The sequence below is a fragment of the Rhizobium sp. Root1212 genome, from assembly GCF_001424985.1.
Classification (GTDB): domain Bacteria; phylum Pseudomonadota; class Alphaproteobacteria; order Rhizobiales; family Rhizobiaceae; genus Pararhizobium.
This window is the reverse complement of sequence record NZ_LMDA01000001.1, coordinates 673,611-900,950: the sequence shown is the minus strand read 5'-3', so window position 1 is coordinate 900,950 and position 227,340 is coordinate 673,611. Positions and strand designations below refer to the sequence as shown.

Annotated in this window: 206 protein-coding genes, 4 tRNA genes and 2 pseudogenes (2 of these 212 running past the window's edge); 133 read left to right on the top strand and 79 right to left on the bottom strand. The window is 62.8% G+C overall.

Features of this window, described 5'->3' with window-relative positions; all coding sequences use genetic code 11:
• A protein-coding gene (locus ASC86_RS04295) for a transporter substrate-binding domain-containing protein (protein ID WP_056318249.1) crosses the window boundary here: on the bottom strand, window positions 1–529 show its 5' portion. 254 nt of this gene lie to the left of the window's left edge; 529 of the gene's 783 nt are visible here — the first part of the coding sequence; its start codon is at window positions 527–529; its stop codon lies off the left edge, out of view.
• Window positions 530–559: 30 nt separating this feature from the next.
• Complete coding sequence (locus ASC86_RS04290; RefSeq protein WP_056318246.1) at window positions 560–1,333, bottom strand: ATP-binding cassette domain-containing protein; 774 nt, start codon at window positions 1,331–1,333, stop codon at window positions 560–562.
• Between the two features lie 207 nt (window positions 1,334–1,540).
• On the opposite strand from ASC86_RS04290, the gene ASC86_RS04285 reads away from it, so the two are divergent.
• The 14 genes from ASC86_RS04285 (at window position 1,541) to ASC86_RS04220 (ending at window position 16,868) form a co-directional block, all read left to right on the top strand.
• Complete coding sequence (locus tag ASC86_RS04285; RefSeq protein WP_056316502.1) at window positions 1,541–2,419, top strand: arginine deiminase family protein; 879 nt, start codon at window positions 1,541–1,543, stop codon at window positions 2,417–2,419.
• Window positions 2,416–3,042, top strand: coding sequence for a TetR family transcriptional regulator C-terminal domain-containing protein (locus ASC86_RS04280; protein WP_056316498.1), 627 nt, complete (start codon window positions 2,416–2,418; stop codon window positions 3,040–3,042). The genes ASC86_RS04285 and ASC86_RS04280 overlap by 4 nt, the downstream gene beginning before the upstream one ends.
• A 48-nt stretch (window positions 3,043–3,090) precedes the next feature.
• A complete protein-coding gene (locus ASC86_RS04275; protein ID WP_056316495.1) occupies window positions 3,091–4,293 on the top strand; it encodes a pyridoxal phosphate-dependent aminotransferase in 1,203 nt (400 codons plus the stop codon).
• The gene (locus ASC86_RS04270; protein ID WP_056316492.1) at window positions 4,290–5,900 is read left to right on the top strand and encodes a 5-guanidino-2-oxopentanoate decarboxylase; all 1,611 of its coding nucleotides are present in this window, start codon (window positions 4,290–4,292) and stop codon (window positions 5,898–5,900) included. Before ASC86_RS04275 ends, ASC86_RS04270 begins: the two co-directional genes overlap by 4 nt.
• Before the next feature lie 316 nt (window positions 5,901–6,216).
• Complete coding sequence (locus tag ASC86_RS04265; RefSeq protein ID WP_056316488.1) at window positions 6,217–6,636, top strand: hypothetical protein; 420 nt, start codon at window positions 6,217–6,219, stop codon at window positions 6,634–6,636.
• Between the two features lie 101 nt (window positions 6,637–6,737).
• Window positions 6,738–9,266 carry a protein translocase subunit SecD gene (gene secD, locus ASC86_RS04260; RefSeq protein WP_056316484.1) on the top strand — a complete coding sequence of 843 codons (2,529 nt, stop codon included), beginning with the start codon at window positions 6,738–6,740 and terminating at the stop codon, window positions 9,264–9,266.
• 481 nt (window positions 9,267–9,747) lie between these two features.
• On the top strand, window positions 9,748–9,969 hold the full coding sequence (locus tag ASC86_RS04255; RefSeq protein WP_056316480.1) for a hypothetical protein: 222 nt from the start codon (window positions 9,748–9,750) through the stop codon (window positions 9,967–9,969).
• A gap of 222 nt (window positions 9,970–10,191) precedes the next feature.
• Window positions 10,192–10,653 (top strand): Rrf2 family transcriptional regulator, encoded by a 462-nt coding sequence (locus ASC86_RS04250; RefSeq protein ID WP_056316477.1) that lies wholly within the window; start codon window positions 10,192–10,194, stop codon window positions 10,651–10,653.
• 165 nt (window positions 10,654–10,818) lie between these two features.
• Window positions 10,819–11,829 (top strand): KpsF/GutQ family sugar-phosphate isomerase, encoded by a 1,011-nt coding sequence (locus tag ASC86_RS04245; RefSeq protein WP_056316473.1) that lies wholly within the window; start codon window positions 10,819–10,821, stop codon window positions 11,827–11,829.
• A 58-nt stretch (window positions 11,830–11,887) separates the two neighbouring features.
• The gene (locus tag ASC86_RS04240; RefSeq protein ID WP_244477517.1) at window positions 11,888–13,186 is read left to right on the top strand and encodes a capsular polysaccharide biosynthesis protein; all 1,299 of its coding nucleotides are present in this window, start codon (window positions 11,888–11,890) and stop codon (window positions 13,184–13,186) included.
• A 109-nt stretch (window positions 13,187–13,295) separates the two neighbouring features.
• On the top strand, window positions 13,296–14,066 hold the full coding sequence (locus ASC86_RS04235; RefSeq protein ID WP_056318239.1) for an ABC transporter permease: 771 nt from the start codon (window positions 13,296–13,298) through the stop codon (window positions 14,064–14,066).
• Window positions 14,063–14,722, top strand: coding sequence for an ABC transporter ATP-binding protein (locus tag ASC86_RS04230; protein ID WP_056316469.1), 660 nt, complete (start codon window positions 14,063–14,065; stop codon window positions 14,720–14,722). Before ASC86_RS04235 ends, ASC86_RS04230 begins: the two co-directional genes overlap by 4 nt.
• Entirely contained in the window at window positions 14,723–16,045 is a 1,323-nt protein-coding gene (locus ASC86_RS04225; RefSeq protein ID WP_056316465.1) for a hypothetical protein, read from the top strand.
• A 115-nt stretch (window positions 16,046–16,160) separates the two neighbouring features.
• On the top strand, window positions 16,161–16,868 hold the full coding sequence (locus ASC86_RS04220; RefSeq protein WP_056316462.1) for an acyltransferase: 708 nt from the start codon (window positions 16,161–16,163) through the stop codon (window positions 16,866–16,868).
• 6 nt (window positions 16,869–16,874) lie between these two features.
• Here ASC86_RS04220 and ASC86_RS04215 read toward each other — a convergent pair whose 3' ends face one another.
• From ASC86_RS04215 to ASC86_RS04195, 5 genes are all read right to left on the bottom strand, one after another.
• On the bottom strand, window positions 16,875–18,185 hold the full coding sequence (locus ASC86_RS04215) for a capsular biosynthesis protein (protein ID WP_056318237.1): 1,311 nt from the start codon (window positions 18,183–18,185) through the stop codon (window positions 16,875–16,877).
• A 4-nt stretch (window positions 18,186–18,189) separates the two neighbouring features.
• The gene (locus ASC86_RS04210; RefSeq protein WP_056316459.1) at window positions 18,190–19,776 is read right to left on the bottom strand and encodes an LTA synthase family protein; all 1,587 of its coding nucleotides are present in this window, start codon (window positions 19,774–19,776) and stop codon (window positions 18,190–18,192) included.
• 201 nt (window positions 19,777–19,977) lie between these two features.
• Window positions 19,978–20,775, bottom strand: a complete 798-nt coding sequence (locus tag ASC86_RS04205; RefSeq protein ID WP_056316456.1) for an SDR family oxidoreductase — start codon at window positions 20,773–20,775, stop codon at window positions 19,978–19,980.
• A gap of 147 nt (window positions 20,776–20,922) precedes the next feature.
• Complete coding sequence (locus ASC86_RS04200) at window positions 20,923–22,338, bottom strand: aminotransferase class I/II-fold pyridoxal phosphate-dependent enzyme (protein ID WP_056316453.1); 1,416 nt, start codon at window positions 22,336–22,338, stop codon at window positions 20,923–20,925.
• A complete protein-coding gene (locus ASC86_RS04195) occupies window positions 22,335–29,819 on the bottom strand; it encodes a type I polyketide synthase (protein WP_056316450.1) in 7,485 nt (2,494 codons plus the stop codon). The genes ASC86_RS04200 and ASC86_RS04195 overlap by 4 nt, the downstream gene beginning before the upstream one ends.
• 413 nt (window positions 29,820–30,232) lie before the next feature.
• Here ASC86_RS04195 and ASC86_RS04190 point away from each other — a divergent pair, with 413 nt between their 5' ends.
• On the top strand, window positions 30,233–31,408 hold the full coding sequence (locus ASC86_RS04190; RefSeq protein WP_056316447.1) for a polysaccharide biosynthesis/export family protein: 1,176 nt from the start codon (window positions 30,233–30,235) through the stop codon (window positions 31,406–31,408).
• A 64-nt stretch (window positions 31,409–31,472) separates the two neighbouring features.
• Here ASC86_RS04190 and ASC86_RS04185 read toward each other — a convergent pair whose 3' ends face one another.
• From ASC86_RS04185 to ASC86_RS04160, 7 genes are all read right to left on the bottom strand, one after another.
• Complete coding sequence (locus tag ASC86_RS04185; RefSeq protein WP_056316445.1) at window positions 31,473–31,754, bottom strand: hypothetical protein; 282 nt, start codon at window positions 31,752–31,754, stop codon at window positions 31,473–31,475.
• Window positions 31,755–31,935: 181 nt separating this feature from the next.
• A complete protein-coding gene (locus ASC86_RS04180) occupies window positions 31,936–32,178 on the bottom strand; it encodes a hypothetical protein (protein ID WP_244477516.1) in 243 nt (80 codons plus the stop codon).
• A complete protein-coding gene (locus ASC86_RS04175) occupies window positions 32,175–32,387 on the bottom strand; it encodes a hypothetical protein (protein ID WP_056316444.1) in 213 nt (70 codons plus the stop codon). Before ASC86_RS04175 ends, ASC86_RS04180 begins: the two co-directional genes overlap by 4 nt.
• Window positions 32,388–32,562: 175 nt before the next feature.
• Window positions 32,563–32,745 (bottom strand): hypothetical protein, encoded by a 183-nt coding sequence (locus ASC86_RS04170; RefSeq protein ID WP_056316440.1) that lies wholly within the window; start codon window positions 32,743–32,745, stop codon window positions 32,563–32,565.
• Window positions 32,746–32,907: 162 nt separating this feature from the next.
• Window positions 32,908–33,300 carry a hypothetical protein gene (locus tag ASC86_RS04165; protein WP_056316435.1) on the bottom strand — a complete coding sequence of 131 codons (393 nt, stop codon included), beginning with the start codon at window positions 33,298–33,300 and terminating at the stop codon, window positions 32,908–32,910.
• Window positions 33,301–33,452: 152 nt separating this feature from the next.
• Window positions 33,453–33,698, bottom strand: a complete 246-nt coding sequence (locus ASC86_RS26840; RefSeq protein ID WP_156386929.1) for a hypothetical protein — start codon at window positions 33,696–33,698, stop codon at window positions 33,453–33,455.
• Window positions 33,654–33,728, bottom strand: a tRNA-Thr gene (locus tag ASC86_RS04160). Before ASC86_RS04160 ends, ASC86_RS26840 begins: the two co-directional genes overlap by 45 nt.
• Before the next feature lie 155 nt (window positions 33,729–33,883).
• Here ASC86_RS04160 and ASC86_RS04155 point away from each other — a divergent pair.
• The 11 genes from ASC86_RS04155 (at window position 33,884) to ASC86_RS04105 (ending at window position 40,454) form a co-directional block, all read left to right on the top strand.
• Window positions 33,884–34,156 carry a hypothetical protein gene (locus ASC86_RS04155; RefSeq protein ID WP_056318231.1) on the top strand — a complete coding sequence of 91 codons (273 nt, stop codon included), beginning with the start codon at window positions 33,884–33,886 and terminating at the stop codon, window positions 34,154–34,156.
• Window positions 34,157–34,309: 153 nt separating this feature from the next.
• On the top strand, window positions 34,310–35,602 hold the full coding sequence (murA, locus tag ASC86_RS04150) for a UDP-N-acetylglucosamine 1-carboxyvinyltransferase (protein WP_056316432.1): 1,293 nt from the start codon (window positions 34,310–34,312) through the stop codon (window positions 35,600–35,602).
• Between the two features lie 100 nt (window positions 35,603–35,702).
• Window positions 35,703–36,140, top strand: a complete 438-nt coding sequence (locus tag ASC86_RS04145; RefSeq protein ID WP_056316429.1) for a DUF2948 family protein — start codon at window positions 35,703–35,705, stop codon at window positions 36,138–36,140.
• Window positions 36,141–36,223: 83 nt separating this feature from the next.
• A complete protein-coding gene (gene hisD / locus ASC86_RS04140; RefSeq protein ID WP_056316426.1) occupies window positions 36,224–37,528 on the top strand; it encodes a histidinol dehydrogenase in 1,305 nt (434 codons plus the stop codon).
• Window positions 37,525–38,007 carry a UPF0262 family protein gene (locus ASC86_RS04135; protein WP_056316424.1) on the top strand — a complete coding sequence of 161 codons (483 nt, stop codon included), beginning with the start codon at window positions 37,525–37,527 and terminating at the stop codon, window positions 38,005–38,007. Before hisD ends, ASC86_RS04135 begins: the two co-directional genes overlap by 4 nt.
• Before the next feature lie 7 nt (window positions 38,008–38,014).
• Entirely contained in the window at window positions 38,015–38,491 is a 477-nt protein-coding gene (locus ASC86_RS04130) for a low molecular weight phosphatase family protein (RefSeq protein WP_056316421.1), read from the top strand.
• A gap of 126 nt (window positions 38,492–38,617) precedes the next feature.
• The gene (gene infA, locus ASC86_RS04125) at window positions 38,618–38,836 is read left to right on the top strand and encodes a translation initiation factor IF-1 (RefSeq protein ID WP_004435948.1); all 219 of its coding nucleotides are present in this window, start codon (window positions 38,618–38,620) and stop codon (window positions 38,834–38,836) included.
• 81 nt (window positions 38,837–38,917) lie between these two features.
• Window positions 38,918–39,538, top strand: coding sequence for a Maf-like protein (locus tag ASC86_RS04120; RefSeq protein WP_056316419.1), 621 nt, complete (start codon window positions 38,918–38,920; stop codon window positions 39,536–39,538).
• A gap of 3 nt (window positions 39,539–39,541) precedes the next feature.
• Window positions 39,542–39,748 (top strand): DNA gyrase inhibitor YacG, encoded by a 207-nt coding sequence (yacG, locus tag ASC86_RS04115; protein ID WP_056316416.1) that lies wholly within the window; start codon window positions 39,542–39,544, stop codon window positions 39,746–39,748.
• Between the two features lie 191 nt (window positions 39,749–39,939).
• Window positions 39,940–40,015 (top strand) — tRNA-Phe (locus tag ASC86_RS04110).
• Window positions 40,016–40,142: 127 nt separating this feature from the next.
• Window positions 40,143–40,454, top strand: a complete 312-nt coding sequence (locus ASC86_RS04105) for a hypothetical protein (protein WP_056316413.1) — start codon at window positions 40,143–40,145, stop codon at window positions 40,452–40,454.
• A gap of 44 nt (window positions 40,455–40,498) precedes the next feature.
• Here the strand turns inward: ASC86_RS04105 and ASC86_RS25560 are convergent.
• The 7 genes from ASC86_RS25560 to fdnG form a co-directional block, all read right to left on the bottom strand.
• A tRNA-Sec gene (locus ASC86_RS25560) sits at window positions 40,499–40,594 on the bottom strand.
• 58 nt (window positions 40,595–40,652) lie between these two features.
• Window positions 40,653–42,557: a selenocysteine-specific translation elongation factor gene (gene selB / locus ASC86_RS04100; protein ID WP_056316411.1), complete on the bottom strand. Its 1,905-nt coding sequence runs from the start codon at window positions 42,555–42,557 to the stop codon at window positions 40,653–40,655.
• A complete protein-coding gene (gene selA, locus ASC86_RS04095) occupies window positions 42,554–43,930 on the bottom strand; it encodes an L-seryl-tRNA(Sec) selenium transferase (RefSeq protein ID WP_056316407.1) in 1,377 nt (458 codons plus the stop codon). Before selA ends, selB begins: the two co-directional genes overlap by 4 nt.
• On the bottom strand, window positions 43,930–44,841 hold the full coding sequence (gene fdhE, locus ASC86_RS04090; RefSeq protein ID WP_056316404.1) for a formate dehydrogenase accessory protein FdhE: 912 nt from the start codon (window positions 44,839–44,841) through the stop codon (window positions 43,930–43,932). Before fdhE ends, selA begins: the two co-directional genes overlap by 1 nt.
• 29 nt (window positions 44,842–44,870) lie before the next feature.
• Complete coding sequence (locus ASC86_RS04085; RefSeq protein WP_056316400.1) at window positions 44,871–45,560, bottom strand: formate dehydrogenase subunit gamma; 690 nt, start codon at window positions 45,558–45,560, stop codon at window positions 44,871–44,873.
• The gene (fdxH, locus tag ASC86_RS04080) at window positions 45,560–46,540 is read right to left on the bottom strand and encodes a formate dehydrogenase subunit beta (protein WP_056316397.1); all 981 of its coding nucleotides are present in this window, start codon (window positions 46,538–46,540) and stop codon (window positions 45,560–45,562) included. Before fdxH ends, ASC86_RS04085 begins: the two co-directional genes overlap by 1 nt.
• Window positions 46,537–49,620, bottom strand: coding sequence for a formate dehydrogenase-N subunit alpha (fdnG, locus tag ASC86_RS04075; protein WP_156386891.1), 3,084 nt, complete (start codon window positions 49,618–49,620; stop codon window positions 46,537–46,539). Before fdnG ends, fdxH begins: the two co-directional genes overlap by 4 nt.
• A gap of 167 nt (window positions 49,621–49,787) precedes the next feature.
• On the opposite strand from fdnG, the gene selD reads away from it, so the two are divergent.
• Window positions 49,788–50,843 (top strand): selenide, water dikinase SelD, encoded by a 1,056-nt coding sequence (gene selD, locus ASC86_RS04065; protein ID WP_056316392.1) that lies wholly within the window; start codon window positions 49,788–49,790, stop codon window positions 50,841–50,843.
• A gap of 52 nt (window positions 50,844–50,895) precedes the next feature.
• On the opposite strand, the gene ASC86_RS04060 is transcribed toward selD, so the two are convergent.
• From ASC86_RS04060 to minC, 4 genes are all read right to left on the bottom strand, one after another.
• On the bottom strand, window positions 50,896–51,201 hold the full coding sequence (locus tag ASC86_RS04060; RefSeq protein WP_056316388.1) for a hypothetical protein: 306 nt from the start codon (window positions 51,199–51,201) through the stop codon (window positions 50,896–50,898).
• 94 nt (window positions 51,202–51,295) lie between these two features.
• Complete coding sequence (gene minE / locus ASC86_RS04055; RefSeq protein WP_056316386.1) at window positions 51,296–51,559, bottom strand: cell division topological specificity factor MinE; 264 nt, start codon at window positions 51,557–51,559, stop codon at window positions 51,296–51,298.
• Complete coding sequence (gene minD, locus ASC86_RS04050) at window positions 51,556–52,371, bottom strand: septum site-determining protein MinD (RefSeq protein ID WP_056316383.1); 816 nt, start codon at window positions 52,369–52,371, stop codon at window positions 51,556–51,558. Before minD ends, minE begins: the two co-directional genes overlap by 4 nt.
• A 65-nt stretch (window positions 52,372–52,436) precedes the next feature.
• Window positions 52,437–53,180, bottom strand: a complete 744-nt coding sequence (gene minC / locus ASC86_RS04045) for a septum site-determining protein MinC (RefSeq protein WP_056316380.1) — start codon at window positions 53,178–53,180, stop codon at window positions 52,437–52,439.
• Window positions 53,181–53,412: 232 nt separating this feature from the next.
• On the opposite strand from minC, the gene mprF reads away from it, so the two are divergent.
• Together mprF and ASC86_RS04035 are read left to right on the top strand one after the other, a co-directional pair.
• Window positions 53,413–56,013, top strand: a complete 2,601-nt coding sequence (gene mprF, locus ASC86_RS04040) for a bifunctional lysylphosphatidylglycerol flippase/synthetase MprF (RefSeq protein WP_056316378.1) — start codon at window positions 53,413–53,415, stop codon at window positions 56,011–56,013.
• Entirely contained in the window at window positions 56,010–57,371 is a 1,362-nt protein-coding gene (locus tag ASC86_RS04035; protein ID WP_056316375.1) for an AcvB/VirJ family lysyl-phosphatidylglycerol hydrolase, read from the top strand. Before mprF ends, ASC86_RS04035 begins: the two co-directional genes overlap by 4 nt.
• 7 nt (window positions 57,372–57,378) lie before the next feature.
• Here ASC86_RS04035 and ASC86_RS04030 read toward each other — a convergent pair whose 3' ends face one another.
• Complete coding sequence (locus ASC86_RS04030; protein ID WP_056316372.1) at window positions 57,379–58,851, bottom strand: MDR family MFS transporter; 1,473 nt, start codon at window positions 58,849–58,851, stop codon at window positions 57,379–57,381.
• A gap of 193 nt (window positions 58,852–59,044) precedes the next feature.
• Between ASC86_RS04030 and ASC86_RS04025 the strand changes: the two genes are divergently transcribed.
• The 4 genes from ASC86_RS04025 to ASC86_RS04010 all read left to right on the top strand — a co-directional run bounded on the left by ASC86_RS04025 (window position 59,045) and on the right by ASC86_RS04010 (window position 62,524).
• Window positions 59,045–59,389, top strand: coding sequence for a hypothetical protein (locus ASC86_RS04025; protein WP_056316371.1), 345 nt, complete (start codon window positions 59,045–59,047; stop codon window positions 59,387–59,389).
• The gene (locus ASC86_RS26460) at window positions 59,386–60,384 is read left to right on the top strand and encodes a hypothetical protein (protein WP_056316367.1); all 999 of its coding nucleotides are present in this window, start codon (window positions 59,386–59,388) and stop codon (window positions 60,382–60,384) included. The genes ASC86_RS04025 and ASC86_RS26460 overlap by 4 nt, the downstream gene beginning before the upstream one ends.
• A 71-nt stretch (window positions 60,385–60,455) precedes the next feature.
• Window positions 60,456–62,018 (top strand): hybrid sensor histidine kinase/response regulator, encoded by a 1,563-nt coding sequence (locus tag ASC86_RS04015; RefSeq protein ID WP_056316361.1) that lies wholly within the window; start codon window positions 60,456–60,458, stop codon window positions 62,016–62,018.
• 83 nt (window positions 62,019–62,101) lie between these two features.
• The gene (locus ASC86_RS04010) at window positions 62,102–62,524 is read left to right on the top strand and encodes a globin family protein (protein WP_056316358.1); all 423 of its coding nucleotides are present in this window, start codon (window positions 62,102–62,104) and stop codon (window positions 62,522–62,524) included.
• A gap of 104 nt (window positions 62,525–62,628) precedes the next feature.
• Here the strand turns inward: ASC86_RS04010 and ASC86_RS04005 are convergent, their stop codons facing one another.
• Entirely contained in the window at window positions 62,629–63,357 is a 729-nt protein-coding gene (locus tag ASC86_RS04005; RefSeq protein WP_280136964.1) for a winged helix-turn-helix domain-containing protein, read from the bottom strand.
• Between the two features lie 207 nt (window positions 63,358–63,564).
• On the opposite strand from ASC86_RS04005, the gene ASC86_RS04000 reads away from it, so the two are divergent.
• Together ASC86_RS04000 and ASC86_RS03995 are read left to right on the top strand one after the other, a co-directional pair.
• Window positions 63,565–64,062, top strand: a complete 498-nt coding sequence (locus ASC86_RS04000) for a hypothetical protein (RefSeq protein ID WP_156386890.1) — start codon at window positions 63,565–63,567, stop codon at window positions 64,060–64,062.
• A gap of 149 nt (window positions 64,063–64,211) precedes the next feature.
• Window positions 64,212–65,948: an ABC transporter ATP-binding protein/permease gene (locus ASC86_RS03995; RefSeq protein ID WP_056316350.1), complete on the top strand. Its 1,737-nt coding sequence runs from the start codon at window positions 64,212–64,214 to the stop codon at window positions 65,946–65,948.
• Here the strand turns inward: ASC86_RS03995 and ASC86_RS03990 are convergent, their stop codons facing one another.
• Together ASC86_RS03990 and ASC86_RS03985 are read right to left on the bottom strand one after the other, a co-directional pair.
• Window positions 65,949–67,457 carry a mercuric reductase gene (locus ASC86_RS03990; RefSeq protein ID WP_082509855.1) on the bottom strand — a complete coding sequence of 503 codons (1,509 nt, stop codon included), beginning with the start codon at window positions 67,455–67,457 and terminating at the stop codon, window positions 65,949–65,951.
• A 2-nt stretch (window positions 67,458–67,459) separates the two neighbouring features.
• Window positions 67,460–68,746, bottom strand: a complete 1,287-nt coding sequence (locus ASC86_RS03985; RefSeq protein ID WP_056316343.1) for a glucoamylase family protein — start codon at window positions 68,744–68,746, stop codon at window positions 67,460–67,462.
• A 248-nt stretch (window positions 68,747–68,994) separates the two neighbouring features.
• Between ASC86_RS03985 and ASC86_RS03980 the strand changes: the two genes are divergently transcribed.
• On the top strand, window positions 68,995–70,191 hold the full coding sequence (locus tag ASC86_RS03980) for an ROK family transcriptional regulator (RefSeq protein ID WP_056318220.1): 1,197 nt from the start codon (window positions 68,995–68,997) through the stop codon (window positions 70,189–70,191).
• Window positions 70,192–70,195: 4 nt separating this feature from the next.
• Here the strand turns inward: ASC86_RS03980 and ASC86_RS03975 are convergent, their stop codons facing one another.
• Genes ASC86_RS03975 through ASC86_RS03945 form a run of 7 tightly spaced genes read right to left on the bottom strand, consistent with a single transcriptional unit; the run spans window position 70,196 to window position 78,049 of the window.
• Complete coding sequence (locus ASC86_RS03975; protein WP_056316341.1) at window positions 70,196–72,208, bottom strand: beta-N-acetylhexosaminidase; 2,013 nt, start codon at window positions 72,206–72,208, stop codon at window positions 70,196–70,198.
• A gap of 24 nt (window positions 72,209–72,232) precedes the next feature.
• The gene (locus ASC86_RS03970; RefSeq protein ID WP_056316338.1) at window positions 72,233–72,706 is read right to left on the bottom strand and encodes a GNAT family N-acetyltransferase; all 474 of its coding nucleotides are present in this window, start codon (window positions 72,704–72,706) and stop codon (window positions 72,233–72,235) included.
• 11 nt (window positions 72,707–72,717) lie between these two features.
• Window positions 72,718–73,647, bottom strand: coding sequence for an ABC transporter ATP-binding protein (locus ASC86_RS03965; RefSeq protein ID WP_056316335.1), 930 nt, complete (start codon window positions 73,645–73,647; stop codon window positions 72,718–72,720).
• Window positions 73,644–74,459 (bottom strand): ABC transporter ATP-binding protein, encoded by an 816-nt coding sequence (locus tag ASC86_RS03960; protein ID WP_056316332.1) that lies wholly within the window; start codon window positions 74,457–74,459, stop codon window positions 73,644–73,646. The genes ASC86_RS03965 and ASC86_RS03960 overlap by 4 nt, the downstream gene beginning before the upstream one ends.
• Entirely contained in the window at window positions 74,459–75,358 is a 900-nt protein-coding gene (locus tag ASC86_RS03955) for an ABC transporter permease (protein ID WP_056316330.1), read from the bottom strand. The genes ASC86_RS03960 and ASC86_RS03955 overlap by 1 nt, the downstream gene beginning before the upstream one ends.
• Window positions 75,355–76,338 carry an ABC transporter permease gene (locus tag ASC86_RS03950; protein ID WP_056316327.1) on the bottom strand — a complete coding sequence of 328 codons (984 nt, stop codon included), beginning with the start codon at window positions 76,336–76,338 and terminating at the stop codon, window positions 75,355–75,357. Before ASC86_RS03950 ends, ASC86_RS03955 begins: the two co-directional genes overlap by 4 nt.
• A gap of 16 nt (window positions 76,339–76,354) precedes the next feature.
• Window positions 76,355–78,049, bottom strand: a complete 1,695-nt coding sequence (locus ASC86_RS03945) for an ABC transporter substrate-binding protein (RefSeq protein WP_056316324.1) — start codon at window positions 78,047–78,049, stop codon at window positions 76,355–76,357.
• A gap of 324 nt (window positions 78,050–78,373) precedes the next feature.
• Between ASC86_RS03945 and ASC86_RS03940 the strand changes: the two genes are divergently transcribed.
• Complete coding sequence (locus ASC86_RS03940; protein WP_244477515.1) at window positions 78,374–78,685, top strand: I78 family peptidase inhibitor; 312 nt, start codon at window positions 78,374–78,376, stop codon at window positions 78,683–78,685.
• A gap of 118 nt (window positions 78,686–78,803) precedes the next feature.
• On the opposite strand, the gene ASC86_RS03935 is transcribed toward ASC86_RS03940, so the two are convergent.
• Both ASC86_RS03935 and ASC86_RS03930 read right to left on the bottom strand, forming a co-directional pair.
• Complete coding sequence (locus ASC86_RS03935; RefSeq protein WP_056316321.1) at window positions 78,804–79,172, bottom strand: VOC family protein; 369 nt, start codon at window positions 79,170–79,172, stop codon at window positions 78,804–78,806.
• Between the two features lie 77 nt (window positions 79,173–79,249).
• Complete coding sequence (locus tag ASC86_RS03930; protein WP_056316318.1) at window positions 79,250–79,945, bottom strand: YafY family protein; 696 nt, start codon at window positions 79,943–79,945, stop codon at window positions 79,250–79,252.
• Between ASC86_RS03930 and dtd the strand changes: the two genes are divergently transcribed.
• Window positions 79,910–80,506 (top strand): D-aminoacyl-tRNA deacylase, encoded by a 597-nt coding sequence (dtd, locus tag ASC86_RS03925; protein WP_244477514.1) that lies wholly within the window; start codon window positions 79,910–79,912, stop codon window positions 80,504–80,506. The two genes, ASC86_RS03930 and dtd, sit on opposite strands and share 36 nt — an antisense overlap.
• A gap of 5 nt (window positions 80,507–80,511) precedes the next feature.
• On the opposite strand, the gene ASC86_RS03920 is transcribed toward dtd, so the two are convergent.
• The 3 genes from ASC86_RS03920 to ASC86_RS25555 all read right to left on the bottom strand — a co-directional run bounded on the left by ASC86_RS03920 (window position 80,512) and on the right by ASC86_RS25555 (window position 82,134).
• A complete protein-coding gene (locus ASC86_RS03920) occupies window positions 80,512–80,994 on the bottom strand; it encodes a DUF882 domain-containing protein (RefSeq protein ID WP_056316311.1) in 483 nt (160 codons plus the stop codon).
• 313 nt (window positions 80,995–81,307) lie between these two features.
• Complete coding sequence (locus ASC86_RS03915; RefSeq protein ID WP_162244970.1) at window positions 81,308–81,868, bottom strand: XRE family transcriptional regulator; 561 nt, start codon at window positions 81,866–81,868, stop codon at window positions 81,308–81,310.
• Window positions 81,869–81,924: 56 nt separating this feature from the next.
• The gene (locus ASC86_RS25555; protein WP_156386889.1) at window positions 81,925–82,134 is read right to left on the bottom strand and encodes a hypothetical protein; all 210 of its coding nucleotides are present in this window, start codon (window positions 82,132–82,134) and stop codon (window positions 81,925–81,927) included.
• Between the two features lie 4 nt (window positions 82,135–82,138).
• On the opposite strand from ASC86_RS25555, the gene ASC86_RS03910 reads away from it, so the two are divergent.
• From ASC86_RS03910 to ASC86_RS03885, 6 genes are all read left to right on the top strand, one after another.
• Window positions 82,139–83,875, top strand: a complete 1,737-nt coding sequence (locus ASC86_RS03910) for an ABC transporter substrate-binding protein (RefSeq protein ID WP_156386888.1) — start codon at window positions 82,139–82,141, stop codon at window positions 83,873–83,875.
• A 73-nt stretch (window positions 83,876–83,948) separates the two neighbouring features.
• Complete coding sequence (locus ASC86_RS03905; protein WP_056316303.1) at window positions 83,949–85,790, top strand: ABC transporter ATP-binding protein; 1,842 nt, start codon at window positions 83,949–83,951, stop codon at window positions 85,788–85,790.
• Window positions 85,787–86,755: an ABC transporter permease gene (locus tag ASC86_RS03900; protein WP_056316300.1), complete on the top strand. Its 969-nt coding sequence runs from the start codon at window positions 85,787–85,789 to the stop codon at window positions 86,753–86,755. The genes ASC86_RS03905 and ASC86_RS03900 overlap by 4 nt, the downstream gene beginning before the upstream one ends.
• Window positions 86,752–87,705: an ABC transporter permease gene (locus ASC86_RS03895; protein WP_056316297.1), complete on the top strand. Its 954-nt coding sequence runs from the start codon at window positions 86,752–86,754 to the stop codon at window positions 87,703–87,705. The genes ASC86_RS03900 and ASC86_RS03895 overlap by 4 nt, the downstream gene beginning before the upstream one ends.
• A gap of 66 nt (window positions 87,706–87,771) precedes the next feature.
• Entirely contained in the window at window positions 87,772–89,070 is a 1,299-nt protein-coding gene (locus ASC86_RS03890; protein WP_056316294.1) for an alpha/beta fold hydrolase, read from the top strand.
• Window positions 89,071–89,089: 19 nt separating this feature from the next.
• A complete protein-coding gene (locus ASC86_RS03885; RefSeq protein ID WP_056316292.1) occupies window positions 89,090–90,916 on the top strand; it encodes an aminopeptidase P family protein in 1,827 nt (608 codons plus the stop codon).
• Here ASC86_RS03885 and ASC86_RS03880 read toward each other — a convergent pair.
• From ASC86_RS03880 to ASC86_RS03845, 8 genes are all read right to left on the bottom strand, one after another.
• Window positions 90,895–92,178 carry a cystathionine gamma-synthase family protein gene (locus ASC86_RS03880; RefSeq protein ID WP_056316290.1) on the bottom strand — a complete coding sequence of 428 codons (1,284 nt, stop codon included), beginning with the start codon at window positions 92,176–92,178 and terminating at the stop codon, window positions 90,895–90,897. The two genes, ASC86_RS03885 and ASC86_RS03880, sit on opposite strands and share 22 nt — an antisense overlap.
• A 250-nt stretch (window positions 92,179–92,428) precedes the next feature.
• On the bottom strand, window positions 92,429–92,671 hold the full coding sequence (locus ASC86_RS03875; protein ID WP_056316287.1) for a hypothetical protein: 243 nt from the start codon (window positions 92,669–92,671) through the stop codon (window positions 92,429–92,431).
• Window positions 92,672–92,783: 112 nt separating this feature from the next.
• Window positions 92,784–93,485, bottom strand: a complete 702-nt coding sequence (locus tag ASC86_RS03870; protein WP_056316283.1) for a TfuA-like protein — start codon at window positions 93,483–93,485, stop codon at window positions 92,784–92,786.
• The gene (locus ASC86_RS03865) at window positions 93,482–94,651 is read right to left on the bottom strand and encodes a YcaO-like family protein (RefSeq protein WP_162244969.1); all 1,170 of its coding nucleotides are present in this window, start codon (window positions 94,649–94,651) and stop codon (window positions 93,482–93,484) included. The genes ASC86_RS03870 and ASC86_RS03865 overlap by 4 nt, the downstream gene beginning before the upstream one ends.
• Window positions 94,652–94,664: 13 nt before the next feature.
• The gene (locus tag ASC86_RS03860) at window positions 94,665–94,883 is read right to left on the bottom strand and encodes a hypothetical protein (RefSeq protein WP_056316277.1); all 219 of its coding nucleotides are present in this window, start codon (window positions 94,881–94,883) and stop codon (window positions 94,665–94,667) included.
• Between the two features lie 74 nt (window positions 94,884–94,957).
• Window positions 94,958–96,757 carry a hypothetical protein gene (locus ASC86_RS03855; RefSeq protein WP_056316274.1) on the bottom strand — a complete coding sequence of 600 codons (1,800 nt, stop codon included), beginning with the start codon at window positions 96,755–96,757 and terminating at the stop codon, window positions 94,958–94,960.
• A gap of 9 nt (window positions 96,758–96,766) precedes the next feature.
• The gene (locus ASC86_RS03850; RefSeq protein ID WP_056316270.1) at window positions 96,767–97,177 is read right to left on the bottom strand and encodes a helix-turn-helix transcriptional regulator; all 411 of its coding nucleotides are present in this window, start codon (window positions 97,175–97,177) and stop codon (window positions 96,767–96,769) included.
• 114 nt (window positions 97,178–97,291) lie between these two features.
• Window positions 97,292–99,190, bottom strand: coding sequence for a potassium transporter Kup (locus ASC86_RS03845; protein WP_056316269.1), 1,899 nt, complete (start codon window positions 99,188–99,190; stop codon window positions 97,292–97,294).
• A gap of 179 nt (window positions 99,191–99,369) precedes the next feature.
• On the opposite strand from ASC86_RS03845, the gene ASC86_RS03840 reads away from it, so the two are divergent.
• Window positions 99,370–99,525 (top strand): hypothetical protein, encoded by a 156-nt coding sequence (locus tag ASC86_RS03840; RefSeq protein WP_056318216.1) that lies wholly within the window; start codon window positions 99,370–99,372, stop codon window positions 99,523–99,525.
• 6 nt (window positions 99,526–99,531) lie between these two features.
• Here the strand turns inward: ASC86_RS03840 and ASC86_RS03835 are convergent, their stop codons facing one another.
• Entirely contained in the window at window positions 99,532–99,963 is a 432-nt protein-coding gene (locus ASC86_RS03835; protein ID WP_056316266.1) for an OsmC family protein, read from the bottom strand.
• 142 nt (window positions 99,964–100,105) lie between these two features.
• Here ASC86_RS03835 and ASC86_RS03830 point away from each other — a divergent pair, with 142 nt between their 5' ends.
• From ASC86_RS03830 to ASC86_RS03820, 3 genes and pseudogenes are all read left to right on the top strand, one after another.
• Window positions 100,106–100,714 carry a TetR family transcriptional regulator gene (locus ASC86_RS03830; protein WP_056316263.1) on the top strand — a complete coding sequence of 203 codons (609 nt, stop codon included), beginning with the start codon at window positions 100,106–100,108 and terminating at the stop codon, window positions 100,712–100,714.
• Window positions 100,715–100,770: 56 nt separating this feature from the next.
• Window positions 100,771–101,925, top strand: a complete 1,155-nt coding sequence (locus tag ASC86_RS03825) for an efflux RND transporter periplasmic adaptor subunit (RefSeq protein WP_056316261.1) — start codon at window positions 100,771–100,773, stop codon at window positions 101,923–101,925.
• Between the two features lie 16 nt (window positions 101,926–101,941).
• Window positions 101,942–104,998: pseudogene (locus tag ASC86_RS03820) on the top strand (efflux RND transporter permease subunit); the annotation flags it as partial.
• 374 nt (window positions 104,999–105,372) lie between these two features.
• Here the strand turns inward: ASC86_RS03820 and ASC86_RS03815 are convergent.
• The 6 genes from ASC86_RS03815 to ASC86_RS03790 form a co-directional block, all read right to left on the bottom strand.
• Window positions 105,373–105,762 carry a DUF930 domain-containing protein gene (locus tag ASC86_RS03815; protein ID WP_056316253.1) on the bottom strand — a complete coding sequence of 130 codons (390 nt, stop codon included), beginning with the start codon at window positions 105,760–105,762 and terminating at the stop codon, window positions 105,373–105,375.
• Between the two features lie 110 nt (window positions 105,763–105,872).
• A complete protein-coding gene (locus ASC86_RS03810) occupies window positions 105,873–106,334 on the bottom strand; it encodes a YbaK/EbsC family protein (RefSeq protein WP_056316250.1) in 462 nt (153 codons plus the stop codon).
• 63 nt (window positions 106,335–106,397) lie between these two features.
• Window positions 106,398–106,586 (bottom strand): hypothetical protein, encoded by a 189-nt coding sequence (locus tag ASC86_RS03805; RefSeq protein ID WP_056316247.1) that lies wholly within the window; start codon window positions 106,584–106,586, stop codon window positions 106,398–106,400.
• 16 nt (window positions 106,587–106,602) lie between these two features.
• Window positions 106,603–106,857, bottom strand: coding sequence for a GlsB/YeaQ/YmgE family stress response membrane protein (locus ASC86_RS03800; protein ID WP_056316244.1), 255 nt, complete (start codon window positions 106,855–106,857; stop codon window positions 106,603–106,605).
• Between the two features lie 169 nt (window positions 106,858–107,026).
• Complete coding sequence (gene rhaI / locus ASC86_RS03795; protein ID WP_056316240.1) at window positions 107,027–108,319, bottom strand: L-rhamnose catabolism isomerase; 1,293 nt, start codon at window positions 108,317–108,319, stop codon at window positions 107,027–107,029.
• Window positions 108,320–108,331: 12 nt separating this feature from the next.
• Entirely contained in the window at window positions 108,332–110,431 is a 2,100-nt protein-coding gene (locus ASC86_RS03790) for a bifunctional rhamnulose-1-phosphate aldolase/short-chain dehydrogenase (RefSeq protein ID WP_056316237.1), read from the bottom strand.
• Between the two features lie 200 nt (window positions 110,432–110,631).
• Between ASC86_RS03790 and ASC86_RS03785 the strand changes: the two genes are divergently transcribed.
• The 20 genes from ASC86_RS03785 to ASC86_RS03690 all read left to right on the top strand — a co-directional run bounded on the left by ASC86_RS03785 (window position 110,632) and on the right by ASC86_RS03690 (window position 131,572).
• Window positions 110,632–111,444, top strand: a complete 813-nt coding sequence (locus ASC86_RS03785; protein WP_056316235.1) for a DeoR/GlpR family DNA-binding transcription regulator — start codon at window positions 110,632–110,634, stop codon at window positions 111,442–111,444.
• An 85-nt stretch (window positions 111,445–111,529) separates the two neighbouring features.
• Complete coding sequence (gene rhaS, locus ASC86_RS03780) at window positions 111,530–112,519, top strand: rhamnose ABC transporter substrate-binding protein (protein WP_056316232.1); 990 nt, start codon at window positions 111,530–111,532, stop codon at window positions 112,517–112,519.
• 254 nt (window positions 112,520–112,773) lie between these two features.
• Window positions 112,774–114,267, top strand: a complete 1,494-nt coding sequence (locus tag ASC86_RS03775) for a sugar ABC transporter ATP-binding protein (RefSeq protein WP_056316230.1) — start codon at window positions 112,774–112,776, stop codon at window positions 114,265–114,267.
• Complete coding sequence (locus tag ASC86_RS03770; RefSeq protein ID WP_056316227.1) at window positions 114,267–115,247, top strand: ABC transporter permease; 981 nt, start codon at window positions 114,267–114,269, stop codon at window positions 115,245–115,247. The genes ASC86_RS03775 and ASC86_RS03770 overlap by 1 nt, the downstream gene beginning before the upstream one ends.
• Complete coding sequence (locus tag ASC86_RS03765) at window positions 115,247–116,245, top strand: ABC transporter permease (RefSeq protein WP_056316224.1); 999 nt, start codon at window positions 115,247–115,249, stop codon at window positions 116,243–116,245. Before ASC86_RS03770 ends, ASC86_RS03765 begins: the two co-directional genes overlap by 1 nt.
• A gap of 8 nt (window positions 116,246–116,253) precedes the next feature.
• Window positions 116,254–116,568 carry an L-rhamnose mutarotase gene (gene rhaM, locus ASC86_RS03760; RefSeq protein WP_056316220.1) on the top strand — a complete coding sequence of 105 codons (315 nt, stop codon included), beginning with the start codon at window positions 116,254–116,256 and terminating at the stop codon, window positions 116,566–116,568.
• The gene (locus tag ASC86_RS03755; RefSeq protein ID WP_082509853.1) at window positions 116,568–117,944 is read left to right on the top strand and encodes an FGGY-family carbohydrate kinase; all 1,377 of its coding nucleotides are present in this window, start codon (window positions 116,568–116,570) and stop codon (window positions 117,942–117,944) included. The genes rhaM and ASC86_RS03755 overlap by 1 nt, the downstream gene beginning before the upstream one ends.
• A gap of 768 nt (window positions 117,945–118,712) precedes the next feature.
• Complete coding sequence (locus tag ASC86_RS03750) at window positions 118,713–120,335, top strand: globin-coupled sensor protein (RefSeq protein WP_244477513.1); 1,623 nt, start codon at window positions 118,713–118,715, stop codon at window positions 120,333–120,335.
• Window positions 120,336–120,456: 121 nt separating this feature from the next.
• Complete coding sequence (locus ASC86_RS03745) at window positions 120,457–120,750, top strand: STAS domain-containing protein (protein WP_056316213.1); 294 nt, start codon at window positions 120,457–120,459, stop codon at window positions 120,748–120,750.
• A gap of 3 nt (window positions 120,751–120,753) precedes the next feature.
• The gene (cheY1, locus tag ASC86_RS03740; protein ID WP_056316210.1) at window positions 120,754–121,119 is read left to right on the top strand and encodes a chemotaxis response regulator CheY1; all 366 of its coding nucleotides are present in this window, start codon (window positions 120,754–120,756) and stop codon (window positions 121,117–121,119) included.
• A 20-nt stretch (window positions 121,120–121,139) separates the two neighbouring features.
• Window positions 121,140–123,431, top strand: coding sequence for a chemotaxis protein CheA (locus ASC86_RS03735; protein ID WP_056316208.1), 2,292 nt, complete (start codon window positions 121,140–121,142; stop codon window positions 123,429–123,431).
• Window positions 123,432–123,437: 6 nt separating this feature from the next.
• A complete protein-coding gene (locus ASC86_RS03730) occupies window positions 123,438–123,905 on the top strand; it encodes a chemotaxis protein CheW (protein WP_056316204.1) in 468 nt (155 codons plus the stop codon).
• Window positions 123,902–124,804 (top strand): protein-glutamate O-methyltransferase CheR, encoded by a 903-nt coding sequence (cheR, locus tag ASC86_RS03725; protein ID WP_056316201.1) that lies wholly within the window; start codon window positions 123,902–123,904, stop codon window positions 124,802–124,804. The genes ASC86_RS03730 and cheR overlap by 4 nt, the downstream gene beginning before the upstream one ends.
• Window positions 124,804–125,859, top strand: coding sequence for a protein-glutamate O-methylesterase CheB (gene cheB / locus ASC86_RS03720; RefSeq protein WP_056316198.1), 1,056 nt, complete (start codon window positions 124,804–124,806; stop codon window positions 125,857–125,859). Before cheR ends, cheB begins: the two co-directional genes overlap by 1 nt.
• Window positions 125,860–126,249 carry a response regulator gene (locus ASC86_RS03715; RefSeq protein ID WP_056316194.1) on the top strand — a complete coding sequence of 130 codons (390 nt, stop codon included), beginning with the start codon at window positions 125,860–125,862 and terminating at the stop codon, window positions 126,247–126,249. It begins immediately after the preceding gene.
• Window positions 126,246–126,800 (top strand): chemoreceptor glutamine deamidase CheD, encoded by a 555-nt coding sequence (cheD, locus tag ASC86_RS03710; protein ID WP_056316191.1) that lies wholly within the window; start codon window positions 126,246–126,248, stop codon window positions 126,798–126,800. The genes ASC86_RS03715 and cheD overlap by 4 nt, the downstream gene beginning before the upstream one ends.
• 73 nt (window positions 126,801–126,873) lie before the next feature.
• Window positions 126,874–127,266 (top strand): hypothetical protein, encoded by a 393-nt coding sequence (locus ASC86_RS03705; RefSeq protein WP_056316189.1) that lies wholly within the window; start codon window positions 126,874–126,876, stop codon window positions 127,264–127,266.
• Between the two features lie 253 nt (window positions 127,267–127,519).
• The gene (gene fliF, locus ASC86_RS03700) at window positions 127,520–129,199 is read left to right on the top strand and encodes a flagellar basal-body MS-ring/collar protein FliF (protein WP_056316184.1); all 1,680 of its coding nucleotides are present in this window, start codon (window positions 127,520–127,522) and stop codon (window positions 129,197–129,199) included.
• 868 nt (window positions 129,200–130,067) lie between these two features.
• Window positions 130,068–130,793, top strand: a complete 726-nt coding sequence (locus ASC86_RS03695; RefSeq protein ID WP_056316180.1) for a helix-turn-helix transcriptional regulator — start codon at window positions 130,068–130,070, stop codon at window positions 130,791–130,793.
• A 29-nt stretch (window positions 130,794–130,822) separates the two neighbouring features.
• Window positions 130,823–131,572: a helix-turn-helix transcriptional regulator gene (locus ASC86_RS03690; RefSeq protein WP_056316177.1), complete on the top strand. Its 750-nt coding sequence runs from the start codon at window positions 130,823–130,825 to the stop codon at window positions 131,570–131,572.
• Window positions 131,573–131,591: 19 nt separating this feature from the next.
• Here ASC86_RS03690 and ASC86_RS03685 read toward each other — a convergent pair whose 3' ends face one another.
• The 6 genes from ASC86_RS03685 to motA form a co-directional block, all read right to left on the bottom strand.
• On the bottom strand, window positions 131,592–132,032 hold the full coding sequence (locus ASC86_RS03685; RefSeq protein ID WP_056316174.1) for a hypothetical protein: 441 nt from the start codon (window positions 132,030–132,032) through the stop codon (window positions 131,592–131,594).
• An 8-nt stretch (window positions 132,033–132,040) separates the two neighbouring features.
• The gene (gene flhB / locus ASC86_RS03680; RefSeq protein ID WP_056316172.1) at window positions 132,041–133,111 is read right to left on the bottom strand and encodes a flagellar biosynthesis protein FlhB; all 1,071 of its coding nucleotides are present in this window, start codon (window positions 133,109–133,111) and stop codon (window positions 132,041–132,043) included.
• Window positions 133,112–133,227: 116 nt separating this feature from the next.
• Window positions 133,228–134,262, bottom strand: coding sequence for a flagellar motor switch protein FliG (gene fliG, locus ASC86_RS03675; RefSeq protein WP_056316169.1), 1,035 nt, complete (start codon window positions 134,260–134,262; stop codon window positions 133,228–133,230).
• A 29-nt stretch (window positions 134,263–134,291) separates the two neighbouring features.
• Window positions 134,292–134,885: a flagellar motor switch protein FliN gene (gene fliN / locus ASC86_RS03670; protein ID WP_056316166.1), complete on the bottom strand. Its 594-nt coding sequence runs from the start codon at window positions 134,883–134,885 to the stop codon at window positions 134,292–134,294.
• 69 nt (window positions 134,886–134,954) lie between these two features.
• Window positions 134,955–135,893, bottom strand: coding sequence for a FliM/FliN family flagellar motor switch protein (locus ASC86_RS03665; protein ID WP_056316163.1), 939 nt, complete (start codon window positions 135,891–135,893; stop codon window positions 134,955–134,957).
• Between the two features lie 3 nt (window positions 135,894–135,896).
• Window positions 135,897–136,775 (bottom strand): flagellar motor stator protein MotA, encoded by an 879-nt coding sequence (motA, locus tag ASC86_RS03660; protein WP_056318207.1) that lies wholly within the window; start codon window positions 136,773–136,775, stop codon window positions 135,897–135,899.
• Window positions 136,776–136,956: 181 nt separating this feature from the next.
• Here motA and ASC86_RS03655 point away from each other — a divergent pair, with 181 nt between their 5' ends.
• The 36 genes and pseudogenes from ASC86_RS03655 to ASC86_RS03480 all read left to right on the top strand — a co-directional run bounded on the left by ASC86_RS03655 (window position 136,957) and on the right by ASC86_RS03480 (window position 167,311).
• A complete protein-coding gene (locus ASC86_RS03655; protein ID WP_056316160.1) occupies window positions 136,957–137,736 on the top strand; it encodes a DUF1217 domain-containing protein in 780 nt (259 codons plus the stop codon).
• 1 nt (window position 137,737) lies between these two features.
• Window positions 137,738–138,463 (top strand): flagellar basal-body rod protein FlgF, encoded by a 726-nt coding sequence (gene flgF, locus ASC86_RS03650; protein WP_056316157.1) that lies wholly within the window; start codon window positions 137,738–137,740, stop codon window positions 138,461–138,463.
• Between the two features lie 33 nt (window positions 138,464–138,496).
• Complete coding sequence (gene fliI / locus ASC86_RS03645; RefSeq protein ID WP_056316154.1) at window positions 138,497–139,876, top strand: flagellar protein export ATPase FliI; 1,380 nt, start codon at window positions 138,497–138,499, stop codon at window positions 139,874–139,876.
• A 24-nt stretch (window positions 139,877–139,900) separates the two neighbouring features.
• Entirely contained in the window at window positions 139,901–140,440 is a 540-nt protein-coding gene (locus ASC86_RS03640) for a hypothetical protein (protein ID WP_056316150.1), read from the top strand.
• Window positions 140,441–140,679: 239 nt separating this feature from the next.
• Window positions 140,680–141,060, top strand: a complete 381-nt coding sequence (gene flgB / locus ASC86_RS03635; RefSeq protein ID WP_056316146.1) for a flagellar basal body rod protein FlgB — start codon at window positions 140,680–140,682, stop codon at window positions 141,058–141,060.
• Window positions 141,061–141,065: 5 nt separating this feature from the next.
• Window positions 141,066–141,485: a flagellar basal body rod protein FlgC gene (gene flgC, locus ASC86_RS03630; protein ID WP_056316143.1), complete on the top strand. Its 420-nt coding sequence runs from the start codon at window positions 141,066–141,068 to the stop codon at window positions 141,483–141,485.
• Window positions 141,485–141,817: a flagellar hook-basal body complex protein FliE gene (locus ASC86_RS03625; RefSeq protein WP_056316140.1), complete on the top strand. Its 333-nt coding sequence runs from the start codon at window positions 141,485–141,487 to the stop codon at window positions 141,815–141,817. The genes flgC and ASC86_RS03625 overlap by 1 nt, the downstream gene beginning before the upstream one ends.
• Before the next feature lie 12 nt (window positions 141,818–141,829).
• The gene (gene flgG, locus ASC86_RS03620) at window positions 141,830–142,618 is read left to right on the top strand and encodes a flagellar basal-body rod protein FlgG (RefSeq protein WP_056316136.1); all 789 of its coding nucleotides are present in this window, start codon (window positions 141,830–141,832) and stop codon (window positions 142,616–142,618) included.
• A 17-nt stretch (window positions 142,619–142,635) separates the two neighbouring features.
• Window positions 142,636–143,148, top strand: a complete 513-nt coding sequence (flgA, locus tag ASC86_RS03615; protein WP_056316134.1) for a flagellar basal body P-ring formation chaperone FlgA — start codon at window positions 142,636–142,638, stop codon at window positions 143,146–143,148.
• A complete protein-coding gene (locus ASC86_RS03610) occupies window positions 143,145–144,260 on the top strand; it encodes a flagellar basal body P-ring protein FlgI (RefSeq protein WP_056316130.1) in 1,116 nt (371 codons plus the stop codon). The genes flgA and ASC86_RS03610 overlap by 4 nt, the downstream gene beginning before the upstream one ends.
• Complete coding sequence (locus ASC86_RS03605; protein WP_056318203.1) at window positions 144,260–144,790, top strand: MotE family protein; 531 nt, start codon at window positions 144,260–144,262, stop codon at window positions 144,788–144,790. The genes ASC86_RS03610 and ASC86_RS03605 overlap by 1 nt, the downstream gene beginning before the upstream one ends.
• Window positions 144,787–145,500, top strand: a complete 714-nt coding sequence (gene flgH / locus ASC86_RS03600) for a flagellar basal body L-ring protein FlgH (RefSeq protein ID WP_056316127.1) — start codon at window positions 144,787–144,789, stop codon at window positions 145,498–145,500. The genes ASC86_RS03605 and flgH overlap by 4 nt, the downstream gene beginning before the upstream one ends.
• A 54-nt stretch (window positions 145,501–145,554) precedes the next feature.
• Window positions 145,555–146,112 carry a flagellar basal body-associated FliL family protein gene (locus ASC86_RS03595; protein WP_082509852.1) on the top strand — a complete coding sequence of 186 codons (558 nt, stop codon included), beginning with the start codon at window positions 145,555–145,557 and terminating at the stop codon, window positions 146,110–146,112.
• Between the two features lie 7 nt (window positions 146,113–146,119).
• Window positions 146,120–146,857 carry a flagellar type III secretion system pore protein FliP gene (gene fliP, locus ASC86_RS03590; protein ID WP_056316120.1) on the top strand — a complete coding sequence of 246 codons (738 nt, stop codon included), beginning with the start codon at window positions 146,120–146,122 and terminating at the stop codon, window positions 146,855–146,857.
• 316 nt (window positions 146,858–147,173) lie between these two features.
• Window positions 147,174–148,060, top strand: a pseudogene (locus tag ASC86_RS03585) (flagellin).
• Between the two features lie 280 nt (window positions 148,061–148,340).
• Complete coding sequence (locus ASC86_RS03580) at window positions 148,341–148,940, top strand: flagellin (protein WP_056316118.1); 600 nt, start codon at window positions 148,341–148,343, stop codon at window positions 148,938–148,940.
• 323 nt (window positions 148,941–149,263) lie between these two features.
• On the top strand, window positions 149,264–150,250 hold the full coding sequence (locus ASC86_RS03575; RefSeq protein ID WP_056316113.1) for a flagellin: 987 nt from the start codon (window positions 149,264–149,266) through the stop codon (window positions 150,248–150,250).
• 417 nt (window positions 150,251–150,667) lie between these two features.
• Window positions 150,668–151,333: a hypothetical protein gene (locus ASC86_RS03570; protein ID WP_056316110.1), complete on the top strand. Its 666-nt coding sequence runs from the start codon at window positions 150,668–150,670 to the stop codon at window positions 151,331–151,333.
• Window positions 151,330–152,562, top strand: coding sequence for a MotB family protein (locus tag ASC86_RS03565; protein ID WP_056316108.1), 1,233 nt, complete (start codon window positions 151,330–151,332; stop codon window positions 152,560–152,562). Before ASC86_RS03570 ends, ASC86_RS03565 begins: the two co-directional genes overlap by 4 nt.
• Before the next feature lie 5 nt (window positions 152,563–152,567).
• Window positions 152,568–153,869 (top strand): chemotaxis protein MotC, encoded by a 1,302-nt coding sequence (gene motC / locus ASC86_RS03560; RefSeq protein WP_056316105.1) that lies wholly within the window; start codon window positions 152,568–152,570, stop codon window positions 153,867–153,869.
• Window positions 153,869–155,404: a flagellar hook-length control protein FliK gene (locus ASC86_RS26455; protein WP_056316101.1), complete on the top strand. Its 1,536-nt coding sequence runs from the start codon at window positions 153,869–153,871 to the stop codon at window positions 155,402–155,404. Before motC ends, ASC86_RS26455 begins: the two co-directional genes overlap by 1 nt.
• Window positions 155,391–155,909: a lytic transglycosylase domain-containing protein gene (locus ASC86_RS03550; protein WP_156386927.1), complete on the top strand. Its 519-nt coding sequence runs from the start codon at window positions 155,391–155,393 to the stop codon at window positions 155,907–155,909. The genes ASC86_RS26455 and ASC86_RS03550 overlap by 14 nt, the downstream gene beginning before the upstream one ends.
• 274 nt (window positions 155,910–156,183) lie before the next feature.
• The gene (locus tag ASC86_RS03545; RefSeq protein ID WP_056316095.1) at window positions 156,184–156,855 is read left to right on the top strand and encodes a response regulator transcription factor; all 672 of its coding nucleotides are present in this window, start codon (window positions 156,184–156,186) and stop codon (window positions 156,853–156,855) included.
• 114 nt (window positions 156,856–156,969) lie between these two features.
• Window positions 156,970–158,178: a flagellar hook protein FlgE gene (locus ASC86_RS03540; RefSeq protein WP_056316092.1), complete on the top strand. Its 1,209-nt coding sequence runs from the start codon at window positions 156,970–156,972 to the stop codon at window positions 158,176–158,178.
• A 21-nt stretch (window positions 158,179–158,199) separates the two neighbouring features.
• A complete protein-coding gene (gene flgK, locus ASC86_RS03535) occupies window positions 158,200–159,654 on the top strand; it encodes a flagellar hook-associated protein FlgK (RefSeq protein WP_056316089.1) in 1,455 nt (484 codons plus the stop codon).
• Between the two features lie 2 nt (window positions 159,655–159,656).
• Window positions 159,657–160,739, top strand: a complete 1,083-nt coding sequence (locus tag ASC86_RS03530) for a flagellar hook-associated family protein (protein WP_056316085.1) — start codon at window positions 159,657–159,659, stop codon at window positions 160,737–160,739.
• Between the two features lie 38 nt (window positions 160,740–160,777).
• Window positions 160,778–161,125 (top strand): flagellar biosynthesis regulator FlaF, encoded by a 348-nt coding sequence (flaF, locus tag ASC86_RS03525; protein WP_056316082.1) that lies wholly within the window; start codon window positions 160,778–160,780, stop codon window positions 161,123–161,125.
• Window positions 161,122–161,571, top strand: coding sequence for a flagellar biosynthesis repressor FlbT (gene flbT / locus ASC86_RS03520; protein ID WP_056316079.1), 450 nt, complete (start codon window positions 161,122–161,124; stop codon window positions 161,569–161,571). The genes flaF and flbT overlap by 4 nt, the downstream gene beginning before the upstream one ends.
• Window positions 161,562–161,981: a flagellar hook assembly protein FlgD gene (gene flgD, locus ASC86_RS03515; RefSeq protein WP_056316077.1), complete on the top strand. Its 420-nt coding sequence runs from the start codon at window positions 161,562–161,564 to the stop codon at window positions 161,979–161,981. Before flbT ends, flgD begins: the two co-directional genes overlap by 10 nt.
• A gap of 6 nt (window positions 161,982–161,987) precedes the next feature.
• Window positions 161,988–162,254, top strand: coding sequence for a flagellar biosynthesis protein FliQ (gene fliQ / locus ASC86_RS03510; RefSeq protein WP_056316074.1), 267 nt, complete (start codon window positions 161,988–161,990; stop codon window positions 162,252–162,254).
• A gap of 136 nt (window positions 162,255–162,390) precedes the next feature.
• Window positions 162,391–164,478 (top strand): flagellar biosynthesis protein FlhA, encoded by a 2,088-nt coding sequence (flhA, locus tag ASC86_RS03505; RefSeq protein WP_056316072.1) that lies wholly within the window; start codon window positions 162,391–162,393, stop codon window positions 164,476–164,478.
• Window positions 164,475–165,227, top strand: a complete 753-nt coding sequence (gene fliR / locus ASC86_RS03500; RefSeq protein WP_056316069.1) for a flagellar biosynthetic protein FliR — start codon at window positions 164,475–164,477, stop codon at window positions 165,225–165,227. Before flhA ends, fliR begins: the two co-directional genes overlap by 4 nt.
• Before the next feature lie 4 nt (window positions 165,228–165,231).
• Complete coding sequence (locus ASC86_RS03495) at window positions 165,232–165,645, top strand: hypothetical protein (protein WP_056316066.1); 414 nt, start codon at window positions 165,232–165,234, stop codon at window positions 165,643–165,645.
• 54 nt (window positions 165,646–165,699) lie between these two features.
• Window positions 165,700–166,266: a rod-binding protein gene (locus ASC86_RS03490; RefSeq protein ID WP_056316063.1), complete on the top strand. Its 567-nt coding sequence runs from the start codon at window positions 165,700–165,702 to the stop codon at window positions 166,264–166,266.
• Between the two features lie 122 nt (window positions 166,267–166,388).
• Window positions 166,389–166,757, top strand: coding sequence for a hypothetical protein (locus tag ASC86_RS03485; RefSeq protein ID WP_056316061.1), 369 nt, complete (start codon window positions 166,389–166,391; stop codon window positions 166,755–166,757).
• A complete protein-coding gene (locus ASC86_RS03480) occupies window positions 166,757–167,311 on the top strand; it encodes a hypothetical protein (protein WP_056316056.1) in 555 nt (184 codons plus the stop codon). Before ASC86_RS03485 ends, ASC86_RS03480 begins: the two co-directional genes overlap by 1 nt.
• Before the next feature lie 49 nt (window positions 167,312–167,360).
• Here ASC86_RS03480 and ASC86_RS03475 read toward each other — a convergent pair whose 3' ends face one another.
• Window positions 167,361–168,350, bottom strand: a complete 990-nt coding sequence (locus ASC86_RS03475; RefSeq protein ID WP_056316052.1) for a glycosyltransferase family 2 protein — start codon at window positions 168,348–168,350, stop codon at window positions 167,361–167,363.
• Window positions 168,351–168,509: 159 nt separating this feature from the next.
• Here ASC86_RS03475 and ASC86_RS03470 point away from each other — a divergent pair, with 159 nt between their 5' ends.
• From ASC86_RS03470 to ASC86_RS03460, 3 genes are read left to right on the top strand one after another with little or no spacing between them, the layout of a single operon-like run.
• Window positions 168,510–169,760 (top strand): glycosyltransferase family 4 protein, encoded by a 1,251-nt coding sequence (locus tag ASC86_RS03470; RefSeq protein WP_056316049.1) that lies wholly within the window; start codon window positions 168,510–168,512, stop codon window positions 169,758–169,760.
• Window positions 169,757–170,572, top strand: a complete 816-nt coding sequence (locus ASC86_RS03465) for a WecB/TagA/CpsF family glycosyltransferase (RefSeq protein ID WP_056316045.1) — start codon at window positions 169,757–169,759, stop codon at window positions 170,570–170,572. Before ASC86_RS03470 ends, ASC86_RS03465 begins: the two co-directional genes overlap by 4 nt.
• Before the next feature lie 11 nt (window positions 170,573–170,583).
• Entirely contained in the window at window positions 170,584–171,462 is an 879-nt protein-coding gene (locus ASC86_RS03460) for a DUF6492 family protein (RefSeq protein WP_056316042.1), read from the top strand.
• Window positions 171,463–171,471: 9 nt separating this feature from the next.
• Here the strand turns inward: ASC86_RS03460 and ASC86_RS03455 are convergent, their stop codons facing one another.
• Window positions 171,472–172,737: a transporter gene (locus ASC86_RS03455; RefSeq protein ID WP_082509905.1), complete on the bottom strand. Its 1,266-nt coding sequence runs from the start codon at window positions 172,735–172,737 to the stop codon at window positions 171,472–171,474.
• Window positions 172,738–172,960: 223 nt separating this feature from the next.
• Between ASC86_RS03455 and ASC86_RS03450 the strand changes: the two genes are divergently transcribed.
• Together ASC86_RS03450 and folD are read left to right on the top strand one after the other, a co-directional pair.
• A complete protein-coding gene (locus ASC86_RS03450; RefSeq protein WP_056316038.1) occupies window positions 172,961–174,988 on the top strand; it encodes a GumC family protein in 2,028 nt (675 codons plus the stop codon).
• Window positions 174,989–175,111: 123 nt separating this feature from the next.
• Entirely contained in the window at window positions 175,112–176,011 is a 900-nt protein-coding gene (gene folD / locus ASC86_RS03445; protein ID WP_056316033.1) for a bifunctional methylenetetrahydrofolate dehydrogenase/methenyltetrahydrofolate cyclohydrolase FolD, read from the top strand.
• Window positions 176,012–176,286: 275 nt separating this feature from the next.
• Here the strand turns inward: folD and ASC86_RS03440 are convergent, their stop codons facing one another.
• Window positions 176,287–177,321, bottom strand: a complete 1,035-nt coding sequence (locus ASC86_RS03440) for a substrate-binding domain-containing protein (RefSeq protein ID WP_056318197.1) — start codon at window positions 177,319–177,321, stop codon at window positions 176,287–176,289.
• A 293-nt stretch (window positions 177,322–177,614) separates the two neighbouring features.
• On the opposite strand from ASC86_RS03440, the gene ASC86_RS03435 reads away from it, so the two are divergent.
• From ASC86_RS03435 to ASC86_RS03405, 7 genes are all read left to right on the top strand, one after another.
• On the top strand, window positions 177,615–178,973 hold the full coding sequence (locus ASC86_RS03435) for an ABC transporter substrate-binding protein (protein WP_056316030.1): 1,359 nt from the start codon (window positions 177,615–177,617) through the stop codon (window positions 178,971–178,973).
• A gap of 182 nt (window positions 178,974–179,155) precedes the next feature.
• On the top strand, window positions 179,156–180,166 hold the full coding sequence (locus ASC86_RS03430; RefSeq protein WP_056316027.1) for a sugar ABC transporter permease: 1,011 nt from the start codon (window positions 179,156–179,158) through the stop codon (window positions 180,164–180,166).
• A 1-nt stretch (window position 180,167) separates the two neighbouring features.
• Window positions 180,168–181,313, top strand: coding sequence for a carbohydrate ABC transporter permease (locus ASC86_RS03425; protein ID WP_056316023.1), 1,146 nt, complete (start codon window positions 180,168–180,170; stop codon window positions 181,311–181,313).
• A gap of 83 nt (window positions 181,314–181,396) precedes the next feature.
• Window positions 181,397–183,055, top strand: coding sequence for an alpha-glucosidase (locus tag ASC86_RS03420; protein WP_056316020.1), 1,659 nt, complete (start codon window positions 181,397–181,399; stop codon window positions 183,053–183,055).
• A gap of 57 nt (window positions 183,056–183,112) precedes the next feature.
• Window positions 183,113–184,201 carry a sn-glycerol-3-phosphate ABC transporter ATP-binding protein UgpC gene (gene ugpC, locus ASC86_RS03415; protein WP_056316016.1) on the top strand — a complete coding sequence of 363 codons (1,089 nt, stop codon included), beginning with the start codon at window positions 183,113–183,115 and terminating at the stop codon, window positions 184,199–184,201.
• 120 nt (window positions 184,202–184,321) lie between these two features.
• The gene (locus ASC86_RS03410; RefSeq protein WP_082509851.1) at window positions 184,322–184,726 is read left to right on the top strand and encodes a hypothetical protein; all 405 of its coding nucleotides are present in this window, start codon (window positions 184,322–184,324) and stop codon (window positions 184,724–184,726) included.
• Between the two features lie 92 nt (window positions 184,727–184,818).
• The gene (locus ASC86_RS03405; protein WP_056316013.1) at window positions 184,819–185,184 is read left to right on the top strand and encodes a GFA family protein; all 366 of its coding nucleotides are present in this window, start codon (window positions 184,819–184,821) and stop codon (window positions 185,182–185,184) included.
• A 140-nt stretch (window positions 185,185–185,324) separates the two neighbouring features.
• Here ASC86_RS03405 and edd read toward each other — a convergent pair whose 3' ends face one another.
• The 5 genes from edd to ASC86_RS03380 form a co-directional block, all read right to left on the bottom strand.
• Window positions 185,325–187,145 (bottom strand): phosphogluconate dehydratase, encoded by a 1,821-nt coding sequence (gene edd / locus ASC86_RS03400; protein ID WP_056316009.1) that lies wholly within the window; start codon window positions 187,143–187,145, stop codon window positions 185,325–185,327.
• A 150-nt stretch (window positions 187,146–187,295) separates the two neighbouring features.
• Window positions 187,296–187,994 carry a 6-phosphogluconolactonase gene (gene pgl, locus ASC86_RS03395; RefSeq protein WP_056316004.1) on the bottom strand — a complete coding sequence of 233 codons (699 nt, stop codon included), beginning with the start codon at window positions 187,992–187,994 and terminating at the stop codon, window positions 187,296–187,298.
• A 9-nt stretch (window positions 187,995–188,003) separates the two neighbouring features.
• The gene (gene zwf / locus ASC86_RS03390) at window positions 188,004–189,479 is read right to left on the bottom strand and encodes a glucose-6-phosphate dehydrogenase (RefSeq protein WP_056316000.1); all 1,476 of its coding nucleotides are present in this window, start codon (window positions 189,477–189,479) and stop codon (window positions 188,004–188,006) included.
• A 283-nt stretch (window positions 189,480–189,762) separates the two neighbouring features.
• Entirely contained in the window at window positions 189,763–191,049 is a 1,287-nt protein-coding gene (locus ASC86_RS03385) for an FAD-binding oxidoreductase (protein ID WP_056315996.1), read from the bottom strand.
• Between the two features lie 14 nt (window positions 191,050–191,063).
• A complete protein-coding gene (locus tag ASC86_RS03380) occupies window positions 191,064–192,500 on the bottom strand; it encodes a glutamine synthetase family protein (RefSeq protein WP_056315993.1) in 1,437 nt (478 codons plus the stop codon).
• Between the two features lie 156 nt (window positions 192,501–192,656).
• On the opposite strand from ASC86_RS03380, the gene ASC86_RS03375 reads away from it, so the two are divergent.
• From ASC86_RS03375 to ASC86_RS03370, 3 genes are all read left to right on the top strand, one after another.
• Window positions 192,657–193,841, top strand: a complete 1,185-nt coding sequence (locus ASC86_RS03375; RefSeq protein WP_056318191.1) for an NAD(P)/FAD-dependent oxidoreductase — start codon at window positions 192,657–192,659, stop codon at window positions 193,839–193,841.
• Between the two features lie 189 nt (window positions 193,842–194,030).
• Window positions 194,031–194,168 (top strand): hypothetical protein, encoded by a 138-nt coding sequence (locus ASC86_RS25550; RefSeq protein ID WP_156386885.1) that lies wholly within the window; start codon window positions 194,031–194,033, stop codon window positions 194,166–194,168.
• 312 nt (window positions 194,169–194,480) lie between these two features.
• Complete coding sequence (locus ASC86_RS03370) at window positions 194,481–197,009, top strand: HAMP domain-containing methyl-accepting chemotaxis protein (protein WP_056315990.1); 2,529 nt, start codon at window positions 194,481–194,483, stop codon at window positions 197,007–197,009.
• A 54-nt stretch (window positions 197,010–197,063) separates the two neighbouring features.
• Here ASC86_RS03370 and ASC86_RS25545 read toward each other — a convergent pair whose 3' ends face one another.
• A complete protein-coding gene (locus ASC86_RS25545) occupies window positions 197,064–197,213 on the bottom strand; it encodes a hypothetical protein (protein WP_156386884.1) in 150 nt (49 codons plus the stop codon).
• Window positions 197,214–197,331: 118 nt separating this feature from the next.
• Here ASC86_RS25545 and ASC86_RS03365 point away from each other — a divergent pair, with 118 nt between their 5' ends.
• Window positions 197,332–198,198, top strand: a complete 867-nt coding sequence (locus tag ASC86_RS03365; protein ID WP_056315987.1) for a LysR family transcriptional regulator — start codon at window positions 197,332–197,334, stop codon at window positions 198,196–198,198.
• 61 nt (window positions 198,199–198,259) lie between these two features.
• Here the strand turns inward: ASC86_RS03365 and ASC86_RS03360 are convergent, their stop codons facing one another.
• Together ASC86_RS03360 and aceA are read right to left on the bottom strand one after the other, a co-directional pair.
• Window positions 198,260–198,499 (bottom strand): hypothetical protein, encoded by a 240-nt coding sequence (locus ASC86_RS03360; RefSeq protein WP_056315982.1) that lies wholly within the window; start codon window positions 198,497–198,499, stop codon window positions 198,260–198,262.
• A gap of 224 nt (window positions 198,500–198,723) precedes the next feature.
• A complete protein-coding gene (gene aceA, locus ASC86_RS03355; RefSeq protein ID WP_056315979.1) occupies window positions 198,724–200,013 on the bottom strand; it encodes an isocitrate lyase in 1,290 nt (429 codons plus the stop codon).
• A gap of 228 nt (window positions 200,014–200,241) precedes the next feature.
• Here aceA and ASC86_RS03350 point away from each other — a divergent pair, with 228 nt between their 5' ends.
• Entirely contained in the window at window positions 200,242–201,651 is a 1,410-nt protein-coding gene (locus tag ASC86_RS03350; protein WP_056315977.1) for an XRE family transcriptional regulator, read from the top strand.
• Here the strand turns inward: ASC86_RS03350 and ASC86_RS03345 are convergent.
• On the bottom strand, window positions 201,645–202,598 hold the full coding sequence (locus ASC86_RS03345; RefSeq protein WP_056315974.1) for a fatty acid desaturase family protein: 954 nt from the start codon (window positions 202,596–202,598) through the stop codon (window positions 201,645–201,647). The genes ASC86_RS03350 and ASC86_RS03345 overlap by 7 nt on opposite strands.
• A 340-nt stretch (window positions 202,599–202,938) precedes the next feature.
• Between ASC86_RS03345 and ASC86_RS03340 the strand changes: the two genes are divergently transcribed.
• The 4 genes from ASC86_RS03340 (at window position 202,939) to ASC86_RS03325 (ending at window position 206,999) form a co-directional block, all read left to right on the top strand.
• A complete protein-coding gene (locus ASC86_RS03340; protein ID WP_056315970.1) occupies window positions 202,939–204,033 on the top strand; it encodes a polyamine ABC transporter substrate-binding protein in 1,095 nt (364 codons plus the stop codon).
• Between the two features lie 98 nt (window positions 204,034–204,131).
• Window positions 204,132–205,268, top strand: coding sequence for an ABC transporter ATP-binding protein (locus ASC86_RS03335; RefSeq protein ID WP_056318189.1), 1,137 nt, complete (start codon window positions 204,132–204,134; stop codon window positions 205,266–205,268).
• Window positions 205,269–205,272: 4 nt separating this feature from the next.
• A complete protein-coding gene (locus tag ASC86_RS03330) occupies window positions 205,273–206,184 on the top strand; it encodes an ABC transporter permease subunit (RefSeq protein ID WP_056315965.1) in 912 nt (303 codons plus the stop codon).
• On the top strand, window positions 206,181–206,999 hold the full coding sequence (locus tag ASC86_RS03325) for an ABC transporter permease subunit (RefSeq protein ID WP_348270759.1): 819 nt from the start codon (window positions 206,181–206,183) through the stop codon (window positions 206,997–206,999). The genes ASC86_RS03330 and ASC86_RS03325 overlap by 4 nt, the downstream gene beginning before the upstream one ends.
• A gap of 1 nt (window position 207,000) precedes the next feature.
• Here the strand turns inward: ASC86_RS03325 and ASC86_RS03320 are convergent, their stop codons facing one another.
• Window positions 207,001–208,806, bottom strand: a complete 1,806-nt coding sequence (locus ASC86_RS03320) for an AsmA-like C-terminal region-containing protein (protein ID WP_056315960.1) — start codon at window positions 208,804–208,806, stop codon at window positions 207,001–207,003.
• A 171-nt stretch (window positions 208,807–208,977) separates the two neighbouring features.
• Here ASC86_RS03320 and ASC86_RS03315 point away from each other — a divergent pair, with 171 nt between their 5' ends.
• Window positions 208,978–210,930, top strand: coding sequence for an acetoacetate--CoA ligase (locus ASC86_RS03315; RefSeq protein ID WP_056315957.1), 1,953 nt, complete (start codon window positions 208,978–208,980; stop codon window positions 210,928–210,930).
• A 281-nt stretch (window positions 210,931–211,211) separates the two neighbouring features.
• On the opposite strand, the gene ASC86_RS03310 is transcribed toward ASC86_RS03315, so the two are convergent.
• Window positions 211,212–212,810 carry an iron ABC transporter permease gene (locus ASC86_RS03310; RefSeq protein WP_082509904.1) on the bottom strand — a complete coding sequence of 533 codons (1,599 nt, stop codon included), beginning with the start codon at window positions 212,808–212,810 and terminating at the stop codon, window positions 211,212–211,214.
• Window positions 212,811–213,154: 344 nt separating this feature from the next.
• On the bottom strand, window positions 213,155–216,829 hold the full coding sequence (locus ASC86_RS03305; RefSeq protein ID WP_056315951.1) for a PAS domain-containing sensor histidine kinase: 3,675 nt from the start codon (window positions 216,827–216,829) through the stop codon (window positions 213,155–213,157).
• A gap of 243 nt (window positions 216,830–217,072) precedes the next feature.
• Between ASC86_RS03305 and ASC86_RS03300 the strand changes: the two genes are divergently transcribed.
• From ASC86_RS03300 to bcsN, 6 genes are all read left to right on the top strand, one after another.
• On the top strand, window positions 217,073–217,519 hold the full coding sequence (locus tag ASC86_RS03300) for a phasin (protein WP_056315947.1): 447 nt from the start codon (window positions 217,073–217,075) through the stop codon (window positions 217,517–217,519).
• A gap of 175 nt (window positions 217,520–217,694) precedes the next feature.
• Window positions 217,695–217,771: transfer RNA gene (locus ASC86_RS03295), tRNA-His, on the top strand.
• 261 nt (window positions 217,772–218,032) lie between these two features.
• Window positions 218,033–220,291 (top strand): UDP-forming cellulose synthase catalytic subunit, encoded by a 2,259-nt coding sequence (bcsA, locus tag ASC86_RS03290; protein WP_156386883.1) that lies wholly within the window; start codon window positions 218,033–218,035, stop codon window positions 220,289–220,291.
• Entirely contained in the window at window positions 220,284–222,599 is a 2,316-nt protein-coding gene (locus ASC86_RS03285) for a cellulose biosynthesis cyclic di-GMP-binding regulatory protein BcsB (protein WP_056315943.1), read from the top strand. The genes bcsA and ASC86_RS03285 overlap by 8 nt, the downstream gene beginning before the upstream one ends.
• Entirely contained in the window at window positions 222,592–224,688 is a 2,097-nt protein-coding gene (locus tag ASC86_RS03280; protein WP_056315940.1) for a hypothetical protein, read from the top strand. Before ASC86_RS03285 ends, ASC86_RS03280 begins: the two co-directional genes overlap by 8 nt.
• Window positions 224,685–225,593 (top strand): cellulose biosynthesis protein BcsN, encoded by a 909-nt coding sequence (gene bcsN / locus ASC86_RS03275; protein WP_156386882.1) that lies wholly within the window; start codon window positions 224,685–224,687, stop codon window positions 225,591–225,593. Before ASC86_RS03280 ends, bcsN begins: the two co-directional genes overlap by 4 nt.
• Before the next feature lie 2 nt (window positions 225,594–225,595).
• Here bcsN and ASC86_RS03270 read toward each other — a convergent pair whose 3' ends face one another.
• Window positions 225,596–226,477 (bottom strand): LysR family transcriptional regulator, encoded by an 882-nt coding sequence (locus ASC86_RS03270; RefSeq protein ID WP_056315933.1) that lies wholly within the window; start codon window positions 226,475–226,477, stop codon window positions 225,596–225,598.
• Window positions 226,464–226,799: a putative quinol monooxygenase gene (locus tag ASC86_RS03265; RefSeq protein WP_056315930.1), complete on the bottom strand. Its 336-nt coding sequence runs from the start codon at window positions 226,797–226,799 to the stop codon at window positions 226,464–226,466. The genes ASC86_RS03270 and ASC86_RS03265 overlap by 14 nt, the downstream gene beginning before the upstream one ends.
• A gap of 112 nt (window positions 226,800–226,911) precedes the next feature.
• Between ASC86_RS03265 and ASC86_RS03260 the strand changes: the two genes are divergently transcribed.
• Window positions 226,912–227,340, top strand: the beginning of a protein-coding gene (locus ASC86_RS03260) for a CoA-acylating methylmalonate-semialdehyde dehydrogenase (RefSeq protein ID WP_056315927.1). The gene runs 1,068 nt beyond the window's last position; only the first 429 of its 1,497 coding nucleotides appear in the window; the start codon lies at window positions 226,912–226,914; its stop codon lies beyond the right edge, outside the window.

Here is a 227,340-nt window from a genome sequence, read left to right as displayed (position 1 = left end):
TGCGGCCGGCGGCCAGATCCTGGTTGGCCTCGTCCTGCGTCTGGTATTCCTTCACGGTTGCGCCGTTCTCGCCGAAATACTTGTTGGCGTAGACCTGATGCACGGTCGAGACCTGAACGCCGATCGTCTTTCCGGCAAGGCCTTCCGGGGTCGCTTCGAAGGCGACGCCCTTGGCGCCGATGACGCCGGTCGGGGTGTTGTAATACTTGTCGGTGAAATCGATGGTCTTCAGGCGTTCCTCGGTGATCGACATCGAGCCGATGATCATGTCGATCTTCTTGGAGGTCAGCGCCGGAATGATGCCGTCCCAGGCGACGGGGGTGATCACGCAATCAAGCTTGGCTTCGGCGCAGACGGCCTTCTGGAAATCGACTTCCCAGCCTTCCCAGTTGCCGGAGGCGTCCGGCGAGGTAAACGGCGGATAGGGCTCGGCGGCAAAGCCGACCTTTACCTGTTCCGCCTGCGCGAGCGCGCCGCCCGAAATTCCCAACACTGCTGCCAGCGCGATCACTTTCAACGTCTTCTGCATGCTGTACCCCTGTTTTTGGTTGTTGAGCATTTAGTGGATGGAGCTGATGAAGCGCTTCAGGCGCTCGGATTTCGGCGCGCCAAAAATCTGGTCCGGCGGCCCCTGTTCCTCGATCTTGCCCTGCGACAGAAAGACGATGTGGTTGGCCACTTCGCGCGCGAACTTCATCTCGTGGGTGACGAGGATCATGGTGCGCTTTTCCTTGGCGAGATCGCCGATGACGGCCAGCACTTCGCCGACCAGTTCCGGGTCGAGCGCCGAGGTCGGTTCGTCGAACAGCATGACCAGCGGCTGGATAGCGAGCGCGCGGGCGATCGCCGCGCGTTGCTGCTGGCCGCCGGACAGGAAGGCTGGATAGGCATCGCGCTTTTCGTAGAGCCCGACGCGGCGCAAAAGCGCTTCGGCCGTGGCGATGGCCTCGTCCTTCGGGCGCCCGAGCACATGCAACGGCGCCTCGATGACGTTCTGCAGGATGGTCATGTGCTGCCAGAGATTGAAGCTCTGGAACACCATGCCGAGCTGGGCGCGCATCCGCTCCACTTGCTTGCGGTTGGACGGCATCAGTCCGCCGCGTCCGTCTTTCTTCATGGCGATGGTCTCGCCATGGATCGAGACGGAGCCGGCAGTCGGCAGCTCCAGCATGTTGATGCAGCGCAGCAGGGTGGATTTGCCGGAGCCTGAGCCGCCGATGATGGCGATCACGTCTCCCTGGTTCGCCGTGAGCGAAACGCCTTTCAGAACCTCCAGAGGCCCGAAACGTTTGTGCAGATCGGTGACTGCAATCGCCTGGGCTTCATCTGTCATGAACGGGCTGTCTCCAGCATCGGAGACATCGAGATTGGCGGCATGAAAACAGTTCCCCTGGTTTTTTGTCGTGCGGCATTTTTGCCTGTCACGCTGTTCCATGACGATCATCGTTGCACTTGTGCAGAAATTATTCAACCGTATAATAGCGTCGCGACCGCTTTTTTGGCGCCGCCCTCCCAGACCTTTTCCAGACAGGAGCAGACGATGACGGTTTATGGTTCGCAGGACATGTCGGCCAATCTGGCGCGCGTGCTGATGCGCCGTCCGGGGGCGAGCCTTTTGAGCGCCGATGCGGCCATGTGGCACTACGGCCCGACATTCGACGGCGAGAAGGCCGTGCGCCAATATGCCGAATTTGCCGAATATATCGAGAAATCCGGTGCCGAAATCCTCTGGCTGGAAGACAAGGGCGACGGCCTTGCCGACGCGATGTTCACCCACGATCCGTCGCTGGTGACCGATCGCGGCGCGATCATCCTGCGCATGGGCAAGCCGCTGCGCGAAAAGGAACCGGCGCTGCACGAGGCCGCCTATAAGAAGGCCGGCATCCCTATCCTCGGGCGAATCACCGCGCCGGGCACGGTCGAAGCCGGCGATTGCATCTGGCTCGACGCTGAGACGCTGATCGTCGGCCGCGGCGTGCGCACCAACGAGGAAGGCATCGCCCAGCTTTCGGAAATGCTGGAGCCGCACGGTATCACCGTGCTCGGCTACGACCTGCCGCTCTGGCAGGGCGAAGAGGCCTGCCTGCACCTGCTGTCGGTGATCAGCCCGCTGTCTGCCGATCTGGCGCTGGTCTTTGCGCCGCTGCTGCCGGCCTCGTTCTACCTGCTGCTGAAGGAGTGGGGCGTCACCATGATCGAGGCACCGGCCGATGAGTTCCATGCCAGCAACGGTCTCAGCCTCAACGTGCTGCCGGTGCGGCCGAAGGAGGTGATCATGGTCGAGGGCTTCCCCAAGACCAAGGCGGCGATGGAAGCGGCCGGCTGCACCGTCACGACCTTCGAGGCCGACGCGCTCTGCATTGCCTGCGAAGGCGGCCCGACCTGCCTGACGCGCCCCGTTCTGCGTCGCAGCGCATGACCCGGCGCACGTTTCATCGTGCCCCGGAGGGCGAGCGCCGGGAAGAATTGATCGAGGCCACCCTCGACTGCATCGCGGAGCTTGGCCTGAAGGGCGCGACGTTGCGCCAGATCGCCGTGCGGGCCGGGGTCACGGCCGGCCTCGTGCGCCACTATTTCGATTCGAAGGACCAGATGGTCGCCGACGCCTATCGGCGGGTGCTGTCGACCTTCGCGGTCAAGGCCATCGAGGTGGAGGGGGATGCGCGCTCGCGGCTGCGCCGCTTCATCGTCTGCAATCTCACGGCACCGGTGGCGAACGGCCGCAGCCTCTCGCTCTGGGCGTCCTTCATCAGCCAGGTGCGGGTCGATCCGGATCTGGCGGTCATCCACCGCGAAGGCTATCTCGGCTTTCGCAACGATCTGCAGGGGTTGATCGCCGATCTCCTGGCGGCCGAGGGCCGGCCCCATGGCGAACCGGAATGCAGAAGGCTGGCGATCGCCATCAACGGCATGATCGACGGTCTCTGGCTCGAAGGTTGCCTGGCCGGCGAACTCTTCGAGGAAGCCGAACTGGTGACCATTGCTCTGGCTTCCGCCGAAGCCCTTCTCGGCCTGCCGCTCGGCCCGTTCGAACAGAATTGAGATGCCCGCCGGCGCGGCAGGCATCCTTGACAGTGGAGGAGAATCCCCATGCGCTACTCATCGATCACCGACCGCCTCGCCGACCTCGGCTCCGGCAAATGGGCGCTGCATATCCGCGCCCGCCAGTTGAAGGCAAGCGGCGCTGACATTATCGAGCTGACCATCGGCGAACCCGACCTGCCGCTGGATGCCGCGCTTTTGGCGGAAGCGCAGCGGGCCATGAATGCCGGCCGTTATCGCTATTCCAGCGGCCGCGGCGAACCGGCCGTCGTTGCCGCGCTCGCCGCCCGCTACGCCAAGCGCCGTGCCGATGTCACCGCCGCGAACGTGCTGTGCTTCCCCGGCACCCAGACAGCGCTGTTTGCCGTCATGCTCGGGCTGACCGAGGCGGGTGACGGCGTGCTCGTGGGCGATCCGCTCTATGCGACCTATGAAGGCGTCATCCGTTCCACCGGCGCCCATCAGGTCACGGTACCGATGAAGGCCGAGCACGGCTTCCACATGCAGGCCTCCGATCTTGAAAAAGCAATCACCCCGGCCTGCCGGGTGTTGCTGCTCAACACGCCGCACAACCCGACCGGCGCCGTTCTGACCAAGGCTGAAATCGAGGAGATCGGCGCCGTCTGCCGCAAGCATGATCTCTGGATCGTCTGCGACGAGGTCTATGAGGAGCTGATCTTCGACGGCGTTTTCGCCTCGCCCTTCGACATGCCGGAGCTGGCCGAGCGCACCATCGTCGTCTCCTCGATTTCGAAATCCCATGCTGCGCCGGGTTTCCGCAGCGGCTGGGCCATCGGGCCGGCGGAATTCGCCGAGCGGCTGCTACCGGTCTCCGAAACCATGCTGTTCGGCGTCCAGCCCTTCATCGCCGATATGACCGCTTATGCGCTGACCCATGAGATCGGCACGTCGGCAGCCATGCGCGCGGCTTACCGCAGCCGTGCGGCCTTGATCGTGAAGGCGCTTGCCGAGGCGACGGGCGTGAAGCCGCTGCCGCCGGAAGCCGGGATGTTCATCCTGCTTGATGTTTCGGGAACCGGATTGCGCGGTGAGGATTTTGCCCTTCGGCTGCTGGAGGAAGAGGGCGTGGCTGTCATGCCTGGCTCTTCCTTCGGCGATCAGGCCGCCGATTACGTGCGCCTCAGCCTGACGGTGCCGGAAGACAGGATCGAGGAAGCCTGCGGCCGCATTATCAGGCTCGCCGCGCGGCTTTCGAACGGACAGGGTTTTTTGAAGGAGCGCCGGGCATGAGCGATGAGATGAAGACGGTCGGCGAGGTTCTGGTCGATCTGCTCGAAGCCAATGGCGTCGAGGTCGTGTTCGGCATTCCGGGCGTGCACACGGTCGAGCTTTATCGCGGCCTTGCCGCCTCGAAAATCCGCCACATCACCCCCCGCCACGAGCAGGGCGCCGGTTTCATGGCCGATGGTTATGCCCGCGTCAGCGGCAAGCCGGGTGTTGCCCTGGTCATCACCGGGCCGGGCCTCACCAACACGATCACGGCGATGGCGCAGGCGCGGCAGGATTCGATCCCCATGCTGGTCATCTCCGGCGTTAACCGCCGCGATTCGCTCGGCCATGGCCGCGGCCTGCTGCACGAGCTGCCCGACCAGCACGGCATGATCAAGACATTGGCGCTCTATTCCCAGACCCTGCTGAACCCGGCCGATCTTGCCTCCGTCGTCGAGCGCGCCTTTGCCGTGCTGACGTCAGGCCGGCCGGGGCCGGTGCATATCGAAATCCCGACCGATGTGATGAGCGCCCGCATTCCGACGCCGATACTGCGCAAGGCCGTCGCCACCCGTCCGCGGGCCGATGCCGAAACGCTGCAGAAGGCTGCGATCCTCTGCAGCGATGCGAAACGCCCGGTCATTCTCTGCGGCGGCGGCGCGATCACGGCGGAAGAGGAAATCCGCACGCTGGCCGAACGCATCGGTGCTCCTGTCGTCATGACCGTCAATGCCCGCGGCATGCTGGCCGGCCATCCGCTGCGGGTGCCCGCAAGCCCCAGCCTCAAGGCGGTGCGCGCGCTGGTCTCCGATGCCGATCTCGTTCTGGCGCTCGGCACCGAAATGGGCCAGACGGACTATGACATGTATGCCGATGGCGGCTTCCCGATCCTCGGCAATCTCATCCGCACCGATATCGATCCGGCGCAGCTTGCCCGAGGCCAGCATGCGACGCTGTCGATCCTCTCCGGTGCCAAAACGGCCACCGCCGGTATCCTCGCCTTCCTGACCGGCAAGCCCGCGTCGAAAGGCAAGGAGCGGGCAGAGGCGACCTGCAAGGAGGTGCTGGCCGAACTCACCGCCAAGATGCGCGCCGAAATTCGGGTCATCGATACGATCTACAAGACGCTGCCGGATTGCGCGATCATTGGCGATTCCACCCAGGCCATCTATGCCGGCAATCTCTATTGCGATGCGCCACGGGCTCGCTCCTGGTTCAATTCGGCGACCGGTTTCGGCGCGCTCGGCTATGCGCCGCCGGCCTCCGTCGGCGCCTCGGTCGCGGCACCGGGCATGCCGGTCGTCTGCCTCGTCGGTGATGGCGGCATTCAGTTCTCCTTGGCGGAACTGGGTTCGGCTGTCGATGCCGAGGCTCATGTCATCTTCCTCGTCTGGAACAATGACGGCTATCAGGAAATCGAGAGCTTCATGGTCGACAACGGCATCACCCCGGAAGGTGTAAAACCCTCCGCGCCGGATTTCCTCCTGACGGCAAAGGCCTATGGTGTTCCCGCCGTGCGTCTGGACAAGGTCTCCGACCTTGCCTCTGCGCTTCAGGAAGCCGGCGCCCGCAAGGGACCGTCGCTGATCGAGATCCACCAGACCCGCACCGCAGGCGTTACGGCGTGAATGTTCCCCGAAGAAGGGCGCAGCATACTCCTTTTTCCCTTCTCCCCCACGGGGAGAAGGTGCCCGAAGGGCGGATGAGGGGGCGCCTCCGCGAGGCCTGAATTTGCCGCGCCACCCCCTCATCGCCTCGCTACGCTCGGCACTTCTCCCCGCTGGGGAGAAGGGGGAGTCCCAGTTGAGCCTTGCGGGTTTAAGCCGATAGCCAGGGTGTCCGGCCGCGCCTGGACATGGTAAGGTTTGACTTTACGCCTGAGCGATGGTTCTTAGGCGCGCTCGCGCGCCCTTTGAATCGGCGCGCTACAGAAAAGGACGCTCCTTGACGGGCTTCGAAGGCGAGATTTCGGAACGCAGGCAGAAGGGCAGGCTCTTTGCCCTGCTGTGGATTCTGTTTGCCGCCTTCGCGATGCAGTTCGTCGCCTCGGCCCAAATCCTTTCCTCGCGACTCGTCGCCCAGCAGAATTCCGGCAATTTCTCCGCGCCTGACAACAGCGCACCCGAAACGCTGCTGTCGCGCCATATCACCCGGTCTCTTCCCGCCGCCGACCTGCGCTTCACCGCCGATCGCGGCGATTTCAAGGGCACGCCCGGCGGCCCCGATCCGTTCCTTCTGCCGACGCCGGTCAGCCTTGCAGCCGTTATCCATGGCCGTATTGCCGATATCTGCGTCGTCGAAACTGCCGGCTGCGACACCGAAAGCCGGTCCACGCAGGCGCGCGGCCCGCCGCTTGCTGCGTAATTCGGGCTTTTAAGCCCCCGCGGCCTTGCCGTTTTATTCCTATGACAGACAGCATCCTGCATCCCGCTCGCCGGGAGGGCAGGCATTGATGGAAACAAATCATGCGCACTTCGAAATGGGCCGCCTTGGCCTATGTCGCGATTACCCTCTTCGGGATACTCGCGGTGCTCCCCAACGTTCTTTCGCCGGAAACGCGCGAGCGTTATTCCGCTTTCCTGCCGGTGCATCCGGTCACCCTCGGTCTCGACCTGCGCGGTGGTTCGCATCTCGTTCTCGAGGTCGATGCCGCCGGCCTGCGCAGGGCGCGTCTGAATACGCTGCTGGATGACATCCGCGGCGTTCTGCGCGGCGAGCGCGTTCCGGTTTCGTCCGCCCGCATCGCCGGCGATACGATCCAGGTCAAGATCACCGACCCGGCCGATCGCGACAAGGTTCTGCCGAAGATCCAGGAACTGGCCGTTCCGGCTGGCGCGCTCGGCTTCGGCACGGCCAGCGCCGATATCGAGGTCACGACCGCCGACGACACGATCACCATCAAGCAGACGGAAGCCGGTCTCACCGAGCGCATGACGGCTGCCGTCGACCAGAGCCTTGAGATCATCCGTCGCCGTGTCGACCAGGTCGGCGTTGCCGAGCCCCTGATCCAGCGTGTCGGCTCCGATCGCATTCTCGTCCAGCTTCCGGGCCTGCAGGACCCGACCCGCCTGCGCCAACTGCTCGGCTCGACAGCGCAGATGAGTTTCCACATGCTCGACCAGACGGTCGACGTGAACCAGCCGGCCCCGCGCGGCGTCGATATCCTGCCGGGCGCCAACGACGGCAACAAATATCCGGTCGAAAGCCGCATCGCCATTTCCGGCGAGCGTCTGGCCGATGCCAAGGCCGGTTTCAACCAGCAGACCAACGAGCCGATCGTCTCCTTCACCTTCGATGCGCAGGGTGCCCGCCAGTTCGCGGAAATCACCCGTGACAATGTCGGCCGTCCCTTCGCCATCGTCCTCGACGGCAAGGTGCTGACCGCCCCGGTCATCCGCGAGCCGATCGTCGGCGGCCAGGGCCAGATCAGCGGCAACTTCACCGCCCAGGAAGCGACGGTTCTCTCCGCGCTGCTGCGTTCCGGTGCCCTGCCGGCCCCGCTCACCATCATCGAAGAGCGTTCTGTCGGCCCGAATCTCGGTTCCGACTCGATCCGCATGGGCATCTACACCGGTCTTGCCGGCTTCATCGCCGTTTGCGTGATGATGCTGTCGCTCTATACGACCTGGGGCGTGGTCGCGATCCTCGGCCTGATCCTGCACACCATCCTGACGGTCGCGGTTCTGGCCATGCTGGGCTCGACGCTGACCTTGCCCGGTATCGCCGGTATCATTCTGGGTATCGGCATGGCTGTCGATGCCAACATCCTGATCAACGCCCGTATCCGTGAAGAAACGGCGGGCGGTGCCGGCGCGATGAAGGCGCTGGATGTCGGCTTCGGCAAGGCTTTTGCGACCATCGTCGACGGCAACGTCACGACCCTCGTCGGCACGGTGCTCCTGTTCATGTTCGGCACCGGTCCGGTGCGTGGCTTCGCCATCACCATGATGATCGGTATCCTCATCTCGATGTTCACCTCGATCACCGTCGTCCGCGCGATGATGCACGAGCTGGTCATCCGCCAGAAGCTGAAGAAGATCGAGATCCATTCGATCATCGGCAAGGTTCCGAGCATCCCGACCTTCTCCTTCATGCGTGGTCGTTTCGTCGCCATCGGCATGTCGGCCTTCCTGTCGATCAGCTCGGTCATCCTGTTCTTCCATCCGGGCCTCAACTACGGCATCGACTTCGTCGGCGGTATCCAGGTGGAAGCCACCTCCAAGCAGCCGCTCGATCTCGCCGCCATGCGCTCCAAGCTCGAGGAACTGAACATCGGCGAAGTGGCGCTGCAGGACTTCGACCAGGGCAAGGCCGTTCTGGTGCGCGTTCAGCGCCAGGAAGGCGGCGAAGCCCAGCAGACGGTTGCGCTCAATGCGATCAAGACAGCTGTCAGCGAAGTCGTGCCGGACGCGACCTTCGAACGCACCGAAGTCGTCGGCCCGACCATCAGCGCCGAGCTTGCCCGCTCCGGCTTCCTCGCCGTCGGTCTCGCCATGCTGGCGATCCTGATCTACATCTGGTGGCGGTTCGAGTGGCACTTCGCTGTCGGCGCCATCGTGACGCTGCTTCTGGATATCACCAAGATGATCGGCTTCTTCGCGCTGACGGGCATCGACTTCAACTTGACGGCCATCGCCGCGGTGCTGACGCTGATCGGCTACTCCGTCAACGACAAGGTCGTCGTCTACGACCGCATGCGTGAAAACCTGCGCAAGTACAAGACGATGCCGTTCTCCGAACTCATCGACCTGTCGATCAACCAGGTGATCATGCGATGCATCTTCACCTCGGTCGCCATCCTCGCCTCGCTGGTGCCGATGGCGATCTGGGGCGGCGATCCGGTCAAGCCCTTCGCCTGGCCGATGGTTTTCGGGGTCGTCGTCGCGACGACATCGTCGATCTATATCGGCGGCCCGATCCTGCTGTTCCTCAGCCGCTGGTGGAAGGATCGCGAGACGACGCGGGCGCCGGCTGCGGATGCGGCCAAGAGCTGAGCATCCTGCTTTGCGAATCTTGAAAAAGGGCGGTCCGAAAGGGCCGCCCTTTTTTCGTCGCAGATACAGGTTATTGATTCGCGTTATGGCGGGATGATTTTGGATTGTCGTTCCGCAGACGGGTGAATGCAGGAAAAATTATCCGGAATTGCGTCCTTTGATGAGCAATACCGGTACTATTTTCTCCTGTTCAGTGATTTTCATTGACTGGGCGGGTGTGTTCCCGTAATTTGCCCTCATTCCGCTAAGGCAACCGAAGCGGGATTGTCTCAACCGGCCTGCCGAACCTGTGGCGCAGGCCCTGCCGAAGGAGGGTGTCATGTTTACGATCCAGACCGCTTTCCTCGGTGCGCGTTCCTATTGTCGTACAACGAAAGCCCTGAGCAGCCTTCGCCTTCGGCGAATGTGATTCAGCCAAGCCCTTTTCGAAATTGCACGATTTTAATTCAACCCACGCTACGGCGTGGATGGAGCGTTTGTTATGAGCAAGCAGGTTATCGAGTTCGGCGGCGAAGCCGTCGGTGTTCTGGTCCCGGATGCGGGCCGTTATAAATTTGTTGCCGTAAAATATCATGTCTGGGACTTGGACGATCGGCAGTTCCGCTCGGCAGACGAGGCCAAGGCTGCGGTGCGCCAGTTGGTGACCCGCCGCAGCGCTGCCAACGCATATTCCAAGCAGGAAGGCCAGTTCGTCGCTGCCTGATTCTCGCTAAAACGTAGGAGACCGCGCGATTTTTTCCGGCTCGCGCGGCCCTTTCTGCGCGTTATTTCGCGAAAGCTGCGTCTTGACTGTCGCCAGCAGGCTTTTGGTGGCTCTTTTCACTAAATCGGTGTATTGGCATAAGTGTTCTTGTAACATGCCTGTGGATTTGTACCGGTGAGCGGATGACGGCTTTGTCGTTGTCGGCGAAAAGAGTGAACAGCGATGCTGACGAAAAAGGGAAAATACGGATTGAAGGCGCTGGTGGATCTCGCCAGTCTCGATCCGGGCGAAACCGCCTTCATCACGGAAATCGCCACCCGCAACAACATTCCGAAGAAATTTCTCGATACTATTCTGCTCGAGCTTCGCAATGCGGGTATCCTGCGTTCGAAGAAGGGACCGGGCGGCGGCTATTCGCTGTCGCGGCCGGCTTCCGAGATCAGGATCGGCCAGGTCATCCGCACACTCGATGGCCCATTGGCGCCGATCCGCTGCGCCAGCCGCACGGCCTATGAAGTCTGCGACGATTGTAACGATCCCGATACCTGTGAAGTGCGCCGCTCGATGACGACGGTGCGTGATGCGATCGCTGATATTCTCGACACGATGACGCTGGAAGATTTCTGTCGCGGTGGCGCGCTGCCGCTCGACGAAGAGCCGGCGGCAGCGGCGCATGCGGGCTGAAGGCCCCTGAATCAGCGGTTTCACGGTTAAATAACACAGCAATTGTGGCGATCTGCCTTGAAAAAGGCACAGCACATCGGGAAAAGGCGCTCAATCAGCCATTTTGAATTGATGCTGCGCTGCAACTGATATAAGCGCGTCGCAATAAACAAACGGAGCCGGAACATGGGTCTTAGGCAAGTGGATACTTACACGCAGCAGGACAATGCCGTTCTGGAATCGGTCACGCGATCGATCGCGACTACAGTCGAAGGTGTTAATGTCTTTTCCGCCCGTTTCCAGACGGACGCAGCTTTTGCCGGCAGCTTCGTCGATGCTGTTGGGCTGATCGCCGATCGCCGCGGCCGCGTGGTCGTTTCCGGCGTCGGCAAGAGCGGCCATATCGGCCGCAAGATCGCCGCCACAATGGCATCGACCGGTACATCGGCTTATTTCGTTCATCCGACGGAAGCAAGCCACGGCGATCTCGGCATGGTCACCTCCGACGACCTGCTGATCTTGCTCTCCTGGTCGGGCGAGACGGTCGAGCTTGGCCCGATGCTCGCTTATGCCAAACGCTTCAACGTTGCCGTTATTTCCATTACATCGAATGCGGAAAGCTTGCTGGCACGCAACTCCGACGTGGCGATTACCCTGCCCAAGGTGCAGGAGGCTTGCCCGCACGGGCTTGCGCCTACGACCTCAGCGCTGTTGCAGCTTGCCGTCGGCGATGCGCTGGCGATTGCGCTTCTGGAGCGGCACGGTTTCTCCGCCCAGGATTTCAAGACCTATCATCCGGGCGGCAAGCTCGGTGCGCAACTGCTCCATGCCGGTGAGCTTGCCCATGTCGGCGAGGCGATGCCGATCCTGCCGCTGGGCAGTTCGATGGGCGATGCGGTGATCCAGATGTCGGCCAAGGGTTTTGGTGTCGTCGGCATTGCCGACGCCGAGGGCAAGCTCGTCGGCGTCATCACCGATGGCGACTTGCGCCGGCATATGTCGCAGAACCTGCTTCTGGAAACCGTCGATACCGTCATGTCGCATCATCCACGTGTCATCAAGGGCAGCCTGCTGGCCAGTGCTGCCATGGAAATGATGCAGTCGCAGAAGGTAACAGTACTGTTCATCGTCGATGAAGAGGGTCTTGCCTGCGGCATTCTTCATATCCACGATCTCCTGCGGGCAGGGGTCGTCTAAGAACGGCTGCTCGGGCGCAGGCTTTGCCTGTGCTGAAAGCGGCCGCAAGAGAGCTGCATTGGACGTCAGTCAGCCTATCGTTGTGGAAAGCGCCGCCAATCCACGGCGGACCCCGACTTTTGCCTTGCATTTCCACGGGTGGAAACGGCCGATCCTGGAACGCTGCTTTCCCCACCGTCAGTTTCATTATGTGCCGCTCTACATTTCTGCCGAGGCCTTTCGAGACGAATGGGCGCCGCGGATTCTGGCGGAAGATGAGCCGGAAATCTTCGTCTGGAGCGTTCGGGCACCGGAGGGGCTCCGGGAATTCGCCCACCGGCACGGCATTCGCCTGTTTTTCATGGAGGACGGCTTCGTCCGCTCGCTGGTGCCGAATGCCAGCCGAACGCCGCCGCTTTCACTCGCACTCGACAGCGGCACCGTCTATTTCGACAGCCGTTTTCCGTCGGATCTCGAGCTGTTGCTGTCGACCTATGATTTTGACGGTCATCCGGAGCTGCTTGCCCGCGCCGAAAAGGGCATCCGTTTCCTGTTGGAAACCGGCGTCAGCAAATACAATTCTTTCAACGATACGGATGTCGCCACCCTCTACGGGCCGAAGGATCGTAAGCGCGTCCTCGTGATCGGCCAGGTGGAGGATGATGCGTCCATTCTCTATGGCTGCGACCGGCCTTTCACCAACAACGATCTCGTGCGTCTGGCTGCACAGGAAAATCCTGGCGCGCAGATCATCTACAAGCCGCATCCCGATATCCTGAACCGCATCCGGCTTGCCCAGTCGAATCCGGCCGATGTGGCTAGTCTCTGCGATATCATCGACCGGCCACTGTCGATGTCCCGCGCCTTCGAGACGGTGGACCATGTCTATACTATCACCTCGCTTGCCGGCTTCGAAGCGCTCATGCGCGGGCTGAAGGTGACGGTTTGCGGCTCACCCTTCTACGCCGGCTGGAGCCTGACGGACGACCGGCAGCCGAACACCCGCCGCGGCAGAAAGCTTAGCCTGCAGGCGCTGTTTGCTGGTGCCTATCTGCTTTATCCACGTTATTTCGACCCTGTCAGCGGCGTCGAGGTTTCTTTCGAAGCGACAGTTGCGCTGATCGAGCGCCATCTCGCCGATCCTCCTCCGCAGCCGCCCAAAGGCAAGCCAGTCGGGCCTGCCTGGAAACCATGGGGCGCCTATGGCGTCCTCGGCTGGCGTCATCTTCTAACGCCTGTCGTGGCCGAGGTGGTCAAACGAATTGGCAACGACCGCGATGCGGAAGTATTCCGTGAAAACCCGATCGAGTTCTTTCGCGAACTCGCCGCACCAAAACAGCGCAGCATAGGCCGGTTGCTTTATCCGTTCGACGAGTGACCGTCCTGCATTTAAGGGTCTGTAACTTGAAAAGCGCCCGGAATTGGATCACAGCTAAAGGCTTGCAGCCCTATGCTTGCTGCTGCCGCAAACGAAGCAAAGGATTGTCGTGAACGTCTTCGTGACACATATCCGTGTGGTGTGCGCACTGCTTGTCCGCGAGATGGAAGCGCGTTTCGGCAGCAAGCCGGGTGGCTATGTCTGGGCGCTGCTCGACCCCGCGGCCCATGTGGCGCTGATGACCCTGCTTTTCCAGGCGATCACGCACACGCCGGCGCTGGGCACCAGCTTTCCGCTGTTCTTTGCGACCGGCTATATCGGCTTTCAATTCTATCAGGCGATGACCAGCTATCTCAACGGATCGGTGAAAGCCAATCGTTCGCTGCTCAGCTATCCCAATGTCGCACCGATCGACACCATTACTGCACGATCTCTGCTGCAACTGATGACGACGGTGCTGGTTGCCTGCATTGTCCTCGGCGTTATCATCGCATCTCTACGCACGCCACCTTCATTGCATTGGCCGGCCATCCTTGAGGCCGTGTTGGTCGCCAGTATCCTCGGTATAGGCACCGGCATGATCAACAATGTCATGTTCGTAAAATATCCGCTTTACGAACAGCTGTTCACGATCATCAATCGCCCGCTTTTCCTGCTGTCCGGCGTTTTTTTCCTGCCGGATTCGCTGCCGTTGCCCTATCGTGATATCGTTTTGCTCAATCCGCTCATTCACGTCACGATGCTTTTCAGGACGGGTTTCTACGAAGGTTATCGCGCGATCGGCCTGGATACGGCCTATCTACATAGCTTCGCATTTTTGACATTGTTTACGGGCATGGTTTTGTTTACTTTTTCTTCCTCCCTCTTGAGAAACGAATGATACGGCTCGATCAGGCGACAAAGTTTGCGCGCACCAAGGGCATCAAGAAGCCGATCATCAATGATGCGTCGCTGACCCTCCAACGGGGCAAGAGTATCGGTTTGCTGGGCCGCAACGGTGCCGGTAAATCGACTTTGCTGCGCCTGATCGCCGGAACGATCCGTCTCGATAGCGGCCGTATCATCCGCGAAGGCAAGGTTTCCTGGCCGCTCGGCTTCCAGGGAAGTTTCCAGGGAAGCATGACCGGCGAACAGAATGTGCGCTTCGTTGCGCGTATTTACGGTGTCGATACCAGCACCCTCGTTGACTATGTCGCGGATTTTGCGGAACTCGGCGCTTTTTTTCGGGCGCCGGTGAATACCTATTCTTCAGGCATGAAAGCGCGTCTTGCCTTTGGCTTGAGCATGGGGGTGAATTTCGACTATTATCTCGTCGATGAGATTACTGCGGTCGGAGACACAAACTTCAAGAAGAAATGCCAAGCCGTCTTCAATACAAGATTGCAGGAATCTGACGTAATCATGGTTTCCCACAGCACCGGTACGATCCGCGAATATTGTGACAGCGGCATTGTTTTGGAAAATGGTAAATTAATCTATTACGATGATGTTGAAGAAGCGATCAAAGCGCACGACAACAATATGAAGGAACGCTAAATGGCGGTCATTAAGAACATCGGTCGGTCTGCCGACGCAGCGGATGCCACAAAGAACGGCGCCGGTTCCAAGCCGAAGAGCGTCGACCTTCTCGAAGGACTGCTGACGTCGGATGATCGCATCGTCAAACCGCTGGAAACCGGCCGCAACAAGCTGAAGGTCGTGCCGCCTGCGCCGGTTAAGAAACCCAAGTGGTTTGCAAAGCTGGCGAAACTAAAGACGCGCCACATGGTGATCGTCAGCAGTTTTGTGGCTTTGGTGGCCGTGCCGTCCGTGTTGGCGAGCCTCTATCTTATGTTCGTCGCCGCCGACCAGTACAGTAGTTCCTCGTCCTTTGCCGTCCGCAGCATCGAATCGTCCGGTGGTGGCGATATTCTTGGCCTCTTCACTCAGGCTTCTTCCGGAAACACCACGTCCGACAGCTATATTCTCATCGACTATGTGAGAAGTGCCAAGCTTCTGATGGATGTCGACCAAAAGTTTGATCTCGACAAGATCTATGCGGCGCGTGGATTGGATTATTTCTACGGCCTGTCGTCGCGCCAGCCTATCGAAGACAAGTTGGATTACTGGCGCAACGTGGTGCGCATTAATTTTGACCATGCATCCGGCATTATGCAACTTGATGTGCGAGCTTTCGATCCCCAACAGGCCAAGGAAATCGCGACGTTCATCCTGCAAAAAAGCGACGAGCTGGTTAACAATCTTTCGGCTGCCGCACGCGAAGGCGTGCTCAAAGCCACGCGCGAAGAAATGGAGTTTGCTGAACAGCGGCTTGCGAAGGCTCGGGCTGCGGTTCGCGAATATCGCGACGTCTCGCAAGAGCTCGATCCGGTCGAAGGCGCAAAATTGGCGCTGCAGATTATTGGTGGACTGGAAGCCGAGCTGGTAAAGTTGAATTCCGACCTCGCCACTGCCAAGACCCAGATGGGGAATGATACGCCGCGCGTCCGCGTGCTGAAGACGCGCATTGCCAGCCTCGAAGACCAGCTCAACACCGAGCGGCAACGGCTTGGCAGCGGCTCCGATAAGAGCGTGGCAGGCTCGTCCGATGTTGCTGGCCGCATCCAGCAATATGAAGGGCTCGAAACGGAGCGCGAATTCGCCGAGCGCGCTTATGCCGCCTCGCTTGCAAGCCTTGAAAAGGCGCGTCTGGACGCCGGCAACAAGCAGCGTTATCTTGCCGTCTTCATCGAGCCGACGCTGGCGCAGCTTGCCCAGTATCCCACGCGTTTCCTGAACATGTTCCTGGTTACGCTCGGACTGTTGTTTGCGTGGGCCGTATTCGTCATGGGATATTACAATATCCGCGACCGTAACTAAGGTTATTTGTGATGCATTGCGGCCGCCATTGGCGGCCCAAGTGTATCCAACGGTTGCGTTTGAGGCCATTTGCATGCACAGGAGGCCGGTTCGCGCGGCGTCCATGAGTGCAGATATGAATTTCTTCGAAAGAACCAGACAGTTTTTCCGCCGGCTGCCGCGTCTGCATTTCCTGCGCCCTTTCGCTGTTTGTCTCGATTGGGGTACGGAGACGAGCGTTTCCGCGCCCGGCAGGATGATCGCGACGCTGCGTATCCGTGGAACCGGGAATTCCGTATCGATCGATCCCTCCTCGTCCTTCACGGGGCATATCACCGTGCAGGGTCACAACAACCGGATCATCATCGGCAAGAATTGCGAGCTTGCCGGCGAGATCATGGTGAAGGGCAAGAACCAGACCGTCACCATCGGCGATGAAACGACCTTCGTTTCCGTTTATTTGCTCTGCATGGAAAACAAGGACATCAGCATCGGCAGACACTGCATGTTCTCTCGTGACATCGAAATCCGCACCAGTGACGCGCATGCGCTGATCGACCGCAAGAACGGTGTGCGGCTGAACCCCGCCGCGCCGGTCATGGTCGGCGATCATGTCTGGGTCGGAATGCGGGCCATTCTCAACAAGGGTACCGTCATCGCCGATGACAGTGTGGTCGGAGCCCAGTCCTTCGTGAATTCCGCCTTTGACGAAGGCAATGTCGTCATCGCGGGAACGCCGGCAAAGATCATCCGTAGCGGCGTCACCTGGGACCGCGGGCGGAAGCCGCGGTATTCCCGCAAGGAACTGGACAGTTGGAAAATGCCGCCGGATATTGGTGGCTGACGCGTATCAGCGTTCAGAAGGACAGGAACGGCGCTTTTCGGGCCGCACGCGCGGCGGCGAGGCGAGATAGGCATCGGGTTCGTTGACACGTCGTGCGTCGAGCCGGGCGGCGATTTCTTCTGCACCGGCATCCGTGCCCGCTTGGGAGTAGAAATTACCCCTGGTTTGAATGGCCTTTGCCGCCAACCGGAAGAAGGCCGCCCGCACCGGTTCGTCCGGTCCTTGCGGGTTTTTCCAGAACTCGTCGAGCGGTGCCTGATCGGTCAATCCGGCGATGTCGAAGATGGCCGCGCCCAGAACCTTGACCGGAACGCCCTTTTGCGCGGCGCTCAGCCCGGCGGTCGAATTGACCGTGACGACACCGCGGCTTGCCGTCAGCAGGGTGTCCAGATTGCCTCCATCGAGAAAAATAACCCGGCCTGAAAGGCCCAGCCCGCTGCTTGATGTTTCGATAAAACGTCGCCAGTTGATCAGGCCATTGTCGAGCGGATGGATTTTCACGACAAGTTGCGTCTCGGCCGGTGCGTGGCGCGCAAACGAGCGCAGGATTTCCTCGATCGCTTCCCGCTGATCGTTATAGGGGGAGTGGGCGCGCAACTGATAATCGGTCTGCAGTTGCAGGGGATAGACGAAGAAGGGGCGTTTCTGCGCCATCAATGCCTTCACGGTGGCATCTGCCACCTCCTTCCGCCGCTTTCCGCCCGAGAGCCGGACCAGCCAGCCGGCATATTCCGCCAGCGGGTGAAACAGGGCATGGCGCCGGTAATGCGGATAGAGAAACCAGAGGAAGACATTCGGTAGATTGTAGAGAAGATCGTAGGTCGCCTCCGCCACGAACGTCTGGCTGTAGCGGCGCTTCCAGTCGGGCTCCGGCAGGGAGGCTGCAGCGGCGAGAATATGGTCGGCCGATGCCGGAAAGCGGGAATTCGACGACATGCCGTCCCGCTCCAGCGTCAGCCAGTCGGGGCGCAGATAGCCCATTTCCACAACGAACACATCGATGCCGCGCGCTTTAGCCCGCTCGACGGCGATCTGGTGATAGGGACGCTCTTCTCCGAGGAGAATGAGGTCGGTGACGCCATGCGTTTCAAGAAAACGGGCGAGATAATCGCGCCAATGCTCTCCGCCGCGCCCGCGATAGGCGTGGCCGTTGGCCCGGCGCCAGAAAATCTGGTCACCGGCATTCAGATTGATGCGGAGACAGCGATGGCCTCGCTGTTCCAGCCTGTCCGCGATCTTGGCGAAGATCGGCGAGGAGGGGCCTTGCAGAAACAGGAACACACGCGCCGCGTTCTGCCTTGTAACGTCTCCGGACATGTCTTCAGAACCCGGCATGCTGAAGCAATGCCTTCAGAAGGTTCCAGGGGGCTTCCTCGACTGCGGCTGCAGGCCTTTCGTGGCCGGTCCGGGCCTGAGCCAGCGGCACGATGAAATAATCCGTGCGGGGATCGGGAAACGGGTCGGCAAAGGATTTGAGCAGCGGCGCGTGGTCACCGTAGAAAACCAGCCAGACGGGACGGTCGAGCGTTTCGAGATGGTCGACAAACTCACCGAGCGCCTTGTCGGACTGCTTGAGGATGTCGAGATAGATGTCCACCGGGTCAGTCAGGTCACCGGCCCGGCCGGGCTCCCAGGGGCCGTGATTGGCCATGGACGCCACGAAGATGAAATTGCCGGCGCTGTGGGGTTCTTCGTCGACCGCATTGATAACCTTCTGGCTGAGCGTCGCATCCGAGACATAGGTGCCGTCGCGTGCGGGGTCGTGATCGAAGCTGTCGAGCATCGTCATCTTCTCGAAGCCGAGCTGCGGCATCGCCTTGTGGCGCAGGAAGAACGTGCGGTCATAAGGATGGATGAAATGCGTCTTCCACCCGGCGTTCTTGAGTTTGGTCGGCCAGACGATGTCGGTGTAGTGGCTCGCCCGCAGATAGGGGTAGCTGGCATCGACATGCAGGTCGTCCGGCACAAGGCCGCTCAGGACGGCAAATTCCGTGCGCAGCGTATAGCCGCCTTCGAACACGGTGGAGAGGCGGCCCCACTGGACCGCAATCTTCTGCAGCCGGTCGATGGTTGGCAGGGTAAAGTCTTCGACACCGCAATGGCGCATGTCGATGAAGGATTCCGATTGCCAGACGATGACCAGCGGTGCCTTGTTCTGCTCGTCATCATGTCCGATGAGATCCTGCACGACGGCTAGAAAGCGTTCGGAAAGCTCCGCGACGATCTTCTCACGCCGCCGGCCGAGCCAGATGATGAAGTGCAGCACGACCGAAACGAAGGTTCCGAAGCGGATGGTGCTGATCTTGGCGTTCGGTTTGCCGACCAGCCACTGCACGGCGCTGGAGACCGGGCGGTTGACCGGCCCGTAAAACAAAAGCAGCCAGGGAAGATCGGCAACGAGAAGCCCGACAGCGATCCAGAACAGCCGGTTTTTTGCCGGAAGCAGGGTCGGCTCGAAATACATATAAAGCGCCGAAGCCCCGAACACGTAAAGGAACGCGACCAGCCAGAAGACGATATTCAGCGAATTGGCGTAGAAGATCGACTTGTATTTGAAGACGTCGGCCACAAGAGCGATATCGGAAAACACCAGCGGTTCGCGGATGAACTGGAACTTGGCGCGCGATATGCCGGTGAAGATGACGAAGAAGCTGATCGTGCCGGCCGCCGCATAGAGCGGGCGCCAGGAGATCGCGAAAAAGCCGGCAAAGACCAGCGCAATGACCGGCAGCCGGGCCATGAGATCGGCAAAGGCGCGCCTGCGGCTATAGGGCGGCGTGTGGCGGCGGCGTTGACGGGTCGGCAGGGCATATTTGTCGGTGGCAAGAACGACCGCGCAGGAAAGCAGATAGCAGAAAACAGTCAGCGCAAGCGGATGATCATGCAGATGCAGCGATGTCGTCAGCAAGCGATGTCCTCGAAGTCGTCCTGTCGCAGAAAGACCGCGCGATAGTCTTAGTTGCGTCAGCCGAGATGTAAAGCAATCGGCGGCAGAAACAAGCCGGAACGGGCGTTTCTCCCGGTCTTCTGTATTAGAGCTTTTCCAGCAAAAGTGCGCCAAGAGAAAGAGTTGGCGCGTTTCGCAATTCGACGAAAAGCGAAAAAAGCTCTAACGCCGGCTGATCTTGCCGATCGCCCGGTCGAACCACCAGTTGAGCGCAGGCTTGACCAGCGAGCCGAAACGCCCGAGGCCGAAGAGCGTCAGCCCGAAGAAGACCTCGAACTCGCCACGGTCGATGGCCTTGACGATCCGCGCGGCCACCGCTTCGGCAGGCCACGGCGAAACACGGCCCATGACGACTGCGGCCTCCAAGGGCCGTTCGGCCAGCTCGCGGGCAAATTGCGGTGTTTGCGTATCCGGCGGAAAGCAGACCGAAACCGAGATACCATGCGGACGGGCTTCGGAACGGAGCGCTTCGGCAAAGCCGTGCAGCGCGAATTTCGAGGCGCTGTAGGCTGCATAGCCGTAAATGCCGATGAGGCCGGCGCCGGAGGACACGAACATGATGCGGCCGGAGCGCCGTGCCTTCATCGCGCCGTAGACGGCGCGGGCGGCATTGGCGCTGCCGGTGAGATTGGTGTCGATCTGCCGGTCGAAGACTTCCGCTGAGAGAGCGTCGAACAGTCCGGGCTGGACGATGCCGGCGGAGGTGACGAGGATGTCGCACGCACCGGCCTGGGCTTCGCATCTGCCGATTGCATCGACGACAGCCGCGGCATCTGCGACGTCAACGCTTTCTGTGTGGATGGTGGCATCGGGGTGGCTTGCCAGCAAGGCGTCGCGGGCGGATTGCAAAAGGGCAGGGGTGCGCGCCAGCAGCGATACCCTGTCGCCGCGCCCCGCGAAAATACGGGCGACGGCAAGCCCGATGCCGCTGGAACCTCCGGTGATGATCACATGCGCCATGAGGGGTATCCGGGCGAAGCGGTGAGGGAATGGTGCGACAAGCTTTGAATGTGCCGGGGGGCTTCCTCATCCGGCCCTTTGGGCCACATTCTCCTCATTGGGGAGAAGGGAGGGTATACCGCACGTTCATAGAAAATAGCGGTGTCCTCAGCGACTGGCCAGTTTGGAAATCATCTGCTGGATGTCGACGGAAGCGAGGCCGAAATTGCGTTCGGTCAGCTCTTTCAGCTTCTCCGCCGTCAGCGTCACGGTATGGCGGATCTGCTCTTCCGTATGTTCGCTGGTGATGAAGAAGCGCAGGCGCGCCAAACCCTCCGGCACCGCCGGATGGATGATCGGCAGGGCATTGATGCCGGCTGCGAGCAGATCGTTGGAAAGCTGCACGGCCCGCAGCGAATCGCCGACGAGTACCGGCACCACCGAAAACCCGGCGCTCAAGCCCGTATCGAGGCCCGCTTCCTGAGCAAGCTTCAGAAACAGTGCGCCGTTTCGCCTGAGGGCGGTTGCCCGCTCCGGCTCATGCTCCAAGATATCGAGGCTTGCGATCGCCGACGCCGCCAGGACGGGCGCGAGGCCGACGCTATAGACGAAGCCGCCGGCCGTCGCCTTGAGAACGGCGGTCAGTGCCGCGCTACCGGCGATATAACCGCCGCAGCTCGATGTCGTCTTGGAGAGCGTTCCCATCCAGATATCGACCTGCGAGGCATCGATGCCGAAATGCTCGAAGGTGCCGCGGCCACGCTTGCCGAGAATGCCGAGCGAATGGGCCTCGTCGACCATCAGCCAGAAACCGTATTCGGCCTTCAGCTTCATGATCGCAGGCAGGTTGGCGACATCGCCATCCATGGAATAGACGCCCTCGACGATCACGAGGATGCGGCGGTAATCACCGGCGACGGTGCGCAGCACATGTTCCAGATCGTTGGCGTCGTTGTGCTTGAACAGGCGGCGCGTTGCCCCGGAAAGCTTGATGCCGGCCAGCGCACTGTTATGGATGAACTCGTCATGGACGACGAGGTCCTTCGGCCCCATCAGGCAGCTGATGGCGGCGACATTGGTGAGATAGCCGCTGACGAAGCAGACCGAGGCTTCGACGCCGTAAAAGGCGGCGATACGCTCCTCAAGCTCCGCATGGGCGGGGCGCTCGCCGGCCACAAGGCGGCTTGCCGAAGCGGAAATGCCGAAGGTGTTGATGGTATCATGGGCCTGCGCCAGCACGTGCGGGTGCTTGTTGAGGCCGAGATAGTCGTAAGATGCGAAATTGATCAGCTTGCGGCCGTCGATGATGGTGGTGGCACCTGCCGCCGTCTGGTGCTCCCGGTAGAAGGGATTGGCGATGCCGAGCTGTTCGCCGGCAATCTTCTGGGTCAGCACCTGCTTGTATTCCGGTAGGTCCTCGAAGCGCGTCTGCTTGCGGCGCACCGGCGGCGGCACGTCCCGTTCGGTGCGTGCCATCCGGTTGCGCTCGGACGATTGATGCGTGTTGCGCATCCGGTCCAGCAGGTTCTGCTTGACGCTGCTGGCCATCTTCGAGCCGGTCTGGCCGTCGTCGCTCTTGCTCATTGGCTCACTGCCTTTTCCGCATCCAGGCCGTGGCGCTGCGCCAGCTCGCTGACCATCCGGTTGTCGCCGGCATCGTCGTCATCAGCGCCGCCCTGGTCGCGCTTGCTGACCTTTTCATAGAGCTTGCGCGCCACGTCGCCGACCGTGGTGTTGTCGGCCACGCCGCTAAGCGGCATGTCGAAACCGGTATTCTGCTGGAAGCTGATGCCGAGTTCCACCGCCATCAGGCTGTCGAGGCCGATTTCCTTGAGGACCTTGTTGCGCGAGACCGTATCCTTCGAAACGCGCAGGATCGCGGCGATCTCGCCGGCCACCAGATCGAAGAGCATGTCTTCGGCTTCCTGCGGCGACTTGCCTTCGATCATCGCCACCAGATCCAGCTCGCGGCCATCGCCGCCCTGGGTGTTCTGGTCGGCGCTGCGCAGGATGACCTCGAACAGGGCATTGCGCACGACCGGCAGATTGCGGGCCGCGGCCCAATCCAGCTCGGAAACCATCGCCACCGCCGCATCGACGGTGCCCGGATCGGAGCGGATATAGGCTTCCACCTGCGCAAGCGCCGCCTGCGCCTTCAGCGCGGTCTTGCCGATGCGCTTGGAAAGCAGCTCGTTGACGTCAGCGTTCTGGGTGAGATAGCCGGCATCGGCAATCGCGCCAAAGCCGATGGCAAGGGCGGGAAGCCCCTCGGCGCGGCGCGACCGCGCCAGGCCTTCGAGATAGCCGTTTGCCGCGACATAGTTGCCCTGGCCCGGATTGCCGACCAGCGTCGTTGCCGAGGAGAACAGGATGAAGCGGTCGAGCTTGTCGGCGCGCGTCAGGCGGTCGAGCACGGCGGCGCCCTTGGCCTTGACGTCGATGACTGGCTTGTTGCGGGCGCGATCGAGGTTGGTGATCAGCGCATCGTCGAGCACCATGGCTGCGTGAATGACGCTCTTGATCGGGCCGATGACGCGCAGCTTGCCAAGCAGTTCGGCAGCCGCAGCCTCGTCCGTGATATCACAGGCATGCACGGTGGCCGAAACACCCTTGCGCGTCCAGCGTTCCATGGCGGCCAGCGTCTCTGCATCGGCAATGCCGCGGCGGGTGCTGAGCGCGATGTGACGTGCGCCCTTTTCCACCAGCCAGTTGGCGGCGGCAAGGCCGAAACCGCCGATACCGCCGACCACCAGATGAACGCCGTCATCGGCGATGGCAAGCCGGTCGCCGGCATGCTTTGCGATCTCATCCTTGCCGGAAACCGGCGGCACGACGACGATCTTGCCGATATGGCCGGCATTCTGCATCAGCCGGAAGGCATTGCCGATCTCGTCGAAATGGAAGGCGCGGTAGGGCAGCGGCACGAGCTTGCCCTCTTCGAAGAGGGTGCCGATTTCGGTGAAGATCTTCTTCGTCAGCTCCGGCGCATTGACCAGCAGCTGGTCGGCATCGATGCCGAAATAGCTGATATTGCGGCGGAAAGGCCGAAGCCCGATCTTGCTGTCGGCATAGTAGTCGCGCTTGCCGAGTTCAAGGAAGCGGCCGAAGGGCTTGACCAGCTCCAGGCTCTTTTCCATCGCTTCGGCAAACAGCGAGTTCAGCACCAGATCGACGCCTTCGCCATTGGTTACGCTGCGCACGTCATCGACGAAGGCGAGCGTGCGGCTATCGAAGACATGGTCGGCGCCGAGCATCTTGACGAAGCGGCGTTTTTCGCGCGTGCCGGCCGTGGCGATCACGGTGGCGCCGGCGAGCTTGGCAATCTGCAGTGCGGCAAGGCCGACACCGCCGGCCGCGCCGTGGATCAGCACTGTCTCGCCGGGCCGCATACGGCCAAGTTCCATCAGGGCGTAATAGGCCGTGAGGAAGGCGACCGGCACGGTGGCGGCTGCAACGGGGCTGATGTTTTCCGGCAGGCGCGCGACGCCCGAGCGGGAAACGACGGCATGGGTGGAGAAAGCGGCCGGCGCGATCGCCATGACCGCATCACCGATGAAGAGATCGGTAACGCCGCTGCCGACGGCAACGACATGGCCGGAAAGCTCCATGCCGATGGTCGCGCCGGCAAAGCCGTCTTCCAGCGCTTCTTCCGGCAGCAGGCCCATGGCCCACATCACATCGCGGAAGTTGAGACCGGTCGCGGCAACGGCGACGACGATCTCGCCGGGGCCAGCCGTTGGAATATTGGCCTCTTCCCAGACGATGCTGCCGACCTGCGAGCTGACCTGCTGGCGAATGGTCGCGGCCTTGAAATCGCGGGTGCGACGCAAGGCCTTGCCGACGGGGCCGGGCACGGCGCGTAGTTCGCTGAGTGCGCCGGTCTCGGCGTCCACCAGCCATTCGCGATTGCCGTTCGTCTGGTCGAGCGCGGCAAGGGCTGCGGAAATGCCAACGGAAGCGTCGCCCGTCACATCCAGGCAATGGATGTCGACCATGTCGTATTCGTTTTGCAATACGCGGGCGAAGGTCCAGAGGCCGCTGTTGACGGCATTTCCAGCCTTGCCAGCCGTCACCGGCGCGCCGCCCGGCAGGACGAGCGCCAGCCGCGGATGGGTTGCGGGTTCCGTACCGTTGTAGAAGGTGCGAATAGCTTCGGCGAAGGCGCTGAGCGACAGGACTTCGCTCTGGAGTGCGTTCGAATCGGAAAGCGTATCGGCAGATGCCGCCGATGCGACATAGATCGCCCGGACCGGCTTGCCATGCAGCGCGGCAAAGGCCGCTGCGAGGCGCGCTTTGTCATCGTCGAGTTCGCCGGCAAGCGCGACGGGGATGAGGTTTTCAGCTGGCGTCACCACTGTCGCGCCGCCATGCAGCAACAGCACCGGATCGGCGGAGGCTGCGGTCTCATCGGCAACGGCGGGTTCGGTCAAGCCGCTCTGCGCTTCGATGGCGATGATGTTGCCATAGGCGATTTCGCGATCCTCGACTGTGACGTTGCGCAGGCCGAGATCGTCGAGGCACTTCTGCCACTGGCTGGTAGTCGCCAGCCGGCCGACCGGGAATTCGACGGCCTGGCTGCGGGCAAACCAGTTTTCGGTCAGGCCGAATGCGAAATCGCTGAACATGGTAGGCGCGTTGGCCGCCATGACGAGGCCGCCGCCGGAGCGCAGCTTCTCCCGGATCACGCCGCGCAGCGCAGTGTCTTCGTCGATCAGGCTGAAGACCGAACCCGAGGCACTGACCAGCAGGTCGAAGGCCGGAATATCGGCGATCTCGTCCTTCTTCAGGACGTGAACATGGGCGTCGTCCTCGAAGGCGATTTCGAGGTTGCGCTGGGCGTTTTCCCGCGGCTCGACGATCGCCAGCACCGCCTGATGGCGGGCGGCCAGATTGGCGAGGCTGCGCGAGAAGGCGGGCGAAACAGTCCCGGCCTCGACAATGCGCAGGCTCTTGGTCGTCCCGGCAGAGGTCAGCGCCGTTTCGACGGCCGCCAGCACCAGCTCGGCCCGCGCCCGTGTTGCCGGCGAATGCACGGCCTGATGATCGAGCGTCGCTTCGCTGATGAAGGCGGGCGAATGCGCGTCTTCCTCGATGCCGGCCTTTTCGGCGGCGTGAAGGGCGTCGATACGCTCCAGTGCTTCGGCATAGGCATCGTTGATCAGAACGGCCTCGACCACGCGTTCGGAACGTTCGCCATAGACTTCCTTGAGGATGTCGGCGACGTCAGGCAGGGCGTATTCCGGCTGAATGATCCATTCGCTGGCCTTGTGCTCGCCGAAGCCGGCATCCTCGAGAATGTAAAGACAGTTCGCCAGGAAACAACGGAAAGCAAAATCGCCGGGCAGGGCGCGCGGATCGATCTTGGTCTTGCCCTTGGCAAGCTTCAGCGCGATCTCGTGGCAGGCGCGGTAGATCGCGGCATTGAGCAGCAGCGTCGTGTTGTCGATGCCACCCTCGTCGGACGGGGTCATCAACGGCAGCGGCAGTGCGACGGGCTTCCGCGCCGAAAGCTGCGAAGGCACGGCCTCGTAGTGGAACGACAGCATATCCAGCGTCTTCTGCTGGCGCAGATAGGTGCGGCGGAAGCGGCAGTCGTCGAAGGCTGCGATGATCTTGCCGTCCTTGCCGTAGAAGCGGAACTTCGCTTTGATCGAATTGGCGCTGACGCGCTCGATCTCGACGATCGCGCGGGCGATCGTCTCACCGGAATCCAGGACACGGACCGAGCCGAAACGCACCGGAATATAGGGTGCGCCGCCGGCATCCCCGGAAAGCCGGTCGAAGAGCGCCACCAACCCGTGGAAGGTGGCATCGACGGAAATCGGGTTGAGGCTGTAGCGGATGAAGGGATGGCCGGCGTCCGCCGGTGCCTTCAGCTCCACGTCGATGAAACGGTCGCCATAGGTGACGGCCTTGGCCATCAGCTGGAAATGCGGGCCGTAATCGAGACCGAACTGGCGCGCGGTTTCATAGGCGCGGGCCGGCAGCACCGTACCCGTCGCGGCAAGGCCGGCAAGCGCCGGAACCGCCTCGTTGCGCGACACCGGCTTGCGGCTGCGAGCAACGGCATGAATGGCCCAGTCGTCTTCTGTCAGGCGTTCGCGCGAGCGAATTTCAATATCGCCGGTTTCCGGCGAAATCAGCGTCGAAAGCTCCATCAGGCGGCTGTCGGACAGTTCCAGCGGCCGGACGATCTCCAGATTGGTGATCTCGACCTCGGACGTGCCGTAATATTGTTGGGCGGCAGAGACGGCGATTTCGATGAAGCCACTGCCCGGCAGGATCGCCTTGCCGTCGACGACATGCTCGGCGAGATCCGGGAAGAGATGGGCGTCGATATGGTTTTTCCAGCTGCCGCCGTTGGGGTCGGCCCGCCAGCCGTTCAGCGTATAAGACGCGCCATTGCCGCCGAAGAGATCGATCGTGTCCGATGTCGAAGCCGGGCGCAATTCCGTCAGCTCGAACGGCAGGTTCGGCAGGCGGACATGGGCGTTGCGGCGGCCGAAGAGGCGCGCGCCATCGAAGGCCGCGCCATTGGCGATCGCGCGGGCCATCGAGCGGGAAACCGGGTCCTGTCCCTTTTCGCCGGCGTCGCGCGACAGGGTGGGAACCACCATGCCGGTGACCGTCGCCTGCTTGATCGTTTCTTTGAGATAGGAGCCAAGGATCGGGCGTGGCGAAATTTCGACGAAAAGCGTGCAGCCGAGTTCGATCGCGGCTTCCGTCGCGGCCTGGAAGCGCACCGGCTCGCGCACGTTCTTCCACCAGTAATCGGGATCGAGCTGCGTGCCGTCCAGCCGTTCGCCGGTCACGGTCGAGATATAGGCCAGTTCCGAGCGGCGCGGCGCGATATCGGGGATATCGGCGAGGAACGCCTTCTTGGCCTGATCGATGATCGGGTGGTGGAAAGGATAGTTGATGTCGAGGATCTGCGCCGGGATCTTCGCCTTGCGAGCGGCATCGCGGAAGGCGGAGATTTCGTTTGCGGGACCGGACAGGGTCACGGAATTGTGGGCGTTGATGGCGGCGACGCAGATTGAATCGAGCCCGCGTGCCTTGGCGAACTCCATCGCCGGCTCCGGCCCCAGCATCGCGGCGGCCATGGTGCCTTGCCCTGCAAGCAGGTCCTGGTGCAGCGAGCGCTTGGCGACGATCGAGACCGCATCGACCAGCGACAGGATGCCGGCCGCATAGGCGGCGGCGATTTCACCCACCGAATGGCCGAAGACCGCCGTCGGCTTGATGCCCATGGCGACCAGCGAATCCGAAAGCGCGGCCTGTACGGCAAAGAGCAGCGGCTGGGCGATCTTGGTATCGGCCAGCTTCCGGTCGAGTTCAGGATCGTTCAAGAGATCGATCAGCGAGATATCCGCATGGAACTTGAACAGCGCGCTGACCGAGGTGAAGCACTGGCGGAAATGCAGGTTTTCGCGGAAGGCCTCGACACCCATGCCGGCCCATTGCGAGCCGTTGCCGGAAAACACGAAGGCGACCTTAGCATCCTTCGTCACGGCTTCGCCGACCTCGCCGATGTCGGCGGACGGGTTTTCAAGATAGCTGGCGATGGCGCGGACGATATCGTCGGGATTGTCGCTGCGGGCGGCAAAGCGGTGGCGCATCAGCGTGCGGTTGGCGCCTGAGGCGGCGATGACCGAGCGGGCTTCGTCGCGCGACGCCCTGGCGAATGTCGCCTTGTAGGACTTGAGAAGCTCGGTCAGGCTGCTTTCCGTATGGGCGCTGGCGAGGAAAACGTGGCCTGTCGCATTGTTGCGCGAACGCTCGTCCTGGATCGGGTCCGGATCGGAAATCACGACGTGGGCATTGGCGCCGCCGAAGCCGAAGGAATTGACGCCGGCAAGCCGGGCGCGCTTGCCGCGCAGCAGTTCGATCGGGTTGGCGGTGACGCGGACGTTCAGGCCGTCGAAATCAATATTGTCGTTCGGCGTATCGAAATGCAGCGAAGCCGGAAGATAGTTATTCTCCAGCGCCATCACGGCCTTCAGCATGCCGAACAGGCCGGACGCCGGCTCGGTATGGCCGATATTCGACTTGATCGAGCCGATCGGAACCGGCGCGCGCCGGTTTGCGCCGATCACCGTGCCGATCGACCAGACTTCGGCCGGGTCGCCGACCTTGGTGCCGGTGCCGTGGCCTTCGACGAAGGCGACCTGGTTGGCGTCGATATTGTTGCCGTCATAGATCGCGCGCAGCAGGTTCGCCTGGGATTCGCGAGAGGGCAGCGAGATGCCGTTGGTGCGGCCGGCGGAATTGACGCCGGTCGCGACGATCTTGGCGTAGCTGCGGTCCTTTTCCTGACGGGCACGATCTGAGCGGCGCAGCACGAACACGACGCCGCCTTCGGCGCGAACATAGCCGGCGCCGTCATTGTCATAGGCGCGGCAAAGGCCTTCCGGCGACAGCATGCGCGCCTGCGCAAAGCCGACGAAGGAGAGCGGATGGGCAAGGATATTGATGCCGCCGACGATGGCGGTGTCGATCTCGCCGGCGTTCAGCGCCCGTATTGCCTGATCGAGCGCGACCAGCGAGGAGGAGCAGGCCGTATCGATTGTCATGCTCGGGCCGCTGAGGCCGAAGATGTGCGAAATGCGGTTCGAGACGATCGACAGCGTGTTGCCGGTCATGAAATAGGGACCGGCGGCTGCCGGGTCCTGAGCCGTCAGGTTGGCATGGTCAAGGCTGGAGGCGCCGATGTAGACGCCGACATTTTCCCCATGCAGCGACGGGATGGAGATATTCGCGTCTTCCAGCGCCTGCCAGGCGAGTTGCAGCAACACGCGCTGCTGCGGGTCCATATGCATGGCTTCGCGCTGCGACATGCCGAAGGCGGCGGGATCGAAATTATAGATGCTGTCGAGCACACCGGCGGCGAAGGTATAGGTCTTGCCGGGAATGCCCTGGGAGGGGTGCCAGAAGCGCGCGAGATCCCAGCGATCGAACGGAATGCTGCTGACGGTGCACTTCCCCTGCCGCAGAAGCCGGAAAAGGGCCTGCGGGGAATCGGCGCCGGGAGCGACGCAAGCGCGTCCAATAATTTCAACTGTCATATTCAATCGAGCGCTCTAAGCTTCTGTGAGTTGTCCTGCTGATCGCATTTGAACTTCAAAAATGCAATCGGAACTTCCAGTCTGTCGCCTCGCTCCCGAGGGGCGGGCATATATCTTCACAAGCTACATTTGTGAACCTCTAATCGATGTTCACCAGCTTTCAACCTTTTTCATGCGAAAATACACAGGTTGCACAGACGTCCCAAACAAAAATGAAGACAGGACGTAACGCTTGTGGGCAGCTATTGCATGAAAGGCGCACCCGTGAATATTTGCGTGCAACCTCGCCGAAATGGCTTGTTGTGGGACAGCGATTGTGCTTTTCAAGGGCCAATCGGAAGTCCGGTTTGAATGCACGGCCCCGGCGCGTCCCCTTATATAAAGCGCTAAAGGCCGATTTCGGAGTGGTTTCATTGAACCGTTTGAATGTGATCCTGATCTGTACCGTTCTGGCGGGTTGTCAGGCAGTTCCGGGCGAAGGCCCTCTCTCTTCTGACATTGTCAAGGATGCCGGCAAGTCGTCGCAGGAGATCGGCCGTGAGAACACGGTCGCTTATGACGTCATCGATGTCGATGCCCGTTCCGCACGCCTCGTTTCCAACTATGTCGCAACGGCGCTCAGCCGTAAATTCGGTATCGGCGGCGGCGTCGGTCAGGTCGTCATCGGCGTCGGCGATGCGCTGAAGGTCACGATCTTCGAAGCCGGCAGCGACGGCCTCTTCTCGACCACCGATTCGAAGCAGACCAATCTCGACCTCATCGTGCAGCCGGATGGCGGCGCGTCTATCCCCTATGTCGGTCATGTGCAGTTTGCAGGCAAGACGCTCGAACAGGCGCGGCAGACGATCCTCGATGCCCTCGTCAAGAAGGCGGTCGAGCCTGACGTCGTGGTCACCAGCCTTGCCACGGCATCGCGCAACGTCACCGTCTCGGGCGCCGTCGCCCGCTCTTCGGTCGTGCCACTGAACCTCGTGCCGGAAACGATCAACGAGGTGATCGCCAAGGCCGGCGGTCCGGTCGCGCAGCCTTATGAAAGCTACATCACGCTTGTTCGCGGCAAGAAGACCGGTACGGCGCTGTTGAAGACGATTATCGAGAACCCGTCCGAAAACATCTTCGTGCGCCCTGGTGACCAAATTTACGTCACCCAGGACCCGCGCACATTCACCGTGCTCGGTGCGACCAAGCTGAACAAGCGTATCGATTTCGGCGCCAACGACCTGAACCTGCTCGAGGCCGTTGCCATGGCCGGTGGCGGTTCGGATGAAGTCGTGGACGCCAAGGGCTATTTCGTTTTCCGTTACGAAGAGCCGGATGTCGTCATGAGCCTGCTTGGCACCGAGCGCTTCAACGCAATGCTACGCAAGGGAATGCAGCCCGACAGCGTTGGCCGCTATCCGATCGTCTATCGTCTCGACATGTCCCATGCCGATAGCCTGATGGTCGGCCAGACCTTTCCGGTCAAGAGCCGCGACGTAATCTACGCATCCCGCCATCCCTCGGTGGATTTCGCCAAGTTCCTCGGCATCGTTGCGCGTCCTGTGGCGGTCGCGGCGACGACGACAGCCATCGTAGATCGCCTCAACTGAGTGGCATCGCAGAAACGGAAAAGAAAAAATGGCCGCCCTGTGCGGCCATTTTCATGTCCGGGCCTCAGCCGTTACCGAGCGAGAGATCGGGTATGATGTCACGGCGGATGAGCTTCACCGAGCGGTCGGGTTCTATGACATAGGTCTCCACAGCCATACCCGTTCCGTAGGCGAAGCGGTGTTGGAACTTGCTGCCGACAGGGGACTTGGTGAGCTTCGTCCTTGGCTGGCCGCCATAAGTGATGCTGCCGGGAACGGGCTCGACCGACCCGGAAGGGGTCGAGCAGGACGCGAGCAGGGTGGCGGCCGAGATGGAGATGGCTGCTGCAAGGATTTTCGAGGACATGACGATCTCCAGGCGTGGTGTCCTTTCAACATAATAGTGTCTCCTTCACATTCAAGTTGTACACGCGCTACTTGACGAAAAGGATGGCAAGTGTCTCCGCAGACGGGCAAAAAGAGGCGGCGGCAAAGAGTGGTCACGAGGGCTTTCCGGCGTTGCGTCAACCGCCAGGTGCTTGGCTGGTTCAGACCAGCGGGCTGTCGCGATGGCGGGATACGTCCTCGTTCAGAGCATAGGCGATGTCGCTTGCATCGTCCTTGCCAAGCCCGGTCAGATCGCGGCCGTCGGAGGCTGCGGGCAGGCCGGTGAGTACATCCACGACCGTCCAGCAGCCATTGCTTTCCTGCCGGATTTCGTAGCGCTTTTCCTGCATCGGCTCCCCACGGTCGATGGCTGCATCGTCATCGTCCATTTGATCGTCGTTCATGATTCTTCGTCAAGTCCCCCGAGAACGCGTTCGAGCAATTCGTCCTCCTGACGCACGCCATGACGATAGAGCGTCAACACATAGGCGGCGACCGGATCGCGGGCGTCGCTGCCGATCTCGATGTTTCTTGCGGCACAGGCAGCGTCGAACACTCTCTGGCACAGCTCGACATGCTGTGGATGCATCGGCTCGTTGCGCCACTGACCCATGACTTACCCCTTTTCGTCTGCTGCGATCACTACGACGTTGGATTTTGACGAAATGGCGGCAAGGGTGCGCGATGACAAGGACAAGCGCGCCGATTGTGGACAGAGGGGTGACCGGAGGGCATGGGGGCTTGGGTGTTCGCATATCGGCCACCCCGTGTACTGGCGGCTTCGGCGGTCAGTGGCGGGTACCATCCTGCTGGCTGGTTGCGAAGACGAAATGCAACTGGCCGTTCCTGTCCTGGGCCGGCTGGGTCAGGCGCTGCGTATTGGCGCGGTGGGCAAGGGCCCGTTCGCGCAGAGCCTGCGAGCGCGCGACGGTAGCGCGAACCCTCTCGATCAACTCCTCTGTTCTGCTCATCTTGGTCTCCTTTGCCTCCGGTTGGCGGTGTCCGGGACGATACGAACTTATATGTTCACTATATGTTCTATTTTCAGGAAGGTCAAGATTTGCGTTCGCCCCCTCGGCAAGCCGGTAGAAAGGAGAAGGGAACAGCAATGCCACAAGTCAGCGGCAGCGGTTTCAGGGCGTGGTTTCGAGCGCCTCTTCCTCGGCATAGGCGCCGCTCAGCGCGGCGATGCAGAGGGCAAGCGCGGGCGTTGCCGCGGTGTAATAAGGGCCGTCGTCGATCTTGGCAGTCCCGCCTTCCTCGTCCCAACTGACGCCGCCGATCGAGCCGGGCAGGACGGTGCGGGCCAGAAGATAGGCGTCCTCAAGGTTTTCGGTAAAGCGTGGCAGCGGAGCCTCGCCGCCGTTCTTCGGATAAAGCCAGACCACCTTACGCGCCTTCTGGTCGTCTTCGCCCAGCATCTGAACCTCGCGCTTGTAGCCCGCGACGATGCCGATAGAGATATCGAGATCGTTGTTCGGTCCAGTCGCATGCTGAAGCTGCAGGATGAGATCGGAGATGGCCATGGGGAGGGACGGTCCTTTCGTTTCGGGCTTCCCCTAACGTTTTGGAAGCGATCGATCAATCCGGCTCGATGGGTGGAGCCGCAGCAAATGTGCAGGTGAGCCTCATTTGCATCTATCGTGCCGGCGAACAGATCGACTATGCCGTCCCGGTCTTATGGTCTGGTTAACAAAAGCGATATGCCCTGCCCGACACCGATGCACGTCGTCGCGATCGCCCGGTGGGTGCCCCGCTGCCCCAACTTCAACGCGGATGTCAGGTCGAGTCGCGTACCGGACATGTCGAGGGGATGGTCGAACGTGATGGCGCCGCCAACACAAAAACCAGAATGTTCAGCGTTTTCAGAGGAGAAAAGTGGTGCTGCTAGAGAGATTTGAACTCTCGGCCTCTCCCTTACCAAGGGAGTGCTCTACCCCTGAGCTATAGCAGCATCCGGCGCCGTGGATCAGTCCGTTTCGGCGCGAGCGAGGGCCTATTGCCATAGGTTTTTCGCAAGTGCAAGCGCCAATCCGAAGTTTTCGTGACGCAAGCGTGGAAAAGCGTGGATGGCTTCCGGTCGAAGCCGTTTTGCGCTATGGCGGCAGCATGGATAAAAACGAGGATCAAAACAACGGCGATCTGCCGTCGAAGTCTGTGCGTTCGCGGGCCACAGAGGCCGAGCGGCAGGCCGAGGCGCGGCGCGAGCGGGCCGCAAGGACGCTGCGCGAAAATCTGCTCAGGCGCAAGCAGCAGGGCAGGGCGCGCCGCGCGGGTGCGGCAGATGAAACGTCCGGCCTGCCGGCCGCCCCATCCGAAGAACGGGCAAATCAGGGTGAACCTGCGGAACTTGCCGCAAAAACGCACGAATCAGGCGAATAAGGTCGTCAAAGCTGCAGGCGGCCGTTGCCGTCCCCCGTTTCGGCCCGTCTGCGGTGCAATGTTCTTCTCATTTCCCGGCGCTTCGGCTATGAGGCGCAATCCCATCAGGAAGATTGTCTTCTAGGAAAGGCGGGCAAGGCCCGTAGGTGTCATATGGACCGTATCAGAATTACCGGCGGCAACGAACTGCGCGGCATCATCCCGATTTCCGGCGCGAAGAATGCAGCTCTGCCGCTGATGATTGCCTCGCTCCTGACCGACGACACGCTGACCTTGGAAAACGTGCCGCATCTGGCCGATGTCGAGCAGCTGATCCGCATTCTCGGCAACCACGGCGCCGACATCTCCGTCAACGGTCGCCGCGAGCGCCAGGGCGAAAGCTACGCCCGCACCATTCATTTCACCTCGCGCAACATCGTCGATACGACCGCTCCCTACGAACTGGTCTCGAAGATGCGCGCCAGCTTCTGGGTCATCGGCCCGCTGCTTGCCCGCGAAGGCAAGGCCCGCGTTTCGCTGCCGGGCGGCTGCGCCATCGGCACGCGGCCGGTTGATCTATTCATCGAAGGTCTCGCCGCCCTCGGTGCCAACATGGAAATCGATAGCGGCTATATCAATGCGACGGCGCCGAAGGGCGGCCTGATCGGCGCCCGCTACGTCTTCCCGAAGGTTTCGGTTGGTGCGACCCATGTGATGATGATGGCGGCCACGCTCGCCAATGGCGTCACCACCATCGGCAACGCCGCCCGCGAACCGGAAGTCGTCGATCTCGCCAATTGCCTCAATGCAATGGGCGCCAAGATTTCCGGCGCGGGCACGAGCACGATCACCATCGAGGGCGTCACCTCCCTCTCCGGCGCCCGCCACCGGGTGCTGCCGGACCGCATCGAGACCGGCACCTATGCCATGGCCGTTGCCATGGCCGGCGGCGATGTCGTGCTGGAAGGCACGAATGCGGCTCTGCTCGACACCGCGCTCGAAGCCATCCGCCGCGCCGGCGCTGAAATCACCGAGACCGAAAGCGGCCTGCGCGTCGTGCGCAACGGCGGCGGCATCAAGCCGGTCGATATCGTCACCGATCCGTTCCCCGGCTTCCCGACCGACCTGCAGGCGCAGTTCATGGGCCTGATGACCCGCTCGAACGGCGTTTCCCACATCACCGAGACGATCTTCGAAAACCGCTTCATGCACGTGCAGGAACTTGCCCGCCTCGGTGCGAAAATCTCGCTCTCCGGCCAGACGGCCAAGATCGAGGGCGTCGAGCGGCTGAAGGGTGCGCCGGTCATGGCGACCGACCTGCGCGCCTCCGTCTCGCTGGTCATCGCCGGCCTGGTGGCGGAAGGCGAGACCATGGTTTCACGCGTCTATCACCTCGACCGCGGCTTCGAGCGGCTGGAAGAAAAGCTGAACCGCTGCGGCGCCAATGTCGAGCGCGTCAGCGACTGATCTTTGAAGCCGCAGCCCGCTGTTGCGCAAAGCGCCGAGCCGTCCTATGTCCTTCATGACGGTCAGGTCATGGACGGCTGCGGCAAAGGGTTGGACACGCATGGATACATTGAAGCTGATGGCGCTCGATGCCGAGGATTTGGAGATCGTTTCCGCCCATGTGCAGGATGCGGTCTTCAAGGTTTCCGGGCTTGCTTTCGACGGGCGTTCAGGCCAGTTTTCCATCGAGGTCAACCGTTTCGTCTGGGAAAAGGCGGCGGAGCGCTCCAAAGCTTACGAGCGCCGCCGGAGCCTGCTTCTCTTCAAGCGGGTGAATGCCGTGCGTTCGATCGGTTTTGACAGGAGCGATGCCGACAAGGTGCTGTCGCTACTGGCGCTCAATTTCGAGCGCAAGGGCGAGGGGCCGGAAGGTACGCTGGAATTGCTTCTGTCGGCCGATGCGACGATCGCGCTGGATGTGGAATGTATCGAGGCCCAGCTTGCCGATACCGGCGGGGCATGGGAAACCGGATTGAAGCCGCGGCATCCGGCGGTTTGAATGAATTCGGGGCTGCCGCCCGTCTCCCGGCAGCAAAGCCGGTGCGGCTTTGGCAGTATCTCACATGACAAGGACCTGATCGCGTGGCTGTTCGACTGGATACCCTCTCTCCCGCCTTCGAGAAGGATTTTGCGGCCTTTTTGACGACGAAACGCGAGGTGTCCGAGGACGTGAATGCAATCGTGCGCTCCATCATCGAGGACGTGCGCGCACGCGGCGATGCGGCGCTTGCCGATTATACACGCCGTTTCGACGGGCTCGACTTTGCTGTCACGCAAATGAAGGTGACGGCCACGGAAATCGATGAGGCGATTGCTGCCGTACCGTCTGAAGTGCTGGGCGCGTTGAAGGTCGCGGCCGTGCGCATCGAAGCGCACCACGCCCGCCAGCGCCCGAGAGACGATATCTACGAGGACTCGATGGGTGTCGGCCTCGGCTCGCGCTGGACGGCGATTGATGCCGTTGGCCTTTACGTGCCGGGCGGCACGGCGAGCTATCCGAGTTCGGTGCTCATGAATGCCCTGCCGGCCAAGGTCGCCGGTGTCGAGCGCATCGTCATGGTCGTGCCGGCCAACGGTGGCGTGATCAATCCGGCGGTGCTCGCCGCCGCGCGCATGGCGGGCGTCGAGGAAATCTATCGTATCGGCGGTGCCCAGGCGATCGCAGCCCTTGCCTATGGCACCGAGACCATCGCGCCGGTCGCCAAGATCATGGGGCCGGGCAATGCCTATGTCGCCGCCGCCAAGCGGCAGGTCTTCGGCACGGTCGGTATCGACATGATCGCCGGCCCCTCCGAAGTGCTGGTCATCGCCGACCGCGATAACAATCCCGACTGGATCGCCGCCGACCTTCTCGCGCAAGCCGAGCACGACGCCGGCGCCCAGGCCATCCTGATCACCGACGACGCGGCCCTGGCCGCCGCCGTGGAAGCCGCAGTCGAACGCCAGCTGGCGCTACTGCCGCGGGCGGAAACGGCGCGCGCCAGTTGGCGCGATTTCGGCGCCGTCATCCTGGTGCCGGATCTTGAGGCGGCCGTGCCGCTGGCAAACCGCATCGCCGCCGAGCATCTGGAGCTGGCCATGGCCGGTGCCGATGCGATGATCCCGAAGATCCGCAATGCCGGCGCGATCTTTGTCGGCGCCCACACGCCGGAAGTGATCGGCGATTATGTCGGCGGCTCGAACCATGTGCTGCCGACGGCGCGTTCCGCCCGCTTCTCGTCCGGCCTCGGCGTGCTCGATTATATGAAGCGCACCTCGATCCTGCGCCTCGGCCCGGATCAGCTGCGCGATCTTGGACCGGCTGCCATCGCGCTCGCCCGCTCCGAGGGGCTGGAAGCCCATGCCCGCTCGGTGGCAATCCGCCTTAATCTCGGGGACGAAGGATGACGAAACCCTCCGGCGGCCACCGTCTCTGCGATGTCGTGCTGGACGAAACCATCGGCCGCTCGACCCCCGATGTCGAGCACGAGCGCGCGGTGGCGATCTTCGACCTGATCGAGGAAAACACCTTCGAGCCCCTCGGCCATGCCGGCGGGCCTTATCGGCTGAAGCTGTCGCTGGTCAATGCCAAGCAACTGGTGTTCGCCATCAGCACCGAAGGCGGCGAGGACGTCACCACTCACATCCTGTCGCTCACGCCCTTCCGCCGCATCGTGAAAGACTATTTCATGATCTGCGAGAGCTACTACGAGGCGATCCGGCAATCGACACCGAGCCAGATCGAGGCGATCGACATGGGCCGTCGCGGCATTCACAATGAGGGTTCGCAAACCCTGATGGACAGGCTGGAGGGCAAGATCAAGGTGGATTTCGACACCGCCCGCCGGCTGTTCACGCTGGTCTGCGTCCTCTATTGGCGCGGGTGACGGCATGATGGAGGCGCTCGCTCCCGAGCATGCTACGGAAAGGAAGCCGCCCGGCTCCATTCTGTTCATGTGCGGCATGAATGCGATCCGCTCACCGATGGCCGAGGCCTTGGCAAAAAGCATTTTGCCCGCCGGAACCTATGTCGCCTCTGCCGGTGTGCGCCCTGGCGAACGCGATCCCTTCGTCGATGTGGTGATGGCGGAGCTTGGCCTTTCCGTCGGCCGCCATCAGCCGCATTCGCTGGACGAACTGGAAGACGATTATTTCGACATGATCGTGACGCTTGCGCCGGAGGCTCACCACGCCGCGCTGGAGCTGACCCGCTCCATGGCGATCGACGTCATCTACTGGCCGACGCCCGATCCGACCACGGCGCGCGGCACCCGCGAGCAGATCGTCACCGCCTATCGCGAGGTGCGCGACCATCTGGCGACCCTGATCCGGCATCGTTTGCTTGCGCGAAGCCCCTCAAGGGTGCCATAGAGCAGACAAATCCAGGAAAAGCGGGATCATCGCTGTTCACAAATGGACGGTGATTGTGTAGTTTCCGCCCAAATTTTTAAGGGACGCCCCCTGCGTCCCGACCGAAACCAGAAAGACATACCCTACATGGCGAAAGAAGAAGTCCTCGAATTTCCGGGCGTTGTTACCGAATTGCTGCCGAATGCGACCTTCCGCGTAAAGCTTGAAAACGAACACGAGATCATCGCGCATACCGCGGGCCGCATGCGCAAGAACCGCATCCGGGTTCTCGCCGGCGACAAGGTGCTGGTCGAAATGACCCCTTACGACCTGACCAAGGGCCGTATCACCTATCGCTTCAAGTAAGCGTGGCCGCCAGCCGCTGACCGGCTTCACAGCCGGCCCCGGCGTCGCCCGGAACCGAAATCGAACAATGGCCCTGTTGCGATGGCGTTGACACAAAAGCTTATCCTCGCCTCCGGCTCGCCCCGCCGCGTCGAACTTCTGGCGCAGGCCGGCATCGAGCCGCAGCGCCTGATGCCGATGGATCTCGACGAGACACCGAAGCGGGCTGAGCATCCGCGTTCGCTCGCCTGGCGTCTTGCCGGCGAAAAGGCGCGGGCGGCGCTTGCCGCCGTAAAGGGCGAGCCCGGCTGGGACGATGCCTATATCCTGGCAGCCGATACCGTCGTTTCCGTCGGCCGGCGCATTCTCGGCAAGCCGGAGCTGGTGAGCGATGCATCGAGCGCGCTGCATCTCCTGTCCGGTCGCGGCCACCGCGTCTATACCGGCATCTGCCTGATCACCCCGGCGCGGGCCGTGCGCCAGAAGGTGATCGACACCAAGGTTCGCTTCAAGCGGCTTTCGACGCGCGACATCGATGCCTACATCGCTTCGGGCCAATGGCGCGGCAAGGCGGGCGGCTACGGTATCCAGGGCATTGCCGGCAGCTTTGTCGTCAAGCTCATCGGCTCCTACACCAATGTCGTCGGCCTGCCGCTGCAGGAAACGGTGAACCTGCTTTCCGGCGAAGGATACGATATCCACAGCCGCTGGGCCGAAGGCTGAGCTATGGCTGAAGATATGGAAAAGCCGTCTTCAAAGGTCACCCCGCTGCGCAAGACGATGGCATGCCCGGAATGCCGCCGGCCCTCGCACCGCGAGCATTACCCCTTCTGCTCGGACCGTTGCCGCAATGTCGACCTGAACCGATGGCTGACCGGCGCTTACGCTATCCCCGTTGCCGAAGACGAGACGAAGGCAGACGGCGAAGACTGATCCTGCTGGAAAAATTCGCACGATAACTCTTGAATTTCAGATATTTGCGCGTTTTTCCAAAAACCTCTCAAAAAAACGTCATTTGGTGCTGGACACCGCCGAACAGGATGTTATAACCCCGCTCGCTTCCGGGGCGAACCAAGCGCCCCACGGTTTCCGAATTGGAAACAACTGCTTCACGAAGCAGGGATGCCCGGATAGCTCAGTTGGTAGAGCAGCGGATTGAAAATCCGCGTGTCGGTGGTTCAAATCCGCCTCCGGGCACCATTCTAAGCCCTTATTTCGTTACGTTGTTACATGCCTGCTTGTCGTCTAAAGTTTCGGGTTTGACGCTTCTGCGCGCCGGGTTTGTTAATTTTCGTTTGTTCAATTCGAGTTCGAACTAATCATTGCGGTGGTCTGGACCAATCCGCTTGTCATCGTACAGGCGACGGCGGTGATCTTCTCCTGCTATATCGTCGGCCGTTCGCTGGTCGCGGACCCGACCGGCAATCTCGTGCACCAATGTGGGCAGGTCGCGGAAATCTTCCCGATCAATGTCGATCTCGGTCTGGTGCGTCAGGTCCGCGCGCAGGGCGCTAACGGCCTTGGCCAGGTGCTGAAGTCGTACCGCGACCGTGACGTGGTGTTCTCCACCTATGAGAACAATGGCGCCTCGGCCTATCTCGACAGCCTCGGCCCGCTTGCGCCCATGGCCAAGCGGTGATGCCGTCGCGCTTCGCCCGTTGAGCCGGGGTCAAATCCGGCCGCTGGCGGAGGGGAGTGGGGGTCGAACCCACCCGAGACAGTCTCGCTGCCCCAACCGGATTTGAAGTCCGGCCGTCCCACCGGAGACGATTCCCTTCCTGAAGCAATTCCAGCAAAAGTGCGAAGCGGTTTTGCGTCCGAAATTGCGTATGCCGTTCTAGCGATCGAACAGATCGATGCGATGGGGATTTATGCGGCGCAAGTCGCCTTTGCGCAAGGTCAAGCCGAGCCGATCGAAGAAATCGAGGATTTCGATGGCGACCTTGCGGCCGTTGTGGACGCGGTCGCGGAAGGCGGGGGCGGTAAACCAGCCCTCCGGCGCCTTCGCTGCCACATCCCGCACGATCGCCGCCATTTCCTCCGTCACCTCGCGTGCGAAGAAATGATCGTGGGCGATCTGGTCGGTGCGGCCGAGTTTTTGCGTCAGTTTCAGGACGCGCCGCACCTCACGCTCATCCATGCCGAACGCGTCGGCGAGATCGCGCACGCGTGGCGGGCGGAAACGGCTTTCGCCCAGAAGCTCCGGCTGGATGCGCAGCCACAATCCGTCATCGACCGGCGAGAGCCGCACCTCGTGGCCGGGCAGGCGCAGGAAAGCGCCGTCGAGCACCACGCCGCCGGCTGCGGCCTGCATCTTCAGAAAGGCGAGGAAGGTTTCCTTCGGCAGGCGAGGGCGCAGGGCAAGACGCAGCCGTTCGCGCCCGATGCCTGCGAGATCGGGATTTTCGGCATGGAAGGCGGTCAATTGTTCGGCCAAATCTCGTTGCAGGCCGTGGAAGGCCGCCGGGGAGAGGGCAAATCCGCCGACCGTCTCGGCTTTCGCGGCGGCAAGGATGCCGGGCAGGGCGCTTTCGGCAAGGGCGCGGTCGCGCATAAAGATGGCGAGATCGACAGGGGCGACGGCGATCAACCCGGCAAGCGCCTGTGCCGGATCGGCAGCGCGGGCGGCGGCGAGGGAGGCGAGCCTTTCCGGCGTGCCGCGCTTTCTCGCCGGCGGGCGAAGATCGAGGAAGCGGCCGCCGCCGATCGTGCGGCTGGCAGAGGTGTCGCGCAGGATGAAGCGGTCGCCGATGGAGGCGGCGATCGGGCGCTCGAGAACCAGTTGCACGAACCCCTCCTGTCCCGGCGCAATCGGCCGATCGAGCGGAACGATGCGCGTGCCGGCCTCCTCCGCGTGGCTGTGCAGCCGGGCGGGAAACCAGGTGCCGACGGGTTTGGCTTCCGATGCGAGCACCGAGAGCACGGCATCGATCCGGTCGGTGGGAGCATGGAGTGCAGGTGAGAGCACAATATCGCCGCGCCGGATGGCCTCCTTTGTCACCCGCTCGCCGGCAAGGTTCAGCGCGCAGCGCTGGCCGGCGAACCCTTCCGTCGCCTTGCGGTTCTGCGCATGGATGCCGCGCACGCGGGCCGTCAGGCCGGAGGGGCTGACGGTGACCGTATCGTCGAGCGCGACGCGGCCGGAGAGCATCATGCCGGTGACCACGGTGCCCGCGCCGGAAAGCGTGAAACTGCGATCGACGGCAAAGCGTAGCGGGCCGTCCCGTTCCCGCGCGGCTGTTTCGGCCTCGGCGGCGGCAAGGGCGGCGCGCAGGGTTTCGATACGCTCGCCAGTCACGCTTGAGACGGCGATCACCGGCGCGTCGGCAAGTCCGGTACCGGCAAGGGCGGCGCGGATTTCCGCCGTCGCCTCGGCGCGCCGCTCCGGCCCGGCGAGGTCGGCCTTGGTCAGGGCGACGATGCCCCTGTCGATGCCGATCAGGTCGAGGATGGCGAGGTGTTCACGCGTCTGCGGCATGATGCCGTCATCCACGGCCACCGCCAGCAGCGCGAAATCGATGCCGCCGGCGCCGGCGAGCATGGTGTGGATCAACCGTTCATGGCCGGGCACATCGACGAAACCGGTGATCGTGCCGCCGCCGAGATCGGCATAGGCGAAGCCGAGGTCGATGGTGATGCCGCGCGCCTTTTCCTCGGCGAGACGGTCGGCATTGGTGCCGGTCAGCGCTTTGATGAGCGCGGTTTTGCCGTGATCGATATGGCCGGCCGTTCCGACGATCATAGGGCGGCGAGCGCCGAAAGCAGCGCTTCGTCCCGGTCGAGGCAGCGCAGGTCGAGCACCAGCGCTCCATCACGGATATGGCCGATCACCGGCACGGGCAGCGCCCTCAGCCGGGCGGAGAGCCGGTCTGGCGCATCGCCGCCGTCCCCCGTCAGCCGCAGGCCGGCGCTTGGGATCGTATCGACCGGCAGGGCGCCCGAGCCGACCTGGCTTTTGCAGGGAGTGGGGGCCGCCGAAAAGCCATGCGGGACAAGCAGCGCATCGACTGAAGGGGCGAGACGGGCAGCCTGCGCGGCGATGTCACCCTCGGGGCGGGCGAGGAAGCGCAGGGTCGGCAGGCGCTCGCGAAGCCGGTCGGGATCGCGGTAGAGTCTCAGCGTCGCTTCGAGTGCGGCGATGCGGATCTTGTCGAGCCTCACGGCGCGCTTCAGTGGATTGCGGTTGATGGCGGCGATCAGATCGCGCCGGCCGACGATGAAGCCGGCCTGCGGCCCGCCGAGCAGCTTGTCGCCGGAGAATGTGACGAGATCGGCGCCCTCGGCCACGGCTTCCGCCACGGTCGGCTCGCGCCGCAGGCCGAAGACGGAGAGATGGATCAGCGAGCCGGAGCCGAGATCGTTGAGCAGCGGCACGCCGGCCTTCCTGGTAATGCCGGCCAGTCTCGACGCAGGGACTTCGGCGGTAAAACCTTCGATGCGGTAGTTCGATGTGTGGACCTTGAGAATGACACCGGTTTCCGGCCGGATCGCGCCCTCATAGTCGCGGGCATGGGTGCGGTTGGTGGTGCCGATCTCCACCAGCTTCGCGCCGGCACGGGCCATGATGTCGGGCATGCGGAAGGCGCCGCCGATCTCGATCAGCTCGCCGCGCGAAACGATGGCCTCGCGGCCTTCGCTGAGCGTATTGAGGGCGATCAGCACGGCGGCGGCATTGTTGTTGACGATGGTAGCGTCCTCGGCGCCCGTCAGGTCACGCAAAAGCCCGCGCAGATGGTCGTCGCGCCGGCCACGCCCGCCGCCGTCGAGATCGAATTCTAGCGCCAGCGGATTGGCCATGGCAGCGGTTGCAGCGCGGACGGCTTCTTCCGCAAGGATGGCGCGGCCGAGATTGGTGTGCAGCACCGTGCCGGTGAGGTTCAGCACCGGGCGAAGGCCGGAGCGGGCGGCAATGGTGAGGTCTTCGGCGATCTGGCGCGGCAGGTCGGCCGCAAGTGCTGCGCCGTCCTCGCCGCCCCGAATTTTCTCCCGCGCCATTTCGAGCCGCGCCCGGATGGCGGTGACGACGGCGAGGCGGCCGTGTTCTTCGACCAGCGCCAAGCCCTCGGACGCGATAAGCAGTTGGTCGACGGAGGGAAGCGCGCGAAACCCCTGCATCAATAGCCCGAAAGATAGGGGTTGAAGCCCCCGCGACGGAAATCCGTTTCCTTCATCAGCATGTCGAGGCCCAGACTGCCGATATCATCGGCGATGGGGTCGAGGCTCGGGTTCTTCGCCATATAGAAGATTTTGACCCAGGAATGGCATTCCCCGCAGGTCTCGGCCTTCACCGTGGCCTCGGTGGTTTCGACCGAGCGGTAGCTGATGCCCTTGGTCGAGCCGCAGCACAGGCATTTCACCCGCACCTCGTTCCACTGCGTGGCGCAGCAGGCGCAGGTGGCATAGCGCACATTTTCTATGCCCTGCGTGCCCATGACCGAGGAGGTGGCCGGGCGGCCGCCGCAGGCGGGGCAAAGGCCGACGCCCACCGGCACCAGCGCGGCCGCATCGAGCGTCGCGGCCAGCCGCGCCATGTGGACCTGCACGGCGGCGGCGGCGAAGAGATGCGGGGCGGTGCTGTCTTCGGGAATGCGATCCGACAGGATGTTGGAGAGCAGCCAGTCGCGGTCCTCGGCATTGGCGGCGCGCACGGCATTCAGCGCAACGCGGGCAGGCTCGGGCATGGCAAGCTCGGTGACGCTCTCGGTGAAGGCGACGAGTGTCGCAGAAAGGGCGGGATCGCGGGCGCGTGCCCGCCGGTCGATAGGCGGCATCCCGCCGCGTGCCGCTTCAGCGATGCGGGCCGCCGTCATCGGTGCGGCCGGCGGCAGCGTTGCCGCAAGCCGTGCCTGCAGGCGCGAAAGTTCGGAAAGGAACGTTAGATAGGGCGCAAGCGCATTGCTTGTGGCAAGGAAAGCGAAACGGCGGGCGCGCGCCTGGAAAAGCTTGACCGGCTCGGGCAGGAAGGCGAGCGGCGGCTTCGGCACACCACCGATGAGCGAGGGGTCGGGCTGCAGGTCTTCCGCCATGGGCTCTCCGGCTGTTCCGTCTTCGGAAACTACTTTGACGTGTCAGGGCGCTGCCGTCCAGCAAGTTCGCGCAACCATTTGCGATGGTGACGGAAAGCCCAGCCACCGGTGACGCTGCCGCGCGTCATCGCGCGGATGGTGCCGCGCGTCCAGATCGCCGCATAGACGTGGACGATGAAGATCAGGATCGCGCCGAGCGCTGCCAGCGCATGCACCGCGACCGCGATACGTCGCACCGGGATCGAGACGATATGCGGAAAATATTCCTCCCAGATCATGATGCCGGTGGTGACAAGCACGGCGATCAGGGCGGACATGCCCCAGAACACGAATTTCTGGCCGGCATTGTATTTGCCGAGTTCGGGCAGCTTGTCCTCGTCCCCCTTCAGCATGTCGCCGATTTTCAGGCTCCATTCCACATCTTCGCGCCGCGGCAGGTTGAGCTTCCACATCTGCACGAAGAGCATGAGGAAGCTCGCCACCAGCACGAGGCCGACGATGGGGTGCAGCCAGCGCGTCGTCTGCCCGCCGCCGAAAAGCCCGGTCATCCAGAACAGCGACGGATGAAAGAAGGAGAAGCCGGAAATCAGCAGCACGATCATGCAGGCGGCCGTGACCCAGTGGTTGAGCCGGGTGATACCGCGATAGCGGCCCACCAGAACCGGGTGCTTCGCCTCGATCTCGTCGCCCGGGGCGGAATAGACGCGTTTCTCGGCCATCACGCCTCCCTTCCGCGGTGGCCGGCGCCATCGACGAGGTTTTCCGCCTCCTCATCGTCATGGGGCGTCACCTCGTTTGCGCGGGCAAAGAGGCCGTGCAGCAGCGCACCGGCCGCGGCAAGGCCCGCCACCGCAAGGCCGACCGTCTTGGCCGGGCCTTTCCAGCCGCGCACCACCGGCGAAATCTGCGGATCGTCCGGCAGGCCGGCGTAGAGCGAAGGCTGGTCGGCATGGTGCAGCACATACATGACATGGGTGCCGCCGACGCCTTGCGGATCGTAGAGCCCGGCATTGTCGTAGCCGCGCGATTTCAGGTCCTCGACGCGCTCCTCCGCCAGCTCGATCATGCTCTCCTTGGTGCCGAAGCTGATCGCCTTGGTCGGGCAGGCCTTGGCGCAGGCCGGACCCTGGCCAACCGCGACGCGATCCGAACAGAGCGTGCATTTCTTCGAGACATGCGCGGTCTTGGAGACGCGGGGAATGTTGAAAGGACAGCCCGTGACGCAATAGCCACAGCCGATGCAGTTGTCGGAGATGAAATCGACGATGCCGTTGGAATATTGCACGATGGCGCCGGGTGCCGGACACGCCTTGAGGCAGCCGGGATCGGCGCAGTGCATGCAGCCGTCCTTGCGGATCAACCATTCAAGCTCGTTGGTTTTCGGATTTTCGTATTCCGTGAACCGCATGAGCGTGAACATATCCGGCGTCAGGTCATGCGGGTTCTCGTAGACCCCGACATTCTCCTCCACATCCGGATGGGTATCGTTCCACTCGATGCAGGCGGATTGGCAGGCCTTGCAGCCGATGCACTTCGATACGTCGATCAGCTTGGCGACCTGCGTGAGCTGCCGCTCCGGGGCAGGCAGCTCCGCCGTCGCCGAAGCCCTGATAACGTCGCTGGCCAAGAGGTTCGACGGCAATGGCTGGATCGGCGGATTGGCTGCCGCCGTGACCGGTTCCGGTGCACGTTCGCTCATGACGAAGCCTCCTCTGCCGCTGGCTCGATGTTGACGAGGAAAGCCTTGAATTCCGGCGTATCGATATTGGCATCGCCGACGAAGGGGGTGAGGCTGTTCGGCCCGAAACCCTTGCGCGCCGCGCCCATGAAACCCCAGTGCAGCGGAATGCCGACGACATGCACCGGCTTGCCGCCGCAGATCAGCGGCCGGATGCGCTTGGTCACCACGGCCTTGGCCCAGACCTCGCCGCGCTTGTTCCAGACGCGCACGCGCCCGCCCTTGACGATGCCGCGCTCCGCCGCCAACTCCTCGCTGATTTCTACGAAGAATTCCGGCTGCAGCACGGCATTCACGCGGTTGTGCTTCGTCCAGTAGTGGAAATGCTCGGTGAGGCGGTAGGAGGTGGCGACGCAGGGATAGTCGGCGCTCGTGCCCAACTGCTCCACGTCCTCGGGGAAGATGCGGGCGACGGGGTTGCCGCGTAGCTTGGCGTTGAACGGGTTTTCGACCGGGCTTTCGAACGGCTCCATATGGGTGGGGAAGGGGCCGTCGCGCATCAGCCTGCGGGCAAAGAGCCGGCCGGTGCCCTCCGGCGTCATGATGAAGGGCATCACCGTTTCGGGCTTTGCCGTCACCGCGATATCCGGCACGTCGAAGCCGGCCCATTTCTCGCCGTTCCACTCGATCAGCTTGCGGCTTTCGTCCCATGGTTTGCCGGAGAGGTCGCAGGAGGCGCGGTTGTAGAGGATGCGGCGGTTTGCCGGCCAAGCGAAGGTCCAGTTGAGAAAGGTTCCGATATCGCCGGGGTCGCTGTTGTCGCGTCGGGCCATCATGTTGCCGTCCTCGGTCCACGAGCCGGCATAGATCCAGCAGCCGGACATGGTCGAGCCGTCGTCGCGCATGACGGCGAAATTCGGCAACAGCTTGCCGGCCTCCACCAGCACCTTCGTCGGATCGGTCGGGTCGTAGAGGGTCTGGAGCGCCCGGCCGTTCATCTCCTGCGCCAGTTCGGCCGGTTCCGGCTCGGTGGGGTCCTTGTAATCCCAGGCGAGATTGAGGATCGGCTCGGGGCAGACACCGCCTTCCTTGCGGTAGAGTTCGCGCACGCGCAGGAAGATGTTGGCCATGATCCAGGTGTCGTGTTTCGCCTCGCCCGGCGGCGTCGCGCCCGGCCAGTGCCATTGCAGCCAGCGGCCGGAGTTGACGGTGGCACCCTCGTCCTCGGCAAAGCAGGTGGCGGGCAGCTGCAGTACCTCGGTCATGATCTTCGAGGAATCCACGTCGTTGTAGATGCCGTGGTTTTCCCAGAAATGAGCGGTCTCGGTCTTTAGCGGATCGATGGTGACGAGCAGCTTCAGCTTCGACAGGCCCTCCGTCAGCTTCGCCCGGTTGGGGAAGGAGAGCAGCGGGTTGAAGCCCTGGCAGAAATAGAGGTTTACCTCGCCACGGCTCATCATGTCGAACATGCGCAGGATGTCGTAATAGGGCACGTCCAGCTTTGGCAGCCATTCGAAACCCCAGTCGTTCTCCTTGGTCGCGGCGCTGCCCCACATGGCCTTCAGGAAGCTGACCATGAATTTCGGCGTGTTCTGCCAGTAGCTCGTCTGGCCCGGAACGAGCGGCTTGTTGCCGCGCGTCGACATATAGGTCGCGTAATCCGGCTCCTTCTCGGTCGCCAGGTTCATGTAGCCCGGCAGGCTGTTGGAAAGCAGGCCGATATCGGTGAGGCCCTGGATGTTGGAGTGGCCGCGCAGCGCGTTCACCCCGCCGCCCGGCAGCCCGACATTGCCGAGGATGAGCTGGAGCATCGCCATGCCGCGGATGTTCTGGGCGCCCTTGGAATGCTGGGTCCAGCCGAGCGCATAAAGCGAGGTCATCACCTTGTCGCGTGCCGAGGTGGCGGCGATCATCTCGCAGATCTTGAGATAGCGCTCTTTCGGCGTGCCGCAGAGGTTTTCGACGAAGTCCGGCGTATAGGCCGCAACGTGTTCCTTGAGCAGGTTCCAGACGCAGCGCGGATCGGCAAGCGTCGGGTCGGCCTTCACCGTCCCGTCCTCGTTCAGCTGGTATTCCCAGGCGGTGCGGTCGTAGTCGCGCTTCTCCTCGTCATAGCCGTTGAAGAGGCCGTCGGCCCAGCCGAAATCGTCCCGCACCAGATAGCTGGCGTTGGTGTAGTTCTTCACATACTCCCACTGCACCTTGTCGTTTTCGATGCAGTAGCGGATCACGCCCATCAGGAAGGCGATATCGGAGCCAGGGCGGATCGGGGCATAGACATCGGCTACCGAAGCCGTGCGGTTGAAGCGGGGGTCGACGACGATCAGCCGGGCGCCGCGATGGTGCTTGGCCTCCGTCACCCATTTGAAGCCGCAAGGGTGCGCTTCCGCCGCATTGCCACCCATGACGATGACGAGGTCGGTGTTCTTGATGTCGGTCCAGGCGTTCGTCATTGCGCCGCGGCCAAAAGTTGGAGCCAAACTGGCTACCGTGGGGCCGTGTCAGACGCGTGCCTGGTTGTCGAAGCCGACCATGCCCATGGCGCGCACGGTCTTGTAGGTCAGCCATCCCGTCTCGTTGGTGCCGCCGGAGGCGGCAAGGAAGCCCGTGGTCGTCCAGCGATTGACGGTGACGCCGGTCGCGTTCTTCTCGATGAAGTTGGCGTCGCGGTCGTCCTTCAGCGCGCGGGCGATCTTGTCGAAGGCGTCTTCCCAGGAAATGTCTTCCCAGCGGTCCGAACCCGGCGCGCGGCGGCGCGGCTTGGTGGCGCGGGTCTCGGATTTCACGAAATCCTTGAGCGCCGCGCCCTTGGGACAGAGCGTCCCGCGGTTGGTCGGATGGTCGGCGTCACCTTCGATGTGGATGAGTTCGGCCTTTTCCCCGGCGGCGAGATCGCCCTTGGAGAACATCAGAATCCCGCAGGCGACGGAGCAGTAGGTACAAACGTTGCGGGTTTCGGTCGTGGTTGCCAGCTTGAAGGCGCGGACATGAGCGGCTGTCGCTGCCTCCGCCACTCCGAAGCCCATGGCTCCGAGCGAGGTGGCCGCCGCTCCCGCGCCGGCAAGCTTCAGGAAGCTGCGGCGTGAAAGATCGATGTTCATTCGCTATCCTCGTACCTGCCTTGCGGATCGGTGAACGGCTGGATGGTCGCCCTTGCCGCCGGGTGTGTCAAGGACGGATTTGGTGTAAAAGTCATGGTCTTGGGCGAGCCGATGGGCCATGATCGCCGGCACGGAACCTGTTGCAGACTGCCAGAGGAAGGAGCCCCATGTCCGATCCTGCCGTTTCCACCGAGCCGCGCCTGACATCGCTTGCCCATGGCGGCGGCTGCGGCTGCAAGATCGCGCCGGGCGTGCTCTCGGAAATCCTGCGCGACCGGACCGCCTTGCCGGTGCCGCCGGAGCTGCTGGTGGGCATCGAAACCTCCGACGATGCGGCCGTCTACCGGCTGAACGACCGACAGGCCATCGTCGCGACCACCGATTTCTTCATGCCGATCGTCGATGATCCGCATGATTTCGGCCTGATAGCCGCAACCAACGCCATCAGCGATGTCTATGCCATGGGCGGCACGCCGATTTTCGCACTGGCGCTGGTGGGCATGCCGGTCAATGTGCTCTCCACCGCGACCATCGGCGCCATTCTCGATGGCGGTGCCGCGGTCTGCCGTGCCGCGGGCATTCCCGTCGCCGGCGGCCATACGATCGATAGCGTCGAGCCGATCTACGGCCTCGTCGCCATCGGCCTCGTCGATCCCGCCCAGGTGAAAAGCAATGCCGGCGCGCGGCCGGGCGATGTGCTGATCCTCGGCAAGCCGCTCGGCGTCGGCATCTTTTCCGCCGCGCTGAAAAGGGGCGCACTGGATGCGGCCGGCTATGACAGGATGATCGGCACGACGACTCGCCTCAATACGCCGGGCCCGGATCTCGCCCGGCTTGACGGTGTGCACGCCATGACCGACGTGACCGGTTTCGGCCTTGCCGGCCATGCGCTCGAAATGGCGCGCGGCTCGGGCTGCCGGCTGCAGGTGAACTGGTCCGCCGTGCCGCTGCTGGAAGGTGCCCACGACCTCGCCGCCGCCGGCTTCGTCACCGGCGCCTCGGGGCGCAACTGGGCGAGCTATGGGGCGGATGTCATCTATTCACGGGAGATGACAGCGGTCGGTCAGGCGCTTCTCTGCGATCCGCAGACGAGCGGCGGGTTGCTCGTCGCCTGCGCCCCGTCGGATGCCGCGGCAGTGCTGGATATTTTCGACAGGCACGGTTTTGGCGCGACGCTGATCGGTGAGGCCGCGCAGGGAAATCCCGGCCTCACGATCGTCTAGGCATGCCACCACAATTGATGGCCGGACGGACACTTCCAGCCTTCGAAGCCTTTCAGATCCCCGACCCGTCAAGCTGCCGGTCGTCATCGCCTTCCCAGGGAGAGGGCGCCGAGGCACGGCCGAGATTGGCCGAGGGCATCGGCATCCAGCACTTCAACTCCGGCTCGGCATATTCGACGATGCATCCAGGGGCGGAATCCGAGGCGCGCCAGCCTTCCGAGCCGAACCGGTCGCCATGCGACCAGAAGGCGACGTCCACTTCCGCCGGCCCCTGTTCGGACGAGCGGACGGTGACGAGGATTCGGCTACCGTCTCGCGGTGCGCTTGCTATGTGACGCCACCGGTCTGGCTCATTCATCGTTTGTCCTCCTGCCTTGCTGCGGTCGGTAGTGTCATCTTGCCATCGAGGCTAGTCAACTCAAACCGTAAGGCGGATTTTGCGAAGGCGGCCGTCAGGCCGCCTTCCTGCCTGCGTCGAAGGGGATCTCGATATCGACGGCGAGCGTGGTGACCTGCGCGCCGCGTTCCATCTTGATGCTGACGTTTTCGTCATTGACCTGCATGTGTTTGGAAATCGCCTTCAGGATCTCGTCGCGCAGCTTGCCGACGAGGTCGCTGTCGCCGGTGACGGCGCGTTCATGGGCGAGCAGCACCTGCAGCCGCTCGCGGGCTGCCGGGCCGGACTGGCCGCGGGAGAACAAACGGAACAGGTTCATGCCGCCTTCCTTCCGAAAATCTTGCCGAGGAGACCGCGCTTTTCGCCCGGAAGCGTGACCGGCAGGCTTTCGCCCTTGAGGCGCCGCGTCGCTTCGAAATAGGCGAGTGCCGGCGCCGAGCGTCCGTCCGCCAGCGTGACCGGCGCGCCGACGTTGGAGGCGCGCAGCACGTCCATGCTTTCCGGGATGATGCCGAGCAACGGGATCGACAGGATTTCGAGCACGTCGTCTACCTTCAGCATGTCGCCGCGCTCGGCGCGGGCGGCGTCGTAGCGGGTGAGCAGCAGGTGTTTTTCGATGCGCTCGCCGTTTTCCGCCTTCAGCGTCTTGGAATCGAGCAGGCCGATGATGCGGTCCGAATCACGCACCGACGAGACTTCCGGGTTGGTCACGACGATCGCGACATCCGCATGGCGCATGGCAAGGGTCGCGCCGCGTTCGATGCCGGCCGGGCTATCGCAGATCACCCAGTCGAAAGCGCTCTTCAGGGCCGCGATGACCTTCTCGACGCCTTCCGGCGTGAGGTTGTCCTTGTCGCGGGTCTGGGACGCCGGCAGCAGGTAGAGCGTTTCGACGCGCTTGTCGCGGATCAGCGCCTGGGTGAGCTTGGCCTCGCCCTGGATGACGTTGACGATGTCGTAGACCACGCGCCGTTCCGCGCCCATGACCAGATCGAGATTGCGCAAACCGACATCGAAATCCACGACGACGACCTTGTCGCCGTTTTGCGCCAGCGCTGCGCCGAGCGCGGCCGACGACGTCGTCTTGCCGACGCCGCCCTTGCCCGATGTGACAACGATTACCTTGCCCATTGATGTCTCCAGTTATGTGAACACGCTTCGATATGCACGTGGTCGCCGCACAGCGCGGCCTTGTTTCAGCCGAGCGTTGCCGCCTTGATTGTTTCGCCTTCGAGCCAGATCTGAACCGGTTTGCCACGCAGCCCCGCTTCCATGTCGTCCGCAGTCTTGTAGAGGCCGTCGATGGCGATCAGCTCGGCCTCGAGCTTGTGGCAGAAGATGCGCGCCGAAGCGTTGCCGATCGTGCCGGCCATGGCGCGGCCGCGCAGCGAGCCGTAAATGTGGATCGAGCCGCCGGCGACGACTTCCGCGCCCGAGGCGACGGAGCCGACGATGGTGACGTCGCCATCCGGAAAGAAAATCGACTGGCCGGAGCGAACCGGCTCGGAGATGACCATGGACGGCATCGCCTGCACCGGTGCGGGGGCCGGCGCCAGCGCCGCGACGGGCTCGGGCTTGTCGGTGGTCTCAGTCTGCTGGTCGGCCGTTGGCGGCTCGATATCGGCGGTCGCGCGGCCGTCCGACATCGCCGGCGGCAGATCCGCGCCGAGCAGGGAGGGACGCGCGCCTTCGATGCCCATGACGCGCACGCCGCGGCCGCTCAGCTCGCTGACGAGATCGCGAAGCTGTGCCCGGTCGATATCGAGGCCTTCGACGTCTAGCACGACGGGGCGGCGCAGGAAGAAGCCGGCCGAGCGCGAAGCGAGCGCGTCGAGCCGCGCCAGCCAGTCCGCGAAGGGCAGTTCGGGGGTCAGCGCAAGCGCCAGAAAGGACCGCCCCTTGAGGCGGATCGGCCGGGATTGTGTTAACACATCAGTCATCTTGGTTAATTTTCGATTGCTTCGATGTATCGAGAAAATGGTTAACAAAGCGTTAATCCGTCTGGCTGGCGCGAGGCATGATCCGGCGTTCGCTGTTGTCGATTTTTGGCTGGACATGGGGCGGAAGGCCCGCCCCGATCGCGGTAACGAAATGGTGTAAGGTGGGCCGGAAACTGCCCGATATTTGCCACAAGTTGCGCCAGTATGCGGCCAGGTAATCAGGGCTTGGAATATGATGTCGGATGAAAGTGTTGCGGTCAGTGAAGATCGGTCGTCGCGGTTTGTCCGCCTGTTCCTGATCTACCGGCTTTATATTCTCGCGGCTGCGAGTCTTTTTGTTTTTGCCCTCGTCACCTTCGGCATCTACCGGCTGACGGCGGAGGTGCGTTACGAGGATGTGCTTTCGGCACTGTCGGCAACCTCGTGGAGCGCGATCGCGCTGGCCGTGGTCTTCACCGGCCTGAGTTTCCTGGCGCTGGTCGCCTATGATGCCAACGCACTTGATTATATCGGCCGCCGGCCGCCCTTTCCCACCGTCGCGGTGACGGCCTTCATCGCCTATGCCGTCGGCAATACCGTCGGCTTCGGCCCCTTGAGCGGCGGTGCCATCCGGTTTCGCGCCTATTCCCGCCTCGGGCTGACGCCGGGCGACATCGCCCGCGTCATCGCCTTCGTCACGCTTGCCTTCGGCCTCGGGCTCCTGTCCGTCAGCGCGCTGGCAACGCTTGCGGTCGCGCCGCGGGTCGCCGATATTCTCGGCGTCGAGGCCGTCTGGCTGCGCAGCATTGCCCTGCTCATCCTCGCCGTGCTGGCGGGCTTGTTCTATATGGGCCGCAACGGCCGGGTCATCCGCCTTAAAAGTTTCGAACTGCACCTGCCGGACAGCCGCACCACCTCCCGCCAGTTCCTCGTTTCGGCCTTCGATATCGCGGCGGCGGCTTCGGTGCTCTATGTGCTGCTGCCGGATACCCATGTCGGCTGGCCGACCTTTCTCGCCATCTATGCGGTGGCGATCGGCTTCGGCGTGCTCAGTCACGTTCCGGCCGGCCTCGGGGTGTTCGAGGCGGTGATCATGGCCGGCCTTGCCAACGCCATCAGCATCGACCAGCTGCTCGGCAGCCTCGTCCTCTACCGGCTGATTTATTACGTGCTGCCGCTGCTGCTGGCCACCGTGCTGCTGCTGGTCATCGAGCTGCGGCAGCTGGCGCTGAGGCCGGGCGTCGCCGAGGCGGCGCAACTTGCCGGCAAGCTTGCCCCGGCGCTGATTTCCACCCTCTCGCTGATCCTCGGCACCATGCTGATCTTCTCGAGTGTGGTGCCGACGCCCGATTCGGACCTTGATTTCCTCGCCGGCTACCTGCCGCTGCCGATCGTCGAGGGCGCGCATTTCCTGTCGAGCCTGCTCGGCCTGCTTCTGGTCGTCGCCGCCCGCGGCCTCGGACAAAGGCTGGACGGCGCGTGGTGGGTGGCGCTGGCGGGCGCTTCGATCGCCTTCGCCTTTGCCTTCCTCAAGGCCATCGCCGTCTTTGAAGCCGGGCTGCTTGCGCTGTTCATCGTCGCGCTGCTCGCCAACATGCGCGCCTTCGACCGGCATTCCTCGCTGCTGCGGCAGACGCCTGGGCCGTCCTGGCTTGCGACCATCGCCGTCATCATCGTCACGGCGACGCTGATCCTGCTCTTCGTCTATCGCGATACGGAATATACGCATGAGCTTTGGTGGCAGTTCGAATTCTCCGCAGAAGCGCCGCGCGGCCTGCGCGCCCTTCTCGGCCTTGCCATCGCTTTTTCGGCGCTGGCGCTGTTCAGCCTGCTGCGGCCGGCGCATTTCCGCACGCAACAGCCGGCGCCGGAGGAGCTTGCCCGCGCCGTCGAGATCACCATGGGCCAGGATGTCGCCGATGCCAATCTCGTGCGGATGGGTGACAAGCGGCTGCTGTTCTCCGCATCGGGAAAATCCTACATCATGTACGGCATCCACGGACGCTCCTGGATTTCGCTTGCCGATCCGGTCGGCGTGGAAGAGGAATTTCCCGAGCTTGTCTGGCAGTTCGTCGGGGCTGCCCGCGCCGGCGGCGGACGCGCGGCCTTTTACCAGATTTCGCCGGCCCTGCTTTCGGCCTGCGCCGATGTGGGGCTTCGCGCCTTCAAGCTCGGAGAGCTGGCCATCATCGATCTCGAACAGTTCGAGATGAAGGGCAGTCGCTTCGCCAATCTCAGGCAATCCTACAATCGTGGACTTCGCGACGGCCTGACCCTGACCGTCGTGCCGCCGGAAGAGGTCGGGGCGATCCTGCCGGCGCTGCGCGCCATCTCCGATGCCTGGCTCGACCATCACGATGCCAAGGAAAAGACCTTTTCGCTCGGCGCCTTCGAGGATGATTACGTGCTCTCCCAGCCGGTCGCTGTGGTGCGGCTTGCCGGCGATATCGTCGCCTTCGCCACGCTGATGGTGACCGATACCAAGGCGGAGGCGACCGTGGACCTGATGCGCTTTGCGCCCGATGCGCCGAAGGGCACGATGGATTTCCTCTTCGGCAGCATTCTCGAATATCTGCGCCACGAAGGCTACCGCCAGTTCAATCTCGGCATGGCCCCACTTTCGGGCATGGCGCGGCGCGAGGCAGCCCCGGTCTGGGATCGTGTCGGCGGCCTCTTGTTCGAGCACGGCGAGCGCTTCTATAACTTCAAGGGCCTGCGCGCCTTCAAATCGAAATTCCATCCGCGCTGGGAGCCGCGTTATCTCGCCGTATCCAATGCCACGGGTGCCGCGCTTGCGCTGATGGACGTGACCTTTCTCATCGGCGGCGGCGTCAAGGGAGTGATTTCCAAATGAAGCTTCTTCATCCTCTCCTGGCCGCGGCCGTTTTTACCTGCGCCCTGCCGTTTGCCGCGGCCGCGCAGGACAATAAATTCGACACCGGCATGATCCCTGCCGGCCATATCCTGATGCCGGACGACGCGCCTGCCGCAACCGTTTTCCTGGTTTCGGATGCGAACGGCTGGGGTGCTGCGGAAGACAAGCAGGCGGCCGATCTCGTGGAAAGGGGTGCGGCCGTCGTCGGCATCGATTTCCCGGCCTATCTCAAGACCCTGAAGGCCGATGACGGCGATTGCGTCTACATGATTTCCGATGTCGAATCGCTTGCCCATCAGATACAGCGCGCCGGCGGCGCGACGAGCTACAATCCGCCGATCGTCGCCGGCACTGGCGAAGGCGGCGCGCTCGCGCTTGCCATGATCGCCCAGAGCCCGGCCGCGACGATCGACGTGGCCATCGCCGTCGATCCTCTGGCCGGCATCCCGCTCGACAAGGTGCTTTGCACCCCCGCCACCAAGACCAAGGCGGATGGGCGCACGATCTACGGCCTCACCGACGGGCCGCTGCCGGCCCCCGTAACCGTGCTTTTCACGGACAAGGCGACACAGGCCGGTCGCGACCATGTCGCTGCCCTCAAGCAGGCCCATGCGGATATCGACGTTGAGGACGAGACCGCCTCCGCAGCCGATGCGCTGGCGCAGGCACTTGCCGATCAGGTGGATGCGGCCGGAGGTGCCGACAGCCCGCTCGGCCTGCCGCTAACCATCCTCAAGGCGGAGCCTGCCTATGACACGATGGCGGTGGTCTATTCCGGCGATGGCGGCTGGCGCGATATCGACGCCCAAGTGGCGGGCGCCTTGCAGCAGCGCGGCATTCCGGTCGTGGGCGTGGATTCGCTGCGCTACTTCTGGTCCGAGCGCAAGCCGCAGGAGACGGCCGATGACCTGACCCGCATCATCGACACCTACCGGAAGGAATGGAACGTCAGCCATGTCCTGCTCATCGGCTATTCCTTCGGCGCCGATATCCTGCCCGCCACCTACAACCTGCTCTCGGCCGAGGACCGCGCCCGCGTGCCGCAGATCACGCTGATGGCGCTCTCCCATCAGGTGGACTACGAGATTTCCGTCACCGGCTGGCTCGGGGTCGCGAGTGACGGGGCCGGCGATCCCGTCGACGACATCGCGAAGATCGACCCCAGGCGGGTCCAGTGCATCTCCGGTTCCGACGAAGACGGCGATCCCTGCCCGACGCTGAAAACGGCCGGCATCGAGTCGATCGCCATTGATGGCGGCCATCATTTCGACGGCGACTACGAGGCGCTCGCCGATCGCATCATCAGCGGACTGAAGACGCGGCTTCAGGTGAAATAGGGGTGGCCTATTCCACCATCGGCGCGACGTCATGTTCTGCCCGGCCGCGCAACGGCTTTTGCGGCATGAAATGGAAGAGCACCAGCGACAGCGCCGTCGTGACCATGCAGGCGATGAAAATATAGGTGAAGGGCAGGGCTGGCAGCGCCGCGGCCCCGGTCACCTGCACGTGCTCGCCGCCGAGCGGCAGGCCGTTGCCAAGCACGATGGCGCCGAGCAAAGCCACCCCGAGCGCGCCGCCGAGCGACCGCAGGAAGGTCAGGAGGCCGGTCACGACGCCGAGATGCGCCTGATCGACCGCGTTCTGCACCGAAATGGTGGCGACCGGGAAAGTCAGGCCGGTGCCGAAGCCGACGACCACGGTCAGCAGTTCCAGCGTGACAAGCGATGTCCGACCGGCGAGGAACGCCAGCGCGATCAGGCCGATGCCGCTCAGCACGCAGCCGGCCATCGCCAGCCGCTTGTAGTGGGTGACGCGCGGGATGGTGCGGCCGCTGGTCGTCGCGCCGAACACGGTGCCGAGCAGCAGGCCGATCATGACCACGCCCGAGCCGCTGGCCGAAAGCCCGTTGAACGACTGCGCATAGACGGGAATATAGACCGCCAGGCCGACACTGGTTGTCTGCAGCAGGAACATCGCCAAGGTGCCGTAGCGCACCACCGGATTGGCCAGCACCTCGATCGAGATCAAGGGTTCGGCGGCGCGGCGCAGCCGCAGGGCAAACAGCAGCCACAGCACGGCCGAGCAGCCGATGAGGCCGCCGATCACCGGCGACAGCCACGGATACCGGCTGCCGCCCCAGGTGAGCGCCAGAAGCAAAAGCGCGGTGGCGGCGATCAGCAGGGTCGCACCCGCGCCGTCGAGACTGTGCTCGCGGGCAAGAATGGGAAGCTTCTTCAACGGATTGTTGATGATCGCCAGCGCCGCCAGCCCGAGCGGAAGATTGATCCAGAAGATCACCGACCAATGCAGGTGCTCGGCGAAGGTGCCGCCGAGCAGCGGCCCGGCAATGCTCGCCACCGCCCATGTTCCCGAAATCCAGGCGGCGTAGCGGGCGCGCTCGCGCGGCGGAACGAGATCGCCGATGACGGTCTGCGACAGCGCAAACAGCCCGCCGCCGCCCAACCCCTGCACCGCGCGGCCGAGAATGAGCGTGGGCATGCCGGGCGCGAGCGCGCTGATCAGCGAACCCGCGAGGAAGATGAAGATGGCGGCAAAGATCGTCCGCCGCCGCCCGTAAATGTCCGAAAGCTTGCCATAGAGCGGCGCCATCGCCGTCGCGGTCAGCAGATAGGCGGTCACCACCCAGGGCAGGTATTCGGCATGGCCGAGCGCCCGGCCGATGGTCGGCATGGCGGGCGCCACGATCGTCTGGTCGAGGGCGGCCAGCAGCATGGAGAGGAGAACGCCGGCGATGATGACATTCTTTTCCTGTTCGGACAGGGCCGGGGTTCCGTTCACGAGGGGTCTTTCATTCATTCCTGCAATCCGATCGCAACGGCTTGGCGCAAGGCACACTCAAAGAGGCATAAGCCGGCATTAGTCAACCCTTGCGGGATGCGATCCTCGATCTCGAAACCCGACATCATGAAACCTGGCTGAAACACGCGGCGAAAACGCTGGAAACGCTCGTCTGGCAAGCTCACGGCAGATCAAAAAGGAGGAACAGCCGATGTTTACAGCCATTCGACGTATTTTTGCCAGTGCCCTTGTCGCGGGCGTTCTTGCCACGCCCGCCTTCGCGGCGGAAAAAACCAGGCTCTTTAGTTTCGTCAGCGAAAACGAGGAAATCGTTGCGACCCTGACGCCCGAGGATGCCGCCCTCGGCGACGACGCCGGCGCCATCGGCAAGGCGCTTCACGACCGCGGCACGCTCACCGTCTGGCGCTATGCCGTGCGCAAGGCCACGGACGGCGAGCTGGAACAGGCGCCGCTGAAGCAGATCAGCATCGCCGCCGAAGGCACGCTGCGGGTCGAGCCCTATGCGACCCCGCTGCGCGTGGTGCCGCTGCAATGAGAGCCGCGCGCGCCTTCCGTTTCGCAGCGGCAGCGGTCGTCACGATTGCCGGCATCGTCGGCATTTCCTCGGCCGAAGCCCTGCCGGCTGCGCCGCAAAGCCCGGTGCAGCAATTGATGTTGGCGGATACGGCCAATCCCGATCTCAGGGAAGCGGCCGGCCATGCCTTGCCGCTGGGCTGGGTGCTCGGCCGGCTCTACCGCCTCGACGAGACGGCCGGCAAGGCCCTCTTCGCCGCCTTTCCGGCCGGGGCGGATACCTCCTTCACGCCGGGCAATGCCTTCGATCCCGGCAAGACCATCGAGGTGGCGCTGGTCCGCAAAGACGGGCGGTTTACGGCATCCGGCGCACGGGTCTATCCGCGTCCCGCTGCCGATATCGCGGCCGGCGATGCCGATCAGGGGGACTTGCTGATGGAGCTTTACGCAGCTGCGCAAGCCGAAGGTGCGAGCGGCAACGCCGTCTGTCGCATCCGCGGCTGGGCAACGAGCGAGGCGAGCAGCGGAACGGCCGTGCGCAAGGCGCCCTCCGACGGCGCGCCGATCGCGGGCCGACTGGCGCCGCCGCATGTGAGCGACGAAACCGACGCTTCCTCGATCGATGGCTGGCGGGCGGAGTTCGAAATCACCGGCTACAGGGATGGATGGTTCCGTATCGCCAATGCCACGGCGCCCGGCGCCGCCTATGGCGATCCGCCACCGGAGGATTTCCCCAAGACCTATTCCGGCTCGGGCTGGGTCAGGGCGACCGAGGTGACGGCGGCTTACGCCAATACCGGGATGCCCGTGCCGCAATTGCTGCAATATCCCAATGTCGATGCGCAGCCCTTGCCGCCCGGCGAGGCGGTGGCGGGTTACGATGGCAATCTGGCGATCGATACGCCGGTGATGCGCCTGCATGCCTGCTCGGCAAACTGGGCGCTCACCACCAGCCGGGACGGCCAACGGGGCTGGTGGCGCGGCACCTGTTCCGACCAGGCGACGAACTGCAGCTGAAACACAAGCGAAACATTTGCTGGCTAGTCTTTCCATGCCCGGACGTTTCCGGCTCTTCGGAAGGATGCTGCATGAATTCACCGTCGGAGTTTCGCGAACTGATAGCCTATCACGAGGCGGTGGTTCGCACGGCGCTCGACGGCATCGTCGTCATCGACGGCGAGGGCCGGGTGGTCGATTTCAATCCGGCGGCCGAGGCAATCTTCGGCTATCGCCGGGAAGCGGTGATCGGCGAGCCGATCGCCGAGCTGATCATCCCGCCGGAGCACCGGGCAGCCCATGAGCGCGGCCTTGCCGCCTATCTTGCGACCGGCGAAGGCCGCGTGCTCGGCAAGCGGCTGGAATTGCAGGCCATGCTTTCGGCGGGCGAGCTGATCCCGATCGAGCTGACCATCACCGATGTCACGCTCGGCGGGCGGTGGCTGTTTGCCGCCCATATCCGCGACCTGCGCCCCGCCAAGCGCGCCGAGGCGGAAATCCGCGAGCAGCGCAACGCCCTCTACCAGAAGGAAAAACTGGCCGCCCTCGGCTCGCTGCTCGCCGGTGTCGCCCACGAACTCAACAATCCGCTATCGGTTATCACCGGGCAGACGCTGATGATGCGCGAGGCGATGGAGGAGCGCTCGGTCGCAGACTGGAACGGCCTGGTGCGGCGCTGCGACCGCATCGCGACAGCCGCCGATCGCTGCGCCCGCATCGTGCGCAGCTTTCTCGCCATGGCGCGGCAGAACGAGGCGGAACGCTTGCCGACGCGGCTTGAAACCGTGGTCGATGAGGCGGTCGATCTTCTCGCCTATACGCTGGGCGCAGCGGGCATCACCGTCGAGCGGCATTTTCCCGATGGCCTTCCGGTGCTGGCGCTCGATTCCAGCCAGATCCATCAGGTGGTGCTCAATCTTCTCGTCAACGCCCAGCAGGCGCTGGAACAGGCAGGCGGCGCGGAACGAAAGATCACGGTCGGCATTGCCGCGGATGAAAAGGCCGGCACCGTCTCGCTCACCATCGACGACAACGGCCCCGGCGTGCCGCAGGAGATCCGCGGCCGCATCTTCGATCCGTTCTTCACCACCAAGCCGCAAGGGGCGGGTACCGGCATCGGCCTTGCCGTCTCGCGCGGCCTCGTGGAAGCCCATGGCGGCAGCCTGTCGCTGGGCGACGCGCCGGGCGGCGGCGCCCGATTCGTCATCAGCCTGCCTTTCGAGCCGATCGCAGCCGCCGTCGTCGAGACCTTGCGGCCGGTTGCCGAGGCCTCGGCACAGCACCGGAACTTATTGGTGGTCGATGACGACGTGGCGATTGCCGAGCTTGTCGCCGAGATTGCCGGGCGGCTCGGCTATGCCGTCACCGTCACCCATGGCGGTGATGACGCCCGCCGCCGCATCGCCGCCCGCGACGGCGGCTTCGACGCGATCCTCTGCGATATCCGCATGCCCAAAGGCGATGGTCCCGGCCTCTACGATTGGCTGGGCGAGCATTATCCCGACCTGACGGGTCGGATCGGCTTCGTGACCGGCGATACGCTCGGGCCGCTGGCGGGCCGGTTCCTCGCGCGCTCTGGCTGTCCGATGATCGAAAAGCCGTTCACGCCCGATGATATCGCCGCCTTCCTCGCGGACCTGACGACACCGCGCTGAAACAGTAGAAACATTCGCGACCGCGGCAGGAAACGAAGATCGGTCATGGTGGCCCCATCGAAACACCCGATGGAGCCACACCGATGGACGACCGCAAGATCGAACTGCTTGAAACCACCTTTGCCGAAGTCCGCGCCTCGCAGGATGCCGCCGCCGCGCTGTTTTACGAGCGCCTGTTCGTCAACGACCCGTCGCTGCGCCGGCTCTTCAATACCTCGGACATGGCCGCGCAGGGCCGCAAGCTGATGGCGGCACTGGCGCTTGCCGTACATTCGCTGCGCAAACTCGATGCACTGGTGCCGGTGCTGGAGGGGCTGGCGGTGAAGCATGTGGGCTACGGCGTCGAGCCCGCCCATTACGACACCGTCGGCACGGCGCTGATCGAGACCCTGTCGCTCTCCTTCGGCGAGCGTTTCACCGCGGAGGTGCGCGCCGCCTGGACGGAAACCTACCAGCTCGTGGCGGGCGTGATGATGCGGGCGGCCTACGGGCAGGCGGCGGCCTGAACCTTAGAGTTTGTCAGGGAAAAGTGGGAACCGGTTTTCCAGAAAAGACAAACGAAAACAAAAGAATCTAGAGTATGTCTGGTTCAATCTGAACCCGACAAACTCTAGGCGCGGCGGTTGGTGACGAACATGTATCCGACGCCGCGAATGGTCTTGATGGTCGCGGGCTTGGTGGGATCGGGCTCGATCTTCTTGCGCAGGCGGGTGATCCGAACGTCGATCGATCGGTCGAAGGGCTCGTTGTCGCGGTTATGGGCGAGATCGAGCAGCCGGTCACGGCTCAGAACCCGGTTGGGATGTTGCGACAGCACCCGCAGCAGATCGAATTCCATGGCCGTCAGCGTCTCGCGCGAGCCGTCTTCGAGGACGAGGCAATGGCCTTCGAGATCGAGATGAACCCGGCCGAAGGCGACGAGATTTTTGGCCGCCTGCGGGGCCGGGGCTTGAACGGCGGTTTCAGCCGGCCGGCTGCCGACGCCGCGCCGCAGCACGGCGCGGATACGGGCTTTCAGCTCGCGCAGGTCGAAGGGCTTGGTCACATAGTCGTCCGCGCCCATCTCCAGCCCGACAACCCGGTCGACGACATCGACGGCGCCGGTGAGCATGATGATCGGAATGGCCGAGGTTGCGCGGATGCGTCGGGCGATGGAAAATCCGTCCTCGCTCGGCAGGTTGAGATCGATGATGAGCAGGTCTGCCGGCCGGTCCGCCAGCGCCCTGTCGAGCGCTGCGCCGCTGGCGACGCCGCAGACGGAAAAGCCCTGGCCGCCGAGATAATCGGCGACCATGTCTCGCAGATCCTCGTCGTCGTCCGTCAGGACAACGTGGGGCAATGTGGCATGTTCGTTCAAGGTCCAGCCCGCTCTCGACTTTTCCAACTATAGATAGCGTGAAGAAAAGCGTCTGTCGCGTGCGATTGCATAATATAACCAGCGAAATTACGCGGTCCCTTATAAAGGTATGTCTGGAGGAGTTCAAAGATGCGGAAGACCCGCCTTCCTGCAAGATTTCAGGTCGCTGTGATCGCAATGTTGGCGGGTGTGACCCCGTTCGGAGGCGTGGCGCGGGCCTGTTCGGGCAACGACAACCCGATCTTCGCCTGCGAGGCCGACGAGGGCCGCAAATTCATCGAGCTTTGCGCCTCGGGCGAAGACGGCAACATAACCGGGCTTCAATACCGCTTCGGCTCGCAGACGCCCGACGGGGGAGACGACAAGGTGGAGCTGGAATTCCCCGAGAAACCGGAGGGCTCGCTCGACCGTTTCGTCGGCGCGGTCTACAGCCGGAAGGATGTCTATACCCAATCCATCCGCTTCAAATCCGGCCGCCATGACTATACCGTCTTCACGCAAAGCTGGCCGGATGCCGACTCGGCCGAGGGCATGGCCGGTGCTGCCGGCGTGACGGTGCGCAATCTGCGCACCAACAAGATGACGACGGTTGATTGCAGCGAACGGCCCCGGTTTTACATTTTCGAACTGCAGGGCATTCTCGCCTGCGATCCGAAAACGCCGGTGGGCAAGGCCTGCATTCAATAGCCGAGGCAAACGACAGCAGCTGAAAACACGGCCGGATTGAATGGACGGCAGACGGTGGCGCGATATAGTCTCCGACAGTCGCTTCGAGAGATTTCCAGGCATGATCACGTCGGCACCGCGCGCAGCGTCTCGATTTATCGGCGGCAGCCATGGCTGATGCAACGCGTGACGAAACCGAGGATCGGCCGCTGCGCCAATATGTGGCGACCATGGTGGATGCCTTTCGCGGTTCGCCGCTGCGGCGCAGGCTTTTGCTTCTGGCCGGTGGCATATTCGCCGTCATCCTCGCCACCGCCTTCGGCCAGATCGTCCTCAACCGCTGGAACCAGCCGTTCTACGATGCGCTGCAGCAGCGCAACTTTGCCGGCTTTCTACATCAGCTCATGGTGTTTTTCGAGATCGCCGGCTCGCTGCTGGTGCTCAACATCACCCAGCAATGGCTCAACCAGATGCTGCACCTGAAGCTGCGCGAAGCGCTGACGCGCGACATGATCGACGAATGGCTGCGGCCGGGCCGCGCCTTCTGCGTGGCGCGGCGGGGGCAGATCGGCGTCAATCCCGACCAGCGGCTGCATGAGGATGTCCATCATCTCAGCGATCTCTCGGTCGATCTCGGTGTGGGCCTGCTGCAGGCGGGCGTGTTGCTCGCAAGTTTCGTTGGCGTGTTGTGGGCGCTGTCGTCGGGCTTCGTCTTTCATCTCTTCGGTGCGGCTTTCCAGATACCCGGCTACATGGTGTGGGCGGCGATCCTTTATTCGGGAACGGCCTCCTGGCTCAGCTGGCGGGTCGGCCGCCCGCTGATCGCGCTGAACGGCGATCGTTATGCCCGCGAGGCGGACCTGCGCTATGCGCTGGTGCGGGTCAACGAACAGCTCGATGCGATCGCGGTTTCTGCTGGCGAAGCGGATGAGGCGCGGCGGCTGCAACGCGATCTCGGCGCCGTTATCGAGGCCTCGCGCCGGATCGTCATGGCGATGGTGCGGCTCGGCTGGGTCACCTCCGGTTATGGCTGGGTGACGATCGTGGCGCCGATCGTCATCGCAGCGCCGGTCTATTTCGGCGGCGACATGACCTTCGGCGGGCTGATGATGGCCGTTGGTGCGTTCAACCAGTTCCACGCCTCGCTGCGCTGGTTCGTGGACAATATCGGCGCCATCGCCGATTGGCGCGCAACCCTGCGCCGGGTGGCCGATTTCCGCCTCGTGCTTCTGGAAGCGGAGGTGAACGACGATGCGGTGGATCGCATCGCTTTCATCCGCTCGCCTGAGCCGGCCATCGTTCTCGACGATCTGGAAATGGATGTGCCTTCGGGGCCGGTGCGGTTGTCGGAACCGCATGTCACCGTCCGTCCCGGCGAGCGCGTACTCGTTACCGGTGCGCGGGGCGAGGGCAAGACGTTGCTGACGCATACGATCGCCGGGCTGTGGCGCTGGGGCAGGGGAAGCATAAGCTTGCCGGACGACGACCGCATCGCCTTCGTGGTGCGCGATCCCTATCTGCCGTTCGGCACGCTGCGCGCCGCGCTCTGCTATCCGCGCGCGGAAGACGGCTGTTCGAACGACGCGATCCTTGCCGGCCTCGAGCGGGTGGGATTGGGGCGGCTGACTTCCCTGCTCGACCACAGTGCCCGCTGGGAGCACGAATTCGGCAACGAGGAACGCCGCATGCTGAGTATCGCGCAATTGCTTCTTCACCGCCCCGCCTGGATCGTGATCGACGATGTCGGCGACCTGACCGATGGCAACAATGGCGAACGGGTCGCCTCCATCTTCCGCGATGATTTGGGCGCAGCTGCGGTCATCGCCATGGGAACGGTAGATGGCCATGCCGACCTGTTTTCCCGCACGCTGCACCTGGTGACGACGCCGAATCCAGCGAGCGGATAATCAGACCAGCGGCTTGCCGGAGGGTGTCTGCAGCACGGTGCTGTCGGTATCGCGCCGGTAGGCCTGCGCGGCAAGCATGATCGCGCCGGATTGCGCCGGATAGGTGTGGATCACCTCGGCCAGCGCCTGCATGCCGATGCCGGTGCTCATGATCACGGCGATTTCATTGATCAGCTCGCTCGCATGCGATGCGACGATGGTGGCGCCGAGGATGCGGTCGGAGCCTTCGGCGACGTGGATCTTGACGAAGCCGGTCTCCTCGCCGTCGGTGATGGCGCGGTCGATATCGTTCAACATCACCGTGTAGCTCTTGATCGGGATGGATTGCCGGTGGGCATCCCAGACCTGCAGGCCGATATGGGCGATCTCGGGACTGCAATAGGTGCACCAGGGAATGACGGAGTTGTCGTGTTTCTGGCCGGCCTGCAGCAGCGCGTTGGCGACCGCCCGGCGCGCCGAGGATTGCGCGGCATTGGTGAATTTCAGCGGCAGGCAGGCATCGCCCGCGGCGTAAACATCAGGGTTGCTGCTGCACAGAAACCCGTCGACCGTGACGCCGCGTCGGGGATTGGAGGCAATGCCGGCGGCGGCAAGATCGAGCGCTTCGATATTGGGTACGCGGCCGGTGCAAACGAGAATTTCGTCAGCCGCAATCTCGCCCTTCACCTCGTTGTTGAGGGTTTCGAGGATTTTCGTGTCGCCCTCGCGCCGGGCGGCGATAACGACGGTGTTGAGGCGGATCTCCATGCCGTCGCGGGCCATCGACCAGTTGAGGATTTCGGCGGCGTCGCGCTCCTCGCGCGGCAGGAATTTCGGGTTGTTCTGCACGATCGTCACCTGCGCGCCCATGCGGCAGAAGGCCTGCGCCAGCTCGCAGCCGAGTGGCCCGCCGCCGATGACCGCGAGCCGTTTCGGCAGCGCCGTCATCTCGAAGATGGTCGAACTGGTGCGGTAGCCCGTTTCTTTGAGGCCGGGAATGCCGGGGATTTTCGGGCGCGCGCCGGTGGCGATCAGCACCTTGCGGAACGGCAGGGGGGTGGCGTCGACCACCAGCTTGTCGGGGCCGGCGAAGCGGGCCTCGCCGAAGAAGATATCGATGCCCAGCGCGGTCAGGTCATGAACCGAGTGATAGACGGCAATGCGCGTGCGGATGCGGCGCAGGCGGTCCATGGCGGCAGCGAAATCGAAGGCGGGCTGCTCCGGCAGCGGCGCGCCGAATTCGTCGGCATCGCGCATGCCGCCATAGATATCGGCGGTGCGGATGATCGCCTTCGAGGGCACGGAGCCGGTGTGCAGCGAGTCTCCGCCAAGGACGGCGCGCTCGATGAGCGCGACGGTAAAGCCGCGCCGCGCCGCATATTCGGCCGCCGCGATGCCGGCCGGTCCGGCGCCGATGATGGCGAGATCGTAGAGGGACTTAGGCCGAGGATTGCGCCAGTCCTGCGGGCGCACCCGCCGCAGAAGGGAGGCCTCGTCATCGGACAGGGCCGCAGGTGTGGTGCGTTGCATGGCTATAACCATCCCCCGCTGAAGCCGGCATGGGCAAGGCCGGCACGGATATAAGGGCAGCGCCGCATGATCTCCCAGATCAGCCCGCTGCGGTGGTTTTCGATGCTGATCGCGAGCAGGCCCTGATCGAGCCCAAACCAACCTTGCGAAAGCCAGCCGCCATCGCCGTCGCGCAGCGTCGGGTTGAAGCCACTGGAAAACCGGTCGTCGCTGCAAACCTGGGGGTAGCGTTCCAGCAGATGGCGCGTGCCGGCAAGGGCGGCTTCCGGGGTAAAGGGCAGGGTCGCCAGCATCGCCCAGGGAGAGATCGTACCGTCATCCGGGCCATAGGGCACGCCGCGCGACATATAGCCGTAGAAGCGCCGATCCCGGCCCTTGCCCCGCGAGGACGCGACCGAAGGGCCTTCGCCAGCCGTCACACCCCAGAGGTCGCGGCAATAGCCTTCGAATTCATAAGGATTGCGCTCGCCATATTCGCGGTGAATGGCAATCGCGCTTTTCGTATTCTCGAAATAGTCGCTGTTCTTTTCCCGCATGAAGCCGTCGCGAATGCCGCGGAAATCGATCCAGGCGTGGGAAAACAGATGGGTGAAAAGCGGGCCCGAATAGAGCACGTTGTGGTCCAGCAGGTTCTCCCACTGATAGGTGAGGCTCCAGGTTTCGTAACAGCTGGCCGAAAGGGGAAAGGTCGGCGATCCGAGCCCGAGGATGTAGAGGATCGTCGCCTCGTTATAGCCTTCCCAGCCGTAATGGAGGAAACCGCATTCCGGCTTCCAGCCCTGCGAGAGGCCGGAAGTGCTGTTTTGTGCCCAGTGCCAGTCGACCCGGCCATAGAGCGCATCGGCATGATCGCGGATTTCGCTTTCGATGCCGTCGCCATCGAAATGGCCGGCCGCCACCAGAACGCCGGCGATGAGAAGGGCGGTGTCGATCAGCGAAAGCTCGCATTGCCAGACGCGCCGGCCGGTCTTCATATCGAGGAAGTGGTAGTAAAAACCCTTGTAGCCGGTGGCATCGGGCGCTTCGCTCTGCGCGCTATCGAGGAAGAATTTCAACACCCGGAGCGTGAGACGCGCGGCTTTCGCGCGCGACAGCCAGCCGTTTTCGACGGCGACGGGATAGGCGGAAAGCGCGAAGCCGACGACGGCGATGCTGCAAGGGGAGCCGGGGCGGGACGTATCGGCGACGAGGCCGGTATCGGCATCCGCATAGTCTGTCAGATAGGAAAAGGCTGCGCGCTGAAGCCGGGAAACCAGCATCTCGTCCGAAAGGTGACTGAAGCCGCCCATCAAGCCTGCCCTGCGAATGGAAACAGCCGGTTATCCGGCCCGGACGTCTGACTTCATCCTATCAACCGGATTGCGTCTGTAAAGACGGCGTCATGAGCCTGAAGGATTCAACGATCGGCCTCCTTCCGTTCCGCCGACGGGCGCCGGGACCAGCGTCATCTCGCACCAAGCCACTGGCTATTGCGGCGATTTCCGCCTATGCCGAAAGGCAGAAGGCGCGGAGCGCATCCGGTGAACATATCGATATCATGAAAGCCATTTCCGGCACCAATCTTGAAAAGGCGAAGGCGCACAACCGGCGGGTCGTGATCGAGGCGATCCGCACCAGCGGACCGCTTTCCCGCGCCGAGATCGCGCGGCTGACGGCGCTGACGGCGCAGACCGTGTCGAACATCGTCGAGGAGCTGGAAGGCTCCGAACTCCTCAAGGCCGACAGCCCGCAGAAGCTGGCGCGCGGCCAGCCATTCACGCCCTATTCGATCAATCCCGACGGAGCTTATTCGATCGGGCTGGAACTGGAGCGCGATCACGCGGCCGGTGTTCTAACCGACCTCTCCGGCACCATCCGCGCCCGCATTGTCAGGCCCATCGACCCGCCCACGCCGGAACGGGCGATCCCGATCCTCGCGGCGATCAGCGCGGAATTGCAGACAGCCTTTCCCTTCGAACGCGACCGTCTGCTCGGCGCCGGCATTGCCATGCCGGGGCGCTATGCGGCGGAGGGCGTGACCTCGCTGACACCGATCGCATTGCCGGGCTGGCAACATTACGAGGTGGGGCCGGCGCTCGAAGCCCTGCTCGGCATGCCGGTGCTGGTGGAAAACGATGCGACGGCGGCGGCGATCGGCGAGCGGCTTTATGGCGTGGCGCGGGGTCTCAGCAGCTTCGTCTATCTCTTTCTTGGCGGCGGCATCGGCGCCGGCCTGTTTCTCGACGGTCACCTCTATCGCGGCAGTCGCGCCAATGCCGGCGAGATCGGTCATATCGTCGTCGAGCCGGACGGGCTGCCCTGCGTCTGCGGCAAACGCGGCTGTCTCGACCGCTACGTCTCGCTCGGCGCAGCCTATGAATATCTGAAGATCGACGATCCCGGCGCCCATAGCGTGGAAGAGCTGGACGCGATAGTCGAGACGGCGGGGCCGGCGCTCGATGGCTGGCTGGATGCCGCCGCCGAGGCGATGCGCCGGACCATCGATTTTCTGGAACTCGCCTTCGACCCACAGACAATCGTGCTCGGCGGGCCGATGCCGGCGGGTCTTCTGCGCCGGCTTGCCGCGCTGATGGAGCCGCTCTACCCGCCGGTCAACCCGGAGGAAGAGCGACGCATCGCCCGTATCATGATCGCTGCGACCGGCAAGGACACGTCCATTCTCGGCGCTGCCGCCCTGCCGGTCTTTTCCGAGACGAACCCGCAGTTTGCCGTGCTGCAGAAGTCCGTCTCGTAAGCCCTTACTCTTCGCGAAAGCCGTAAAGGATCGGCATCAGGCCGGCTGCAGCCTTGAAGCGGGGCCATGACTTGCGGTCATGGGCCGTCCAGCCGGTTTCGGCGATGGCTGAAAGGCGCGGGAAGACGAGGCGGTCGAAGACCGCACGGTCCATCATCGCTTCCGACCAGATGCAGGCCTGCACGCCCCTGAGCTTTTCCTTCTGCGCATCGCTCCAGCCGGCGACCGGATCGAACGCGTAGGTCATTTCCGGCGCCGACCAGCCGGCCCAGCTGGCACCCGGCTCGTCCCAGTCGGGGCTGTTGGACATGTCGAGGTAATAGGCCTGACCGGGGCAGACGACCATGGAATAACCTTCTCCGGCAAGCGCCGCCGACACCTTGGTATCGCGCCAGCCGCAGAGATAGGTGGTGGCCTTGTCGATGACGTTGCCGTGGGCCGCTTCCTCCCAGCCGCCGGTGACGCAGCCCCGAGACGCCAGGAATTTCTGGACCCGCTCAAGGAAGACCGACTGCAACACGGCGGCACCCGAGCCATCGATGGCATCGGCACCATGGGTGTTGGTGATGACATTCAGCCGGCGCGCGTGAGCCTCGGCCATCTCGTCGCCGCTGAGTTCGCGCAGCTTCGCCAACGCCTCCGGCGAACCGGACCATGCGCCGAGCGGCACCTCGTCGGCGCCGACATGGATCGTCTTGAAGGGGAAGAGGTCGATCAACTCCTTGAAGATCGTCTCCAGCACCTCATAGGTCTTTTCGCGGGCCGGGTTGATGCAATTGTCCGGGAAACCCTGGACGGAATAGTAGCTGCCCTGTTCAGCGGGATCGCGCAGCTCCGGAATGGCCGTCAGCATGGCGAAGCAATGGCCGGGAATGTCGATTTCCGGCAGGATCTCGATGCCGAAATCCTTAGCATGGGCGACGATACCGCGAACGGCCGCCTTGGTGTAGAAGCCACCCGTCCGTTCCGGCCCGCTGCCGAGCAGCGGCGGCAAAGGAAGGCCATGGCCGCGCCAGGCGCCGATCTCCGTCAGGGCCGGATAGGCATCGATCTCGACGCGCCAGGATTCGTCGTCGGACAGGTGCCAGTGGAAACGGTTCATCTTGTTCCAGGCAAGGATGGACATCAGCTTGCGGATTTCCGCTTCGCCATAGAACTGGCGGGCGACATCGAGATGCAGCCCGCGCCAGCCCATGGCCGGCGCGTCGGTGATCGTGCCTTCGACAGGGAAGCTGTAGGATTCCGGGAACTGCCGCGCGCCGCGCCAGATCTGGCCGAGCGTCACGAGGCCGTAGAAAAGCCCGGTGCGGGTCGAGGCGGCGACCGAGATGGCGTCCGCCTTGAAGGCGATCTCGTAGGCTTCCTCCGCAAGGCCGTCCTTGAGCCAGAGATGGACCGGCAGGCCGCCTTCCGAAGCGGGGCGGACGATGCCTTCGACCGCAAAAAGATCGTTCACCAGCCGGGTGAAGGCATCCGCCGCAGCGGCGGGCTCAGCGCCCTCGGCAACCAGCGTCAGGCCGATCGGCGCAGCACCACGCGAGGAAAGCGCGACATGCTGCGGCCATGGGATCACCGAAATGGAGGCCGGCGGATTGGCCGGGACGGGGTAGGGTGCAACACCGCGCTTCAGTGGCGCGTTGCCGCCGACCATCAGCGTCTGGCCGGCGCGCACCGGCAGCGTACCGCCATCGGCCAGCACCAGATAGGCGCCACGCGCGCCATCCGTCCAATGCTGGAACGCCCAGCTGAGGCCATGCACCGAGACCGTCCACGTTGCGCCCGGTTCCAGCACGAAACCTTCGGGCGGCAGAAGTTCGCTGAAGTTGGAAAGCCGGGTGCCGAGCGAACCGCCGTCGATTTCGGCGCCGGGATCGATCCGGCCGGGGCCGCTGACGTAGAGATGAAAGTTGCTGAGCGGCGTTTTCGTCGTATTGGTCAGCTTGAGCGTGTAGGCAAGCGCGCGGTCGTCTGCGGCGGGCGCCCAGGAGGTTTCGAGGACGAGGGCGGATGTCGGCATGATAATCTCTGCTTTCTGGGAGGATCAGTTGACGTCGAGCATCCCGGCATAGACGCCGGGGGCGGAATTGGGGATCGGCATGGCGCCGACCGTTTTCTCATAGAAGGCCGAGGGGCCGACATCGCCGATGATGGCGTAGCCATAACCCATGGTCCTGAGATCGAAGAGGGATGCGAGCAGCAGCGCATGGCCGATGCCGAGGCCGCGCGCCTCTTCATCGACACCGGTCGGACCGAAGAAGCTGCGGGCGATCGATTCATGGCAGGCGAAGCCGACGAGTTTCTTGTCCCGCGTGGCGATGAAGCAGGTCGGCGGCTGGCGCGTCAGCGCGACGGCCGTTTCGCTGGCCCAGCCCTTGCCGAATTTCTCCGTGACCCATTCGGTCACCAGCCGCGCTTCCGGCGCGAGCGGCCGGCGGATGGTGACGCCGGCGGCGGCCATTCTGGCCTCGAGGTCGGGCTTCGGGGTGAGGAGCGAAAGATTGACGAGATAGTCCAAGCTGAAATCCCCTAATTCTGGACCGCAAGGCTGCGGACGAAATGGTTGTTCCCGACCTGCTCGACCTTCGTCGAAGTCGGACGGCTGAGCGCGCGGACCTTTTCCGCCCGGTCGAGGAATCGCGCGCTTTCGCCGATGATAAAGGGCCTTGCGCCATCCGGCACGGCCGAAAGCAGAAGCTGGGTATAGGGATGGCGCGCACTGGTGATCACGGCTTCGGTATCGCCCCACTCCACCATCTGCCCCGCAAACATCACCACGATCTCCTCCGCCACATGGGCGGCGGTAGCGATGTCGTGGGTGATGTAGAGAAGGGCGAGGCTGCGCTCGTGCTTGATGCGGGCAAGCAGCTCAAGAATACCGAGGCGGATCGAGACGTCGAGCATCGAGGTCGGCTCGTCGGCGACCAGCACGCCCGGCCGCACGGCAAGCGCGCGGGCGATGTTGACACGCTGGCGCTGGCCGCCGGAAAGCTGATGCGGATATTTGTGCCGCGTCACCGCCGGATCGAGGCCGACATCGGAGAGCAGCGTGGAAACCGCGTCCGCGACAGCGGCCTTGCCCTCGGCATGCCGGTGCAGCAGCACCGGGCGGGAAAGGTGATGGTCGATGGAATAGACCGGGTTGAGCGAGGAGAACGGGTCCTGAAACACCATCTGCACCTCGCGGCGATAGGCCCGTTCTTCCTCGTGGGTGCCGGTTGCGGTGACATCGCGGCCGCGGAAGGAGAGGCGGCCTGATGTCGGCTGGTCCATGCGGGCGATGATGCGGGCACAGGTCGTCTTGCCGCAGCCGGATTCGCCGACCAGCGCCAGCGCCCGGCCGGGCGTCAGCGACAGTGAGATGCCGCGCAGCGCCTGTACTGCGCCGAAGCTGCGCTCGATGCCGTCGAGGCGGATGATGGGAGCGGAGAGGGAGAGGCTGGTGGGCGCGAGGTTCATGCGACGCCTCCTGCGAGTTCGGAGCGGCCCGGCAGTTGCGGAATGGCATTCCATAGCTTGCGCGTATAGTCATGCACGGGGGCGTGGCTCACCTGCCGGACATCGCCGACCTCGACCAGCTCGCCCTTCAGCATCACGCCGATACGGTGGCAGAGCTGCGCCATCAGGTGCAGGTCATGGGTGATGAACAGCACGGAAAAACCGTGGCTGCGCTGCAGGTCGATCACCTGTTCGAGGATTTCCCGCTGCACCACCACGTCGAGCGCGGTGGTCGGTTCGTCCATGATGATCAGCTCCGGCTGGAGCGCGAGGCAGATGGCGATGACGATGCGCTGGCGCATGCCGCCGGAAAACTGGTGCGGATAATCGGAAAGCCGGCTTGTGGGGATGCCGACCAGCTTGAACATCGCTTCCGCCCGTTCACGCGATTGCGCCCGTGTCGCGCCGGTATGTCGATGCAGCACGTCGTGGAACTGCGCCTCGACGCGCATCAGCGGGTTCAGCGAGTTCATGGCGCTCTGGAACACCATGCCGACGCGCCGCCAGCGCACCTTCTGCATCTCGCCTTCCGGCAGTTTCAGAAGGTCGCGGTCGTCGAGCAGGATTTCCCCGCCGGCTACCCAGGCCGGCGATTTGGCAAGGCGGGTGATGGCAAAGGCGATGGTGCTCTTGCCGCAGCCGGATTCCCCGGCGAGACCGAAAATCTCGCCGCGGCCGATATCGAAGGAGACGTCTTTCACCGCGCGGAAGGCGCCCTTGTCGAGCAGATAGTCGACCTGGAGATTGCGGATTTGCAGCAGTGTGTCGCTCATCACGCACTCCTTAGGGTTCGGTTGCGCTGGCGGGTAAGACGCAGCCAGCGGGTCAGCGCCGGGCCGGAGCGCAGCTGCGGATTGGCGATCTCGTCGAAGGTGAAGTTGACGAGAGCAAGTCCGAGACCCGTGAGCGCGATGCCGGCGGCGGGCGCACCAATATCCCACCAGGCGCCGAGGATGATCGCCGAGGAGTTCTGCGCATTGTAGAGCATCGTGCCCCAGCTCACCTGCAGGGGATCGCCGAAGCCGAGATATTCGAGCGTCGTCTGGGCGACGACCGCATAGATGATGCTGCCGACAAGATTGATGCCGATCAGCGGTAAAAGGTTGGGCAGCAGCTCGACGAAGAGCACGCGCCAGGCCGGCTCGCCGATCATGCGGGCGGCGGTGACGAAATCGCGGTTGCGCAGCGCCATGGTCTGCGAGCGGGTCATGCGTGCGCCCCAGGGCCAGGAGGTGAGCGCGATGATCGTCATGATGGCGAGCGGCCCGACCGTTCCGGCAAAGGAGGCGAGCAGGATCAGCAAGGGTATGTTGGGAATGACGAGCACGGCGTTGGTGGCAAGGTCGAGTGCGGCATCCGTGCGACCGCCGGCATAGCCGGAGATGAGGCCGATGACGGTGCCGATCACGGTGATGGCGATGCCGGTGGCAAAGCCGACCGCGAGCGAGGTGCGCGAGCCCCAGACGAACTGGGTATAGACGTCGCGGCCCATTTTCGTCGTGCCGAAGACATGCTCGACGGTCGGCGGCTGGTGCGAGCGGCCAACGCGGGCGCTGGGTGCGCCCGGCGCGATGACGGGGGCGAAGATCGCCATCAGGCAGAGCGCCACGATGATGATCAGACCGGCGACGGCCTTTTTCTGCTGGAGGAGGATTTTGAGGCCGGACATCATGCGGAAGCATCCCTCAGTCGCGGGTCGATGACGCCGTAGACGACATCGACGAGGAGGTTGGCACCGAGCGTCGCCATCGTCATCAGAAGCAACTGGCCCTGGATGACGGGATAGTCGCGCGCGACGCTGGCGGTGAACAGCGTGAGGCCGAGACCCGGATAGTTGAAGACGATCTCGGTAACGATCGAACCGCCGAAGACGGCGCCGAGCATCAAGGCGAGATTGGTGAGCACGGGCAGCATGGCGTTGCGCGCGCCGTAGCCGAGCATGACGGTTGCCGCCGTCAGCCCCTTGGCGCGGCCCATGGTGACATAATCTTCGCCGAGCACGGAGATCATCGAGGAGCGCATCGTCGTCTGGAACTCGCCGATGAGATAGGGCGAGAGCGTCAGCACCGGCAGGATGGCGTGGTAAAAGACGCTGCCGGCGAAGGTGAAATTGAGGCCGGGATCGAGGTTCGGATCATAGGCATAGCCGACCGGGAACCAGCGCAGCGACACGCCGAAGATGAACAGCGCCGTCAGTGCGATGATGACCGGCGGAACGGCGATCATGACAACCGAAAACGGCGAGACGACCGTATCGAACCGCCCGCCGCGCCGCCATGCGGCGACCGCGCCGAGCATCGTGCCGACGAGAAGCGAGAAGGTGATCGCCGTCACTACGAGAAACAGCGTCCAGAGCGTCGAGCGGGAAAGCACCTCCACGACGGTCTGTGGGTAATATTTGACGGAGACGCCGAGATCGAGCGTCGCCAGTCCTTTGAGATAGTCTATGAACTGGGTGAGGAGCGGAGCCTCGACGGCGCCGAACCTTGCCTTGATCGCCTCTATCGCCGCGGGCGTGGCGCGAGGGCCGAGTTGCGCGATCATCGCATCGACGGGGGACCCCGGCATCAGCCGGGGAACCGTGAAATTCATGACGATCGCAAAGCCGAGCGCCACCGCATAGACGCCGAGGCGCCGGGAAGAGACGTACATTTCCCCGATCCTCGGCTTATTGCACCGGCTTCAGGCGCAGAAGATGAACGAGGCGCATGCGGTTGTTGTCATGGTTTTCCGGGTTCATCACCGGCTCCTTGTCCGTCACCCAGCCGGTGAAGCGCTTGGTGGAGAACTGGTACCAAGTGGGGCCGTTGAAGACCGGAACCATCGGCATGTCGTCGGCGACGATCACCTGTATGTCGCCGAAGAGCTTTTTATGCTCCTCGTCGGTCGTCGCCTTGCGATAGGCGTCGAACAGCGCATCGAGCTTCGGGTTGGAATAGCGCGACGGCGCGGTGGTGATGCGGCCGGCAAAGGCCGTCGACATCGACTGGTAGTAGCCGCGGAACGGCGTCGAGCCATCGGCACGCGATTGCAGCGCCACGTCGAAGCTGCCGTCGAGCAGCTGTTTCTGCCACTGTTCGTATTCCGGCGTCGCGACCGCGACGTTCAGGCCGGCGGCGCGCAGCCCTTCGGCGGCGATCTGCGCATCGTCGATCCAGTCGGTCCAGCCGTTCGGGATGATGATGGTGAAGGAAAGCGGCTTGCCGCTCTTGGTCTTCCGCATGCCGTCGTCGCCCTTGGCATAGCCGGCTTCGTCGAGCAGCTTGTTGGCCTTGTCGACGTCGAAGGCCATCCATTCGTCCCTGGTGCCTTCCGCGGCCGGGTTGCGCCAGGCCTCGAAGCGCGGCGGCAGGCCGCTCGCATGCAGATTCGCCTTGGGATAGCCGAAGCCGGCGACATCGACCATGGCCGTGCGGTCCATGGCGAGGCTGAAGGCGCGGCGGAATTCGAGGTCGTTGAAGGCCTCCTTCTTGCCTTCGTCGGCGCTCTTCAGGTTCATCTGGAAGGCGACGGTTTCGGCCGGCGGCTGCCAGTAGCCGTTATGCTCGGGATCAAGCGCCACGAAGGTCTTGTCGATTTGCGGCAGGAAGGAGCCGATCCAGTCGAGATTGCCTTCCGGCAGCAGTGCCAGCATCTGGTCGTTGCCGGCGATCTGCGGCAGCTTCAGGCAATCGACATTGAGGTCGGTGGCATCCCAGTAGTTCGGGTTGCGGCACTGCTCGTAGACCTGCGGCGTGAAACGGCGGATTTCGGTCATTGGGCCGGAGCCGACCGGCTTTTCGTTCTTGAAGGCGACCGGATCTGCGACATCCTTCCAGATATGCTCCGGCACGACCGGCAGATCGGAGATCGATTCCGGGAACTGGCTGTTGACGTCCTTGAGGTGGATGACGACTTCGGTCGGCGAGGGCGCTTCGACCGAAGTGACGGTATCGCCGACCCCGACGATATCGACGGCCGGGTTCTTCAGCATCAGGTCGATCGTGTATTTCACGTCCGACGCGGTCAGTGGCTGGCCGTCGGACCATTTGACGTCGGGGCGCATCGTGTAGGTGATCGACTTCATGTCGTCGGAAAACTTGAAGTCCGTCGCAAGCCGAAAGACCGGCTTGCCGCCGTCATCGGCATTGAAGATCACCAGCGGCTCATAGATGAAATCCATGGTGCTCTGGCGCCGCCCGCCGAGATCGAACGGATTGAAATTCTGCACCCAGCTCGTCTGTTCCTCGATGTGCATGGTGAGCACGGCTTCGGCATTTGCGGCTGTTGCGAAAACGCCGCCGGTGGCGAACGTCGCGCCCATGGCCGCTGCCGATAAAAGCAGCACCCGCCGGGTGACGGAAAGGTAATTCCTTGCATTCATTGACATATCGTTCCCCTTTTCGCTCTTGTTTTTAAGAGTCAATCAATTTGATTTAATCAAGCGCTGATTTTTTCCCGTCCGTCAATCGGGGTGAAGAAAAATTTGTCGGGGCATCTCGGCGCGTGATTTTTCGCGGCCGGACTTGACGGAAATTCGAAACCGTAATTTAATTCGGTGATAGAACGAATTAAATGAAATGCGGTATGGCGGAGGCGGTCGGGATCGGTTCTGGAAGACGGGTAGCGGCCTATGAAGCAGGCCCGTGTCATGCTCCGGCCCCAATCACCGGATTGATCGTGGTTTCCGATCAAATGGAGATGAACCTTGAAGCGATACACCCTCATCCTCGCCGCCGGAATGACCGGCCTCGCGCTGCTTGCCGCCGGCTGCCAGAAGGAAAAGGAAAAAGAGCCGGAAGCGGCCGCCCCGCAGGCTGGTCTCTGCAAGCCTGAGGCTGCAGCTGCGCTTGTCGGCAAGGATCGCATTTCCGACGCCGATGCGATGCAGCTGACCGGCGCGACGATCGTCCGGCAGATCAAGCCCGGCGACGGCGCGACGATGGATCTTCGCCAGGAGCGTGTGACCATCGAAACCGATGCGACGACCGGCAAGATCACCCGCGCCATGTGCGGATAAGTTTGCTCGGGGTCGGGAAGAGCGCGAAGCCGATGCCCTGCGTCCTCTGAAAACGCGTTTGCGGCCCGGTTTTGTCTCAGCGGCGGCACCGGGCCGTAACTTTTTGCATCAGTCGGGATTATTGCTCTTCGGCGACCGCATAGACGCGCAGGCGGTGTCCGTCCGGATCGAGCGCGACGAAGCTGCGTCCGAAATCAAGCTCGGTCGGCGGCAGGGCCATCGTTGCACCCTTTGCCAGCCAGTCGGCATAAGCGGCATCGACGGCCGCACCGTCTTCCACCTTGAAACCGAGTTCGCTGCCGCCTCCGGCGGTCACCGGCGCCGGCTGTACGCCTTCCTTGCTCCAAAGGCCCAGCGCCAGGCCTGAAGGAAGAATGAAGAGCGCGAAGCTCGGGCTTGCCTCGACCGGCTGCCGACCGAGCAGGGTGGTATAGAAGCGGGCGCTTGCCGCGGCATCGGTGACGTAGAGAAGAAGAGTATTGGTCATGATCGGGCTCCGTTCAGGGGTTGAATGGAGCTGATGGTATGCGACCATGTTGCCAATTTACGGCAGTAGTCGTCGGCTCAATCCTGTTGTCGCGAAATCCCTTCCGCCGCGCGCCATTCCTTCAGCAATGCCTGCCGCCGGCGCGGATAGCGCACATCGAGCGGTGTGACCGACGCTATCCTATCTGTGCGGAAGTGGCGAAACCCCTGGCGCAGCTCGCACCATGCCAGCAACATCCGCACGGTATCGAAGAAGGCAAGCGCGAATGGCCAGACGACGCGCTGCGATGTCGCGCCGTTGCGGTCGCGATAAACGAGCGTCACTTTTCGCTCGGTACGGATGACCTTGCGTAGCAGGGCCGGATCGACCGTATCGGCCGGAATGGCAGCACCAGGGCCGACCAGCAAGGCCGATGCATCGAGATCGTCGCGAAGGTCGGCGGGCAGAACGGCGGCTATCCGGGAAAGCGCGCTCAGCGCCGCTTGCCGCAGGCGATCGTCGGCGCGTTCGGCAACCCAGCGCGAACCGAGCACCATCGCCTCGATCTCCTCCGGCGTGAACATCAGCGGTGGTAGCAGAAAGCCCGGTTTCAGGACGTAACCGATGCCTGGTTCGCCATCGATTGCAGCACCCATCGCCTGAAGGCTGGCGATGTCCCGATAAAGCGTGCGGATGCTGACACCGGTCTCCTCGGCCAGCGCCTTGCCGCTGACCGGCCGGCGATGTCGGCGCAGCGCATGCAGAAGATCGAAAAGGCGCTCGGAACGGGACATGACGCCTTATACAAGCCGATGCTGATGCCGGATAGTGGCAGCAGCCTTTGTGGACGCGGGGCTGGATTTTGGGTCGCCCTCTTCGGTAAGAGGGCAGCAAAGGGAGGAATCGTTTCCATGAGAGCACTCATCCAGCGCGTTTCAACCGCGCGCGTAACCGTCGATGACGTGGTAACCGGTGAAATCGGCGGCGGTCTTCTGGCTTTCGTCTGCGCGATGAAGGGCGACACAGAAAAGGAATGCGCGTGGCTGGCGCGCAAGATCGTCAATTTGCGCATCTTCAGGGATGATGCGGATCGCATGAACCGCTCGCTTGTCGATGTCGGCGGCTCCGCCCTGGTTGTCAGCCAGTTCACGCTGGCCGCGGAGACGAAAGGCAACCGTCCCGGCTTTTCCACCGCCGCGCCGCCGGATGAGGGCAAGCGTCTCTATGAGATATTCTCAGCCGATATGTCCGCCCTTGGCGTTCCCGTTGCAAATGGCATTTTTGGCGCGGACATGCGGGTGGAACTGGTCAACAGTGGCCCCGTCACCATCTGGCTCGACACGGCGTCCGGTTGACGGGACTACGCCCGTCGTCCGCTGCGCCGCCGCGCGCTGAGGATGCCGCCGCCTCCCTTGCCACAATAGGCCCAGTTCCGCCGCGCGCCGGTATCGACATGGATGATGCCGTTGCAATAGCGGCCGACGCCGCCGATGCCGGGCGCTGACAGCGCGGCGGCGATGATCGACCGCTCGGAAACCCCCGGCACGCGGATATCCGCCGCCTGGCAGGTGCGATGAAGCGAGCCGCTACGGCTGGAGCGCGGCCGGTGGCCGGAGGTCACCAAAGGCCGTCGCCCGGTCCGCGCGGCAATATGCGCGAGGATGCCTTGCAATTGCGGAGAAAAGCAACCGGTCCTGACGGAAACGGTCTGGACCGAGTAGGCGACCGAGATGCTGTGGCTGGGAAGCCTGACCTTCCGCCTCTTCTCTTCCTTGGCTTCGCCTGCGGTAAAGAAGGTCAAGGTCAGCAGGCAGCTGAGAGCAATTGAAAAAACGTTACGCATTGCTATCCCCCTTGTGGATGCTCTGCGGCCCGGTAGATATCGAAAATGGGCGCAAGCAGGCACCGTCGGCCGCCACCTGTCACGGGGTGCGCGAGCCATCGGATAAGGCCGCCGGAGCGGACGCTGGGTTTACTGGTGCGGAGGTAATTTCATCTAAAATGAAGCGATTTTGTGAAAGGTCGTGCTGATCATCCGAAAGAGGTATGCCGCAAGACATCCAAAATGAATAAAAGAAATAAATAATATTGAGGAAAATATTCCAGTCGATCTAATCGCGCCGGTGAAAACGGCGATGACGGCGTTGGCGTTACCATCACGAAAACAGCGGCTGCGTGCGCACCCAGAGTTCCAGCGTCGTCTCGGTGCCGAGGGTCGCCGAGCGGTGGGGGAGGTGCGACTGGAAATGCATAGAATCGCCCTTGTTGAGGATGTGGCGTTCGCCGTTCACTTCCAAGAGCATGCAGCCTTCCAGCACATAGACGAAATCCTCGCCCTCGTTGTGCATGATCTCAGAGACATGGCCCGGCGGGCGGCGCACGAGGGTCGGGTGGAGTTTCGCATCGGCAAAGCTGCCGCCGAGCAGTTCGTAGGTGCGGCGCGCGTCGCCGAGGCTGAAGGCCGTGCGTTCGCCTTGCCGGGAAACCGAGCCCGACTGGCGCGGCGCCTTGATGAAGGCGTCGACATTGGTGCCGAGCGCTTCGGCGATGTTGCAGAGTGAGGCGAGCGAGGGCGTCGAGGTGCCGCGCTCGATCTGCGACAGGAAGCCGATGGAAAGCCCGACGTGCTCTGACACCTGCTGCAGCGTCATGTCCATGGCGCGGCGGCGCTTGCGGATCTTCTTACCGAGGGCCTCTTCCGCGACGTTGCCTGTCACGTCCTTCTTTTTCGTTTTCGCCTCTGGCGACATTGCAATACCCGTTTGCGGACCTGTTACGTTGCTGGAATATGAGCCATGCCACCGGCAATGTCGATGTGTGCAATAGCGCTCGTCCAGGGGATTGCTGCCTTGATGCGCGCCTTTACGCTCCCCTTTCCGCGCACTATAAAAATTTTACTATTGACCTTCAATTTCTTTTGCATTGGTTCAATTTTTGAGTAATGACTTTCTCCGGTGAGGAAAAGCTCAAGGGAGGAGCCCATGCGGATGCACAAGAATTGGATGGTCCTGATGGCGACGGCGGCCGTGATCGGCACGTTGCAGGTTGGCGGCGCGCTGGCGCAGGAGCCGCAGACCGGCGGCGCGCTGCGCATCCTGGCGACGGGCGAGCCCGACCATATGGACCCGGCCCTCGCCGGCATGGTCCCGACCAACAACCTCATGCGGGCCATTTCCCGCCAGCTCGTCAGCTACGAGTCCTCGAGCGACCCGGATGTCGCGCTCAAGCCGGTCGGTGATCTCGCGACCGAGGTTCCGCAGCCGACTGACGGTGGCCTCACCTATACGTTCACCCTGCGCGACGGCGCGATGTTCAATGCTCCTTCCGGTCCGCGACAGATCACGTCGGCGGATGTGGAGCGCGGTTTCAAGCGCCTCTGCAACCCGCATATGCAGGCCGCGACGCTCACCTATTTCACCGCGCTGATCTCAGGCCTTTCCGAATTCTGCGACGGCTTTGCCAAGGTCGAGCCGACGGCGGCGGCGATGAAGGCTTACATCGAGGGCAACGACGTCACCGGCATCGAGACGCCGGATGAGAAGACCGTGGTCTTCAAGCTCAAGGAGCGGGCCGGCGACTTCGTCTACATGCTCTCGCTGCCGATGCCCGCGCCGGCCGCGATCGAAACGCTGGACTACATTCCAGACAGCCCGGAGTTCCGCGCCAATTTCATCGGCAGCGGCCCCTATACGATCGGCGAGTATACGCCGGACACCAGCTTGAAGCTGGTGCGCAATCCGGCCTGGAAGGCCGAAAGCGACCCGCTGCGCAAGGCCTATGTCGATGAGATCGACATCACCATGGGCATGCAGGCCGATGCGATCATGCAGCAGCTGCAGTCGGGCGATGGCGACCTCGCCTATGACATCAACGTGCCGACCGCGATCCTGTCGACCCTTGCCGCCACCGGCGACGAGAAGCTGACGGCGATGTCCTCCGGCAACACCAACTTCCTGTTCATCAACACGGTCTCGGAAAACAACAAGGGCGCGCTGAAGGACCTGCGCGTGCGCCAGGCGCTGCAATATGCGGTCGACAAGGCCGCCATCGTCCAGCAGTGGGGCGGCTCGACCGTAGCCGAGCCGGCAAACGGTATCTTCGGCATCGGCGTGCTCGGCTATCACAAGTTCGACCTCTATCCTTCGACGGACGCCAAGGGTGATCCGGAAAAGGCAAAGGCGCTGCTGAAGGAAGCCGGTTTCCCCGACGGCATCACGCTGAAGATGCCCTATCGCAACAAGGACCTGGAAGTGGCGACCGCCGCAACGATCCAGGCGAGCCTTGCACGCGCCGGCATCACGTTGGAAATGACGCCGGTGACGGCGGCCGACTACTATTCCAAGTTCATGACCAACCCGGTCAACACCAAGGAAGGCACCTGGGATATCGCGCCCGTCGGCTGGACGCCGGACTGGGTCGGCGGTGCCGCGCGTTCGGTCTTCCAGCCGCAATTCACCTTCAATGGCACGCACCAGACCTATAACTACACCGACTACAACAATCCGAAGGCCAACGAGATCGCCGCCAAGGCGATCAATGCTACGACGCCGGAGGAGACGGCCAAGCTCTGGGCTGAGGTCGATGAGCTTGTCATGGCCGATGCGCCGGTCGTGCCGCTGATCGCCAACAAGAACCCGCGCTATCGCAGCGAGGCGGTAAAGAACTACCAGCCCTATGCGCTGGGCGTCGAAGGCGACTGGACCAATCTCTGGCTCGAGCGCTGATCGGCTGACATCGCAACCGGCGCCGGATCATCGTTCCGGCGCCTTTCTCTTCCGCAGACGAACGGGTTCTGACTTGGCTATTCTCGAAGCGAAGGGTCTCACCGTCGATATCCCGACCGAAGACGGCACCGTGCATGCGGTGCGCAATGTCTCCTTCTCCATCCGGCCGGGCTCGCTGTTCGGCATTGCCGGCGAATCCGGCTCCGGCAAGAGCGTGCTGACCCAGGCGGTGATGGGGCTTTTGCCCAATGCCGATATCGGCGGCGAGGTCTGGTTCGAGGGGCGCAACCTCATCGGCCTGCCGCAGGAAGAGATGCGCCGCCTGCGCGGCGGGCGCATCGGCATGATCTTCCAGGACCCGCTCTCCAGCCTGCATCCGTTCTACACCATCGGCGCCCAGATCGCCGAGGTGCTGCATGCCCACGAAAAGATCAGCCCGGCGGATGCACGGGAGCGCGTCGTCGAGATGCTCGGCAAGGTCGGCATCCCGTCGCCGGCCGAACGCTACGACGATTATCCGCACCAGTTTTCCGGCGGCATGCGCCAGCGGGTGATGATCGCCATGGCGCTGATCCTCAAACCGGCGCTGATCATCGCCGACGAGCCGACGACGGCGCTCGATGTCACCGTGCAGGCGCAGATCGTGGCGTTGCTCGATGCCATGCGCCGGGATTTCGGCACGACGGTCATCCTCATCACCCACGATCTTGGCCTGCTCTCCAGCGTCGCCGACGATGTGATGGTGATGTATGCCGGCCACAGGCTGGAATATGGCCGGGCGGCAGATGTGTTTCGCGCGCCGGCCCATCCCTATACCGCCGGGCTTCTCCGCTCCACGCCGGCAAGCTATCGGCCGGGCACCGAGCTTGCGCCGGTCAGCGGCCGCCCCCCGAGCCTTCTGGCGACGCCCACCGGCTGCATCTTCGCGCCCCGCTGCGCCGAAGCCCTGCCGCGCTGTTCCAGCGAGCCGCCGCCGCTGCGTCGTTTTAGCGATGATGTCGAATCCCTCTGTTGGCTGGAGGATGGCGCAAGCGCCGCTCGGCCGGCCGCCGCTGCAGCTGTCGCGGCCAAAGCGATCAAGCCGGAACTGGTGGCAGAGGTGGAGGACGTGCGCCTGACCTATCACGTCGGCAGCTTCTTCGGCCCGAAACGGGCGCTCGACGTCCTCAAAGGCATCAATCTCACAATTGGCCGCGGCGAGACCGTCGGGCTCGTCGGCGAAAGCGGCTGCGGGAAATCCACGCTGGCGCGCATCGTCGCCGGGCTGGTGCCGGCAACGTCGGGCCACGTGCGCGTCCTCGGCCGCGACATGAGCACGCTCGATGCCCGGCAGTGGCGCGACATGCGTCGCGAGGTGCAACTCGTCTTCCAAGACCCGTTCGGGTCGCTTAATCCCCGCCGCCGCGTCGGCGCCATCATCGGCGATCCTTTTCGCCTGCATGGGCTTGCGAGCGGCGAGGAGCGGCGAGAGAAGGTGCGGCACCTGATGGAACGGGTCGGCCTCAATCCCGAACACTACAACCGCTTCCCAGCGGAATTTTCCGGCGGCCAGCGCCAGAGGATCGGCATCGCCCGTGCTCTGGCGCTCAATCCGGCGCTGATCATCTGTGACGAGCCGGTCTCGGCGCTCGACGTGTCGATCCAGGCGCAGGTCCTGAACCTGCTGCGTGAATTGCAGCGCGATCTGGGCCTGACCTATCTGTTCATTTCCCACGACCTTTCGGTGGTGCGCCATGTCTGCGACCGCATCGCGGTGATGCAGGGCGGACGCATCGTCGAGATGGAAACGGCCGAGCGGCTGTTTGCCGATCCGCAGCACGATTATACCAAAACGCTGCTGTCGGCCTCCAAGACGCTGCCGGCTTTCGAAGAGGGCGGACGCCGGTCGCTGATCGAGACGCGGGTGGCATCATGAGCACTGTGACGACAACGGAAACCTCTCCCCAGACCGAGGTCGTGCAGCGCGGCTCCTTCGCGCTGACGGTTCGGCGGCTCCGGCGCGATACGGCCAGCATGGCGGCGCTTTGCGTCATCTTCGCCATCATCGTGCTGGCGATCGCCGCCCCATGGGTGGCGGCGATGACCGGCCACTCGCCCATCGAGCAGTTCCGCGACACCGGCCTGTCGCCGGCCGGCATTCCGGTCGGGCCGGGCGCGGAATTCTGGTTTGGCACCGACCAGCTCGGCCGCGATGTGCTGGTCCGGCTCGCCTATGGCGCGCGGGTGTCGCTGCTTGTCGGCGTCTTCGCCTCGCTGATTGCCTCGCTGATCGCCGTCATCGTCGGCACCACGGCGGGTTATTTCGGCGGCGCGGTCGATCTGGTGCTGAGCCGGCTGACCGATCTTGTGATGAGCGTGCCCTTCCTGCTCTGCGCGCTGGCACTGGTCTCCGCCTTCGGGCCGAGCCTGACGCTCTCCGTCGCCGTCATTGTCTTCTTCAGCTGGGCGCCGATGGCGCGTGTCATCCGCGGGCAGGTGATCTCGCTGCGGCGGCAGGATTTCGTGCTCGCCAGCCGCTCGCTCGGGGCCGGGCCGCTATCGATCATGGTCGTCGATATCCTGCCCAATCTCGCGGTGCCGATCATCGTCTACACCACCATGCAGATCCCCAATTCCATCGTCTTCGAGGCGACGCTCTCCTTCCTCGGCATGGGCATCGTGCCGCCGACGCCAAGCTGGGGCGGTATGCTGGCGGATGCCTCGTCCAACTCGCTCTATCTCGTAGCGTGGTGGCTGATCTTCGTGCCCGGTACGGCGCTGCTCATGACCACGCTCGCCTTCAACATCCTCGGCGACGGCCTGCGCGATGCGCTCGACCCGAAGAGCGCCCGCACCATGCGCCGCCTCAAGCGCAGGCCGAAAGCAGGAGCCAAGCCATGATCCGCTTTCTGACCCACCGCGTCGGCTTCGGCGCCGGCGTGCTGCTGGTGCTCTCGGCCTTCGTCTTCTTCCTGTTCTTCGTCGCGCCCGGCGATCCCGCCCGGATGATCGCCGGCGACAAGGCGACCGAAAGCCAGCTCCAGCAAATCCGAAAGAACCTCGGCGTCGACCGGCCGATCGTCGTGCAATACGGCGCCTTCATGCAGAAGGCGCTTTCCGGCGATCTCGGCTTTTCCTACCGCAACCAGCAGCCGGTCGCGCCCATCATTCTCCGACGCATTCCGGTGACGCTGTCGCTGGTGCTCGGCGGCGCGCTGCTGTGGCTGTCCATCGGCGTGCCGATCGGCATCATGTCGGCCCGTCACGTCGGCAGCCTACGCGACCGGCTGGGGCAGGCCTTCATCCTCATCGGTCTCAGTTTCCCGACCTTCGTGCTGGGCATGATGTCGCTCTATTTGCTCTATTTCCTGCCGAAGCAGGCCGGCTTCACCCTGTTTCCGGCCGGCGGCTACAAGGCGCTGTCGTCCAATCCCGTCATCTGGGCCTGGCATCTGGCCTTGCCATGGACGACGCTGGCGCTCACCATGGCGGCGATCTATGCGCGGCTGACGCGCGGTCAGATGTTGGACGTGATGGGCGAGGACTATATCCGTACCGCCCGCGCCAAGGGGCTGACCGAGCGCCGGGTGGTATGGAAGCACGGCATGCGCGCCGCGCTGACGCCGCTGGTGACGCAGCTAGGCGCCGATATCGCGCTGTTGCTCGGCGGTGTCATCGTCATCGAACAGGTTTACGGCCTGCAGGGCGTCGGCGCGCTAGCCGTACAGGCGGTCGCCAATCAGGACAGGCCGATCATCATCGGCGTCGTGCTGCTCGGCGGCGTTTTCATCGTCATTGCCAATATCGTGGTCGACCTGCTGTATGTGCTGCTCGACCCAAGGGTACGCTGAAGCATGGCGCGCAAAAGTGTGAAGCGGTTTTGCGATAACGACATGCGTTGAAATAGGAAAATTCCCATGATCGTCTCCGAATACACCATCCCCGGCCTGCATGTGCGCGATCACGTCGTGACCGTGCCGCTCGACTGGTCGAAGCCCGAGGGCAGGACCATCGAGGTTTTCGCCCGTGAGGTGGTCGACCCCGCGCGCAAGGACGAGAAGCTGCCGCTCCTCTGTTTCCTGCAGGGCGGACCGGGCGGAAAATCGCCGCGCCCGACGAAAAGCAGCCCGCCCTGGCTCGCCAAGGCGCTGAAGACGCACCGCATCATCCTGCCCGACCAGCGCGGCACCGGCCGTTCCGCCCCCGTCGATGCCGCTACTATCGCCGGCTTCGACGGCGAGGCGGGGGCGGATTACCTCGCCTGCTTCCGCGCCGATTCCATCGTCGATGATCTCGAACATATCCGGAAGACCGTCTTCGCAGGCGAGCGCTGGCAGACGCTCGGCCAGAGCTATGGCGGCTTCCTGACGCTCACCTATCTCAGCCGCGCGCCGGAAGGCCTGTCCGCCTGTTATGTCGCCGGCGGCATCCCGAGCATCGAGCCCTCGGTCGACGAGGTCTACCGCCGTACCTATCCGCGCGTGCGCGCCAAGAACGAGATTTTCTACAAGCGTTATCCCGATGACAAGGCGCTGGTCGCCCGCATCGCCGATTTCATCGAGGCCAATCCGGTGATGCTGCCGGATGGCGACCGCCTGTCGGTGCGCCGTTTCCAGAGCCTCGGCCTCGATTTCGGCATGGGGCCGGGTTTCGAAAACATCCACTGGCTGCTCGACGAAGCCTTTGCCGCTGACGATCGCCTGTCCGATCAGTTCCTCGGCTCGCTCATGCATGCGACCGCCTATAATGGCAATCCGCTCTTCGCCGCGATCCACGAGGCGATCTATGGGCAAGGCGAGGGCGCGACCAATTGGTCGGCCGAGCGGTTGCTTGCCGAATTCCCCGAATTCGACGCCAAGGCACGGCCGCTGCTCTTCACCGGCGAGATGATCTATCCGTCGATGTTCGAGGAGATCGCGCTGCTCCGGCCCTTCCGCGCCGCTGCCGAAGCGCTCGCGCGCCGTCCGCGCTACAGCCAGCTCTACGACAAGGCTCGCCTTGCCGAAAATACCGTGCCGGTCTCGGCGGTCGTCTACCACGACGACATGTATGTCGATGCCGGTCTGTCGATGCAGACGGCCAGGGCCGTCGGCAATCTGGATGTCTGGATCACCAACGAATTCGAACATGACGGCATCCGCCAGTCGGGCGCGGTCTTCGACCGGCTCGTTGCGCTGGTAGCCGAAAAGGGTGGGCCGCTGAAGGCCGGCCTATAAAAACGAAAGATAAAAGATCATGACGACGAACGACCGTGCGCCGGTATTGGCGGCGCTGCGCGGCTGGATGGATTCGGCCGGGCTGGATGGCCTCATCGTGCCGCGCACCGACGCCCATCAAAGCGAGGTGACCGCGCCGCACGACGATTGCCTGCGTTATCTCAGCGGCTTTTCCGGCTCTGCCGGGCTGGCGCTGGTGCTGAAGGAAAAGGCGGTGATCTTCGTGGATGGCCGCTATCAGGTGCAGGTGCGCCAGGAAGTCGACCTGTCGCTGTTCGAAATCCACCACCTCCACGACGATCCGCTCGACCGCTGGCTGAAAGACCACGCCCAGCCCGGCTGGCGCATCGGCATCGACACGATGCTGGTCGGCGGCAACCTTTATGACCGGCTGGCCGGCGGCTGCACCGCTTCCGGCGCGGAACTGGTGACGCTTGATGCCGATCCTTTCGACGTCGTCTGGCATGACCGTCCGCTTCCCCCGCTGGGCGCGATCCGGGCGATGTCGCCAGATGTCGCCGGGGAAACCGCGGCCGGCAAACGGTCCCGTATCGCCGAAGGCGTGCGGCAGCGCGGCGCGGATATTCTGGTCGAAACCCTGCCGGACAATATCGCCTGGCTCTTGAATGTGCGCGGCTCCGACGTGCCGATGAACCCGGTGCCGCATTCCTTCCTGCTGCTCGGCACGGATGGCGGCCTCGAATGGTTCGTCGATCGCCGCAAGCTCGGCAACGATCTCACTGCCTACGAGCTTGCCGACGTGACCCTGTCGCCGCCGGAGCGTTTCCTCGATCGGCTCGCGGCAGCGGTGGCCGGGAAGACGGCGGTGATCGACGCGGATTTCGCGCCGCAGGCCGTGCGCGCCGGCATTCTTGCGGCTGGCGGCCGGCTTGCGCCGCAGACGAGCCCCATCACTCTTGCCAAGTCCCTGAAAACATCGGCCGAATTGCAGGGTTTCCGCGATTGCCATCTGGAAGACGGCATCGCCGTCACCGATTTCCTCGCCTGGCTTTCCGTCGAGGCGCCCGCCCGCGAGAAGGCGGGCCGTCCCCTGACCGAACTTGAGGCAGAAGCCCAACTGCTGGTCTTCAGGCAGGAGCGGAAGGATTTCCTGGAACCGAGCTTCCGCACGATTTCCGCCGCTGGCGCCAATGCCGCCATGTGCCATTACGCGGCAAGCGAAGAGACCAACGCGCCGATCGAGATGACGGCGCCTTACCTCGTGGATTCCGGCGGGCAATATCTGGGCGGCACCACGGATCTCACGCGCACGATGATGCTGGGCGAGCCGAGCGCGGACATGCGGCGCGCCTATACGGCGGTTCTCAAGGGGTTCATTTCGCTGATGTCGGCGCGCTTCCCGCAGGGAACGCAGGGTCATCAACTGGATGGGCTGGCGCGCCGCCCCTTGTGGGATATCGGCCTCGATTATGACCACGGCACAGGCCACGGCGTCGGTCACAATCTGCTGATCCACGAATATCCGCACCGCTTCGACCGCAAGCCGAACCTTCATGCCCTCATCCCCGGCAATGTCATGACGGTGGAGCCCGGCTATTATGAGCAGGATGCCTTCGGCATGCGCATCGAAAACCAGGTGGAGGTGGTGGCCGATGGTCCCGGCTTCTGCCGCTTCGCCTCGCTGACGCTCGCGCCCATCGATCTTGCCATGGCGGATCTCGATACCCTGACCGCGTCCGAAGCCGCCTTCCTCGATGGCTATCACGCAGAGGTCCGCGAAAGCCTGCTGGAGCGGGTGCGCCCGGAAACGAAGACCTTCCTTCTGTCGCAAACCCGCCCCGTGGTCGAGCAAGCGCTTCGGCGTCAGGCTGCTTCCAGCGCCTGAGCCAGATCGGCAATCAGATCATCCGGGTGTTCGATGCCGATCGACAGCCGGATGGTCGATTCCAGCACGCCGATGCGCTCCCGGACATCGGCGGGAACGCCGGAATGGGTCATCGATGCCGGGTGGGAGGCCAGCGATTCCGTCCCTCCCAGGCTGACGGCAAGCTTGAAGATTTTAAGCTCATTCAGAAACTTGAACGACGCCGGCTGGCCGCCTTTGATGTCGAAGGAAAAGGTCGAGCCCGCGCCGCTGCACTGGGCGGTAAAGGTGCGGCCGACGGGAGAGGCGGGGTCGTTGAACGGCAGGTAATGGATCGTCTCGACCTTTGGGTGATCCCGCAGGAATTCCGCGACGGCTTTCGCGTTGCTGTCGGCCCGCTCCATCCTGATCTGCAGCGTCTCCAGCGAGCGGCCGAGCATCCAGCAGGAATGCGGGTCGAGTTGCGTGCCGATGGCGCCGCGAAGCGCCTTGACCTGCTTCATGATCGCCTTGCTGCCGAGCGCCGCCCCCGCGATCAGGTCGGAATGGCCGCCGACATATTTGGTCAGCGAGTAGAGCGAGATATCTGCCCCATGCTCGATCGGCCGCTGGAAGACGGGGCCGAGCAGGGTGTTGTCGCAGGCGATCACTGGCCTGTGATCCTGCTTTTCGGCGATAGCGTCGGCCACTCGGCGGATCATTGCGATATCGACGAGGCTGTTGGTGGGGTTGGCCGGCGTTTCGATGAGGATGACGGAAACGCGACCCTGTTGCATCGCCGTCTCGGCCGCAGCCTTCACCGAGGCTTCGGAAACGCCATCGGCAAACCCGACCGCCGTCACGCCGAAATTGAGGAAGGTTTTGGCAAGCAGGGTCTCGCTGCCGCCGTAAAGCGGCTGTGAGTGCAAAACCGTATCGCCCGGCCGCACGAAAGCAAACAGCATGGTCGCGATGGCCGACATGCCGGACGAAAACAGCGCGCAGCTTTCCGTGCGTTCATAAACGGCCAGCCGGTCCTCGACGATCTCGCTGTTGGGATGGTTGAAGCGCGAATAGACGAGACCGGCGCCCCGGCCTGCCGGCGGTTCCTTGCGGCCCGAGACGTAATCGAAGAAATCGCGACCGTCTTCCGCCGATTTGAACACGAAGGTCGATGTCAGGAAGACCGGCGGCTTGACCGCGCCTTCGGAAAGCTCGGGATCGTAGCCGTAATTCAGCATCTGTGTTTCGGGATGCAGGGCATGGTTGCCGATGTGGGTTCTCGGCGGATGCGGCGCAGTCATAATTGTCTCCCTTCCTTGAGAGCGCAACGCGCTATGAACTGCAAAGTATACCGAAATCCGTCGTATGGTCTCGCCTTCTCGCGCGGGCCGCCAACTTTGTCGCTGATGTCGGCGCGCAAAAATGAGCCCGGCCGCTTCTTTGCCTGGTCGTGGAACCGTGCGGGGGCAAAGAAGCGGCCGGGCTTTGTGACTATGATTTCGTTCTAAAAATATCTGCTTGAAAAATCTGCCCCCATCTGCCGGCCGTCGCTCAATGGCGGGCGGGCAATACGTCGAATTTCTCGGGGACGGCAAGCGGATCGATCGCTTCGGCCTTCACCTGCTGATAGAGCGCCTGCATCGCCATCTTCAGGCAATAGACCGTCGATTCAAGCCGCAGGTCCTCGGCCGAGTTCTGGGCAAACCGGATCATGCGCGCCAAGGCAGCAATATCTTCCTCGTGGTCGACAACGTTTTCGAGGTCAATGGCACTGTGGGCGAGAACATTCGACATTTGAATCCATCCTGCTGCTCTGACTTTCTCTGAGCATACCCCACATCCCGCCGTGACAGGCGTGACATAGGCGTGACATATACTTTTGAGAATGTCAGGTTGCGGATACAATCTAGAGGTGGCGTTTCATCTTCTCCCAAAGAGTGGTCTCCACAAACGACCAAGCCTTGGGAAATGCACCCTTTTTGTCCGGAGCGTCGTTGACGAGGGCGACGAGTTCGATCGCGTCCAGACGCTTCCGGTCGATGTAATGATCCGCCATAAGCGCCGCGAGGTTGTCCGGCTTCATGTCACGGGACGCGAAGATGCGGCCCCACGTCCGTTCTTTGAAGTGGATGGCCGCTGATGCCGCAAGGAGCGCACCGGCATCCTCGGGGGAAAGCCTTCCACTTTTCGAAAGCGCATCGAGCGTCGCGCGGATGTTGGCCATCGGCAAAGTGAGCGCGCCGCCGCCAAGCTCCGGCGGGGCATGCAGCAAGGCGACCTCGGCGTCATCGACCAGTTCGCCGGATTGGTAGGTACGAAAAATCTCGCCCACGCCGATCATGCCATAGGTCTCGCATTCGGCGGCGCGTAACGCCCCCATGCTGGAAGCGCCGAACACGGTGACGCCTTGCGAGAGCGCAAAGAGGATTTCCTTGTGCCAGACCGGCGCCGTGTATTCGAAGCCGCCATCGATCAGGCCAATGACGGTTGCCCCCTGCTGCACAGCCCGCAACACGTCTCCCTGGATCGCCGGCGGCAGGATACGGATATCGGCGGCGACAAAATCTGCGGCATCCGGCAGGCTCGGCCCGGCAAAGATCACCTTCATGACAAAAATGCCTTCGACAAGGCCCGCGGACCGAAGCGGCGGGCTCTGGTGTCGTCGGGGTTCTCAAGGGCGGGGATAAAGGTTTTCACCACGCTGAACGGCAGACCGGGCGCCTGCAGCGGCACGCAGATCACCCGCGGAACCTTTGCCTTTCTCAACAGGCCGAGCACATGCTCGATAAGCCCATGCATGTCCAGCGAAGCAAACGGCATGTAGCGCGCTCGCTCCGGCACGTCCGCCAGGAACGCCTGCCGGGTTTCCTCGGGCAAAACCTGCTCGAAGGTTTCGCGAGAGGCATCGTCCCGCGCGCCGCTGATGAAGGTCATGCGCGATTGCGCCGCCTCCGTCATCGCCCGCAGCACCGCCCGCGCCGGGTCCGGGTGGGTTCCGCAGCCATGGCTGACATCGACGTAGCGTGTCTGCCGGGCTGTCTCGACGCCGCGGGGCGCGAGAAAACAGGAAAACGTCGGCACGCCGATATCGCTGGTGATGTCGAACAGGCGGAAAGTCAGGCCGGCCGCGTCGAAACGATCGGCCAGATCCGACACGCGATCATCGGCGAAAGCCACCGGCCGAACGCCGGCCCGGTATCGCCGCTCGGCAGACGTCACTTGCCACAGCAGGAAGGCGTCGCGCTCAATGCGTTCCAGAATGCCGTGCAGCATGGCTTCCTCGGTGGTGTTTCCGGAGGCGAGGCCATCGGACGACATCCAGTAGCGATTGTCGCTGCGGGTGCGGTCGAGCAGCGCCGCGTCGCGCGGAACATAGGCCAACCGGCGGTGGATCAGCTCCTGCCCCGAAAGCCAATCCAGCACGTCTCCATCCGTCAGCCCCTTACGGCCGAGGGCAAGCAGCTCGTCGAGCGGTTCGGCGACGGCGTCTTCCGAGATCAGCGTCGCCCTGTCGGCAAGACGGGCCGGCACGGCCGGATCGCCCGCAACGGCCCGCTCCAGCGCCTCCATGACGGCGGACGTGCGGGCGTCGCTGTCGGTCAGCCCCTTGCCCTGCGCCACGACGATCGAGCGGGAATTCGGCGCATAGGCGCACCAGACCGGAACCCCGATGCGATCGAGGCCGGTGTGGCGGGCCAGACGCGTGATGCCGAATTGCCTGAGATAAGGCGAGACGCGATCAAACGTCTCGTCGGGCGGGCAGGCGCGGTCCACGGAAGCGATCGGATCAGGGATCGAGCAGGCCGGACGCAACGCTTGCAGCCGAGGAGACGGCGACGGCAAAATCGACGCCCTTGGTAACGGTCACACCGCTGGCGCGCAGGTTGCTCGCGGCAGCCAGCGGCCCCTCGGCCGGCGCTGCGAGCGCTGTCACCGTTCCCGCGTCGAGATCGGCAAGCCAAAGTCCCGTTTCCCCCGGAACGCCCAGAACCACTACCTTCGCCATATCCATTCTCCCTCTCTGCTGGATAATGCGGTGAAAGCAGGATCATAGAGCATTTCGAGTGCGGCGGAAACGCTCTAGAAACCCGCCTTTAAAAGGCCCTCGCGGTACAGCTCCCGGTGGGCCTGATCCTTGATCGGCACCACGGCCAGCCATTTCTCGAGATCGAACTGCGGATTGAGTTCCAATGCTTTTTTCCGGTGCAGCCGCGCCTTGCGGCTGTTGCCGGTCATCGCCAGGCTCGCGGCCAGCAGCCGGTGCACGGAAGACTGATCCGACATCTTGCCGATATAGTCGACGGCATTCTGGAAGTCGGCGCTGAGGTAGCTCGCCCCCGCCGCCGCCCAGTAGTAATCGTCCGGGCAGAGCGGATTAAGCTCGATCGCCCGCTTGATCTTGACGAGGCTTTCCTCCGGCCGGGAGGCATGAACGAGGGAATCCGCCTGGCTGGCGATCGCATCGGCATAATGCGGGGAGAGCCCCACCGAGCGCTCCAGCGCCGCCAGGCTTTCCTCGACATTGCCGAGATAGAGTTCCGCAAGACCAAGCTCGCGATAGCCGGATGCTAGGTTCGGATCGTGGGCGATGGCCTGCATCGCCGCCTTGCGCGCATTGCCGAGCAGGGCGGCGTCGCCGCGCGCCGTCATCAGCCATTCCATCCAGTAGGTGCGCGCCAGGCCGCTTGCGGCGGGGGCAAATTGCGTGTGTGCGTTCAGCGTCTTGCGGAAGGCGGTGCGCGCCCGGCGCACGTCGGGAAGCGCCAGCTTGTTCAGGTGGCGAGAGCCGGCGAGATAGCCGCGATAGGCATCGGGATGCGCCTTGAAATCGTCGAAGCTGCGTTCGGAGTGCTTCAACTGGTCGGAAATAGCCCCGGTGATCAGGCGGGTGATTGTCTTGCGTTCGTGGAGCACCGCGTCGCCGCCGATGGCGAAGCGTTCGGCCCAGATCACGCTGTCGGTCGGCGCAAACACCATCTGCGCAAACAGGCTATTGTCGGTCAGGCTGGTATCGACCCAGTAGGAGATCGAATGCGCCGCAAGCAGGCTCGCCTTGTCCGGGTCGTTCTTGATCCGCTCGGCCGTATAGGGCGCGACGACAGCCACGTGGCGCAGCGCGCAAAGCTCGATGGTGATGTCCTCGATCAGGGCGCCGGCAATATCGGTGCGGGTCCCGCGCGGCGGCATGAGCGCAAGACGCGGCAGTGGCGCGGACGGCAGTTGCACGGCGTCGGGCCGCAGAGGCGCGCTTTCCGCCTCCCTTGCCGCCGGGATCGCCGGGACGGGAGCCAGCAGGCGGTTTCCGTTGAGAACCACAAGCAGTTGCTCGTCGTTGGGAAAGGTTTCCGTAAGCGTCAGTGCGGCGTGCTTGGCGAGATGGCGCTGTGCCGGGTCGGTCATGCCGGGCCAGGCGTCGAGCAGGCAATCGCGAAGCTGCAGAGCAAACAGCCGTCGCTGCCGCTCCAGCCACTCCGTGAGCCAGGCCGGCACCTCGACGCCGTCGAGGAACGGGTGTCCGACAAAGGCCTCCATTCGGAAAAACCCATGGAGCGGCATATCCTCGCCGGGCCGGAAGCTGTCGAAATCGGAGGTCAGCCCCGCAGCATCGAGGCGCACATGCTCGGCATCGAAAACCAGCGGGTTCCGCTCGCCGCCAAGGTCGGCCTGCCGGATGCGCTCGACCGTCTTTCTCAGGCTGCTCTGGGCGGTGCGCGGGTCACCGTTGCCCCACAGCAACCGGGCGGCGTCCGGCCGCCGGATCTGGGGCTTCTGTTCGCTGACGAGGTAGGCGAGGAGCAGCAGGCCTTTCTGGGGGAAGCCAAGCGGCCGTCCATCCCCAGCCGATAGCTCAAGCTTTCCAAAGAGCGAAAGGTGCGGCATTCCTGGGCATCAATCTTTTGGCGCGGCGGATGCTTTTGCCAGGGTTTCGGTCATCTTGATGATGCTGCGGCGGACGCGATCGTCCTTGATCGCAATGAAGGCCTGGTTGAGTTCCAGGCCGACGGCGGTTCCGACGAAACCGAAGATCGGATCGGCCTCGGCCAGCGGCTTCCAGCTGTTTTCCCTGGCGTTCGGGTCGCCTTCGAAGAAGAAGGTGATCTCCACGCCCAGAACCTCGGCAAGCCGGGCGAGCCGGCCGGAGCCGATGCGGTTGATGCCCTTCTCGTATTTCTGGACCTGCTGGAAGGTGATGCCGAGCTGGTCGGCAAGCTGCGTCTGCGTCATCTTCAGCAGGCGCCGCTGGGTGCGGATGCGTGTTCCCACATGAATGTCGATTGGATCGGGCGACCGGTCGTTCATCGTGCTTCCCCGTGTTTGTCATCATCGAAGATGATCGAAAAACCTGCCACTTACAACCTCCGCTGGAATTAAATTTTCCTCATGAAGAGCCTGCCGGATGAGGCGGCAAAGGGTTCAGATCGTCACCTGCTCGCCGATTTCGACCACGCGGTTGGCCGGCAGCTTGAAGTAGGCGGACGGATCGATGCCGAGGCCGGAGAGTGCGATGTAGAGATTGTCCTGCCAGCCCGGCAGGCCGGCGTCGGGGTTGCCGATCAGCGTGCGGCGGCCGAGATAGAATGAGGTCTGCATGATTTCGAACTTGAAGCCCGCTTTCTTGCAAAGTCCGAGCGCACGCGACACGTTCGGCTCGTCCATGAAGCCGAAGCAAAGTTCGATCCGGGAAAAACGCTCCGAAAGCGGCGTGAGGGTGACGCGCTCGTCATCCGGCACATAGGGTTTTTCCGAGGTGCGCACCGTCAGGATCACGTTCTTCTCGTGCAGCACGTGATTGTGCTTGATGTTGTGAAGAAGAACGACAGGCGTCTTGTCGCTGACGCTGGTGAGGAAGACGGCCGTGCCCGGAACCGTTACCGGCGGATGCTTGGATTTTTCGATCGAGCGGATGAAGACATCGAGCGGAACGTCGTTGCGCGCGGTCTTCTCGCGCAGGAAATTCGAGCCGCGGGTCCAGGTCCACATGATGATCATGATGGCAAGCGCCAGCATGACGGGGACCCAGCCGCCGTCATGGATTTTCAGCAGGTTGGCCGCGAGGAACACGGCCTCGAGGATAAGCAGCGGCAGGAGCACGGCGGCGGCGCTTGCCGGACGCCAGCCCCAGACGGAGCGCAGGAACTGGAAGGCCATCAGCGTCGTCACCACCATCGCGCCGGTGACTGAGATGCCGTAGGCGGTGGCAAGCGATTCCGAATTGCCGAAGGTGAAGATCAGAACCAGCACGCCGACGCAGAGCAGCACGTTCACGGCCGGCACATAGATCTGCCCGGTATTGGTTTCCGAGGTGAAGGTGATCTGAAGCCGCGGCAGGAAGCCGAGATGCACCGCCTGCCGCGCCAGCGAAAAGGCGCCGGTGATGACGGCCTGGCTCGCGATGATCGTCGCCAGCGTCGCCAGGATGACGACCGGCAGCAGCGCCCAGTCCGGATACATGAGGTAGAAGGGGTTGTCGGCCGCCTCGGGGTGGGTGAGCACGAAGGCACCCTGGCCGAGATAGTTGAGCGCCAGCGCCGGAAAGACCAGCACGAACCATGCCGTCTGGATCGGCTTGCGGCCGAAATGCCCGAGATCGGCATAAAGCGCCTCGGCCCCGGTCACGGTGAGGAAGACGGCGCCGAGCACGATCAGGCCGACGAAGCCGGCATGGGTGATGAACCACAGCGCATTCAGCGGGTTGAGCGCCATCAGGATAGTGAAATTATCGCCGATATGGATCAGGCCGCCCCAGGCCATGGCGAGGAACCAGAGAACGGTGATCGGCCCGAAGAAATTGGAAACCGCCGCCGTACCCTTCGACTGCACCATGAACAGGCCGAGCATGATGACGGTCGACATTGGCAGCACGTAGTCCGACAGCGCCGGTGTCACCAGCTTCAGGCCCTCCAGCGCCGACATGACGGAGAGGGCAGGGGTGATCATCGCATCGCCGATGAAGAGCGCGGCGCCGATCAGCCCGGCAAAAAACAGCACCGGCATGTAGCTGCCGGTTTTCTTCATCAGCAGCGCCAGCAGCGACAGCGTGCCGCCTTCGCCGTCATTGTCCGCGCGCAGCAGGAACAGCACATACTTGAAAGTAACGATCAGCGTCAGCGTCCAGACCATCAGCGAGATCAGGCCGATGACTTCCTGCTCGGTGATGCCGTCATGGGAAAAGGGGCGCAGCGCCTCGCGAAAGGCATAAAGCGGGCTGGTGCCGATATCGCCATAGACGACGCCGATCGAGCCGAGAAGGAGGACGAGGAATTTTTGGCCGCCGTGGTGTTCGGCATGCGCGTGGGTGTCTGTGGTATTCATCCAGCCTCCGGCCCGCCGATGCCTGTGCAGGCGGATCGGCCATATATGGAAGCAGTGCAGCATTTTGGCAATTGCTGTTTTCTCCGGCGGCTTTCGAGATGATAAACCTCGTCTCCACCATTGATTTTACAGCCGCTTGCATCATGTTTTTTCGGGTGGTGTTTTCCCCGGAGGCCAAGATGATGAAAACGACCCTTGCCCTAGCCTGCCTCGTTCTTCTCACCCTTTCCGCCTGCTCCAACACGGCCTACGGATTGAAACGCGACGGCCAGCAGGCGAGCAGCGCGCTCGACGATGCAAGCCACAAGGTGCTGACGACGAGCGGCAAAAAATAGCCGCCGTTATTCCTCTTCGATCCTGAGATCGAAGCCGGGGCTTGCTTTCAGCGTGTTGCTGACGGTGCAGATTTCTTCGGCCTGATGGATGAGCAGCGCCCGTTCGGTCGCGCCGAGATCGCCAGTGATCGTGAAGGTCGCCTGCAGCCTTTCGATGCGGGAGGCGCCATGCTCGGCCTTTTTGCCGGTAACCTCGACCGCGATGGCTTCGATCCGTTCGAGCAGGCCCGACTGGTGGGCAGCGATGCGCGCGCTCATGGCAAGGCAAGCGGACAGCGACGCATAGAGCAGATCGAGCGGGTTGAAACCCGGCTGCGACGCGCCGGTGACGATATCGATCTCGCCGCCCGTCGCCGAGACGATATGGGGAAAGCCGGTCCGGCCGAGGCTGGCGGTGGCGCCGGTCGGCCGGATTCTTGCGCGCGTGTCGTCGGCCATGTTCCTCATCTCCCTTCATCCTTCGATAACATCGTTGTGAGCTTGGCGGACGCGCTTGGCAAGGCAGGCACGATTGACGGCAACATAGTTTCGAGTTATTACTGACGAAATTCAAAAATCGTCACTCATCAGGTGTCATCTCATGGAAGAACTAGCCACAGCGGAAATCGATACGGTCCGGCAGGAAAACATCACCCGTATCCTCGATGCGGCGGAGCGTCTGTTTCGTCACTACGGCTACACCAAGACGACGGTCGCCGACATCGCCCGCGATCTCGGCATGTCGCCCGCTAACGTCTATCGGTTCTTCGCCTCGAAGGTCGAAATCCATCAGGCGATCTGCAATCGCATGCTGGCGATCAGCTACAATATCGCCCGCGCCAATGCCGCCTTGCCGCTGAGCGCCAGCGACCGCCTGCGCCGCTATACGCTCGACCAGTACAAGATGTGTATCGACACGATGATGGATCACGAGAAGGTCCACGAGATGGTGATCGTCGCCATCGAGCGGGACTGGCACGTCATCGAAAAACATATCGACCGCATGAACGCGGTCGTGGCCGAGATCATCGCCGATGGCATCGGGACAGGAGAATTTCCGCAGCAGGACGTCAAGGTCGCCGCCATGTGTTTCGGGGCGAGCACGCTGGCGCTCTGCCATCCGCAGATGGTGGCCCAATGCGTGGCCAAGCCGAACCGGGCGCAGCCCGAAGACCTGGTCGAATTCGCGATCAGGGCCTTGAAAGCATAAGCGCCGGTCACTGGCGCGCATTTTTAAAAATTTCATACGGTATCGGGAGTGCGAAGATGGTTTCGCCGGCTAGACGAGTTTTGAAGACATCGCTTTTTTCCACGCTGCTCGTGGCAGCAGCACTTGGCCTTTCCGCTTGCTCGGAAAAGAAGGCCGAAACGGCGGAGGAGGTCGTGCGGCCGGTAAAGGTGGTCGAGGTCGCGGCAAGCCAGACGCAGAGGACGCTGAATTATTCCGGCGCCGTGCGCGCCCGCAGCGAGATCGCCATGGGTTTCCGCGTGAGCGGTAAGATCACCGAGCGGCTGGTCGATATCGGCGATCGCGTCACGCCCGGCGAAATCGTGGCCCGCATCGATGGGACCGACTATATCCTGTCGGTCCGCTCCGCCGAGGCAAGCCTTGCGGCCGCCGAGCGGCAGGTGGAGACCGCCGACCTTGCCCTGAAGCGCGCCCAGCAACTGTTCGACAAGAACGTCGCGCCGAAATCCCAGCTCGAACAGGCGCAGCTCAGCTACAATCAGGCCGTCTCGACCCGCGATGCCGCGGTTTCCACGCTCGATCAGGCGCGCAATCAGGTGGCCTATGGCGAACTCCGTGCCGATCGCAGCGGCATCGTCACTGCCGTCAATGCGGAGGCCGGACAGGTCGTTTCCACCGGCACGCCGGTCGTGACGGTGGCAGTCGATGGCGAAAAGGAAGTGCAGGTCGCGGTGCCGGAAACCGATATCTTCGCCTTCAAGCCGGGCAAGACCGTGAATGTCTCGATCTGGTCGAATGCCGGCCTCAATCTCACCGGCAAGGTGAGGGAAGTCGCCGGCAGCGCCGATCCGCGCTCGCGCACTTTCGCCGTGCGGGTCAGCCTACCGAATGACGAGCGGGTGCTGCTCGGCATGACCGCTTCCGTCGCAGCGTCTGCGGAAACCGGGCCTTCTTTGGTTTCCGTGCCGTTGAGTGCCTTGGCGAAAGAGGGCGAGGGCACGCTGGTCTGGACGGTCGACCGTCAGAACGAGACGGTGCATGCCCGGCCGGTGAAGGTCGCCGATTTCAACGACAAGGATGCCCGCATCACCGACGGGCTGAAGCCCGGCGATCTCGTCGTCGTCGCCGGAACCCAGTTCATGCGCGAGGATCTGAAGGTCAAGCTGCCTTCGGGCTCGGAGCCCCAACAATCGGCTTTGGCGGATGGCGATGCCATCCCCCAGGTCCGTTGATCGCGGAGGTGAACCCATGAGCACCGTCGGCACAGGCTCCTTTAATCTCTCGCGCTGGGCGATCGGCCATCCCGCTATCGCACGCTTCCTCTTTGGCCTGATCATCGTCGCCGGGGTCTTCGGGCTGATGCGCATGGGCCAGAAGGAGGACCCGGATTTCACCTTCCGCGTCATGGTCATTCAGGTGGCATGGCCGGGCTCCTCCATCGAGGAGATGCAGGACCAGGTCGTCAACAAGATCGAGCGCAAGCTGCAGGAAACCCCGCATCTCGATTTCGTGCGCTCCTACACCCGCGCCGGCAGCGCCATCATCACGCTGCAGGTCAAGGGCGATACGAATGCGCGCGATGTGGCGGATGCCTTCTATCAGGTGCGCAAGAAGGTCGGCGACATCTCCTCCGAGCTGCCCGCCGGGCTCTATGGCCCCTATTTTAACGACGAGTTCGGCGATACCTTCATCACGCTGCATTCGATCTCCGGCGACGGCTACAGCTTCCCCGAATTGAAGAAGTTCGCCATTCAGGCGCGTGACATGCTCTTGACGACGCCCGGCGTCGAAAAGGCCGTGATCATCGGCGACCAGCCGGAAAAGATATTCATTGACGTGTCGTCGAAGGCGCTCGCCGAGCGTGGGCTTACCCTCAACGACATCAGGGAAACGCTGGCCGGCCAGAACAACATCGATCCCGCGGGCTCCGTCGATACCGGCGAGCGCTCGGTGCGCATCTCGGTCGAGGGCGGCATGCGTGGCGTCGAGGATATCCGCGAGCTGCGCCTGCGTTCCGGCGATCAGGTGACCCGCCTCGGCGATATCGCTTCGGTGACATCCGGGCTCGAAGACCCGTTCGCGCGCAAGTACCGCTTCAACGGACATGACAGCGTCCAGCTTGGCGTCGTCATGGCCAAGGGCTTCAACGTCGTCGATGTCGGCAAGGCCGTCGAGTCGACCTATGAGCGCTTCGAATCCGCGCTGCCCTATGGCGTTCAGGTCGATCAGATTTCAAACCAGCCGGAAGTGGTGACCGAAGCCGTCGGCGAATTCATGCGGGCGCTGGCGGAAGCGCTGATCATCGTGCTCGTCGTGTCCTTCCTGTCGATCGGCTGGCGCTCCGGCCTCGTCATCGCCATCGCCATCCCGCTCGTTCTGGCGGCCACCTTCGCCATCATGTACGAACTCGGCATCGACCTTCAGCGCATCTCCCTCGGCGCGCTGATCATCGCGCTCGGCCTGCTCGTCGATGATGCGATGATCGTCGTCGAGCTGATGGAACGCAAGCTGGAGGAAGGCCTCGTCAAGATCGAGGCGGCGAGTTTCGCCTATTCCTCCACCGCCTTCCCGATGCTGACAGGCACGCTGATCACCACGGCCGGCTTTATCCCCGTCGGCTTTGCCCAATCCACGGCCGGCGAATATGTACGCTCGCTGTTCTACGTCGTGGGCATCGCGCTGGTGGTCTCGTGGTTCGTCGCGGTCTATTTCACGCCGTGGCTCGGCTACATGATCCTGAAGCAGCGCCACCATGCCGGCGGTCATCACGACGTCTTCGACACCCGCTTCTATCGTCGCCTGCGCGCGACGGTCGGCTGGGCGGTAAACCATCGCATCGTCGTCATCGCCATGACGCTCTTGACCTTCGGCGTCAGCCTCTGGGCCTTCCAGTTCATTCCGAAGAATTTCTTCCCGCAATCCTCGCGGCCGGAAATCCTCGTCGATCTCTGGCTGCCGGAAGGCACCAGCATCAGGCAAGTCGAAGTCCAGGCCAAGGCGCTCGAAGCCCGCATGATGGATGACGAGGACAAGCGCTTCATCGCCACCTATATCGGCGAGGGCGCCCCCCGCTTCTTCCTGCCTCTTGACCAGCAGCTGCGCAATCCGAACTTCGCCCAGCTTCTGGTCATGGCCAAGGACGAGCCGGCCCGCGAACGGCTGATCGTCAAGCTCAGGACCATTCTGGCCGAAGACTTCCCCTCGATCCGCGCCAAGGTCGACCGCCTGTTCCTCGGCCCGCCCACGGGCTGGCCGGTACAGATGCGCGTCATGGGGCCGGATCGCGCTGAAGTGCGCCGCATCGCCGACGAGGTGAAGGCGCGATTTGCCAAAAACCCGATGCTCGGTGCCATCCACGACGACTGGCTGGAGCCGGTGCCGGCGATGAAGCTGGTGATCGACCAGGACCGTGCCCGTGCACTCGGCGTCAGCTCGCAGCGGGTCCGCCAGATGCTGCAGGCGGCGATGTCAGGTGCGCCGCTCGGCGATTTCCGCGACGGCGAGGAAACGGTCTCGATCGTTGCCCGAGAGCCGGACCACAGCCGCGAATTGCTGAGCGCCGTGAACTCGGTCTACATCCCCACCGATTTCGGCGGCTTCATTCCGCTGTCGCAAATCGCCAAGGTGGTTCCTGTCATGGAGCAGGGCATCGAATGGCGGCGCGACCGCCTGCCGACCATCACTGTCCGCGCAACCCTGCCGGACGGCGTGCAGCCGAACGACGTGACGATGAAGCTCTATGACGAGCTGAAGTACCTGCGCGACGGGCTTGCCCCAGGCTACGCCGTCCAGATCCAGGGCGGCGCCGAAGACAGCGCCGAAAGCCAGGCTTCGATCGCCGCCAAGGCGCCGATCATGCTGCTTGTCATCGTGCTCCTGCTGATGGTTCAGCTCCAGCATTTCGGCAAGGCGATGCTGGTGCTGGCGACCGGCCCGCTCGGCATTATCGGTGCGGCGGCGGCGCTGCTGATCAGCGGCGCCCCCTTCGGCTTCGTCGCCATCCTCGGCGTCATCGCGCTGCTCGGCATCATCATCCGAAACTCGATCATCCTTATAGACCAGATCGATCAGGATATCGCTGCCGGCATGCACCGGCAGGAAGCGATCATCGGGGCCGCCGTGCGCCGTTTCCGCCCGATCATGCTGACGGCCCTGACGGCCGTGCTGGCGCTGATCCCGATCTCGCGCGGCGTCTTCTGGGGGCCGCTCGCCTATGCGATGATGGGCGGCATTCTGGTGGCGACGATCCTCACTATCCTCGTGTTGCCCGCCGCTTACGCTCTGTTCTTCGGCCGCGAGCCGAAAGTGGTAGAGGAGGATACTGAGGAGCCGTCGCTGCCTGCAAAGCCCGAGGCGGTTTTTCACCCGGCAATCGCAGCGGAATAATCCCTAATGAGGCCCGCTTGCGGGCCTCTTAAGCCTATTTCCAGTGACGCTTGATTAATCAATGTGGCGCAGAATGAGGCAAATCAGCCTCTGACGGATCAAATCCCGCGTCTCGATCGTTATAGGCTGACGATACCGCGGCGGGCTGTGCCTGCCGCATCGAGGGAGGCCGTGGTGGCTGACTATATGATGAAGATGCTGATCAATATCATGGCCGGGCTTTCGCTCTTTACGGCCATGGTGCTGTGGTTCGCCTTGTAAAGCGGGCCTGAACTCGTCGAGCCGGGCGCACCTCAGGGATAGAGGTAGTGACCGTCCCATTGCTCGCGAGGCACCTGCGCGCCGATCTTGTACTTGAGCGACAGGACCTCGATATGGTCCGGCCCGGTAACACACTTGAATTTTAGCCGATACCACTCGCCCTTGCTGCGAAACACCGCGCCGGGCGCCTTGATCTGGTTGGTGTCATAGACCGGTTCGCCGAAACTGTAGGCGATTACCTTGTCGGGACGAAAGCCGCTATCGTCCTTGTTGATCCTCTCCATCGCTTCCGTATCGCAACGCTGTTCCAGCCGGGTCTGCGGATCGAGCTTCTTGAACTGGCGCACCAGCGACTGATCCATGGCGAGGGCCGGGTTTGTGAGCAGCGTGCCGAGAAACAACGGATAGACAAGTCTCTTCATTCTTCAGGGGTCTCCATCATCATGGTGGGGAGATTTCGGGGCGGGCCGAATCGCCTGCCCACCAAAGCCGTTTTTATGGTCATAGAAAGGCAAGTCGCGCCACAATGTAGCTACGCGGCGCAGACATCGACCCATTCGGCGCTGGTCAGCGCCGCCATGCGTTCCGGCGAAATCCGCACCGCCGCATGGATCGCGCCGGCCGCGGGCACCACCTCGTCAAAGGCCTTCAGCGAGCTGTCGCAATAGATACGGTGCGGCTTGACGAGACCGAAGGGGCAGACGCCGCCGACGGGATGGCCGGTCTCCGCCTCCACCTCGTCGAGGCCCAGCATGCGCGGCTTGGCGGAAAAGGCCGCCTTGAATTTCTTGTTGTCGAGCCGGGCGTCGCCGCGCGTCACGATCAGCACCACCTCGTCATTGAGGCGTACGGCGAGCGTCTTGGCGATCTGCTCGGGGGCGACCCCATGGCCGGCAGCAGCCAGCGCGACGGTGGCCGTGCTCTGTTCGAGTTCGATGACCGAAATATCCGGGGCGTGTTCGGCGAAGAAGGCTTTGACGGAAGAAAGGCTCATGGCGGGAATGACTGCAGTAGAATGGAAGGGGCCGGCCGGGGACCCGGCAACGGCCCGATCCTTTCAGTCGTCGTTCGAAGCGTCAAGGTTTTCCGGCCGGATTCCATGTTGATCGCTCGGCAGGTAACCGTGGCTGGTGAACCAGTTTTCGAGGATCGCGGCAATCGCCTGCTCGCGGGACATCATGCCGGGATGATCGGTGACGAAGGCTTGCAGGGCCTGTTCGATACGGGGTTCAAAGTTTGCTGTCATGATGCCTCGCTGTGGTTCATGCCGTTTTGACGATGCGGATCAGGGCGAGCAGGATCACCGCGCCGATGGTGGAGTGGATGATGGCGGCGACGATGCCGCTGCCGAGCGAAACGCCGAGATAGGGAAACAGCGTGCCGGCAATCACGGCACCGATGATGCCGATGACGATATTGCCGATCAGCCCGAAGCCGCCGCCGGAAACGATGAGCCCGGCCAGCCAGCCGGCGATGGCGCCGACGATCAGGAAAACGAGAATGCTTTCGATACCCATGGATGGTTCCTTTCCGTTGTATCTCGAGAAGAAGATAGAGCGGGAATCGGAAACCGTCAGGGGGAAAAGTGCCGGCGCTGCTGCCATTTTCTTCTTTTCGAAGAGAAAATCGCAGTCTTGAAACGAAGACGGCCCCGCATGCGAGGCCGTTCCATTTTTCGGTGAAGCGTCAGACGATCCCGCCACCACCGCTTTTCGATTCCGGCCGCTCGACTGCGACCCTCGCGCGGTAGCCGCTTCTGCGATAGGCGGCGACCGGCGCGATTGCGCCGCCGTTCTCCAGCCGTGCCATGGCGAGGATCGGCTCGACATCGGTGCGGAAGGCGGCTTTCAGCGTTTCCGTCGCCATCAGCGCGTCATTGCCGTCCTGATAGCTTTCGAGCGCCGTGCGGTCGACCAGCAGGGCCTGCGCATAGGCGCGGCAGACTTCCGTCGCCGAGTTCATCAGGCTCTCAATCGGGTCGGTGACATTGTGGCTCTGGTCGAGCATGTGCATCGGCGCAAAGCCTTCAGCCTTCCGCGTCTCGGCATCCACCAGTTCGTTGAAGACGAGGAACAGCCGGTAGGGGTCGATGGAGCCCGTATCGAGATCGTCGTCGCCGTATTTGGAATCGTTGAAGTGGAAGCCGCCGAGCTTCTTGAACTGAATCAGGCGGGCGACGATCATCTCGATATTGACGTTTGGCGCGTGGTGGCCGAGATCGACGAGGCAATAGGCCTTGGGGCCGAGTTCCTGGGCGATCAGGTAGTTCGTGCCCCAGTCCTGCACGACGGTTGAGTAGAAAGCCGGCTCGAACATCTTGTGTTCGGTAAACACCTTCCAGTCTTCGGGCAGGGCGGCGTACACCTTCTTCATCGCGTCGAGATAGCGTTCGAAGCTCTTGGTGAAATTGCTCTGGCCGGGGAAGTTGGAGCCGTCGCCGATCCACACCGTCAACGCTTTCGAGCCCAGCGCCTTGCCGATCTCGATACACTCGATGTTGTGATCGACGGCCTGCTGTCGGGTCGCGGCATCCGCGTGCGAGAGCGAGCCGTATTTATAAGAGAGCGCCTGATCCGGCGCATCGGAGAAGGTGTTGGAGTTCATCGCATCGAAGCCGAGGCCAAGAGCGGTGCCCTTTTCCTTCAGCTCCCTGATGTCGCTGACCTTGTCCCACGGAATATGCAGCGAGACGGTCGGTGTCGCCCGCGTCAGCTGCTGGATGACCGAGCAATCCTCGATCTTGTCGAAGATATTGCGCGGCTCGCCCTTACCGGGGAAGCGGGCAAAACGTGTGCCGCCGGTGCCGACGCCCCAGGAGGGAACGGCAACACCGTAAGCCGCGACTTTCGCTTTTACCGCATCGATATCGACGCCGCGGCGGGCAAGCCGCTCGCCGAGGCTCTTGTAATCCTGCGTCAAAGCTTCAGCGCGCGCTGCGTTTTCGGCGTCGATGACTTGCCTGTCGATCATCAAGGTCATGGCCGTCTCCGATCAGCGCGTGAACGACTGGGCATTGCCCGCATCGACATTGATGATGTTGCCGGTAGACTTGGCCGACATATCCGACGCCAGGAAGTAGATCGCCTCTGCGATATCCTCCGGGAAGACGGATAGCTTCAGCATCGAACGCTCGCGATAGAGCTTTTCGAGGCCTTCGGTGTCGGTGTTGTAGATCGCCGCGCGCTGTTCCTTCCACTCGCCGCTCCAGATTTTCGAGCCGCGCAGAACGGCATCCGGGTTGACGACGTTGACGCGGATCTGGGCGGATGCGCCTTCAAGCGCCAGGCACCGGGCAAGATGAATTTCGGCGGCCTTCGCCGTGCAGTAGGCCGACGCGCCGGGGGAGGCGGCAAGCCCGTTCTTGGAGGCGACGAAGACGACATTGCCGCCGGCCTTCTGGCTGCGGAAGATGCGGAAGGCGGCGCGGGAGACGAGGAAATAGCCGGTCGTCAGGATGTTGATGTTCTTGTTCCAGAGATCGAGGGTCGTGTCCTCGACTACGGCGGAGGAGGCAAGCCCGGCATTGGAAACGAGAATGTCGAGCCCGCCGAATTCGATCACGCCATTGGCAAAGCTTCTATCGACCGCGGCTTCGTCCGTGACGTTCATGTTCACGATGCGGACGAAATCCTTGCCGTAGCGGCCGCCGAGTTCGGCATAGGCCTCCGCCAGCGCCGGCTCGTCGATATCGGCGAGGATGACGCAGGCGCCCTCCGCCATCAGCCGGTTGGCCGTCGCCTTGCCGATGCCGCCGGCGCCGCCGGTGACGAGGGCGATCTTGCCGGCCAGCATCTTCGGCTTCGGCATGCGCTGCAGCTTGGCCTCTTCCAGGAGCCAGTATTCGATGTCGAAGGCTTCCTGCTCGGGCAGGCCGACATAGGTCGAAACGCCCGAAGCGCCGCGCATAACATTGATGGCATTGACGTAGAATTCGCCGGAAATCCGCGCCGTTGCCTTGTCCTTGGCAAAGGTGATCATGCCGACGCCGGGCACGAGATAGACGACCGCGTTCGGGTCGCGCATCGCCGGGCTGTTGTCGCGTTTGCAACGCTCGTAATAGGCGGCGTAACCGGCGCGGTATTCGGCGATTGCGGCCTCGAGACCGGCAAGCGTCTTGTCGATATCGGGATTGGCCGGATCGAAATCGATCACCAAGGGGCGGATTTTCGTGCGCAGGAAATGATCGGGGCAGGAGGTGCCGAGCGCTGCCAGCGGTTCAAGGTTTTTCGATGTCACGAAATCCAGCACGGCTTCGCTGTCGTCGAAATGCCCGAGCTTGCGCTCGTCGGCACTGATCATGCCGCGAATGACCGGCATCAGTTTTTGCACGACCGTACGGCGTTCCGAGGAGGGGAGCACCGGCTTGACGGCGCCACCGAAGGCGGGAGCGGTGTTTTCCGTCTCGAACCAGGCAATCGCCTTGTTGATGATCTCGATGGTGGTTTCGTAAGCTTCCTTGGCCGTATCGCCCCAGGTGAACAGGCCGTGGCTTTCAAGGATCAGGCCGCGCGCATTCGGGTTTTCGGCGCAGAATTTTCCGAGCCACAGACCCAGCTCGTAACCCGGCCGCTTCCAGGGCAGCCAGCCGATATCGTCGCCAAAAATCTGCTGCGTCAGCTCGCGGCTGTTCTGCGAGGCGGCAATCGCGATGATCGCGTCGGGGTGCATGTGGTCGACATGCTTCTTCGGAACATAGGCGTGCAACGGCGTATCGATGGAAGCGGCGCGCGGATTGAGGTTGAAGGTGCAATGGGGCAGGTAGCCAACCATTTCATCCTCGAACTCGACGCCGCGATAGAGGTTTTTCAGCGCATTGAGCTTGTCCATGTAAAGCGTGGAAAAGCCGTCGAGCTTGATCGTGCCGACATCGCCGCCCGAACCCTTGACCCAGAGAACCTCGACCTCGCCGCCGCCCAGCGGGTCCTTTTCCATGACCTTGGCAGAGGTATTGCCGCCGCCGTAATTGGTGATGCGCTTGTCGGAGCCCAGCAGATTGGAGCGATACAGCAGCCGTTCCGGCTCGCTCATCCCGGCAGCCTTCGCGTCATCCCAGAGATTGCTCAGGCGCGCACCCTGTTGCTTGTCGAGCATCGATAGTTCCTCCCGATCAAATTGGCCCGATGGCTCTCGCCCGGACCCTTTCATTGTGATCAGATCACATAATCGAAATGCCGATGTCAATCAGAAACGATCAAAAATGATCATATTGCGCTGCACAATGAAAATTTATGATCGTATGTGATTGACAATGCGCGGTCGTGATGGAAAATTGATGCTCACAGGAGGAGCGAATGCACGAAAAAGAGCGCCACAGGATCATTCTGTCCGCCGTTCAGGAAAAGCCCGTGGTCACGGTGCCGGAGCTGGTCGAGTTGACGGATAGTTCCGAGGCCACCATCCGACGCGATATCGCAGCACTCCACGTGCAGAAGAAGCTGCGCCGGGTGCGCGGTGGCGCCGAAGCGCTCAACCCGCCGCAGTTCGTCGGACTTGCCGGCCGTCCCTTCAGCGTCAATGAAGGCCTGCATGCCCGCCAGAAGCAGGCCATCGCCCGCGAGGCCGTGGCGCTCTGTCAGGATGGCGAGCCGATCATCATCAATGGCGGCACGACCACCTTCCAGATGGTGCATTTTCTGGTGAACCGCCGCATGCAGGTGTTCACCAATTCCTTCCCCATCGCCGAGCATCTGCTGAAGCATTCGAAGAACACGGTGACACTCTCCGGCGGCACGATCTACCGCGAGCAGAACATCATCCTCAGCCCCTTCGACAATGACGTGACGCGCAATTTCTATGCGCGCCGCATGTTCATGGGGGCTCAAGGGTTGGGTCCGCTCGGCCTGATGGAAGGTGACCCGCTGCTGATCCAGGCGGAGCAGAAGCTGATCGATCAGGCCGACGAACTGATCGTGCTGGTCGATTCCTCGAAATTCCATCGCCGCTCCAGCCTCATTCTCTGCGGGCTGAAGCGCATTTCGACCGTGATTACCGATGCCGGCATCGAAGACAGGCACGCCAAGATGCTTGAGGACGCCGGCGTCAATCTGGTGGTGGCCGAGACGAAACCGGATGCCGCCAGAGCGAATGCTTCCTCGATCGCCTGAAGGCGGCGGGGAGGGGGAGTGAAGACGGGAACTTGCCTATAGGCATGGTCATCGGGACCGGCCGGGCACAAGGGAGGAGACTGCAATGAAACTCGCAAAGACACTGATGATGACGGCAGCCGTATCGCTGGCGCTCATGGCCAATGCGGCCCACGCCGAAAACAAGAAGATCGCCCTGGTCGTCAAGGCGCTCGGTATCGGCTTCTTCGAAGCCGCCAACAAGGGCGCACAGGAAGCCGCCAAGGAACTGGGCGATGTCGAGGTGATCTACACCGGCCCGACGACAACGACGGCCGAAGGTCAGATCGAAGTCATCAACTCGCTGATCGCCCAGAAGGTCGATGCCATCGCCGTTTCGGCCAATGACACGGATGCGCTGGTTCCGGCGCTGAAGAAGGCCATGGACCGCGGCATCAAGGTCATCTCCTGGGATTCCGGCGTTGCCAAGGATGGCCGCCTGATGCACCTCAACCCGTCGTCCAGCCCGCTGATCGGCAACATGATCATCAAGCTCGCCGCCGACAACCTGCCGGATGGCGGCGATGTCGCCGTTCTCTCGGCCACCGCCACCTCCACGAACCAGAACGTCTGGATCGAGGAAATGAAGAAGGTGCAGGGCAACTACAAGGGCATCAATGTCGTCGCCACCGTCTATGGTGACGACCTCGCCGACAAGTCCTACCGCGAAACCCAGGGTCTCATTCAGTCCTACCCGAACCTGAAGGCGATCATCGCGCCGACGTCGGTCGGCATCGTTGCGGCCGCGCAGGCTGTCGAGGATGCCGGCAAGGTCGGCCAGATCAACGTCACCGGTCTCGGCCTTCCCTCGGAAATGGCAGGCCACGTCAAGGCCGGTTCGTCCAAGTCCTTCGCGATCTGGAACCCGATCGACCTCGGCTACTCCGCAACCATGATCGCCTATGACCTGATCGGCGGCGCGGAAGCCAAGCCCGGCGCCGAGCTGAAGATGGGCCGCATGGGTTCCGTCAAGCTCGACGACAACAACGAAGGCGCGATGGCCGATCCGTTCGTCTATGATGCCTCTAACGTCGAAGAGTTCGCAAAGATCTTCTGATCTGACGAGACGCTGAGAAAGCCCCTCATCCGCCCTGACGGGCACCTTCTCCCCGTGAACGGGGAGAAGGGACATGCGGCGGCCTCTGTCGTCCTTTTCCGGCCGTGCGGATGGAAGGAGGAGCGACAAACTCCATCGTCCCCTCTCCCCGCGTGCGGGGAGAGGGCGAGGGTGAGGGGCATTCTCTCCCCGCACGCTATTTCAATTCACGCCACCGGTGGACACCCTTGTTGCAGGAAACGACAAAATCGCTGATGAAGCCCGCCGTCGCCCTGGAAGGCATCTCAAAATCCTTCCCCGGCGTGCGTGCGCTCTCTGATGTCTCGCTTGCCCTCTATCCGGGCTCGGTGACGGCGCTGATCGGCGAAAACGGCGCTGGCAAGTCCACGCTGGTCAAGATCCTGACCGGCATCTACCAGCCCGATGGCGGCACTCTCCGCGTCGAAGGCGAGGAAACGACATTCGCCTCCGCACAGGCCGCAGCCCAGGCCGGCGTCACCGCCATCCATCAGGAAACCGTGCTGTTCGACGAGCTGTCGGTTGCTGAAAACATTTTCCTCGGCCATGCGCCGCGCAATCGCTTCGGCCTGATCGACTGGAAGCAGATGAACGGCGATGCGCGGGCACTCCTTGCCCGCGTCGGTGCCGATCTCGATCCGGCTATCCGCCTGCGCGATCTCGGCATTGCCAGCAAGCATCTGGTGGCGATTGCCCGTGCACTCTCTATCGACGCCCGCGTCGTCATCATGGACGAGCCGACAGCTGCCCTGTCTCACAAGGAAATCCACGAACTCTACGCCCTGATCGACCGGCTGAAGGCCGATGGCAAGGCGATCCTGTTCATCAGCCACAAGTTCGACGAAATATTCCGCATCGCCGACCGCTATACCGTCTTCCGCGATGGCCGCATGGTGGGCGAGGGGCTGATGGCCGAGGTCGATCAGGACCGGCTCGTCAAGATGATGGTCGGCCGCGATGTCGGCCAGGTCTTCCCCAAGACGGAGGTGGCGATCGGAGAGCCGGTGCTGACGGTTTCCGGCTATCGCCACCCGACCGAATTCGAGGACATCAATTTCGAGCTGCGCCGCGGCGAAATCCTCGGCTTTTACGGCCTGATCGGCGCCGGCCGCTCCGAATTCATGCAGTCGCTGATCGGCATCACCAAACCCTCGGCCGGGGCGGTGAAGCTCGATGGCGAGGTGCTGGTGATCCGCTCGCCGGCCGAGGCGATCGAGGCCGGCATCGTCTATGTGCCCGAAGAGCGCGGCCGGCAGGGCGCGATCATTGGCCTGCCGATCTTCCAGAACGTCACGCTTCCCTCATTGACCCGCACCTCACGCTCCGGCTTCCTGCGCATGGCCGAGGAGTTTGCGCTGGCACGGGAATACACCGCCCGCCTCGACCTGCGCGCCGCGTCGCTCGATCAGGATGTCGGCACGCTCTCCGGCGGCAACCAGCAGAAGGTGGTGATCGCCAAGTGGCTGGCGACCAAGCCGAAGGTGATCATCCTCGATGAGCCGACCAAGGGCATCGACATCGGCTCGAAGGCGGCGGTGCACGCCTTCATGAGCGAACTGGCAAGCCAGGGCCTCAGCGTCATCATGGTCTCCTCCGAAATCCCCGAGATCATGGGCATGGCCGACCGCGTCATCGTCATGCGCGAAGGCCGCATCGCCGGCCGTTTCGAGCGCGACGACCTGACGGCGGAAAAACTGGTACGCGCCGCCGCCGGCATCGTGGAGGCCTGATGATGAAGATCCTGATGAAAAACCGCGAGTTGCTGCTGGTCGTCGCCATCGCCGCCCTTTTGGTGCTGATTACCCTGCGCTTTCCTGCCTTCATCGAGCCGGCCAATCTTGCCCGCGTCTATAACGACACCTCGATCCTGATCATTCTGGCGCTCGGCCAGATGGCCGTGATCATGACCCGCTGTATCGACCTGTCGATGGCGGCGAACCTCGCGCTCTGCGGCATGGTCGTTGCCATGATCAATTCGGTCGCGCCCGGCGTGCCGGTCCCAGCGCTGGTGCTGCTGGCGCTTCTGCTCGGCGCTTTCCTCGGCTCGATCAACGGCCTGCTGATCTGGAAGCTGGAGATACCGCCGATCGTCGTGACCCTGGGCACGCTCACCATCTATCGCGGCACGATCTTCCTCTTGAGCGGCGGCGCCTGGATCAACGCCCACCAGATGAGCGACGCCTTCAAGGCCCTGCCGCGCGCGACGCTCGCGGGGCTGCCGGTCCTCTCGTGGCTCTCGGTGCTGATGATCGCACTTATATATATAGTGATGACGCGCACCCCGCTCGGCCGCGCCTTCCACGCCGTCGGCGGCAATCCGCATGCGGCCGTCTATACCGGCATCGATGTCGGCCGCACCCGCTTTGCCGCCTATTGCCTCTCGGGCGCCCTGGCCGGGCTTTCCGGTTATCTCTGGGTGTCGCGCTATGCGGTCGCCTATGTCGATATCGCCAATGGGTTTGAGCTGGATATCATCGCGGCCTGCGTCATCGGCGGCATTTCGATTGCCGGCGGCATCGGTTCGGTGCCGGGGGCGGTGCTGGGCGCCCTGTTTCTCGGCGTCATCAAGAATGCGCTGCCGGTCATCAACATCTCGCCCTTCGCGCAGATGGCGATCTCCGGCACGGTCATCATCATCGCCGTTGCCGTCAATGCCCGCGCCGAAAAGCGCAAGGGCCGCGTCATCCTGAAGAAAGCGGAGGCCCACTGATGGCGGACGTATCTCCCCGTATCATCCCCGATCGCCTTCAGGGCCGCAGCAGCCGCTTGCTGAAAAGCTGGGAAAGCCTGCTGCTCGTCGTCGCCGTCTTGATTTTCACGATCAATTCCTTCGCCTCGCCCTATTTCCTCGATCCGTGGAACCTGTCGGACGCGACCTTCAACTTCACCGAAAAGGCGATGATCGCCTTCGCCATGGCGCTGGTTATCATTGCCGGCGAGATCGACCTGTCGGTCGCCTCGATCATCGCTTTGTCCTCGACCGCCATGGGCCTCGCCATGCAGGCGGGCTTCGATACGCCGACGTTGGTTGCGGTCGGGCTCGCAACCGGGCTTGCCTGCGGCGCGATCAACGGCGCTCTCATCACCGGCCTCGGCCTGCCCTCAATCGTCGTGACCATCGGCACGATGAGCCTGTTCCGGGGCCTCTCCTTCATCATCCTCGGCGACCAGGCTTTTACCAATTATCCGGCGAGCTTCGCCTGGTTCGGTCAGGGCTATGTCTGGTGGGTCTTCTCCTTCGAGTTCGCCCTCTTCATCGCCTTCGCGGTCATCTATGGCGTGCTGCTGCACTGGACCAATTTCGGCCGCGCCGTTTATGCCATCGGCAACAACCCGACCGCATCGCTGTTCTCCGGCGTGCGCGTCGGGCGGGTGAAATTCATCCTGTTCCTGCTGACGGGCCTGATGGCCGGCATCGCCTCGATCTGCCTCACCTCGCGCCTCGGCTCGACACGCCCGTCGATCGCGCTCGGCTGGGAGCTTGAAGTGGTGACGATGGTCGTGCTCGGCGGCGTCAATATCCTCGGCGGCTCCGGCACCATTCCGGGCGTCGTTCTGGCGGCGCTGATCATGGGCATGGTCACCTTCGGCTTTGGCCTCCTGAACGTGCCGGGCATCGTCATGTCGATCTTTATCGGTGTGCTGCTGATCTCGGTCATTGCGCTGCCGATCCTGTGGAAGCGCGCCCGCCGCCGCATGGCCCACTGAGGAAACCCATGGAAAAATACGCCTTCCGCATGCGCCTCAATCCCGGCATGGCCGAGGAATACAAGGCGCGCCACGACGCGATCTGGCCGGAACTGTCGGCACTGTTGAAGGAGACCGGCGTCTCCGACTACTCGATCCATCTGGATGAGGAGACCAATCTTCTCTTCGGTGTGCTCTGGCGTCGTGGGGATCACACCATGGCTGAGCTGCCAAACCATCCTGTGATGCAGAAATGGTGGGCCTATATGGCCGATATCATGGAGACGAAAGCCGACAACGAGCCCGTCGCCGTGCCGCTCGCCACCGTCTTCCACATGAGCTGATGCCCATGAAAACCGTCGCCGTCATCGACATCGGCAAGACCAACGCCAAGGTGGCGCTGGTCGATCTCGACCGTTTCGAGGAAATCGCCGTCCGCAAGACCGCGAACACCGTTCTGACGGATGGTCTTTATCCGCATTTCGATATCGAGCGCCTTTGGGATTTCATCACCCGCAGCCTCGGCGAACTCAATGCCGAGCGGCCGATCGATGTCATCTCGGTCACCACCCACGGCGCGACGGCGGCTCTGCTCGATGCGGCCGGAGACTTGGCAATGCCGGTGCTGGATTACGAGCACACCGGCCCCGATGATTTCGCCGCAGACTACAACCGCATCCGCCCACCCTTCGCGGAAACGGGGGCCGCCCGCCTGCCCATGGGCCTCAATATCGGCGCCCAGATCTACTGGCAGCAGCAGACATTCCCCGAGGCTTTCTCAAACGTCGCCTCGATCCTCACCTATGCGCAATACTGGTCCTATCGCCTGACCGGCGTGCTCTCCTGCGAGTTGACCTCGCTCGGCTGCCACACCGATCTCTGGAACCCTTACGCCGCCGCTTTCTCCAGCCTCGTACATGGTGAGGGCTGGCGGAAGCTTTTCGCCCCCGTCCGCCGCGCCGGTGATGTCCTCGGTGGCCTGACGCCAGCCTCGGCGGCCGCTTGCGGCCTGCCGGCAGGATTGCCGGTCTGCTGCGGCATCCACGATTCCAACGCCTCGCTGCTGCCACATCTCCTGAGCCGCCCGGAACCCTTCTCCGTGGTCTCGACCGGAACCTGGGTCGTGCTTCTGGCACCAGGGGCACGCAAGGTCGAGTTGGATGAAACCCGCGATAAGCTGATCAACGTCAACGCTCTGGGAAATCCGGTTCCGTCCGCCCGCTTCATGGGCGGTCGCGCTTTCTCGATGCTGATGCCGGAAGGCAACGTGCCGCTTCCGCCGGAGGTGGAGCAGGCCGTGGTAGAGGCGCAGCACATGCTGCTGCCGTCGATGCCGGAAGGGTCAGGCCCCTATCCCCATCACAAAGCGCATTGGACGCGCAACCAAGCCGATCTTTCCGTCGAGGAACGCCTTGCCGTCGTCTCCTTCCATCTCGCCTTGATGACGGCCACCTGCCTCGATCTCATCGGTGCTGCTGGCGATATCGTCGTGGAGGGGCCTTTCGCCGCCAATGCCGCCTATCTGCGCATGCTGGGGGCCGCGACCGGTCGTCGGGTCGTCATCGGCAGCCAGAGCGCCACCGGCACGAGCCTCGGCGCTGCCTGCCTCGTCGAGGGCGCGCGGGCGATGGTCCATACGTCGGAATTCAAGGGTGATGTGCCGGAAAGCTACAGAGTCTATGCGGCGCTCTGGAAGGCGCTTGCGGAGAAAGCTGCCTGAGCCAGGTAAGCAAAGATAAAGCGCGCGGCTGAAGTATAGAGAGACAAAAGTCAGTCCGGCCGAAGCCTGCCCGTCGTGGGTTTAGAAAACCCGTGTGGCGATGCTCCTGCTGTCGTCTCCAATGGTGAGCAGCATGGATACGGCCGCCAATGTGAGGGTGGCGATCAGCGTGGCACTCAATCCCAGAACAATCATTGTCCATTCCCTTGCGCGTCATCCTCATGATGCCGCTTCAGACTAGCCGGTTATGCTTGCCCGTGGCTTACGCCGTCTAGAATAGGGGGTATCTACCGGTAAGTTTCTCCAAGCTCAATTGCTAAGTCTCGTATGCGAAATCTTGTAGTCCGGAGGCTTCGCATCCCCGGCGTGCGAGCGGGTTCGCGGGGATATGGATCGAATTTTAGCGATCGCCGATACCAAGTATCAACCGTTAACCTTCAAGCAAGGAATTAACCATAAACATGGTCGTACACGGCGGAGTGGGAGAATCTATTCTCCGACAGGGCATGAGGCCGCACCGCTGCACCGGTTCCGATCCGGTATGCTCACCGGATTTTCTCGAAGCACGATGCGGCTTTCCGTCGCCCGTCCAGGCATCGCTCCAGTCTTGGCGCAGATGCGGGCGCAACGCCCGTTCCTTCAGACAATCAGGTGTTATCCGCACTCCTGCGTCTCTGGATGCGTCGGGATGCGGCAAGGAAATTCTGATGGTCTTGCCCGGATTTGCGTCCGGTTCCGCCAAGGCCATGTTTCGGACCGGGGATCGTAGTGAGGCAGGAACAGGCTGTAGATCAGACGCGGAGAGCTCAGGCAGGCAGTCTGCTTGACCGGCTGCGTTTTGCTGGCCTTGATGAGGGCGAGACCGATGCGGTGCGCCGTCACCGTCCGCTGCTGTCCAAGGAAGCCGAGCTTGCGCTTCGCGATCTCTTCCAGCGCCTGCAGAGCTACCCGGATGCTGCGCGCCATTTCACCAGCGATCGCCAGATCGACCGGCTGCACGACCTGCAATCCGCCCATTGGAACGTCCTGACCGACGCCCGTTTCGACAGCCTCTATGCCGAGCGCGTCAAGGTTCTGTCGGATGCCAGCTCCAAGATGGGGCTCGATCCGCGCTGGCAGATCGCCGGCCATGCCATCGTGCTGGAGCGCATGCTCCTTGCGGCGATCGAGGAATTCTGGCCGAAATCCGTCCTGCCCATCGGCAAGGGCCGCAAGCAGGAACTGCTCGATCTCGTTGCAGCCCTCGTCCGCACCGTTTTCGTCGATACCGAGATTTCCGTCTCGCTACGCTTCAACGAGCAGCGCCACAACCACCAGCGCCAGCTTGCCGAACAGCGCCGCGCAGGCGAAGCCGAAGCGCTCGCCCTGTTCGCGCCAGTTGCCGGTTCGCTGGCCAATGGCGATCTCAGCCTGCGCATCCCGGCGGATGTGCCGGCCGCCTATCAGGCTGTCGCTGCCGATTTCAACCTCGGGCTGGAAAAGCTCGGCAAGGAGATGGGCGATGCCGCGACCTCCGTCTCCCGCATCGAAGCCACCGCCCAGACACTGGCCACTGAGACCGGCCGCCTGTCCGCCAGCGGTCGCGCCCAGTCGGATGCGCTCGGCGAAACGGCAAGCACCCTGAACGATATCGTCTCCCGCCTGCGAGACAGCGCGAGCCAGAGCCGGCAGGCGGAAAAGTCCGTCGCCGGCACCCGCCAGTCGGTGGAGCAGAGCGGCGAGATCGCCGGCCAGGCGATCTCCGCCATGGCCGATATCGAATCCTCGGCCGAAAAAATCGGCCAGATCATCGGCGTCATCGACGAGATCGCCTTCCAGACCAATCTTCTTGCGCTGAACGCAGGCATCGAAGCCGCGCGCGCCGGCGACAGCGGCCGCGGCTTTGCCGTCGTCGCGCAGGAAGTGCGCGCCCTTGCACAGCGCTCCGGCGATGCGGCGCGCGAGATCAAGCAGCTCGTCAACGATACTAAGTCGCAGGTCGAGGCCGGGGTCGAGCGTGTCGGCCGCACCCAGAATGCGATCAGCAGCATCGTCGAGCAGGTGAGGGGCATCAACGATGCCGTCTCCGGCATCGCCCGCGATGCCGCAAACCATGTCGAAAACCTCGAAACCACTACGGCAGCCCTCGGCCGCATCGGCCGCGATCTCGGGGAAGACGTCTCCGTCGCCGCGTCGGCGCAGGGCCGCTCGGACGATCTCCAGACCGTCATCCTCGAACTCGGCAAGACCGTCCGGCAGTTCCGCATCCAGCGTCAGGCGGAAGCCTATGAACATCGCGCAGCCCCGGCACGCGCGGCGCTGACGGCTGACGAAACGGAAGACGAGCCCCGTGACGGCGGCGAAGACGTGCTCGGCCTCCAGAGCCGGCTTGCCGGATGGGGGCGCGGATGACGATCCGCCGCAAGCATGGGCTTAAGCCTGCCTCGCTCCATTCCCAGCCGCGCGGTCCCGCCCGGCCCACACGCTTGAACCAGCAGTGCATTCTCCTCTCAGGAAGACAAGGAAAATAGAGATGGCAGCAAAGAAGGCCGCTCCCAAAAAATTAAGCCTGGCACCGGTTCTCGATCTCAACGAGGCGCAGGCGCTGCACGGCAAGCTCATGGGCCTGCGCGGCAGCGGTGTGGTCATCGACGCCTCGGCGGTCGAGCGCGTCGGAACGCTCTGCGTGCAGGTGCTGATGGCCGGCGCAAAGAGCTGGGAAGCAGACAGCCAAGCCTTCACCTTCTCCAAGGTGTCGGACGCATTCGCAAAGACAACACAGCTCATCGGGGTGAACATCGATCACCTGATGGCAAAGGAGATTTGAGCCATGAAGAAGAAAGTTCTGACAGTCGACGACAGCCGCACGATCAGGAACATGCTGCTCGTGACGCTGAACAATGCCGGTTTCGAGACCATCCAGGCCGAAGACGGCGTCGAGGGTCTGGAAGTGCTGGAAGAAGCCAATCCCGACGTCATCGTCACGGATATCAACATGCCCCGTCTGGATGGTTTCGGCTTCATCGAAGGCGTTCGCCGCAATGAAAAATACCGGGCCATTCCGATCCTTGTCCTGACCACGGAAAGCGATGCCGAAAAGAAGAACCGCGCCCGCCAGGCCGGCGCGACCGGCTGGATCGTCAAGCCGTTCGACCCGACCAAGCTGATCGATGCCATCGAGCGCGTAACCGCCTAACCTCACCAGGATTTCCAGCCATGGATATGAACGAAATCAAAGAGATCTTCTTCCAGGAGTGCGAAGAGCAGCTCGCCGAACTGGAATCGGGTCTTCTGCGGCTGAATGACGGCGACCGTGATCCGGAAACGGTCAACGCGGTGTTCCGCGCGGTCCACTCGATCAAGGGTGGCGCCGGCGCTTTCGGCCTCGACGACCTCGTCTCTTTCGCCCACGTGTTCGAGACCACCCTCGACTGCGTTCGTTCGAACCGGCTGGAACCGACCCAGGACGTCCTGAAGGTGATGCTGAAGTCGGCCGACGTACTGGCCGACCTGACGAATGTCGCCCGCGACGGCGGCAGCGTCGATCAGGCTCGCAGCAAGCAGTTGATCCGCGAGCTGGAAGCTTTGGCAAACGGCGAGGCGCCGCCCGCCGCCGAAGCCCCGGCCGCCAAAGCTCCCGCTGCGAAGGCGCCGGCACCGAAAGCAGCCGCGCCCGCCCCGGCTCCGGTGCCGAATGAGGAGGGCTTCGTCCCGGTCACCTTTTCCTTCGACGACTTCGGCGGCGAAGAGGAAGAGGTGATCATGGTCGCCCCGACCTACGAGATCAGCTTCAAGCCGAAATCCGACCTTTATTCCAAGGGCAACGAAGCGGCCCTTCTGCTGCGCGACCTCTCCCGCCTCGGCGAGATGAGCATCCACTGCAACATGGATGCCCTGCCGTCGTTGGAGCAGATGGACCCGGAAGCGGCCTATTTCAGCTGGAAGATCTCGATCACGTCGGACAAGGGCGAAGACGCGATCCGCGCGGTGTTCGAATTTGCCGAGTGGGACTGCGAGCTTGAAATCACCACGGCCGAGGATACCTCGGCCGAGGCTGGCGAAGAGCTGCCGATGCAGCCGGTGCCGTTCGATCTTTCCATTCTCGACGAGGAGCCGGCCGGCCCGATCGGCATTGCCGAGGAAGAGGAGCAGATCGCCGCTGCCGCCGTTTCGGCAGCCGAAGTCGCCAGCAATGTCGTACAGATCGCCAGCGCCGCTTCGCGCGCGCCGGCCGAGACCAAGGCTGCCGCCGCTCCGGCCGCTGCTGCCGCCCAGAACACGGCCCAGGCCGCCTCCGCCGCCGGCCAGACCATTCGCGTCGATCTCGACCGCGTCGACCGCCTGATCAACCTCGTCGGCGAGCTTGTCATCAACCAGGCCATGCTCTCCCAGAGCGTCATTGAAAACGACGCCAATGGCACGTCCTCGATCAATATGGGTCTCGAAGAGCTGCAGCAGCTCACCCGCGAGATCCAGGATTCGGTCATGGCAATCCGCGCGCAGCCGGTCAAGCCGGTGTTCCAGCGCATGGCCCGTACAGTCCGCGAAATCGCCGATATCACCGGCAAGTCGGTGCGCCTGATCACCGAAGGCGAAAACACCGAAGTCGATAAGACGGTCATCGACAAGCTGGCCGAGCCGCTGACCCACATGATCCGCAATGCCGTCGACCACGGTCTGGAAATGCCCGAAAAGCGCATCGCGCAGGGCAAGAACCCGGAAGGCACGGTTCGCCTCACCGCGAAGCATCGCTCGGGCCGCATCGTCATCGAGCTTGCCGACGACGGCGCCGGCATCAACCGCGAGAAGGTCCGCCAGAAGGCGATCGACAACGACCTGATCGCGGCAGACGCCAACCTGTCGGACGAGGAAATCGACAACCTGATCTTCCACGCCGGCTTCTCAACCGCCGACAAGGTGTCGGACCTGTCCGGCCGTGGCGTCGGCATGGACGTCGTCAAGCGCTCGATCCAGGCGCTGGGCGGCCGCATCAACATCTCGTCGAAGCCGGGCCAGGGCTCGGTCTTCACCATGAGCCTGCCGCTGACGCTCGCTGTCCTCGACGGCATGGTGGTCACGGTTGCCGGCCAGACGCTGGTCGTGCCGTTGACGGCCATCGTCGAGACGCTGCAGCCGGAAGCCTCCGCCATTCACTCCTTCGGCGCCAGTCAGCGGCTCATCTCGATCCGCAACTCCTTCTGCCCGCTGGTCGATGTCGGCCGCATCCTCAACTTCCGCGCCACGCAGGCAAACCCGGTCGAAGGTGTCGCCCTTCTGGTGGAATCGGAAGGCGGCGGCCAGCGCGCCCTCATGGTCGATGCGATCCAGGGGCAGCGTCAGGTCGTCATCAAGAGCCTGGAAGCCAACTATACCCACGTGCCCGGCATCGCCGCCGCGACCATTCTCGGCGACGGCCGCGTGGCCCTCATCCTGGACGTCGATGCCGTGGTCTCGGCATCGCGCGGCCAGCCCCTGAAACCCGAAATCTCCTTGGCTGCCGCAGGGTAAGAACACATGACGTCTCTCGCAAAAAATCTGACCAATGGCGGCCGCGAGCTGATCGCGTTTCGGATCGGCGATCAGGAATTCTGCGTCAATATCATGTCGGTGCGCGAAATCCGCGGCTGGAGCCCAGCCACGCCGATGCCGCACACGCCCCCTTACGTCCTTGGGGTCCTCAATCTGCGCGGCGCGGTGCTGCCGATCGTCGATCTCGCCGCGCGCCTCGGCATGAAGCCGGCCGAGCCGACCGTGCGCCACGTCATCATCGTCGCACAGATCGCCGACAGGATCGTCGGCCTTCTGGTCGAGGCGGTGTCGGACATCCTGACTGTCACCGACGACATCATCCAGCCGACGCCGGATGTGTCCTCGGATTTCGAACGTACCTTTGCCCGCGGGGTGCTGGCGATCGACAAGCGGATGATCTGCCTCATCGAACTCGAGGCGATCTTCCCCCACATGGAAAGTGAAGCTGCATGAGCATGCCCGCCTTTGATAGCAGACAGTCCCCGGACGAGTGCCTGGCCAGCGGCGAATACCCGCTGACCCGCCGCGACCTCGCCGAGATCGCTGCGATGATCTATGCCGATGCCGGCATCTACCTCAATGAATCGAAGGCGTCGCTCGTCTATTCGCGGCTGTCGAAGCATATCCGCAATCTGGGTCTCAAGGGCTTCCGGGAGTATTGCCAGCTCGTGGCATCGCCGGCCGGTGCCGCCGAGCGCCGCGACATGCTCTCGCACCTGACGACCAACTTCACACGCTTCTTCCGCGAGAACCATCACTTCGACCACATGAAGTCGGACGTGCTGCCGCAGCTTTTGGCGCAGGCCCGCAACGGCGGCCGGGTGCGCATCTGGTCGGCGGCCTGTTCGGACGGGCAGGAGCCCTATTCGATCGCGCTCACCGTGCTCTCGATGATGCCGAATGCGGCCGATTACGACATCAAGATCCTGGCGACCGATATCGATCCGAAGATCCTCGCCATCGCCCGCGCCGGCGCCTATGACGCGACCGCTCTGGAATCGGTCAATCCGGCCATGCGCAAGCAGTGGTTTTCCGAAACGAATGCCGCCGGCCGCCAGAAGTGGCAGGTCGATGACCGTGTTAAGCGTCTGATAACCTTCAATGAACTGAATCTCATGGCCCAATGGCCGTTCAAGGGGCTTTTCGACGTCATCTTCTGCAGAAACGTGGTTATTTACTTCGACGAGCCCACGCAGATGAAGATTTGGTCACGTTTTGCCGGCATGCTGCAGCCGAAAGGGCACCTCTACATCGGCCACTCGGAACGCGTTTCCGGTGATGCCAAGGGTGTCTTCGACAACATCGGTATCACGACCTATCGCTATACGGGTCGCGGAAACGGAGGGCGCTGATGACAGCACAGGCACGAGTTCTCGTCGTCGACGATTCCGCTACGATGCGCGGATTGATCACGGCTATCCTGAATGCCGATCCGGCCGTCACCGTCGTCGGCCAGGCGGCCGATGCGATGCAGGCACGGCAGGCGATCAAGGAGCTTGATCCCGACGTCGTGACGCTCGATATCGAGATGCCGAACATGAACGGCCTCGAATTCCTCGAAAAAATCATGCGTCTGCGGCCCATGCCGGTGATCATGGTCTCGACGCTGACGCACAGGGGCGCGGAAGCCTCGATCGCGGCGCTGGAGATCGGTGCGTTCGATTGTGTCGGAAAGCCGCTGCCCGGCGATCCGCACCCGTTCGCCGATCTTGCCGAAAAGGTGAAGGCGGCGGCGCGCTCGCAGCGCAAGTTCATCATCTCCGGCAACAAGGCGGCAGCACCTGCGGCCGCCAACAACAATGCCACGGACTATCGTGCCAGCCGCAAGATCGTCGCTATCGGCGCTTCGACCGGCGGCGTCGAGGCGCTGATCGCGGTGTTGCAGAAGTTTCCGGCCAATTGCCCGCCGACGGTGATTACGCAGCACATGCCGCCCACCTTCACCAAAAGCTTCGCCGAGCGGCTGAACCGCCTCTGCGCGCCGACGGTGGCGGAAGCGACGGACGGAGCGCGGCTGGAAGTCGGCAAGGTCTATCTGGCGCCGGGCGGCGAACGTCACCTGACGGTCGTGAACCCGTCCGCGCCCTGCTGCCGGCTCGTCGAGCGCGAGCCGGTGAACGGCCACCGTCCCTCCGTGGACGTGCTGTTCGATTCAGTCGCCGAACTCGCCGGCCGCAATGCGGTCGGTGTGATCCTGACCGGTATGGGCCGTGACGGCGCATCCGGTCTCCTGAAGATGCGCCATGCAGGTGCGCGCACCTTCGGTCAGAATGAAAAAACCTGCGTCGTGTATGGGATGCCGAGAGTGGCCCACGAGCTGGGCGCTGTCGAAACCCAATTGCCCCTCAACTCGATCGGGGAAGAAGTCTTGAAAAGCACCAGCGCCCGAAGAGAAGGAAGTGAATAAATGTCTATCGCCGAGAAAATCAAAGTTTTGATCGTGGACGATCAGGTCACCAGCCGCCTGCTCCTGGGTGATGCCCTGCAGCAGCTGGGCTTCAAGCAGATCACGGCGGCCGGCGACGGCGAGCAGGGTCTGAAGATCATGACCACGCAGCCGCACCATCTGGTGATCTCCGACTTCAACATGCCGAAGATGGATGGTCTCGGCTTCCTGCAGGCTGTCCGGGCCAACCCGGCGACCAAGAAGGCGGCCTTCATCATTCTCACGGCCCAGGGCGACCGCGCGCTGGTGACGAAGGCTGCGGCCCTTGGCGCCAACAACGTTCTGGCCAAGCCGTTCACCATCGAAAAGATGAAAGCGGCTATCGAAGCCGTGTTCGGGGCGTTGAAATGATATCGGATACCGCGACCAGACGCGTGCATGTCATCCAGGGCGAATTCAAGGTGGTCAATGATCCAGATGTAGTATTGTCGACCATCCTTGGCTCCTGTGTTGCAGCGTGCATGCGTGATCCGGTCGCGGGTGTCGGCGGCATGAACCACTTTCTGCTTCCGGGTTCCGCAGATGCGATTTCCTCCGGCGGGGATGCGACCCGCTACGGGGTGCACCTGATGGAGCTTCTGATCAACGGCCTGCTGAAAAAGGGCGCGCGTCGCGATCGTCTGGAGGCCAAGATCTTCGGCGGGGCCAAGACGATTGCGCGCTTCTCCAATGTCGGCGAGCAGAATGCCATGTTCGCGCGCCAGTTCCTGATGGATGAAGGCATCAGGATCGTCGGCGAGAGCACCGGCGGCGATCACGGGCGCAAGCTCGAATACTGGCCGCTCAGCGGCCGTGCCCGTCAATATGCCCTGACCGGCGTCGAAACGCAGAAGACCGTGGCGCTGGAGCAGCGTCCCGTCGTCGCGCCGAAGCCGGCGGACAATTCCATCGAATTCTTCTGAGCCTTCGGCTCGAAGATCGCGACGCATGCCGGAAGAATGCGGGGGCCACGCTCCTGCCAGTGTGGGGAAGAGAATGCAGACGAATGTGAATATGAAGGTTCCCCTGGCAGACGAGGCACTGGCCGATGTCATGATGCGGATCGTTTCCGAACTGCACGATGTCGCCTATCTCATCGAGCGCATCGAGCCGATGCTCGGCGAGATCGAGGAAGAGGCAGCCGCAACCTCTCCCGACCGCGTCAAGCTGCTGCAAGGCATCGACCTTGCCGTGCAGAAGACCCGCGGCCTTGCCGAGTTCATCGATACCGTCACCGGCACTATTCCGCAGGAATGGCTGGTGGATATCACCACCGCCGTCAATCTCGTGAAGCTTGCCGACATGCAGCGCTCGCTCGGCAAAAACGCCCCGCGCCACGGCCACTCCCAGCCGCTCACCCAGGCTGCCGGCGATTTCGAGTTCTTCTGAGAGTGTTTTTCCTTCTCCTCGCGGGGGAGAACGGGGAATTTGCCACAACCTGACGTTTTCCCGCCAAACCTCATGAAACAGCCAAAAAGACAAGTTCGCGCAAGTTTCGTCACCTAGTGTGCCAAACGGGACTGGTGGATCGTGCGCTGCCTGATCGGCATTGCCGCACATCCAGACCCGAATGTTTTGAACTCGCATGACACCGGAGCGATGTTGCTCGAACGGACCATGCGTTACAGGGTGCGGACACAGAATGAATCTGTTGGATCAACTTTCGTCGGTTACGAAGAACCTGGCATCCCTTGGAAAGGGAAAGCTGGTTGCGCTCGCCTCGGCCGGGATCGTCGCGATCGGGATCGTCCTTGCGGCCGGGATCTACGTCAACAAACCGGCCTATGAAACCCTCTATGTCGGGCTCGAAAGCAGTGACCTCAATCAGGTCAGCGTCGCGCTTGCCGAAGCCAACATCGAATTCGACGTCGGTCCTGATGGTTCGAGCGTGCAGGTGCCGGTCGGCATGACCGGCAAGGCCCGCCTCTATCTCGCCGAGCGTGGCCTGCCCAACAGCGCCAATGCCGGTTACGAACTCTTCGACAAGGTCGGCTCGCTCGGCCTCACCTCGTTCATGCAGGAAGTTACCCGCGTCCGCGCGCTCGAAGGCGAAATCGCCCGCACTATCCAGCAGATTTCCGGCATCTCCGCCGCCCGCGTCCACATCGTCATGGCCGACCGCGGCAGCTTCCGTAAGGCGGAGCAGAAACCGACGGCCTCCGTCATGATCCGTGCCAGCGCCACGATCGGCCGCAACGCTGCGGCCTCGATCCGTCATCTGGTCGCCTCTTCCGTGCCCGGCCTCGATATCGACGGCGTGACCATTCTCGATTCCTCCGGCCAGTTGCTCGCCTCCGGCGACGACCCGGCCAACAGCGCCATGAACCAGTCGCTCTCCATCGTCCAGTCGGTGCAGGGCGAGGTCGAAAGCAACATCGACAAGGCGCTCGCGCCCTTCCTTGGCATGGACAATTTCCGCGCCAGCGTCACGGCGACGCTGAACACCGACAGCCAGCAGATTCAGGAAACCGTCTACGATCCTGAATCGCGTGTCGAGCGCTCCACCCGCGTCACCAAGGAAGATGCGAAGTCGACCCAGAACCAGCCCGACAATGCCGCGACCGTCCAGCAGAACGTTCCGCAGCAGGCGCCGCAGGGCGGCACCGGCCAGCAGTCGAGCGACCAGAACCAGAAGAAGGAAGAGCAGACCAACTACGAGATCAACTCGAAGACGGTCGCCACCACCAAGAACAGCTACCGCGTCGAAAAGCTCTCGGTCGCCGTCGTCGTCAACCGCGGCCGCATCGCCGCCATGGTTGGCGAGCCCGCCGATCAGGCGAAGATGGACGCCTATATCCAGGAGATGCAGAAGATCGTCGCGTCCGCCGTCGGCCTCGATGCTGCCCGCGGCGACGTGATCACGCTGACGGCCATGGACTTCGTCGATACGCAGCTGCTCGACACGGCCGTCGCCGGTCCGGGTATCATGGAAACGCTCACCCGCAATCTCGGCGGCATCATCAATGCGCTTGCCTTCGTCGCGGTCGCCGGCCTCGTGGTCTGGATGGGCATGCGTCCCCTGGCTCGCTCGCTCGGCATCGGCGGCAACGGCGGCGCGGTCGGCGAGAACGAGGCCGTGGGCCTCGAACTGCCCGACTTCTCTCCGGCGACCGGCGCTCCGGCAGGCGGCGCCCTCATGGAAGGCTTCGGTTCGGATTTCGGCTTCGACAGCACCGACGATCTGCTCAGCCTCGGCGAGGGCGACGACTTCAACCGCCGCGTCAAGGAAGGCCCCGAACGGCGCCTGGCGCGCATGGTGGAGATCAGCGAAGAACGCGCTGCCAAGATCCTGCGCAAGTGGGCCGCCGAAAAGGCCGCCTGAGCCGGGAAAGACAAGACGGAACGGAAATCCCGCCCTTCGTGGCGGGATTTCTTTTTTCGGGCGCTCTCCTCCCGGTAGCAGCGAGCACGCCAGAGATGTCCCCGGCGATGAGTAGTATCGATCCGCGAAATCTGTATAGCGGTGTGCCGACGATAATTGAGGCAAGAATCGGGCAGGCCGTTGGGAGTCTCTTCGCGTCATCAGGGAATCGATAGTGTAAACAACTCGTTAATTTCCGCCCGACGAAAGGCGGGATCGACTCCGCCGGAAAGGCGATGTTCCGATGCGGATTGTACGCATCCGACGTATAGCTCCAGAACAGACTTTAGGTCCGGCGCGATTTATTTAAGAATAATTTGAAAGTATTCCATTTTTGTCTGCGAAGTTCCTGCTGCCTCTTCTGATGCAATTCGGCAACATCGACCGCAACAAAGAAAGAAAGCAGAAAATAATTACGCCGTCATTTGGCCGCGTGGCTGCGTTTTTGAGAGCCGTTTAATCCCCGTTAATGGCCCCATTTATGCTTTTGGCGATGTCTCATAACGGGAAAATCAGCAAATTCTGAAAAATAACCATGTGATTTCAAGGAATTGATTTTATCGTTGGATGTCGCAATTTTTGAGTTGCGTGCTCCGGTTCTTGCAATCTCGAATCGATTCACGGAAGTTTTCAAAAGTAAATCCCGAGAAGCTGGCGGTAGTTTTTTCGATTCGTCCATGTAAATTTTAGGTAGTGATTCGCGGACTGGTTTGCATCGTTTCAGACAAGGCGGATACGTCTGAAGCCATCGTCGGCGGCGGCGGTTGAAGAGTGCAGAACAGGCCGGGACGAATCCGGCACGGGGATAGTAGTCATGGATAGTCTGCAAATGGAGATTGCGGTCCGGCAAGCGCCGGTCTCGGCAATACGTTCAGCTGTACGGCCGCTGACGAAAGGGCAATTGATCCGCCGGCTCGGCGATTTCGCCGAGAGCGGGAATCTGGAGAAGGGGCTTGCGGCGCTGACCGAATATGTCGGTGCCTCCCACTATCTTCTCGCGCGATACGATCTTTCCCAGGACAACACGCTCGATTTCGTCGTCTGTTCGGATTGGCCCTTCGAGATGGTCCGGCGGCTTGCCCGCTCCATGTCTGAGCTGCACGCTCGCTCGAACGAGATGGAAAAGTGCCTCTCCGTCCTGCAGCCGGTGTTCATGAGCTTGCCGGCCGGCATCGAGCCGGGCCGCGGTCTTGCCCGCGAGTATTGCGCCGTCACCTTTAATGTCGGCCGCGTGCGCTTCTCGCTGATGCTGCTCTTCCCGCAGGATGTCATTCTCTCGCAGGAAAGCCTGCGCGAGATCGGCCTGCTGACTGCCTATTTGGCCAGCTTCTCGCAGGAAAGCGAGATGCGCAGCGACCGTGAATTCGACCTGACCGAACGCGAGCTGGAATGCCTGTTCTGGATCGCCGAAGGCAAGACCAGCGACGAGATCGCCGTTATCCTCGGCATCTCGCGCAACACCATCAACAACTACATCACCAGCGTCATGCGCAAGACGGCGACGAAGACCCGTTCGGAAGCCATTGCCTATGCCGTTCGCAACAATCTTGTTTAGGACATTTCCTTTTCCTTGGAGACACGGCAATGACCTTCTTTCCGCCGCATAGCCGCTCGGGCGACGACAGCAAGGCAACGCACCGCAATCCGGCTCGCACCTTGCGCGCGGCGACGCTGGTGGCCCGCCTGCAGGCGATGCAGAAGGAAATCAACGCCAAGCACTTCGCCGTCTTCCGGCTCAATGGAAACGGCCTGCCGGCGACGCGCAAGCTGACCTGCGTGCTCGACAACTGGGGGCCGGCCTCCGAAGCCATGGCCCATGAGTTCCTGAAGGCCATGAGCGAGGATATGCTTGCACATCTCGACAGCTCCCTGCTGCCGATGCTGTGGAACGGCAATGGCGAGCACCAGACGGCCGAGGCCATCGATTTCGCCCGTTTCACCTACCATTGCGGCAAGCGCGCGCTCGGTTATTCGGGCTTTGCCTTTCCGGTCCGTCTCGGTGCGCAGGGCAATGGCTACGTCATCTTCGCCGGCAGCTACCTCGACGTTGCCAGCGAAACGGTGATCGATCTGCACGGCCGCTGCTGCGGCGTGATGACCGATCTGCTCGCCTCCGACGAACGTCGCATCCTGCCGGCCGAAACCCTGAGCGACCGCGAGATCGGCTGCCTGCAGATGGCCGGCGACGGTTATATCAGCGAAGAGATCGCCGAGAAGCTGGGCCTGTCCGTTCATACGGTGAATGCCTATCTCGGCACGGCGACGACCAAGCTCAACTCGGTCAATCGCATACAGGCGATCGCCAAGGCGATCCGCCTCGGCTACATCAGCTGATCGGCGACCAGCTCGCCCCTCAACTGGCCATTGCCATCGGATAGGATTTGACGAATTTCGCCGCTTCCAGGCTGCGGGCGAGGAAGGCCGTGTTTTCCTGCGGGTCCTCGGATGGCTGCTGGAAGGCGATGTGGTTGATTTCGAGGCCGGCGGTGTCCTTGCCGAGCGCCAGCTGGGCATAGACGGTCACGCCATCCGGTTTCAGTTCGAGATCGAGGGTGATTTCGGGCTCGGTGCCCCAATCCAGCGAATAATTGCCGCCAATGCCGAAATTGACGGTGCCCGGCAGGAAATAAAGCTCGGCAGCCGAAGAAACGAGATCGGAAAGACTGCCATGGGATTCGAAGCGAAGCAGCGCGATGAAATCTGCCGCGTCGATCAGGCGTAACTCCGTTGCGACCGGACGGATCGCGTCGGCGACAATCTTTTCGCGTTCTTCAGAATACTGGCATTTTTTCATCGTTCACGTCATCCGTTTCGGGGGCGAGCATAAATCCGGTGAATGAGTTCGGCGACTGCCTTGTAAAACACCGGCGGAATCACACTATCCACCGAGACTTGCGCAAACATTGAGCGTGCGAGCGGCGGATCTTCGAAAACCGGGATGCCGTTTTCCTCCGCCAGCGAGCGAATCTTGAGCGCCACGAGGTCCTGACCCTTGGCGACAACCACCGGCGCATCGCCCTCCTCGCGCACGTAGCGCAGCGCAACTGCATAGTGGGTCGGGTTGGCGATCACCAACGTCGCGCGCGGAACCGAGGAAATCATGCGGCGGCGGGCCCTGTCGCGGGCGATGGAGCGCAGGCGGGCCTTGACGATCGGGTCGCCTTGCGACTGCTTCATTTCCTCCTTCACCTCCTGCTTGGTCATGCGCAGTTCGGTGTACCAGTGATGCCGCGTCCAGAAGAAATCGGCGATGGCGACGATGGCGGTGGCGGCGAGGATGACGAGCATGATCTGGTTCAGATCGTTGCCCATGCGGGTGAGAATTGTTGCCGGATCGGAAAACATCGCGTCGAGCGATTCGAAATAGTCGTTCCAGAGCACCAGCACGATGATGATTGAGACGACGACGATCTTGAACAGCGACTTGGCGAATTCGACGAGGCCCTGGACGCCGTAGATGCGCTTGAAACCGGAAACCGGCGAGATGCGATTGAACTTCGGTTGGATGCGGTCGAGCACCATGGCCGGCATGTTCTGCAGCACCGCTGAACCGACGCCGAAGGCGATCAGCAGCACGAAAAAGGGAATGATCAGCCCGCTTGCGGCGGAAAAGACATGCAGGATCAGCGCCACGACATCGACAGCGTTGTCGATGCGCCAGGCCTCCGGCTGTTCGAACACGTCCTTCAGCGCCTCGGTCAGTTGGGCAAAACCGGTCGGCAGGAAGAAGACGATGAAGATATAGATGGCGAGCGTCGAGGCGAAGATCGTCACTTCGCGCGAGAAGGGCACGTTGCCCTTCTCGATCGCATCGGCCATTTTTTTCTCGGAGGGCAGCTCTGTTTTGCTGTCCTTGTCTTCATCGTCCGCCATCGGCTGGAGATACCCTGCTACCCGCTATTCCTCGTGTTGTGGGGCCGGGCTGGCGGGCATGCAAGAAAAAACGCCGCCCGGAGGCGGCGCTTTCACAGAATGAAGAGGGGATAAGGTCAGGCGGCTGCGGCCGCGTCCTTTTCCTTCAACTCGATCTGGCCGCTGGCGGCGAGACGGATGGCTTCCTGGGTGATCGAGCGGCGGGCAATCGCGATATCGCGCGGATTGATGCCGGCATCGCCGGCGGCAAGGTCCGATTCGATCATGCGGCGCTGGCGGGCGCCGATCGAGGCCAGCACGCATTCGCGCAGGTCCATGCTCGAGCCGCGCAGCGCCATGGTGATGATGTCGCCGGAGACGTCGTTGAGCAGCTGCACGCGGCTGCGCTGCGGCATGTAGAGGATGTCGTCGAAGAGGAAGATCTTCGGACGAACCTTCTTGACCGATTCGGTGCTGATGCTTTCGAGCGAGGCGAGCAGGGTATCGACCTGGCCCTTCTCCATCTCGTTCATGACCTCGGCGATCTTCTGCGAGCCGGCGGAGTTGCGGTCGGCATCCAGTTCGCGCATCAGGTCCATCACGCGGGTCTCGATGATCGACGCCGCCTTGGGTGCGACGTTCTTCATGTTGACGGTACGGTTGATGATGTCGGCGCGGCCGCTCTCGGGAAGCTGCAGCAGCACCTTGGCGCCGAAGGTCGAGGGCATCATCGACAGCACGTAGGCGATGGTCTGCGGATGTTCCTTGCCGAGATATTTCGCGACCTGGATCGGGTCGGAATCCTGCAGCCGGTCCCAGATATTGGCTTCATAGGCCTGGAAGGCGGTGCGGCGGCCGAGCAGGCCGTCGACTTCATCCGGCGTCAGCCCCTCTTCGAGGATGGCCTCGATTGCCTTGGCGTTGTCCATGAGGCCCGCACCTTCGGTGAACAGGTCCTCGAATTCGTTGACGAGCAGTTCCAGCTCATCCGGCGGGATCGAACGTAGCGACTGCGCCGAGGCGATGATCGACTGCAGCTCGCTCTGGGTGAAGAATTTCAGCAGTTTGCCGGCGATCGGCTTGCCCATGGCGAGAAGAACCGCCGCAGCCTTGTCCATCTGGCTGAGGGGTCTGGTGGGTGCCTGAGCGGCGAAATCGTCGAAATCCATCATGGATCTTTCCTCATAACCCGTGACCGGGTCTAACTTTTACGCGTACCCTTGATCTCGATGAGCTTGACCCCGAACCGGGTGTCGTCGTCTTCGAGAACCGTTATTTCGCCGCGGCCGATCATGCGGCCGTTGACCAGCAGTTCGACCGGCTCGCCGATGCGGCGATCGAGCGCGATGGTCGCGCCTTCGTTGAGATTCATAAGGCTCGAAACTTGCATGCGGCTGGAGCCGAGCACGATCTGGACGTCGATCGGGATATCCATGATCAGGTCGATGTTCGACGTCATGGCGCTGCCCGGCTCGCCGGTCGATGGGGAGCCGAAATCCGTCGTCGCGCCGAAATCGCCGCCGAAGCCGCCGGTGGACGTGTCGTCGATGCCGCCGAAGGATGAGGTGGCACCAAACTCGCCGCCGAAGTCGCTCGCCGAGGCATCGAAGCTCGCGCCGAAATCAGTCGTGGCCGCGCCGGTGTCGGCGAAGTCCATGCCGAAATCGCCGACGGAGGTTGCGCCGTCGGCATCGGTTTTCAGCACGCCGCGCAGATCGTCGATCGCGCGATCCAGCTCGACGTCGCCTCCGCCGAGGTTCATTAGGTCTTCAGTGGGTGCTTTTTTCGTAGCCATGTGCAGATTATTCCATTCGAAGCTTGCCCCAACCATGTTGCGGGCGCGAGTTCAGGCGAGTGTTCCGTCTCAGCTCATCAGGTGGTTGAGGATATCGTTGTCCGATCCGTGGGTGTCCTTGATCCTGACCGTGTAGCGCGCGCCCGAGCGGCCGAACTCGCAGACATAGAGATCGCGGCCGTTGGCATTGACTTCGACGCGGACATCCTTGGCATCGTGGAAGGGAATGATGTCGCCGGCCTGCAGGCGGCTCACCGTCTTCAGCGTCAGGCTCTGCAGCTTGATCCGAGCCTCGAGATTGACGCTCGAGCGGCGAACCTGCTCTTCCAGCTGCTCGCCCCATTGCGACTTCGCCTTGCGGTTCTGGCCGATGCCCTTCGGAAAGACGACGGTCGTCTTCAACAGCGGCTGCTGCGGCACGATGATCGAGAAAGTGGACAGCACCGGGCCGAGGCCGATCGAGATGTTGATGCAGGCGGCAAAGACATCCTCTCCCTCCGCCACCGGCTTGATGTTGGCATTGTGCGGACGCTCCAGCACCGGCTCGAAGCCGCCCGGCGCATTCACGGCCGATTTCAGCACGTCGGCGATCTTTTCGAACACCATCGAGGCGACGTCGAGTTCGATATCGGACAGCTGGCGCGGCTTCGGCTCCTCGACCTCGGAGGAGGGGGCGCCGAGCAGCATTTCCATCAGCGTGATGATCGCCGGGCTGTCGATGGCGAGGGTGAAGTCCGGGCACCAGTTGCGTAAGCCCACGGTGCAGAGCGCCACGCCATCGCCGAGGCCGGCGAGCAGGCGGGTCTTCAGCCCGGTCTCGAAGCCGGCATAGGTGATGGTGATGTCCTGCTGGGTCTCGGCATTGAGAATATCCGGCAGGAATTCGGAAAACACCTGGCCCAGTTCTTCCGCCAGCTTGCCGACCGTCTGGTCGTCGCCGAGGTTGCCCGTCATGCGGGCCAGCAGCCGGCGGTCGAAGGTGTGGACGTTGTTGACTGTCGCGTTCATGGATCAGGCCGCCTTGCTTTCGCCGCCGCCGCCCGGATTCATCATTTCCTGCTCGACGGCGTCGATCGACGGACGCTCATAGGCCGAGATGGTCTTGCGGCCGTATTCGAGCGCCACCTGCGGCACCGAGCCGTTCATGTAGGCGAGCAGCGTCTGCTTGACGATGATGTAGAGACGGTTCTGCTTTTCACGCACCGCCTTGACGTTGGCGATCATCGGGGCGACGACGCAATAGGACAGGAAGATGCCGAGCATGGTGCCGACGAGCGCGGCTGCGATCTTGCCGCCGAGAACTTCCGGCGATTCCGAGATGGCGCCCATGGCCTTGATGACGCCGAGAACGGCCGCGACGATACCGATGGCCGGGAAGGCGTCGCTCATGGTGTTGAGCGAGTGGTAGACCTTCATCTTGTCATGGGTGATCGTGTTGATTTCCTCATCCATCAGCGCCTCGATCTCGTGGCTGCGGGCGTTGCCGATGATGATCAGGCGCACATAGTCGCAGATGAAGGCGGTCAATTCCTTGTTCTTCAGAACCGTCGGGGCCGACTGGAAGATGGTGGATTCTTCCGGGTTGTCGATATGGGCTTCGATCTCGTTGCGCGACTTGGTGCGCAGGTCCCGCATCAGGCTGTAGAGCACGCCGAGCGTATCGAGGTAGTTGCGCTCCTTCGGAACCTTGTGGGCGAAGGCTTCGCCAAGCGCCTTGCCGGTGTCCTTCAGCACCTTCATCGAGTTTGCCATGACATAGCCGCCGAGACCGGCGCCGCCGATGATCACGAGTTCGAACGGCTGGTTCAGAACCTCCATATGGCCGCCCATGGCGATGAAGCCGCCAAGAATACAGCCGATGGTCAAGACGAGACCGATGATGATGTTCATTTCGATACCTGCCGGAATGATGGATTTTGCAAGATACCGATAGGTCTCCAGCCTTGCGTGAGGCTGGCCCGCAGGGGGCGAAAACCCGATGGCCGACCGAACAGGTTCGCGCAAGCAAGTTCCGGCAGTTTCCGCCACAAGCGCTCGAACTGCGCCTTACGCGTCAACCGGGGATATTGTCGTGACCACGACCTACACCAGTTACAAACTGATAACGACGAACCTGACCAGCTCGCTGGACCGGGTGGCGAAGCAGCCTGACGTTGCGCGCGAGACCGAATATTACCTCTCCCATATCGGCAATATCAAATCGATCGACGATTTCTTCGCCGATAGCCGTCTTTATGATTATGCGATCAAGGCGCACGGCCTTGAGGACATGGGCTATGCCAAGGCCTTCATGCGCAAAGTGCTGGCCGAGGGCATCGACAGCGACGACGCCTTTGCCAAGCAGCTGACCGACAGCCGCTACACCGATCTGGTCGAATCCCTGAATTTCGCCCGCAACGGCGCTGCCGCCACCTCCTTCGAAAAGGCCCAGAAGGGCGTCGCCGACAAGTATATGCGCCAGACCCTGGAGCAGAGCGCCGGCGAAGAAAACTCCGGTGTGCGGCTTGCGCTCTATTTCGAACGCATGGCCCCGACCGTCACCAATGCCTACGGTCTATTGGCCGACAATGCGCTGGCCCAGGTCGTGCGCACCGTCATGCAGACGCCGGACGAATTCGCCGCCGCCGATATCGACAAGCAGGCCGCCGCCATCGAAAAGGCCATTGATCTCGACGACCTCAAGAGCCCGGAAAAGCTCGGCAAGCTGCTCGAACGCTTCACGGCGCTCTGGGAGATCGACCATTCCTCCAGCGGCTACGATCCGCTCGCCGTCTTCGGCTCCTCCAGCGGCTACGGCCTTTCCGCCGACCTGCTGCTTTCCATCAATACGCTGAAACTCGGAGGTCGCTGATATGCAGACCGGACTTTACGTTGCTGTTTCCTCGCAGATGGCGCTCGAAAAACGCATGAACACACTGGCTGACAACGTTGCCAATGCCAACACCGTCGGCTTTCGTGCGACGGAGGTGAAGTTCAACCAGCTGATCGGCGACAACAAGCCGGCGCAGGTCTCCTTCGTCTCGCAGGGCAAGGAATTCCTCAACACCAACAATGGCGGCCTCAACCGCACCGGCAACACGCTCGATTTCGCCATCAAGGGCGATGCCTGGTTCTCGGTCGAAACCCCCGGCGGCCCGGCGCTCACCCGCGACGGCCGCTTCACCCTGACGGAAACCGGCGATCTCGTCACCCTCAAGGGTTATCCGGTCCTCGATGCCGGCGGCGCGCCGATCCAGATCACCGACGGCAACAGCCCGATCGAGGTCGGCGCCGATGGCTCCATCCACCAGAACGGCACGCAGGTCGCGGCCTTCGGTCTCTATGAAGCCGATTTCTCCAACGGCTTCAGCCGCTACGGCAACGGCGCCGTCTTCCCGAGTTCGGCGCCCGAGCCGGTGGTCGATCGCTTCGGCGTCGGCGTCGCCCAAGGCTACGTCGAAGAATCGAACGTCAATCCGGTGCAGGAAATGTCGCAGCTGATCATGGTGTCGCGCGCCTTCGAAAACATCAGCGCCCTGATGCGCGACAGCGAAGGCTCGGTCGAAGAGGCGATCAAGACGCTGGGCGGCGCCAAGTAAGGCGGCCAAGTAATCAGGCAGACGGAGCGCGGCATGCAAAGCGACAAGATCCAGATCAAGACGTCCTCGACGTCGCTCGCCGCCTTTTCGGGCCTGGTGGAGCGCTACGCCAATCCCGAATTCTCGATTGCGCCCGGCGGCCATGTCCAGACCATCTCGGCCGGCCACTATACCGTGAGCGGCCTGTCGCGCCATGTGCGGCTCGGCGATTTCGTCGCCCACAAGAGCGCCACCGGCACCCATTTGGGCGAAGTCATCAAGGTTAAGCCGGAAACGGTGTTCGTCTGCCCGATCGAGCCCGGCGATCCGATCGGCATCCACGATACCGTCATCCGCAAGGGCGCCTTCCGCATCGCGCCGACGCAGTCCTGGTGCGGCCGCACCATCAACGCACTCTGCGAGCCGATCGATGGCGGCGAACCGCTGCTGCAGGGCGACGTTCGCCGGTCGATCTCGAACACCGCGCCGCCGTCGATGACCCGCAAGCGTGTCGAACACGGCTTCAAGACCGGCGTGCGCGCCATCGATATCTTCTCGCCGCTCTGCCTCGGCCAGCGTCTCGGCGTCTTCGCCGGCTCTGGCGTCGGCAAGTCGACGCTTCTGTCGATGCTCGCCCGCGCCGATGCCTTCGATAAGGTCGTTATTGCGCTGGTCGGCGAACGTGGCCGTGAAGTGCGCGAATTCATCGAGGATACGCTCGGCGAAAACCTGAAGAAATCTGTTGCGGTCGTCGCGACCAGCGATGAAAGCCCGATGCTGCGCAAGATGGCGCCGCTGACCGCGATCACCATTGCCGAACATTACCGCGATCAGGGCGACAACGTGCTGCTGATCGTCGACAGTGTCACCCGTTTCGCCCATGCCATTCGCGAAGTCGCGACCGCCGCCGGCGAGCCGCCGATCGCCCGCGGCTATCCGGCCTCGGTCTTCACCGAACTGCCACGCTTGCTGGAACGGGCAGGGCCGGGCGCGGAAGGCACGGGCACCATCACCGCGATCATCTCGATCCTCGTCGATGGCGACAATCACAACGACCCGATCGCCGACTCGACCCGCGGTATTCTCGACGGCCATATCGTCATGGACCGCAGTCTGGCGGAGGAGGGGCGTTATCCGCCGATCAATCCGCTGGCCTCCGTTTCGCGTCTTGCCCGCAAGGCCTGGACGCCGGATCAGGAAAAGCTGGTCTCGCGGCTGAAATCGCTGATCCATCGCTTCGAGGAAACCCGCGATCTCAGGCTGATCGGCGGCTACCGCGCCGGCAGCGACCCCGACCTCGACATGGCGATCAAGCAGGTGCCGGTCATCTACGACATTCTGAAACAGACGCCGGGGGAACGCCCGGCATTCGACGCCTTTACCGATCTCGCCAATGCCCTGAAGGCGGCAGCCGGCGGGCAGCGGCCGCGATGAGGGTTTAAGCGCATGAAAAAGCCGATGACCGATTACGATGCCGATGAAGTCGTGCCGCAGCGCCGCCGCAGCGAGCGCGTGCCGCTGATCGACAAGGCGCTGGGCGCAACCGGCATCGTGCTGGCGGGGCTTGCCACCTTCTTTCCGTGGTATGCCTTCCTGCACCAGGAAAAATTCTCGATGCCGACCCTCTGGCAGGGCACCACGAAGGAAATCCCCGGTCGCGTCAACCAGCCGGGCCTCGCCGCTTCGCCGCTGGCCATGGGCACGCAGGACCCCGAGACCCGCGCCGCCGTCGACCAGCTGATGACGGCGACGGTTCCGAGCCTCGCCGGCCCGGCGGCGGCCCAGCAGGACGGCCTCGGCCAGCCTTTCCCGGCGGCATCGGGCTTCCGGCTGATGCACGTCGCCGATGGCCGCGCCCTCGTCGAGGATTCGAACGGTCTTTATATCGTCAAGGTCGGGGGCGTTCTTCCCGACAACAGCAGGCTGGCGACGCTCGAACAGCGCGACGGCCGTTGGGTGATGATCACCTCCAAGGGCGACCTTATTCAGGCGGAATGATGCGGTCGCATCGCATCCTGTCTTGAAAACCCCTCCCCAACCCTCCCCACAAGGGGGAGGGAGTTTTTTGAGGATGTCGAAGCTCTGAGCCCAAAGCTTGCTCCGTAGGCTCCCTCCGCCTTGTGGGGAGGGTTGGGGAGGGGCCTTTTCGAGCCCCCACATCCCGCAAACGCACCGCCGCTACAGTCTGACGCAAGATTGCCGTCATAGGTTCCAGCCAACAAGCATGGAGTCGCATGATGCAACCGATACAGCTCTTCGATCTCGCGTCGCGGCAGGCGCAATGGCTGGCAGTTCGCCAGAACGTCGTCGCGGGCAACATTGCAAACGTCAACACCCCCCACTACGCCGCCAAGGATATCAAGTCCTTCGAGAGCACGCTTCAGCAGACCGGCCTTCAGATGGCCGCTACCCAGCCCGGTCACTTCCGGGAGAGCGCCGAGGCAGCCCAGGTCACCGAGACCAGCATGCTCGACGACAGCCAGATCCAGCAGTCCGGCAACAGCGTCGAACTGGACAAGGAACTGATGAAAACCGGTGAAATCAAACGCGACTACGAGCTCAACACCGGGCTGGTGAAGGCGTTTCACCGGATGATGCTCATGACGGTACGGAAATAAGAGCCATGGACCCTCTCGTTTCAGCCCTCAAGGTTTCCGCAACCGGTCTCGAAGCGGAATCGACCCGCCTGCGGATCGTCTCGGAAAACATCGCCAACGCGCGCTCCACCGGCGACGTGCCGGGCGCCGATCCCTATCGCCGCAAGACGATCAGCTTCGCAGCCGAAGTGGACCGCGCCAGTGGCGCATCGACGGTCGAGATCGACCGGCTCGGCACGGATGATTCCGACTTCTCCGTCGAGTTCGATCCGGGCAACCCGGCTGCCGACGGCAAGGGCATGGTGAAGATGCCCAACGTCAACATCCTCGTCGAAATGGCCGACATGCGCGAAGCCAACCGCTCCTACGAGGCCAATCTGCAGACAACGCGCCAGGCACGAGACCTGATTTCCGCGACCATCGACCTCCTGAAGGCATCGCAATAATGATCGACGCAATTAGCACCATCAGCTCGGCGATTTCGGCCGCCAAGGGCATCACTTCCACCTCCGAAGCATCGCTGGCACCCAATGTTTCGGGCACGGTCGCCTCCGGCACCTCGCAGAGCTTCGCCTCCGTCATGTCCAACATGGCCTCCGACATGGTCAACGACCTCAAGACTTCGGAAGTGGCCTCCATCCAGGGCATCCGCGGCGAGGCCAACACGCGCGAAGTCATCGACGCCGTGATGAACGCCGAACAGTCGCTGCAGACCGCAATCGCCATCCGGGACAAGGTGGTCACCGCCTATCTCGAAATCGCACGCATGCCGATTTAAAGGACACGTTCCATGAAGGCCCTCTCGATTGCCGCGACCGGCATGAATGCCCAGCAGCTCAACCTGGAAGTCATTGCGAATAACATCGCAAACATCAACACGACCGGTTACAAGCGCGCCCGCGCCGAGTTTTCCGACCTGCTCTACCAGACCGAGCGCGCCTCAGGCGTTCCGAACCGCGCCAACCAGGCGATCGTTCCGGAAGGCGCGATGATCGGCCTCGGCGTCCAGACCTCGGCCGTGCGCAACCTGCATATCCAGGGCAGCCTCGTCAGCACCGGCAACGACCTCGACCTCGCGCTGGTCGGCCGCGGCTGGTTCCAGGTGGAAACGCCAGATGGCGAAACCGTCTATACCCGCGCTGGCGCCTTCAACACCAATGCCGACGGCCAGCTCGTCACCATCGACGGCTACACTGTCGTTCCCGGCATCACCGTGCCGCAGAACACCACCGAAGTCACCGTCAGCAATTCCGGCCAGGTGATGGCCCGCATCGGCAACAGCACGATCCCGCAGCAGATCGGTCAGCTGACGATCGCCAACTTCGTCAACGAGGCCGGCCTGGAGCCGCAGGGCGACAACCTGTTCAAGCAGACGCCGGCCTCCGGCGATCCGGTCGTCGGCACGCCTGCCGATCCGGGTTTCGCGATCATCAAGCAGAAATACCTCGAAGCTTCCAACGTCGATCCGGTCAAGGAAATCACCGACCTGATCTCGGCCCAGCGCGCCTATGAGATGAACTCCAAGATCATCCAGGCCGCCGACGAGATGGCATCGACCGTCAGCAAGAATCTCCGGTAACAGAAGGACAGGCAGACATGACGTTTCGCCGGATGGATCAGATGTCGAAGCGGCCGGTTCGCAAGACCGGTCTCGTGAAGATGGCGGCAGCCGTGGCTGGGTTGTCCGCCGGGCTGTTTGCCTGCGGCGCGGCCTTTGCCGAAAAGCCCATGGCCGTCATCCCGAAGGAAACGATCTATCCCGGCACCGTCATCGAGGCCAGCCAGTTGCAGGAGGTCGAGGTCACCAACCCGAACCTCACCGGCGACTACGCCCACAGGACGGACGAGGTCGCCGGCAAGATCACCAGCCGCACGCTGCTCGCCGGCCGCGTCATCATCGTCACGGCGCTGCGCGACCCTTACGTGGTCGAGCGCGGCAAGGCGGTTCGCATCGTCTATTCCAACGGTCCGCTGACCATCACCGCCGGCGGCGCGCCGCTGGAAAATGCCGCCGTCGGCGATCTCATCCGGGTTCGCAACACCGATAGCGGCATCATCGTGCAGGGCACGGTCATGCAGGACGGCACAATCCAGGTGGTGACAAAATGAGAACTCTTCTCGGCAAATGGCTGGTCGCGCTGGCTGCCGTCTGCTCGCTGGTCACGGGGCCGGCCGAGGCCGCATCCCGCATCAAGGACGTCGCCTCGCTGCAGTCCGGCCGCGAAAACCAGCTGATCGGCTACGGCCTCGTCGTCGGCCTGCAGGGCACCGGCGACAGCCTGCGCTCCTCGCCGTTCACGGAACAGTCGTTGCGCGCCATGCTGCAGAACCTCGGCATCTCGACGCAGGGCGGCGATTCCCGCTCCAAGAACATCGCGGCCGTGCTCGTCACGGCCAATCTGCCGGCCTTCGCCAGCCCCGGCAGCCGCATGGACGTGACGGTCGGCTCGCTCGGCGATGCCACCTCGCTACGCGGCGGCACGCTGGTCATGACCTCGCTTTCCGGCGCGGACGGCCAGATCTACGCGGTCGCTCAAGGCTCGGTGGTCGTCACCGGCTTCAACGCCCAGGGCGATGCCGCAAGCCTCAGCCAGGGCATCACCACCGCCGGCCGCGTGCCGAACGGCGCGATCATCGAGCGTGAGCTGCCGTCGAAGTTCAAGGACGGCTTCAACCTCGTGATGCAACTGCGCAACCCCGACTTCTCGACCGCCGTCGGCATGGCCGAGGCGATCAACCGCTATTCGAAAGAACAGTTCGGCGGGCGCATCGCCGAGGCCCGCGACAGCCAGACCGTCGTCATCGACAAGCCGAAGATGGCCGACCTCTCGCGCCTGATGGCCGATATCGAAAATCTCGTCATCGAGACCGACGTGCCGGCCCGCGTCGTCGTCAACGAGCGCACCGGCACCATCGTCATCGGCCAGGATGTCCGCATCTCGCAGGTCGCCGTCAGCTACGGCACGCTCACGGTTCAGGTCACTGAGACCCCAACGGTCGTGCAACCCGAACCCTTCTCCCGCGGCGTCACTGCCGTCGAGCCGAACACGACGATCGAGGCCTCGCAGGATGGCGGCACGGTCGCGATCCTCAACGGATCGAACCTGCGCACCCTCGTTGCCGGCCTGAACAGCATCGGCGTGAAGCCGGACGGCATCATTTCCATTCTCCAGGGCATCAAGACGGCCGGTGCCCTCCAGGCGGAGCTTGTACTGCAATGATGGCACATGCCTTTTCCAATCCGTCCGTCCGCCGGTTCTCGATCCTTGCGGCCGGCTGCCTGATGCTGGCGATCCCCGGCGCCTTCGCGCAGGAGGTGGCCGCCCCGGTCACCGCACCCGTCGCAGGCGACGAAGTCCAGCAATTCTGCACCAACATCGCCGACGCTGCCCGCGACCAGCGCTATGTGCTGCAGAAGAAGGAACTGGAAGATCTGCAGGCCGGCATCGACGAGCGTATCGCCACGCTCGAAAAACGCCGGGCGGAATATCAGGACTGGCTGAAGCGCCGCGACGACTTCCTGAAGCAGGCCGAACTCGGCCTCACCGACATCTACAAGAACATGAAGGCGGATGCCGCCGCCACCCAGCTTGAGAAGATCAACCCGGCGATCGCCGCTGCGATCGTCATGCGCCTGCCGGCTCGCCAGTCGAGCCTCATCCTCAGCGAAATGGACAGCGAGAAGGCGGCGATGCTCGCCAACATCATTTCCAGCGCCAGCGACCCGAATACCTCCAAGGAGCCGTCATGAATATTCGTCTTCCGGCTTTGATTGCGGTCGCCGGCCTGCTCACCGGTTGCCAGCAGACCGCCAGCGAAATCGGGCGCGCGCCGTCCATGAGCCCGATCGGCAGCGGCCTGCAATATGCGCAGACCCCGCAGATGGCGATGTATCCGAAGGAGCCGCGCGCCATGGCCAGCGGCTATTCGCTGTGGAGCGACAGCCAGGCGGCGCTCTTCAAGGACGCCCGCGCATTGAATGTCGGCGATATCCTCACCGTCGATATCCGCATCGACGACAAGGCGTCGTTCGACAACAAGACCGAGCGCAAGCGCGAAAACGACAGCGGCTTCAAGATCGGCGCCAACGGCAAGTCGCAGACCAGCTCCGGCTTCGGCTGGAGCGGCGGGCTGGATTACGGCTCCAATACCTCGACCAAGGGTGACGGCTCGACGGAACGCTCCGAAAAGCTGGTGCTGCAGGTCGCGGCCGTCGTCACCGGCGTTCTCGAAAACGGCAACCTGCTGATCAGCGGTTCGCAGGAAGTGCGCGTCAACCACGAGATGCGAATCCTGAACGTCGCCGGCATCGTGCGTCCGCTGGATGTCGATTCCGACAACCGCATCTCCTACGAGCGCATCGCCGAGGCCCGCATCTCCTATGGCGGCCGTGGCCGCCTGACGGAAGTGCAGCAACCGCCCTACGGCCAGCAGGTCATGGACCTGATCTCGCCGATCTGACGACCGAGGGGCCGGGATCGATCCGGCCCTCCTTTCCTTTTGCGGATGACCCCCATGGACGAGCTTGAAGCCCAACCGGCAGCCCCCAAGAAGCCGAAGATGATCATGACCGTGGCGGCGATCGCCGTCGTCACGCTGCTCGGCGCCGGCGGCGGCTGGGTCGTGGGCGGCATCGTCGCCCCGAAGCCGGTAACCGCCGAGGAGGCCAAGGCGCTCGAAGAGGTGCGCAAGGCCGCCGCCGAGAAGAAGGAAGCGACGGAGGCCGCCGAAGCCGGCGGTCACGAGACCGGCAAGAAGGACGAGGGCCTGCCGCGCGCGGCGACCGAGGCCAACGGCATCCTGCAGCTGGAGCCGATCACCACCAATCTCGCCTATCCCACCGAAAACTGGGTACGTTTGGAATTGGCCCTGCTTTTCAAGGGGCCGCCGGATGCGCCGCTGGCCGAGCAGATCCATCAGGATATCGCCGCTTACCTCAGAACGGTATCGCTGCAGCAGATCCAGGGACCGCGCGGCTTCGAATATCTCAAGGATGACATCCAGGAACGGGTTGACCTGCGCTCGGAAGGGCGCGTAACCAATGTCATCTTCAGGACCTTTGTCATCCAATGATTCGCTTATGATCCGGATTGTCGCATTCATAGCCGCCATGGTGGCGATGTCCGGTATTGCCGGGGCCCAAGGGTTCCCCAGCGATCTCCTGAATACGCCGATCAATGGCTCGGTCGCCTCGTGGATCATCCGCACCTTCGGGCTGCTCACGGTCCTGTCGATCGCGCCGGGCATCCTGATTATGGTGACGAGCTTTCCGCGCTTCGTCATCGCCTTCGCCATCCTGCGCACCGGCATGGGGCTGGCGACGACGCCGTCTAACATGATCATGGTCAGCCTGGCGCTGTTCATGACCTTCTACGTGATGGCCCCGACCTTCGACCGCGCCTGGAAGGATGGCGTCGATCCGCTGCTGCAGAACCAGATCACCGAGCAGCAGGCGCTGACGCGCATTTCCGAGCCGTTCCGCGACTTCATGGTCGCCAATACCCGCGACAAGGATTTGCAGCTGTTCATCGACATGGCGCGGGAGAGGGGGCAGAACCTCGTCGTCGATGACAAGGTGGACCTGCGCGCCGTCATTCCCGCTTTCATGATCTCGGAAATCCGGCGCGGCTTCGAAATCGGCTTCCTGATCATGCTGCCGTTCCTGGTCATCGACCTGATCGTCGCCACCATCACCATGGCTATGGGCATGATGATGCTGCCGCCGACGTCGATCTCGCTGCCCTTCAAGATTTTGTTCTTCGTGCTGATCGACGGCTGGAACCTGCTCGTCGGCAGCCTGGTGCGCTCTTTCAGCTGACCTTCGCGCATGGTTAACGAAGCGTCAATTTTTTGACGTGCGCTTTTCCCCGACGCAAAAATATCCCGTTGATTTTGCTGTTGATTTTATAATTTCAGCAGGGCTTCATATTTGTCCGTCCGTCCCTGAACGGGACCGGCGGCCCCGGCCGATTTAAACAAATCGCAATGTTTGGCTGCGATATTTCCCTCACATGACGGGTTTGGCCTGCCTGGGAAACCGGGAGCCGAGTGGCATGATGCCGAACCGCCATCACCGGTATTAAACCCGGTATGTCCCCCGAAACTTGTATTTTGTACCCAGAGGGACAACTCTTATGACTAGCATCCTGACGAATTCTTCCGCGATGGCCGCGCTCTCCACCCTGCGTTCCATCAATTCCGATATGGAGACCACCCAGGGCCGCATCTCGTCGGGTCTTCGCGTTGGTAGCGCTTCGGACAACGCCGCTTACTGGTCGATCGCAACGACCATGCGTTCCGACAACAAGGCGCTYTCGACSGTTCAGGACGCGCTCGGCCTCGGCGCTGCCAAGACCGACACSGCTTACACCGGCCTCRACAAYKCCATCGRTGTCGTCTCCGAAATCAAGGCGAAGCTCGTTGCYKCYCGCGARCCGGGCGTTGACAAGSWSAAGATCAACAAGGAACTGACCGAACTGAAGAACCAGCTGGTTTCGACGGCGAAGTCGGCATCCTTCTCCGGYGAAAACTGGCTCTACAACGAMAGCACCACAGCTCTCGGCACCAAGGAAATGGTTGGCTCGTTCACCCGCGGCGCCGATGGCTCCGTCACGGTCGGCGTCGTTTCCTTCGACGCTTCCACGTCGGTTCTGATGGACACGGACGATGCAGGCCTCGGCCAGCTGACCAAGGACGTGACCGTCAACTACGAAGACAGCACGGGCACTGCCCAGACGGCCGACTTCTTCCTGGTCGACGTCTCCTCGACGACGGCTGCGACCGGCACGGAGATCAAGATCGACTCGACGACTGCCGACGACGACATCGAGAACATGATCAGCGCCGTTGACCAGATGCTGACCAGCCTGACGGACTCTGCCGCCACGCTCGCCTCGTGGATGCCGACATGAACGAAGAGTCGACCCGCCTCAAGGCGCTCCAGACCCAGCAGCAGCTCGGTATCCAGGCGCTCTCGATCGCCAACTCCGACTCGCAGAACATCCTGTCGCTGTTCCGCTAATCGTCAAAAAAGATACGCGCGGCTGGTCATCCCCCCAAAAGGCCGGCCCGCGATCGATCGAAAACCGCAGTCCGAAAGGGCTGCGGTTTTTTCTTTTCTCCCTTAAAAAATTAGGTCTCGCGTTTAGGTTTTCCTTAACCATGTTGGTGTTTTCTATGCTCATCGAAACAGCGGGTTAACCACGAAAATTAACGCGTTAGCAGGCATGAAGCTGGCTGCTGTTTCCCGGTAACGACCGGAGTGCCCTCCAATTTTTTCTGTTCACAAGGGGCAGTTTACGATGACGAGCATTCTCACCAATTCCGCCGCAATGGCGGCTCTCTCCACGCTGCGTTCGATCAATGACGGCATGGAAACCACCCAGGGCCGCGTGTCCTCAGGCCTGCGCGTTGAAACTGCTTCGGACAACGCCGCTTACTGGTCGATCGCAACGACCATGCAAGATGCGACCAAGGGCCAGCTGACGATGGACCAGACGGTCGACATCGATGACGGCGCCGGCGGCACCACGACTGCCGACTACCACCTGCTGGAAGTTGGTTCGCCGACGACGACTGCAAGCGGCGTGCTTGTCGAACTGACCTCGACCACGACCGACGACGAAGTCGAAGGCATGATCAGCGCTGTCGACAAGATGCTGACCAACTTGACGGACGCTGCCGCCACGCTCGGCGCGACCAACAAGCGCATCTCCATGCAGGACGACTTCATGGCCGACCTGATGGACGTGATCGACAAGGGCGTCGGCCGCCTCGTGGATGCCGACATGAACGAAGAGTCGACCCGCCTCAAGGCGCTCCAGACCCAGCAGCAGCTCGGTATCCAGGCGCTCTCGATCGCCAACTCGAACTCGGAAAACATCCTGTCGCTGTTCCGTTAATCGGACCGACACCGGACCGGCGGCGCGTGACGCGCCGCCCTTTCCATGGGCCGCCCCTTCGGGGGCGGCTTTTTTTGTTTTCGGGCTGGCGTGAAAAGAGGGCGCTGTCGTTAAGGTTTTGTCAGAAAAGATTTATTTTTCTTCATAGAGGTTACCCTCTTGTAAACGCCCTTAATGGTTTGTTAACCATGTCGTCGTTAAATAATCCTTAAGAGCGACAGGCTGTCCCATGGGCTAAGACGGGGCAGTTTGCATGACGCTGGTCCCGTCGCTGCCGGTCTCATCCGGGATGTTTCCAAAAAACGAACCCAGGGCAACGACCAATGACCAGCATCATGACCAACACGGCCGCCATGGCCGCGCTTCACACATTGCGTTCCATCAACAACAACATGGAGGAAGTGCAGGCTCGCATTTCCTCGGGTTACCGGGTAGAGACCGCCGCCGACAACGCGGCCTACTGGTCGATCGCAACGACCATGCGCTCCGACAACGCCGCGCTTTCCACCGTTCAGGATGCGCTGGGCCTCGGCGCCGCCAAGGTCGACACCTCCTACTCGGCCATGAGCGCCTCGCTCGATCTCGTTTCCGAGATCAAGGCCAAGCTCGTCGCCGCGCGCGAACCGGGTGTCGACAAAACCAAGATCAACAAGGAACTGACCGAACTCAAGGCGCAGCTCGCCTCTGCCGCCGAATCGGCCTCCTTCTCCGGTGAAAACTGGCTCTACAACGAATCGACCTCTCCCGTTGGCATCAAGTCGATCGTCGCCTCCTTCAATCGCTCGACCGCCGGCACGGTTTCGGTCTCTACCCTCGACTACGACACCGCGACCTCGATCCTCATCGACGTGCAGGACCCGAGCCTCGGCCAGCTGACCATGGACGTCACCGTAACCCAGCCGGACACGATCACTGACCCGGCGAACCCGACGACCGCCGATGTCGCCTACCACCTTATCCAGGTCGGTGACGGCTCGACCCAGACCGGCTCGACCCTCATCGAGCTTGCCACCGACACCACCGACGACGACCTCGACGGCATGATCAGCGCCGTCGATGCGATGCTCGGCACACTGACCGATTCGGCAGCGACCCTCGGTGCGATCACCAAGCGCATCGACATGCAGGAAAGCTTCGTCGCCAACCTGATGGACGTGATCGACAAGGGCGTCGGCCGTCTGGTGGATGCCGACATGAACGAGGAATCGACCCGCCTCAAGGCGATGCAGACCCAGCAGCAGCTCGGTATCCAGGCGCTGTCGATCGCCAACACCAACTCCGAAAATATCCTGCGTCTCTTCCAGCAGTAAGCGACGCGGGCAGGGGCGGCGGCAAAAGCCGACGCTCCCCGGATCGGCCGGGCCTTCGCCCGCCATCCTTTCCTATTCCACCTCCGCCGCCGGTCATCGGCAGGGGTGGACCGGTTGGACCGCACCGATTGCCCAGGTGCGGTCCAACACCTTCGCGCAAGTTTGACCGCATAGTCTCCACCCGCAGCCATAGCATTCCGGCTGTCAGCGCAAGATGACGCTTTCGCTGCCGCATGTGCCGAAACCGGCACGGATTGAAAATGTGCGGATTCATGGGTGGCCCGGCCGCCGGAATCCCATGGGAGACATTGTAGCAGTGTCACGGTCGTATCTTATCCGGCTTGAGGGCCATTTTTCGCCTCGATCGGCCGCAGCCGCGTTTCCGCCGCTGGCGGAATGCCGCGCCGGAGGCACAAGATGACCGCCTCTCTTTCCCGCTACCTCAAGGATTTCAGCGCTCCGAAGCTGGACCTCGCCATGGTGCCGCCCAAATATTTTCCTGATCTCGACGATGTCGCGCCGCAGACCGGTATCGTCGCCATCAGCCCGCCGCCGCCCCCGCCGATGCCGAAGGTCGATATAGCAGCCGAGCGGCGCGAAGCGTTCGAAGAGGGCCGCCGCGAGGCGGAGAAGGAACTCGGTGCCGCTCACACCGCCGCCATCGTCGAGCTTGAAGAGCGCCACGCTGCCGACATGGAAGCCTTGAAGATCCGCTGCGAAAACGAAATGGCGGCGATGATTTACGACCGCTTCTCGGACATGGGTTCGCAGCTTGCCGACCTCTTCTCCGGGGAGGTCGCCCGTGCGCTCAAACCCGTCGTGGAGGCAGCATTGGTCGAAAAGGCGGTGGCCGATCTCGGCCGCCTCGTCAACCAGTCGATCGCCCATGGCGAGGCCGTTAAGATCACGGTCAAGGGCTCGACCTCCCAGTTCGAGGCACTGAAGAAGCATCTCGATGACGAGACCCTGACCTTCAGACACATTGAAACGGCCGATCTCGATCTCTCGGTTGAATTCGGCGATTCCATTCTGGTGACGAGAATGGCGGCTTGGGCGGACACCGTCCGGAAGGTGCTTGCATGAGCGACAATGAAGGCCATCACGGCAAGAACGAAATCATCATCATCAAGCGCCATGGCGGTGGTCACGACGGCCATCACGGCGGCGCGTGGAAGATCGCCTATGCCGACTTCATGACGGCGATGATGGCGTTCTTCCTCGTCATGTGGCTGATCAACGCCGCCAATCCGCAGACCAAGGCGGCGCTCGCTTCCTATTTCAACCCGGTGCAGCTGACCGATGCCAAGCCCGCCGAAAAGGGCGTGAAGCAGCCGGCCAAGGATGCCAAGGGCGAAGAGGATCAGGCAAAATCCAAGGTCGACGGCGATCAGGACAAGACCGGCGGTTCGGCCAAGAAAGGCGAGGACCAGGCCGCGACGTCCGGCGAAGAGACAAAATACTCCGACGCGGATTTCTTCGAAAATCCGTATTCCGTGCTGTCGGAAATCGCCCAGGATACCGGTATTCAGGCCAATATCAGTACGAAGGGTGACGGTGGTGCGGCCGATTCCGGTCCCGCGACCGGCGCTGACGGCGGCGAAGCCTATCGCGATCCCTTCGACCCGGATTTCTGGACGAAGCAGGTCGAGCTGCAGAATGCCGACAAGGGCGGCCTGAGCGCCGAGGATATGCCTGGCAACGGTCAGGATACCGGCGTTCAGAATGCCCCCAATGCCGGCAAGGACGGCAAGACGGAACTGGCGATGAATGGCAAGGCGCCGGAAGACGGCCAGGCCGACCAGAAGGAACAGGCGTCGCAGCAGGCCGCCGCTCTGAAATCGGACGAGAAATCGGCGGCCGAACTGAAGGCGGAGATCCAGAAGGAAATCGGCGGCGCAGCCGGCAAGCTTGCCGAGGGCCTGCTTGTGACCCCGACCGAAGGCGGTCTGCTGGTGACGATCAGCGAACAGGCGGATACGCCGATGTTCGGTCTCAGCTCGGCCGTGCCTGAAAAGACCATGGTCGTCGCCATGGAGAAGATCGGCAGGCTGCTTGCCGAGCGCAGCAAGGGCGCGATCGCGATTCGCGGCCATACCGACGGTCGTCCGTTCAAGCGCGGCAGCTACGACAACTGGCGCCTGTCTTCGGCCCGCGCCCAGAGCGCCTATTACATGCTGGTGCGCGGCGGGCTCGATGAGAAGCGCGTCAGCCAGATCAGCGGCTTTGCCGACAAGCGGCTGCAGGTTCCGACCGATCCCTACGCGGCCCAGAACCGCCGCATCGAAATTCTGCTGCAGACGGAGCAGGGCTGATCGTCATGCTGAAGGCTCTTCGCACTCTTCTCTTATGTGCCTGCGCCGGCTTGCCGGCCGGGCTCGCCCGTGGCGAGGATGTCCAGGACCTGCCGCCCTACAAGATGCTGCGCTCGCTGCAGCATATCCAGGATTCGATCGTGCTCGGCGATCACGCCGCCGCCGATATGCAGCGCTTCATGCTGGGCACGGTCGACAAACGGCTGCGCGATGTCGACAACGCCGTCTTCGACGATCCGCGCAACGTCGATGCCGCGCTGATCTATGTGATGAGCGGCGGCAATCCCGAGACGCTGTCCTATCTGGTCAACCACGACATCAACGGCAATTTCGATACCCGCATCACCGATGCGCTCGGCCACTATCTGAGCGGCAAGGGCGGGCTGATGGTCGAGATGCTGACCAAGGCGCTGCCCGAATACAAGAATTCGAAGATCGCGCCCTATCTTTACCTCGTGCTCGGCAATGCCACGGCTCAGCAGGACCCGAAGGCGTCTGTTCACTATTACGACATGGCGAGGTTGCTTGCGCCCGGCACCAATATCGAGGAAGCGTCGCTTCGGCGGTCGCTGGCGCTCGCCACCCGCATGAAGACGATCGACAAGGGCTTTTCCTATGCGCTTTCCTATGCGCGCCGGTTCCTGACCTCGCCCTATGCCAGCCAGTTCGCCGATATCTTCGTCGAGCTTGCGGTCGATAACTACGACGACCATACCGAAGCCAAGCTGCAGGAAATCCTCTCCTTCATGGATGAGCCGCGCCAGCGCGAAGTCTACCTCAGGATCGCGCGGCGCGCGGCGATCGCCGGCATGGCCTCGATGACCAAGCTCGCCTCTGAGCGGGCGCAGGCGCTGTCTGCCGCCGGCGACAAACAGCCTGAAGAACTGGCCAATCTCTATTCCGGCCTGATCGAAGTGCCGTCCAGCGATATCCTCAAGGCGGTCGACAGGATCACCGCCATCCCGGAGGACAAGCTTTCGCCGCGCGATCAGGCGTTGCGCCGGGCGGCGCAGGCGGTTGCAGATGCGGTGCTGAAGAAGCCCACGGCAGAAAGCCTGACGCAAGCGACCGCTCCTAATGTCGAAGCGCAAACAAACGTAAAAGAGAATGATGCTTCCGCCGGTAGCAGCGACAGCCCATTTGCGGCGCCGCAGAAGGCCGCCGTGGAAAGGCCCGCAACGGCCAAGCCGGAAACCGGGCAGCAGGAAGTGGCCTCATCCGAAAACGATCCCGCCTTCAATACCTTTGTGAAGTCGGGCCGCTCGAAGCTTGATGAAATCGATTCTCTCCTGAAGGGAGAAAAATGATGAAGACCGTGGATGACAGCCTCGTAGGCGTCGTGCCGGCACGCGGCGGAAAAGCCGGCGGCAAGGGGGCACATCACGCCGAAACGGCGGCGCAGAAAGATGCCTTCAACCGCGCCTTCTCGGAGGCCGGCAAAAAGCAGCAGCCCCAGATCTCGATCCGCGACAAGGCCGGCAGCGACGCGTCGGAAATATCGGGCCGGATCAGCATTCAGAGCATAGACACGACCAAGACCGACCCCGCGCGCCCCAACGAGGCCAACCCGGCGAGCGCGAAACAGCAGGTTGCGTCTCAAGTGCCGTTCGAGGAGAGTTTGCCGGCCTTGCCGGAGGTTGCGCCGGAAACCGAGGCATCGGCAGCAACCGCCAAGCCGAAGCAGCCGACGCAGCAAGCCCATGCGAATGGGCCTTTCGAACGACTGAGCGCGGTGCTTGAAAAGCTGGCCCAAACTTCGGACGAGGACGAGACTCCCATTGCCAATACGGACATCGCAAGCAAGCTTGCCGATGTCTTCAAGGGGCGGAAATCGGAACTCTCGGAAAAGCTTCAGGGCAAGGACCAGACCTCGCCCGCTGCGGAACAGGACAATGCGGCCGGCGCCGGCTCCGAGGCGACGACAGGCGGCGTCGACCAGCTCCTGACGCTGCTGCAGGCGTCGCAGGCCGCGGCCGATCAGGGCGATATGCCGCAGGCCACCTCCGGTCTCAGTGAATTCCAGGCGCTTGCCGACCGCGCTGTCAAGCCGAAGACGGACGGTGCCAAGGCCGCGCCGAGTGCAAAGGGCAGCGAAGCGGCCCATGCGGAGGCCAATCTTTCGCACAATGTCGAGGGTAGCGAAACGGATCAGGTGTTCCGCTTCGCCCGCGCCGATGGCAAGGGTCAGCCCGTATCGATGAAGGTCGGCAACGACGGCGGCAAGACGACAGTCGATGCCGAAAACACGCCCGCCGCCAAGGCCGAAACCGTCACCGTGGTCGAAGCGCGCCGTTATCTCGGCATGGCGCCGGTGAGCAGCAACGCCCAGGCGGTGACGTCGGCGATTTCGGGCAGCAGCGAATGGGCCCAGTCGGTTCAGCAGGCCTCGGCGGCCGATACGAGCTTCCAGCAGGCCACCGGCAAGGTGGTCAACACGCTGAAGATCCAGATGCACCCCATCGATCTCGGCATGGTCACGGCCACGCTACGGCTCAAGGACGACGAACTGCATGTCGACTTGAAGGTCGAGACCGGCGACGCCTTCCGCCAGCTCAGCGACGACCAGAACGCCATGGTGAAGGCGCTACGCGCCCAGGGCTTTTCCGTCGACCAGGTGAATATCGTTTTCAACGCGCCGGACAGCAACAGCAGCAGTAGCCAGCAGCAACAGCAGTTTGCGCCCGGTGGCCAGAACGGCCGCGAGGCGCAGGCAGGCAACGGCGAGGGCAGGGGGCAGCGCCAGGACGGCGGCAACCAGCAGGGCGAACGGTGGACGGCGAATGACACGACAGGCGACGGTTCTTCTTCTGACGCTGGCCGCGCTGGGGATGTCTATATGTGAAGCTAAGGCCAGCACCGGCGTCTGCGAGAACGAGATCGTTGCGGCCGCGGCGAAATACGATGTCCCGGCCGGCATCCTCTATTCCGTCGGTCTCACGGAAACCGGACGCAAGGGTTCGCTTCAGCCTTACGCGATGAACATCGAGGGCAAGGCCTTCTTCGCCAGCAGCGCGGAGGATGTTTTGAACCGTTTTGCGGAGGCGCGCGCGCAGGGCGCCAAGCTGATCGATCTCGGTTGCATGCAGATAAACTACTACTTTCACGGCGAAAATTTCGCGTCTCCAAGCGAAATGCTGGACCCGAAAAAGAACGTGGAATATGCCGCGCGCTTCCTGGCGAACCTCCACTCCAGGCATGAAACCTGGACGATGGCGGTGGCGCGCTACCATGCCGGCCCCAACAATGATCCCGCCCAGAAGAAATATGTCTGCCGGGTGATCGCCAATCTGGTGGCGACCGGCTATGGCAAATGGACGCCCAACGCGGCATCTTTCTGTTCGCAATAATTTAAAGTTGCATTTTTGAGCAAAAATTTTGTCGCCAAAATCATGGCGCAAGTTTGGCGCAAGCCTGAGTGCAAGGCCATTTATGGGGGTCTGTTAACGTTTCCACATGATTTTTAGCGTGTCATTTTGATCCACCCACTAAATGTAGACCAAATCGGCACGAAATCCTTAATCTAGTATTAATTTCTGCCATTAAGTTTCCATAGTTGTTCATGAATCGCCGGATTCGTACCCCTTGCTCATCGAAGCACCATACTGATTCGGAGGCGGACGAATGATCGTAGTGGTTGATGAGCGTGAGCTTGTAAAAGACGGCTATACTTCCCTTTTTGGCCGGGAGGGCGTGCCCTCCACGGGGTTTGACCCCAAGGAATTCGGCGACTGGGTCAATACGGCGGCAGACCAGGATATCGATGCCGTAGAGGCGTTCCTGATCGGCCAGGGCGAGCGCGCAATGACGTTGCCGCGGGCGATCCGCGACCGGTCGAATGCACCGGTCATTGCCATCAGCGACACCCCCTCGCTGGAAACCACGCTGGCTTTCTTCGATTGCGGCGTCGATGACGTCGTGCGCAAGCCGGTTCACCCCCGCGAGATTCTTGCCCGTGCAGCGGCCATCCGCCGCCGTCTGAAGGCGCTGGCGAACTTCACCGATATCGGCTCGATCCGCGTATTCTCCGATGGCCGCGATCCGGAAATCCAGGGCGACGTTTTCGCGCTTCCCCGCCGCGAGCGCCGCATTCTCGAATATTTGGTCGCCAACCGCGGCCGCCGCGTTTCCAAGACCCAGATTTTCAACGCGATTTACGGCATCTTCGACGAAGACGTCGAAGAGAACGTCGTCGAAAGCCACATCAGCAAGCTGCGCAAGAAGCTGCGCAAGAAGCTCGGCTTCGATCCGATCGATTCCAAGCGTTTCCTCGGCTACTGCATCGACTGGGAATAAGCGGCGACCCGTGCGGTCGTCGCCGGATGTGGCGGCATCCGGTCCGGCCTTCAAGACAGGTTCACGCAAGGCCCATCTTCTAGTCTTGCGATAACAGGAAAACGAGGATCGGACATGAGTCTTTACGGAATGATGAGAACCGGTGGTTCCGGCATGAACGCTCAGGCAAACCGCCTGGGAACGGTCGCCGAGAACATCGCCAACGCCAACACCACCGGCTACAAGCGCGCCTCCACCGAATTTTCGTCGATGATCCTGCCGTCCAGCGGCGGCTCGTACAATTCGGGCGGCGTCGATACCAAGGTGCGCTATTCCATCGCCGACGAAGGCGCCAAGGTTTACACCACCTCGGCTTCCGACCTTGCGATTGACGGCGGCGGCTTCTTCATCGTCAACAGCGCCAACAATCAGTCGTTCCTGACCCGCGCCGGCGCCTTTACCCAGGACGATTCCGGCAATCTGGTCAACTCCGCCGGCTACACGCTGATGGGCTACGAATACCAGGAAGGCGTCGATCCGACCGTCGTCGTCAACGGCTTCGACGGCTTGAAGCCGGTCAACCTGGCGTCCGACGGTCTCGTCGCCAAGGGTTCGACCGAGGGCTCGATGGGCGCCAACCTTCCCTCGGGTGCCGCCGTCGGCGACATCTCCACCACCTCGCTGATCGTCTATGACAGCCAGGGCAATTCCCGCATTCTCGATTTCAACTACGAGAAGACTGCCGACAATAACTGGGACTTGGAAATCGTCGATCGCACATCCGGCACGTCGCTGGCAACCAAGTCGCTGGTCTTCAATGCCGCCGGTGAACTGACGACGACGCCGACGACCGTCTCGACCGCGGCAATGACGGCACTTGCCGGCACTGGCGCAAACCTCGGCGTGATCGACATCGATCTCGCGAAGACCACGCAGCTCGGCTACAAGTTCAATCCCGACGGCGGCTCCATCGACGGCAACGCGCCGAGCAAGGTTGCCGGCTTCCAGATCGACGACGACGGCACGGTGTTCGTCAAGTACGAAAACGGCAAGCTCGACCCGCGCTATCGCATCGCGCTCGCCAACGTGCAGAGCCCGGACAACCTCATTCCGCAGGCTGGCAACGTTTATTCGCAGGGCGTCAATTCGGGCGTCATCGTCACCGGCTTCCCCGGTTCCGGCGATTTCGGCGGCGTCATCTCCGGCGCGCTGGAAAGCTCGAACGTCGATATCGCCGAAGAACTGACGGCGATGATCGAATCCCAGCGTAGCTACACCGCCAACTCCAAGGTCTTCCAGACCGGCGCCGACCTGCTCGACGTCCTGGTGAACCTGAAGCGGTAATTCTCAAGTACAGGCTGAACCATGTCTCTGTCCTCCGCCCTCATCTCGGCCAAGTCGGTCTTCACCACGACCGGTCAACAGACCGCGCTCGTTTCGAAGAACATCGCGAATGTGAAGAACGCCGACTACGCCCGCCGGATGGCCATGCTGGGGACGAGCCTCAACGGCGCGCAGGTTCTGACGATCCAGCGCGCCCAGAACGATGCGCTCCTGAAGCAGAACGTCGCGAGCATTTCGCAGGCGTCTGCCCAGGGCACGTTGTTTGCCGGCCTCCAGACGCTGAAAAGCGCGCTCGGCGGCAACGATTACGAAACGGCGCCCTCCACCTATCTCGCATCGTTCCGCGATGCGCTGCAGACCTATGCCGCCACCCCCGGCAACACCACGATCGCGGCGACCGTCGTTTCGGCCGCCGGCGATCTCGTCACCTCGCTCAACAAGACGTCTGCCGCGGTACAGGACCTGCGCCTCGACGCCGACAAGGAAATCGCCTCGTCCGTGACGACGCTGAACGGCCTTCTCAGCGATTTCGAGAGCGTCAATGTCGCTGTTCAGAGCGCGCTCAACACCGGCGCGGATGCGGGCGATGCACTCGACCAGCGCGACAGGCTGCTGAAGCAGATTTCCGAAATCGTCGGCATCTCCACCGTCACGCGCGGCTCGGGCGATACCGTCATCTATACGACAGACGGGACGGTGCTGTTCGAAAACAAGGCGCGCCAGGTGAGCTTCACCTCGACCGCCAATTTCGATGCGGCGACGACCGGCAACGGCGTCTATGTCGACGGCGTTCCGATGAAGGCCGGCGTGGGCGGCAATACCTCCGGCGAAGGCAGTCTTTCGGCGCTCCTGCAACTGCGCGACGATATCGCGCCAAAATTCCAGGAACAGCTCGACGAAACCGCCCGCGCGCTCGTCACCCTCTTCCAGGAAGGCGATCCGGGCGGTACGCCGGCCATTGCCTATGCGCCGGGTCTGTTCACCTACACGACCTCGACGCCGCCGGCGACCATTCCCGGTGTCGGCGCGGCGACCGGCCTTGCCGCCAAGCTGATCGTCAACCCGGATGCGAAGACCAACCCGCAGATGATCCGCGACGGCGGCTTCAACGGCGTCGTCGCCAATACGAATAATTCCTCGGGCTTTTCCGATCTGCTGGATGGTTTCATCAACGCCTTCGACGGCAACATGGCCTTCGATCCGGCGACGAACCTCAATCCGTCGACCACGATCATGAGTTTCGCGACCTCTTCGGTCGGCTGGCTGGAAGAGCTGCGCAGCAGCGCATCGACCGGCAACGACAACAAGTCGGCGCTTCTGGCGCGGACCTCGGACGCGCTCAGCAGCCTGACCGGCGTGAGCATGGACGAAGAAGTATCGCTGCTGCTCGATCTCGAACAATCCTACAAAGCCGCGGCCAAACTGGTCAGCACCGTGGACGCCATGATGGCGGCCCTTCTTGAAGCTGTGAGGTAATTATGAAGACGTCCTTCGTTTCCAATCTGGCGATCCAGAATGCCATGCGGCTCACGGTTCAGCAGGGCCAGGCCGAAATGATCAAGCTTCAGAAGGAAGTGGCCACCGAACGGCACGCCGATGTCGGCGTCGCTCTCGGCGGGGTCGCCTCCAAGTCGCTCGACCTGCAGCGCGAACTGGCGCGCATGGAAACGCTGAAGGACACCAATTCCGTCGTGACCCAGCGGCTTGCCGCTTCCCAAGAAGCGCTGAATTCCATTTCCACCGCGGGACAATCGACCATGAAGGCGCTGATTGCGCTTTCCGGCAGCGATTCGGTCGATCAGCTGAACATCGCCAAGACGGAAGTGACCAACTCGCTGTCGGTTTTCACCTCGGCGATCAATACTTCCTTCAACGGCGAGTTCCTGTTTTCCGGCATCAACACCGACGTCAAACCGGTCGCCGACTACAACGATCCCGCCGGCTCGGTCGCCAAGGCGTCCTTCGATACGGCGCTTTCCACCTTCATGGCCGCGCAGTCGCCGCCGCTCACCTCGATGCGCGAGTTCACGCCGGCCCAGATGAACGACTTCATCGAGAACACGCTCGAGCCGATGTATCTGGATACCGATCCGGCAGCCGGCGACCAGTCGCAATGGTGCGGGAACTGGTCCGGCGCTTCCGACCAGGTGATGACGAGCCGCATTTCGACCACGGAAATCGTGCCGAGCTCGACCTCGGCCAATTCCGAAGGCATCCGCAAGTTCGCGCTCGCCAATGTGATCGCGACCGAGCTGCTCGGCGCCGATGTGACCTCGGACGTTCGCACGACGATCAGCAAGGCGACAGTCGGCTACATCGGCGAGGCGATCTCCGGCATCGACGCGCAGCGCAGCGCGCTCGGCATTTCCGAAGCGCGGGTGAAGAAAGCCAACACCTCGCTCGACGCGCAGGTGAAGCTCGTCAAGACCCACGTTAACGATCTCGAAAAAGTCGATCCTTACGAGGCATCGGTCCAGTTGAATACGCTTAAGACCCAGATCGAAACCTCCTACACGCTGACGTCTAAGCTTCAGCAGTTGAGCTTGATCAACTTCCTCTGATGGGAAGCGGGCATAAGACAAACATGAAGGGTGTCTGAATGTACCAGTTTTCATATGCCGAGATCATGGAGGACGGCGTTGCCGATTCCAAGGATCGCGAACGGCAGGTACTCGACCGCTCGATCTCGCTGCTCAGCGCCGCCAAGCAGCAGAAGGGCTATTCGCGGGAAGCGATCGAGGCGATCTATTATACGAGACGCGTGTGGATCAGGTTCATCGAGGACCTGCGCACCACGGACAACCAGTTGAACGAAGAACTGCGCGCCAATCTCATTTCCATTGCCATCTGGATTCTGGGGGAGACGGAGAAGATCCGAAAACGTGAATCCTCCAATTTCCAGGGCATCATCGACATCACAACCATCATCAGGGATGGCCTCAAATGAAAAGCACACTGCGTATCTCGCTGAAATCGGGCGAACGGATTTTTGTCAACGGAGCGGTGTTGCGCGTCGATCGCAAGGTCGCCGTCGAGTTCCTGAACGACGTCACCTTCCTGCTGGAGAACCACGTTCTGCAGCCGGAAGACGCGACGACCCCGCTCAAGCAGCTCTATTTCATCGCCCAGATGATCCTCATCAATCCGGAAGGCGCCGAGCAGTCGACCGCCATGTTCCGCAAGTCGGTAGTGATGCTGGTGAACTGCTTCAAGAACGAGGAAGTCATCGCCGAGCTGAAGCGCATCGACGGCATGGTCATGCAGGGCCGCGCCTTCGACGCCCTGAAGGCGATCCGCGGCCTTTATCCGATCGAGGACCGCATCCTGAACAACCAGGAAATGGCTCCGGCCACGATCGAACAGATCCGCAAGGAGATTGCACCATGGCGGTAAGCGGCGTTAACAACAACACGTCCGGCAACTACATTCCGACCACCAACGCCAACCAGTCGGGCACGGACGCTGCCAATGCCAGCCTGAACTACGACAGCTTCCTGAAGCTGCTCGTGGCCCAGATGAAGAACCAGGACCCGACCAATCCGATGAGTTCGTCGGAGCAGATCGCCCAGCTCGCGACCTTCTCGCAGGTCGAGCAGACGATCAAGACGAACACCAATCTGGAAAGCCTGTTGCAACGCACTTCGCTCAGCGAAGCCAATTCGGCGATCGGCAAGACGGTGACCAGCGCCGACGGCAAGACAACTGGCGTCGTCAAGGAAGTGACGCTATATTCCGATGGAATCGTAGCGACGCTCGATACCGGCAAGACCCTCGTCATCGGGCCGGGCGTCAAGATAAAGTGACGTTCCATGAATGAGGCGGATGCCCTCGATATTGTGCAGGCGGCGATCTGGACGGTCGTCGTCGCTTCGGGTCCGCCCGTTTTGGCCGCCATGGCCGTCGGCCTCATCGTCGCCTTGATCCAGGCGCTGACCCAGGTTCAGGAAATGACCCTGACCTTCGTGCCGAAAATCCTTGCGGTGCTGGTGACGGTCGCCCTTTCGGCCTCCTTCATCGGCGCGCAGATTTCGATCTTCACCGATACGATTTTCTCGCGAATCCAGTCGGGATTCTGAGGTTTCCCTTCTCCTCGCGGGGAGAAGGGAGAAGCAAGCCATCACCCTCGCGCAAGCTTCGGCCGCTAGGTCTCTTCCATAAATTGGGCAGCAGGTATGAATGCTGCCCGCCTCTCATGAAGAGACGGAAGTTCCGATGGCACAACCACCTGCTCTGGTCATCCCGAAAGTCGCTCCCCGTGGCCGAGATATCGGCTTCGCGCTCGGCATCGTGGCGATCCTGTCGATCCTGTTCCTGCCGATCCCGCCGTTTCTGATCGATATCGGGCTTGCCTTCTCCATCGCGTTTTCCGTGCTCATCCTGATGGTGGCGCTGTGGATTCAGCGGCCTCTGGATTTCTCGTCCTTCCCGGTCATCCTGCTGATCGCGACCATGACGCGGCTGGCGCTCAACATCGCCACCACCCGCGTCATCCTCTCGCACGGCCATCAGGGCCATGATGCGGCGGGCGGCGTCATCGCCGGCTTTGCCAGCCTCGTGATGTCCGGCGATTTCGTTATCGGTCTGATCGTCTTCCTCATCCTGATCACGGTGAACTTCATCGTCATCACCAAGGGCGCAACACGTATCGCGGAAGTCGGCGCCCGCTTCACCCTCGATGCCATCCCCGGCAAGCAGATGTCGATCGACGCCGACCTGTCTGCGGGCCTGATCGACGAGAAGGAAGCCCAGCGCCGCCGGCGCGAACTGGAAGAGGAAAGCTCCTTCTTCGGTTCGATGGACGGTGCCTCGAAATTCGTGCGCGGCGATGCGATCGCCGGCTTGCTCATCACCGGCATCAACGTCTTCGGCGGCATCATCATCGGCTATGTCCGCCATGGCATGTCGATCGGCGAGGCGGCCGACGTCTTCGTCAAGCTCTCGGTCGGTGACGGTCTCGTCTCGCAGATCCCGGCGCTGATCGTTTCGCTCGCTGCCGGCCTGCTCGTCTCGCGCGGCGGCACCTCGGGCTCGACCGACCAGGCCGTTGTCGGCCAGCTCATCAACTATCCGCGCGCACTGATGCTGGCCTCCGGTCTGGTGCTGGCGCTGGCGCTGATGCCCGGCCTTCCGTTCTTCCCGTTCGCGCTTCTCGGCGGCGGCATGGCCTTTCTCTCCTGGCTCATTCCGCGCCAGCTGGAAGCCGCCAACAAGGCCAAGCGCGAAGCCGACCAGCAGGTCGCCTCGCAGGTCAAGGATACCGAGAAGGATTCGGTCAAGTCGGTGCTGAAGACCGCCGAAATCGAGTTGCTGCTCGGCAAGCAGGTCTCGACCCGTCTGCTCGGCTCGCATCAGGAACTGGCCTTCCGCGTCGGCAAGATGCGCCGCAAATTCGCCGGCCAGTACGGGCTCATTGTCCCGGAAATCAAGGTTTCCGACGATATCAGCATCCCGGACAAGGCCTATCACATCCGCATTCACGGCACGACGATCGCCTCCAACACGGTGCGCGTCGGCGAAGTCATCGTCGTCACCGGCGGCGGCCGCCGTCCGAGCGTGCCGGGGGACGATATCCGCGAACCCGCTTTCGGCATGCCGGCGGTCTCGATCCTCGAAACCTTCACAGAAGACCTGAAGCGCGAAGGCTTCCACCCGATCGACAACGTTTCCGTCGTCCTGACCCATCTGTCGGAAGTCATCCGCAACAACCTGCCGCAGCTTCTCTCCTACAAGGACGTGAAGATTCTGATCGAACGTCTCGACCCGGAATACCGCAAGCTGGCGGACGAAATCTGCACCTCGCATATGTCCTATTCGGGCCTGCAGGCGGTGCTGAAACTGCTGCTGGCCGAGCGCGTCTCGATCCGCAACCTGCATCTCATCCTCGAAGCGGTCGCCGAACTTGCGCCGCATGTCAGAAAAACCGAACAGATCGTCGAGCACGTGCGCGTGCGCATGTCGCAGCAGCTCTGCGGCGATCTCGCCGACAACGGCACGCTGCGGGTGCTGCGCCTCGGCAGCAAGTGGGACATGGTGTTCCACCAGGCGCTGAAGCGCGATGCCAAGGGCGAAATCGTCGAATTCGACATCGACCCGCGTCATCTGGAAGAGTTTTCGGAGCAGGCGACGCGGGTTATCCGCGAACATCTGGACCGCGGCATGCCTTTCGTACTGGTAAGTTCGCCCGAATCCCGCTCTTATGTGCGCATGATCATCGAACGCCTTTTTGCAACATTGCCGGTCTTGAGCCATGTCGAGCTGGCCAAGGGCCTCGAGATCAAGATCATCGGCTCGATTTCATGATCACCGACCCGGAAGGCACGGTGCTGGCGCTGTTTGCGGCATTCTGCCGTATCGGTGGCTGCTTCATGGTCATGCCGGGTTTTTCGACCGCGCGCGTCTCGGTCAATATTCGCATCCTCGTCGCCGTCGCCGTGTCGATGGCGATTTTGCCGATCATGTGGGACCAGATCTACCCGCAGGTCACCGGCAAGGCCCACACCTATATCTACATCATCGCCACCGAGACCGTCATCGGCTCGGTCATCGGCCTGATCGCCCGCTATTACGTTCTCGGCCTCCAGTTCGCCGGCACGGTGCTGACGATGATGATGGGCTTCAACGCCCCGCCGACCGCCGACGTGCTCGAAGACACCCCGGAAAACCAGCTGACCAATCTCATCAGCTTTGCCGGCCTGATGATGCTGTTCATGCTGGATTTCCACCATGTGATCATCGAAAGCCTCGTCGATTCCTACAAGGTCATGCCGCTCGGCGCCGGTTTCGATCCGCAGGGCGTTCTGATCACGCTCACCAATGCGCTCGAGACGACCTTCATGATTATGCTCAGGCTGGCGAGCCCTTTCCTGATCTACGGCCTGCTGTTCAACCTCGCCATCGGCCTCGTCAACAAGCTGGCTCCGGCCATGCCGCTCTACTTCATTTCGCTGCCTTATCTCATCATGGGCGGCATGTTCCTGCTCTATCTCGGGATCGCGGCGATGCTGAAGCTGTTTGCCGATGGTTTCGGCCCGGTCATGCTCGGAGGATAGCCCGATGAAAAGCCGTTCCGACAAGCTGAAGCGTCTTGTGGCCGTGCAGCGGCATCTGGAACAGATGGCCGAAAGCGAACTGGCCGAAACCGCGCGCCAGCGCCGCGAACTGGCCGACACGATCGATGTCGTTGCCGATGCCATGGGCTCGGCCAAACCCCTGCATGCCATGTTCTCCGGCCACTATGCCTCCCAGCTTGGCCGCCTCGCCCAGAAGGACCAGATGCTGCTCGGTATCCAGGAGGTGCACGAGGCGCGTGTTCTGAAAGAGCGCGCCAAGGGCGACCGGCTGGAGGAGAACATGAAGGACGCCCGCATGGCCGAGGACCGCGAGGAAACCGACAATGCGATCTACGATCTCGTCGACCAGCAGATCATGATGGCGCCTCCAGCTTCCGGTAAGGTTGGCAAATCATAGTGCTTTCTCAAGATCGGCGCCTGCGCGCGTCGGCCCGAAGGAAAGGACTGTCCGATGGCCATCTCTCCCCCCAGCGATCTCGTGATGGATGTCGTGCGCGCTGCCGACCCCAGTGAGGTTCAGGAGGCGCAGGCGCGGCTCAAGGCCAATCGCGCCGCCTTCCAGGCGACGAGTCTGGTCGAAAACGGCAACGGCTTTGCCAACACCGTGGCGGTCCTGAACCAGAGCGAGGGCTCCTCCGGCCTCGGCAACATCAACAACCGCGTCGAGCAGCCGAAGATCCCCGAGACCTACCGCAAGTTCGAGGCCATGGTGCTGCAGAACTTCGTGAAATCGATGCTGCCGGCTGAAAGCGAAGACGTCTACGGCAAAGGAACGGCCGGCGACATCTGGAAGAGCATGATGGCCGAGCAGGTCGCCAACGTCATGGCCGAAGGCGAAGGCGTCGGCATCGCCCGCAGCCTGATCACCGACCGCATCGTCGGCAGTGGCGGCCCGGAGCGGGTGAACGCCTCGCTCGACGGCAACAGCAACAATGTCGCGCTGAGCATGGTCCAGCAATACGAGCGCAAAGCGGTGGACCAGTTCCTGGGCACCGAACAGACGAAGGACCGGGCATAACCGGCCTCAAGCCTTATCCGCATCAACCGTTTCCCGGCCTCGGCCGGGAGATTTGAAAACGAATTCTGCGCATGCGACGGGGCTGTCGGGACAGCCTGCCTTGCGCCTATGGGAGCCAAACGATGGAAGCTGCTGCATCCACTGACGTCCGTATCCGCAACGTACTGGGTCGTCTCGAGATGATCCTCGACAATGAGAACGAGCGCATCGGTATCGATCCCACCTTCGATCTGAAGATGTCCAATGCCCGCAAGAGCCGCTGCCTCTATGAGCTGAGCATGCTGAACCGCAATGCCTCGCTCGACGCGGTCTCGCCCTCCTTCATCGACCAGACGAAGCACATCCGCGGCAAGCTGATGATGAATTCGCAGAAGGTCGGCGCCCATATGGAAGCCTGCCGCTCGGTCGTCGATATCCTCAAGAGCGCCGTTCAGAATGCGGACGCCGACGGCATCTATTCTCAGGAACAGTTCCGCTACGGCGATTTCTGATGTTGAAGCTTGTTTTCACCGGCGTCTGGGTCGCAGCCGTCACGCTCGGCTCCGTCTATTTTTCGATGGAGCGCGCCTCCGCGCCGATCGTCTCGGATGCAGATGCCGAGCGCAAGGCGCTGCAGGAATACGTGCCGGGCGAACTGATCACCGTGCCGGTCATCACCGACGGCGCGGTGCAGGGCTACTTCCTCACCAAGCTTTCCTTCGCGGTCGACAAGAACAAGATCAAGGCGCTGCAGGTGCCGCTGAAGGAAAGCGTCACCAGCGCGCTTTATGACATCCTGGTCGGCGAACGGCTGATCAATGTCGCCGATACCAGCTCCTTCGACATCGCCCATTTCAAGACGGCGGTGAAGGACGGCCTCAACAAGAATTTCAAGGATGAGATCATCTTCGAGGTTCTGGTCGAGCAGCTGGAATATCTGTCGAAGGCCGATGTCGCCCGGCTTGCCACGCCCACCGAACAGAAGCAGCGCCCGGTCGCCATCGTCGACAAGAACGGTCAGACCGCCCACGACCGCCTGCCGGGCAAGGAAGCGTCGGCGCACTGAGCCGACATCACGGAAAAAACGAGAGCGCGGGCCGCGAAAGCGTCCCGCGCTAATTTTTTTCCGGGTTGCGGTATTGCTCGTTGATGAAGCCGAACTCCACCATCAGCCGACCGACCGCCACATAGAAATGAAACAGCGCCGCAGACGGCACGCCCGTCCGGCGCCAGAGCGCAAAGCCTCGGAACGGCGAGGCGGCGAGAAGCAGCAGCGAGCGGACGACGGTGCGAAGCCTGCCGGCAAGACCGGGGCGGGCGCGGTGTTCGAGCTGGGCCGAAAGCGCGCCGGTCCTGAGGCTTCTGGCCCGCACCCAGCTTTCCTCGGTGCGCCGCGCCGGAATGGTTTCCATCACCCAGGCATCGTTCGCCCAGGCGAAGGCAAAGCCCTTTGCCTTGCAGCGCCGGTAGAAATCGCTGTCGCCGCCACCGGTGAAATTGAAGGCGGGATCGAGGAACGGCTGCGGCATGGCGCGCAGCACGTCCGCTCCGACCAGCACGTTGCCGGAGGAATAGAGGATCGGAACCGGCCCGTTTGTGTCGTAATGGGGCGTAAACACCGGGTGGCGCTTCATGGCCGCGCGGCTGCGGTCCTCGAAATCGGGCAATTGCGGCCCGCCCACGAGGTCCGCGCCGGTCTCGTTCTGTATCAAAATGAGATTTTCGAGCCACGATGGGGCGGCGATCTCGTCGTCGTCGATGACGGCGAGCGCTTTCAAGCGCGGATAGGACGACAGCGCCGCCGCCCAGCCGGCATTGTAGGCATGGCAGTTGCCGCGATCATGGGCGACGACGACGAGCGCATTGACCTGGTGCTGCTCGAAGAAGGCTTTTGCCGCCCGCGCGCCTTCCATGCCATCGGCGTCGTTTTCCATCACGATCACGGCGAAGGGCGCGCCAGGCGCTTGGGAAAGCACGGTCTTCAGGGTTTTGACCAGATGCTCGGGCCGCCGGAAAGTCGGCAGCGTCACGGCATACCGGATGCTGCCGGCCGGGTCCGCCGCCTGCTGGTGGTATGTCGACACATGCGGCGTTGTCGCGGTCATTCCGGGCCTGTCGGGAAACTCAAACTGACCCGCACTAAATCAAATCTTCCTAAACAGATGCCTAATCCGGGAATTCGCTTTTGAATGAATAGTTTAAGCCGGATTTCACAGCGTGTTGCTATGGTCCTTGGAAGTTGAACTCCAGTCTCGTGTGGCAACATGCACCTGCTCTTCGTCTCCTCACTGGTTCCCGTCGCGAACCCGTCCAGCGGTTTTGGCATCGCCAACCGCGCGGTGCTCGATGGACTGGTCGCGCTCGGCCACCGGGTCAGCGTCGTCGGCTATATCGAGCCGGGACAGACGCCGGCGCAGGAGGGACCGACCCATCTTCTGGGCGAAGTGGAACTCACCAATGCGCGCGTGGGGGCCGTCACCAAGCTCGGTTGGCTGCTGACCGCGCTGATGAAGCGCACCAGCCTCTCCTCGGCAAAGATGCTGAAGGTCTCGGCGGAGCGGATCGAGACGCTGCTCGCCGAACTGCAGCCCTTCGACGGCATTATCCTCAATTCCGTGCAGCTGCCCGCCGCCTTCGCCAGCGTCTTCCAGAAATATCCGACGATCTACGTCGCCCACAATGTCGAGGCGGAAGCGGCCCTTGCCAATGCCGAGCGCGCGGGCGGCCGCATCGAGCGCGCGCTGTTTTTCCGCGAGGCCCGCTATCTCGAACAATACGAGCGCCAGCTGACGCAGGCCGCCTCCCATATCTGGACCTTTGCCGAAGGTGACCGTTTCGGCTTCGGTTACCTGATGTCGGACAAGGCGAGCGTGTTGCCGCTCGTCACCCAGTGGGAAGCGCCCGCGCCGCTGCCGGCCCCGCGCCCGCAATACGATATCGGCCTGATCGGCACCTGGAGCTGGAAACCGAACCGCATCGGCCTCGACTGGTTCCTCTCGCGCGTCGTGCCGCAGCTTGCGCCGGATGTGACGATCGCCATCGCCGGTCAGCTCGCGGGCACGCCGGCCGTTTCCCATCCAGGCGTCACCTTCCTCGGCCGGGTGCCGGATGCGCATGCCTTCGCCGCCTCCTGCGGCGTCATTCCGCTCATCGCCAAAAGCGGATCGGGCGTGCAGCTGAAAACCATCGAGGCCTTCGAGCTGGGGCTTGCGACGGTCGCGACCCGCCAGTCGTTGCGCGGCATCGACGTGATCCCGTCCAACTGCTCCATTGCCGATCAGGATGCGGAATTTGCCCGGCTGCTCACCGAGCGCGTCGCCGATCTCCGGGCCGGCGAGAGCCTGCGGGTTTCCGGCGCGCTGTTCCACCATGCGCAGAAATCGCGGCTGCTGGAAACGCTTCAGGAGGGGCTTGCGAGCCTCGGCCGCGAGGCGTCCCAGGCCAAGCCCCCGGCCACCGGCCAGCCGGCGGCCAAGGAACGATTTGCCGTCCATGAGGGAGGCAAGGCACGATGAACCTTTCGCGCGATACCCAGATCATCCCGTCGCAGCGGATGATCTTCGATATTCCCGTCTGCGATTTCGGCTGGGCGGATGCCTTCACCTTTGCCGACGAACTGGCCTCGCTGCCGATCGGCCAGACGGTGATTTCGTTCCTCAATGCCAACAACGCCAATCTGGCGCTGAAGGACAGGGACTATCACGACATCCTCTGCCGCCATATCGTGCTGCCCGACGGCCACGGCATCGACATCGCCTCGCGCGTCATGCACGGCCGGATGTTCCCGGCCAATCTCAACGGCACGGATTTCGTGCCGGCGCTGATGACCTATATGACGACGCCGCGCCGGGTCGCGATGATCGGCGCAAAGCGCGACGTGCTGGAGCGCGCCGCCGCCAATTTCGCCAAGCATGCACCGTGGCACACCTTTATCCCGGTCAGCGACGGCTATTTCGATCTCTCGCAATCCGATGCCGTCATGGAGCGGGTGAGGGCGGCACAGCCGGATATCCTTCTCGTCGCCATGGGCAGCCCCCGGCAGGAAAAGTGGATCGACCGTTACGTCGGCCCCGGCCACGCTCGCCTGATCATCGGCGTCGGCGCGCTGTTCGATTTCGTCGCTGACGAGATGCCGCGCGCCTCGCAAGGCGTGCGCCAGTTGCGGCTGGAATGGCTGCACCGGCTGGTCCACGAGCCGCGCCGCCTGTGGCGCCGTTATATCATTGGCAACCCCTTGTTTCTCTATCGGGTTTTGCGCCATAAATTGACCTCGGGCGCGAAGGGTTCTTCACGCCAGCCCCGTAGAATTGGACAGAGGCTGCTCTGACGGATCGTTTCATGCGCACAGCTGTCGTAACGGCGTCCTACGCCGCGGATTTCGAGCGTTGCCGGATGCTGTGCGAAAGCATGGATCGGCGTTTGAAGGGTGACTGGACCCATTATATCCTCGTCGCCCCCTTCGATGTCGCTCTCTTCAGCGCGCTTCAGGGACCGCGCCGCCGCATCGTTTCCGAGCGCGAGTTGCTGCCGTCCTGGCTGAGGGCGATCCCCGATCCCGCCTCGCGCGGCCGCCGCAAGATCTGGATCAGCCCCTTCGGCCTGCCGCTGCGCGGCTGGCATGTGCAGCAGCTGCGCCGTTTCGCACTGAGCCGTATCATCGACGAGCCCATGATGTTCTCGATCGATTCGGATGTCGTGCTCTTGCGCGATTTCGACCCTGCCAGCCTCTGGCGCGACGGGCGGCTGGCGCTCTATCGCAAGCCGAACGGCATAAAGCCGCAGATGCGCTCCAACCATCTCGAATGGCTCGCCCATTCCGACCGGCTGCTCGGCATCGGCCCTTACAGCCTGCCGGCCAACGACTATATCAACACGCTGATCGGCTGGCGCACCGATACCTGCCGGGCGCTGCTCGACCATATCGAAAGCCGCCATGGCCGGGGCTGGATACGCACGATGATCCGCTCGCGGCAGTTCTCCGAATGCCTGATCTACGGGCGTTTCGTAGACGAGGTGCTGAAGGGCGAGGGCCATTATCCGAGCAGCGAAGCGCTCTGTCACGTGCTCTGGTTCGAGGATAGTTATGCCCGCGACGCAACGGGCCTCAGGCATTTCCTCGCCGATATGGCGCCGTACCAGATCGGCATCGGCGTCCAGTCCTTCGTCGGCCACGATCTCGGCGATATCCGCGCCCTGATGCTCGGCGAAGCCGCCTGATCTTCGACGTCAGATCACCCGCGCCCGCTCCTTCGTCAATGCCGTGTAGGTCAGCGCGAAGGATGCGGCGTAGACGGCCAGATAGACCCCGTTCAGCATCGGCGCCCAGAAGCTGGCCTCAAGGCTCACCGAGAGCAGCAGCGCCAGCAAGCCTACCTTCAGCACGCCGGCGATCACCAGGTTGAACATCCGCCGCACCGTCGCGCCCGTCGCATAGAGCAGTTCGGAGTGATACTCGACGAGATTGCGAAACGACGGCACGAGCAGCACGGCCATCATAAAGGGTGCGGCTTCCGAGACATTGTTGCCCAACCCCCGCGGGAAGAGCCAGAGATAGACGGCCATGGCGGCGATTGCGAGGAACGAGACGGCAGCCACCAGCGCCTCGATGATCAGCCGCGTGCGCCAGGAGGAGATGGTGCCGGGCGTGCGCATGATCTTCTGCACCAGCAGCACGTTGAACGAGCGCACCGGCAGCGCGGTCAGGTCGGCAAGCCGCATGATGATGGCGTAGAGGCCGGAAACGGCGGGGCCGCCGATCGAAAGAACGGCGATCTTGTCGAATTCCGACTGCACGTAGAACAGCATCTCCGCTCCCGCTACCGAGACCGAATCCGCCCAGCGCCGGAGATAGAGCGCCAGCCGCCAGCGCAGCCGCACTTTCGGAAAGAAGAAGAGGAGGGCGACCAGCAGCCCCGCGCCGTTCGCGACGAGATAGTAGATCGACCAGTTGCCGAGCGACAAAGCGCCGGCAAAGGCGAAGATCACGGCGGCTGCGGTGCGCAGTCCCGTGCCGATGATGACCAGCATCGCTGCCTTGCCGAAACGGCCGAGCCCGTTCAGCACGATGACCACCGTCTCGAGCCCGCGCCAGCAGACGACCTCCGCCGCGATGAAGGCGGCGAAGACGGAGAGCGCCATGTCGGCGGAAAACACCGCGTGATAGACGCCGAAGCTGACAAGCGCGATGAGCGGCAGCGAAGCAACCGCGCCGACGAGAAAGCCCAGGCTGTAGGTGCCGACAAGCAGGGGCTTCACCGTCGCCACCCGGTAGAGCGGCGACATGAACCCGAAGGCGAGGATGCGGGAGATCATGATACCGGCCGCCGACGCCGTGGCGAAGAGCCCGAATTCGGCGATCGACAGCCCGTTGGCGATGCAGATGAAATAAACCAGCGACAGGACGAGCCGCCCGGCAGAACCGCCGGTCATCGAAAGATAGGCCTGAATCACGCCGCGATGGCGGCTATAAAGCGTCTTGGCAAGCTCGATCACGGTCCGGGTCCAATGGTCCTTGGGAAGCGCGGTCCGGCCGGCCAGCCAGGTCGCTTTTCCGCTTTTAGTTTGCAAAGTTTAACGACCGGTTTGGGACAGGGGAAAGCTTTGTTCCCAGCGCTTTTATACGCTCCGGCGGCCAGGCCGTTAACGGTTTGTTGTCCATAAAAACTTAAGTTGTCTTCACCATCGCCGAGTTTCGCTTTCATTATCGCAGGCATTCATGTTCGAGCCGGAAAACAAAAGACGCGCGCCAGCCCGCTCGCTCCTCGACTTCGCGCCGCAGGAAAGGCCGGCGGCTGCGCGCTCGCCGGCGGGCGATCCGGCCTCGCTGATCGACCGGCTGCAGGCGCTGGCAGACGGACAGGAAACCTCCGCAGGACCCCGGCGAACCGCCCCCGAACCCCGGAAGACCGAACCTCGCAAGATCGAACAATCCGCCGCCGCGGTCGAAAAGCCGAAGCGTCCCGGCCTGTTTGCGCGGCTGGGCGGCAGCGTGAAGGCTCTTCCCCAGCCGGCTTCGTCATCGCCCGACCGCCCGTTGATCGATATCGCCGTCATCGCCGGCTCCGTCTGGCAGTTGCGGTATGCGGTGCTTGCCACCACCTTTCTCGGCGCGGTGGCCGGCGTGCTCTTCTCCATGTCGACCCCGCCGGTCTATGTCGCTGACAGCAAGCTTTATATCGATCCGCGCGAGGTACAGCTGACGGACTCGGACCTCTCAAAGCAGAGCCTTTCCACCGAAGCCATCCTCGCCCTCGTCGACAGCCAGACCCAGGTGCTGCGTTCGCCGGCGGTGCTCGCCAAGGTCGCGACCGACCTCGGGCTGGAGCGCGACGGCGAGTTCGGCACGCAGCAGGCAGGAAGCGGCGGCTTCAGCGACGGCGTGAAGGTAATCGGCGAAATCGTCGCGCCGGCCCGCAGGCCGGTATCGGAGGCGGCCGCGCAAACCACCGTCGATCCGCGCGTGCTCGACAAGCTCGCCGAAGCGATCTCCGTCTTCCGCGATCAGAAGACCTTCGTCGTCACCGTCGAGGTCAAGAGCCGCGATGCCGCAAAATCCGCGCTGATCGCCAATCGCCTCGTCGCGACTTTCCTTGCTGAAGAACAGTCGGCGCAATCCGGCTTCTTCCAGCGCACGACCGAGGCTCTCGACAGCCGGCTGTCCGAGCTGCGCCGTGCGCTCGATGAGGCGGAAAACGCCGTCGAAAGCTATAAGGCCGAACATGACATCTTCGGCGCCAATGGCGAGCTGATCTCCGACAAGCAGCTACTCGCCCTGAACGACCAGGTGGCCGCCGTCCGCAGCCGCATCAGCGATGCAAAGGCCAAGGTGGAGATCGTCACCAAGGCGAATGCCGATCTCGTCCTGAGCGGCGGTTTCCCCGAGGAACTTTCCTCCGTCGCGCTTTCGGAACTTCGCAAGCAGTATTCGGGGGCCCGCGCCCAGCTCGGCTCCCTCGACGCCAGCCTCGGTCCCCGCCATCCGCAGCGGCTCGCCGCCGCGCAGGCGCTCGACGTCGCCCGCTCCGAGGTGACCAACGAGCTGCGCCGCATTGCCGCCACCAACCTTACCGAACTGGAACGCGCCCAGAAGGCCGAGCAGGACCTGCTGCGCCAGCTTGCCGTGCAGAAAACCCAGCAGGTCAGCACCGCCGGCTCTCTGATCGAGCTGCGCGAGCTGGAGCGCAAGGCAAATGCCACCCGTACCATCTACGAATCCTTCCTGAAGCGCGCCAGCGAGACGGGCGAAGAGGAAAAGCTCACCTCCCGCAACATCCGGGTCATTTCCCCGGCGCAGGCGCCGCTTGCCCCCAGCGGCAAATCGCGCAAGACCATCGCCATCCTCGGCATCGTCCTGGGCTTCATGGCCGGCATCGGCCTCGGGGTACTGCTCGGCGTCGTCCGGAGCCTGCGACAGCTGCTGTCCCAGGCCGCCGCGCCGGAAGACGTCGAGGAAGAGCCGGAAATGTCCGTTCCGCCGCCGCAGGGGGGAGGCGACGACCCGCCCCGTCGCCGCAAGTCCGTCGAGGAGCCGGAATACCGCTTCGCCAGCCGCAGCGAGCCGTCGTCGCATCACGATGCGGCCTCGGTCGCCGCCCTTTCCGCGCTTGCCGCCCGCGAAGGGTATCGGCCGGAACCGGCGCGGCCGCAGATCGATCCCGCCGTCGCCCATGTCCATGACGAGCTGAGGGCCTTGCGCTCGCGCGTCGAAGATTACGCCCGCGCCCGCTCTGCCCGCCGGGGGTAAACAGGTCTCTGAGCTAAGGGACTTGCATTTATCGCAACGGGACATCATAGGACGCAATAAGGCCATCCTGCCCCTCCGCTTGCTCTAAAGTGTCGCCGAACAACGAAGCCGGGAGAGACATCCGTGACCACCGTTATTGATGGCAAACAGGTTGCCGCGTCCGTGATCGATGCGGTGAAGGCGGCAACGACCACGCTGGTGCAGGAAGCTGGCGTCAAGCCGGGCCTCGCCGTCGTCATCGTCGGCAACGATCCGGCAAGCCACGCCTATGTGTCAGCCAAGGGCCGGATGGCCAAGGAATGCGGCTTCGCCTCCGTGCAGCACACCCTGCCGGAAGAGACGACGCAGGAAACCCTGGCGGCGCTTGTCGAAACGCTGAACGCCGATCCCGCAATCCACGGCATCCTCGTGCAGCTGCCACTGCCGAAGCACCTGAATTCCGAGCCGATCATCCAGTCGATCCTGCCGGAAAAGGACGTGGACGGCCTGAACGTCGTCAATGCCGGCAAGCTGGCGACCGGCGATCTCGACGGCGGCCTCGTGTCCTGCACGCCGGCCGGCGCCATGGTTTTCGTCAAGCGCACCCATGGCGAGGACCTGTCCGGTCTCAACGCCGTGGTCGTCGGCCGTTCCAACCTGTTCGGCAAGCCGATGGCGACGCTGCTGCTCGCCGCCAATGCCACGGTCACGGTCGCCCATTCCCGCACGAAGGATCTCGCTTCCGTCTGCCGCAACGCCGACATCCTCGTCGCCGCCGTCGGCCGCCCGGAAATGGTCAAGGCGGATTGGGTGAAGCCCGGCGCCACCGTGATCGACGTCGGTATCAACCGCGTTCCGGCCCCGGAGAAGAGCGAGGGCAAGTCCAAGCTCGTCGGCGATGTCGCCTTCGAGGAATGCGCCAAGGTGGCCGCCGTCATCACTCCGGTCCCCGGCGGCGTCGGCCCGATGACCATCGCCATGCTGATGGCCAACACGATCATCGCCACCTACCGCAAGCTAGGCCGCAAGGCGCCGAAGTTTTAAGAGGTATGTCGGGGGCGGCGCCTCGGTTGGCCAAGCAACCACCCACACCCTTCGGCCCCGCGCTCCTCTCTCTCCTTCGTCATGGTCGGGCTTGACCCGACCATCTCCCAGACCATCCACGCGGTGGGGATCGGTGGACGCTCGGGTCAGGCCCGAGCATGACGGAGTGTGGAGCGGGCGAGGTCGCTCCAGCGAAAGCTTGCCTGCTGAGAGCCTTCCTTCGCGAACCTTTTTCATCGAGAGCGGTTCGTTGCAGCAGGCGCGCCATACCGCCCTCATTTCCTCCCCGGCGCAGGCCCGGTCGAAGCCCGAACGATCAGTTCGGTGCGCCACAATTCCTGTTCCACCGCATCCGAAGGCTGGCTGATCCGTGAAATCAGTCGGCTCGCGACCCGCGCACCGGCCGCGCGCAGCGACGAGCGCGTCGTCGTCAGCGGCACCATGAAGTTTTCCGGCTTCAGCATCGGCAGAACATCGTCGTGCGCGATGATCGAGATATCCTTGCCGATCGTCAGGTTCGCCCTGTTGATGGCCCGGACCGCCCCGAGCGCCATCACCGTACTGGAGCAGAGCACCGCCGTCGGCGGCTCCGGGTTGGCGAGAAAACGCTCCATCGCCCGGTAGCCGTATTCGTCCGTCATCAGCGAGTTGTGCGACAGCGCCTCGTCGAAGGCGAGGCCGTTTTCGTCGAGTGCGCGCACCATGCCCTTCTTGCGGCGAATGGCGAAGGTGAGATGGCCGTGGCCGTTGATCAGGCCGATGCGGCGGTGACCAAGCTGGATCAGGAGCCGCGTTGCCTCGTAGAAAGCGCCGGTATTGTCGATGTCGAGGAAGGGATAATCGGTCGCCTGATCGATGGTTCGCCCATGCACCACGAAGGGGATCGAAAGCGATTTCAGCATGGCGATGCGCGGGTCGTTCGCCCGGACATAGGCCAGGAACAGCGCATCGACATTGCCGCTCGCCGCCAGCCGCTTGAACGTCTGCTCCTCGTCTTCCGGCGCACTCGGATTGAGCACGAAATGGAAGTCGTGGCGCACCGCTTCTTCACCGAGTCCGGCCAGGAATTCGCCGAAATGCACGTCCGAATCGATGCCCTGCGCAATCGGCATGACAAGGCCGATCGAGCCGGCGCGGCCGGTGGCAAGCCGCTGGGCAGCACGGTTCGGCCGGTAGCCCGTCTCGCGCACGGCGCTCAGTACCCGCTGGCGGGTCTCGGCATTGACCTCCGGATAGCCGTTCAGCGCGCGGCTGACGGTCGTCTGCGACAGGCCCAGCATCTCCGCAAGCTTCTTCAAATTCACGCTCATGAACAGCGCCTCCTCCTCAAAGCGCTTTGATGCCTGGTCGGATTCCTCGCCTCGAATGCCAGACACAGCAATTTTCTACCACCACTGCAAGGAGTGACAAAGGAAAATAGCCTTTGTTGCGTTGCAAACCTTCGCTGCAACAGCGTAATTCCGGGTGAAATACACGAAATGAGGGAACCCTCTTGACTCCACATGGGTCGCGATGGTTTCTTACCGTTTCAAAGCGCTTTGAATTGTGCGCTTGTTTGAGGCTTGGCGTCAGCTGCGCCGGGCGTTTCTTGGGAGGACGAGACGTGAAAAAGACATTCCTGATGGGAGTGGCCGCGCTGGCGCTTATCGCAGGTGCCGCCAATGCCGCCGAGCTGAAGTTCAAGCCGGGCGAGGATCAGAAGTTCAACTGGGCAAGCTTCGAAGAGTTCAAGAAGGGCCATGACCTCAAGGGGCAAACGCTGACGATCTTCGGGCCGTGGCGCGGCGAAGACCAGGCGCTGGCCGAATCGATGCTCGACTATTTCCGTGACGCGACCGGCGTCGACGTCAAATATTCCTCGTCCGAAAACTACGAACAGCAGATCGTCATCGACACCCAGGCGGGCAGCCCGCCGGATGTCGCCATCCTGCCCCAGCCGGGCCTGATCGCCGACCTCGCTTCCAAGGGTTATCTGACGCCGCTCGGCGAAGAAACCCAGAAGTGGCTGCTCGACAACTACGCCGCCGGCCAGTCCTGGGTCGATCTGTCGACCTATGCCGGCAAGGACGGCACCAAGGCGCTCTATGCGTTCCCCTACAAGATCGACGTGAAGTCGCTCGTCTGGTACGTGCCGGAGAACTTCGAGGACGCCGGTTACGAAGTTCCGAAGACGATGGAAGACCTGAAGGCCCTGACCGAAAAGATCGTCGCCGACGGCGGCACCCCGTGGTGCATCGGCCTCGGCTCCGGCGGCGCGACCGGCTGGCCGGCGACCGACTGGGTCGAAGACCTGATGCTGCGCACCCAGTCGGCAGACGTCTACGACAAGTGGATCAAGAACGAGATCCCGTTCACCGATGCGGCCGTCACCGGCGCGATCGATGAGTTCGGCTGGTTCGCCAAGAACGACAAGTTCGTCGATGGCGGTGCCGCTGCCGTTGCCGCGACCGACTTCCGCGACAGCCCGAAGGGTCTCTTTGCCTCGCCGCCGAAGTGCTACCTGCACCATCAGGCATCGTTCATCCCGTCCTTCTTCCCGGAAGGCACGGTCGTCGGCCAGGATGCGGATTTCTTCTACATGCCGCCCTATGCCAGCAAGCCGGATCTCGGCAACCCGGTTCTCGGTGCCGGTACGCTCGCCATGATCACCAAGGATACGCCGGCCTCGCGCGCCTTCATCGAATTCCTGAAAACGCCGATCGCCCACGAAGTCTGGATGGCCCAGTCGTCCTTCCTGACGCCGTTCAAGAGCGCCAACAAGGACACCTATGCCAACGGCCCGATGAAGAAGCAGGGTGAAATTCTTCTTGGCGCCACGACCTTCCGCTTCGACGGTTCCGACCTGATGCCGGGCAAGATCGGCGCGGGCGCGTTCTGGACCGGCATGGTCGATTATGTCGGCGGAAAGTCCTCCGCCGATGTCTCGGCCGACATCCAGAAGGCCTGGGACGCCATCAAGTAAACCTATCCCAACATGAGTTCCGCCGGCTTGGCCGGCGGAGCTTCCAAGGCCTCGATGAGGGAGGAGCGCCTGCGGTCGCAATGCTGCCGGCGTAACGCGGATGCCGCGCAAGGCGGCACTCGTGCAGGGGATGCAGAGGGCAGGCCGGCTTACGGTCGTCCGTTCCTGGGGAGGAAATTGCCGTGCAGCAATTGATTTACGCCATCTTGACCATGGCGGCGGGCGTGCTGGCCTGCGTCGCCTATTTCTTCGGGACGAACTGGGTCCTCGACCAGATATTTCCCTCCAAGGGACGTTCGGGCGCGCAGGCCTCAAAAAACCTGCGCATCACCAATGCCATCCGCCCCTGGCTTTTTCTCGGGCCTGCGCTTTTCGCGCTCACCATCTACCTGATCTATCCAGTGATCGAATCGGTCTGGCTCGCCTTCCACGATCGCAGCGGCCAGAATTTCGTCGGCGTCAGCAACTTCGTCTGGATGGTCAATGACGGCGAATTCCGCCAGTCGATCTTCAACAATTTCCTCTGGCTGCTGGTCGTGCCGGCCGCGGCCACCTTTTTCGGCCTGATCATAGCCGCGCTCACCGACCGTATCTGGTGGGGCAATATCGCCAAGACGCTGATCTTCATGCCGATGGCGATCTCCTTCGTCGGCGCATCGGTCATCTGGAAGTTCATCTATGACTACCGGGCGGAAGGGTCCGAACAGATCGGCCTGCTCAACGGCATCGTCGTTGCCCTGGGCGGCTCGCCGGAAGCCTGGATCACCATTCCCTTCTGGAACAACTTCTTCCTGATGGTCATCCTCATCTGGATTCAGACCGGTTTCGCCATGGTCATCCTGTCGGCGGCGTTGCGCGGCATTCCGGAAGAGACGCTGGAAGCCGCCGTCATCGACGGCGCCAACGGTCTGCAGATTTTCTTCAAGATCATGATCCCGCAGATCTGGGGCACGATCGCCGTCGTCTGGACGACGATCACCATCCTGGTCCTCAAGGTGTTCGATATCGTTCTGGCGATGACCAACGGTCAATGGCAGAGCCAGGTGCTCGCCAATCTCATGTTCGACTGGATGTTCCGGGGGGGCGGGGATTTCGGCCGCGGTGCCGCGATAGCCGTCGTCATCATGGTCCTCGTCGTCCCGATCATGATCTGGAACATCCGCAACGCCCGCAAGGAAATGGGAGGCCACTGAGATGATAGGTGCTGCACGTTCTCCCCTGATGTGGATTGTCCACGCGTCGGTTCTGCTTCTCGTCCTGATCTGGACGCTGCCGACCGCCGGCCTTCTCATCTCCTCGCTGCGCGACAAGGACCAGCTCGCCGTTTCCGGCTGGTGGACCGCGCTCTCCAGCTCGACCCGCAACGACGTCTTCCGCGCCCCGACCGCCGAAGCCCAGGTCGAGCGCGACGGCAAGTTCGTGATCTCGGGCAATGTCCGTGACAGCGACGCCGGAAAGGTTTCGGCCTTCGGCATATCCAGCCGCGAACCCGTTGCCTTCAAGGCCGGGGAAACGGTCGATCTCGCCGACGGCGCGAAGCTGACGGTGCAGGAAGACGGCAGCTACGAGATCGTCTCGGATAAATCCATGGAAGGCGCGCGTGGCCAGCGCATCTTCTTCACCGCCTCCACGCCGCCCCGCTTCACCCTCGACAACTACCACGAAGTGCTGAATGCCGAAGGCATCGGCGCCTCCTTCATCAACTCGCTGACGGTCGCCATTCCCTCGACCATCATCCCGATCCTGATCGCCGCCTTCGCCGCCTATGCGCTGGCCTGGATGGAGTTTCCGGGCCGCTCCCTGCTGATCGCGGTTGTCGTCGGCCTGCTCGTCGTGCCGCTGCAGATGTCGCTGATCCCGCTTCTGAAGCTCTATAACGGCGTCGGTGGCTTCTTCGGGGTGCCGGCCAAGACCTATATGGGCATCTGGCTTGCCCATACCGGCTTCGGCCTGCCGCTAGCCATCTATCTCCTGCGCAACTACATGGCCGGCCTGCCGCGCGAAATCATGGAATCCGCCCGCGTCGATGGCGCGAGCGACTTCGACATCTTCGTCAAGATCATCCTGCCGCTCTCCTTCCCGGCGCTCGCCTCCTTCGCGATCTTCCAGTTCCTTTGGACCTGGAACGACCTCTTGGTGGCCATGGTGTTCCTCGGCACGGGCAACAACGAGCTGGTCCTCACCGGTCGCCTCGTCAATCTCTTGGGTAGCCGCGGCGGCAACTGGGAAATCCTGACGGCGTCGGCCTTCATCACCATCATCGTTCCGCTGATCGTCTTCTTCAGCCTGCAGCGCTACCTTGTGCGCGGCCTGCTGGCGGGCTCGGTCAAGGGCGGCTAAAGCAATTCCGGGAAAAGTAGGCAGCGATTTTCCGCCTGGAATTGCGTAAAGACAGAGAGCACAGGACGACAAGCGAAATGAACATGACCGTATCGAAACCGGGCGAAACCCTGCTGACCCCCGACCGGGACTGGTGGCGCGGCGCGGTGATCTACCAGATCTATCCGCGCAGCTACCAGGATTCCAACAGCGACGGCATCGGCGATCTCAGGGGCATCACCGCAAGGTTGCCTTACGTCGCCTCGCTCGGCGTCGATGCGATCTGGATTTCGCCGTTCTTCACCTCGCCGATGAAGGATTTTGGTTACGATGTCTCGGACTACCGCGGCATCGACCCGCTCTTCGGCGAACTTGCCGATTTCGACGCGCTGATCGCCGAAGCCCATCGCCTCGGTATCCGGGTGATGATCGATCTCGTGCTGTCTCACACCTCCGACCAGCATCCCTGGTTCGTCGAAAGCCGCTCAAGCCGCTACAATCCCAAGGCTGACTGGTATGTCTGGGCGGATTCCAAACCCGACGGCACGCCGCCGAACAACTGGCTGTCGATCTTCGGTGGCTCAGCTTGGGCCTGGGACCCGACGCGCCTGCAATATTACATGCATAACTTCCTGACCTCGCAACCGGACCTCAACCTCCACAATCCCGAGGTTCAGGACGCGCTTCTTGGCGTCGAGCGTTTCTGGCTGGAGCGCGGCGTCGACGGCTTCCGCCTCGATACCATCAACTTCTACTTTCACGACAAGCAGCTGCGCGACAACCCGGCGCTGGCGCCGGAGCGCCGCAACGCCAACACCGCGCCGGCGGTCAATCCGTACAATTATCAGGAACATCTCTACGACAAGAACCAGCCGGAAAACCTCGCTTTCCTGCGCCGTTTCCGCGCCGTCATGGACGAGTTTCCGGCCATCGCCGCCGTCGGCGAAGTCGGCGACAGCCAGATCGGCCTCGAGATCGCCGGCCAGTACACCTCCGGCGGCGACAAGATGCATATGTGCTACGCCTTCGAGTTCCTGGCGCCCGATCCGCTGACGCCGGCCGGCGTCGCCGAGGTGCAGCACGCCTTCGAGCGGGCCGCACCGGAAGGCTGGGCCTGCTGGGCCTTTTCGAACCACGACGTCGTGCGCCACATCACCCGCTGGGGCCAGGATATCGCCGGTCGCGACGCCCATGCGAAGTTCCTCGCAAGCCTGCTGATGACGCTACGCGGCTCCGTCTGCATCTATCAGGGCGAGGAACTGGGCCTGACCGAAGCCGATCTCGCCTTTGAAGACCTGCAGGACCCCTACGGCATCCAGTTCTGGCCGGATTTCAAGGGTCGCGACGGTTGCCGCACGCCGATGGTCTGGGATGCGAAGCAGGCAAATGGCGGCTTCAGCGCCGCCAAGACCTGGCTGCCGGTGCCGCCGGAGCACGTTGCCCGCGCCGTTTCGGTGCAGGAGCAGGATATGCGCTCCGTGCTGCAGCACTATCGCCGCTTCCTCGCCTTCCGCAAACAATATCCGGCCTTCGCCAAGGGCGAGATCGACTTCCGCCCCTATCAGGCGCCGGTGCTCGGCTTCACCCGCACCCACGGCAACGAAACCATCTTCTGCCTCTACAATATGAGCGGCGAGGCGGCGACGGTGGAGCGGCCGGCCGAAATACTGGAAGTGCTGCAGGGGCATGGATTTGCATCTGAACTCGGCGAGGAACGCATCACGCTGCCGGCGTGGAGCGGGTTTTTCGCGCGGTTTGTCTGACAGTCAAAGCGGCCTTGGAAAAAGGCCGGATATATCGGGAATGAAGGGGAGGATGGCATGGCAGGTCTTGAGCTGAAGAATATCCGCAAGTCCTACGGCGCGGTAGACGTGATCCACGGTATCGACCTGGAGATCAGGAAGGGCGAATTCGTGGTTTTCGTCGGCCCCTCGGGCTGCGGAAAATCGACCTTGCTGCGCATGATCGCCGGTCTTGAGGAAATCAGCGGCGGTGACATGTTCATCGAGGGCGAGCGCGTCAACGATGTACCGCCGTCGAAGCGCGGTATCGCCATGGTGTTCCAGTCCTATGCGCTCTATCCGCATATGACCGTTTACGACAACATGGCCTTCGGCATGCGCATCGCCAAGGAGAGCAAGGAAGAGATCGACCGCCGCGTGCGCTCGGCCGCCGACATCCTGCAGCTCACCAAATATCTCGATCGCCTGCCGAAAGCCCTTTCCGGCGGCCAGCGCCAGCGCGTCGCTATCGGCCGCGCCATCTGCCGCAACCCGAAGGTCTTCCTCTTCGACGAGCCGCTGTCGAACCTCGACGCGGCCCTGCGCGTCGCCACCCGCATCGAGATCGCCAAGCTCTCGGAAGCCATGGCCGACACGACGATGATCTACGTCACCCACGACCAGGTGGAAGCGATGACGCTTGCCGACCGCATCGTCGTGCTCTCTGCCGGCCATATCGAACAGGTCGGCGCCCCGCTCGATCTTTACGAGCGCCCGGCAAACCTGTTCGTCGCCCGCTTCATTGGCTCACCTGCCATGAACGTCATCCCGGCCAAGATCGTTGCGACCGGCCAGCAGACGACGGTGGAGCTGGTGGGCGGTAAACGCGACACGCTGGATATCCCGACGGCAGCCGCCGAAACCGGCAAGTCGGCAAGCTTCGGTGTACGCCCGGAGGATCTGCGCATTGCCGAAGGCGAGAATTTCCTGTTTGAAGGCACGGTCTCGATCATCGAGGCGCTGGGCGAGGTGACGCTGCTCTATATCGAAGGCCTTGTCGCCAATGAGCCGATCATCGCCAAGGTGCCCGGTATTCTTGATGTTAAGCGCGGCGCCAAGGTACGGTTTACCGCCGACAGGGCGAAGCTTCATCTCTTCGATGAGGCCGGCAAGACCTACCGCCGCTGATTTCATGCAATTTTCCTGAAAAGCCGCTGGCAAAATCGGCGGCTTTTTTGATGGCGACTCACCCTCTGTTAAATCTCACCTCCTAATATTGAGTGGGATCAAACGGAAGGGGACACGGAAATGGCAGGCGCAGTCGATCGCCCGACTTACCTCAGCAAGGAAGAGTCGTTCATGTATGATCGGGAAGCAAACTTCCCGATGGAAGACACGATGAACGATGCGCGGATCGAATATACCGAAAACGGGATGACCAATCTGTCCTCCCGCCGCTGCCAAATCATCAAGATTTCCAAGAGCAGCGCCGTGCTGACGATGCCGACCCAGTTCAAGCTGCCGCAGAATTTCTATCTCGACGTGCCGAGCGCCCGCATCGGCATGGTCGGCTGCCTCGTCAAGCGCGTTCACGCCAACAACGTGGTGGAAGCCCGCTTCCTGCGGCTGATCAGCGACCGCGATCTGAACCGCATCTTCGTCTATTCGACGCACCCCAATCATCGCAACCGCGTGCTCGATATTTACGGCTGAGGTTCGATTTTCCCGATTGATGCAGCTGGCGCTTGACTCTTTCGCTTCCGGGCGGATGTCATGGATGGCGTGTTGCAGCGGGGTGATCAAGCATGGAAAAACCCTACAGGCTTTCCTGCCATTGCGGCGATATCCGCTTCGAGGTCGATGCCGATCTCGAAGACCTGATCGAATGCAATTGCTCGACCTGCCGGCGCTCCGGTTTCCTGCACTGGAAAATCCCCGCCGACCGCATCACGCTGCTCGGCGAAAAGAAGCGGATGTCCACCTATGTCTGGCGCTGCGTCACCGAGGGTCATCATTTTTGCCCGACCTGCGGTGTCGCACTCTTGCGCACCGGCTATCCCGGCGACAAGGTTTCCGTCAATGCGCGCTGCATCGAGCATATCGATCTCTTCGAACTGAAGATCGAACGCTATGACGGCCGTCGGGACATGCACCCTGGGCCGTTGCCGTAGGGGGCGGTTGGCGTCGAGCAGGCCGCTTCACCCCCCTCTGCCCTGTCGGGCATCTCCCCCTCAAGGGGGGAGATTGGCAGGAGGCTGCCTCTCGCGCTGACAGAGGGGGGTGATGCCGCAAAATGCTGCGGTCTCGGCATTCAGTGAAACAGCACGCTCGCCCCATGATCCGCAGTTCCCGCAATCGCGCGGAACGGCGCGAACAACTCCCGGCCCATGCCGAATTCATTGTGCGACAGATCGGCCGTGACCGCCTCGCGTGCCGCAAATTCCTGCTGGTCGCCCAGCACCTCGATGGTGCCGGCAACGGCATCCAGCCGGATGATGTCGCCTTCGCGCACCTTGGCGATCGGGCCGCCATCCTTGGCTTCCGGCGTCATGTGGATCGCCGACGGCACCTTGCCGGAGGCGCCGGACATGCGGCCGTCCGTCACCAGCGCCACCGTCTGGCCGCGGTCCTGCAGGATGCCGAGCACGGTGGTCAGCTTGTGCAGTTCCGGCATGCCGTTGGCCTTCGGACCCTGGAAGCGCACGACGGCGATGAAATTGCCCTCCAGCTTGCCTTCCTTGAAGGCCGCCTGCAGCTCCGACTGGTCATGGAAGATCTTGGCCGGAGCCTCGATGATATGGCGTTCCGGCTTGACGGCGGATGTCTTGATGACCGCCTTGCCGAGATTGCCGGAAAGCATCTTCAGGCCGCCGGTGTGCTGGAACGGATGCTCGACGGTGGCAAGCACCTTCGGGTCGTGGCTGTGTTCCGGTGCCGGTTCGCGCAGCACGCCGCCATTGGCGCCGAGCTTGACGTCGATTGCGTAGGCATCGAGCCCCTGGCCGTAGACGGTACGCACGTCGTCATGCAGCAGGCCGCCTTTCAGGAGTTGGCTGATAAGATAGCCCATGCCGCCGGCGGCGTGGAAATGGTTCACGTCGGCAAGACCGTTCGGGTAGACGCGGGCAAGCAGCGGGATAATGTCGGAAAGCTCCGAAATATCCTGCCAGGTCAGCGCGATGCCGCCGGCGCGGGCCATGGCGACGAGGTGCATGGTGTGGTTGGTCGAGCCGCCGGTGGCATGCAGGCCGATGACGCCGTTGACGATCGAGCGCTCGTCGATCATCTCGCCGGCCGGCGTGAACTCGTTGCCGAGAGCGGTGATCGCAAGCGCCCGCCTGGTCGCTTCCTTGGTCAAGGCATCGCGCAGCGGTGTGCCCGGATTGATGAAGGAGGCGCCGGGCAGGTGGAAGCCCATGATCTCCATCAGCATCTGGTTGGAGTTGGCGGTGCCGTAGAAGGTGCAGGTGCCGGGGCCGTGATAGGACTTGGATTCGGCTTCCAGCAGCTCGTCGCGGCCGACCTTGCCTTCGGCATAAAGCTGGCGCACGCGGGCCTTTTCGTCGTTGGGCAGGCCCGTGGTCATGGGGCCGGCGGGGATGAACACGGCCGGCAGGTGGCCGAAGGTCATCGCCGCGATCATCAGGCCGGGCACGATCTTGTCGCAGACGCCGAGATAGACCGTGCTATCGAACATATTGTGCGACAGGCCGATGCCGGCCGCCATGGCGATCAGGTCGCGGGAAAACAGCGACAGCTCCATGCCCGGCTGCCCCTGCGTGACGCCGTCGCACATGGCGGGCACGCCGCCTGCGACCTGCGCGATGCCGCCGGCTTCATGCGCCGCCTGGCGGATCAGCGCCGGATAGGTCTCGAAGGGCTGATGCGCCGAGAGCATGTCGTTATAGGAGGTGATGATGCCGAGGTTCGGCACGGTGTCACCCGCCAGCGCGGCCTTTTCCGAGGGGGAACAGACGGCAAAGCCGTGAGCGAGGTTGCCACAGCCGAGAATAGAGCGGTGCACGCCCTTGGCGGCGGCGTTGCGCACGCGCTCCAGATAGGGCTCGCGATAGGGCTTGGAGCGCTCGACGATACGGGCGGTGATGGCGGCAATGCGGGAATCGACGGCCATGGCAATCCTGTTCCGGAGCGTTTCGCTCCTTGGCTTTGCGGCGCCTGCATCATCGAAAACGCGAGATGGCGTCGCGACACTTCGAAAAGGCTGCGCGACTTCCGCGCAGCCGGGAGATGACGCTTCCGGGTCTTGGGTCCCGGAGGGGCGTCAGGGTGCCCAGTAGACCTGCAACGGCGATGCGGCCCGGCGCAATATAGCGCGGATCGGCATTTCCGCCTCGTCTCCGGGCGCTTTCGCCTTGGCAAGAACATCCTTCTTGCCGTTGCCTTCGATATGCAGGATCAGAAGCCCGGCATCCTGAAGGCTGGAGAATGTGAATGTCAGGCGCGGCTCGCCCGCTCCTTCGGCTTCCATGGTGATGATCCCACGCGGGGTCGCGGCGTCAAGCGCTTCGGCAAGGCGCGTGCCGCCGGGGAAGAACGAGGCGGTGTGCCCGTCCGTTCCCATGCCGAGGATCACCACGTCGAAGGGCGCGCCGAGCGTGGTGGTCGCCTCGCTCGAAAGCCGGGCGGATTGCTCCGCATCGGCCGCCGCATGGTAGAGCGGCAGGAAGCGGGCGCTGCTTGCTGCGTTCCGCAGCAGATTGTCCATCACCAGCTTGTGGTTGGAACGATCGCTTTCCGGCGGCACGAAGCGCTCGTCGACCAGCGTGACCACGACCTTCGGCCAGTCGAGCGCGCGGGTGGACAGCATCTGGAAAAACGCCTTTGGCGTCGAGCCGCCGGAGACGACCAGCGTTGCCGTGCCGCGGGCGGCAATCGCGTTCGAAAGCGCCTTGGCGACGGCGTCGGCGAGCCCTTCAGCCAGCGCTGCGCCGTTTTCGTATGTATGCAAAACCTCCCCCATGATCGCTCCTCAGATCACTTCGTGCCAGGTGCGGCCGTCACGCTCGATCAGCGCGATGGCCTGGCTCGGCCCCCAGGTGCCGGCCGTGTAGGACTGCGGCTGCTGGCCGACATCGTCCCAGGCCTTCAGGATCGGGTCCACCCACTGCCATGCGGCTTCCACTTCGTCGCGGCGCATGAACAGCGTCTGGTTGTTCCTGACGACGTCGAGCAGCAAGCGTTCATAGGCATCGGCGGTGCGGGCCTTGAAGGCCTCGGCAAAGGTCATGTCGAGCGAGACGTTGCGCAGCCGCATGCCGCCCTGGCCGGGGTCCTTGATCATCAAAGACTGCTTGACGCCCTCATCGGGCTGAAGGCGGATGATGAGCTGGTTCTGGGCGATGCGGCCGGCGGCGTCGTCGAAGATCGAATGCGGGATCGACTTGAAGGTGATGACGATTTCCGACATGCGGCCGGCAAGACGTTTGCCCGTGCGGATGTAGAAGGGAACGCCGGCCCAGCGCCAGTTGCCGATCTCGGCCTTGATGGCAACGAAGGTCTCGGTGTTGGAAACCCCGCCTTCAAGCTCTTCCAGATAGCCCTTGACCGCGCCGCCGGCAGAGGCGCCGGCCTTGTACTGGCCGCGCACCGTCAGCTTCTCGACATTCTTGGCATTGATCGGCTTCAGGGCGCGCAGCACCTTCAGCTTCTCGTCGCGCACGGCTTCCGCGTTCATCGACGGCGGCACTTCCATGGCAACGAGGCAGAGCAGCTGCAGGATGTGGTTCTGCACCATGTCGCGCAGCGCGCCGGCCTTGTCGTAGTAACCGGCGCGGCTTTCGAGGCCGACGGATTCGGCGACCGTGATCTGCACGTGGTCGATATGGTCGGCATTCCACAGCGGCTCGTAGAGCGCATTGGCAAAGCGCAGCGCCATCAGGTTCTGCACCGTTTCCTTGCCGAGATAGTGGTCGATGCGGAAAATCTGGTCTTCGCGGAAGAACTTGCCGATCGTGTCGTTGAGTTCCAGCGCCGAAGCAAGGTCGCGGCCGATCGGCTTTTCGACGACGATGCGGGTCGATTTTGTGATCAGCTTGTGGTCGCGGATGCGCTCGGAAATATCGCCGAAAATGCCGGGGGCGACGGCGAGATAGAAGGCGCGCACGCGGTCCTTGCCTTCGTCCAGCAGGGCCTTCAGATTGTCCCATCCGAGGTCGGACTTGGCATCGACCGGCACGTAGAACAGCCGGTTGATGAAGGCCTTGACCTGGTCTTCCTGATACTCGCCTTCCTTCAGATATTCCTTGAGGGCGGTATCGGCGAACTTGCGGTATTCCTCGTTGGTCAGCGTGCTGCGCGAAGCGCCGATGATCCGGGTCGGCTCGGAAAACAGGCCGTCGAGCTGGCGGTGATAGAGGGCCGGCAGCAGCTTGCGCTCGGCGAGGTCGCCCGTGCCGCCGAATACGACATAGTCAAAGGGCTCGACAGGAATGATCTGGCTGCTCATGGGGTTTCCCAATCTCTGTTCGTCTGGGGGCTATATAATCTAATCGATTTAAAAGCGCTAGTGTGCGACGCAATAAAATGCGGATCGGGCGGTTTTTGCCTTTGCCGCCGGCAAAAAGACGCTGACCGCAGATGGCGAAAGGCGCGGCATCTTCCTTCTCCCCGCTTGCGGGGAGAAGGTGCCCGACAGGGCGGATGAGGGGCCTTCACGGATGAGGTTTGCCCCTCACCCTAACCCTCTCCCCGCAGGCGGGGAGAGGGGGCGACGGAGCAAGACCGTCCCGTCAGAATTTGTCGCGCAACGCATACCAACTGAGGGCGAAAAACAGAAGCACGGAGCGGAATTTCGGCCCGCCCGGAAAGCCCGGAATATTCAGCTCGCGATAAAGTTCGAGTTCCGTCGTCTTGCCGGAAACAAGATCGGCATAGAGCTTGCCGCAATAGTTGGACAGCATCACCCCATGGCCCGAATAACCGCCGATGGAGGTCACCCCCGGCATGACCTCGCGCACGAAGGGCTCGCGCGGCAAGGTGATGCCGACCGAGCCGCCCCAGGAATGGGTCATCTCGATATTGGCAAGGTTCGGATAGATCTCGGCGATCTGCCGGCGGATATGGTCTGAAATGTCGCGCGGATTGTCGGCCGTATAGGCCTCGCGTCCGCCGAAAAGCAGCCGGCCGTTCTTCAGCCGGCGGAAATAGCGCACGACGAAACGGGAATCCGCCACCGATTCGCCGCTGGGAATCACCGCCGGAAAATCGTCGAGCGGCCGGGTCGCGCCGATGAAGGAGCGGATCGGCATCACGTGATTGGCGGTGATCGGTTCGAGATTGCCGATATAGGCGTTGCAGGCGATCAGCGCGCGGTCGGCGCGGATGGTGCCGTGGTCGGTCTCGATGACGATGCGGCCACCCTGCCGGTCGATCTTCAGCGCCTTGGTGCGCTCATGGATATTAGCTCCTGCGGCCTGCGCCTGTTTCGCAAGGCCGACCAGCAGCTTCATCGGCTGGATATGGCCGGTTCCTGTATCGCGCACGCCGAAAAGATAATGCGTCGAGCCCAGCCGCTCGGCCGTCTCCCTGCCGTCCATGAAGCTGATATGCGGATAGTCGTAGCGGCTTGCGGCGATCTCGGCATTGGCCCGGTAGTATTTTTCCATCCCCTTCTTGTGGCAGACGGAAAGCTGGCCGGGCGAATAGTCGATATCGATGCCATGGGTTTCAGCGAAATCGAGCAGGTGCCGCTTGGCATTCTCGGCCATGTCGAACAGCGCTTTGGAGCGCTCGTAGCCGAGGGAGGATTCGGCCTCCTCCGGCCACCAGCGTTGACCGGTGCCGAGCTGTCCGCCATTGCGGCCGGAAGCCCCGTCGCCGAAGCGATAGGCTTCGACCAGCGTGACGCGCACGCCGTTCTTCGCCAGATTGTAGGCGGCCTGCAGGCCGGTGAAGCCGCCGCCGATAATGGCGACATCCGTTTCGGTGGAGCCGCTGAGCGCCGGATAGTCCGGCCGCTCGGCAACATCGTCCTCATACCAGGAAATCCCCGGCGAGATCGGGCTTTGCCATGCCATGGATAAGCCTCCCGTCAGACGTTGAGCAGCAGGTATTCCCGCTCCCAGGGGCTGATCACCTGCATGAAGGTCTCGAACTCGCCGCGCTTCACGCCGCCATAGATGGCGATGAACTCGGCGCTGAAGACCTCGTCAAAGGACGGCTCGGATTCCAGCAGCGACACGGCTTCAAGAAGGCCGCGCGGCAGTTCGATCGCGCCTTCGTTGACATTGTCGTCGGAGGGGGCGGATGGCTCCAGTCCCTGCACAATTCCGAGATAGCCGCAGCCGAGAGAGGCGGCGAGGGCGAGATAGGGGTTGGCATCCGAGCTTGGCAGCCGGTTTTCGACGCGCCGCGCTGCCGGTTCCGAAACCGGAACGCGGAAGGCGGTGGTGCGGTTGTCGTAGCCCCAGGCGTTGTTGACCGGCGCCGACATATCCGGCGTCAGGCGGCGATAGGAGTTCACGTAGGGCGCCATCATCGACAGCGCCTTCGGCACGTATTTCTGCATGCCGCCGATGAAGGAGAAGAACTCCTTCGAGGCCGAGCCGTCGGCATTGGAAAACAGGTTGCGACCGGTGTTGATCTCCACCACCGACTGGTGGATGTGCATGGCCGAACCCGGCTGCCCCTGCATCGGCTTGGCCATGAAGGTGGCATAGATGCCGTGCTTCAGCGCCGCTTCGCGGATCGTGCGCTTGAACAGGAACACCTGGTCGGCAAGCTCGATCGGATCGCCATGGCGCAGGTTGATTTCGAGCTGCGCCGGACCCTCTTCATGGATCAGCGTGTCGATCTCCAGCCCCTGCTTTTCGGAGAAGTGGTAGATGTCGTCGATCAGTTCGTCGAATTCGTTGACGCCGGCGATCGAATAGGCCTGGCCCCCTTGAATGGAGCGGCCGGAGCGACCTGTCGGCGGGCGCAGCGGATAGTCCGGGTCGTCGTTCTTGGCGACGAGGTAGAATTCGATTTCCGGCGCCACCACCGGCTTCCAGCCGCGCTGCTGGTAGAGATCGAGCACATGCTTCAGCACGTTGCGCGGCGTATAGGGCACGTTTTCGCCTGATGAACCCGCGATGTCGCAAATCACCTGCGCCGTCGGGTCGGTTTCCCAGGGAACGATGGAGAGGGTGGAAAGGTCGGGCACCAGCTTGATGTCGCTGTCGCGGCTGTCATAGCGGAAGTTGCCGGTTTCTTCGGGATACTCGCCGGAAATCGTGTGGCGATAGATCGCCGACGGCAGGGCAAGCGATGTGTTGGAAGTGAATTTCGAGGAGGGCATCATCTTGCCGCGCGGCACGCCGGCAATATCGGGGGTGATGCATTCGATGTCTTCAATGCCTCGGATTTTCAGCCAGTCGACGGCTTCCTTCCAGGTCTTGACCCCTCGGGGGGATTGCAGGGCTGCGGGTATTTTCGAAGTCTTTACATGCTTTTCTGTCTGACGGGCGAGGTTTCTCGTAGCGGGCATAAATCACCGGGTTTGGGTTCGGATACGGCATCATAGCCGGAGTTTGGCAATTGGCTAGGGGGGCTTCCGGGTCCCCGGAGGGGCTTTTTGCGCATTTTTCCGCCGGATTGACTTTCGTGGGCTGGACGTCGAAGGAAGGGAAAACGGGGTGTGGCGGTGAACGAAAATTACGATGTGGCGATAATCGGCGCGGGTGCGGCGGGCATGATGTGCGCGATCGAAGCGGGCAAGCGTGGCCGCCGGGTGATCGTGCTCGACCATGCGAAGGCACCGGGCGAAAAGATCCGCATCTCCGGCGGCGGCCGCTGCAACTTTACCAACATCCATGCCGGGCCGAAGGCTTTTTTGTCGTCCAATCCGCATTTCTGCAAGTCGGCGCTCGCCCGCTACACGCCGCAGGATTTTTTGGGCCTCGTCGAGCGTCACAACATCGCCTGGCATGAAAAGACGCTCGGCCAGTTGTTTTGCGACGACAGCGCCAAGGACATCATCCGCATGCTGCTGACGGAGATGAAGGCGGCGGGCGCCGTGCTGCGCCTCTCGACATCGATCGAGGCGGTAGAGAAGAGCTTGGGCGGCTTTCGCATCGCCACCTCCGGCGCCCGCATCGATTGCACCTCGCTGGTCATCGCGACCGGCGGCAAGTCGATCCCGAAGATGGGCGCCACCGGTTTTGCCTATAAGGTCGCCGAGCAGTTCGGCCTCTCCCTTATCGAGACCCGGCCGGGCCTCGTGCCGCTGACGCTCGATCCCGCCGAACTCGAACGGCTTGGCTCCCTCTCGGGCGTTGCCGTCGAGGCACGCGCCAGCGTCGGCAAGACCGCTTTCGATGAGGCTCTGCTCATCACCCATCGCGGCTTGAGCGGCCCTTCCATCCTGCAGATATCCTCCTATTGGCGCGAGGGCGGCGAGATCGGCATCCGGCTTCTGCCCGGCACGGATATCGCCCAGACGCTCAAGGATGCCCGCCGCGGGCAGGGCAAACAGGCACTGCAGACCGTGCTTGCCGAACATCTGCCGAAGCGGCTCGCCCAGTTCTTCGTCGAAAACGCCGGGCTTTCTGCAAAGACGCTCGCCGATCTCTCCGACAAGGCCATCGACGCCTTCTGTAGTGGCCTCACGGACTGGCGCATCAAGCCAGCCGGCTCCGAAGGCTACCGCACAGCGGAAGTGACGCTCGGCGGCGTCGATACGTTCGGCCTCGATTCCCGCACGATGCAGGCGCGCACCGTCGCGGGGCTTTACTTCATAGGTGAATGCGTCGATGTCACCGGCTGGCTCGGCGGCTATAATTTCCAGTGGGCCTGGGCATCCGGCTTTGCTGCCGGGCAAGCCGCCTGAAAAAGCCGGCATCTTCAGCCGTTGTTAAGGGATATGCCGGAACGTCGTCTTTGACCGGCAGGATCGGCCGGCCCTTTACAGGGGTAAGAGGAAAACATTCTTCTCCTCTGCCGATCTTTACATGATGTGGGCTGGCCAACCGGATCGACCGGGTCTATTGTTGCTTTTGATGCGAAAGGATCTGACGTGATGACCGAGAACCGCCGCAAAGCCCGTGCGATCGCCATCGCCAAGGCAGAGGACAAGACCGCAAACGTCGTGATCGCCACGGCATCGCTTCTCGCTGCCTTCGCCGTTCTTGCCCTTGCCGCTTTCTCGGCGCTTTAAAAGCGCCTGTTCCGGCTCGGCCGGCAGTCCCCGCGGCCTTTGTTTACCCGGCTTTTGCCGCTGAAACGCGGCATCAAACGATTTAATCGTACTTTTTATTTAAAATTAATCCTTGTCGTTAAAAACTGGCTTCATCAGGAGTCTGCAACGGCGGGCAACCCGAAGGTTGCGCCGCATAGCAATGAGTGCCCCGGCAGACTGGCGGCTATTCCCCGCATGTTCGTGTTCAAATCACCAGTTTGCCAGCCACCGTAGGAAGATCCCAAAGAGGATCGGGGAGGGGCGGGTGCAGGCTGAAAGCCAGGGTGTGCCATGTTCATCGACAGAATTCTTGCCCGCTTCAAAATCCAGACGAAGGTGCTTTTGTTCATCCTGCCCTTCGTCGTCAGCATCTGTGCCGTCGGCATCACCGGTCTTTATGCGTCGGGATTGCTGCAGGGCCGTATGGAAATTTCCAACAGCGTCCTGCAATCCCTGAACGGCTTCAAGGACGTCTACGCCGGCATGAGCCAGTTTCTCCAGCACACGACGGAGGAAAACCGCGACGGCGTCTACACCAAGCTTTCCGCCCAGAAGGAAGTGCTGGCCGATACCGTCGACGGCCTCGACGCTCATGCCGACAAGACCAAGCTTGTCGATGCGCAGGCCAGGACCCAGGATGTGGAAGCTCGCATCGACGGCCTCTGGCAGCTTTATGTCGGCGAAGTCGCCTTGCGCGAGGCCATGGGCAAGAACCTCAATTTCCTCGCCGGTGAGCAGGTGAAAATCCTTGAGGAAGCCACCAAGATGCAGCGCGCCGTCCGTCAGGACGAGAACACCGCCAAGAGCATGTTGCGCGAAGCCGATCGGCTGACCGTCGCCAGCAAGTTCTTCGCCGATTTCGGCTCCGACTATTCGCGGGCGGCGACGCCGGAAGACCAGCTGAAACTGGTCAAGGAGCGTTTCCCCCAGATCAACAAGACCGAGCGCTCGATTGCGACCGTGCTACCGAAATCGCAGAAGGTCGTTGCCGAAACCATCAAGAAGACGGCGACCGAGCTTTCCGGTTACCTCTCCTCCACCGACCCGGCTGATATCACCGTGCCGGAAATCACCCGCCGCGTCTCGCGCTTCCGCCAGGTGTCGATCCAGCTTTCGGGTGCCGCCGGTGAAAAGATGCGCGAAGCCACCCGCATCTTCGGCGAACTCGACGAGCCGATCATCCGCTCCGAGGCGATCCTGCTTGCTACCCGCAAGCTGGTGAACTCCATCTATGCGATCCAGATCGCGTCCGCCCGTTTCCTCGGCGTCACTTCCGATGACAACCGCAAGAGGCTGCTGAGCGAAATCGCCATCGTCCAAAGCGACATGCAGGCTCTTCGCGGCAGCGCCAGCGGCCTTACCTTCTTCGATGAGGTGGCCGACGCCCTCGTGCCGGCCTTGAAGAAAATGGAAGACGACAGCGCCGCTCTGGTCGATACCAGCGCCAAGCGGTCGCAGCAGTTTACCGAGGCCGGCACCGCCATCGACCTGATCTGGAACCAGCTCAGCGATTTCGCCGAAGAGCAGAAGAATAGCGCCGGTGTCGAGCGCGACAAGGCCAATCAGGTCTCGGTGCTCGCAACCGTGCTCGGCATCGTCATCGCGCTCGTTGCCGGCGGCGCGCTGGTGCTGACGCTGAAAGGCCCGATCGGCCAGATCACAACGGCGATGCGCAAGCTGGCCGATGGTTTCGTCGATACCAATATCTCCGGCGAAGCCCGCCGCGACGAAATCGGCGACATGGCCCGTGCACTCGGCATCTTCAAGGAAAATGCGCTTTCGAAAATCCGCATCGAGGCCGAGAGCGAGGAGCAACGCACCGCTGCCGAAGCCGAACGCTCGCGCAACGATGCCGAAAAACGCGAAACCGATCGCCAGATCGACTTCGCCGTCAATGCGCTGGCAGCGGGCCTCGGCCGCCTTGCCGCCGGTGACCTGTCGCGCCAGATCGAAACCCCGTTCACCGGCCGCCTCGAACAGTTGCGTCAGGATTTCAACGTCTCGCTGACCCGTCTGCAGGACACGCTCGGCCAGATCCGCGGCAATGCGATGTCGATCCAGCGCAGCGGCGGCGAAATGCGCCACTCTGCCGACCAACTCTCCAAACGCACGGAGCAGCAGGCCGCTTCGCTGGAGGAAACCGCCGCCGCCGTCGACCAGATCACCACCACGGTCCGTTCGTCCGCCGAGCGCGCCCATGAGGCCAACACGGTCGTCGTCCAGACGAAGCGCAGTGCCGACAGTTCCGCAGCCGTCGTCGGCAATGCCATTGAGGCCATGGGCCGCATCGAAGGCGCATCGCGCCAGATCGAGCAGATCATCGAGGTGATCGACGACATCGCCTTCCAGACAAACCTGCTTGCGCTCAATGCCGGCATCGAGGCCGCGCGGGCCGGCGAAGCGGGCAAGGGTTTTGCCGTCGTGGCGCAGGAAGTGCGTGAACTCGCCCAGCGTTCGGCCGCCGCCGCCCGCGAGATCAAGGGGCTGATCGAGAAATCGACGCAGGAGGTCAGCGCCGGTTCGCATCTGGTGCAGGAGACGGGCGCCGTCCTCGCCTCGATCAGCCAGCAGATCGTCACCGTCAGCCACCATGTGGAGATGATGGCCACCGCCAGCCGCGATCAGGCGGCGGCGCTTGCCGAAGTCAACGGCTCCGTCAACCAGATGGACCAGATGACCCAGCAGAACGCCACCATGGTCGACCAGCAGACCAATGCCTGCCGCTCGCTTGCCAATCAGGCCGATACGCTGATGATGCTGGTGGAGCAGTTCCGGCTGGAGCCGGAAGGCGCCTCGCAGGGGTACACCCGCGCCGCCTGAGAAGTCTGCATTCATTCACGAAAATGCCCGGCCATCGTGCCGGGCATTTGCATTTCAGGGGCGAGTGAAGAGGACGGCAAGCCGGCGCAGTTTGCGCTTGAAGCGGATACCCCGCGCCTCCGGCTCGGCGCAACGCTGACGGCGCATTTCGTAGTGCCGGGCAATCTGGTCAGTCATCACAGCCATTGCGATCATGTCGTTCATCGCTTTTTCCTTTCGCATTCGGCCGCTTTCCGCGGACGGAAAGCTCTTGAGAACGCTGAAAAGGTATCGAGCTATTTTTGATTTACATACGCAATAAATCAGATACTATTTTTCAATTATGAAAGACATCGATTGGGACATCTACAAGGCTTTCCTCGTCGTCGCCCGCACCAACGGGCTGACGGGGGCGGCACAGGCGACGGGGCTCAGCCCCGCCACCATAGGCCGCCGCATGCTGGAACTGGAGGAGAAGACCGGCCGTTCGCTGTTCCTGCGCAGCCAGACCGGCTATGCGCTGACGGCCGATGGCCGCGCCCTGTTCGACCAGTTACAGGAGATGGAGGCGGCGGCCCGCAAGCTCGACCACTGGCACCGCGAGGCCGAGGGGCAGACGACGGTCAGGATCGCCGCCGGCACCTGGATTGCATGGCTGCTGTCGGAAAACTTCGCCGCGATCCGCAACGAGCGCGATCCGTTCCGCATCGACCTGCGCATCGGTGAAAGCCGCGCCAATCTCGCCTATCGCGAGGTCGATATCGGCATCCGCGCCTTCGAGCCGGAGGAACCCAATCTCGCAGCACGCCCGGTCGGCCTCGTGGCCTATGCACTCTACCGCCGCCGCAACATGCCGCGGGACGGCATCGTCGCCGTCAGCGAGGAGGAGGCGATCTCGACCTATCTGCGCTGGCCGCACCAGAACGCCGCAGACCGCATCGTCGTCTCCGCCACCCGACCGCGTTCGTTGCTAGACCTCATCCGCGCCGGTGCCGGGCAGGGGGTCTTGCCCTGCTTCGTCGGCGATCTCGACCCGGAGCTGGAGCGGGCGGGCGAGGAAATCCCGGCGCTCTCCCACCGGCAATGGATCGTCATGAACAATGACGACCGCCACCGCCGCGATATCCGCACGGTGGCCGATCGCATGACCAGGCTTCTGAAAAGCCACGCCGATATCTTCGCCGGAAAACGCCCGAGCCGGGCGCTCTGAAAAAGCAAAACCCCCGGCGGCAGGGCACCGGGGGCTTTGCTGGAGGAAGAGGGACCGAGGGTCAGCCCCGACTCTGCGTCACGATGACCGGGATCAGCAGGTCGCCCCAGTTTCCGGCGCCGCCATGGTGGCGGGCGGAGCGGACGAGTTCGACGGAAACCCCGGCCTCGACCGCCTTCATCACGGCGTGGTTCAGCCGGTGCAGGTCGTTGGCAACGGAGCGGATAGCGGCCTGCTGATCGGGGGTCATGGCGGATGCCTGTTCTTCGGCTCGTTCCTTGACGCGGGTCTGGACTGTCATGGCATTTCTCCTCTTTTCGGGGGTTGTTGAATTGAGCTTTTCAGGTTCCTCCCCACGAGGGAGAGGGACCACGGATGGTGCGGCATCTCCCTTCTCCCCGCCTGCGGGTAGAAGGTGGCCGATAGGCCGGATGAGGGGCTGGCGCCGCGGCATCTGTCTATGCCGGAGCTTTTTGCCCCTCACCCTAGCCCTCTCTCCGCAGGCGGGAGAGGGACGACTGAGGGTTACTCCGCCGCCGGGCGGAACTGTTCGTGTTCGGTCGATTCGTGCATGGCGGTCGTCGACGACTGGCCGCCGGTGATCGCGACAGACACCGCGTCGAAATAGCCGGTGCCGACTTCGCGCTGGTGCTTGGTCGCGGTGTAGCCGTTGGCTTCGGCTGCGAATTCCGCCTCCTGCAGCTCCGAATAGGCGGCCATCTGGCGATCCTTGTAGCCGCGGGCCAGTTCGAACATGCCGAAGTTCAGCTGGTGGAAGCCGGCGAGCGTGATGAACTGGAACTTGTAGCCCATCGCTCCCAGCTCGCGCTGGAACTTGGCGATCGTTGCATCGTCGAGGTTCTTTTTCCAGTTGAACGACGGCGAGCAATTATAGGCGAGCAGCTTGCCCGGATGCGCCTTGTGCACGGCTTCTGCGAACTTGCGGGCCTGTTCGAGGTCCGGCTTGCCGGTTTCCATCCAGATCAGGTCGCAATGCGGGGCATAGGCGATGGCGCGGGCAATGCACGGCTCGATGCCGTTCTTGACCTGATAGAAGCCTTCGACCGTGCGGCCCTTGTCCGTATCGACGAAGGGCTGGTCGCGCTCGTCGATATCGGAAGTGAGAAGCTTCGCGGCCTCCGCGTCGGTGCGGGCAACGATCAGCGTCGGGGTGCCCATGACGTCGGCGGCAAGCCGCGCGGCGTTGAGGTTGCGGATATGGGCCGCGGTCGGGATCAGGACCTTGCCGCCGAGGTGGCCGCACTTCTTTTCAGAGGCCAGCTGGTCTTCGAAGTGAACGCCGGCAGCGCCTGCCTCGATGAAGGCCTTCATGATCTCGAAGGCATTGAGCGGGCCACCGAAACCGGCCTCGGCATCGGCAACGATCGGCGCGAACCAGGTATCGACCGAAAGCCCGTTGCCTTCCGCGGTCTCGATCTGGTCGGCGCGCTGCAGGGTGCGGTTGATGCGCTTGGCAAGCTCCGGTGCGGCATTGGCCGGATAGAGCGACTGGTCGGGATACATGGCCGAGGCGGTGTTGGCATCGGCGGCAACCTGCCAGCCCGAGAGATAGATCGCCTTCAGGCCAGCACGTACCATCTGCATCGCCTGGTTGCCCGAGAGCGCGCCGAGCGCATTGACGAAGTCTTCCTCGTGGATGAGCTTCCACAGGCGATTGGCGCCCATTTCCGCCAGCGTATGCTTGATCTGGACCGAGCCGCGCAGCTTGAGGACGTCTGCGGGCGTGTAGGGGCGTTCGACGCCATCGAAGCGGCCCTGCGGTGCGCTGGGAACGAGATTGTAAAAATCAGTCATAACTCTCTCCTCATTGTCTGCGTCAGCTTCGGCCTTGGCCGAAAGTGAATTCGTTTGTCCTCTGGACGTGTCATATTGTTTACATCATCCCTTTCGCAGGTGCGAGAGAAATGGATTTATCCTGCGATGGAAAGAGGTTATCCTGTATTGCCTTTGACAAGATAATCTTGTAATTTTGTAAAAAATGTAAATTTGCCGATGCGGTCGATTTTGTAAAAGGTTTTGACAATGGCGGAAAACAAGATCTTCGCAGGCCCCCGCGTCCGGCGCATCCGCAACGCCCAGGGGCAGACGCAGACGGCCATGGCCGAAGCGCTCGGTATTTCGCCGTCCTACCTCAATCTCATCGAGCGCAACCAGCGGCCGCTCACCGTCCAGCTGCTGCTGAAGCTCGCTTCGGTCTACAAGCTCGATCTCGACGAGCTGCGCGGCGAAACCTCCGACAATATCGCCGAATTGCGGGCGATGTTTTCCGATCCGCTGCTGTCGGGAGAGCTGCCGGGCGATCAGGAATTGATCGAGGTGGCGGAGGCCGCGCCGAATGTCGCGAACGGCATCCTCAAGCTCTACCGCGCCTATCGCGAGCAATCCTCCCGGCTAAAGGACCTGAGCGGGCTTCTGGCGGAGGAGGGGCATATCACGGCCCTGTCCGGCGCCCGCCTGCCAGCCGACGAGGTGCGCGACGTATTTGAGGCGCGCTCCGGCTATTTCGAGGATATCGAGGCGGCGGCCGAGGCCTTTCACACAGCGCTCGCCCCGGCGGACGATCTCGGCGGCGCATTGAAAGAGTGGTTGCGCAAGACCCACGGCATGACGATCCGCACGCTGCCGGTGCATGTCATGCCCGACCTGCGCCGCCGCTTCGACCGCCATTCCATGCGGCTTTTCCTGTCGGAGCGGCTGTCGCTGCAAGACCAGTTGCGCGAGATCGCCATGGAGACGGCGCAGATCGCCTTCCATGAAGCGGTGTCGAAGGAACTCGACCGGCTGTCTCTGTCATCGGGCGAGGCCCGCCGTATCGCCCGCTTCGAGCTTGCCCGTGTCGCGGCGCTGGCGCTGATGATGCCCTATGGCAGTTTCCTCGCCGCAGCCCAGCGGCTGAAATACGATCTTTCGGCGCTGGCCGCCCGCTTCCGCGTGTCCTTCGAACAGGCGGCAAATCGGCTGACGACGCTGCAGCGGCCGGGGGCAACGGCCATCCCGTTCTTCCTGATGGAAATCGACAGCGCTGGAAACCGTCTGCGCCTCTCCGGCGCGCAGGGTTTTCCCAAGGCCCGTTTCGGCGGCAACTGCCCCAAGCTCAATGTCTTTTCCGCCTTCGCCCAGCCAGGGCAGGTGCTGGCGGAGCGGGCGGATATCTTTGGCGGCGGCGAGTTTCTGGTCGTCTCGCGCACCATAGAAGGACCGCAGGCGGGCTTTGGCGAGCGGGTGCGGCGCACGGCGTTGCTGATCGGCTGCGATGCCAGCCATGCCTCCGAGACCGTCTATGGCGAAAGCCCGCTGGCGACGGTCGCCGCGGGCACGGCCTGCCGTCTCTGCGAGCGGCAGGGCTGTCTGGCGCGGGCCGAGCCGCCGGTCACCCGGCCACTCGGCCTCGATGAAATGGTGACCGGCTTCAGCGCCTTCGATTTTCAATAGCTGACGGGGTGATGGCTCGGCAGCAGCGGCGCTTCGGTGGCAAAGCATTCCGAAGGCAGCCCGGTCGTATAGCCGCGGGTGATATGGGCGCGGGCGGCATAGACCGGGTTCTTCATCAGCACGGCATGTAGTTCCGGCAGGTTGTAATAGGGCACGCCGGGATAGAGGTGATGCTCGAGGTGGAAGTTGATGTTGTGCGGCGCAAAGAACAGCTTTTCCCAGAGATAGGGATAGACCGTGCGTGAACTGCCGAGTTCATCGGAATAATCCATGCTGCCGAAATGCTCGGCAACGCTGCGTACATAGAGGAACAGGCAGAAGAAGGTGAGGAACGGCACGACCCAGTAGGCCGCGAAATCCTGCCACAGCCCGAACACCGAGAAGATCACGCCGGCCACCACATAGAAACCGACGCGCAGCATTTTGTAGCTGCGGGTCGAGCGGTCATTTTCGCCGATGCGCTTGGAAACATGGATGATGTCGCGGATCGAATTGACCACGAAGAGATAACCGAGCAGCTGCACCACGCCGCGCCAGAGCTTTTGCGGAAAGGTGAACTGCGCCATACCCTGCTTCGACGACCAGTCGGGATCGTCCTCGGTATTGGTGTGCTGGTGGTGGGCGAGGTGGTTCATCCGGTAGCCGTCGACGGTGGCGAGGATCGGCCATGCAAGCAGCAAATCGCTCAGCCGGTCGCTCGCCTTGCGGTCGCGAATGATGCGGTAATGGGCGGCCTCGTGCAGCAGGCAGCCGAAGGCATGCATGCGGCCCGCGATTACCATGACGGCGGCGATATAGGCGAGCGGATGCTGCATATATTTGCTGAAGGCGATCGCCGCGGCGATCAGCGCCCAGTCGACACTGATGGCAAGAAGGGTCCGGTGGGGCTGTAGCACCGATAGCCGCTTCAATTCACGCGGATCGATCCACTGGGATTTCCTTGCCATGGCAAAACACTCCGAAACGCAGGCACACTGGAGACGGCCGCAAGGTGCCATCCCGATCAGGGTTAATCAATCGTAAACGCGGCGACTAAAGAGCGATGTAAAGATATGGTTAACCATGCGAGGGCGGCGGCGCCCCTGCCGGAAGGCCTCGATGTCGCGATGCCGAAACATACATTTTTTGAAGAGCTTGCTAAAATTGATACGCGCCTGAAGACGGGGACGATGCGCCGAAAAGCGCTTGTGGTTGTGCAAAAACATGCCTAACCTCAGCCGGCGCATAGAGTGGACTGCCCGGCGCGCGGCTTGCCGGAAGCGGACCAAAAAAACCAAGGGGAATTTTATGTCGCGTAAGATCGTTACAGCTTTTGCTGCGCTGATCCTTGCCGGATCGGCCTCCATTGCCAGCGCACAGGAGCGCGTGGTCAATGTTTTCAACTGGTCCGATTATATCGATGCCAGCATTCTCGAAGATTTCACCAAGGAAACCGGCATCAAGGTCGTCTACGACGTCTTCGATTCCAACGAAGTGCTGGAAACCAAGCTGCTTGCCGGCGGCTCGGGTTACGACGTGGTCGTGCCGACCGCGACCTTCCTGCAGCGCCAGATCGCTGCCGGCGTCTTCCAGAAGCTCGACAAGTCGAAGCTGCCCAATCTCTCCAACATGTGGGACGAAATCACCAACCGCGTCGCCACCTATGACCCCGGCAACGAATATGCCGTGGACTATATGTGGGGCACGACCGGCATCGGCTATAATGTCGACAAGGTGAAAGCGATCCTCGGCACCGACGAGAAGCCGACCTGGGACGTGCTGTTCAAGCCCGAAGTCGCCGCCAAGTTCAAGGATTGCGGCATTCACATCCTGGATTCCCCGACCGATGTGGTGCCCTCCGTTCTGCTCTATCTCGGCCTGAACCCGGACAGCCACGCGCCCGAAGACCTTGCCAAGGCGGAAGAGGCGCTTTTGAAAATCCGCCCCTACGTGCGCAAGTTCCACTCTTCGGAATATATCAATGCGCTGGCCAACGGCGATATTTGCCTGGCGATCGGCTATTCCGGCGACGTCTTCCAGGCGCGTGATCGCGCGGCCGAAGCCGATGCCGGCGTCAAGGTCGATTTCTCGATCCCGCCGACCGGCGCGCAGATGTGGTTCGACGTGATGGCGATCCCGGCCGATGCCCCGCATGCGGAAGAGGCGCACGCCTTCATCAACTACATGATGAAGCCGGAAGTCGTGGCCAAGGCCAGCGACTACGTGTTCTACGCCAACGGCAACAAGGCATCCCAGCAGTTCATCAGCAAAGATGTCATGGACGATACGGCGATCTATCCGCCGGCGGATGTGATGAGCAAGCTCTTCACGGTCACACCGTTCAGCGCCAAGGAGCAGCGCGCTCTGACCCGCATGTGGACCAAGGTCGTCACCGGCCAGTAACAGTGGAACAGACGAACTGCCCGGACCTCAAAAATCCGGGCAGTTCCTTAAGGGGCCCTGGAAAAGGCCCCGCGGCATCCATCATTCGGGGATAGATGATGAAATCACTCGGCAGTATCCGGCGCTCCTTCGCTCCCTGGGCGGACCCCGCGTCGAAGCCTTTCATTTCCTTTCGCAACGTCACCAAGAAGTTCGGGGATTTCGTCGCCGTCGACGACCTGTCGCTGAACATCTACACCCGCGAGTTCTTCGCGTTGCTCGGCGCGTCCGGCTGCGGCAAGTCCACGCTGCTGCGCATGCTCGCCGGCTTCGAGCAGCCGACCTCGGGCGAAATCATACTCGACGGCCAGAACCTGGCGGGCATTCCGCCCTATCGCCGCCCCGTCAACATGATGTTCCAGTCCTATGCGCTCTTCCCGCACATGACGGTCGAGACCAACGTCGCCTTCGGCCTGAAGCAGGACGGCATGCCGAAGCCCGAAATCGCCGCCCGCGTCGAACAGATGCTGAAGCTGGTGAAGCTCGAGAAATTCGCCAAGCGCAAGCCGCACCAGCTTTCCGGCGGCCAGCGCCAGCGCGTGGCGCTCGCCCGCTCGCTCGCCAAGCGTCCGAAGGTGCTGCTGCTCGACGAGCCGCTCGGGGCGCTCGACAAGAAGCTGCGCGAGGAAACCCAGTTCGAACTGATGGACCTGCAGCAGGAACTCGGCCTCACCTTCGTCGTCGTCACCCACGACCAGGAAGAGGCGATGACCATGGCCGACCGCATCGCCGTCATGGCCCATGGCAAGGTCGTTCAGGTCGCCACCCCCGCCGAAATCTACGAAGCCCCCAATTCCCGCTTCGTTGCGGATTTCATCGGCGATGTGAACATTTTCGACGGCACGGTGTCCGCCAATGCCGATGGCCGCGTGCAGATCGAAACCGCATCCGGTTTCCCGATCCGCGTCGTCGCTCCGGATGGGCCGGCCGCCGGCGCCAAGGCGGGTTTTGCCGTGCGCCCGGAAAAGATCAAGGTCAGCCGCGATGCGCCGCCCTCCGCCAATGCCGTCCGCGGCGAAATCTGGGATATCGGCTATCTCGGCGACATGACGGTGTTCCACGTCCGCCTGCCCGACGGCAAGGTGGTCAAAGCCTCCTCGCTCAATGCCGTGCGCGCGGTCGAGGACCCGATCGGCTACGATCAGGAGGTCTGGATTTCCTTTGCCGAGGATGCCGGCGTGGTCTTGAAGGATTGAGGCGATGAGCAAGCTCGGATCGGCCATCTTCAATCGCCTCGTCATCATCATCCCTTACGCCTGGCTGCTGTTCTTCTTCCTCATTCCCTTCGTCATCGTTCTGCGCATCTCGCTCTCGACGACGGCGGTGGCGATGCCGCCCTATACGCCGGTCTTCGACCTGAGCGCCGGCTGGTCGGCGCTGGTGCAGGGCATCAAGGAACTGTCCTTCGACAACTATGTCTGGCTGACGGAAGATGCGCTCTACGCCAAGGCCTATGTGTCGAGCCTGTTCATCGCGCTGGTCTCGACCATCCTGACCCTGCTGATCGCCTATCCGATCGCCTACGGCATGGCCCGCGCCCCGAGCGGCATCCGCCCGACGCTGCTGATGCTGGTCATTCTGCCGTTCTGGACGAGCTTCCTGATCCGCGTCTATGCCTGGATCGCGATTCTGAAGCCGGAAGGGCTGCTCAACCAGTTCCTGCTGTCGATCGGCGTGATCAGCGAACCGCTGATCATCCTCAACACCAACTGGGCGATCTATATCGGTATCGTCTATTCCTACCTGCCGTTCATGGTGCTGCCGCTCTATTCGGCGCTGGAAAAGATGGACAACAGCCTGACGGAAGCCGCCCTCGATCTCGGCTGCACGCCGATTTCGGCCTTCTGGCGGGTGACGTTCCCGCTGTCGATACCGGGCGTCGTCGCCGGCTGCCTGCTGGTGTTCATCCCGGCCGTCGGCGAGTTCGTCATCCCCGATCTGCTCGGTGGGTCCGAAACGCTGATGATCGGCAAGACCCTGTGGAACGAGTTCAACGCCAACCGCGACTGGCCGGTGTCCGCCGCCGTGGCGACGATCCTGCTGCTCATTCTGGTGGTGCCGATCATGTTCTTCCAGCATGCCCAATCCAAGGCTGACGGGGAGGGCCGCTGATGTCGACCTGGTCCCGTTTCAACATCGCCTCGATCATCTTCGGCTTCGCCTTCCTTTACCTGCCGATCGTGCTTCTGGTGATCTTCTCGTTCAACGAATCGAAGCTGGTCACCGTCTGGGCCGGGTTCTCGACGCGCTGGTATGTGCAACTCCTGCATAACCAGGCGCTGCTCGAAGCCGCCTGGGTGACGATCCGCGTGGCGCTGATCTCGGCAACGATCGCCACCGTGCTCGGCACGCTCGCGGCGCTGGCCATGACGCGCTATACGCGCTTTCGCGGCCGCATGCTGTTTTCCGGCATGATCTATGCGCCGCTGGTCATGCCGGAGGTCATCACCGGCCTCTCCATGCTGCTGCTGTTCGTCGCCATCGGCTTCGACCGCGGCTTCTGGACGCTGACGCTCGCCCATATCACCTTCACCATGTGCTTCGTCGCCGTCGTCGTGCAGTCGCGGCTCCTGTCCTTCGATCGTTCGATCGAGGAGGCGGCGATGGACCTCGGCGCAACGCCGGTGGCGACCTTTCTGCAGGTAACCTTGCCGGTGATCGCGCCGGCGGTGTTCTCGGGCTGGGTGCTGGCCTTGACGCTGTCGCTTGACGATCTCGTGATTTCCAGCTTCACCTCGGGTCCGGGCGCGACCACGCTGCCGATGAAGATTTACAGCCAGGTGCGCCTCGGCGTGACGCCGGAAATCAACGCGATCTGCACGATCCTGATCGGCATCGTCGCCATCGGCGTGCTGATCGCCTCGGTGGTCTCGCGTCGCCGCGAAGCCCAGCGCGTCGCCGACGAGCGCGCCGCCTTCGCGCAGTAGATTACTCGCTCGGCAAGGTTGCCAGTGGTGAGATGACGGCATTCGGCCACGAGCCGCCCGCGAAGAAACGGGCGGCGGGCCGGGCCGGATCGTTTGTCGTGAGCGAGCCGGCCAGTGCCAGGCTGTTGCTGTGGAAGCGGATCATGCCCGTCAGCACCAGCGTCTGCTGGTCGCCGCGAAATTCGGCTTTGGTCAGCGTCGCGACGCCGTTTGCCAGCGTGGCGACGATATCGGAAGACAGGAGCGGGAATTCACCGTCAGCCGCCTCCGCCGCGTCGAAAAAACGGCCCTGCGCGATCAGCGACAGGAAGGTTTCGGTGTTGAAGCGGGTCAAGGTCCCGCCGCCGCCGCTGTAGCGGATATCGCCGCTTACATCCCGCGCTGTGATCGCATCGAGCGGCTTGGCGGTCGCGAGATTGAGGCTCAGAAGGCCGTCGCCCTGCAGCATCGGTCCGGTGAGCCCGAGATTTCCGGCAAGCGCCGCGAGATCGGCATTGCGCAGCGAAAGCTGCACCGATCCGCCCTTTTGCCCGCCGTCCTCAAGCGAAATCCGGCCGTCCAGCGATCCGCCGGCATAGCCGCTGTCGCCGATATCGAGCGATGTCCGCTCGCCATTGGCCATGATCCCGGCCGCGACATCCGTCAGTGTCAGGGGACCATAGCTTGCCGTCTGCGCCGAGACGCGGAGATCGAGATCGATGCCGCTCGTATGCCCGGCGGCATGCGAAACAAGTGGTGCAAGCGCCACAAACGGCTCCGCCCGCAGCTTGTCGAAGGCGAGCGTGCCGCTGAGCTTCGGGGCGACGCCGGCCTTCAGCGACAGATCGAGCAAGCCATTGGCGCTTGCCCCATCCAGCGCCAGCGCCAGATTGTCCATCTTGAAGCTGCTGGCCGTGCCGCTCACGCTCGCCTCGATCGACAAGGGGACGGTGGCGGCATCCGGCGCGACGGCGAAGCCGGTCCAGCGCTCGACCGCGTCCAGTGAGGGCACGCTGGCCTGAAGCTGGCCGTTCGCGGAGGGATATTGCCCGCCCACGCCTCTGCCCTCGAACTGAAAGCGAAAAGGCTGGGCCGACAGCGAAAGCTGCAGGCCGCTTTCCCGGCCGGAGAGGAAGGCCATCGGCGCATCGCAGATCGCAGTGATGGAAATAGCCTCGCCGTTGAGATCAGCCGAAAGATTGGCATTGAGGCGGGCCGTGGGCGTGCGCCATTCGATCGTGCCCGAAATCTGCTCGATACGCGCCGTGCGGCCGCTCGCATCGTCACGAATATCGAGGGTTCCCCCATCGATGACGATATCGCCGATCGGATCGCCGTGTCGGCTGCCCGTATCGGGTGCCGCAGCATCCCGGATCGCCTTGCTCATCCAGGTCGGCACCGGCCAGTTCAGCGTGCCGTCGACGGCGCGGCGGATGCTCAGCACCGGCTGGCGCAGGTGGAAATCGTAGAACACCGGCTTGCCGCTCAGCGCCGCGATGAGATCGAAATCCGCAGTGATGGAGCGGGCGGTCGCAAAGGGGGCGGAACCATCTTCGGTGTCGAAACGCACATCCGCCAGCGTCAGCGCCGGCCCCGGCCAGAAGCTGATGCCGGGCGTGCCTTCGATGGTGGCGCGCGCGCCGGTCCAGCGTGAAAGCGCGGTCTCCATGTTCTCCTTCACGAGGCTCACGGAAACGAAGAACGGCAGCACGATCTTGACGAGGGCGACGGCTACGAGAAAGAGGGCGGAGGTCCAGACGAGGCCACGCGAGCGCAGCAGGCGCCCCCAACTGTCCCGCCGGGCAAAAGATCGAAGAAATTCCGCCATTCCCGCCCCGACAATCCTTTCCGTGCGCCGCTTGCGCGCGCACTGGATAGGCTTTCGGGAAGAAGAAATCAAATCCGCGTCGAAGCCGCGTCGCATACAGGCTGGCGGGTCGTCCGGGCGCTGTTTATCTTGCGTTGCAGCAATGGCAGCCCGTTGAGGTGGAGGACAGGCATGCAGGCAGAAAAACCCCTTTGGGTTCCCTCTGAGGAATTCGTGGCCGCAACGCCGATGAAGGCGTTTATCGACTGGTGTTCGGACCGTTTCGGCCGGGATTTTGTGGATGTAGACGCGTTTCACGACTGGTCGGTGGCCGAACGCGCCGATTTCTGGAGCGCCGTCTGGGATTTCTGCGGCATCGAGGGTAAGCGCGGCGAACGCGTGCTGATCGATGGCGACGACATGCTCGGCGCCCGCTTCTTTCCCGATGCGACGCTGAATTTCGCAGAAAATCTCTTGAAACTATCCGGCCCCGGCGATGCGCTGGTATTCCGCGGCGAGGACAAGGTCGAGCGGCGCATGTCCTGGGATGAGCTTCACACGCTCGTTTCGCTGTTACAGCAGGCCTATCGTGCCGCCGGCATCGGAAAGGGCGACCGGATCGCGGCGATGATGCCGAACATGCCGGAAACCGTCGCCTGCATGCTGGCCGCGGCCTCGATCGGCGCCATCTGGTCGTCCTGTTCGCCTGATTTCGGCGAGCAGGGTGTACTCGACCGTTTCGGTCAGATCGAGCCCGGCCTGTTTATCGTCTGCGACGGCTACTGGTATGCGGGAAAACTGCAGGATGTCTCCGCCAAGGTCGCCGCGATCACGGCAAAGCTCGGTGTGCCCACCGTCGTCATCCCCTATGTCGGCGGCACGGAAGCGCTCGCCGCCTCGCTGCAGGATGGCCGCACGCTCGATGCCTTCATCGCGCCCTTCGCGGCGCGGCCGGTCGATTTCGTGCCGATGCCGTTCTCGCATCCGCTCTACATCCTGTTTTCCTCCGGCACGACCGGCGTTCCGAAGTGCATCGTGCATTCCGCCGGCGGCACCTTGCTGCAGCACGTGAAGGAACACCGCTTCCATTGCGGACTGAAGGAGGGCGACCGGTTCTTCTACTTCACCACCTGCGGCTGGATGATGTGGAACTGGCTGGTCTCGGGCCTGGCGGCCGGCGCGACGCTCTGCCTGTATGACGGCTCGCCCTTCCACCCCGACGGCAATGTTCTGTTCGATTATGCGCAGGATGAGAACTTCGCGGTATTCGGCACCTCGGCCAAATATATCGATGCGGTGCGCAAGGGCGGCTTCACGCCCGTTTCCACCCATGATCTGTCGTCGCTCCGGCTTCTTGCATCCACCGGCTCGCCGCTGTCGCCGGAGGGTTTTGGTTTCGTCTATGAGGGCATCAAGCCGGATGTCCAGCTTGCCTCGATTGCCGGCGGTACGGATATCGTCTCCTGCTTCCTGCTCGGCAATCCGCTGAAGCCGGTCTGGCGCGGCGAAATCCAGGGGCCGGGCCTCGGCCTCGCCATCGATGTCTGGGACGACGACGGCAAGCCGGTGCGCGGGGAAAAGGGTGAACTCGTCTGCACCAAAGCCTTCCCCTCGATGCCGGTGATGTTCTGGAACGACCCCGAGAACAGGAAATACCGCGCCGCCTATTTCGAGCGCTTCGACAACGTCTGGTGCCACGGCGATCTCGCCGAATGGACGGATCATGGCGGCGTCATTATCCATGGCCGCTCGGATGCAACGCTCAATCCCGGCGGCGTGCGGATCGGCACGGCGGAAATCTACAATCAGGTCGAGCAACTGGACGAGGTGGCCGAGGCGCTGTGCATCGGCCAAGATTGGGACGACGACGTGCGTGTCATCCTCTTCGTGCGGCTGGCGGCCGGAGAGACGTTGACCGACGATCTCGTCAGGAAGATCAAGGCCAAGATCCGCAGCGGAGCTTCCCCGCGCCATGTGCCGGCAAAGATCATCGCGGTCACGGATATTCCGCGCACCAAATCCGGCAAGATCGTCGAGCTTGCGGTGCGCGAAGTGGTGCATGGCCGGCTGGTCAAGAACAAGGAAGCGCTCTCCAACCCCGAGGCGCTGGATCTCTTTGCCGATCTGGCCGAACTGCGGCATTGAAAAACTGCAGCGGCCGCAAGGCTCCGGTTCCGTTAACGTTTTCGGAGCGGCCGAATTAACCAGTTTTAAAAAGGTGGCCCAGATCCCTAAAATTGATGATGCGTCTGGAAAGGTTTTGTTTACGGATGGGCCTCATGTTGGGTCTCAACTTGAGGCCGCCCGATGCAGGGCTGGCTCCCGGCTTTTGCCGTCGCTGACATGACGTCGTCCTGCTCGAGCTTGTGTTTAGCATTTATCTTCTCAAAGGCAGCCTTTTGGTTGCCTTTTTTTTCGCCGCCGTTTTACTGGCCGCGATCGAGCGACCGCGACACGAAGATGACCGGGATCATGCCGGCGAGCACGATGATCATCGCGGCGACGGAGGCATCCTCCACCTTGGCCCGCGAGGCCTGCTCGTAAACCAGCGTTGCCAGCGTATTGAAGTTGAAAGGCCGCAGCATGATCGTCGCGGAAAGCTCCTTCATCGATTCGATGAAGACAAGCAGGGCGGCGGAAAGAACCGCCGGCCGCATCATCGGCACCAGCACGCTCCACAAGGTCTGGCTGCTGTTGCGGCCGAGCGTGCGCGCGGCCATGTCGAGATGCGGCGAGAGCTTGTGGAAGCCGGCCTCGATCGAGCCTTCCGCCATGGTCAGGAACCGCACCGTGCAGGCATAAACGATGGCAAAGCCGGTGCCGGAGAGAAGAAGCCCGGTCGAAATGCCCGCATGTTTGCGCAGAAATGCATCGAGCCCGTTGTCGAAGCCGGCGAGCGGAAAGAGCACGCCGATGGCCAGCACCGTGCCCGGTACGCCGTAGCCGATCGACGACAGCCGCCCGGCGATGGTGATCAGTCGCGAACGGCTGGAGCGTGCGGCATAGGCGAGCACGAAACCGAGCACCACCGTCAGCGCCGCTGCCGTCGCCGAAACCAGGATGCTGTTGAAAAGCGCCTTCAGGAGCCGAGGCTCGAAAAGCTGGTGAAGCCGCTTCAGCGCATAATCCCCAAGCACGAGGAACGGCACGGCAAAGCCGAGCAGGATCGGCAGCGCGCAAGCCATGGACGCCGCCCATTTGCGCCAGCCGGTCAGTTTCAGCCTAACGGCATCATGCACCGCTGATGTCGTCTTCTGGCTGGAAAAACGCTGCCGGCGGCGCGCGGCCCGCTCGACCATCATCAGCAGCACGACGAAGACCAGCATGATCAGCGCGATCTGCGCCGCACCCGCCAAGCTGCCGCGGTTGAGCCAGGTATCGAAGATCGAGAAGGTCAGCGTCTGCACGCCGAGGAATTCCACCGCGCCGATATCGTTCAACGTTTCCATGGCGACCAGCGTCAGGCCGACCATGATCGCCGGCCGCGCCATGGGGATCTGGATTTTCAGGAAAACCTTGAACGGGCTTGCGCCCAGCGTGCGCGCCACATCCGCCGTCGCCCGGCCCTGCATCAGGAACATCGAGCGGCAGGCGAGGTAAATATAAGGGTAAAGCACCGAACTCAGCACCAGCACGGCGCCGCCGAGCGAGCGGATATCGGGAAACCAGTAATCCCTGCTGGTCTTGAAGCCGAACAGGAAGCGCACCAGCGACTGGATCGGCCCGGTGAAGGTGAACAGTTCGCCGAAGGCATAGGCCGAGAGATAGGCGGGAATGGCAAGCGGCAGCACCAGCCCCGCGGAAAACAGCCGCCGTCCGGGAAAATCGCAGCTCGCCACCAGCCATGCGGTGAGAATGCCGACGATGCAGGTGACGGTACCGGTCATCGCCACCAGCGCCAGCGTCCGGGCGCTGGCACGCGGAATGACGTTGCTGATCAGGTGCGGCCAATCGCTGCTGCCGCCGGAGACGGCAAGCCAGACGATCGCCGCGATCGGCACGAGCACCACGGCGGAGGCAAGCATCGCCCCGGCGGCGAGGCCCTTGTGGCTGTTGGCCCTGGCGGCGCTGCCGGCAGCGGGGAGGCGGGTGGTGGCTGCGTCTGTTTGCACTGTCTTCTCCGAAGCATGGGCATCGCGGCGCCCGTGCCGGCCGACATTTACTTGATAAATGCAGGGAGAGAAATCCGCCTTGGCGGATTTTGGCGAGAGGAAGGAGCGGCAAAGCCTTCATCCGGCCTGTCGGCCACCTTCTCCCCGAAAACGGGGATAAGGGAGATACCGCGCCCGCAGTCGTCCCCTCGCCCTGCTTGCGGGGAGAGGGTTAGGGTGAGGGGCAAGTCACAGTAGCGGGAGCCAACCCGCTCCCCTCAATTCGCCAGCACCCGCTGCGACGGAAAGTTGACCTCGACCAGCGTGCCCTCGTTCGGCGTCGAACTGATCGCGAACTGGGCGCGGTTGGCTTCAGCCATCGCCTTGGTCAGCGGCAGGCCAAGGCCGGTGCCGTCGCCGCGCTTGCGCGCGCCTGTCGTTACCTGGCGGAAGGGCTTCATCGCCTGTTCCAGTTCGCTGCGGCTCATGCCGATGCCGGTGTCGCGGATGCGCAGGATGACGCTGCCGTTTGCTTCGTAAGCCGTCGAAACGACGATCTGCCCGCCCGAGGGCGTGAAGCGAATGGCGTTCGAGAGGATGTTGAGCGCCATCTGCTTGATCGAGCGGCCATCGGCCACCACCTGCGGCACGGCGCCGGAAAGCGAGGTGCGGATGATCACCCGCTGCCCGTTTGCCTGCGGCTGCACCAGCGAGACGGCCTCCGAGACCTGCTCGTTGATATCGACGGCGCTGAATTCCAGCTCCATCTCGCCCGCCTCGATCTTGGAGATATCGAGAAGATCGTTGACGATATCGAGCACATGGCGGCCGGAGCGGCCGATATCGCTGGCATATTCGATATAGCGCGGCGTGCCGATCGGTCCGAAATGCTCGCTCGCCATCATGTCGGAAAAGCCGATGATGGCATTGAGCGGTGTGCGGATTTCATGGCTGACGCGCGCCAGAAACTCGGTCTTGTGGGCATTGGCGGTTTCGGCGGCGCGCTTGGCGTTGCGCAGTTCCTCTTCCGTCCGCTTCCACTGGGTGATGTCGCGGATGACGGCGCAGTAACCGCTGGAGGACGAAAGCCGCCCCATGGTCATGAACAGCGGAATGAAGCCGCCACCGGCTTCGCGGCCGATCACCTCGCGCCCATCGTTGAGCACGCTGGCGACGCCGTGGCCGGAAAGCCCGGCGAGATAATCCAGCACCGCCTTCTGGCTCTCATGGGCAAAGAGCGAGGCGAAGGGTTTGCCGCGGATGTCGCCGTCGTCATAGTTGAAGAGGGCGCTGGCAGAGCGGTTCAGCGAGCGGATTTCATTGTCGGTGCCGATGACGACGACGCCGTCGGTCGCCGTTTCGAGGATCGAGTGCAGTTCCTCGACCTGCATCTGCAGCGCTTCGACCTCGGGCGCGGTGACCGCGGCTTCGGTGCTTGCCGCTTCTGCAACATCCGGCTTCACATCAATCGCCGTGCTGGCGGCGGGCGCCAGCGCCAGCATCAGGGCGCTCTTGTCCTGCCAGCGCACCGATTGCAGCCGTGCGGCCACACTCAGCATGCGGCCGTCGTTGCGCAGCAGCATCACGGTGCCGGCCGGCAGATCGGTGAGCCCGTCTTCGTCACCGGCGAAGAGCGCATCAATACCGCCTTCGGCCTTTAGCTCGTCGAGATCGCCGTAGCCGGTCAGGACAAGGAATTCCGGATTGGCATGGTAAAGCTCGTCGCCACTGTGGATCAGCATGGCGACCGGCAATTCGTCGATCAGCTCCGGCGTCAGCGATGCGCTTTCGCTCGTCCGCGCCGGCAGGACCGGGGCAGGCAGGATGGGCGAAACGTCCGCTTCCTGCTCCGGCTCGGAAGCGGCGGCCTCTTCCATCATCTCCACGGCGGCGGGTTCCTGCGGCGCGGAGGTGGTATCCTCCGGCAGGGTTTCGGCCGCGCCGAGATCGGCACGGTCTTCGTCATCAGCCGGCGTGGCGACTTGCTTTTCAAGGCCGGTAAGCGGGTCTTCTGCGGCTGTTTCCTTGCGCGGCGCCTCGCCCTCGGTCGTGCGCTGGTCAAAGGGTCCGCCGAGCTGGCGGGCGATTTCGCGGAAGGCGGCCTGCTCGTTGCGGCTTAGTGTTTCGGTCGGTCCCTTGCGATGCGTGTCGAGCATCACGACCTTGTCGGTTTCGCGCCGGCCCAGCGTTTCGGAAAAGGAAAGGGCCGGGCGCTCGCCGCGGAAGGGATCGTCGCCGTCTTCCGCATCCGCCTTGGCAGGCGTTTCGAGATCGGCGAAAAGATCGGCTTCCGGCGCAGGCTGCGGCGGTTCGAAAGCGGGGGGCGTTTCCTCTGCCACCGCTTCTTCCACCTCGGGCGCGGTTTCCTGCTGTTCCGAAGACTGTTCGGAAGCCCAAGCAACCACGCGGCTGTCCTGCACCGCATCGGCCACCCGCACGATGCCGAAGCCGCGGAAGCCGTCGAATTCGCGGTTGCGCGAATAGGTGGGCAGCGCGGCGAGATCGACCGGCACCACCAGCGTTTCGCCTTCGACCGGCCAGAATATCGTCTTGCCCGACCAGGTGTCGCGGCGTTTCAGCAGGTCGGTGATGGTGTTGTCGGGATCGAGATCGTAGCGGGCGGCAAGATCGATGAAAGTACGCCCGACGACATCGGCCGAATGCGGGCCGACGGCGGTGGCGAATTCATCGGAGATTTCGCTGAAGCGCCCGGCCGCATCGATCTTCCAAACGAAGCGCACCGGACGCCCCTGCGGATCGAAGTGAAAACCTTCGGTCTCCAGCTTGACAGCAGGGTTTTCCGCGACGTCATCGGGCTGCCCGGCGTCGGCTGCGGTTTCTTCAACCTCGGAAGGGACGGGCTCGTCGGCGATGATGTCCGTTACAGGCTCATCCACCGAGAGATCGGATTCGGCATCGGCCGCAGGCTCGGCGGGCGCATCGATATCGGCAACATCTTCGCCAGCCTCGTCCTGCACGGAGGCAAGAGCTTCATCCGCATAGTGCGGCACGTCATCTTCGAAACCTTCTGCCGTGAATGCAGCCTCGACCGGCGTTTCCGGCTCGGGAAGAGGCGCTGCCTCGTCTTCCGATTCCAGCAGCGGTTCCGGTTCAGAATTCTCGACGGAAGCCGAGTCGGCTTCAGTCGTGACATCCGGCACGATTTCGGTGAGCACTTCGTCCGCTTCAGGTTCTGCAGCCTCACCGGACGTCTCGAAGGTTTCGGCGGCAGCCACCAGCGCTTCGTCCACAGTCGGCTCGAACGTCTCCTCCGCGTCGAGATTGCCGAGGATCGTTTCGACCGCAAAGAGCAGATGCAAGGCGGGCTCGACCGAAAGCTTGCCGATGGCGGCGGGCAGATGGCCCTTGCCGGTCGGCACCGGCCGCTTGATCAGCCAGTCGCGATCGCGCGAGACGGTGGCGACCAGCAGCTGGCGCGTCTGCGGCGTCATCGCCAGCCCGGCGAAGCCGGGGGAGGCGGCAAGAATGCCGCCGTCGCGATCGAGCACCGCCATATGGGTGTCTTCGTCATCGAGCCCCGAGATCATGCGCTCGGCGCTTTCGGCAAGCGTCAGCGGCCGACCGCTGCGGGGCGCGGAAAACAGGATCGCGGTTTCGCCGGCGCGCACGGTGATCATCTCGACCACGGCATTGACCGGAACGCTCTTGAAGCCGGAGGCAAGGCGCATCACGAAATTGCGGCGCTCGCCGCTACGGGTCAGCTGGCGCGCTGCGGCCTGCAGCTGGCGGAAGGCGACATCGCCGCGCTCGGCCCCGGCATCGAGGAAATCATACACGGAGGAGAAGCCGAAGAGGGTCGCGCCCTCGCCGTTCGACCAGAGGGTGTTGCCGAGGTCCGGCGAGAACAGCACGGCGGCATCGCCACGGGTAAAATGCTCCCGCACCCGTTCGTGAACGGCGATATCGATAAAGGGGTATGACTTTACGGGCATCAGCGAACCTGTCGGCGGCGCCGTCCTACGGCCGGTTGTTAACACTCTATTAATAGCGATTGGGGGCGCAAGGGTCCAGCTTTCCGGGCAAATGGCCCCGGCTTTCGCCCCGCAAGGTTAACGGGGCAGCCTTGCATATTGTGCAACGCACAAAATGTTGCAATGCACAAGGAACTGTATTATATGTCACTCATCGTTTACATAGGATGCCTCCAGCGAGGGTCCGCACAAGGAGCGCATGACATGGCTACGAAGAAGATCGAAGACGCATTCTCCCTCAACGCTTTCGACCCGGCGAAGGTAACCGACGCATTCCGCGATTTCGCGGAAAAGGGCGCCTCGCAGTCGAAGGAAGCCTATGCCAAGATGAAGACCGCCGCCGAAGACGCTACCAAGACCGTTGAAGCGACGCTTGAAACCGCGCAGTCCGGTTCGGTCGAACTCGGCCTGAAGGCGATCGACGCGCTGCGCACCAATGCCGAAAGCTCGCTGTCGCACATGGAAGCCCTGCTCGGCGTCAAGTCGCTCTCCGAACTGTTCGAACTGCAGACCGCCTTCATCCGCAAGCAGGCCGAGCTGGCCATGGAGCAGGCCAAGGCGATGCAGGAAGCCACCCGCAAGGTTGCCGAAGACGTTGTCAAGCCTGGCAAGGCTGCCGCCGAAAAGGCGATGTCGACCTTCAAGAAGTAATTCTTCGCCTCCCAAGGCAATACAAAGGCCGCCGCTTCCCAGCGGCGGCCTTTGCCGTTTGTGGAGAAGGTTGGCGCAGCGTTGTTTTTTCGTGGCCCGATGCAAGTTAAGGCTTGCAAAAAATCCGGACTGCCCGTATTTGACCCCCGAAAGCGCGACGACGCTTTCTTATTGTGCGGTTGTAGCTCAGTTGGTTAGAGCGCAGGTTTGTGGCACCTGAGGTCGGAGGTTCGAGACCCCCCAACCGTACCATTCTCTCCCTGGAAATTCTTTTCTTTCCCCATGGGAAATCATGGTCCGTTTCCCATCGCACACTAGGGCGTCGCCCGTTTCCGCATACCCCAAGATCTTGAAGTGGTTTGTAAACCAAATATTTACCGCGTCCTGTGCGCTTTCCGCACAGACCCGCCGCCATTAGGAATCTGTTGACCCTTGCCCCATAGGGTCGAGCTGTTCGATGCAGAACCGGCTCGCATGAAGCGCCGCCTGAAATGACGATGGGGTACAGGGCACATGAGGTGCATGAAATTTCTGGCGGTTCCCGCCGGAGCGCTCGGCTTGCTGCTTATTTTGCTGCCGATGAGCCTGCAGGCACAGCTCATGCTCAGCTGCGCGGCACTGGGCGTCATGTTCCTCGGCATGACCCGGCCCGAAAGCCCCGTCTTCCGCGTTGTCACCCTCGTTTTCGCCGGTATCATCGCGCTGCGATACGGTTTCTGGCGCACCACGGAAACGTTGCCGGATATCTCCGAGCCGCTCAACTTCATCCCCGGCTTTCTGCTGTATATCGCCGAAATGTATTGCCTGGCGATGCTGGCGATCAGCTTCTTCATGGTCGTCGCGCCGGTAAAGCGCACGACGCCGGACATGGGCGAGACCGCCGATCTCCCGACCGTCGACGTCTTCATCCCGAGCTACAACGAGGATGCCGAGCTGCTGGCCATGACGCTTGCCGCCGCCAAGTCGATGGCCTATCCCAAGGACAAGCTCAACATCTTCCTGCTGGACGACGGCGGCACCGAGGCCAAGCGCAGCCACAAGGACCCGCGTATCTCCGTCGCCGCCCTTCGCCGCCATGAACAGCTGAAGGCGCTCTGCGCCGCCATGGGCGTGACCTATCATGCCCGCAAGAAGAACGACCATGCCAAGGCCGGCAACCTCAACGAGGGCCTGAAGATATCGACCGGCGACCTCGTCGTCGTCTTCGATGCCGACCATGCGCCGGTGCGCGATTTCCTGCGCGAGACCGTCGGCTTCTTCGCAAAAGACGAAAAGCTGTTCCTCGTCCAGACGCCCCACTATTTCCTCAATCCCGATCCGCTGGAAAAGAACCTGAAGACCTTCGCGCGCATGCCGTCGGAAAACGAGATGTTCTATTCGATCCTGCAGCGCGGGCTCGATAAGTGGAATGCCTCGTTCTTCTGCGGCTCGGCCGCCGTGCTGCGCCGTGCCGCGCTGGAAACGACCGATGGTTTCTCCGGCCAGTCGATCACCGAGGATTGCGAGACCGCCCTTTCGCTGCATTGCCAGGGCTGGCACAGCGTCTATGTCGATAAGCCGCTGATCGCCGGCCTGCAGCCGGAAACCTTCGTGTCCTTCATCGGCCAGCGCGCCCGCTGGTGCCAGGGCATGCTGCAGATCCTCATCCTCAAACGGCCGTTCCTCGCCAAGGGCCTGACGATCCCGCAGCGCATCTGCTACGCCGGCATCAACATGTTCTGGCTGTTCCCGATCTCGCGGCTCGCCTTCATGTTTTCGCCGCTGCTCTACATCTTCTTCTCGCTGGAAATTTACCGCGCCAATATCCTGGAGTTCGCCTCCTATGCGGTGACCTATCTCATCAGTTCCTTCGCCATGCAGAGCTATCTTTACGGCCGCGTCCGCTGGCCGTGGATTTCCGAACTCTATGAATATGTGCAGGCCGTCTTCCTGTTCGGCAGCATCATCAGCGTCGTCAGAAATCCACGCAAGCCGACCTTCAACGTCACCGCTAAGGGCCAGACGCTGGACAAGAGCATGCTCTCGCCGCTGGCCGCACCCTATTTCGCGATCTTCTTCCTGCTGCTCGCCGCCGCCGTCTATTCCGGCTATCGGCTGCTGACCGAGCCGGTCGCGGGCGAGCTGCTGATGATCGTCGCCGCCTGGAACCTCATCAACCTCGGTCTTGCCGGGGCCGCACTCGGAGCGATCGCCGAGCGCCGCGAACTGCGCCGCAACCAGCGCCTGCCGGTCAAGCGCCATGCGCTCATCCACGTCGGCGAAGAGCTTCATACCGTCATCATTCAGGATGCATCGAGCGGCGGCATCTCCGTCGAGTTCATCGACGGTGCGCCGAAGCTCGATCCGGCTGCCGAGACCAGAGCCACGGTCGAACTGCGCCGCGGCGGACAGGCGATCCTCTTCGACGTCCTCTGTCGCTCGCGCCGCCATAACAACGGAACGACGGTCGCCGGCTTCGCCTATGCCGAGCGCACGCCGCGCACGGTGATGGCCATCGCCGAGCTGATGTATTCCGATCAGTCCGTGCTTCAGGATCGCCTCGTGCGCCGCCAGATCCGCCGCAATTTCTTTTGGGGCACCACGCGCTTTGCGCTCTGGAGCGTCACGGAATCGCTGCGCGCCATCCGCTACAGCGCCGGCCTCGTGCGCGAAACCATGGCCAAATCCTTCGACGATGCGCCGCTTGTGCTCAACGACAACAAGATCACGCCGCTGCCGCCCAAAACGGACGATGCGGCGCCGGTGCAGCCGGGAGTCCACCTCTATGGCTAAGTTCCTCCACGCGGCGCTTTCCCTGTCGCTGATGCTCTCCGCCGCCATTCCCGCCAGCGCGCAAAGCCTGCTGGATGAGACACCGATCGCCATCGGAAAAGAGCCCGGCGAAAGCGAGAGCATCCTCTCCACGCGATCCGTGGTGCCCGTTGCCAAGGCGGCAGGCGAGCCCGGCCTCGTGCCCTTCGAGCAATCCGCAGCCGCCTTCAAGCTTTCGGGCGAAGACGATACCGGCCGCTTCACCTTCTTCCTCTCCAGCCGGCAGATGGCAGCCGGCGGCACGCTGGCGCTCGCCTATCGCAACGCCGTTTCCGTTTTGCCGGATACCTCGGTCATGGATGTCGCCGTTAACGGCAAGCCTGCCGGCAGTTTCCGGATCGCGGCTCCGAACGGCTTCAAGCGCCAGGAGATCAAGCTTTCGCCGCAGCTTCTCGTCGCCGGCCGCAATCAGGTCGATATCCGCGTGCGCCAGCATCACCGCGTCGATTGCTCGCTGGAAGCGACCTACGAGCTTTGGAGCGAACTCGATCCGGCCAAAACGGGCTTTGTTGCAGGGAACGCGAAAAGCTTCACATCGCCGGACGATCTCCTGGCCGTCGCCCGCACCGCAGCCGGCCGCACCGATATCCGCCTGATCGTGCCGCGCGCACTGAGCGCCGATCTCCTGAACGACGCAACGCCGATGCTGCAGACGCTCGCCTTGTTTCTGGGACGCGACGATCTCGACGTCACCGTGGCCGAGACGCCGGGCTCCGGGCCGGGCATCGATCTCTATGCCTTCACCGATCGCATCCGCCTGCTGATGCCGGAGGCCAGCCGCTCCCGCCCTTACGGCGTGGTGGTCGCGGATGCGGGGGAAGCGGGACGTGCCGTGGTCAGCCTGCATGGTGCCACCCATGCGGACATGGAAAGCCGCCTGCTGGCCGCGATAGCCGACCCGATGAAGGCAAGCCTTGCGAGCGGGAGACTGGCCGCCAGCCACGGCCGTATCGATATCAGCCCATCGACCACCTACCGGCTTGCCGATGCCGGCTACGAGAGCCGCGCCTTCGCCGGCCGCCTGTCGCGCACCGGTTTCGACATGGTGATGCCGTCTGATTTCTACCCCGGCGATTACGCGACCATCGGGCTGAAACTCCATGCCGCGACGTCCCCCGGCTTGAAACACACCGCGCAATTCCTCGTGCGCGTCAACGACCGGGTGGTGACCAGCTATCCCTTCCGCAGACGGGAAGGCGAACAATTCGACGGTAAACTGATCGAGCTGCCGCTGCGCGCCTTCCGCCCCGGTGTCAACAAGGTCGAACTGATCGCCGAACTGCCGATCGAAGCGGACGAGGCCTGCGCGCCCGAAGCCCGTAACGACGACCAGCCGCGTTTCATCCTGCTCGACAAAACGGAGATTTCGGTGCCGGCGCTCGCCCGCGTCGGCCGCCTGCCGGATATCGCGGCGCTGGCGGGCAATGCTTATCCGTTCGCCGGTGAGAAGCCCTTTGACATCGCCATCGAGCGGCCGGACGGCAAATCGGTCGGAGCAGCCATGACCATGCTATCGCGACTTGCCGTCGCGGCCGGCAGCCCGCTTCCGGCGGAAATCCTGCTGGGCAAGGCCTCACCGTCGCGCAACGCGCTGGTGATTGCCACCGACAATGCTTTCGCCGACCTTGGTGCAGCCGGCAAGACCGCTTTCATCGCCGATGAAACCGCGCCCGATCCGCTGCCGACCGCGGCGATTGCGGATACCGGCAGTGCTAACGAGCCGGACAATTCCTCGGAACTGCTCGACGCCTTCCGCCGGTCGACGGCGGTACCGGAGGGCGAGCGTTCTGCCACAACCCTTGCCGGCGAATGGCTGGCAAGGGCGGCCGGCCGGTTCGGCAGTTGGCTCAACTATCAGCAGGATCGCGATGACTTTGCCGCCCACGGCGCGACGTCCGACCTCGTCACCCTTTCCCAGCGGCCGTCGCCGACAGGGGAGGCGACCTGGACGGTGTTGCGGGCGCCGTCACCCTCCGATCTCGCTGCCGGCGTGCAGCGCCTCGTCGATCCGGCCGTGTGGAAGCATCTCGACGGCGGCTCGGTCGCCATCGAAACCGCAAGCCTCGATGTCCGCGCGCTGCCAGCCGCGAGCCGCTTCGTCACCGGCATCGACGATCGCAGCCCAGGCAACCTGCGTCGCCTCGCCGCTGCCTGGTTCTCCGATAATTTCCAGTTCTACGTCCTGCTGATCGTCGCCGCGATGGGCCTGTTTGCCCTGTGGCTCGGCTGGATCATTCCGCGCAAGGGGGCGCAGTCCGACAATGACTAGACGCCGCACCCTGCGGGCAGCGCATGTCCTGGCCCTGCTTTCTGCCGTGAGCCTGCTGGTTCCGGCAGCGGCCGGCGCGGAGGATTCAGCGACCCTTCTCACCGAAGCCGCCGGTTCCTTCCACCTCGTCGATCAAGCGATCGATACGGCGGCGACGGGATCGGCCATTGCCGACCCGGCAACCGCCGAGCCGGCCATTGCCGATGACCCGTTGAAGTCGGACGAGGTCGAGCTGGCCGCCCTTTATTATTACGCCGATGAGGGCCAGCAGGAGAGGGTCACGGCGGAAACCGAGCGCCTTCGCCGAAAATATCCGGGTTTCGAAATCCCCGAAGACGTGTTCCTGCCGAAAGTGGCCCGCGGCACGGATGAAAGCCAGCTCTGGAAGCTCTACGAGAAGGACGATTTCACCGGCATCGACGCGGAGATGATCCGCCGCAAGACCGAGACGCCGGACTGGGAACCGACAGCCGATTTCGCCGGAAAACTGGCCCGCAAGAAACAGCGCGTGCTGATGATGGAAGCCGCCGGCGAGAAAAACTGGACCGGCGTGATCAATGCCGGTGCCGGCATCGACCCGACGCGCGAAACGGAGATCGATCTTCTCTGGACGCTGATCGACGCCTATGCCGCGACCGGCATGAAGAAGCCGCTCGCCGACACCTATCGCGGCATCCTGCTGCGCGAACCGAAACTGCCGGATACCGTGCTGGTCACGACGCTGCAAAAGGCGGTGCGTGATTTTCCCGCTGTCGAAGTGAAGACAGTTATCGACAGGCTGGCGATCACGCCCGCGCTCCAGATCGCTTTGCAGCCGGTGTCCTTTGATCTGCTGCGCAAGACGATCGCCGATTTCAACGCCGATGCCGGGCAGACGAAGCCGCTCTCCGATGCGGTGATCACGCCGCTTGAAGACGCGGCGGAACAGACCCCGCGGAACGAGGATATGGCGTTGCTCGGCTGGTATTACCTGAAAATCAAACAGCCGGCCGCCGCCGCCGACTGGTTCCAGAAGGCGCTCGACGACAAGGCCGATGCCGAAAATGCCAAGGGGCTTTACTTGAGCCTCGCCGCGCAGAATCTGGAAGAGGAAGCCTATAAGGTCGCCGCCGATCATTTGCAGGATCTCTCGGGCGATCCCGAATTCCTGATGAACGCCCTGTCGCTGCGCTTCGCCAAGCCGGACAGCGCCGCCATCGACGAAAAGATCGTCGCCTCCTATTCGACGACGATCCTGCAGACGCTGAATGCCGACCACGCCGAAATTCTCGCCTGGTATGCCTATAATTCCAAGCAATACGAGGCATCCGCCGCGTGGTTCCAGAAGTCGCTGGACTGGAAGCCGGCGGCTGCGCGGGTGAAGGGGCTGGCGCTTTCCTATCTCCGTCTCGCCGATAAGAAGGACTATGCCGCGCTAGAGGAAAAATACGCCGCCGCCTATCCCGACATCTGGGCGGGGATCAAAACGGCGTCTCCGCCGAAGGGCCGCCAGGCCGCCGACGTGACACGCCCGCGGGCGATCATCCAGGCCAATTATCTGCGAAATTTCCAGGCCAAGCGCTATGGCGACTGCGTGGCAGACATCATGAACCTGCGAGCCCGCGGCCAGCTTTCCACGGATGCCGCCCTGATCGGCGGCTGGTGTTACCTGAGCCTTGACCGCCTTAGTGAAGCCCGCGCCACCTTCGCCATCGCCCTGAAGAGCGGCGGCAAGGCCGAGGCCGATGCCGCCTATGGCACGGCACTGACCCTGCTGCGCGCCAAGCTCACCGACGACGCTGAAGCGATCCTGAACACCTATGCCATGACGCCGTCCCGCGATCGCGAAATCCGGGCCGAAATCTACGTCCAGCGCGCTCGCGCCGCCTTCGACAGCAAGCAATATCAAAAGACGCTCGATGCGCTGAACGCCCGCGCCAGCCTAATCGCCGAGCCGGCCGATCTCAGCCAGTTGCGCGGCTGGGCCTATTACCACCTCGGAAACCGCGGCGTCGCCAATCAGGTCTTCCGCCGCCTGAGCGAACATATGGCCGATGCCGGCGTTGCCCGCGGACTTGCCGTGACCAGCGACATGGGAGGTCGCCAGTGAGGAAATATCTGTGTCTGCTGACAATGCTCCTTTCGGGCTGCACCAGCGTCGATGATCCCTTCCTGAACGCCAGCCACGCCAAAACCGGCGGTCCCACGCTATCGACCTCGGCGTCGAAGGATACGGCGCTCGCCTCGCTGCCGGTTGCCGGCGGCGCCGCGTCGGTGCGCCAAGCCGTGCAGGGTGACAAGGCCGAACAGCTTATCGTCTATCCCAACGCCACGACCATCCCCGGCGAAAACCTGTTGACTGTCTCCGTGGGCGGCAAGGCACGCCGCGCGCCTTCACGCGAAATGGTGATGGCGGACATGCGCAAGGCCCTGCCGGGCGTGCGCATGGCCATCAACCCGGCTATCGGCGAAAATGCCTACGGTGTCTTCGGCTATGCGACAGGCGCTTTGCCGGGAGGGGGCAGCTGCCTTTACGCGTGGCAGGTCACACCGCAACGGGAAAAACCGTCCTTCTCGAGCGACGAGCGGGCGGTGGCGATCCGTCTGCGCTATTGCAGCACCGCCAGTTCCGAGGAAAAAATCGTTGGCCTGATGCGAGGGCTGCGCCTGAAAGCCATCGATACGGATACGGTCAGTAACCTGCAAATGGCCGCCGGAACCGGTATCGGCGACCTCGAAATGTTTGCCGCCGAAATACCCGCAAGTCCCCGCGCCGTGTATCGGGAAACACCGCGCGTGGCTGCGAGGGAGCAGGTTCCCGTTGTCAACGCCGAGGTTGCGGCAATCGAACAGCCTGCAGAAAAACCGGTCGCGATTGCCAATCCCGTCAAGGTACCGATGCCCGCCGACGCGGTCGCTCTCACCGGGAGCGAGGCCGGCAAGCCACCGGCCGAGGCGGTGAAAAATGCTTCGCAGGTTCCTCTCCCCGGCATGCTGATCGCCGCGACGAAATAACCTCAAAGAAACACCGCATGTTCTGCCGTCACCAGTTCCTGAATGAAATCGGCGACGGTGCGCACCCGGACGAGGTCGCGGGCGCTTTCGTGGTAGGTGGTCCAGTAAGCGCGGCGGATTTTGATGTCGGGCAGCACCTTCACCAGTTCCGGCGTCTGCCGGGCGATATAATCATGCAGGATGCCGATGCCGGCGCCGGAGCGCACGGCTTCGGTCTGGCCGGTGGCGCTTGAGATTTCGAAGCTCGCATCCCAGCTGCGCATGATCTCGCCGGTGAAATTGAGCGAGGCCGTGAAGATCAGGTCTTCGACATAACCGATCCGCCGATGCGCCTTCAGGTCCTCGACGGAAAGCGGCGTGCCGTGGTTTTCGAGATAGCGGCGCGAGGCATAGAGGCCGAGCGTATAATCGGTGAGCTTCGCGGAAACGAGCCGGCCCTGTTCCGGCCGTTCCAGCGTGATGGCGATATCGGCCTCGCGCTGCGACAGCGAGAAGGAGCGGGGAACGGGCACCAGCTGAATGCGAAGCTCGGGATAGCGCTCCATGAGCCGGCCAAGGCGCGGCGCCAGAAACGAAACACCGAAACCATCCGGCGCGCCGACCCGCACAGTGCCGGCAATGGCGCTGTCGATGCGGCCGAGATTGGCCTGTACGGCCAGCATCTCCGTTTCCATCCGCTCGGCCGAGCCGAGAAAGACCTCGCCTTCCGCCGTCAGCTCGCAGCCGTTGGTGCGGCGCACGAAGAGCCTCGTCGCCAGCGCCTCCTCCAGTGCTGTCAGCCGCCGCGAGAGGGTTGCGTGGTTGACGCCGAGGCGTTTGGAAGCCGCCAGTATCTGGCCCGAGCGCGCAACGGCAAGAAAGACGCGGACGTCATCCCAGTTCATGTCTTTGATCCAGAGTCTTGCCGCGCATCATCACCGGATCGGCATCCACCAGCTTCAGGCCTTTTACCATGTCAGCCGTGCCGGCCTTGTATTTCAGGAAATGCGGTGTCTGGAGATGGGCGTCGTAGGCATCCCGGTTCGCGTAAACTTCCAGGATACGAATACGCTCGGGCCGCTCCTTCTCCGAGACCGCATGCAGCATCAGCACGCCGGGCTCGTTATCGACCGAGGCTTCGATTTCCTCTGCAAGAAGCCTGCGATAGGCTGCCAGTTGCGCCGGGTCGATGTCCAGTTCCGCAATTCTGACGATCCGGCCATCCATCGTCGCACCTCGTTGCTTTAATTTTTGCACAACGGATGCTTATTCCATTCCATTGCTTTGTGCAATTTGAAGCGTAAGATCCCGCCCAAGGATAAGACACGGAGGGTCACCCATGTACGAACTCGGCCATTTCATCAACGGCAAGCGCGTCGCCGGCACCAGCGGACGCACGAGCAACATCTATAATCCGGCAACCGGCGAAGTGCAGGCCACGGTGGCGCTCGCAAGCGACGCCGAACTGGCCGCTGCCGTCGAAAGCGCCAAGGCGGCGCAGCCGGCCTGGGCGGCAACCAATCCGCAGCGCCGCGGCCGCGTCTTCATGAAGTTCGTCGACCTTCTCAACCAGAACATGGATGAGCTGGCCGTTCTGATCTCCAGGGAGCACGGCAAGACGGTCGAGGATTCCAAGGGCGACATCATTCGCGGCCTGGAAGTCTGCGAATTCGTCATCGGTATTCCGCACCTCGCCAAGGGCGAGTTTACCGAAGGCGCCGGCCCCGGTATCGATATGTATTCGTTCCGCCAGCCGGTCGGTATCGGC

What these genes read in the sequence shown, in the direction of transcription:
- minD (WP_056316383.1), bottom strand. Translation starts at nt 52,371, where the DNA reads ATGGGCAAGGTAATCGTTGTCACATCGGGCAAGGGCGGCGTCGGCAAG.
- ASC86_RS03960 (WP_056316332.1), bottom strand. Translation starts at nt 74,459, where the DNA reads ATGAGCGACACACTGCTGCAAATCCGCAATCTCCAGGTCGACTATCTG.
- ASC86_RS03365 (WP_056315987.1), top strand. Translation starts at nt 197,332, where the DNA reads ATGAAAGACATCGATTGGGACATCTACAAGGCTTTCCTCGTCGTCGCC.
- flgF (WP_056316157.1), top strand. Translation starts at nt 137,738, where the DNA reads ATGCAGACCGGACTTTACGTTGCTGTTTCCTCGCAGATGGCGCTCGAA.
- ASC86_RS03330 (WP_056315965.1), top strand. Translation starts at nt 205,273, where the DNA reads ATGAGCAAGCTCGGATCGGCCATCTTCAATCGCCTCGTCATCATCATC.
- ASC86_RS03695 (WP_056316180.1), top strand. Translation starts at nt 130,068, where the DNA reads ATGGAGATTGCGGTCCGGCAAGCGCCGGTCTCGGCAATACGTTCAGCT.
- ASC86_RS03870 (WP_056316283.1), bottom strand. Translation starts at nt 93,485, where the DNA reads ATGAAGGTGATCTTTGCCGGGCCGAGCCTGCCGGATGCCGCAGATTTT.
- ASC86_RS03815 (WP_056316253.1), bottom strand. Translation starts at nt 105,762, where the DNA reads ATGAAGAGACTTGTCTATCCGTTGTTTCTCGGCACGCTGCTCACAAAC.
- minE (WP_056316386.1), bottom strand. Translation starts at nt 51,559, where the DNA reads ATGAACCTGTTCCGTTTGTTCTCCCGCGGCCAGTCCGGCCCGGCAGCC.
- ASC86_RS03580 (WP_056316118.1), top strand. Translation starts at nt 148,341, where the DNA reads ATGACGAGCATTCTCACCAATTCCGCCGCAATGGCGGCTCTCTCCACG.
- ASC86_RS03360 (WP_056315982.1), bottom strand. Translation starts at nt 198,499, where the DNA reads ATGACAGTCCAGACCCGCGTCAAGGAACGAGCCGAAGAACAGGCATCC.
- edd (WP_056316009.1), bottom strand. Translation starts at nt 187,145, where the DNA reads ATGGCCGTCGATTCCCGCATTGCCGCCATCACCGCCCGTATCGTCGAG.
- flhA (WP_056316072.1), top strand. Translation starts at nt 162,391, where the DNA reads ATGGCACAACCACCTGCTCTGGTCATCCCGAAAGTCGCTCCCCGTGGC.
- ASC86_RS03470 (WP_056316049.1), top strand. Translation starts at nt 168,510, where the DNA reads ATGCACCTGCTCTTCGTCTCCTCACTGGTTCCCGTCGCGAACCCGTCC.
- ASC86_RS04035 (WP_056316375.1), top strand. Translation starts at nt 56,010, where the DNA reads ATGAAGCTTCTTCATCCTCTCCTGGCCGCGGCCGTTTTTACCTGCGCC.
- ASC86_RS03285 (WP_056315943.1), top strand. Translation starts at nt 220,284, where the DNA reads ATGGCTAAGTTCCTCCACGCGGCGCTTTCCCTGTCGCTGATGCTCTCC.
- murA (WP_056316432.1), top strand. Translation starts at nt 34,310, where the DNA reads ATGGACCGTATCAGAATTACCGGCGGCAACGAACTGCGCGGCATCATC.
- ASC86_RS04270 (WP_056316492.1), top strand. Translation starts at nt 4,290, where the DNA reads ATGAGCGATGAGATGAAGACGGTCGGCGAGGTTCTGGTCGATCTGCTC.
- ASC86_RS03755 (WP_082509853.1), top strand. Translation starts at nt 116,568, where the DNA reads ATGCCCATGAAAACCGTCGCCGTCATCGACATCGGCAAGACCAACGCC.
- ASC86_RS04180 (WP_244477516.1), bottom strand. Translation starts at nt 32,178, where the DNA reads ATGAACGACGATCAAATGGACGATGACGATGCAGCCATCGACCGTGGG.
- ASC86_RS04130 (WP_056316421.1), top strand. Translation starts at nt 38,015, where the DNA reads ATGGAGGCGCTCGCTCCCGAGCATGCTACGGAAAGGAAGCCGCCCGGC.
- ASC86_RS03565 (WP_056316108.1), top strand. Translation starts at nt 151,330, where the DNA reads ATGAGCGACAATGAAGGCCATCACGGCAAGAACGAAATCATCATCATC.
- ASC86_RS04200 (WP_056316453.1), bottom strand. Translation starts at nt 22,338, where the DNA reads ATGAGCAAGAGCGACGACGGCCAGACCGGCTCGAAGATGGCCAGCAGC.
- flgA (WP_056316134.1), top strand. Translation starts at nt 142,636, where the DNA reads ATGACGTTTCGCCGGATGGATCAGATGTCGAAGCGGCCGGTTCGCAAG.
- ASC86_RS04170 (WP_056316440.1), bottom strand. Translation starts at nt 32,745, where the DNA reads ATGAGCAGAACAGAGGAGTTGATCGAGAGGGTTCGCGCTACCGTCGCG.
- ASC86_RS04015 (WP_056316361.1), top strand. Translation starts at nt 60,456, where the DNA reads ATGAATTCACCGTCGGAGTTTCGCGAACTGATAGCCTATCACGAGGCG.
- ASC86_RS03610 (WP_056316130.1), top strand. Translation starts at nt 143,145, where the DNA reads ATGAGAACTCTTCTCGGCAAATGGCTGGTCGCGCTGGCTGCCGTCTGC.
- minC (WP_056316380.1), bottom strand. Translation starts at nt 53,180, where the DNA reads ATGACTGATGTGTTAACACAATCCCGGCCGATCCGCCTCAAGGGGCGG.
- ASC86_RS03975 (WP_056316341.1), bottom strand. Translation starts at nt 72,208, where the DNA reads ATGCCGACATCCGCCCTCGTCCTCGAAACCTCCTGGGCGCCCGCCGCA.
- ASC86_RS04285 (WP_056316502.1), top strand. Translation starts at nt 1,541, where the DNA reads ATGACGGTTTATGGTTCGCAGGACATGTCGGCCAATCTGGCGCGCGTG.
- ASC86_RS03280 (WP_056315940.1), top strand. Translation starts at nt 222,592, where the DNA reads ATGACTAGACGCCGCACCCTGCGGGCAGCGCATGTCCTGGCCCTGCTT.
- ASC86_RS03540 (WP_056316092.1), top strand. Translation starts at nt 156,970, where the DNA reads ATGAGTCTTTACGGAATGATGAGAACCGGTGGTTCCGGCATGAACGCT.
- ASC86_RS04220 (WP_056316462.1), top strand. Translation starts at nt 16,161, where the DNA reads ATGAATTTCTTCGAAAGAACCAGACAGTTTTTCCGCCGGCTGCCGCGT.
- ASC86_RS04145 (WP_056316429.1), top strand. Translation starts at nt 35,703, where the DNA reads ATGGATACATTGAAGCTGATGGCGCTCGATGCCGAGGATTTGGAGATC.
- ASC86_RS03685 (WP_056316174.1), bottom strand. Translation starts at nt 132,032, where the DNA reads ATGAAAAAATGCCAGTATTCTGAAGAACGCGAAAAGATTGTCGCCGAC.
- ASC86_RS25545 (WP_156386884.1), bottom strand. Translation starts at nt 197,213, where the DNA reads ATGAACGACATGATCGCAATGGCTGTGATGACTGACCAGATTGCCCGG.
- ASC86_RS04275 (WP_056316495.1), top strand. Translation starts at nt 3,091, where the DNA reads ATGCGCTACTCATCGATCACCGACCGCCTCGCCGACCTCGGCTCCGGC.
- motC (WP_056316105.1), top strand. Translation starts at nt 152,568, where the DNA reads ATGCTGAAGGCTCTTCGCACTCTTCTCTTATGTGCCTGCGCCGGCTTG.
- fdhE (WP_056316404.1), bottom strand. Translation starts at nt 44,841, where the DNA reads ATGGCGGAAGACCTGCAGCCCGACCCCTCGCTCATCGGTGGTGTGCCG.
- ASC86_RS03410 (WP_082509851.1), top strand. Translation starts at nt 184,322, where the DNA reads ATGGCAGGCGCAGTCGATCGCCCGACTTACCTCAGCAAGGAAGAGTCG.
- ASC86_RS03310 (WP_082509904.1), bottom strand. Translation starts at nt 212,810, where the DNA reads ATGCTTGCCTCCGCCGTGGTGCTCGTGCCGATCGCGGCGATCGTCTGG.
- ASC86_RS03825 (WP_056316261.1), top strand. Translation starts at nt 100,771, where the DNA reads ATGGTTTCGCCGGCTAGACGAGTTTTGAAGACATCGCTTTTTTCCACG.
- rhaS (WP_056316232.1), top strand. Translation starts at nt 111,530, where the DNA reads ATGAAACTCGCAAAGACACTGATGATGACGGCAGCCGTATCGCTGGCG.
- ASC86_RS03370 (WP_056315990.1), top strand. Translation starts at nt 194,481, where the DNA reads ATGTTCATCGACAGAATTCTTGCCCGCTTCAAAATCCAGACGAAGGTG.
- ASC86_RS03530 (WP_056316085.1), top strand. Translation starts at nt 159,657, where the DNA reads ATGAAGACGTCCTTCGTTTCCAATCTGGCGATCCAGAATGCCATGCGG.
- ASC86_RS04255 (WP_056316480.1), top strand. Translation starts at nt 9,748, where the DNA reads ATGAGCAAGCAGGTTATCGAGTTCGGCGGCGAAGCCGTCGGTGTTCTG.
- ASC86_RS03690 (WP_056316177.1), top strand. Translation starts at nt 130,823, where the DNA reads ATGACCTTCTTTCCGCCGCATAGCCGCTCGGGCGACGACAGCAAGGCA.
- ASC86_RS03845 (WP_056316269.1), bottom strand. Translation starts at nt 99,190, where the DNA reads ATGAATACCACAGACACCCACGCGCATGCCGAACACCACGGCGGCCAA.
- flaF (WP_056316082.1), top strand. Translation starts at nt 160,778, where the DNA reads ATGTACCAGTTTTCATATGCCGAGATCATGGAGGACGGCGTTGCCGAT.
- ASC86_RS03380 (WP_056315993.1), bottom strand. Translation starts at nt 192,500, where the DNA reads ATGCCCGCTACGAGAAACCTCGCCCGTCAGACAGAAAAGCATGTAAAG.
- ASC86_RS03910 (WP_156386888.1), top strand. Translation starts at nt 82,139, where the DNA reads ATGCACAAGAATTGGATGGTCCTGATGGCGACGGCGGCCGTGATCGGC.
- ASC86_RS03965 (WP_056316335.1), bottom strand. Translation starts at nt 73,647, where the DNA reads ATGAACCTCGCGCCCACCAGCCTCTCCCTCTCCGCTCCCATCATCCGC.
- ASC86_RS03880 (WP_056316290.1), bottom strand. Translation starts at nt 92,178, where the DNA reads ATGACTGCGCCGCATCCGCCGAGAACCCACATCGGCAACCATGCCCTG.
- ASC86_RS03950 (WP_056316327.1), bottom strand. Translation starts at nt 76,338, where the DNA reads ATGTACGTCTCTTCCCGGCGCCTCGGCGTCTATGCGGTGGCGCTCGGC.
- ASC86_RS03465 (WP_056316045.1), top strand. Translation starts at nt 169,757, where the DNA reads ATGAACCTTTCGCGCGATACCCAGATCATCCCGTCGCAGCGGATGATC.
- ASC86_RS03440 (WP_056318197.1), bottom strand. Translation starts at nt 177,321, where the DNA reads ATGAGCGTGAATTTGAAGAAGCTTGCGGAGATGCTGGGCCTGTCGCAG.
- ASC86_RS03745 (WP_056316213.1), top strand. Translation starts at nt 120,457, where the DNA reads ATGGCAGCAAAGAAGGCCGCTCCCAAAAAATTAAGCCTGGCACCGGTT.
- ASC86_RS03480 (WP_056316056.1), top strand. Translation starts at nt 166,757, where the DNA reads ATGTTGAAGCTTGTTTTCACCGGCGTCTGGGTCGCAGCCGTCACGCTC.
- secD (WP_056316484.1), top strand. Translation starts at nt 6,738, where the DNA reads ATGCGCACTTCGAAATGGGCCGCCTTGGCCTATGTCGCGATTACCCTC.
- fliR (WP_056316069.1), top strand. Translation starts at nt 164,475, where the DNA reads ATGATCACCGACCCGGAAGGCACGGTGCTGGCGCTGTTTGCGGCATTC.
- aceA (WP_056315979.1), bottom strand. Translation starts at nt 200,013, where the DNA reads ATGACTGATTTTTACAATCTCGTTCCCAGCGCACCGCAGGGCCGCTTC.
- ASC86_RS03885 (WP_056316292.1), top strand. Translation starts at nt 89,090, where the DNA reads ATGACGACGAACGACCGTGCGCCGGTATTGGCGGCGCTGCGCGGCTGG.
- flhB (WP_056316172.1), bottom strand. Translation starts at nt 133,111, where the DNA reads ATGGCGGACGATGAAGACAAGGACAGCAAAACAGAGCTGCCCTCCGAG.
- ASC86_RS03595 (WP_082509852.1), top strand. Translation starts at nt 145,555, where the DNA reads ATGGACGAGCTTGAAGCCCAACCGGCAGCCCCCAAGAAGCCGAAGATG.
- cheD (WP_056316191.1), top strand. Translation starts at nt 126,246, where the DNA reads ATGATATCGGATACCGCGACCAGACGCGTGCATGTCATCCAGGGCGAA.
- ASC86_RS03920 (WP_056316311.1), bottom strand. Translation starts at nt 80,994, where the DNA reads ATGCGTAACGTTTTTTCAATTGCTCTCAGCTGCCTGCTGACCTTGACC.
- ASC86_RS04030 (WP_056316372.1), bottom strand. Translation starts at nt 58,851, where the DNA reads ATGAATGAAAGACCCCTCGTGAACGGAACCCCGGCCCTGTCCGAACAG.
- ASC86_RS03835 (WP_056316266.1), bottom strand. Translation starts at nt 99,963, where the DNA reads ATGGCCGACGACACGCGCGCAAGAATCCGGCCGACCGGCGCCACCGCC.
- fliQ (WP_056316074.1), top strand. Translation starts at nt 161,988, where the DNA reads ATGAATGAGGCGGATGCCCTCGATATTGTGCAGGCGGCGATCTGGACG.
- motA (WP_056318207.1), bottom strand. Translation starts at nt 136,775, where the DNA reads ATGAACATCATCATCGGTCTCGTCTTGACCATCGGCTGTATTCTTGGC.
- ASC86_RS03850 (WP_056316270.1), bottom strand. Translation starts at nt 97,177, where the DNA reads ATGAACGACCGGTCGCCCGATCCAATCGACATTCATGTGGGAACACGC.
- ASC86_RS03485 (WP_056316061.1), top strand. Translation starts at nt 166,389, where the DNA reads ATGGAAGCTGCTGCATCCACTGACGTCCGTATCCGCAACGTACTGGGT.
- ASC86_RS03945 (WP_056316324.1), bottom strand. Translation starts at nt 78,049, where the DNA reads ATGAATGCAAGGAATTACCTTTCCGTCACCCGGCGGGTGCTGCTTTTA.
- ASC86_RS03345 (WP_056315974.1), bottom strand. Translation starts at nt 202,598, where the DNA reads ATGGCAAGGAAATCCCAGTGGATCGATCCGCGTGAATTGAAGCGGCTA.
- fliF (WP_056316184.1), top strand. Translation starts at nt 127,520, where the DNA reads ATGAATCTGTTGGATCAACTTTCGTCGGTTACGAAGAACCTGGCATCC.
- ASC86_RS03570 (WP_056316110.1), top strand. Translation starts at nt 150,668, where the DNA reads ATGACCGCCTCTCTTTCCCGCTACCTCAAGGATTTCAGCGCTCCGAAG.
- ASC86_RS04280 (WP_056316498.1), top strand. Translation starts at nt 2,416, where the DNA reads ATGACCCGGCGCACGTTTCATCGTGCCCCGGAGGGCGAGCGCCGGGAA.
- yacG (WP_056316416.1), top strand. Translation starts at nt 39,542, where the DNA reads ATGGCTGAAGATATGGAAAAGCCGTCTTCAAAGGTCACCCCGCTGCGC.
- ASC86_RS04010 (WP_056316358.1), top strand. Translation starts at nt 62,102, where the DNA reads ATGGACGACCGCAAGATCGAACTGCTTGAAACCACCTTTGCCGAAGTC.
- ASC86_RS04195 (WP_056316450.1), bottom strand. Translation starts at nt 29,819, where the DNA reads ATGACAGTTGAAATTATTGGACGCGCTTGCGTCGCTCCCGGCGCCGAT.
- zwf (WP_056316000.1), bottom strand. Translation starts at nt 189,479, where the DNA reads ATGAGCAGCCAGATCATTCCTGTCGAGCCCTTTGACTATGTCGTATTC.
- ASC86_RS03990 (WP_082509855.1), bottom strand. Translation starts at nt 67,457, where the DNA reads ATGCAACGCACCACACCTGCGGCCCTGTCCGATGACGAGGCCTCCCTT.
- ASC86_RS03625 (WP_056316140.1), top strand. Translation starts at nt 141,485, where the DNA reads ATGATCGACGCAATTAGCACCATCAGCTCGGCGATTTCGGCCGCCAAG.
- ASC86_RS04025 (WP_056316371.1), top strand. Translation starts at nt 59,045, where the DNA reads ATGTTTACAGCCATTCGACGTATTTTTGCCAGTGCCCTTGTCGCGGGC.
- ASC86_RS03705 (WP_056316189.1), top strand. Translation starts at nt 126,874, where the DNA reads ATGCAGACGAATGTGAATATGAAGGTTCCCCTGGCAGACGAGGCACTG.
- ASC86_RS04175 (WP_056316444.1), bottom strand. Translation starts at nt 32,387, where the DNA reads ATGGGTCAGTGGCGCAACGAGCCGATGCATCCACAGCATGTCGAGCTG.
- rhaM (WP_056316220.1), top strand. Translation starts at nt 116,254, where the DNA reads ATGGAAAAATACGCCTTCCGCATGCGCCTCAATCCCGGCATGGCCGAG.
- ASC86_RS03875 (WP_056316287.1), bottom strand. Translation starts at nt 92,671, where the DNA reads ATGTCGAATGTTCTCGCCCACAGTGCCATTGACCTCGAAAACGTTGTC.
- ASC86_RS03735 (WP_056316208.1), top strand. Translation starts at nt 121,140, where the DNA reads ATGGATATGAACGAAATCAAAGAGATCTTCTTCCAGGAGTGCGAAGAG.
- ASC86_RS03830 (WP_056316263.1), top strand. Translation starts at nt 100,106, where the DNA reads ATGGAAGAACTAGCCACAGCGGAAATCGATACGGTCCGGCAGGAAAAC.
- ASC86_RS03420 (WP_056316020.1), top strand. Translation starts at nt 181,397, where the DNA reads ATGACCGTATCGAAACCGGGCGAAACCCTGCTGACCCCCGACCGGGAC.
- ASC86_RS03785 (WP_056316235.1), top strand. Translation starts at nt 110,632, where the DNA reads ATGCACGAAAAAGAGCGCCACAGGATCATTCTGTCCGCCGTTCAGGAA.
- fliN (WP_056316166.1), bottom strand. Translation starts at nt 134,885, where the DNA reads ATGGCTACGAAAAAAGCACCCACTGAAGACCTAATGAACCTCGGCGGA.
- ASC86_RS03575 (WP_056316113.1), top strand. Translation starts at nt 149,264, where the DNA reads ATGACCAGCATCATGACCAACACGGCCGCCATGGCCGCGCTTCACACA.
- ASC86_RS04085 (WP_056316400.1), bottom strand. Translation starts at nt 45,560, where the DNA reads ATGGCCGAGAAACGCGTCTATTCCGCCCCGGGCGACGAGATCGAGGCG.
- ASC86_RS03730 (WP_056316204.1), top strand. Translation starts at nt 123,438, where the DNA reads ATGACGTCTCTCGCAAAAAATCTGACCAATGGCGGCCGCGAGCTGATC.
- cheY1 (WP_056316210.1), top strand. Translation starts at nt 120,754, where the DNA reads ATGAAGAAGAAAGTTCTGACAGTCGACGACAGCCGCACGATCAGGAAC.
- ASC86_RS03335 (WP_056318189.1), top strand. Translation starts at nt 204,132, where the DNA reads ATGAAATCACTCGGCAGTATCCGGCGCTCCTTCGCTCCCTGGGCGGAC.
- ASC86_RS03985 (WP_056316343.1), bottom strand. Translation starts at nt 68,746, where the DNA reads ATGGGCGGCTTCAGTCACCTTTCGGACGAGATGCTGGTTTCCCGGCTT.
- ASC86_RS04120 (WP_056316419.1), top strand. Translation starts at nt 38,918, where the DNA reads ATGGCGTTGACACAAAAGCTTATCCTCGCCTCCGGCTCGCCCCGCCGC.
- ASC86_RS03475 (WP_056316052.1), bottom strand. Translation starts at nt 168,350, where the DNA reads ATGACCGCGACAACGCCGCATGTGTCGACATACCACCAGCAGGCGGCG.
- ASC86_RS03810 (WP_056316250.1), bottom strand. Translation starts at nt 106,334, where the DNA reads ATGAGCCTTTCTTCCGTCAAAGCCTTCTTCGCCGAACACGCCCCGGAT.
- cheR (WP_056316201.1), top strand. Translation starts at nt 123,902, where the DNA reads ATGAGCATGCCCGCCTTTGATAGCAGACAGTCCCCGGACGAGTGCCTG.
- ASC86_RS03840 (WP_056318216.1), top strand. Translation starts at nt 99,370, where the DNA reads ATGATGAAAACGACCCTTGCCCTAGCCTGCCTCGTTCTTCTCACCCTT.
- cheB (WP_056316198.1), top strand. Translation starts at nt 124,804, where the DNA reads ATGACAGCACAGGCACGAGTTCTCGTCGTCGACGATTCCGCTACGATG.
- ASC86_RS04215 (WP_056318237.1), bottom strand. Translation starts at nt 18,185, where the DNA reads ATGTCCGGAGACGTTACAAGGCAGAACGCGGCGCGTGTGTTCCTGTTT.
- dtd (WP_244477514.1), top strand. Translation starts at nt 79,910, where the DNA reads ATGCAGAAGATCGAAAAGGCGCTCGGAACGGGACATGACGCCTTATAC.
- ASC86_RS03320 (WP_056315960.1), bottom strand. Translation starts at nt 208,806, where the DNA reads ATGGCGGAATTTCTTCGATCTTTTGCCCGGCGGGACAGTTGGGGGCGC.
- flbT (WP_056316079.1), top strand. Translation starts at nt 161,122, where the DNA reads ATGAAAAGCACACTGCGTATCTCGCTGAAATCGGGCGAACGGATTTTT.
- ASC86_RS03805 (WP_056316247.1), bottom strand. Translation starts at nt 106,586, where the DNA reads ATGACAGCAAACTTTGAACCCCGTATCGAACAGGCCCTGCAAGCCTTC.
- ASC86_RS25555 (WP_156386889.1), bottom strand. Translation starts at nt 82,134, where the DNA reads ATGGGCTCCTCCCTTGAGCTTTTCCTCACCGGAGAAAGTCATTACTCA.
- ASC86_RS03315 (WP_056315957.1), top strand. Translation starts at nt 208,978, where the DNA reads ATGCAGGCAGAAAAACCCCTTTGGGTTCCCTCTGAGGAATTCGTGGCC.
- ASC86_RS03605 (WP_056318203.1), top strand. Translation starts at nt 144,260, where the DNA reads ATGGCACATGCCTTTTCCAATCCGTCCGTCCGCCGGTTCTCGATCCTT.
- ASC86_RS25550 (WP_156386885.1), top strand. Translation starts at nt 194,031, where the DNA reads ATGACCGAGAACCGCCGCAAAGCCCGTGCGATCGCCATCGCCAAGGCA.
- ASC86_RS03930 (WP_056316318.1), bottom strand. Translation starts at nt 79,945, where the DNA reads ATGTCCCGTTCCGAGCGCCTTTTCGATCTTCTGCATGCGCTGCGCCGA.
- ASC86_RS04230 (WP_056316469.1), top strand. Translation starts at nt 14,063, where the DNA reads ATGATACGGCTCGATCAGGCGACAAAGTTTGCGCGCACCAAGGGCATC.
- flgK (WP_056316089.1), top strand. Translation starts at nt 158,200, where the DNA reads ATGTCTCTGTCCTCCGCCCTCATCTCGGCCAAGTCGGTCTTCACCACG.
- ASC86_RS03900 (WP_056316300.1), top strand. Translation starts at nt 85,787, where the DNA reads ATGAGCACTGTGACGACAACGGAAACCTCTCCCCAGACCGAGGTCGTG.
- ASC86_RS03450 (WP_056316038.1), top strand. Translation starts at nt 172,961, where the DNA reads ATGTTCGAGCCGGAAAACAAAAGACGCGCGCCAGCCCGCTCGCTCCTC.
- ASC86_RS03995 (WP_056316350.1), top strand. Translation starts at nt 64,212, where the DNA reads ATGGCTGATGCAACGCGTGACGAAACCGAGGATCGGCCGCTGCGCCAA.
- selD (WP_056316392.1), top strand. Translation starts at nt 49,788, where the DNA reads ATGTCCGATCCTGCCGTTTCCACCGAGCCGCGCCTGACATCGCTTGCC.
- ASC86_RS03490 (WP_056316063.1), top strand. Translation starts at nt 165,700, where the DNA reads ATGGCCATCTCTCCCCCCAGCGATCTCGTGATGGATGTCGTGCGCGCT.
- rhaI (WP_056316240.1), bottom strand. Translation starts at nt 108,319, where the DNA reads ATGACCTTGATGATCGACAGGCAAGTCATCGACGCCGAAAACGCAGCG.
- ASC86_RS03425 (WP_056316023.1), top strand. Translation starts at nt 180,168, where the DNA reads ATGATAGGTGCTGCACGTTCTCCCCTGATGTGGATTGTCCACGCGTCG.
- ASC86_RS03715 (WP_056316194.1), top strand. Translation starts at nt 125,860, where the DNA reads ATGTCTATCGCCGAGAAAATCAAAGTTTTGATCGTGGACGATCAGGTC.
- ASC86_RS26455 (WP_056316101.1), top strand. Translation starts at nt 153,869, where the DNA reads ATGAAGACCGTGGATGACAGCCTCGTAGGCGTCGTGCCGGCACGCGGC.
- ASC86_RS03765 (WP_056316224.1), top strand. Translation starts at nt 115,247, where the DNA reads ATGGCGGACGTATCTCCCCGTATCATCCCCGATCGCCTTCAGGGCCGC.
- ASC86_RS03790 (WP_056316237.1), bottom strand. Translation starts at nt 110,431, where the DNA reads ATGCTCGACAAGCAACAGGGTGCGCGCCTGAGCAATCTCTGGGATGAC.
- ASC86_RS03495 (WP_056316066.1), top strand. Translation starts at nt 165,232, where the DNA reads ATGAAAAGCCGTTCCGACAAGCTGAAGCGTCTTGTGGCCGTGCAGCGG.
- selA (WP_056316407.1), bottom strand. Translation starts at nt 43,930, where the DNA reads ATGCAGGGGTTTCGCGCGCTTCCCTCCGTCGACCAACTGCTTATCGCG.
- flgB (WP_056316146.1), top strand. Translation starts at nt 140,680, where the DNA reads ATGCAACCGATACAGCTCTTCGATCTCGCGTCGCGGCAGGCGCAATGG.
- ASC86_RS03350 (WP_056315977.1), top strand. Translation starts at nt 200,242, where the DNA reads ATGGCGGAAAACAAGATCTTCGCAGGCCCCCGCGTCCGGCGCATCCGC.
- ASC86_RS03800 (WP_056316244.1), bottom strand. Translation starts at nt 106,857, where the DNA reads ATGGGTATCGAAAGCATTCTCGTTTTCCTGATCGTCGGCGCCATCGCC.
- pgl (WP_056316004.1), bottom strand. Translation starts at nt 187,994, where the DNA reads ATGGGGGAGGTTTTGCATACATACGAAAACGGCGCAGCGCTGGCTGAA.
- bcsA (WP_156386883.1), top strand. Translation starts at nt 218,033, where the DNA reads ATGAGGTGCATGAAATTTCTGGCGGTTCCCGCCGGAGCGCTCGGCTTG.
- flgH (WP_056316127.1), top strand. Translation starts at nt 144,787, where the DNA reads ATGAATATTCGTCTTCCGGCTTTGATTGCGGTCGCCGGCCTGCTCACC.
- ASC86_RS04250 (WP_056316477.1), top strand. Translation starts at nt 10,192, where the DNA reads ATGCTGACGAAAAAGGGAAAATACGGATTGAAGGCGCTGGTGGATCTC.
- ASC86_RS03895 (WP_056316297.1), top strand. Translation starts at nt 86,752, where the DNA reads ATGATCCGCTTTCTGACCCACCGCGTCGGCTTCGGCGCCGGCGTGCTG.
- flgG (WP_056316136.1), top strand. Translation starts at nt 141,830, where the DNA reads ATGAAGGCCCTCTCGATTGCCGCGACCGGCATGAATGCCCAGCAGCTC.
- ASC86_RS03640 (WP_056316150.1), top strand. Translation starts at nt 139,901, where the DNA reads ATGACCGATTACGATGCCGATGAAGTCGTGCCGCAGCGCCGCCGCAGC.
- fdxH (WP_056316397.1), bottom strand. Translation starts at nt 46,540, where the DNA reads ATGAGCGAACGTGCACCGGAACCGGTCACGGCGGCAGCCAATCCGCCG.
- ASC86_RS03385 (WP_056315996.1), bottom strand. Translation starts at nt 191,049, where the DNA reads ATGGCATGGCAAAGCCCGATCTCGCCGGGGATTTCCTGGTATGAGGAC.
- ASC86_RS03665 (WP_056316163.1), bottom strand. Translation starts at nt 135,893, where the DNA reads ATGAACGCGACAGTCAACAACGTCCACACCTTCGACCGCCGGCTGCTG.
- ASC86_RS03300 (WP_056315947.1), top strand. Translation starts at nt 217,073, where the DNA reads ATGGCTACGAAGAAGATCGAAGACGCATTCTCCCTCAACGCTTTCGAC.
- ASC86_RS03955 (WP_056316330.1), bottom strand. Translation starts at nt 75,358, where the DNA reads ATGATGTCCGGCCTCAAAATCCTCCTCCAGCAGAAAAAGGCCGTCGCC.
- ASC86_RS03770 (WP_056316227.1), top strand. Translation starts at nt 114,267, where the DNA reads ATGATGAAGATCCTGATGAAAAACCGCGAGTTGCTGCTGGTCGTCGCC.
- flgC (WP_056316143.1), top strand. Translation starts at nt 141,066, where the DNA reads ATGGACCCTCTCGTTTCAGCCCTCAAGGTTTCCGCAACCGGTCTCGAA.
- ASC86_RS03860 (WP_056316277.1), bottom strand. Translation starts at nt 94,883, where the DNA reads ATGGCGAAGGTAGTGGTTCTGGGCGTTCCGGGGGAAACGGGACTTTGG.
- ASC86_RS03405 (WP_056316013.1), top strand. Translation starts at nt 184,819, where the DNA reads ATGGAAAAACCCTACAGGCTTTCCTGCCATTGCGGCGATATCCGCTTC.
- ASC86_RS03340 (WP_056315970.1), top strand. Translation starts at nt 202,939, where the DNA reads ATGTCGCGTAAGATCGTTACAGCTTTTGCTGCGCTGATCCTTGCCGGA.
- selB (WP_056316411.1), bottom strand. Translation starts at nt 42,557, where the DNA reads ATGATCGTCGGAACGGCCGGCCATATCGATCACGGCAAAACCGCGCTC.
- ASC86_RS03935 (WP_056316321.1), bottom strand. Translation starts at nt 79,172, where the DNA reads ATGACCAATACTCTTCTTCTCTACGTCACCGATGCCGCGGCAAGCGCC.
- mprF (WP_056316378.1), top strand. Translation starts at nt 53,413, where the DNA reads ATGATGTCGGATGAAAGTGTTGCGGTCAGTGAAGATCGGTCGTCGCGG.
- ASC86_RS04290 (WP_056318246.1), bottom strand. Translation starts at nt 1,333, where the DNA reads ATGACAGATGAAGCCCAGGCGATTGCAGTCACCGATCTGCACAAACGT.
- ASC86_RS04060 (WP_056316388.1), bottom strand. Translation starts at nt 51,201, where the DNA reads ATGAATGAGCCAGACCGGTGGCGTCACATAGCAAGCGCACCGCGAGAC.
- ASC86_RS03550 (WP_156386927.1), top strand. Translation starts at nt 155,391, where the DNA reads ATGTCTATATGTGAAGCTAAGGCCAGCACCGGCGTCTGCGAGAACGAG.
- ASC86_RS04245 (WP_056316473.1), top strand. Translation starts at nt 10,819, where the DNA reads ATGGGTCTTAGGCAAGTGGATACTTACACGCAGCAGGACAATGCCGTT.
- ASC86_RS04155 (WP_056318231.1), top strand. Translation starts at nt 33,884, where the DNA reads ATGGATAAAAACGAGGATCAAAACAACGGCGATCTGCCGTCGAAGTCT.
- ASC86_RS03265 (WP_056315930.1), bottom strand. Translation starts at nt 226,799, where the DNA reads ATGGATGGCCGGATCGTCAGAATTGCGGAACTGGACATCGACCCGGCG.
- fliI (WP_056316154.1), top strand. Translation starts at nt 138,497, where the DNA reads ATGCAAAGCGACAAGATCCAGATCAAGACGTCCTCGACGTCGCTCGCC.
- fliP (WP_056316120.1), top strand. Translation starts at nt 146,120, where the DNA reads ATGATCCGGATTGTCGCATTCATAGCCGCCATGGTGGCGATGTCCGGT.
- flgD (WP_056316077.1), top strand. Translation starts at nt 161,562, where the DNA reads ATGGCGGTAAGCGGCGTTAACAACAACACGTCCGGCAACTACATTCCG.
- infA (WP_004435948.1), top strand. Translation starts at nt 38,618, where the DNA reads ATGGCGAAAGAAGAAGTCCTCGAATTTCCGGGCGTTGTTACCGAATTG.
- ASC86_RS03855 (WP_056316274.1), bottom strand. Translation starts at nt 96,757, where the DNA reads ATGCCGCACCTTTCGCTCTTTGGAAAGCTTGAGCTATCGGCTGGGGAT.
- ugpC (WP_056316016.1), top strand. Translation starts at nt 183,113, where the DNA reads ATGGCAGGTCTTGAGCTGAAGAATATCCGCAAGTCCTACGGCGCGGTA.
- ASC86_RS04225 (WP_056316465.1), top strand. Translation starts at nt 14,723, where the DNA reads ATGGCGGTCATTAAGAACATCGGTCGGTCTGCCGACGCAGCGGATGCC.
- ASC86_RS03545 (WP_056316095.1), top strand. Translation starts at nt 156,184, where the DNA reads ATGATCGTAGTGGTTGATGAGCGTGAGCTTGTAAAAGACGGCTATACT.
- ASC86_RS03980 (WP_056318220.1), top strand. Translation starts at nt 68,995, where the DNA reads ATGAAAGCCATTTCCGGCACCAATCTTGAAAAGGCGAAGGCGCACAAC.
- ASC86_RS04185 (WP_056316445.1), bottom strand. Translation starts at nt 31,754, where the DNA reads ATGTCCTCGAAAATCCTTGCAGCAGCCATCTCCATCTCGGCCGCCACC.
- ASC86_RS04165 (WP_056316435.1), bottom strand. Translation starts at nt 33,300, where the DNA reads ATGGCCATCTCCGATCTCATCCTGCAGCTTCAGCATGCGACTGGACCG.
- ASC86_RS03460 (WP_056316042.1), top strand. Translation starts at nt 170,584, where the DNA reads ATGCGCACAGCTGTCGTAACGGCGTCCTACGCCGCGGATTTCGAGCGT.
- ASC86_RS03890 (WP_056316294.1), top strand. Translation starts at nt 87,772, where the DNA reads ATGATCGTCTCCGAATACACCATCCCCGGCCTGCATGTGCGCGATCAC.
- ASC86_RS03270 (WP_056315933.1), bottom strand. Translation starts at nt 226,477, where the DNA reads ATGAACTGGGATGACGTCCGCGTCTTTCTTGCCGTTGCGCGCTCGGGC.
- ASC86_RS04135 (WP_056316424.1), top strand. Translation starts at nt 37,525, where the DNA reads ATGACGAAACCCTCCGGCGGCCACCGTCTCTGCGATGTCGTGCTGGAC.
- fliG (WP_056316169.1), bottom strand. Translation starts at nt 134,262, where the DNA reads ATGATGGATTTCGACGATTTCGCCGCTCAGGCACCCACCAGACCCCTC.
- ASC86_RS03305 (WP_056315951.1), bottom strand. Translation starts at nt 216,829, where the DNA reads ATGCCCGTAAAGTCATACCCCTTTATCGATATCGCCGTTCACGAACGG.
- ASC86_RS26460 (WP_056316367.1), top strand. Translation starts at nt 59,386, where the DNA reads ATGAGAGCCGCGCGCGCCTTCCGTTTCGCAGCGGCAGCGGTCGTCACG.
- ASC86_RS04205 (WP_056316456.1), bottom strand. Translation starts at nt 20,775, where the DNA reads ATGGCGCATGTGATCATCACCGGAGGTTCCAGCGGCATCGGGCTTGCC.
- ASC86_RS03775 (WP_056316230.1), top strand. Translation starts at nt 112,774, where the DNA reads ATGAAGCCCGCCGTCGCCCTGGAAGGCATCTCAAAATCCTTCCCCGGC.